Below are 213,997 nucleotides of genomic sequence, written 5' to 3' on the forward strand. Positions count from 1 at the left end.
GAAAAGTTCTTTGCGGAGCTTACTTTCAAGAAAGCGATTCGCCGAAGGCTCTAATCACCTGCGCGGAGCGCCATTGAAAAGTTTTGATCAAACTTTTTGCCGCGTCGCGGCGTATAGAAAAAGAGTTTGCCGCCGGAGGCGCAGTTCGCAGTTCGTCTTTTCCGCAGTTCATCAGTTCAGTAGTTCCTTAGTTTTGAATTATGGCGGCAACGGCCCGTTCCGCGCTGGACAGGGCGCCTTCCAGGTATCCGCCGTAGTAGTCGGCGGTTTCGCTGCCGGCGAAGTGGAAAGAGCCGTCCCAGATGCTTGTTTTTCCTCCTGGCGGATGGAATTCAGGGTGGTTATGGGCGGAGCGCTGGTCGTATTCCGCGGCCGTATACTTTTCCCGGGCCCAATCCTGGTAGTAGATTTTCACCGGAGTTTTTGCGTTTTCTCCGAAAAGACAGGGAAGCTGGGCCAGGACGGCCTGGGTCATGGTTTCGTCGTCCTTGCGCCTTAAGGCGGGGATATTTGAGAAGCCGGTAAGTCCATAGGGCGCGCCTTCCGGGGCGGAGCCGTCGTGAAATTCCCCGATGGGCCCGCACAGGCTGAAGCCCTGGCCGGAAAAGCCCATGCTCAGCCAGTCCGCTTTGTCGTACAGGGCGAAAAATTTGGCGTGCCCGGCCATCCAGGTGCTGGCTTTCAGCATGGCCTGGGTGAGGCCGTAGGATAAATCCGGGGTGAATAAAATGGAGCTGGCCGCCAATCGGGGCGGCATGGCGAGGATAAGGTGGTCCGCCTCCAGCACGCATTGGGGCGCTCGGTCCAGAACTCCCACATGGACCCGGACGCCATGGTCTTGGCGCTGGATTTCGCAGACCGGATGATTCAGGCGGACGTCACTCCGGGGAAGCCGGGAGCACAGCCCCTTGATCATAGATGCCATGCCGCCTTCCAGCCTGCGGCCGGGGGGATCCATGGGATAGCCCGGAAAGTTTTCCACATGGCCGTCTTTTGCCATGAACCGGGCCATGCCTTTTTCAAACTGAGGGAATGATTGAAGCCCCAGAGCCTGGATGAGGGAGACCACCTTGGGGTTCAAGGCCGGCCAGTACCAGGACGGCCCCAGGTCCGCGAAAAAGCCCTCATGCTCCGGGCAGAGTATCCTGCCTCCCACCCGGTCCCGGGCTTCCAGGATGGCGATGGCTTTATTTTGCGCCGCCAGCAGGCAGGCTGCATACAGCCCGCTGAGGCCGCCTCCGATAATTACAACGTCCGTTTTTTCCATGTGCATATTCTTAGAAATTGGAGCCTTTCAATCTATCTTTTCCCCCAGGCCTAATGCTTGTTTCCGGGGGGGATTCGTCGAGGAAGGCAAGGACCGCGCTCCGGATCTCCTTGTCCCTATTGACTGCTGAAAACCCGAAAGCCAGGGGCCAGAAGCGGTCTTCCAAAACCAGAACCAGCCGTGTGGCGCCTCCGCTTTGCTGGGACGTCGGCTTGCATATGACGGCGTCCACAATCCGGTTCAGTCTGGCCCTGTCGGATGCGTTGGTCCAAAGGCCGCTTCTCCGCCAGGTCGCCATGCCGGTGGATTTATCCAGTTCGGTGATCGTCTCCCTGTAAAGGAGCAGCCCGCCGATGATGAAGGCCGGTCCAAGCGCCAGCCCGAACGCGGCGTCCTTTGAGAACGCCTTGCCGCCGAAAGCCAAAGAATACAGGCTTGCAAGCAAGGCGATGAGTCCGAGAGCGAGGATGAAAGCGAAAACAGCGCGGGGCTTGTTTTCAATGACAAGGCGGGTTGAGGTCTGCTCGACGATTTTTGTCATGGCTTTGATTGCGCTCCCCGATTTGGATGAAAAAACCTATCCGGCCCATGCCAAACAAATAGGTTGTTATCATCCGCCTTCAGGGAGGGCAAGTCAATCCCAAGTTTGGGGGCCTTTGCAGCCGGCGTTGAAGGCCCCGCATCAGGGGGGGGCGGCTGGAAGGCTTTGCCTGAAATCCCCGTTTATCCGGAAGAAAAGAAGAAGATGTGCAGCTTAACATAGGTAGGGCGCGAATGGCTGAACCAAAGGCCCTTCGTGCAGCAAGGCTTCAAACTCTTCGGGCGGCAGGGGTTTGCTGAAGTAATACCCCTGGATGTAATCCGTCTCTATCTTGTGCAGGAAATCCAGTTGATCTTTGGTTTCCACGCCCTCGGCGACCACCTGGATATTCAGGCCATGGGCCATTTCCACGATCGCCCGCACCAGCATGTTGGCCTGGCGCTCGTCCGGCACGTCGTCCACAAACGACTTGTCTATCTTAAGGACGTCGATGGGAAAACGGCGCAGATAAGATAAAGAGGAATACCCGGCGCCAAAGTCGTCCAGGGAGGTCGTTACTCCCATGGCGCGCAGGTCTTGCAGCGTTATTCGTGATTGTTCAGGGTTTTGCATAAGAACGCTTTCGGTGATCTCCAGTTCCAGAGCGCCGGGAGGCAGGCCTGTTTTGTCCAGGACCTCCCGGACAAGGAGCGGCATGTCATCTTCGCGAAACTGCCGGGGCGAGACGTTCACGGCCACCTTGACGTCCTTTCCGGAGGCGGTGCGCCAATGCTGGGTTTGCCTGCACGATTCCTCCAGCACAAAGCGGCCGATGGGGACGATCAGGCCCGTGTCCTCCGCCAACGGGATGAAATCCGCCGGGGACGCCAGGCCGCCGTTGCGCCGCCATCGCACAAGCGCCTCCATTCCCATGATGGTTTTATGGGCGGTGATGACCTTGGGCTGATAATGCACGGTTATTTCGTTATTCTGCAAGGCGGTGCGCAGGCTGCCTAACATGGCCAGTCTTTTGTTGGCCTCTTCGTTCATGGATCGCTTGAAGAACCTGTGTTTGCCCTGGCCGGATTGCTTGGCCTCCCGGCAGGCCACGTCCGCGTTTTTTATCAGGGTAATGGGGTCCGCCGGCTCCGAACCCTTTTTGGTGACGGCAATGCCCATGGAGGCGCTCAGATAGATTTCCTCATCGTTAATCCGAAAAGGCTCGTCAAATATTGTGTTGAGCGAATCCGCGGTCAGGGCGGCGTCGGAAGGCGATTTCAGGCCTGTTTGCACCAGAACAAAATCGTCGGCGCCCATTCGGCAGCAGAATTCCCTCCATCCATGGCGCAAAACCAGCCTGTCTGCCGCTTCCTGCAATATTTTGTCGCCTGCGACGTGTCCCAGGGCGTTGTTTACGGAAACAAAATCGTCAAGATCCAGCACGATGACGGCCAGGAGTTCATCCGCCCTTTCCGCCCGGGCTATGGCCTGTCTCAGATGCTCCGTAAAAAGTTCGCGATTAGGCAGGTCGGTCAAGGCGTCGTGGTAGGCTTGATGCCGGAGCATCTCCTCCCCCCGGCGTACGTCGGACAGGTCGTGAAAGACCCCCACATAACGGGAGGCGACGCCGAAGTCGTCCTTCACCGCCGTGATGGTGGTCCATTGGGGGTAGGCTTCCCCGTTTTTGCGGCGGTTCCAGATTTCGCCCCGCCACTCCCCCTTCTCAATGAGAGCATCCCACATTTTTTTGTAAAAATCATCGTCCTGCCGGTCGGATTTCAGGATGCTCGGATTTTCCCCCAAGGCTTCCCCGGCCGAGTATCCGGTGATATTGCTGAAGGCCTTGTTGGTGGAAAGGATCTTTCCGTCCTGATCGGTCACCACCACCCCTTCCAGAGCCTCGTCAAAAACCTTCTGGGCCAGTTCCAGGCGGTTTTCAAATTGCTTTTTTTGATGGATGTCCACGTGCGTGCCGACCATTCTTTGGGCCCGGCCGTTTTCATCAAACTCCATGACGCGGCCCCTGCCCAGAATCCATTTCCAGTCCCCGCCCTTGGTTTTCATCCGGAATTCAACGGAATACGGTTCGCCGCTTTTCAGGTATTTGATCATGAGCCTTTTGGCCCTGGGAAAATCATCCGGATGCATCAGCATCTCCCAGGTTTCCATGCTGGGCTCCATTTCGTCCGGCTCATAGCCGAGCATGGTGTAATAGCGGGGGCTGAAATAGGCCCGCTTCTCAGGGATGCACCAGTCCCAAAAGGCGTCGCTGACCGAGTCTATGGCCAGTTGCATCCGCTCCCTGGAAATACGCAATTCCTCCTGCACCGCTTTTTCCGCGGTTTTGTCTTCAAAAATGGCCGCGATCTCCCCGCTGGGCAGCTTGTAGACGTAATTTTCCACCCACAGGTCCACGCGATGATCGCTATACTGGAACATGGGCTTATGCTCGGGTTCGCCAGTGCGGTAAACCCTGCGAAACACCTCCAGCAGGCCCAGTTTTTCCACGCTCGGGAACACCTCCTGGACGCTTTTCCCGATAATGTGCTCCCGCTTTAGCCGGCTTGACTCTTCGCCGGCCTTGTTGATTTCCTTGAAAATAAAGTCTCGCCCGTTCTCACTGGCCGTGTAGACGGCGATGCCGGTGCCGATTCCCTCAAAGATGGTTCGAAACAGGAACTCGCTATGAAAAAGCCGGCGCTCCAAATTCACCTTTTCCGTGGCGTCCTGATTGCTTCCCCGGCGGCCGATGAATTCTCCCTGATCGTCAAAAATGGGGCTGCAAACGTGGGATATCCAGTGAACCTCTCCTTTTTGGGAAATGATCCGGAAATCCATGGGCGCGTGGACGGGCCCCGCGTGCATGCAGTTGAGATGCTTTAAAACCTTGTCCCGGTCGTCGGGATGAATGATTTTGATGTAAAGATCGGGATCCTCCATGAACTCCCGGGCGGTGTAGCCGCTTATCCGCTCGCACGAAGGCGACACATAAAGGAATGATCCATCCGCGCCGATCATGTATTCCCAATTGTGGGAGCCATCCGCAATGGTGTGGTAAAACTGCTTCGGCGTCGGGCGCCGTGCGGATTGCAAGCCTGAATGCCGCACCCGGCTTTTAAAGGTCTTCTGTTTCGTTTTGGTGACGCCGTCCTCGCCGATTTGCGGTTTTACCATGTGACCAAGCATACTCGCCGTTCATCCCTTCCTCAAAAAAATCCCGCTAAGGTTCAGCCGGCAGGTCCAGCAAGAAGGGCGTCCCATCCGACTTGATTTTCGCAACTGCGTACGCGGCGCCGTCCGAATCCGGCGCACGAATCCCCTCTTTTAGGCTTTATCGGAACGATCGGGCCTAAATTTAACTGAAAAGCCCCTTTTTTTTGACAGGCGCTATATGCTGTATGACTTTTATCGGGGATCTCAATAATTCAGTTATGATCACATAATATCCTGTTTTATATGGATTAAATTCTTTTCAAGCGTTTTGGGCCTCGCATGAATCTTTTGCTAATGATAATCTTTGTCAATTACTTGACGGGCAGACTAGGCCTTTTTCTTCGGCGCGCTTTGCGAGAAGATTCGTCGTAATAACAAAACATTGAAGCGCCGCTTCCGAATCGGCCCTCCCGGGGGTGTTAATAATATGACGCATTAAATACAAATATGTAAAAATTTGTTTGGCCGCCTACCAAAGTGAAAAATAATTGCGCAAATACCCGTACCCTTTGTAAACGCAATAAATGCAGCGTGTTACAGAGTAGCTCCCTTCCGGCTTTCAGGAAGGGAAGGGGATCTCTTCGCCCTCCGCCTCCCTGTGATTTTTTAATAACTCACTGTTAAAACAATGTAAAATTTTGATGGCACGCCGCCTGCAAGGAGGCTTTCAAAACCGGACGCCGGTTTTTGCAATAATTGTGTTCGGACGCCAGGGGGCGTCCTTTTCACCTGGACAAACGGCTTCACAAATATTCCGGCGCAATGCCTCTTGCATCCGGCAATCCTTCCCATTTTTTCAGGGGGCTTGCGTCGGGCGCGGTCTTTTAAGCGGAATGTTGCAGGCGCCGCCAGCCACCACTAAATTTATGAAAGGAATTGGCGAATGTTGAAAAATATGACCGTGGGCAGGAAGATTTTTTTGGGGTTTATTTCCGTTCTTGTTCTTCTTTCCGCGGTGGGTTTTATATCTTATGAAGCGCTCGTGGGAGCTTCCCAAGGATTCACTTCATACCGGGAGATGGCGCGGGACGCTAATTTGGGGGGGCAGTTGCAGGCCAACATGCTGATGGTGCGCATGCAGGTTAAGGACTTCCTCATAACAGGAAGCGCGGAGCACATCCGGCAGTTTGACGCGTATTGGAACAAGATGGAGCAGTTCCAGGCCCAGGCGCAAAAGGAGATCCTGGACCCGGAGCGCGCCGCCATGATTGATTCCATTGAAACGCGGCTTGGGGAGTATAAAACGAGTTTCGGTCAGGTCGTGGAGCGCATGAATCAGCGGAACGCCTACGTCAGCGATGTTCTGGACCAAAAGGGCCCGTTCATGGAAAAGACCCTGTCAAAAATCATGGTTTCCGCCCATAATGATGATGACGCATCCGCCGCGTACTATACGGGAACGGCGTTGAGGGGCCTGCTGCTGGGACGCCTGTATATGGCCAAGTTTCTGAATTCCAATGATCTGAAGGACGTGGAGCGGGTGCAGCAGGAATTCAGCGGTATGCAGGAGGCATTGGGGATCCTTGACCGGGAATTGGATAACCCGGAAAGACGGGAAATGCTGGCCGCCGTCGCTGCCGCCAAAAACCAATACATAACCGCGTTTGACAAGCTGGTGCAAGTCATCAAGGAGCGCAATGGGATTATTGCCGATTCTTTGGATCGAATCGGACCGGAAGTGGCTCAGGACATCGAGGACGTGAAACTTTCCATCAAGGAAGTCCAGGATGAACTGGGGCCGAAGCTCGTGGCTTCCAACAAGAAAAGCCTTTCTCTGATTGTGATTGTGGGGGCGGGCGCCATCCTGGGCGGACTGCTTTTGGCGTTGGTTATCACCCGGGGAATCACTAGGCCTATTCAAAGGGTGGTGGACTTCGCCGGAAAGCTGCGGGCCGGGGATCTTTCGGCCCAGTTGGAGGAAGGCAAGGATGAAATCGGCGTGATGAGTTCGGAGCTCAACTCGGTCGTGGAAGCCCTGCGCCGCAAGGAACGCATCGCCGCCGCCATTGCAAAGGGGGATTTAAACCAGGACGTAAGCCTGGCCTCGGACAAGGACTCCTTTGGAAAGGCCCTCAGAACCATGGTTTCCAGTCTCAACGGCATTGTCGGCCGGCTATATGTTGCGGCGGACCAGGTGGACACGAGTTCCAAGCAGGTCTCCGAATCCAGCATGTCCCTTTCCCAGGGCGCCACGGAGCAGGCCTCCTCCCTGGAGGAAATCACGTCTTCCATGACGGAAATCAGCGCCCAGACCAAGACCAATGCGGACAATGCGGGCGAGGCTTCCAATCTGGCCGTGGAAGCCACGGGCGCCGCGGAAAAAGGCGTGAGCAGGATGGCGGAGATGACCAACTCCATGTCCACCATCAGCGAGTCCAGCCAGGAGATCGCCAAGATCATCAAGGTCATTGATGACATCGCCTTCCAAACCAACCTGCTGGCTTTGAACGCCGCCGTGGAATCGGCCCGCGCCGGCGTGCACGGCAAGGGATTCGCCGTGGTGGCCCAGGAAGTGCGCACCCTGGCCTCCCGCAGCGCAAAAGCCGCCCAGGGCGTGTCCGACCTGATCGAAAACGCCGTCAACAACATCCATGAAGGGGCTAAAATCGCCGAAAACACCTCCCAGGCCCTGGACGAAATTCAAAGCAGCGTCTCCAAAGCCGCGAATCTTGTGGCGGACATCGCCGTCAGCAGCAATGAACAGGCCAAAGGCATCTATCAGGTGAATGAAGGGCTCTCCCAGATCGACAGCGTCACCCAGCAAAACGCCGCCAACGCCGAAGAAACCTCGGCCGCCTCCATGGAGCTGTCCTCCCAGGCCACGGCCTTGCGAGGGGTCCTGGCCTTCTTCCAGACCGGCGCCGCCGCGTCGGGCGAAGCGCCCCGGGCGGCCGCGCCCGAGGTCAGGCCCTTGGGCATCGCCTCCCAATCCCAAAAAGCCTTGCCCAGAGAGCCTGAAGCCTGGGGCGGAGACTCCCTGGCAAGAAGCCAGGTGCGGCCGGACCAGTTGATAAGCCTTGATGACAGCGAGTTCGACCGGTACTAGCCCCATTCGCCTTTTTGCGGCGGATGGAATCCCGCCTCCGCCTGCTCTGCGGCTTATTTTCGAAAGCCGGAACCCATGCAAAAGGGTTCCGGCTTTTTGCTTTGGGGCAGCCTCCAGGATTGCACGCTTCGGGCCGGGTAACGGGCGCTCATGTCGCCCTTTTTCAAAGAAATACGGCCGGGGGCGTCATGGCGCTTCCGGCGGCCGCAGGCTGCAGGCCCCAGCCTCTGAATGGAATTATTATAATTTGACTAATGTGCGGCGGGTAATTTGTTTCTCGGGAGGGGCGAAAAAACAACCGGCGTCGCGGCCTTTGCTGCCGGGCTCTCCTTCTTTGTTCGCTAAATTATATAATAAAAATGATTAATTATATTCTTAATTCGAGAGAGGCCCTTGTTTGGGACGGCGGTTGGGAATAGAACCTGATTTTGATATTTTCTATTTAGTCGGGAGTTTTGATTTGTCAAGAAGGGTAAAAAAAGACTTGACGAAATAAATTCTGTTCATATAGAATTCGAAATGAGCAATATTCATGTCGGCAACAGCCTCTCATGCCTTGAATAACAGTCTTGAATAACCGGATGGGTCCAAAAACATCCATGCGACTGTTTAAATATCTCAACTTGTTAGTGAAATCAGTGCACATATTAGCGTCGCCTTATGCAGGCAGGGCAATTGATGTTGAATTGCATTCATAGGTGAACCCGCCCTGGATGATTTCCAGGCGGTCGGGCCGGAAAAAACAGGCGCGGCAATGCCGCTCCCTCCCTCCGGCGCCATGAAAGACTCTTCACGACCTCAGGTCCTTATCGGTCAAACGTTGCACCAAGGAAAGGCGCCTGTCCCATGTTTCTGCAAATCGTTTCAAGCGGTATAGCCATCGGCTGCATCTATGCATTGATCGCTTTGGGCTTTGTCCTCATCTACAAGGCCTCGGAGGTGGTCAACTTCGCCCAGGGCGATCTCATGATGATCGGCGCGTTCCTGGTATACAGCGCCGTCACCCATTTTCACGTTCCGTTCATCCCGGCCTTTTTAATCGCCGTCATCATCATGGCGGTTTTGGGTAAAGGCATCGACAGGCTTTTGCTCCGCCCCCTTGTGGGAGAGCAGGCCTTCGCCCTGATCATGGCCACCATCGGGCTGGGGATTCTCATCCGCAGCATCGGCGGCATGATCTGGGGGTACGACACCTTTTCGTTCCAGGCGGGCATCACGGACCGGCCCGTCCGCATGGGATCGGTGGCGCTGTCCTCCGTCCATATCTGGATCATCGCCGTAACCCTGCTTTTGATCGTGGGGCTGTACTACTTTTTCAACAGGACCAAGACCGGCGTGTCCATGGAAGCGGCGTCCCAAAACCAGCTGGCCGCCTATCTCATGGGCATTGGCGTTAAAAAGGTGTTTTCCAACATCTGGGCCATCAGCGCCATGGTGGCCACCGTGGCGGGCGTGCTTTTAACCCCCCTTCAATTCCTGAACTACAACATGGGCTTTGTGGGGCTCAAGGCCTTTCCCGCAGCCGTATTGGGGGGCTTCGGCAGCATTCCCGGGGCCATTGTGGGAGGCATAATTATCGGGGTTTCCGAGTCCATCGCCGGCGTGTACCTGCCGGAGGGATTTAAGGAAATCTTTGCGTGGATAATCCTGATTGGGGTTTTGATGATTCGCCCGGAGGGCATTTTCGGGATTCAGGAAAGAAAGAGGGTCTAAGAAATGCGTTTTGAGAAGCGAATGCACTACCTGGAGGACGTCCAGCTTTTTCGCTACCGGAGCGACATGGCCTGGTACATCCTGCTCCTCCTCCTGTTGCTGGCGGCGCCGGCCGCCATGGGAACCTATTGGGTGTCCTTGCTGATCCAGATCGGCATATACATCATTGTGGCCCTGGGCTTGAACCTCCTGAGCGGCTACACCGGGCAGGTCTCCCTGGGGCACGCCGCCTTTTTCGCCGTGGGGGCCTATACCTCGGCCATCCTCACCGGCAAGTACAGTATTCCCTTTTTGCTGGCCCTGCCGGCCTCGGGCGTTGCGGGCGCCGCGGCGGGCCTGGTCGTGGGCCTGCCCGCCCTGCGGCTCAAGGGGCTGTATCTGGCCATCGCCACCATGGGCTTCGGCTTTATCGTGGAGGAAATCATCGTCCAGTGGGAAAGCGTGACCAACAGCGTAAACGGCCTCATGGTAACCCGGCCGGTCATCGGCCCCATCTCCTTTCAGAGCGATAAGTCCTATTATTATCTGGTGCTGGCCGTCGTGCTCATCATGGTTCTGGCCATCAAGAACATCCTGCGCACCCCCACGGGCAGGGCTTTTATCGCCATTCGGGACAGCGAAATCGCAGCCGAATCCATGGGCGTCAGCCTGACCGTCTACAAGACCGCCGCCTTCGCAATCAGCGCCTTTTACGCCGGAGTGGCCGGTTCGCTCTTCGCCCATTTCATGTTTTTCATCGGCCCGGAAAACTTCACCATCATGGAGTCCATCAGCTTCCTGGTGATGATTCTGGTGGGCGGCCTGGGCTCTGTCCACGGGGCCGTGTTCGGCGCGGTGTTCATCACCTTTCTGCCCGAAGCCATCAGCTTGAGCAGGGGCTATTTGCCGGCGGTGATAGGCGAGCAGGCCGGGCTTCAGTCGGCCGTGTACGGGCTGGTGCTGCTGCTGTTCATCCGGTTCGAACCCCTGGGCTTGTACGGCCGGTGGCTGAAAGTAAAATTCTACTTTGAAAATTTTCCCTTTTACAAAAAGGACACCTTTCGCAGGGTCAGAAAATTCCATCGGACCGTCAAACAGTAAAACAGGCCGTCCAAGAAGGTTTTCTAAGGCCTACGGGGATTTGACATGAGTGACAACGGTTTTTTTCGAGCCGCCGGCATATCCATACAATTCGGCGGCATCAAAGCGCTGGAAAACGTCAGCCTGGACGTCAAACAGGGAGAGGTGCACGCCATTATCGGCCCCAACGGAGCGGGCAAGACCACATTGCTCAACTGCATCAGCCGGCAGTATAAAGCCGACAGCGGCCAGGTTTTTTTTCAGGGAAAGAACATACTCAAGCTAAAGCCTCACCAGGTGGTTTCCAGGGGCATTGCCCGCACCTTTCAGAACATCGAACTTTTCAAGAACATGACCGTCATGGACAACATGCTCCTGGGCCGCCATTCCCAAAGGGCCACGGGCATTTTCTCCGATATTCTGTTCTACGGAAAGGCCCGTCAACAGGAATCGGACTTCCGCCTGAAGGTGGAGGAGGTCATCGACTTTCTGGACCTCCAGGCCTACCGCAACAGAATCATCAACGACGTCCCTTACGGCGTGCAGAAAAACGTGGAGCTGGGCAGGGCTCTCGTTATGGAGCCCCGGCTTCTTTTACTGGACGAGCCTTCTTCCGGACTGAACATGGAAGAAACCCAGGACCTGGCCTTCTGGATCGAGGACATCAGGGACGACCTGGGTATAACCATAATCCTCGTGGAGCATGACATGCGTCTGGTCATGGACTCCTGCGACAGGGTGACCGCCCTGGATTACGGCGGAGTGCTTGCGGTGGGCGAGCCTAAAGAGGTTGTCAAGAATCCGGACGTGGTCAAAGCTTATCTGGGGGAATGAGTGCGGCATGGCAATACTCCAAGTAAAAAACATCGAGGTTTCCTACGGGCCGGTGAACGTGGCCAAAGGCATTTCCTTTGAAATCGAGGAAGGCTCCATCGTAACCATTCTGGGGGCCAACGGCGCCGGTAAAACCACCATCTTGCGGACCATATCCGGCCTGATCGAGCCGGAAAAAGGAAGCGTGGAGTTTGAGGGCAAGCCCATTCACGGCCTCGAACCCGAAGAAATCGTCAAAATGGGCATATCCCACGTCCCTGAAGGGCGGGAGGTCTTCCCGGACCTGACGGTCTATAAAAACCTCATGATGGGCGCCTTTATCCGCGACGACAATCAGGCCATAGAACGGGATCTGGAGCGGATATACAATTATTTCCCCATCCTGTCGGACCGGAAGGAACAGCTGGCCTTCACCTTGAGCGGCGGCCAGCAGCAGATGCTGGTGATCGGGCGGGCTCTTATGTCCCGCCCCAAACTCCTGCTTTTGGACGAACCCTCCCTGGGCTTGGCCCCCCTGCTCATCAAAGAGATTTTTGAAATCATCACACGCATCAATCAGGAACAGAGAACCACCATCCTGCTGGTGGAGCAGAATGCGCGGATGGCGCTCTCCGTGGCGCAGCACGGATATATTCTGGAAATGGGCCGCATGGTCATGGACGACGCCACGGAAAAACTGCAGGCCAATGAAGACGTTCAGGAATTTTACCTGGGCATGCGGGAAGAGGGCATCCGCGGCGCCCGCCGATGGAAAAAGAAGAAGCAATGGCGATGAATTCTTCACTCAATAAAGGAGAAAAATCCATGTCCATCACTCGAAGAACTGTTTTTCTGATAGCAGCGGCAATCTTTGTACTGGCCTTTTGCCCCGGCCTCTCCCTGGCCGAAGTGGGCGTAACCAAGGATGAAATCAAGATAGGAGGCATCCTGGACCAGTCCGGGCCCATTGCCTTTATGGGCAAGGCCGTCAGCGACGGCTCGAAAATGTACTTCCAGTACATCAACGACAAGGGCGGCGTCCACGGCCGCAAGATCAACTACATTGTGGAGGACGACGGTTACCAGCCCCCCAGGGCCGTGCAGGCGGTCAAGAAATTGACCTCCAGAGACCAGGTCTTTTGCATTTTTTCCGTTTTGGGCTCGGCCCAGTGCAACGCCATGTATCCCATCCTGGAATCCCAAGGCATCCCCCTGGTTCTGCCCGCCACCCAAAACCAGGATATGGGCGTCCCCCCCAGGAAATACCTCTTTTTGGGAGACCCCACCTACACGCTTCAAGGCAAGATCGCCCTGGAATACATCGTGGAGGACAAGGGAATCAAAAGCCCCAAAGTCGCCTGCATCTTTCAGGACGACACCCCCGGCCACGACTGGCGCAACGGCGTCCGCATCGGCGCCAGGCATTACGGCCTGGATGTGCTGGAACTGCCCTTTAAAAGAGGGTCCGTGGATTTCGGATCCCAGATGGCCAAATGCAAGGACGAAGGCGTCACCCACGTTCTGGCTTGGGCCCTTGTCCGCGAGCCGGGCATCATGATGAAGGAAGCCCAACGCCTGAACTACAAGCCCACCTGGATCTGGGCCGCTCCGTCCCTGAGCAAAAAGGTCCTGGAACTGGCGGGCGACGCCTTGGACTTCAACAGCGACATTTACGGAACCAGCATCTGGTCCGACGCCGCCAGGGACAAAACCCCCTCCCTGCAACTGGTGCAGGATTGCATTGATAAATACGGCTGGGGCAACTACGACGAACCTCTTTTTCTCTATGGATTCCAGTCGGCCATGACCCTGGTGGAGGGTCTCAACCGGGCCGGCAAGGACCTGACCCGGGAAGGACTCATCAAAGCCTTTGAAACCTTTGACAACTACGACAACGGCATCTTGGCGCCCATCACCTGGGGACCCAATAAAAGGGCTGGCGGCGATTCCGTCAAGATGTTCGAGGTTAAGGACGGAGAATGGCATGCCATGCAGCAGGGCTGGCGCTTCACCACCATCAAAGACTAACCGTATTATTAGAAGGAAAAGATAAGATCATGCCGACACCCGTCAGATTGGATCCATCGTTAAACACGGTTCCGAAACTGTTTCACGCCAAGGTCAAGCAATTCGGCGACCGTGTGGCCATGAGGGAAAAGGTCCTTGGCGTGTGGCAGGAGATATCTTGGAATGAGTACCTGGATAACGTAAGAATTGCAGGCGCGGCGCTGCTCGCCCTTGGCGTCTCCAAGGGCGAGTGCGTCTCCATCATCAGCGAAAACAACCCGGAGTGGCTCTATTGCGACATCGCGGTCCAATGCCTGGGCGGAATCTCAGTGGGCATATACCCCACCTGCTCCTCCGAAGAGGTGGCCTATATCATCAACCACTCCGAATCCCGCATCTTTTTCGTGGAGGACGAAGAGCAGCTGGACAAGTACCTGGAATCCCGCGCCGAATTGACCTGCGTGGAAAAGGTCATCGTCTACGACATGGAAGGCCTGCGAAAGTTCAAGGACGACATGGTCATGAGCTTTGATGAATTCATGGCCATGGGCAGGGAGGAGCGCCAAAAAGATCCCTACCGGTTCGAGGAAATCTGGCCCAGCGTCCGGCCCGAAGATACGGCTATCGTGGTCTATACCTCAGGAACCACCGGGCCTCCCAAAGGCGCCATGCTGTCCCATAATAACATCACCTGCGCCAACCGCATGCTGGTGGAGGCCAACCCGGTCGACGAGGGGAACGAAATCCTTTCCTTCCTCCCCCTTTGCCACGTGGCCGAGCGGAATTGCACCACTTTCCAGGGACTCACCAGCGGAGTCATTATCAATTTCGCCGAAAACCTGGAAACCGTGCCCGAGGATCTGCGGGAAATCTCCCCCCATTCCTTTTTCGCCGTGCCCCGCATCTGGGAAAAGTTTTACTCCAGCATCATCATCCGGATGAAGGACAGCACCTGGCTGGAAAACAAAGTGTTCGACTGGGCCGTAAAAACCGGACGCATGATTTACGCGTTGAAAGCGGAGGAAAAGCCCATTCCTTCTATGTTGAAGTTCAAATATTTCTGGGCGCATCTGCTGGTCTTCCGAAACATGAAAAGAATGCTGGGCCTCGACCGCGCCGCCTACATGATTTCCGGCGGAGCGCCCATCGCCCCCGAAATCCTGGAGTTCTTTCACGCGGCCGGCCTGCCCATCCGTGAGGTGTACGGACAAACGGAATCCACCGGACCCACCACCATCCACCAGGGCAAAGACATCAAACTCGGGACCGTGGGCAAGCCGTGCCCCGGCGTGGAGGTGAGGATAGCGGAAGACGGCGAAATTCTGGTTCGGGGCGAAAACGTCTTCCAGGGGTATCTGAAAGCGCCTGACGCCACCGCCGAAACCATCGTGGACGGGTGGCTGCACTCCGGCGACGTGGGCAGAATGGACGACGAGGGCAACCTGGTCATCATGGACCGGAAAAAGGACATCATCATCACCGCCGGCGGAAAAAACGTCACGCCCCAATACATTGAAAACAAGCTCAAGTTCAGCCCGTATATTAATGACGCGGTGGTCATCGGCGATCGGAGAAAATACCTCACCGCTTTGGTCATGATCGACAAGGAAAACGTCACCCAGTACGCCCAGGAGGAGCGGATTCCTTTCACCACCTACAAAAGCCTGTGCCATAACCAGGAAATCAACGACCTGATTCAGGCGGAGATCGCCAAGGTCAACAAAACCCTGGCCCAGGTGGAGACCATCAAGAAGTTCCGGCTCATCGACATCGAACTTACCTCCGATGATGCGGAGCTCACCGCCACCATGAAATTGAAACGCAAGTACGTGAACCAGCGCTTCGAAACCCTCATTGCGGATATGTACTAACGAGCGGGGCGCCCCCTGCGGGCGCCTTTAGTAATTGCCCCCCGTGGGCGCCCTTGGCAACTGTGGCCGCGTTCCCCTGTGGCGCCTTCAGCAGTATGTAGCTGCGCCCCCCTGTGGGCGCCTTTAGCAATGTAGTCACAGGGCTTGCCCTGCGTTGCTTTTGGGATGATGAGACAGTCAAGTGCGTTTCCAAGGTCAGCTCCCGTACTCAACATCAATACATTGTAGTTGCGCCCCCCTGTGGGCGCCCTTGGCAACTGTAGCTGCGCCCCCCTGTGGGCGCCTTTAGCAATGTAGTCACAGGGCTTGCCCTGCGTTGCTTTTGGGATGATGAGACAGTCAAGTGCGTTTCCAAGGTCAGCTCCCGTACTCAACATCAATACATTGTAGTTGCGCCCCCCTGTGGGCGCCCTTGGCAACTGTAGCTGCGCCCCCCTGTGGGCGCCTTTAGCAATGTAGTCACAGGGCTTGCCCTGCGTTGCTTTTGGGATGATGAGACAGTCAAGTGCGTTTCCAAGGTCAGCTCCCGTACTCAACATCAATACATTGTAGTTGCGCCCCCCCCGTGGGCGCCCCGGGAATGCGCTCGCCGCGTTCCCGGCAGGGTTATCCTGCTGTAAATCCAATTCATCCTCCGCAGCTTACAAAGGCAATGTAGTCACAGGGCTTGCCCTGCGTTGTTTTGGGAAGCATGAGACAGTCAAGCGCGTTGCAAAGGTAAGCTCACGTACTAAAAAACAATAAATTGTAGTCGCGCCCCCCTGTGGGCGCTTTTTTTAGGGGCGGCCCAGGCAAGGTCGTTTTTTGCCTGGGCGCGAAGCGCAGTAGGCGCGGCCCGGACCGCGACATGGAATCCTTCTTCGTAAGATGAAGGTCCGTCAGATGGGCGATTTGAAAGTACGTTTTCTTCGGCATATACTGCTCTCTCATTCATGATTTTGCGTTATTATTTTAATAATTTATATCAGGTAGGAAATGCCGTGGCAACTAAATGCGACGCTTTGCGCTCAGCCACTCTGGGGCGGCGGCAAGATTATTTTTCAAAAAAAGGGGCCATCCTTTTCAAAAAAAGGATGGCCCCTCAAATAATTGGTACGCCCGGCAGGATTCGAACCTGCGGCCTACGGATTAGAAGTCCGTTGCTCTATCCAGCTGAGCTACGGGCGCATGGAGTGACTTTTTGACGCTATTTTGACGTTCGGCGCCGTCTTACATTAATAGCCGTTTATGCATCGTCCTGCGGCGCCGAGCCTTCGGTTCTCCCCAAATCCATCTTGAGCAGCCCGAATTCGGACCTGTTCCTATCAGGGTTGCCTTGCCCAAGGCAAGTTTTTTCAGGCCTGCAGGCCGAATCGGCAAAAAAAAATTTCCTACCACCCCGGACAATATTTGGCAAGAGCAAACAATTCCCAATAGAATTTGAAGTTTGTTATCGCCGGGTTTAACCTTGATTTTTGGTCCAAGGATTCTTAGTATTATTGAGGAGATTTTTACGAAACGGAAAGGGCAGACGTAAAATGAGTCCCGATCGACACGAAGATCTCGGCGATGTCCTGACAGAGCCGACCCAAAAAACCGAGCGGCCTCGCATGTTCAAGGTCTTGCTCCATAACGACGATTACACCACCATGGAGTTTGTGGTAGGGGTTTTGCAAAGAGTCTTTAACAAGTCCGTGCCCGAGGCCACTCGGATTATGCTGAACGTCCACAACCGGGGCGTGGGTGTGGCCGGGGTGTATACGGCGGAGGTTGCAGAAACTAAGATTGAGACAGTGCATTCCATGGCTCAAGCTGACGGTTTTCCACTCAAGTGCAGCATGGAGCCTGAGTAAGGGGCTCCCGGTTTTCCGGAAACAGAGCAGGGAGACGGAATATGATCAGTAAGGATTTGGAAATCGCCATAGGCGCCGCGGTCAACGAGGCCAAGCAGCGCCGCCACGAGTATCTGTGCACGGAGCACGTGCTGTACGCCCTGTGTCACAATATCGAAGGCATCGATATCATAGAACATTGCGGCGGAAATGTCGGCCGCATCCTCCAGGAGTTGGAGCGCTTTTTCACAACCAGCCTGGAAGCCGTCCCCGGAGAGGGCGAGTACGTCCTCCAGCAGACCCTGGGCTTCAGCCGCCTGTTGCAACGGGCCATGGGCCACGTGGAGTCCGCCGGCAAGACCTTCGTGGAAGTGGGCGACGTCCTGGCCGCCATGTTTGCGGAAAAGGACTCCCACGCCCAGTATTTTCTGGCCAACGAGGGAATCACCCGGCTGGATGTTCTGAATTACATCTCCCACGGCATATCCGTGCTTGAGGACGATTCCCCGGACGATTCTCCGGCCCCGGAAATGGGCCCGTCCTCGCGTCCTCGCAAGGAAAAGGAAAAAAGCCCCCTGGAGGCCTACACCGTGGATCTGGTCGCCAAAGCCCGGGAAGGCCGCATCGACCCCCTTATCGGCCGGGCCGACGAGCTGCTGCGCACCGAGCAGATACTCCGCCGCCGCCGCAAGAACAACCCCATATTCGTGGGCGATCCCGGCGTGGGCAAGACCGCCATGGCCGAAGGCCTGGCTCTGGCCGTCGCCGAGGGCAAGGTTCCCGACTTTCTGGAAACCGCCGAGATTTACGCCCTGGATCTGGCCGGGCTCTTGGCCGGAACCAAATACCGCGGCCAGTTCGAGGAACGCCTCAAAGGGGTGATCAATGCGGTTCAGCGCAAGGACAACGCCATCCTGTTCATCGACGAAATCCACACCCTGGTGGGGGCCGGCTCCACCACGGGCAGTTCCATGGACGCTTCCAATATCCTCAAACCGGCCCTGGCGTCGGGCGAACTCCGATGCATCGGGTCCGCCACCTATGACGAGTACAAAGGGCATTTTGAAAAGGACCGGGCCTTGTCCCGCCGTTTTGAAAAGGTGGAGATCGAGGAGCCCACGGTGAATGAGACCGTGAAAATTCTCAAGGGCCTCAAATCCCGGTACGAAGAGCACCACGGCATTCAGTACACCGAAGGCGCGCTGCAGGCCTGCGCCGAACTGTCCGCCCGGCACATCAACGACCGCTTTTTGCCGGACAAGGCCATCGACGTCATGGACGAGGCCGCGGCTTCCCTGAATATGCGCACCAAGCGCAAGCGGAAGTACGTCCGTCCCAAGGATATTGAAAAGATCGTGGCAAAAGTCGCCAAAATTCCGCCCCGCAGCGTGTCCGCGTCCGACCTGGACCGCCTGGGCGCTCTGGAGTCCGACCTGAAAGAAATGGTTTTCGGCCAGGATGAGGCGGTGCAGACCGTGGCTACGGCCATCAAGCGCTCCCGGGCCGGGCTGGCCTCCCACGAACGCCCTGTGGGCTCCTTTTTGTTCACCGGCCCCACTGGCGTGGGCAAGACCGAGGTGGCCAAGCAACTGGCCCAGACCCTGGGCATCGCCTTTTTGCGCTTTGACATGAGCGAGTACATGGAAAAGCACGCCGTGTCCCGTTTGATCGGCGCGCCTCCCGGCTACGTGGGGTTCGATCAGGGCGGCCTGCTTACCGACGCCGTGCGCCGCACGCCCCATTGCGTGCTGTTGCTGGACGAAATCGAAAAGGCTCACGAAGACATTTTCAACGTGCTTCTGCAGGTCATGGATCACGCCACCCTGACGGATAATAACGGCAAAAAAGCGGACTTCCGCAACGCCATTCTGATCATGACCTCCAACGCGGGCGCCCGGGAAATGAGCTCCGCCGCCATCGGGTTCGGCAAGCCGAATGTGGACTCCGGCTCCAGGGGCAAGCAGGCTTTGGAAAAAGCCTTTTCCCCGGAGTTCAGAAACCGCTTGGATTCCATCGTGACCTTCCATAACCTGGATGTCGCCATCATGGAGCTCATTGTGGACAAGTTCATGAACGAGCTTAAAGCCCAGCTCATGCCCAAGGGCGTGGAATTGAACCTGACTCCCAAGGCCCGCACCTGGCTGGCTCAAAAAGGCTATGACCCCAAATTCGGCGCCCGGCCCCTTGGCCGTTTGATCCAAAAGAAGATCAAGGATCTCTTGGCCGACGAAATCCTTTTCGGCGCCTTAACCGCCGGAGGAAGGGTGCGTATAGGCCTGAAAAAAGATGAATTGACCTTTACCTGGTAGCCATGCCTGTTTACGCACTTTCCGAAGCCATATGCTTTCCGGACCCCTCCCTGGCCAGAGCCGACGGACTCCTGGCCGTGGGAGGGGACCTTTCCCCCGAAAGGCTTCTCAACGCCTATTGCATGGGAATTTTCCCATGGTACTCCGAGGGCGAGCCCATCTTGTGGTGGTCCCCCAACCCCCGGCTGATTCTCATTCCTTCCAGGTTCCACATGTCATCCAGCCTGAAAAAAACCTTGCGGCAAAAGCGCTTTACCGTTACGCTTGATACAGCATTTAAAGACGTCATGGCCGCCTGCGCCGCTGTCCGCCAGGATCAGGGGGAAGGCACCTGGATCCTGCCCGATATGGAAAAGGCCTATTACCGCCTGCATCAGGCCGGCTTCGCCCATAGCGTGGAAGCCTGGCAGGACGGCGAACTGGCCGGCGGCTTGTACGGCGTGAGCCTGGGGCGGGGATTCTTTGGGGAATCCATGTTTTTCAAAAAATCCAACGCGTCCAAAGCGGCTTTTGCTACTCTGGTGGAATTTCTTACGGCTCACGAGTTTGAGTTTATTGACTGCCAGATGAAAACGCCGCACCTCATGAGCCTGGGCGCCGAGGAAAGGCCCCGCTCGGTGTTTTTGGACATGCTGCACCAGACCCTGGAATTCCCCACGCTCAGGGGGCGTTGGAGCCTGGAGTCCGAAAACGGCCTGAAAATCGGTTGATAAGACGCTGGGCCCCCGCTTGCGGGCGACCCTGAAAAGCGCTCGTCCTTGCGGGGATGACGGTCTTACAAGGCGCAAGGAAGTTCAGAGGTCGTGGGAGTTTTCCCGATTATTGGCGAAGGCGCATCCGCGACCCATAAAATGCAACGGCTTTCAGTGCGGGGATAATGATCCTGCAAGGCGGTCGAATAAGATACCGGGGCGTTTTGCCCCTGTATAATGGAGAGAAGGCGAACCCAAAACCCCTGGGGCGCGGCAGCCGTCTCTCTCCGTCATCCCCGTGGAGCCATGGAGGCGGGATGATTGCGGCTGTTTTGCAATCATCATGACGCAATGGCGTAAACGGGGACCCAGCGTCATTGTTGCATGCAAGGCTAACTTAAAATACACGCAATGGAACCGCTTACTCAAAGCTGATATGAAATCTGAGGAGACCACGGATGGAACAGGACTGCATATTCTGCAAAATCGTTGCAAAAGAATCTCCGGCCGATATTGTTTACGAAAACGATAAGCTGGTCGTCTTTAAGGATATCAACCCCGAAGCCCCGGTGCATTTGCTGGTGGTCCCCAAAAAGCACATCCGCAGCGTCAATGACATCGAGCCGGAAGATCAGGCTTTGGTGGGGGAAATGGTCGCTGCGGCCAAGCTGGTCGCCGCCCAGGAGGGAATCAATGAGTCCGGCTACAACCTTCTTTTCAACGTGGAACGGGGAGGCGGCCAGATTATATTTCACCTGCACCTGCATTTGTTAGGAGGATGGAAACGGTGACAAACCCGGTTTTGGAAAGGATTTACAGCCAGTTTTTGGAACGCGCGGAAACCCTGGATTTTATCGGCCTGGCCAATCGTCTTGGCGTGGAGATGGACGAAGACGCCCTGATTATCCCCTATTTCGACAGCCAGTACAGGGTCAGCAAACAAAGCATCCTGGGGCCGGACTTCCGGGAGCCCGCCCCCATCGTCAAAGCCGTTTTGTGCCAGTATCTCACCCAGTTTCCCCAGTCTCCAAGCCCTTCCCGCGACTGGACCGCCTTTCGCGACCTGCCCGAAGGGGACAGATTCGCCGGAGATTTTCGGTCCAGCGTGGAAATGCCTCTGGCCCGGATTTTTACCGGCAAGCGTTTGGATCTCATGACCTCCTGCGCCGCCATAGGGGGGCTGACGCCCACCGAGGGATTTGATTACGACGCCTCCATGGTTTTTCAGGCCCTGCCCCACATGAACCTGCTTCTTTTATTCAATGATGCAGACGAAACGTTTCCCGCAAAATGCCTCCTCCTTTTCGAAGATAACGCCCATGAAATTTTGGACATGGAAACCTTGTCCGTGGTCGCCTGGCGCCTAGCCTATCTGCTGTTCACAATGTCCGGAATTGAACTTTCCGAAGAGTAAAATACAGGTTTTTTCTTGCATTGTGGGCTATTATACAGGTTTGGGGTGCGATGTTTCAATGGGTTGGAGTGATTCCCGTCATAGCCCTATTGCCTTAGATCCCGTAAGTTGGCAGATAGGTCGTTTGCCCTCCTGGGGGGCCTTTTCCCGGGGCGGCGGACGGTGGAGTCAAACCAGCTTAGGGGAGAGCCCGCCATGCAAAACATATCAGCGACTTTCGGCGTCCGGCCTATTCTCTACGGCCCCTGCGGCCGCATGGTTTTGTTTTTCACTGTCAAGGATTTCATGCCGGCGTCACGCCCCGACTCAGCCAATGGCTCGGAACGCCCGTCCGGTAACTTCCCCAAACGGCCATCTTTAATCAGACAGTTTCAGAGCGCCAGGGCCGGAGAAGACCCTGACCGCCCCTGACCAGGCCTTGAATAAAAAGAATTGAAACAGGCTAAATTTTTTAACGTTTTATGCCGATTAAACGTATATAAAGGACTGCCCAATGGATCTCCGGACTGGAATTCAAGCTGAATTGTACAAGATGTCAAGTAGTTATATTGATATTGTTTGTGAAAAAATACTGAATCGCGTCCGGATTTTTCGCCTTTTCGTAACCGCCGCCCTGGTTGGCTCGACTCCAAATAGATCAGGCGGCGGGAATGCGGCCCTACCAACCGCAGAAGCGAAAGGCCTGGCGCCTATGTCATACTCTGACTGTCTTGAACATGGCCTGGGGTGCGGCTGGCCAGGATGAAAGTATGGGAGCCGGAAATAATGCAGCGCATGATTTCCAGGCTCATCCCACCCGAAAGGATGTTGCTATGAGTTTATCAACCCAGCTTGCTGAAAGCGGTTTCGTCCCTGGAGCAGCCCTGACTCAGGGAATGCGGATCACGGAAAGAAAACGCCTTACCCATGAAGCCAAAGGAGACGTCCATTCCCTGCAGAGAAACAAGATGTCGCTCATCCGCGCCATGGACCGGTCTCCCATCGTCATGCCTTTGCCCAAAGGCAACGGACATCCTTTTCAGGTCCCCATTGATTTTTACCAAAAGGTGCTCGGCTCTTCCATGCTGTTTTCCTGCTGCCATTTTCCCGAAGAGGTGAACTCCCTGGACGCAGCGGAAAGATCTATGATCGAATTGATAACCAAACGGGCTGACGTTCAAAACGGCCAGCGCATCCTGGATCTGGGGTGCGGCTGGGGCGGCCTTAGCTTGTGGATCGCTCGTATGTACCCTGAATGCGACATCATTGCCGTGACCACTTCCTGTCCGCAAAAGGAATACATCAAAGCCCGCGCCCAAGCCTTGAAGCTGACCAACCTGCATCCGGTCACCGTGGATATGCAGAATTTCGCGCCAAGAGGAACTTTCGACCGCATCATATCCGTGGAACTGTTCAACCACCTGCGCAACTGGCGGGCTATGCTAAGCCGCGTATCCCAATGGCTCGGCCCTGACGGACGTTTGTTCCTGCAGATGTTCTGCCATAGAAATTACGCCTATGCCTTTGAAAGCCCAGGTCCGAAAAACTGGATCGCCCGGCATTTTTTCCAACGCAGCATCATGCCCTCGGACGACCTCCTTCTTTATTTTCAGGACGATTTGGTCTTGAACGAGCATTGGACCTTATCCGGGCGCCATTATCAAAAGACGGCCCAAGCCTGGGGCGCCAACATGCGCGCTAAAAAGTCCGAAATTATGGGCATTATGGACAATGTCTACGGAAAGGATCGGGGCAAGCTCTGGCATCAGAGGTGGAGGAACTTTTTCGTAGCCTGCGAAAGCCTGTGGGGCTACGGCCAAGGCAAGGAGTACATGATCGCCCAATATCGCCTGCAACGGAGATGACCCCTCCGTTTTTATACCATCAATATCCTTTTAACCATCAATATCCCAAACCCTGCCCCAAGTACGGCCGCCAGCCGCTGTCGCGCGGCTGGCCGCGTCGTCAATCAGCAGCATTCTGAGTACTCTGTATAAATAAATAAAATCAGATGGTTTTATTAGTTGCTAATGAGGACAAAATTCACATTTGAAGTTTAATCGCATTCTTTGGCCAGCCCTGGCAGGATACTGCCCTGCCTGGGCTGGCCCTCAAGAATGGGGCGCTTTTCTTTATAATACCGTTGCAGGGCTCTTGTCCTGCCTTTTTGGGAGGAGATTTAACCTGGGGGCTTAGGCTATGACAAACCCTTGGTAAACAAGACGACTATAATGAACACGTCCATGGCAATAAACACGCCGCCGATGGTCTTTACATAACCCGGCCTTGCGGTCAACTGTCTGTCTCCGGCGTAATGGATAAGCGGATATTTGGAATAAAAATTCTTAATTTTTTCTGCGGTTTTTTGGGGACGGGCTACGGCGTATATCCCGGCGGCTCCTATAATCAGGCCCCATGCCAACAATAAAAATATTTCCACGATTTTCTCCGTCGCTTCTCAGACCTAAATAATCGGTAATATTTCAATTTATATCATATATATTGCATGGCTGTACAGTTTCGTCCGGCAAGGGGTTGTCAAATGACAATTAACTATTTGTATTTATGATATATTTTTTAGTAAAGCATCGTGATCGATTTGAATTTTCATGGCCTGTTGTTTGGGGCATTTATTTTGAATTTAATGCGTTACGCAGGCTCTGCGCCTGATGGCCTTCTTCAGAAACCGCACGCATCACCCATTATCGAAGTTCGTGATTCAAAGAAAAACCGCACGTGCAGGTTCATCCAACACAGCTTCGCCGTCGGATATTCCGAAAAGTTGAATACAGTATTATGGAAACTGGAAAGCAAAAGAAGTGGCGGAGGGAGTAGGATTCGAACCCACGGGGCTTTCACCCAACGGTTTTCAAGACCGCCGCCTTAAACCACTCGGCCATCCCTCCTTAAAAAGGGGCCTGCAAAATCAACGCACCAATTATCACTCCTGCCGGTTCCGGTCAACTCCAATTCCCGGCGAGGCTAAATTTTCAAGGCTTGAATGCACAAAGGTCCGGGCGCCTCCTCAGGTTTTTTTGATAAAATTTACCGGACGTAAAAATAAATGCCGCATTGCGTCAAAAATCCTTGATTTTCCCGCCACGCCGCGTTAATCTGCAATCATCGTCAATACAGCGCCGCAGCCTTGGACGGCGCACCTTCCAAACAAAATTAAAAAGAACATGGAGCACTGGCTATGAGACGCGTCTGCACATTTTCAGCCCTGATGGTTATCATTTGCGCATTTCTCTCCCCTGTTTTCGCAGGAGACGGGGCCTGGCAGTTGGTCCGGGATGAGGACGGGGTGCAAACCTACTCCCGCCAGGTGGAGGGTACGGATTTTCTCGAATTTGAAGCGGTTACTGAGATTTCCGCCAGCGTGGACCTGTTGGACGCAGTCCTGCTGGATGTAGCTAATTATTCCCAGTGGATGGCCAAATGCAATGGATCAGAGCTTGTGGAGACATTGGACGACGGGAGCCTCATGATCTATTATGTCCAGGCTTTGCCCTGGCCCTGTTCGGACCGGGACATGGTTTTCAACGCGATCACCACCAAAGACCGGGACAAAGGGATCATGGAGATTCAGCTTCAAATGGATCCGGATGCCGCAGATGTGGGGCGTGACAAGCGGACTCCCATGAGGACCTTCCAGGGCCGGATCTATATGGCCGCCATTGACAAGGACAAGACCGAGGTGCGCTATCGCGTGATTGCGGACCCGGCCGGGACGATTCCCGTATCCGCGGTGAACGCCTTTTCCAAAACCATTCCCGGGGGCACGCTTCTGGGCATGAAAAAAATGGCCGTCAAGGAAAAATACATCAAGGCCGCCATGCAAAGCCAAATGCGGGAATCCGGCAAGAACGGATAAACAGGCGCCCCGAAAATCATAAGGGGGCAACTCTTTGGTTGATTGTTAAGGCCGTCGGACGCCCTGCCGGCGGTCAACCAAAGACGCGGCCCCTTGTCTGATCCCCCCCGGAAGCCGACGGCCATATTAATAGGCCTTTGCAACAAGTATTGCTTTTTTCCCTCTTCTCCTGGTAACATTATTAGGATACCTTATGGGGATTCAAAGGCGCATTGCGCCCTTTGACGCCCCCTTTGCATACCGCCAAACCGGGAGGCCGCATTAGCGCATGGAACAGGCCAGGCATTTCAGAACCCTCATACTCATGACCGTCTTCGTCATCCTGGGCGGCTCCGTGGGCTTTATGATTATAGAGGGCTGGTCCTTTTTGGACGCTCTGTACATGACCATCATCACCATTTCCACCGTAGGGTATAAGGAAGTCGGCGACCTGGACGAAAACGGCCGGTTTTTCGTCATCATTTTTATATTTTTCGGGGTGGGGCTTTTTATGTACGCCGTGGCGTTTATCGCTCAGTTCATGGTGGAAGGACGGCTGCGGGAGATTTTGGGGAGAAGGAAATTGGAAAATCAGATCAAAAAGCTCAAAAACCACTACGTGGTTTGCGGATACGGCCGCATAGGCAGCGTCCTGTGCAAAGACCTGATCCATGGAAAAAAACAGATTGTGGTCGTGGAGCAGGAGGAAAAATACCTTGAGAGCCTGAACAAGGAAGGGATTCTTTATCTGCTGGCTGACGCCACCGACGAGGAAACCCTGATCCAGGCTGGAATCAAGCAGGCCAGGGGCCTGGTGGCGGCTTTGGGCAGCGACGCCCAGAACGTGTTTGTGGTGCTCACCGCCCGACAGTTGAATCCGGATCTGTTTATCATGGCCCGGGCCAATGTCCAGTCCTCCATGCCCAAGCTGATGGCCGCGGGCTCCAACAAGGTCGTCTCTCCCCACGACATTGGCGCCAAGCGCATGGCCGATGGCATTTTGCATCCCAACGTTACGGACTTTCTGGAACTGGCCTCCTGCAACACCCAGGACGACATCAACATGGAGGAAATCCCCGTCGCGGAAGACTCCAAACTGGCCGGCGTTGCCTTGTTTGAATCCAATATCCGCAAGGATTTGAACCTCATCATCATCGCCATAAAAAAGTCCGACGGCGCCATGTCCTTCAACCCGGAGTTTTCCGCCATCATCACCCCGGGAGACACGGTCATCGCCGTGGGCAAGCGTGGAAACCTTTCCCAACTGGAAAAAATCCTCAATCCCTGATCCCGCCCGGCCGGGCCGGGGCGCAAAGACGGCCCATGCAGACAGTATACATCCTCATCGGACCTAAAGGCAGCGGCAAATCCCATATAGGACGCCTCATGGAATCCCGCCTGGGAATCCCCTTTCTATTAACCGAAGACATCTTCCTGCAATTCCAAAAACAGGGGCTGGAAACCCAAGACGTCTACAAAGCGGGGTTTCCGGAAACCGCAAACACCATTGAACGTTTATTGAAAACCAAGGATGCACTGGCCTTTGAAAGCACAGGGGCTTCGCCGCTCTTCTTTGAGTTGCTGGAATCCTTGCGACTGCAATTTGACGTAAAATTGATTGCCGTCAGTGCGTCCGCACGGGTATGCTTAACAAGGATCCGATCCAGGGACGCAGGCGTTCACATGCCTGCAGACGACGCCCTGATAGAAAAAGTGCACCGGATCAGCTCAGGTCTGGCCTTGGATTACGACCTGGTTATCCGGAACGAAAACCTGCGGGAAAGCGAGATTGTAGCGCTTTTGCAAAGCGTGACGGCCGCGGAGCAGGAGAGGGGGGCTATATCTTCTTATGGCGGCGAGCAGCACAGTTAAAAGTTTTGACGGAACGCGGATTCATTACCGCACCCAAGGCGAAGGCCCGGTCATGTGCGCATGCAACGGCATCGGGGTTTCCACGTTTTTCTGGAATTACCTGGTCAAGTATTTTTCCAAATCCCATCGGGTGATTGTCTGGGATTACCGTTTTCACGGAAAGTCGGGGCCCGGACCGGATTATGACGGCCTGACCATGGAAACCAACGCCCGGGACCTGCTGGCGGTCCTGGACGGCGCAAAAGCGGACAAGGCGGTCCTCCTTGGGCACAGCATGGGCGTGCAGACCATCCTGGAGTTCTACAGGCAACATCCGGACCGCTGCTCCGCCCTGATTCCCGTGCTGGGGGCTTACGGCCGCCCTTTGGACACCTTTTTGGGAACGGATATATTCAAGTATCTGTTTGCGTTCGGGTTTTATCCCATGTTTCTTTTTCCCGGCGCCGTGCAAAAAGCCGTCCGCACCGGGCTGAAGGTGTTGTTTTCCGATTACGTGGCCTGGCCCGGCGCCAGGCTGACCGGGCTGGTCAATTTTCAGCACATCAGGAAAAAAGACCTGCATTTGTATCTGGATCACCTGAAAACCCTGGACCTCAGGGCCTTTATGGCCATGGCCAAACACATGCAGGAGCATTCGGCCAGGGCGATCCTGCCGGAAATAACGGTTCCGGTCCTGGTCATCGCCGGGGAGGACGACCTGTTCACCCCCCTGGAAATATCAAAGGACATGCACGGCATGATCCCCCATTCCGAGTTGCTGGTCATTCCCCGCGGCAGCCACGCAGCCCTGGTGGAGCAGCCCGAACTCATGAATTTGCGGATTGAGAAGTTTTTGCGGGAAAGAGTGGAGAACCCTTGTCCGCCGGGAAAAAAAAGAAAATCGCTCCGCGCAAAAGGAAAAATGAAAAAAACGGGATAGCGCCGCATTGAAAGCTATTGAGACGTATGATTGAAAGGCTGAAAAAATTTCTCAAACCGCCTCCTTCGAGCGAAAGCCGGGATAAAGACTTCTGGCGGGACAGAATCCTCCAGGTGATCCTGGTGGCCGGGCTGATCATCGCCTTTTTCGCCCTGATTCCAGCCGCGTTCATGGCGATTCGCGAAGGGCTCTGGCTGATCTTCTTCCTGGACGCGGCGACCTACGCGGCCGGGATTTTCATCCTCGTTTCCCGCCGTCTGAATTTCAAGTTCCGGGCCATAACCGTCGTCCTGCTGATTTTCATCATAGGCCTCTATATAATCGGCAATTTCGGGCTGCTGAGCGGAGGCGCTTTTTGCCTGTTCGCCTTTGCCGTGCTCTCCGGCCTATTGCTGGGCCTGAAAGCCGGCGCCATTGCCCTTTTGATCAACGCCTGCATTCTGCTCCTTTTCGGCGTGCTTCAGGGCGGCGGCCATTGGAGGCCGGACCTTCCTTTTTTCCCCTCCAATATCAGGGGATGGGTGGCCTGGGCCACCTTTATGCTCATGAATTCCATTTCCACCCTCGCCGCCGCCTCCATGATCAAAGCCATGGAGTTTTTGGCCGACAAAGCCCAGGCGTCCAATAAGGAGTTGATGGAAGAGCAGCAAAAACTCATTCGGGAAATTGAGGAAAGGGAAAAAGCCGAGGCCGCCCTCAGGGAGAGCGAAAATAGATACCGGCTTCTTGCGGATAATGTATCGGACGTCATCTGGACCTATGACATGAAGACAGACAAGCTCACCTACGTGAGTCCGTCCGTTTACGCCGCCCGGGGATACACCCCGGAGGAGGTCATGGAGCAAAGCCTGAATGACATGCTCACGCCGGTCTCTCGGGAAATCGCTGAAAAGGCTTTAATGGCAGGGCTGGAAAGGGCGTTCCGGCCGGGAGTTGACCCAAAACGCTCGCGAACCCTGGAATTGCAGCAGGTCAGCAAGGACGGAACCGTTTCCTGGACCGAAGTAACCACCTCCTTTATTCGAAACGACGAAGGCAAGCCAACCGGCATGGTGGGGGTAAACCGGGACATCGAGGCCAGGAAAAAAGCCGAAGGGGAACGGCTTCGCCTGGAGCAAAGGCTCCAGGAAGTGCAGAAAAGGGAAGCCATCGGCACCCTGACAGGCGGCGTGGCCCATGATTTCAACAACATCCTGGGCGTTGTGCTCGGCCATGCGGATCTCTTGTTATATGACGTCGAAGAGTCGGACCCGCAATATTTCAGCCTTGTGGAAATAAGAAAAGCCGGGCTCCGGGCCAGGGATATCATTGCTCAGCTTTTACGGTACACCCGGACCGAGGAGAAAATACTCGCCCCCCTGGACATGGTTCCCGTCATCCGGGAGTCCCTGAACCTGCTCCGGCCCACCTTGCCGGGCAAAGTCCATGTCCGCATGGATTTTAAAGAGGCCAAGGCCATCATTAACGGCGACGGCGCCATGCTGAATCAGGCGATCACAAACCTTTGCCTCAACGCCTCCCAGGCCATGGAGCAAACCGGAGGAATGCTGGAAATCAGCCTGGAGCGGGTGAGCTTGCCGTCCGGGCATCCCTCCCTTCCCCAGGATGTGCGTGGAGGAGACTTCGCCAGGCTGGTCGTGGCGGACTCGGGGCCGGGCATTGCCCTGGAGCATGTGGACAGGATATTCGATCCTTACTTCACCACCAAGGAAGTGGGGGAGGGCTCCGGCCTGGGCCTGGCCGTGGTCCACGGCATTGTCAAAAATCACGGCGGATTCATTGCCGTGGACAGCTCTCCGGGCAAGGGCGCCGCGTTCTGCCTGCACTTTCCCATATCTCGGGAATCCGCATTGGAAGAAGATGCAAAAGAGGAGGCCCCGGACCTGCCTTCCGGCAGGGAGTCCATCCTGTTTGTGGACGACGAGGCCTCCATGGTGGAAATGGCCGAGCAAATGCTGGGAAGGCTGGGATACGACGTCGTCACCCTTTCCAGTCCGGTCGAGGCTTTGGACATGTTCCGCCATAATCCCTCCAGGTTTGACCTGGTCATGACCGACATGAGCATGCCGGAAATGAGCGGGGTGGAGCTTTTTGAAAAAATCCGCCGCCTGGATGAAACCGTTCCTGTGGTGATCTGCACCGGCTACAGCACCCGAATCAATGAGAAAAAGGCCCTTGAAATGGGCATGGCCGCTTATGTCTCCAAACCCATGTCCATGCACGGCATCGCTTCCACGCTCCGCCAGATCCTCGATAAAAAATCCTAGCCCGCCCCCTCTCTCCACGGGGATGACGGAAAGCAGCGGCTGGCTGGAAATTTCAGGGACATGAACTGATTTCTGCAAAACCGACGGAAGCCCCCAGTGAAGACCCTTGAAATCAGTGTCGTGTCCCCAGAAATCTCAAGCGCCCTCGGAATTTTCGTTAACCTCGAAAAATCGTCATCCCGGCAAGGGCGATCCTGCTTTTAAGGATCGTCCGCAAGCCGGGATCCAGCGTCTTTTTGACTTGTTCCTGGAATGTTATTACCTTTTTGAACGCAACTTGGTATGAATTTCCATATTCCGAAATTCATCCACTCGTTGCAGAAATAAAGAATCTTTTGTATACTGAATTCCTAAAACCTATCCCCCGATTTGTCCAGAGGCCAAGGCGCTAGGCCGGCGCGGCCTTTTTTTAAATTGAATAATTTTATCTTGACTTCACTTTTTGAATATTTTAAAAAAATATTCAAGTTCAACGCCGGGGCGAAGGGGCTTGACCTTTCCTCGATTCCTCGCATCCATCAACCCAAGAGGCGCCATGCAACTGCTTGAAGCCATGCACCTGAGTCTTTGCAAGACGAGCCGCCGGAACCGCGGCTTGGCGCATCAAGCCTCTTCCGAACAACCAAACATGGATAAAGGAATGCGGAGCCGTGTAAGCCGCAGTTCTGCGCACGCATTGATAAAACCTGCCGGCTTCCCATTGTGATCTGATTTTTTTCGGCGGGAGGCCGGTCGCTCCGGAGGCGTTCTTGAATTTGTTCGAGCGCGAATGAAAATTGCGGCGGGCAAGAGGCAAACTTTCAAAAACAGGGGTTAAACAATGGATTCAGGAGACTTGCTGTACCGTGTGGAAAACAACGTGGCCTGGTTGACCATCAACCGGGAGAAAAACCGCAACTCCATCAACGGAGCGGTGATTGAAGGCTTTTTCAAGTATCTGGATGAGGCGGAAAATGATCCGGAAGTGCGCGTGGTTTGCGTGACCGCCGCGGGAAACCGGGCGTTTTGCGCAGGCGCGGACCTTGCCAACGCCATGGGCGGCGGCGTGGGCAAGGCCCAAAGCGGCAATCAGGCCTATGCGGATTTGCTGAAAAGAATCGCCGGATATCCTAAACCCACGGTGGCTCGGGTGGCGGGCTCCTGCGTGGCCGGAGGCACGGGATTCATGCTGGCCTGCGACATTGTCATCGCCGCGAACACGGCCAAGTTCGGGACTCCTGAGGTGAATGTGGGCTTGTTCCCCTTGATGATCGGCGCCCTGATTTTCAGGAACGTGCCCCGCAAGGCGGCCATGGAAATGATTCTTTTAGGCGACAAGATCACTGCGGAAAAGGCCCTGGAAATGGGCATGCTCACCAGGGTGGTCGCTCCCGAGGCCCTGGACGCGGAGGTTGACAAGGTGTTGTCCACCCTGGCCAAAAAAAGCCCCATTGGCATGAAAATCGGGAAAGAAGCCTATTACGCCGTGGATTCCATGGATTTGGAGAGCGCCTTGGATCTCCTTTCCGGCAAGTTATCGGACGTGGCGGCGACGGAAGACGCAAAGGAAGGCATTACCGCCTTTCTGGAAAAGCGGGAACCCAAGTTCACCGGTAAATAGATCATCATCTTATCCAAAGAATATTTTAAGGAGGGCAACGTGGCGAAAGATCTGTATTTTAACAAGGAAGCTCAAATGGTCCGCAGTGCGGTCCGTGATTTTGTAAAAAAGGAAATCAATCCCTACGTGGATGAATGGGAAGAGGCAGGGACCACTCCCCTGCACGATTTGTTCAAAAAAATGGGGGACTTGGGGTTTTTGGGAATCCGCTACGACCCGAAATACGGCGGACAAGGCATGGACTACTGGGCGGAATGCGCTTTCCTGGAAGAGCTTGGCCGCATAGATTGCGGCGGCGTGGGCATGGGCATTACCGTGCAGACCGGCATGGCCACTCCCGCCATTTACGAATTCGGCAGCGAGTATCTCAAGGAAAAATACCTCATGCCGGCCATCGCCGGCGACATGGTGTCCTCCATTGCCGTGACCGAGCCGGACGCCGGATCGGACGTGGCCGCCCTGAAAACTTACGCCAAGAAGGAAGGCGACTATTATATTATCAACGGCTCCAAAACCTACATCACCAACGGCACCCAGGCCGACTTCCTGACCTTGCTGGCCCGCACCAGCGATGACCCGGGATATCATTGCTATTCCCTGTTTGTGGTGCCCACCGACCTGCCCGGCTTTCAAATCAGCAAAAAGCTGGACAAACTGGGCATGCGTTCCTCGGATACGGCGGAGCTCTACTTCGACAACGTAAAGGTTCCGGCCGAAAACCTCATCGGCAAGGAAGGCGAAGGCTTCATCCAGCAGATGCAGCAGTTCCAGCATGAGCGTTTCACCGCTTTGCCCACGGCCTACGTGGGCGTGGAAAGGGCCATCAAGCGCACCGCCGAGTATCTCAAGGGCCGCATCGTCTTCGGCAAACCCCTGCTGTCCAAGCAGGTGCTCAGGCACAGGCTGGCCCAGTGGATGACGGAAGCCGAATCCCTCCGCGCCCTGACTTACCACATTGTCCGGTTGAAGGAAGCAGGCCAGGACGTCACCCGGGAGATTTCCATGGGCAAGCTCCTCGCCGGCCAGTTGATGAACAAGGTGGCGGACGGATGCCTGCAAATGCATGGCGGCATAGGCTTCATGAATGAAATGTGGATTTCCCGTTACATGCGGGACGCCAAGCTCATCTCCATCGGCGGCGGCGCCAACGAAGTCATGAGCGAAATCATTTTCAAGACTTCCGGCCTGTAATCAAGGGATTATAAAAAGGACCAAAGGATCCTGCAGGATCCTTTGGCCTTGTCTTGGCTGGGAGCCCGAACCGGCGGCAAAGGATTCAAAATACAAGGACGCTGGGTCCCCGCTTGCGGGCGATCCAAAAATGCGGATCGCCCTTGCGGGGATGACGACCATATCCGCTAACCGGATGCTTTAAGGGGCATGCGGTTCCGCTGCTAAAGCAAAATAGCTTCAACCGGAACATCTCTCCGTCATCCCCGTGCAGGGAGGCGGCGGGATGATTGCGGTTGTTTTTGCAATCATCATGACGCACTCCCGAAAACGGGGACCCAGCGTCTTTGGGACTCACGGCAAGGCCGAAGCCGGTTTCCGGGCAGGCTCTCAAAGCGCTTGATTGGCGGCTCTATAAATTCGGTTTATTCATCACACGCGGGGGGCTGTGGATGAAAGTATTCAAACGCATTAAAGAATTTGACCTATTCACGTTTATATCCGGGCTGGCAATGCAGCGGCTTTACGGCAGAGACAAAAAACTGCCGAAATTCGTCCGGCGGGCCTTGCTGTTCGGACCGGAGCATTTCTCCATCCTGGGGCATATCCGCTTCTTTCGCAAGAATCTGGCGGTGTTCGACCCGGCCAAGACCAATTTCTCCGTGCTGCCCATCAATCAGGACATCGAAGGCGCCGAAGACCTGGCCTTGCCCATTGAGATTATCGACGACCTTATCGACCGGTCGTCCCACAGGGCGATTTTAAGCAAATGCGTTTGCCGCATGAATTACGACTGCCAAAATTACCCTGTCGATCACGCCTGCCTGTTTCTGGGCGAGTCCGCCAAGGACACGCCCAAAAAATGGCGGCGCATGGTGACCAAGGAGGAAGCCAAGGCCCACGCCCGCAAAGGCGTAAGCCACGGCCTGGTGCCCATGGTGGGCAAAATCCGCTTTGACAGCGATACCTTGGGCATTCAGGACAAGGGCAAATTGATGACCATTTGCTTTTGCTGCGAATGCTGCTGCCTCAGCCGTTTTTTGGGCCCCCTGCCGCCGGATTTGGTGGATACGCTCCAGCATCCGGTGGAGGGAATCAGTCTGGAAATCACGGACGACTGCATTGCCTGCGGGGAGTGCGTCGACGTTTGTTACTTAAATGCCCTGGAAATAGTTGACGGAAAGGTTATAAGAAAGGATATTTGCAGAATGTGCGGCCGTTGCGCCGCAGCCTGCAAACAGCATGCGGTGAAAATCAAGCTGGACAATCCCAATGTCGTCAATGACGTGGTTGACCGCCTGCTGTCCATTGTCGAAATTTAATCCGTTCCCGGGAGTGAAAGCGTTGAAAAAGGTTTCATGGATTGCGCTTTTTTGGGTTGCTTGCAACCGGGGCCGGTTGGGGGCGCCTGCCTGCTTTTCGCCGCGTCCTTTATGATTCTCACCGGCCTTGAGGAAATGGCCGCCGAGCCCTTGGACGAAAGAAAAATTTTCGCCGCGGGCATCGTCTTCATCCTGGGCGTGGGCACGGGCCTGGTTCCCGAGATTTTTTCTCGTATGCCCCATTTTTTTAGGCCGTTTTTCAGCGATCCGTTGTCGTCGGCCGCCATCCTGGCGGTCATTTTATATCAAATCTTTCACATGGACCAACTGTGGGCCAAGTTTAAGGAAAAGGAGTCATAAACCAAAACACATCGTTTGACCATTTTATGACGCCCGGGGGGGCGCTGCAATCATGTTTGCAATGTATTTGAGGAGGTGCACATGGGTTCGGATGCTTTTATCGTAGAAAAAATCGACGGTGTGGCTCGCTGCACCATGAACGTTCCCGAAAAAATGAACGCCATGGGAAAAGAGCTGGTGTTCCCTATGCTGGAAACCTTGCCTCAGGTACTTGCCGATGACTCAGTGAAGGTTATAGTATTAAGGGGTGCAGGGGGAAATTTTACGACCGGGGGCGACGCCGACATTCTCGGCGATAATTTGGACCCATTGGCGCTTTGCGACGCCATGAACAAAATCAACGAAATTTTGGTCATGCTGTACCAGGGGCCTAAACCGGTGATCACGGAAGTGGATGGATTCGCCGTAGGCGGAGGCCTGGGCGTTGCCCTGGCTTCGGACATTACCTACGCCACGGAACGGGCCGTATTCTCGGTCTTTTTCCTTCGAATCGCAGCCGTGCCCGACCTGGGCTGCGCCTATTTCCTGACCCAAAGGGTCGGAATGGCCAAAGCCCGGGAGCTTGTGTTCACCGCCAAAATGTTTGACGCCCAAAAAGCCCTGGACATGGGTTTGATAAATAAGGTATCGCCCCATGAGACCATAGGCGAGGAAGTCATGGAATTAGCGGCGAAAATCGCTTCCCGGTCCGCCAAGGCCCTGGCCTGGACCAAGCGGGCCATGAACACCGTCACGCAGGTGGATCTACGAACCGCCCTGGATATGGAAGCCCATATTCAACCCCTTATGATCATGAGCGACGATCATAAAGAAGCCATAAGGGCGTTTTTAAAGAAAACGCCGCAAATGTAGGGAGACAAAAACATGAAGATTGCAGTACCCACCAGAGAAGGAAAGATTGACGATCATTACGGCCATTGCGACCATTTTACCGTTTTCACCGTGGACGCCGACAAAAAAATCACGGATGAAAACATCGTCGAATCCCCCCAGGGATGCGGCTGCAAATCCAACATCGCACAACAGCTTTCTGCAGAAGGCGTTACCGTGATGCTTTCCGGCAACATGGGACAGAGCGCGGTGGACAAACTCAAAGAAGCCGGAATCCAGGTGGTCCGGGGCTGCGACGGAGAAATCAAGGACGTCCTACAGCTCTGGCTGGACGGAGAAATCAAGGACTCCGGCATTGGATGCAGCGAACACGGCCACGAATGCGGCCATCAACACGGCGAAACCCACGGGGATTACACTTTTGTGAGCTAAGCTACCTATGAAAGGAGGGGGCATGTCCAAAGACATTTATCAGCAACTGCGTGAACAACTGGACCAATATTCCTTGGGATTTCCGGCCACGGAATCCGGAGTGGAAATCAAAATCCTCAAAAAGATGTTTACGGAAGAACAAGCCGCGATGTACCTGGACATGACCCTCTTCCTGGAAACCCCGGAAGGCATTGCAGAACGCGCCGGCATGGACCCGGAGAAAGTCTCGGCCGTATTGCAGCAGATGGCCAGGGACGGGCTTATTTTCCGCCATCGCAAAGGCGATCTGGTGCGCTATGCCGCCGTCCCTTTTGTGGTGGGCTCTTATGAATTCCAGCTGAAAAACATGGACGAGGAATACGCCCGCCTGTGCGATCAGTATATGGACGAGGCCCTGCTCAATTTCGATCAGGACGCGGATTCGCCCATGCGGACCATCCCGGTCAATCAAGCTGTGGACGGCTCCTTTCCCGTGGCGGCCCACGACAACGCCATGGAGATTTTAAAGCGCCAGAAAAAAATCGCCATCGCCGAGTGCATCTGCCGGGTCCAGCAGCACAAAACCGGAAACATGTGCACCAAACCCCTGGAAGTCTGCTTTGTGTTCGGCAGCCATGCGGACTACTACGTGGAAAACGGCCTGGCCCGGATGATTCCTCTTGAGGAAGCCCTGCAAATCCAGGAAAAATGCGAGGAATACGGCCTGGTCAACCAGCCTTTTAACGTGGTCAATCCCGGCGGCATGTGCAACTGCTGCGGCTGCTGCTGCGGCGTGCTCCGCGCCTTGAAAAAGCATCCCAAGCCCACGGAGATCGTCCTGACAAATTTCCAGGCAGTGGTGGACGCCGAACTGTGCGCGGCTTGCGGAGATTGCGAGGAAAGATGCCAGGTCCTGGCAATCACCTACGATGACGACGGCATCGCCGTGGTTGACGAGGACCGCTGCATCGGATGCGGCCTGTGCATCACCACCTGTCCCACGGAGGCCCTCAGCCTCAAGCCGGCCTCTGAAGACCAATGGAAAACGCCTCCGTCCAGCGAGCAGGAGCTTTTTGCAAGCATATCCGCCAAACGGGGAACCAACCTGGTGCCCTTGAAAATGGCCGCAAAGTAGGGCGGGCCATGAGCGATTCTCCCGTCTTATTCGAAGCGGCCGGCGGCATAGCCCTCATTACATTAAATCGCCCGGATAACCGGAACTCCATGAATGCGGAGGTGCTTCCCGCCTTTCAAGAGGCCATGGATCAGGTGCAGGCCCAAAAGGGCCTCCGCTGCCTCATCATAACCGGTTCCGGCAAGAGCTTTTGCGCAGGCATGGATTTTCACGCCGCCTTTCCGGAAGACGGCGCCTTGCCCAATCAGGTTTTTGAACAGATTTACAAGCCTTTTCTGGCCGTGGCGGACCTTCCCTTTCCGGTGATCGGCGCCCTGAACGGCCACGCCATCGGCGGCGGGTTCGGCCTGGCCATGATGTGCGACATTCGCATGGCGGCCCTGGAAGGCAAATACGGCGCTAATTTCGCCCGTCTGGGCATCCACTCCGGCATGGCCGTGAGCTACGTGCTGCCCCGCCTTGTGGGCCTGTCCAAAGCCAACGAGTTATTATTCACGGGCAGGCTTTTCGGCGGCGCCGAAGCCCTTGAAATAGGCTGGGCCAGCTACGCCCTGCCCCGGGAGGAAGTGCTGCCCAAGGCTCGTGAGCTGGCCCGGGAAATCGCCATGAGCGCGCCCGTGGCCGTGCAGATGATGAAGCGCTCCATATACAAAGGCCTTGATTGGAAAGCCAGGGAGGCTGCGGAATGGGAGGCCCATTGCCAATCCCGGACCTTTGAAATGGAGGACGCCAAGGAGGGCGTCGCCGCCTTGTTGGAAAAGCGGCCGCCCAACTTCAAAGGCAGATAAAAACAAATGGGGTCAAGTCTACGTTTGACGTTTGAGGAGGAAAAAATTGTCTCAAACGTCAAACGTAGACTTGACCCCATACCTTAACCCAAACGAATTATGAGCTATGCAATCAAAATCCAAAGACAAAACTCCCGGCCCCAGCCGCCGGGAAAGGCAACGTAAGGAGCGCCGGCAGGCCATCTTGCAGGCTGCGGAGAACCTGTTTGCGGAACAGGGGTACCGCAAAACCCGCATTGAAGACATCGCCGGAAAAGCCGACGTCTCCGTGGGCACGGTTTACGGATACTTCAAGAACAAGGAAGACTTGCTCATGAGCGTGCTGGAGGACATCGGCATGTTTGTGCGCCGCCTTGTGGGCTCGGAGTTCCGCAAGGCCGCCACCACTTTGGAAGGCATTCGTTTGGCCGGAATGGCTTTTTTTGAGGTTCTTTGCGTGCACCATAACGAAAAGCTGGCTCTTTTTTACGATGAACGCATTGGGAACAGCGAACAGTTTCAGCGGGCCCGCAAAGTGTGGTCCATCCAGATGATCGAGGACGTCAAAGGCGCTATTTTAGTGGTTCAGGAGGCTTCCGGCATGGAGTTCCGGTCCTCCATGTCCGCTGAGATCATGGGCGTTTGCACGGTGGGCATATTCGATCGGCTGGGGTATTTTTACCAGCTCAGCCAGATTGACCCAGAGACCCTGAAGACCGTCGGAGAGGAAACTGTCGCCTTTGTTGTAGGAGGAATTCAAAGCCTGATTACCAGAGAGGGAGGGAAGCTGGGATGAAAGATATCTGCAAGGATTTGAAAGCGGAGTACGACGCCCTGGACGCCCTTGTCGCCGGACTGGACGACAAGGGCCTGGACCGGGAAACCCCGTTTTTCGGGTGGACCATCCGGGACGAAATTTCGCACATTGCGTTTTTCGATGAGGCGGGCAGACTCTCCGCCACGGACAAGGAAGGATTTCAAAAGCAGATGCAGTGGCTTTTGGAGGGCATCAAGGATTTTGACGACGTGCACAAAAAGGTGCACGCTTTAGGACGTGAGAAAACCGCCGAGGAGCTTATGGCGTGGTGGCGGGAAGAGCGCGCCGCGGAGCTTAAAGCCCTGGAGGCCTTGGACCCCAAGGATCGCCTGCCCTGGTACGGCCCGGACATGAGCGCCTTGTCGTTCGCCACGGCCCGGCTCATGGAAACCTGGGCCCACGGCCAGGACGTGGTGGACGCCCTGGGCGCGCAGCGGGAGGCCACGGACCGCCTTTCCCACGTGGCCCACATCGGCTTCATCACCTTTAAATGGGCTTATGTGAACCGTCAGTTGCCCGTGCCCGAAAAAACCGTGCGCGTGGAATTGAAAAGCCCGTCCGGAGCAGACTGGAATTTCGGGGATGAAAACACGGACCAATTGGTCAAGGGGGACGCCCTGGACTTTTGCCTGGTGGTCACCCAACGCAGGAACGTGGGCGACACGGGATTGGAAGTGGCCGGAGACGTCGCCAAGGAGTGGATGGATATCGCCCAGGCCTTCGCCGGCCCGCCCGAAACCCGGCCGGCCTTGGGGCAACGGAAATAGCCTTAGTAAAGGCTGCATGAAGCCGGTTGAGATTAGTTGAGGCCATTTGTTGGGCTTCGCACATAAGTTTTTGACCACGGCCGTCATCCCGGCGTCAAATAGAATGTTCTCGTACGAGCGGTTCTGCACGCTCTACCCAACCTACAGTCTTTATTGCCAAAATATAGGTTGGGTTAAGAATTCCGGTTTCCAAGGCTTACGCAGCCTTCGTTGATTTTGGACTTCGAACCCAACAAAAAAGCGCCGGGCTTGCTGCATCACAGCATGGGGCGATTGCGGCGGATTTCATTATCCGCCATAAAGAAGCAATAAAAGGGGGCGCCTGGCTTCAGGCGCCCCCTTGCTGCTTCAAAATGTCCAATACCAAGTTGTTGTCATTCGAGTAATTTACTCATTTGCTTTCCGGGCTTTGGATCCACACCCCGCCGCCCTCCCTCCACGGGGATGACGGAGAGCGGCGGCCATATACCCTTTTGAACGCAACTTGGTATACGGCCTAGTATCTTGAGGGCGCGAAAAACTCCCTGACCTTCCGCCATACGGAGGAGGACTCGGACCCGGCCGTCTGCACAAAGCAGAGGTCGTCGTCGCTTTTGAAAATGGCCGCGGCTTCGTCCACGGTCCTCACATTCCTGAGGTATGTGAGCTTGCCGGTCGAATCGCCCGCCACGGCGTCCATGTCATTGTCGTTGTCCAGGTCGGCCATGACCACGGCGCCGGGGAAGGTTTTCTTCGAGGCGATGGCGAAGGGATTGGCGCTTCCCGCCTGTTCTTCAAAAGCCGGGGAGGTTCTGGTTCCCACGTTCTTGAAGTAACGGGCGTCCTGCCAGATCACATCGTGGGCGTCGGGCAGTTCTTCGCCTTTTCTCGGCCCCTCGTCGCCGGCAAAGTACATCAGTTTTCTGTACCAGGGCAGGCGGTCCCCCATGACGGCGTCCTGGTCCCCGTCGCCGTCAAAATCGGCGAACGACAAGGTGGGGACAAAGGAGCCCACAACCCCGCTAATCACCTCAGTTTGCGTGATAAGTTCAGAACCGGATATGGGCGAAATGGTGTACTGAATCATGGATGCCATGGGGTCGAAGAACACCGTGTCGGTGATCAGGTGCAAGGTCGGCGTGACGGTTGTGCCGTCGTTGCGATAAAAATATACGCCGCCCTGGTTTTCGCCGACCATGCCGGAGACGAAAACGTCCAGGTCGCCGTCGCCATCGATATCCACAAAGGCCGGGCTGGGATAGATGGGCAGGATGCCCAGTTCACCCAAGGGGTTTTGGTCCAGCGCCTTGAATTTCCGGGTTTCCGGCTCATATTCAAAGGCATCGATATTTCCGCCGCCAATTAACATGGACTTTCTTTTATAGACCCCCGTCGGCTCTATAACGACGCTGTATTGGGAGTATCCTGCATAAACCTCATTGATTCCATCTCCGTTCATGTCCGCAATGCCCGGAGACGGCAGAAAGTAATTGCCGGGCCAGGAGATGGGCTCGTCATCCAGGCTGTGCAGGGCGAAAAGGGGATCGGCTTCGCCGCCGATGTTTTCATAATAGTTCAGTAGAGATCTGCCGCTGCTCGCCTTGGATTGGGCTTTCTGTCCCCCATCGTAAAAGTTGTAACTCAGGCCGCCTACCACGGCGTCCATGTCGCCGTCTCCGTCCACGTCCCCTAAGGCGGGGATGGACGTGGCCGCTACGGGGCCCAAGTTGAAGGGGTTGTCGCCCCGGGAGCGGTAGTCCGGCTCAGTTTTCGTTCCCGTGTTCTGGTAATACCGGATGGAGTTGTTGGAGAGCATTGCCTCCAGGGAGTCCGTACTCCCGAAATACGGAACCATGGGGTTGGCCATAATGTATTCGCTGTAAAAGGAATTATATCCGTTTGTCCCTGTAAACAGGTCGTCCAGTCCGTCGCCGTTGATGTCCGCGAAAACCGGCGCCGAAGCTACTCCCGGGTCGACTCTGAATGGATTTTCGTCCTGGGTGCGCTCCTCGAACGAATATCCGTACTTGTCGCCGGTATTCTCAAAGAAGACCAACGGCCCGTAGGCGCTTCCCAGGAGCAGGTCCATGTCGCCGTCGCCGTCCACGTCGGAGAAAGCAGGCGCCGCGTTATAACCGGCGTAAATCGTGTTGGATTCGGAGTCCTGCAAATAGCCCTGGCAGGCAAATTCGATGGTTGCGGTTACCGGGCCTTTTTGGCGCTCCACTTCGCCGGTTATGTTTTCAAAAAAGGCTACATATCCATAATATCCGCCGACCATGCAGTCCATGTCGCCGTCGCCGTCAATATCCACAAAGGTTGGGACGGCGTCCCACAGGTCGCCCACAACAAGGGGGTTGTAATTCATGGCTTTGGTGGTTCCGGAAACCACTATGTTGCTTATGTCGAAAACAGGGGCTTGGGGCGTGCCCTTGTTCTCGAAAAAGCTGATGGAGGACATGTAGTCCGAACTCTTATTTTGCCAGGTCTGGTGGTAGCCTCCCTCCCACGTCCCCACAAAGCAATCCATGTCGCAGTCGCCGTCAATATCCACGAAGGAGGGCGCGGTATACCGGAAAAATTCCTCCGTGCCGTACAATGGGTTGCTTTTCGGTTTGACGAATACGAAGTTCGGCTGGGTTTTGCCGCCCTGATTTTCCCAGAAGTTGATGCTGCCCTGCCGGTTGCCCACAAAGCAGTCCAGGTCGCCGTCTTTATCTATGTCCACAAAGGCCGGTTTTGAATACTCTTCCATGGCGCCGGCCAGGGGGTTGGTTCCGCCGTAGTAATTCAAGCCAAGCCCGTCCGCCAGGGCGTCGCCCACGCCCCCGCCCAAAACCAGAGCGCCGGAAAAAGCCGCCGCTATGGCGCCCCGGGCGATCAGCCTTTTGGCGGAAGAGCCTGAGCCTGAGGGGGTAAACACGCCCGCCGCCGCCAGTTCCTTGCATGCGGAACGGCTGAGGCCGCCTTTTCGGGTGATGGGTTGAGCGGTTGTGAACTGGTGGACCTTGCTTTCCAAACCGGAACCGGTATTGGTAAAGGCCAGTGCGCAGCCAAATTTCCTGCTGGCGAATAGCGCCGTGGAGCCGACCTCCTCCAGCGCTTTTGCTACATTTTTCGAATCAATTGCCTGGATTCTTCTTCCTTGTTTCATCAAAAACACTCCTTTTTGGATTTCCTGCTCCCCCCGAAAAAAAAGCATAGTCTCTCGGCGTCAAACTTTTTGTACAGATAGGGCTTTATAGAATAGATTTTTAAAAAAGTTACAGGAAAAATACGTAAAAATTAAAATTATTTTTGAAAAACATCGTATAACGATGGTTATATGTGGTTTAAAAGCGGTTTTTTGATATGGATATCCCAGTGAGAATCAGGCGGATGAGCGGCAAAAAAATAATCTAAAAGCCAAAGGAGAAGATCGGCGGAGACGGCCCCTTGGAAGAAGGATGAACTTCCCCCTCAAAAAAACTCAGGGGCGCCCGAAAACAGGCGCCCCTGAGCATTACAAAAAAATCAGGATCGTTTAGTATTTGGAAGGCGCGAAAAACTCCTTGACCTTCCGCCACACCGAGGAGGACTCGGAACCGGCCGTCTGCACAAAGCAGAGGTCGTCGTCGTCTTTTAATATGGCCAGAGCCTCGTCCACGGTTTCCACATTCCGGTAATAGTAGAACTTGCCGTAAATCTCTCCGAATACTGCGTCCGGGTCGCCGTCACTGTCCAGGTCTGCAATGGTCGTGGCGCCGGGGAAGGTCTTGTCCAAAAAGCCCGAGAAGGGGTTGGCGTTTCCGGTTTGCTCCTCAAACATGGCTTCCGTAGCGGTTCCCGTGTTCTTGAAATAGCGGGTTCCCAAATCAAATTCCAGGGTCCCGGTGACCACGTCTTGTTTTGCTCCCCTGAGGTAAAACATCCAGGACCAGATGGAGAACCTGTCGCTCAACACGGCATCGCTGTCCCCGTCGCCGTCCCAATCGGAGAAGGACAAATACGGTATAAAAACGCCCGGGATGCCGCTTAACGGATTGGTTTCCGTGACCAGGGAGAAGGTGGGCGTGACGGCCGTTCCCACATTGCGGTAAAACATGATGTCCGCGTTGTAATAATCCCAGCCGTCTTCCGGCGAAATGCCGGAGATAAAAGCGTCCAGGTCGCCGTCGCCGTCAATGTCCGTAAAAGCGGCCTGGGGATAAATAGGAATGCCTTCCAATTCACCCAGGGGGTTCTCGCACAGCCAGTCGAAGGCCATTGTGTCGGTCACGTAGCTGAAGGCCTCAATCTCCGCCGTGGGCGTGATTGTTCTCTTTAAAATATTGTCATAATAAGTGTCATAGCTGACGCCAACGTAGACTTCATCTATGCCGTCTCCGTTCAGGTCTGCCGTGGTGGGAGTAGGCATGTACCAATCTTCGTTCCACACCATGCTCCAGGGATTGTTGTACATGGAGTGCTGGGCGAACAGGGGGTTGGTCGCGCTGCCCCTGTTTTCAAAATACTTCATGTCTTTGGGAGCGAAATAATCCGGATCGTATTTGACTTCGGCCCTTTTGTTGTAAAGGTTGAAGCTGGCGCCCACAATGGCGTCCAGGTCGCCGTCGCCGTCCATGTCCCCAAAAGTCACGCTGGGCATGAGGGCAGCCGGTCCCAGGTTAAAGGGGTTGTCGCCGCGGGACCGCAGATCCGGCGCGGTTGTGGAGCCCACGTTCTGGTAATAACGCAGAAAAATGTTGGAGTAGAAATCCGACAAGGCGGGAAGGTCATCCTCCTCTTCATCCTTGCGGTCGTCCACATAATATTCAAACGGAGAGGCGCCCACAAACAAGTCATAGGTCCCATTGCCGTTAATGTCCGCAAAGGCCGGCGCCGAATACATGCCGGGCGCCATTCTCGTCACGCTCTGGCACATCTCACGCCATTCCAGAACCATGTTCTGGGCGTCGCCCGTGTTTTCAAAGTACTGGATCGATCCGTACATATTGCCCACAAAAAGATCCAGGTCGCCGTCGCCGTCAATATCCGCAAAGAAGGGGGCTGCGACGCCGCCGTAGGCCCAGATGTAAAAACTTTCCGGATCCTTGCTTATGGAAAAGGCTTCCAGGGGGCCGCGGGATATGAACTCAATGGCGTCGCTGAGCCAGGTTTTGGTCTGGCTGTTGTCAACGGTCATGTTTTCATAATACCAGACGTATCCTTCTTCCCCGCCGATGAAAGCGTCCATGTCGCCGTCGCCGTCAATATCGGCGAAGGTGGGGGAGGCTTCTTCATCCTGGGTGAAGACGAGCGGGTTGAAGCCCACGGTCTTGCGGGTTTCGGTGATATTGCCCGTTTCAAAGACCGGGTTGGTCTTGCTTCCCGTGTTTTCAAAAAAGCTGACGTAAGAGGTGCTGCCGCCGTTCTTTACGCCAAAAGACTGCGATAAAGCGTATTTGTGGCCCACAAAACAGTCCATGTCGCCGTCGCCGTCAATGTCCACAAAGGCGGGAGAAGCCAGATAGGTCAGACCCTCCGTGCCGGTCAGGGGGTTGGCGTCCCCCTCGATCAGGCTGAAATTGGGGTTTTGGGAGGTTCCGTTATTCTTCCAGAATTCAATGTAGCCGTAGCCTCCGCCCACAAAGCAGTCCAGGTCGCCGTCGCCGTCAATGTCCACAAAGGCCGGCTTGGCGTCGTAAACCATCGTTTCGGCCAGGGGGTTGGTCCCGCCGTAGTACTTTAAGCCCAGATCATTCGCCGCCATGGCGTTGTTCAGGCCGCCGCTCATGAGCATGGCGCCGGAAAAGGCTGCGGCAAGCGCCCCCCTGGCGATCAGCCTTTTGGCGGAAGACTCGGATCCCACAGGATTCAAAAGCCCTGCGGCGGTCAGTTCCTTGCACGCACAACGGCTAAGAGCGTTCTTGCCAGTGATTGGGTGAGAGGTTGTAAACCTATGGGTTTTTCTTTCCACGCCCTGGCCGGTGTTGGTGAAAGCCAGCGCGCACCCCAGGTTTTTGTTGGCGAATAGCACTGTAGCGCCTTTTTGGGCCAGCGCCTCCGCCACCTTTTGCGGGTTTGTTTTGTTAACCTTTTGTCCCGTCTGCATAAAATCAACTCCTAAATTTTCAAAGGTTCGCCCAAGGTGGTAACCGGCAAGGGATGTTCCCCCACGCTCCCGAGCCAATCGATAAGTACGGTTTTCTGCGGTAAACTCATGTCCGCCCGTAGAGCAGACAATGGTCAACTTATTGTATTCAGCTATATTTGTTGTAGCTTTAAGGCTGGAGCTCAAAGTCGGATATACAGCTCCGACAGCATATATTACATCGTATTCTGAAAACAATATCATGCCTTTAACTTTCGGTCAAGCAAGCCCTGTCTGAATCAAAAAAATAGTGAGTATTCGGCCTAAACACAGCCTATGATTCGCCGCCGGTCTCAGGAAGCCCTTCTCCCCAACCCCTCAAAAAAAAATGGCATGGAAGGCTTTCCTCGCCTCCATGCCATTGTTCAACAAATCAAATTTTACCCCTTAATGTAAAGGGTCCGGCCCTGCCATGCGCTGAAACGCCGCCGCCGGCCTTAAGCAAGCATCTTGTGCACCATCCGGGCTTCCGTGACGTCTTCAATATAGGGCCGGAGGTGCTTTTCGAAAAGTTTCAGCACGGCTTCGTTGCGTACGTCCATCATAAACAGGGCGTTGGGAATATTCGCCGCCATCCTGCGCCTGGCCGCTTCAATCATCAACGGCATGGCCACGTTTTTGCCTCTCAATTCCTGGCTCAGGTACAGGGCGCTGTACTGCAGCGTATCAGGGGCCACCCGGTGGGCGATGCTCCAGCCTGCGATTTTTCCCTGATAGCGAAGGCCGATGCTGATTTTCGGCTCGATGATCTGCTCCTCCAGAAAAGGAGATAACTCCCTCGGAAATTCGGGATCCTTCATGATGCGATCCTGGATGTCGCGCCGGTCGTCATCCGTCAAGTCGCCCCAGTCAAACAACTCGCATATATGAGTGGGAAACGGCATGTTCAACCATTCCGCCCCTGCAATGGACTTGGTGGTGCTTTTTCCTATCACCCTGAGCGGCTTGGAGGGCGCCCATCCTTGCTTTTTAGCCAGCAGTTCCAGGGCCGTGGCGCCGTCCCAGTTTGTCCGGTAAGTTAAATCCATGGCTTTCAGGCCAAGATTCCTAAGCACGGCCTCCATCTCCGAAACCAACTTGCCTGCTATGCCCTGATTTCTGTATGGCGCCGCCACGGCCAGGGATATGATTTCCGCGGAAAAATTGTCCGGCCGCATTTCCGCAATGCAGGCGCCCACAAGCCCCTGGTCATTGGAAGCCGTGACAATGTTCACCTTGCCCGCCGGCGGCAGGCTTCTCCATCTGGCGGACAGCCTGGGAAAGGAAAAAGGCTCGAACTTCTGCGCCTCGGCCGGGTTAAGGCCTGTTTGGGATTCAAACTTGTAATTGGAGGTCTTGTCCTCCACTGGCACGCGCCAGGTGTGGGGAACGTTCTTTTCTTTGCCCAAATCCCCCGAGTCGATGGTGATGATGTGCCAGATCTCCTTGTTTTTCAGGCCCAGGGCCATGGGTCTGCGCACCTTGGGCAGAATCTGGACGTCGTAAAGCTCGGTGACAACGCCTTCTATCCGCGCCCAATGGGCCACCTCTCCGGTGTTGATGTTGATGACCATGAAGCCGCACCACGGCTCCGCGTCCCGGCTTTCCAGCTCATGATCCAGGTCCAGGCCGGTGAACGCCTTGTTCCGGGGCTTGGAAAGGCCTACAACCGCATAGTTTCCGCAAAAAGCCAGGCCGCGCATATATCCCGGGCAAAATGCCATGGGTTCGAACTCGCCGTTTTCCAGGTTGATGGCGCCGAAATAGCCCTTGCCCGAATTGCAAAGCCATAGTTTGTCCCGGTAATACCGGGGCGAGTGCGGCATGGACAAGCCCTGGGCCACGATCTCGTCGGTCTGGATGTCCACCACCACGCCGCCGTCGTTCCGGCGGTCCCGCCAGCCGGAAACCACGTCGGACCGGCTCACCGCGGTTACGTATTTGGCTTCTCCCTTAACCAAAGCCAGGCCGTTCAAGTGGCACCGGTCCTCGTGGGCCAGTTGCGAAATGAACGGAGGCCGCCAATAGGGCTTGAAGCTGTATCGGTCGCTGACCGTGGACAGGCAGCTGTACAGGGTGTTTACAAAAATGACGTCCCCGTTTTTGTCCACCACGACGTCGTGGATGTCCAGGTCGCCCGTGGTATAGGCCTTGCGCGGCACGTAAAGCCGGTCGTATTCATTGTACAACTCGCCGGGCGCCAGGGCGTTTTCAAAACGCCATAACTGATACCGGCTGCTCATGATCAAACTGTCCGGCGTAGCCCACAGACCCATGGCATGGTCGAACAAACGCTCAAAAGCCGACAGGGCGCCGTTTTCCTTCAGCCCCAGAAAGAACAGGCGGCTGCTCTGGTAGGTCGTAAAAGCCAGGCTGATTTGTTCCTGATTCAGCCAGGACAGAAAACCCTGGGAGCAAGTGATTTCAACGGGAGGTTTGTTCTGGCTCTGCTGGGGCGCGACGGGATCCATATATGTACCTCGATAACCTAAAGAATTATTGACTGACGGTCTTTAATGCGTTGAAAATTTCTGCTTTGGGCGCGGCGCCCTGACGCAAAATAAGCGGAGGATCCTCCGTGACGTCCACCACCGTGGAGCCTGCGCCCCCGGCGAGCTTTCCGGCGTCCAATGCCAGGGGCGTCCTGTCAAGCACCGCCTGGGTCAGTTGCCCGAAATCCCCGGCCCCGGGCTCGCCCGACAGATTGGCGCTGGTGCCGGTAATGGGCTCGCCCAGGCCTTTGACCAAAGCCCTGGCCACGGGATGGGCGGCCATGCGGATGCCGATTTTTTTCTTGCCTCCCAAGAGCGAGGGCGGCAAAAGGCCCGAGGCGTAAAACACCAGGGTCATTCCCCCGGGCCATAATTTCTCCATGAGAAGCCTGCCGCTTTCAGGAATCTCCCGCACAAGAGGCTTAACCTGGTCTATGGAATTCACCAAAATCAACAAGGGCTTGTCGTCCGGCCTGCCCTTGATCCGAAACACCTCGGCCACGGCCTGGGGATCGGACGCCTTCGCCGCCAGTCCGTAAAGGCCGGTGGTGGGAAAAACCACCACCCCGCCTTCCTTCAAAACCTGCACGGCTTCATCGATCGCCTCTCCCCTTGGATCGGACGCATCAACACGCATTATCCGGGCCATGGCAATTACCTTAAAAACATGGGGTCAAATCTACGTTTGACGTTTGAGCCCCTTAAAACCGCTAAAGGGCTTCCACCTTTTTGGCCTTGGCGATGACTTCCTCCGCCATTTTCTCCTTGAACGCCGCCAGCCGTTTGGCCACGGTTTCGTCCGCAACGCCGATAATCTGAGCGGCCAGAACGCCGGCGTTCTTGGCGCCCATTTTACCCACAGCCACCGTGGCTACGGGAATTCCCGGAGGCATCTGCACCGTGGCGAGCAAAGCGTCGAAGCCGGCCAGAGGCGTGGCGTCAATGGGTACGCCGATGATGGGCAGGGTGGTCTGGGCGGCCAATGCCCCGGCCAGGTGCGCGGCGGCGCCGGCGCCGGCGATGATCACCTTGATGCCCCTGTCCCGGGCCGTGCGGGCGATTTCCGCGGCCCGTTCCGGCGTGCGGTGGGCGGAAGCCACGGTCATTTCGTACGGAATGCGCAGCTTGGTCAACATTTCCGTAGCGCCTTGCATCACCTTCAGGTCGGAGTCGCTGCCCATGAGGATGGAGACCAAAGGCGCGGGCTTGACGTGCCTGCTGGCTTTTTGTCCGATGTCCTTACGCTTGTACACGCCGGTCCACTTGATTTTATCCGCGGCCTTGTAGGCTTTGGCAATGGCTTTGTCGATGGTCTCCCCCAAGGCGGTCACGCCAAGCACCCGGCCGCCGGAAGCGACGATCTTCTCGTCCTGCAAGGCCGTGCCCGCATGGAACACAAACACGTCCTTCATGCGTTTGACCGCGTCCAGGCCGGAAATGGGCATGCCCTTGTCGTAAGATCCGGGGTATCCCTTGCTGGCCAGGACAATGCACACCGCAGCCTGGGGATCGATTTCCAGGTTGACCTTGTCCAGTTCTTCCCTGCTCACCGCTTCCATGATTTCCACAAGGTCGGTTTTCAGGCGCATCAAAAGGGGTTGGCATTCGGGATCGCCGAAGCGGGCGTTGAACTCCAGCACCTTGATGTCGTCGCCGTCGATCATAAGTCCGGCGTACAACACGCCCTTATAAGGAGCGCCCTCGGCGGCCATGGCCTTGACCGTGGGCTTCATGACTTCGTTCATGATCTTGTCGTGCATGTAGGCGTCCACAACCGGAGCGGGGGAGTAAGCCCCCATGCCGCCGGTGTTGGGGCCTTTGTCTCCGTCGAAGATGGCCTTGTGATCCTGGGAAGAGGGCAGCGGCAGCACGGTCTTGCCGTCGGTGAAAGCCAGGAACGAAGCTTCCTCGCCCGCCAAAAGCTCTTCGATGAGCATTTTCTTGCCCGCGTCGCCGAAGGCCTTTTCCTCCATGACCAGGTTGACGGCCTCCAAGGCCTGCTTTTTGTTGGTGCAGACCATGACTCCCTTGCCTGCAGCCAGGCCGTCGGCCTTCACCACCACCTTGCCGCCTACTTCTTCAATGTAGGCTTTGGCTTTTTCGATGTCGGTGAAGGTTTTTCCCACAGCCGTGGGAATACCGTATTTGGTCATGAGGGATTTGGCGAAGGACTTGCTGCCTTCCAGACGGGCGGCCGCCTTGCTGGCGCCGAACACCATGAGCCCGGCTTTTTCGAACTTATCCACAATGCCTTCGGTGAGGGGCGCCTCGGGACCCACCACGGTCAGGCCGATGGCGTTTTCCTTGGCAAAGGCCAGGAGATTGGGAATGTCTTCTGCGCTGATGGGCACGCATTCGGCCGATTCCGCGATGCCGGCGTTGCCCGGCGCGCAATAAATCTTTTCGACCTTGGGGCTTTGGGAGAGTTTCCAAACCAAAGCATGCTCCCTGCCTCCCGAACCTATAACCAATACTTTCATTTGCGCCTCCTGTTCAGCCCGTGGGGGGACGGGTTAGGGTAGTAAATCTGATTGCAATTTGAAGTCTTATAGCGAAAACACAGGCCTTTAGCAAGAGCGCCGGGAACGATTTATGACAGGGTCTAAAGGTATTTTCCAGCCGCATCCCGCGCCGCCCCCGGCGCAAGAGATGGGGTCAAATCTACGTTTGACGTTTGAGGCGCATTTTTATGCCGACCCCGGCATGCAATGCCTTAGGCCGAAGGCCAATAAAGGAGCCCTGTAGGTTTGTGGAAATTGAGTTTGATCTGCGGTTGAAAAGAAGCATTCGAAATCGTCTTTTTGCAGCGGCGCTGCTTGCCGCGCCCGGTGGTTGCGGGGCCTCCCCGCCGTAGTTGTTCTTGGTTGCGCGGTCCTCGCGCTGCAGCAGCAAGGCTTGCGCCGCTTTACTTTTAAAAATAACCCAATTATAACTTGATAAAGTCAGTCATATGATGCAACATGCCGCCCTTTGGCCCGGGGAGGCCGGAATCCCACGCCATGCATCACATTTGGTAATCCAAAGAAAGACAGGCGTCATGCAGAGTTTACGAAGTCGAGCCATTATATTTTTGATGAAACATCGCCACTGGTTTTCGCTCAAACTAAAGGCGGAGGTTATTGATTTTAATTCGCCCGTGGCTGAAATGCGGGCCAAAGTGGAAAAATCCGCCGCAAGAATGGCCAAGATGCCGGAAGGCATGGAAGCCGTCCCGGCTGACATGCAAAATCCCACTGGAGAGATCATCCGTTACAAGGACTCCCAGGACGACCGCATGATCCTCTATTTTCACGGGGGCGGATACGTCATGGGCTCCGTCAAATCCCATCGCGGCATTGTGGCCAAATTCGTCAAAGGAACCGGGATCAACGCCCTGTGCTTTGAATACCGCCTGGCGCCCGAGCATCCCTTCCCCGCCGCCTTGAATGACGCCGTGGCGGCCTATCAATGGCTGCTGGACCAGGGAACAAAACCCGGCTGCATCGTATTCATGGGCGATTCAGCCGGCGCGGGCCTGGCTTTGGCGGCCCTATTGGCCCTGAAAGAGAAAAGCCTTCCTCAGCCAGCGGCCGCGGCGGTCATGTCTCCTTGGGCGGACGTCGCCTGCACCGGAGAGTCCTACAAAAAGACCGACCCCGTGGCGCCCAAGGGATCTTTTTCAGTGTACGGAACATATTACGCAGGGGACAACGACAAAACCAACCCGCTTGTTTCGCCTGTTTATGGGAACCCGGAGGGCCTGCCGCCCTTGTTTTTATCCGTGGGGGAAGACGAACGGATTCTGGACGATTCGGTGCGGTTTGCGGAAAAAGCCGAAAAGGCGGGCGTGGATGCAACCCTGAAGGTGGGCGAGGGCATGGTCCATTGCTATCCGGTGCTGTCGCCAATGTTCCCCGAAGCCAAGGAGGCCATGGACGAAATTTGCGCCTTTGTGAAAACGCGTTTGGGCGGGTATGCCTGATGCTGGAATTTTAAGGGGTGGAATCCGCTTGCTTTTTTGATTCGCCGATGGATAAGGCGCAGGTTCAGCGGGATTACAGGATTCTGCTTCAAAAACGGTTTGAACTGCGTGTGCTGCGCCCCCCGGCATGAAACGTCCCGGCAACCATGTGGCGCCCGAGGGGCGCGGCTGTATTGCCCCCCATCCTTTGCCCATGCGACTATTCCACAACGAGACTGGGTCCCCGTTTCCTGGATTGCGTCATGATGATTGCTAAAAGACGCACAATCATTCCGCCCCTCCCTCCACGGGGATGACGGAGAACGGCGGATTTAGCAGGCAAAGGGGGGGCGTTCCCGCATCCTCATATAACGGCTGCAAGCGCCCTCTGCACATTCCCAACCTCAAAAAATCGTCATCCCGGCAAGGGCGATCCGCTTTTCAGGATCGTCCGCAAGCCGGGACCCAGCGTCATTTTGGACTGGCCTTGGAATATAATTACTTGTTTGAACGCAACCTGGTCTCAAACGTCAAACGTAGATTTGACCCCATTCTTTGTCCTACAACACCAAATCCTTGATGAACTCCATCAACTGATTCAGGTTCTGGACCTGCCGGAATTCGTGGCAATACCGTTCGTAGGTGCGCATTTCGCTGTCCCCGGAATACCAGAACACCTCGTGCTCGGGGTTGAGCCAGATCACCCTCCGGCACTTGTCCCGCATTTGGTCCAGAATGTCCGCCTCGGGATTGGAATAATTGGACCGTCCGTCCCCGATGATAATCAGGGTGGTTTTTTTGTTCAGGATGTCCATGTATTCCCGCTTGAAATGGCGGAAGGTGGCGCCGTAATCGGTCCTGGCTTCAAAGGGAATCCGGTCGCTTCGAAGGACCTCTTCGATGGCTTGGTTGATCTCGTGCTTTTCAAAGATGTCGCTCACTTCGGTCAGGCTGTTGACGAACACAAAAGAGCGGACGCCGGTAAAGCGTTCGGAGACCGAGTACAACAGGTTCAGCATGAAACGGGCCGCGGCCCACACCGAGCCGGACACGTCGCACAGGGTGACCACCTTGCCTTTGCGGGGGGGCTTGGACTTGAAAATCAGCTCCACGGGCACGCCTTGATACTTGGAGGCCGCCCGAATGGTCTTTTTGATGTCCAGCACGCCGGAGGTCTTCCGGGCGTATCTGCGGCCGATGGTGTCCTTGAGCTTGGCCACCAGATGGTCGATGATCTCCCGCATCTCCTCCACTTCCTTACGGGAAAGCGATACAAAGGGCTTGTCGCCCAGTTGGGCCAGGTGCTTTTCCGGGGAGGTGGATTTTTTCATGGACGCGTTGTCCGGCCGGGGCTCCTTGGTGAGCATTTCCTGCGCCGTGGCCAGGCGCTCGTCAAAATACTCCCGCAACTGCTGGCGAATCTGGTAGTCGATGGTCTCCGTCACTCCGGGCGAGGGCGTGCGGCTTTCCAGAAATTGGGCGATAAGCTCCCGGACGTCGTTAAAGCCCAGCATGATCTGGAGCCTTTTGGCCAGCTGGCCCAGGTTGGAGCCTTTGATGCGCGGACCGGAGTCCTCGTCCGTCTGCATTTGCTGCAGCAATTCCAGGTATCCCATGGGATTGCCGGCCATGAGGTCCATGATCGCCTGGCTTTCCTGATCCTGGCCCATGTTCTCCTGCAGAAAGTCCAGGATCTCCTCCAGGTGCTGGGCCATGGACTCGGATTTAACGTCCAGGTCCGTCTGCATTTCGTGGAAGAACAAATGGTACAAGTGGTCGAACTTGGCTTGCTCCCGGCGGCTTTTGACGAAATTCGACCGCAAAAGGATTTTGAATTCCTCCTCGTCCGTAGGATTGGCGTACTGCATCTGATCCAGGCAGTCCAAAACCTCGGACGTGGACACCCTAAGCCCCGCGGCCCGGGTGCATGCGGCGAATTTTAGGACAAGCTGCATCATTGTATGCCGGCCTTTTTAGACATGTCTTCCATGTACTTCATGACTTTTTCCGTGTCCGAGCGGTATTTGGTGATGACGCTCAGGGTGTCGCGGATGATGTCCTGGCTCAAATCGCCCACCTGGAGCACCATCAGGGATTGCGCCCAGTCCAGGGTTTCGGAGATGCACGGCTTTTTCTTCAGATCCAGGTCCCGGATTTCCCGGATGGCGTCCACAAGCTGGAAAACCAGCGTATCGTTGATGCCCGGCTGTTTGAGCCTGACGATCCGGGCTTCCAGGTCCCGGTCCGGATAATCGATGTATAAATGAATGCACCGGCGCTTGAGGGCGTCGGACATGTCCCGATAGTTATTGGATGTCAGAAAAACAAAGGGGATGGCCACGGCCTTCTTGGTGCCCAATTCCGGGATGGTCACCTGAAAGTCGGACAGGATTTCCAGCAGAAAAGCCTCGAATTCAGGGTCCGATTTGTCCACTTCGTCCACCAGAAGCACCACGGGCTCCTTGGATGTGATGGCCGACAGCAGCGGCCTGGGCTGGATAAAGCGTTCGGAAAAGAAAGCGTCTTCCTGGGCCGCGATCTTGTCCACGGCATCGGACAGGGAACTGGACGCTTCGATGACGTCGTGAATCTTGTCCTTGACCATTTGGGTGTACAAAAGCTGCTTGGCGTATTCCCATTCATACAGGGCTTTGGCCTCGTCCAGGCCTTCGTAGCATTGCAGCCGGATCAACTCGCGGTTTAGGCAGCGGGAAACCGCCTTGGCCAACTCGGTCTTGCCTACGCCCGCAGGGCCTTCCACCAAAATAGGCTTGTTGGTGGCGCTGGCCAGAAAGACCACCGTGGCCGCCAACTTGGAGCATATGTAATCGGCGTCTTCCAGCTTGATTTTTACGTCCTCGACACTTTCAAATAGCATAAATACCTCGAATTCATGAAAAGCCCCGCCCGGGTCAGTTGGTTCCGGCGGTCAGGGCTTCTAATATGTCCTGGTGTTCCTCTTCATAGGCCCGGACCCTGCGATCATGATCCCTGGCCTTTTCCGATAGGGCCATAATTTTGTCGTTCACTTCCTGAACCTTGGTGTTATGAACCCGCATGACGCTTCTTTTTCGTATTCTTTTGCCCGCTTCCGCAAGCGCGTTCGCCTCCTCCTGCAGGGCGTCCCTCTCTTCCCGCAATTCCCGGGCCTCTTCATTCAGCCTTTTACGGCCCTCGATAAAGGCCTGGATCTCCGCGTTGCTCGGCCTTTTCTTTTTAGGGGCGACGGACTGGCCGGGAGGCGCGCCATCGCCCTTCCACCCATGGCCGGGGTTGGCCGAGGAAGAGCGGGGAGACGGCGACGGAGCAACTTCCTTGGTGACCTGCACCTGGGAAGGGGGGACCTCGGCGGCCGCAGGCGGGGCGTCCGTAAACACCAGGTTTCCGTTCTCGTCCCGGTAGGAATAGATCTCCGCAAATCCGTCCTGAGTCCAGGCAAAAAGCAAAAAGGCCGCAAAGGCGCATAGCGCAATCTGTTTCATAATATTCTCCGGCGTATAAGGTTCGCGTGGGAAATCCCCCATTCCATAACGCTCAACATTCTGATCCGGCTTGCATCCTCCCGGAAAGCCGAAAGCTTCCGGCCGCGGGATTGGAGAATAGTATCATCCGCCCGTCAGCCCGTCAATTGAGTTCCTCAGCTCTCCTTTCGCCCTTGTTATGTATGCTCGCCGCCGCTCCGTTTCGAGAACGCCGGCGCCCTCCGAAAAATCCTTGACAAATTATTTGTCATAGTCAAATATTATCCCTAACAAATAAATCGGCCCGTGTACAGCTTTTGATGTAAACCCCCCTATTGAATAAGGAAAAAATGATCCAAATGCCCCAACTGCGAGAGACGGACTTGAAAAATTACCGCATTTTCCTGCTCATGGCCAAGGTGCAATCCAGAACCTCCCGCTTTTTCAAAAAGGAAATGAAGGCGGCGGGCCTGGAGATCTCCTTCTCCCAACTGGGCGTCCTGTTCATGCTGGAGAAAAATGACGGCATGTCCATGGGAGACTTTTGCGCCCAGTTGGAGATGGAAAACTCGGCGGTCACCCGTCTCATGGACCGGCTGGAAAAAAGCGGGTGCGTGCTTCGGAGAGTGAACCCGGAGGACCGCCGCCAGTTTTTGGTGGATATCACGGACAAAGGCAGGGAGCAGGCCGCCCTTGCCAAGCCCATTGTAAGAGCCGCCAACCAAAAGATTCTGGATGGCCTTTCCGGGGAGGAGATTCTTTTGTTCGTGGGCGTCATGAAGTCGTTTTTGGATATTTTTCCCGCGGGATAATTTTTTTGTCTCAATATTTGACTACGTCAAATACTGTGTTGGCAGATGGCATTCACCCTTTAGCTGCGAAGGAGAAGTCATGAATTTCGAATACATGGACATTCAAGTGCAGGACGATCTGGGGATCGTAACCATGAACCGGGCGCCGGAAAACAGGGTCAACGGCCCATTTATTCAGGAGTTGACCCGGGCTTTCCAGGCCGTCAAGGAAAACGCGGACATCAAGGCGGTCATTTTGGCCAGCGCCTTGGAGAAGTTTTTCTCCAACGGCTATGACCTGGAATGGATGGCCGCCAACTTCTCGGAGATCGAACGGGTCCAGGCTCTTTTGGAAGGCGCTTCGGCGTTTCTGGCGGACCTTTGCGTGTTCCCCAAGCCGGTCATCGCCGCCATGAACGGCCATACCTACGGCGAGGGCGCCTTTATCGCCGGATGCTGCGACTATCGCATCATGCGGCAGGATCGCGGATGGGTGTGCTTTCCCGAGGTGCACATCAACAAGCCGTTCATCCCCGGCCAGATCGCCATCATGCGGGAAATCCTCTCCCCGCGGGCTTTTCGGGACATGGCCCTTTTCGGCCGCAGATACGGCGGGCCCGAGGCCCTGGAAATCGGGTTTGTGGACCAGATTTCGCCCCTGGAGGAGTTGATGGACCGGGCCAAGGCCATGGCCGGAGAAATGCTGGCGTTCCACCCGGACGCCTTCGCCGAGATCAAAAAGCGCATCCGCTCCCCTTTGTCCAAAATCATCCGGGAGCAGGATCCGCCGGTCATTCAAAGGAATCTCGGCCTCGCTTAAAATCGGCCTGCAACCGGCCGAAATGATCTTGCGCGCCCGTTTTTCATGGTTATTTTTTGCCTGTGTAGGCCCGCACTTTGTGCAAGGACCACTTTGAAGGAGGAAATGATTAATGGGCAACCAGATCAAGAGTGTAATGCTTTTAACGGCCATGACGGCCTTTTTGTTGATTGTCGGACAATTGATCGGCGGCAGGGCGGGAATGACATTCGCCCTGATCATGGCCGTGGGCATGAATTTTTTCAGTTATTGGTATTCGGATAAAATCGTCCTGAAGATGTATCGCGCCAAGGAAGTCGGCCCCGGACAGGCGTCGGAGCTTTACGGGATCGTGCAACGGCTGTCCTCCAACGCCGGGCTTCCCATGCCCAAGGTGTATATCATCCCCCAGCAGGCGCCCAACGCCTTCGCCACGGGCCGCAACCCGGAGCACGCCGTGGTGGCGGTCACCGAAGGCTTGCTCAACCTCATGAACCGGGAGGAGCTGGCAGGCGTGCTGGCCCATGAACTGGCCCACGTCAAAAACCGGGACATCCTCATTGGAACCATCGCCGCCACCATGGCCGGAGCCGTCATGTTCCTGGCCAGCATGGCCAAATGGGGGGCTATCTTCGGAGGATTCGGCGGACGGGATGACGACAGCCCTCTGGGCTTTGCAGGCATGCTCATCATGGCCATCCTGGCGCCCATCGGAGCGGCCTTGATCCAGATGACCATATCCCGCACCCGGGAATACCAGGCCGACGCCACGGGCGCCCAAATCGCCGGGAATCCCAAAGGCCTGGCTAACGCCCTGGCCAAACTGGGAGCCTATTCCGGTCGCATCCCCATGGACGCCGAGCCTGCCACGGCCCATATGTTCATCGTAAATCCCTTGTCCGGCAAGAGCCTGGCCAGCCTGTTTTCCACCCATCCTCCGCTGGAGGAAAGAATCGCCCGGCTCACCGGCGCCATGCCCCAAGGCGGCGCGCCCAGCCCCCCCAACAGAACGGCCAGAAACGCCGAAGACAGCGCCAGGGACTTCTGGGACTCCCTGAAATAGCGCTCCACGCCATAAAAAATGACCCAGCCCGGCCATGCCCATCAACCCAGCAGGCCGGGTTTTTTATGGGGTCAAATCTACGTTTGACGTTTGAGGCATGGCTTCCAGCGACTAAGGCGGACGCAGGAGCCTGTAATCATAGCAGCATTGGAGAAATGCAGCATCGTGGCTTCGCCCCACTGCGGCGCCGATTGGACGTGCGGAGTACTTCCCGGACAGGCGCCGGGGCCTGCAGCTACAGGTCGAATTCAACAGGCGCGTTTTAAAAAACAATGTAGCCGCAGGGCTTGCCCTGCTATTTTTTGGGGGCTGAATTTTTTATGGGGTCAAATCTACGTTTGACGTTTGAGGCATGGCTTCCAGCGACTAAGGCGGACGCAGGAGCCTGTAATCATAGCAGCATTGGAGAAATGCAGCATCGTGGCTTCGCCCCACTGCGGCGCCGATTGGACGTGCGGAGTACTTCCCGGACAGGCGCCGGGGCCTGCAGCTACAGGTCGAATTCAACAGGCGCGTTTTAAAAAACAATGTAGCCGCAGGGCTTGCCCTGCTATTTTTTGGGGGCTGAAGGCCCACAAATGCGGCCGGTAAAGATTATGGAACTCAAAGCGGGAGGCCCCATTTGAAGCCGCTTTTCTATAGCTGAGCGGTCCCCGCGCCGTCGGGGCGCTGCTTGCCGCGCCCTGTAGTTGCGAGGTCTCCTCGCTGTAGTTTTGCGCGCTCCACCCGCGAACGGCATAGGCTTATTGAGGCCAGTCTTTTCGATAAGATTCTTTTGATCACAGATTCTCCATTTAAAATTCGTCAAGATTAATTGGCCCTACTATAAAAGAACAGATGATCAAAATTAAAAAAAGAATAATTGTAATCGTTAAGCATGCATAGAAAATTTTGAACTATATTCCGGTCTTGCCCTTATCTTCTCGGGTGTATCTTCTGTATTCGGAAGCTACCATTGGCCAAAACAGCAAGCAGTAATAGTCGATTGATTTTCCAACCAGTGAATTAGTGATTAGGTAGTATGTCATATAAAAAAGGCTGCCCAAAACCATAAGAAAGAAAGGGGCAATAACAATCGGCCCCCAAACCACCATGTGTTGCATCAAAGTCATGTTATCATCTTCATTGGTGTCCTGGATTTTTATTTTAAAAATAATTACTTATAGCTGTTGAGATTTAACAGCCTTTTTGTTTAAGGCGAAAAATCTTCTCAAACGTCAAACGTAGATTTGACCCCATCGGTCGTTGGAAGGCGCCGGAATCCCGGTCCCGGGCCATTATGTCAAACAAATCCAAATAGGCCTGGGCGACGTTCTCCAGTGAAAACCGGCTTCCCCGGATGGATTCCCTGGCCTGGTCTGCCAGTTTGGTGCGCAATTCCGGGTCGTGGGCCAGAAACTCCAGCCTTTTGGCGAAGGTTTCCATGTCTCCCACGGGAACGCAAAATCCGTTCACGCCGTCCTCCACCAGTTCCGGTATGCCGCTGGGGATGTCCGTGACTACCGGGACGCATCCGGCGGCCATGGCTTCCAAAAGGGAGACGGGCGTTCCTTCGAAGCCCGAGGTCAGCACCAGGGCGTCGTGCTCCACAAGGTGGCGAAGCACCTGATCGTTGGGCAGGGTTCCTGTCATGGTTACAACGCCTTTTTTGATTTGCGTCGCCAGGGCCTTTTTCAGTTCTTCGGCTTGGGGGCCTCCTCCGATGATGGTCAGGGAATAGGGGACATGCCTTTGCTCCAGCTTTTCCGCTAAGGCGGCCAAATCCATAATCCGCTTTTGATGGTGAATCAGCCTGCCCGTGTAGATGATCCGCAGGATGGCGCCGGGCCGGGCCGGTCCCCGCCTCAAGGATGTGACGGCCACGCCGGACGGAATGACATGCACCCGGGATGCCAGGTCCGGCAAATCCGTTTTGACCCTTGCGGCGATGGCGCGGCTGACGCACACCGCGGCGTTCCATGAGGCGCCCAGGCGCTGCACGTGGTCGTAATGCGCCGGGTCGTCGCTGTGGACCACCCCGCAAACCATGACGTTTTTCGAAAGGGCGGGGCAGATGCGGGAGTGGTCGAAATCGTAGCCGGGAACGTAAATGCAGGGCGCCAGGCTTTCCAGATAGTTCAGCAAGGCCTTTTGCCGGGCCTTGAGGGTCGCCTTGGGCCTGGCCGGCAGGAAATAAGCCGGCGCGTCATGGGGCGCCGGCATGGGCATGGGGTCGGGCGCCGTGGGATTGGTCAAAAGCAGGCGGGCGTCATGCCCTCTGCGGTTCAATTCCCGAATCAGGTTGGAAACCGCCGTGTTGACGCCGCTCAGGCCGTATGTCGGCGAGCTGAATATGACCCGAAATCCCATGACTCCTCGCTTTTTTTAAGGCGAATTCCTTATTTTTAGCCGGTCCACTTGAACATCCAGGAGCCCAGGGCCATGAACACAGTGGTGATCAGGGCTAGTATGAGAATCTGGGGCATAATCTCCGCGAATCCTCCGCCGTAGCTCATGACCTCCCGCATGCCGGAAGTTACGTGGGTCAGGGGCAGCGCTTGCGAAAGCCCTTTCACCCAGCCTGGGGCGCCTTCGATGGAAAACCACACCTCGGACAAAAACATCATGGGCCAGGAAAGCAGGTTCAAAAGGCCGGAGGCGAATTCCTCGTTGGACCCCCGGGAGGCGATGACCATGGCCAAGGACACATGGGATGCGCCGCCCAGCATGAACACCGTGATCAAGGCCAGGTACGATCCCTTGCATTGAAACCCGAACATGAGCACGCAGGCGATGTAAACCAGGAGGGTGGAAAACATGATGACCAATAACCGCGAGACCACGTGGGCGCTTAAAAACTGGAACGCGCTTAAAGGCGTGGCCGCCAGGCGCTTCAGCACGTTGTTCTTTCTATACCGGACCACCACGAATCCCACGCCGAACAGGGCGGAAAACATCATGTTCATGCCCAGGATTCCCGGAAAGAGCCAGTCGATGTAATCCACCTGAAAGCCCTCGATGGTCTGCCGGGCGGTATAGTTTTTCAAAACTTCCGGCTCGGCCGCTGCGGCTTCCAGAATATCCCCGGCAATGGCCCCTTTGGGGGAGGTGTCCGACACCCAATAGCTTAAGGGCTCGGTCCCGGCCTGGACCGCAATGTCCAGCCTGTGCGCCGCCAGCTTTTCCAGGGCCTCTTCTTTATTCGGCATTTCCACCTTGGAGAAAAAAGGCGAGTCCTCCACCCGGGCCGGAAGTTGGTACGAAAGAACCTCTCCCTGGCTGGGAACGACCCCCATTTTATAGGTGGGCTCGGCGCCCCGTCCGAATATGGCGGCGAAGCCCGCAATAATCAGGAACGGAAATGCGATGTTCCAGAACAAGCCCGCCCGGTCCCGGTAAAATTCCTTGTTGCGGGCTGTGAATAAGGCCCAAAATGCTTTCATTCGCGTAACCTGCGGCCCGTGAGGTCCAGAAAAAGGTCCTCCAAATTCGGGCTCCTCACCGTGATGGAATGAAGATCCACCCCGGCTTGAAGCAGCTTTTCAAGGCATCCTTTGATGTCTTTGGTCTGCAGTTGGATGTTGTCCCCTTTTTGGCGAACCCGGATGTTTTCGTCCGCCAGGGTCATGGGATCGATGGGGAAGCTGAACGCCGGCAGGCTGGCCAGAACGCCCTTGCCGTGCTCCTGCAATAGATCGGCCGGGCTGCCCTGGGCGATGATGGCGCCCTGGTCCATGATGGCGATTTCGTCGCAGAGCTTCTCCGCCTCCTCCATATAATGGGTGGTCAGAACCACGGTCTTTCCCTGGGTCTTGATGGTCCGCACAATGTCCCATACGTGCCTGCGCGCCTGGGGGTCCAGGCCGGTGGTCGGCTCGTCCAGAAAAACCAGTTCCGGGTCGTTGACCAAGGCCAGGGCCAAAAGCAGGCGCTGCTTCTGCCCGCCGGAAATTTTATCGTTAAAACGCTCCAGGATGTCTTCCATCTGGCAGAGCGCGATCAACTTGTCCAGATCCATGGGGTTTTTATAGAGCCGGGCGAAAGTGGCCAGGGTTTCCCTGACCGTCAAAAACGACAAAAGCGCCGTGGATTGAAACTGGATTCCCGCCTCCTGGGCGAAATCCCTGGTCCGGGGCTTTCCTTTATAAAGCACCTCCCCCGAGGTTTGGGGGATAATGCCTTCCACAATTTCCAGAGTGGTGGTTTTGCCCGCTCCGTTGGGGCCAAGCAAGCCAAAGCAGACGCCTTGCCTTACCCCAAACGAGACGCCGTCAACGGCCCTGACTTTGGGATACTGCTTGACCAAATTGTTAATTTTCATAATATCCATGGCGATCCTCATCTTTTTGCCGCTTGCGAACGGAGTTTTAGCACAGAGCGTTTTCTTTCGCCACCCCTGCTTTGCCTGGGGCCGGGGTTGTGTTATAATTATCAGGTCTAAAATCGCCGATTTTCAGATCGCCCCCAAAATATCAAAAATCAATGCGTCATGCGGCAGGGCGCCTCCGCCCCAAATTATTCTTGCGGGAATCCGGCCAAGCCCCCTCATTCGTGACATGGGACCCTATATGATCCGTTTTGCGGGAAAAAAGATTCAAGCCTTTTTTCAAAGCATACTGCCAACCTCTTTGGAATGGGAGACCAATTACTCCCAGGCCAGAATCAAGCTGTTTTTGGCGGTGTTTCTTTTAGTCGCAGGCGGGGTTGTGCTGGGTTTTGGAATTCAGGATCTTTTAAAAGGCGCCTACAATGCCGCTTTACCCGCTTTCGCCGCTGTGACCGGATGCTTTCTTGGCCTGTTTTTTATCAACCGGCCGGCAAACAAGGCCCTTATATACAGAACTGTTTTCATCCTCTTGCTGGTTTTGTTCGGAGAGGCGGCGTGGAATGGGGGGGATCTGGGCTCCATGGCCTTATGGACTTTGATTCTGCCTCCCACGTTTTTCTTTTTGTCCGGAAGAGGCGAGGGCTTGCTCTGGACGCTAGGATCCTTGGCTCTGATCGCCTGGATTATGCTGGATCCCTGGAAGTTGCTGAACTCCCACCAATACACCGAAGGCTTTTTACTGCGTTTTTTTCTCTGCTTTGTCATCATCAGCGCCATTTCCTGCGCCTCGGAGCTCTCGCGCTTTTGGTATCAGACGGAAATGGAGGAGCAGCAACGCAAGCTTTTGGAGGAAAAGGTTTTTTTGAAGAACAGCATCGCCCTGCGCATCCAGGTGGAGGCGGCTTTACGAAAAAGCCAGTCTTTGTATGAGCTGCTGACCAGAAACATGAAGGACGTCATCTGGACCACGGACCTGGACTTTCGTCTGACGTACGTAAGTCCGGGAATCCGTCTGTTGCAGGGATTTACGCCTGATGAACTGGCGGACAGGTCCATTGAAAGCATGATGGTTCCCGACAGCCTGAACAAAGCCGTGAGCGTGTTGACCCGTCTGGCCGAAAGAAAATCCACCCAGTCCGTGGCCCTGGAAACGGAAATGCTGCACAAGAACGGCGGCTCCGTCTGGGTGGAAACCGTCGCCAGCCTGTACCTGGACGACAATGGCGTTCCCGCCGGGTTCATCGGCTCCTCCCGCGACATCTCGGACAGAAAAGGCGCGGAAGCCGCCCTCCGGAAAAGCGAGGAGCGGTTTCGTGAATTTGTGGAAAACGCCCCGGTGGGCATGTTCACCGTGGACCTGCACGGCAAGTTCACCTACATGAACAAAAAGGTCCTGCAAATGACCGGCTACCGGAGCGCGGACATGCTGGGACAGCAGTTTTACCAAATCGTCCACCCCGAGGATTTGCCTAAAATCATCCGCGCTATGGAGGACGCCGCATCAGGCGTTCGCACCACTCCTTATCTGCAGGTGCGCATTCGGGATTCCGTGGGGAAGATGATGTGGATCGTGGTCACCTCGGAAATGCTCATGGGGTATTCCAAAGACGGCAAAAGGGCGCCCATCGGATTCCAGTGCTTTGTGGAAGACGTGACCGAACGGAAATTTGCAGAAATGGAAAAGCTCCGCCTGGAAAGACAGTTGCGTCAGGCTCATAAAATGGAGGCCATCGGCACCCTGGCCGGCGGAATCGCCCATGACTTCAATAATATTCTCTCCCCAATCATCGGATACACGGAAATGCTCCGCGACACCCTGAAGGGCGACAAAGCCGCGGTCCGGGATTTGAGCGAAGTGCTGAAGGCGGCCCGCAGAGCCAAGGATCTGGTCAGCCAGATTCTTACTTTCAGCCGCAGGTCCGAGGAAAAGCCTCAACTGGTGGCCCTGGCGCCCATCGTCTCGGACGTCCTGAACCTGATCCGGGCCACCCTGCCAGCCACCATTCAAATCCAAAAAAACATCGACCTGAGTTGCGGCTCGGTCATGGCCGATCCCACCCAGATGCACCAGGTAGTCATGAACCTGTGCACCAACGCCTATCAGGTCATGCGCCAGACCGGCGGAGTGCTGGAGGTGACTCTCAAAGAGACCCAACTGAAAGAGACGGACTTGTCCCCCGCGTCATCCATCCAGCCGGGCCGTTACGCCTGGCTGTCCGTCAGCGACACCGGCGAGGGCATGCCGCCGGAAATCCAGGAACGCATTTTTGAGCCCTACTTCACCACCAAGCCCATAGGGGAGGGCACAGGCATGGGCCTGGCCGTGGCTCACGCCATCGTAACCAAGCATAGGGGGGAGATCCGGGTGCAAAGCTCGCCAGGCCGGGGCACGGTGTTCGACGTGTTTATTCCGGTTGTGGAAAGCCAGACGCGGGACATCCCATTCATTCCCAGCACATTGATGCAAAAAGGCGACGAACGGATTATGCTGGTGGAGGATGAAGAGGCTATCCTGGACATGACCCATCGCATGCTGAAAAAACTGGGCTACAAGGTGACTCCGTTCCAATCCTCCCTGGAAGCGCTGGAGGCCTTCAAAGACGCGCCTCACGCCCATGACCTTTTGCTGACCGACATGACCATGCCCCACATGACCGGTTTTGAACTTGCCTTAAAAATGCGGGAGATCAGGCCCGGCATGCCCATCCTCCTGTGCACCGGATTCAGCGACCAGATTTCCGACGAAAGAATCCGGGACTTGGGCCTCACCGAATTCCTCATCAAACCCATTTCCATGAACGTCATGGCAAACGCCCTCCGCAAGGTCCTGGACGCCTGAACCCAAGATGGGGTCAAATCTACGTTTGACGTTTGAGGCCAGGGCGCCCTTCAAACGTTTGAACTCAGTATGGTCTCCTGGAGCCAATTTGTTGGGTTTCGCGACTGCTGGGCAGACTTTATTGTTCGTTTAGGCAAGAGATATTTTATTCAATTAAATTAGCTTGTTCAACGCTCAAATCAACTAATGGATTTCCCCAAAACCTTATCACACCCTCGAATTTCATGGGGAAGCGATACTTAGCTCTGTACTCTTGCCAGGTGAGTTGCATGGTTTTTGGAAAAATCAGTTCATGTCCCTTAAATCTGCTGGCCGCCGCCCTCCGTCATCCCCGTGGAGGGAGGCGGCGGGATGATTGCGGTTGTTTTGCCATCATGGTGACGCAATCCCGGAAACGGGGACCCAGGGTCATTGTTGACTTGCCTGGAATAATAATTACCTGCCTGGAAGCAATTTGGCGCGGGAAATATTGGCGGGAATTCGCGGACAAAAAAACGGGCTTCCGCGTTTTGCGGAAGCCCGTTTTGACTGATTCTATTCATCGGAAGCGGGCGGAGCGCCGGGTTGATCCTCCGGCTCCTGTGCGACCTCCGGAGGAGGCTGAGGCCCTCCATCCGGCGTTTGGGGCCTGTCTCCGGGAGGCTGAAAGCGTCCCCTGGGAGGCTTGGGCCTGTCGCCCGGAGTCTGCATCCCGTCCCCGGGAGGGGGAGGGCCGCCGTCGCCTGAAAACGCAGGACGGTCTCCCGGCCGAGGTTTGGGGCCGCCCTGGCCCGGAGGGCCTGGAGGCGGTCTGCGCATCATGCGCTTTTCGATTTCTTCAAACTTTCTCCTTTGCTCTTCAGTAAGCACTTTGCTGATTTGAACGCGATGATCCTTGAACAGGGCGTCAATTTCGGGAAAATGCTTCTTTTGCAGGCTTATCATGTTTTTCCGGAAATCATCCAGAATGCTTTTTATCCGGACCTGCTGCTCCTGAGTCAGGTCCAGATCCTCGGTCAAGCGATCCAGGACGAAATCCAGGTGCTTGCCCCGGCGTTCTTCAAAAAACGAAGCCCGCTGGTGTTTCTGGTACATGCCCATGCCAAGCCCTCCTGCTAAGGCTCCCAGGAAGAAAACCAGGAAAAGCCCGGCATACAGTTTTATCGGTTTCATAATCCTTATCCTGTTATTGCATTTGTATGGTCTGGACCAGCAAGTTGCCCATGGAGTCGTCCATCATGGCTTCCACCAACCCGTACTGGGGGGTAAAATCCTGGCTTAACAGAACCAACGTCATGGCCGCAATCAGAACGCAGGCCGCCGGAGCAAACCGCCAGACCATGCGTTCCAGCATCACGGAGGGCCGGTCTTCCATCGCCTCCTTGCGGGGCAATGTTCTCACGGCGTCCATAACCCGGCTTTGCCACTGCGGGCCAAGGACGGCCTCCTCCCTGTTCCGGTGAACAGCGGATAGGATGGATCTTGTCTTTTCCCAATCCTTGTTTTTTGGTTCCATACCGCCTCCTGCTTATCCGTTTTTCATTTCCTGTAAAACGCCTTCCAATTTTTTTCTGGCCCTGTAACATCTGACCTTCACATTGGCCGTCGTCCATTTAAGGATTTTGGCCGCTTCCCGCCCGGTCATCCCCTCCAGGTAGACAAGCTCCACTACCATGCGGTCTTTGGGGGATAAACGGGCCAGCGCGGCGTCCAGCACCTCCCTGGCTTCCTTTTGGGCGCACAGGCTTTCAAAGCCGGCTGTGGATTCCTCCGCATAGACCTTATCCAGCCAGTCGTGATGCTCCCGGGCCAGGGCGGTCATGGCGACCTCCTTGGATTTATAGCGCTTTCGCCAAAAGTCGCAACAGGTCTTGACCGCAATGGACGAAACCCATGGCCTGAAACCGTCCCTGTTTTTCAGGTTGGCCAAGGATTTATACGCTTTGATGAACACTTCCTGGGCTACGTCCTCCACCTGGTCCTCGGGCACACGGCGGCGCACGATGCTCGCCACCACGTGGGAGTGGGCCTCAAGCAGATGCTCAAAGGAATTCGCGTCCCCGTTCAGTATTTTTTCAATGATGCGGGCTTCGTCGGTAATGATTCGGCCTCCTGACGCCCCTGGCGCGGGCCTGGACTTCGGCTCGCCTCCTAAAGCTGTTTGCGTCTCACACTCTGTGGATGCCGATTTTAACACAATAACCGCCTGCCGCCCACACAGCCCTTTCCGCACCGGAGAAAAACCCCGCATGCAGCAATGCTTCCGGTTCTATACCACACATGATTTTCCTTGGTTATCGCCCGGGCTCCCACACATCCTGGGTGGGGACAGGGAACTGAAAATTGCACGCGTCAATGGTTGCGCGCATCCCTTGGCAAAGGAAGCCCGGGCGCCTGAACCAGCTAAAGTAAAGCCATTATTTTTGCTTGGCCGCAATGGCTGTATGCCTGCCCAGCAATTTTCCCGCCGGAGCAGCCAAATCATCCGGCTGAAAGGAACCAGCCCCTGAAAACCTGAATCCGGATAGGCCTTCTGTTCAATGAGTCGTCAGCCTGTTTTTACGGGTTACGTTTTTCTGCAAAAAATTTGCATTCAAGGGATGCCAAGGGGGGTGATTTTTCAAACGGCATGGATTTGACGGCGGCGGGGGCACGACCTGATCTCTGCAACAATTTTCCAAGCGGAAAGGCCCTCAATGAGATCAGGGTCGCCCGCAAGCCGGGACCGGGAGTCTTTGCGGGAAATTTTTAGCCGGGGTTTTCATTTTCAAGGGGAATGACGTCCACTCCCACGATCAGGTTGTGAGCGCCTCCTCCCCAAACCACCCCCTTGGCCGGCGTGACGTCCCCGTAATCCCTGCCCCAGGCGACCGTGATATGCCGCCGCCCCGGGATCATGTTGTTGGTGGGGTCCAGATCCACCCAGCCCAGTTCGGGAATATGGACGGCCAGCCACGCGTGGGAAGCGTCGGCGCCCGTCAGTTTTTGCTTGCCAGGGGGCGGGATGGTTTCAAGGTATCCGCTTACATAGCGGGCCGCCAGGCCCAAAGACCGCAGGCAGCCTATCTGTAAATGGGCGAAATCCTGGCACACCCCTTTCTTGATTTTCAGCACTTCCTGAAGCGGCGTTCCGATATTGGTGGCGTCCTTATCGTATTTGAACTCCGTGAAGATCCGGGCGGTCAAATCCAGGGCGGCTTCCAGCGCAGGGCGCCCCGGCGTGAATGACTCCTTGGCGTATGCGGCCAGGGCCTTGGACGGGCTGACAAAATCCGAAGGATAGACAAACTGGCAGGCGGCCAGGTCTTCGGGGTTTTCATGACTGGCAAGGCGTTCCCGGATTGATTCCCAGGGGGCCGTGGACGCGGGGTCGGGGCCTTCCCAGTCAGCCGTTTGGATGACGCTTTCCGTAATGACCGCCAGCGTTTGGTGAGGCTGCTGCACCATAAAGTTATGAACATGGTTTCCGAAAAAGTCCAGCCGGGATTCCAGAACCGTGGGTTTGGGGCGTATGGTTAGCCTTTTGGACTCGCAAACCTGCCTCTGGGCGTCCCGGGGGAACAGGCATAGCTCGTTTTGCGAAAGAGCCGCCGGTTCGCTGTACTCGTAGCTGGTCTTATGAATCACCTTGTATTTCATTGCTTCCCTTCCGGATAAAGGGAGGTGAAATGCTGTGTGGTTGGAATCCTGCTTAAATAATGTTGGGTTACATGCATGGCGAAATCGTTCAAGCCGGCCTCCACGCTGGATAGAACTTCCTCCAGCCTGTTTCTCCGGCCCGAGGAATCCGGCTCGCACAATCCGTTCAGGTCCCAAAGGCGGACGGCGGTCAGGCTTCGCAAAGCCGCCTTTTCCTCCGGCGAGGAGAACTTTCTTTCATTGCCCCGGGGCAGGCTGTCCACATGTTCGGTCAAAGCGGCCAGTTGAAAGGCCAAGGACCGCGGGTTGACCTCGTCGGCGATTAAAAGGTCCAGGGCCGGGGGAACTTGCAGGGAGGTCCGGTAGCGGGACCGGTAAGTCATGGCGCTGTCCAGAATTTCCAGCAGGGCTTCCAGAGAGGCCTTCTGGTCCGCAACCGGCTCCACCAAAGCGCTTTTGATGACGCCGATGATGTGATCCGCCCTGTCTATGCGCCTGCCCATGTCCATGAACCGCCACCCAAGCCCCCGGGTGATGCTTTCCATGGCAAGCCCGCTGAAAGCCGACAGGCTGATGAGCAGCTCGGTCATGAGGTCAAAGGTTTCGCTCACCTGCAGCCATTGCTCGGCGTCCGATTTTTTCAGGGTGTGCTCCAAACGCATGACCACGCGCCAGGAGTCCAGGGAAAGCCTGTCCCGGACGCTTTTGGCCGTGCGGTGGACGTGCCCCAGGGCGGCGATCAGGCTGGCGGGCCTTTGGGGGTCGAAAACCGCCTCCAGGATTTCGTCCTGCATTTCAAACAGGTTCAGGTTCTCCCGTCCAAGGACTTTGTCCGCAGAAAGAAAGCCCCGGTCCGCGGCCATTTTCAGCAAGACCGGGATTTCGGGCATTTCCATATAAGGCGTTTCGCTGGAGAGCTTCTTGAACATGCTTCTGTACAGGCGCACCTGGTTTTCCGCACGCTCGATGTATCTTCCCAGCCAAAGCAGATTGTCCGCAATCCGGCTGGGCAGGTCGCCGCCGCGTTTGATCTCCAGGGTCTTTTCCATCCTGTCCAGCAGGCTGACCTGCTCCACGGGCTTGTCGGAAATCACCCAGATGTCCTTGCTGAGCGCGTCCTCGCCGCCGGTCAATAACAGGGACAGGCTGTCGCTTCCCACCCGGCCCAAACCGCCCGGCATGACTTTGATGGAATCCCGGTCCGCCGAGACGAAAAAGCGGGAAAGCGCCCGCCAGGGGGCCACGTTTCCGTTGTCCAGCGTGGGCGCCGTGGAAACCCCGGTTTTTTCATAGGCGATGTATTGATAAGGGGACGTATGGATTTTTTCAACCAGCGCGTCCCAGTCGCTTTTTTTGACGTCCATTTTATCAATGGCAGATGGGCCGGAGCCGCCAAAGCAATGGGCAAAAATATAGTTTTCCGGAGCAGCCAGGGCTTGCTCCAAAGACATGGGATCGCCGCACCACAGGGATGACGCGTCCCGGAGCAGCAAGTCCTCGCCCAATAAATGCCTGCACAGGCCAGGCAGATACCCGGCGAAAGCAGGACTCTCGGTCACGCCCGCTCCAATGGGATTGACCACCACAAGGGCGCCCGTCCGCACCGCATGAATCAGGCCCGAGACTCCCAGGGCGGGATCGCCGCGCAAAGCCAGGGGATCGCTGTCCCGGTCGTCCGTCCAACGGAACAACACGTCCACCTGCTCCAGGCCGCCCAGGGTTTTCATATAAACCTTGTTGTCCCGGATGGTCAGGTCTCCGCTTTCCACCATGGGGTAGCCCAGATACCGCGAAAGGTAGGCGTGCTCAAAATAGGTCTTGCTGGAAGGCCCCGGCGTCAAGGTTACGATGGACGGGTCGTCCTTGTTGAACAAGGCGGCTTCTTTAAGGGATTCGTCCAGCTTGATGAAAAAAGGCGCCAGGCGCTTGATCCGGTTTTGATGAAAAATCCGGGAAAGAACCTGGGACATGATCACCCTGTTTTCCAAGGCGTATCCCGGCCCGATGGGCGTCTGGGCCCGCCGCCCCGCCACTCTCCATTCTCCCTGCGCGGTCCTGAACAAATCCATGGAAAAAACAATGGGCGCCCCGCTCCAGGAGGACTCCATGCCTGTGCAGACTCTTAAAAAGCCGGGATTGGCGTAAACCAGCTCAGGCGGAATCAGGCCTTCATTCACAAGGCTTTGGTTGGAGTACAGGTCTTTATAGATGGCGCAGTGGAGCCGGGCCCGCTGCTCAAGCCCCGCTTTAATAAAAAGCCATTCCCTGGCTGAAATGATCAGGGGGATGAGGTCCAGCTCCCAGGGGCGGTCAAGCTCCTGGGGATCGTCGAATAAATTATAGGTGGCCCCGTGCTCCACAAGCATCCTTTCGACCTGCCCCAGCCTTTTGAAAAACTTTTCCGGCCCCATGGCGTCAATCATGTTCACCAGCTTGATCCAATGCTGACGAGGTTGGCCCGTGGGTTCAAAGGCTTCGCAATAGCAGCTCGTTAAAGGGGTATAGCCTGCAAAAATCCGTTCAAAGGATTCCATAAACACTTTCTATTATAATGGCGCGGAGCGCGATTGGTAAAAAAATTAGGGTCAGGTGAACCCTTTCCTCCCTTACCACAATACTCCGAAATCAAAAATCGGATTTAAGGCATACGCAAATCCAGGGTGTATGGAAACTCCTTATTTGTTTTTAATTCCGGCAAAACCCCCAGTTTTCCAGGGGAATGGGCAAAGGGAATGAATCGGGAAATGCGCCTGCCTTCGGCCTCGTTTTCGTTCACCGGGAACCTTTCGTAGTTCCTTCCCCCCGGATGGCCCACGTGGTAGGAGCAACCCGCCACGGGCCGCATGTTCCATACATCGATGACGTCGAATGTCAGGGGCGCATGCACGCCAATGGTCGGGTGGAGGCAGTTGGGCGGCTGCCAGGCCCGGTAGCGCACTCCGGCGACATAGGTTCCCTGTTCGCCCGTTGCCGTCAGGGGGACGCGCCTTTGGTTGCAGGTGACCATGTACCGGGAGTCTTCCCCGCCGCTGAGCTTCACCTGGACCCGTTCCAGGGAGGAATCCACAAATCGCACCGTCCCGCCGCCCCCGGGCTCTTCCCCCAGGACGTGCCACGGCTCAATGGCCTGTCTGATTTCCAGGGTGAGGTTTTTGAATTGCACGGACCCGAAGGCCGGAAAACGGTATTCGAAATGGGGATGGAAGAATTCTTTTTTGAAGGCGTAGCCGTTGTCGTTTAACTCCTCCAGCACGTCGTTCAGGTCCTGCTCCACAAAATGGGGCAGGGAGAACTGGTCCATGAGCCGGGTTCCCCAACGCGCCAGAGACGCCCGGTAAGGCTTTTTCCAAAACCAGGAGATAAGGGTGCGCAACAGCAACTGCTGGGCCAGGCTCATTCGCGCATGGGGGGGCATTTCAAAGGCCCGGATTTCCAGCAGCCCCAGCCTGCCCGACGAGGAGTCCGGCGAGTACAATTTGTCGATGCAAAATTCCGTCCGATGCGTGTTCCCGGTCACGTCCACCAAAATATTCCGGAACAGCCGGTCCGTGAGCCAGGGCGGGCATTGCCCGTAAATCTCCATTTGCCGGTCCAGTTCCCGGAAGGCGATTTCCAGCTCGAACAAACTGTCGTGGCGGGCTTCGTCGATCCGGGGCCGTTGGCTGGTGGGGCCTAAAAACAGCCCGGAAAACAAATAGGATAAGGACGGATGATTGTTGAAATAGGATACGATGCTCCTGACAAGGTCCGGCCGGCGCAGGAACGGGCTGTCCTGGGGCGTCGCCCCGCCGAGCACTACATGGTTGCCGCCGCCCGTGCCGGTGTTGCGTCCGTCCAAAAGGAATTTTTGCGAGCCCAGCCGGCAAAGCCGGGCTTCTTCGTATAGCTCGGTAGTGACGCTGACCATCTCCTCCCACGAGGAGGCCGGATGGATGTTGGCCTCGATGACTCCCGGATCCGGGGTGATCTTCAGCACGTTCACCCGGGGATCGTAAGGCGGCGGATACCCCTCGATGATCACGGGCATGCCGGTCTTTTTGCAGACCGCCTCAATGGCGGCCGTCAGTTCGAAATAATGCTCCGCCTCCTCCAGGGGAGGCATGAACACGTACAGCCTCCCCTCGCGATGCTGCACGCAAAGGGCGGTCCTGACGTCCTCGGCCAAAGCATCCCCGGAAGGCGGGCTTTCCTTCCCCGGCTTGCGGGGCTGGGGGCTTTCCTCCTGCCGGGCGCCGTCCTCCTGCGCTCCCGGCACGGCCATCTGGCCGTCGTGAAAGCCGGGCATGGGGCCGCGGGGCGCCATGGGATCGGCGGGTGTGACATGGGGATACCGCCCGGGCGGCAGCCAGGGCAGGGACTCCAAGGGCAAGCGCAAGCCCGCGGGCGAGTCGCCGGGGATGAGGAACATGCGCTCCCCCCGGAAAGGCCAGGGGCCGGTTTTCCACGATCCGTGCTTGATGGGCAGGACGTAGCCCGTAACCTCTCCCAGGCCCTGTTCAAACACCCGGGTCATGCGGGTGCGCTCTTCCGGGTCTTTCAGCTTGGATTTTTCCGGGGTGACGTTAACCGGAAGGCGCTGCTCCTTCCATAAAAAATAAAACACGTCTTCATAGGCGGGCTGGATGTATTGCGGATCCAGGCCAAGTTCTTCGGCCAGGGACATAATAAACGTTTGCGCCTGCTCCGCGCCGAATCCGTAATCCTTTTCCTCGTCGGCGACCAGAGCGTCGTCCAGCCAGATGGGCTTGCCGTCCTTTCGCCAGAAGCAGCTAAAGGCCCATCGGGGCAGGGATTCCCCCGGATACCACTTGCCCTGGCCGTAATGCAAAAGCCCGCCGGGCGCCCATTTTTTCTTGAGCCTCTTGATCAGGTTGGCCGCCAAAGCCCGTTTGGCCGGCCCCACGGCGTCCGTGTTCCATTCCGCCCCTTCCATGTCGTCGATGGAGACGAAGGTGGGCTCGCCGCCCATGGTCAGACGCACGTCATTGGCGTTCAATTCCTCGTCCACTTTAAAGCCCAGATCATGGATCTGCTTCCAGACTTCCTCGGGATAGGGCCGGGTGGACCTGGGAGCTTCGAAAATCCTGGCGACCTTCATGGCGTGACTGAAATCCACCTCGCATTCATCCAAAGCGCCGGTGATGGGCGAGGCGCTCTGGGGCTCGGGCGAGCAGGCCAGGGGGATGTGGCCCTCCCCGGCCAAAAGCCCTGACGTGGGATCCAGGCCGATCCAGCCGGCGCCGGGGATGTACACCTCGGTCCAGGCGTGGAGGTCGGTGAAATCGCTTTCCGGGCCCGAAGGGCCGTCCAGGGCTTTGACGTCCGGCGCCAACTGAATGAGGTAGCCCGAGACGAATCGCGCAGCCAGTCCCAAATGCCGCAAAATATGCACCAGCAGCCAGGCCGAATCCCGGCAGGAGCCGCTTTTCAGCTTTAAGGTTCGCTCCGGGCTTTGGACGTTGGGCTCCATGCGGATGAGGTACCCGACCTCCTTTTGCAGGGCCTGGTTGATGGCCACCAGAAAATCCACAATCCGGCATTTGCCGCGGTCAATGCCTTTCAGGTATTCCTTGACCAGGGGATGGGGCTCGGAAACCCTCAAATAGGGCCTTAAATCCTCTTTGAGGGATTCCTCGTACTTGAACGGAAAATGCTCCGCATAAGGGTCCAGGAAAAAATCAAAGGGATTGATGACGGTCATGTCCGCCGTCAAATCGATTTCCACATGGAATTCCCGCGTCTTTTCCGGAAACACCAGCCTGGCCAGATAGTTGCTGAACGGGTCCTGCTGCCAGTTGATAAAATGCTCTTCCGGCGTAATGGTTTGGGAATAGCTTAAAATCGTGGTCCGGCAGTGGGGCGCCGGGCGAAGGCGCACAATGTGCGGCGACAGCATGACGGCCCTGTCGTAGAGGTACGAGGTTTTATGGTGAAGCGCTACATGAATCCCCATGTATGGTTGCTCCCGGGCGAAATGGAAAACAGTTTACGGTTAAAGGCCTGCGCGGGCTACTGGGACTGCGTCTGTTCCTTTTGAGGCGGCCTGAGCTTGAAAAAGGTGCAGTTGACGGCTTCATCCACCTTGTTCAAACGGGTCTGCAGATTGTCCAGAAATTCGTGCACTCCCTGGGCGACCACCTCGTCGGATTCCGTGTAGTCGAAGTCGGCTTTCAGGCGTCCCAGCGCCTTTTCCGCCGGCGTGGAAAACCTTCCCATGGGCGTGCCGGTGATCCAGTGCATGGACTCCTCCGCCTTGGTGAGGCAATGGCGAATGGAGCGGGGAAACTGCTCGTCAAAAAGCAAAAATTCGATCACCTGCTTGGGTGCGATGCGGTGAAAGCGCTTCCGGTACATTTCCAGGGCGCTGGCCGACTTGAGGACCGCCGCCCACTGGATGTTGTCAAAGGGCGCTCCCACCTCTTCGGGGCGCGGCAGAAGCATAAAATATTTCACGTCCAGAATGCGCGAGGTTTTGTCGGCCCGCTCCAGCAACAGGCCCATGCGGTTGAAATGCCAAGCCTCGCCGTGGGACATGGTGGAGTACATGAGGCCCGAAAACATATGCCCGCGCATTTTGATGATGGAGAGGAACTTGTTGGGGTCCCGGAAGGCCAGCGAGGTTTGCTCGCTGTGCTTCAAATCCAGGTAGAAGGTGTTCAACTGCTCCCACATTTCCGAGGATATGATCTCCCTTATGGAGCGGGCGTTCTCCCTGGCTGCGTACAGGCACGAGATGATGGAGTTGGGATAGTCCCGGTCAAAGGTCAAAAACTGGATCACGTTTTCCTGAGTGTACTCCCCGTATCGCTTTTGAAACTCTTCGTGATCGCCCGTCACCTGGATCATGGGCTCCCATTGCCGGCCCGCCTCCGACGGCATGTCCAGGAGCAAGTTGAGGTTCACCCCCAGAAATCGCGCCACGTTTTCCGCTCTTTCCACATATCGGCACATCCAGTATCCGGAATTTGCAACCCTGCTTAACATTTTTCCCGCTTCCTTTCCTTAGGCGCAACTCCTGGAGTCGATCACCCATGTATCCTTGCTGCCGCCTCCCTGGGACGAGTTAACCACCAAGGAGCCTTTTTTCAGGGCAACCCTGGTCAGGCCTCCGGGGAGAACGTATATGCTGTCGCTATACAGTATGTACGGCCTCAAATCCACGTGCCGCCCCTCAAACCCGCCGCCAACAATGGTGGGCGCCCGGGACAGCATGACCGTGGGCTGGGCCATGTAGTTGCGGGGGCTTTTTTTGATAAGCTCCGCAAACTCTTCCCGCTCCTTTTGGCTGGCGTGGGGGCCGATGAGCATGCCGTACCCGCCGGACTCGTTGGCCGCCTTGACCACCAGCTTGTCCAGATTGTCCAGCACATAGCTCCGGTCCTTGTCGTTCCAGCAGATATAAGTGGGTACGTTGGGCAGGATGGGATCCTCGCCCGAGTAATACTTGATGATTTTAGGGACGTAGGCGTAAATCACCTTGTCGTCCGCGATTCCCGTGCCCGGCGCATTGGCCATGGCGATGCGGCCCGCCTTATACACCTCCATGATCCCGGGAATGCCCAGCACCGAGTCCGGCCTGAACGCCTTGGGATCGATGAAATCGTCGTCAATACGGCGGTACAACACGTCCACCTTCTTGAATCCCTTGGTCGTGCGCATATGCACGAACCCGTCGAACACCACCAGGTCCTGGCCTTCCACCAGCTCCACGCCCATTTGCTGAGCCAAAAACGAGTGCTCGAAATAGGCCGAGTTGTAAATGCCGGGAGTCAATACGCAGACGACCGGGGCCTCCGTAGACCTGGGCGCCAGGTACTCCAGCATTTCAAACAGCCGGTTGGGATACTCGTCCACCGCCCGGACATTGGATGCGGCGAAAACCTGGGGAAAGGTGCGCTTGAGCACCTGCCGGTTTTCCAGAACGTAAGATACCCCGGACGGGCACCGGAGGTTGTCCTCCAACACGTAAAACTGGCCGTCCTTGTCCCGGACCAGGTCCGTGCCGGTCACGTGGCACCAGATCCCCTTGGGCGGATTCAACCCTTCGCACTCCTTCCGGTATGTCTTGCTGGAAAGGATGATTTCCTCGGGGATCACCTTGTCCTTCAGGATTTTTTTGCCGTGATAAATATCGTCTATGAATGCGTTCAGAGACCGGATGCGCTGCTTCAAGCCCGCTTCCGTCTTTTCCCAGTCGTCTCCGGCCACCACGCGCGGGATTACATCAAAGGGAAAGATTTTCTCCGCCCCCTCGTCGCTCCCGTACACATTAAAGGTAATCCCCATTTGGAGCAGCATGGCTTCGGCGGCTTTTTGCTTCTGCATCAGGTCCCCATCCGGCAGCGACTCTATTTTTTCGATCAAAAGCCGGGAGCACGACCTGGGGGCGCCGTTGGCCTGAAACAGTTCGTCGTAATAGTCTTCCGTTCGGTAATCCGAAAAATCCATGGGTAAAGCACTCCTTGCAATCCTGCCGGTTAATAGTCCGGTTTATTTCCGGACCGGCCTTATTTGGGCCTGAAACGAGTTGAGCATATTTCGTGCCAGGGAAATTCCCTGTAAATTCAGCGAGACGATTGATGTAAAAATACAATTTTGAATCTATAAATTTATTATGCGACAATTTTGTTATAAGCCGCCTCCCTTGAATCCCCTATAAGAAAGCGCAGCTCCCTACTCAAAAAAGAACAAAAAGCAAAGAAAAATAATCGTTCGAGGCGTTTTTTCCGGCCGGCTTCAACAGGCGTTGGAAAGGAAGCGGGATCAGCGGGCCGGAGTGCATTGGGAAAGGCCGCCGGAGCCTATGGGAATCAGTACCGAAAGAGTACCAAATCCAAAGGCTTCCTGCCAACCGAAAGAAATTGAAAAGCCGTTATTCAAGGATATCGTGTATTTTTTGGGAGATGATCTGGATATTGTATGGCTTCTGGACGAAGCCGTTGCAGCCTCTTTCCATGAGTTCGGCCACGCTTCCGTCCATGCTGTAGCCCGATGAAATCAGGATTTTCACTTGGGGATTGATTTCCCGCAGTTTGCCGAACACCTCCACGCCGGACATCTCCGGCATGATGATGTCCAGCACCACCATTTGGATTTCGTCCTGTTTTTCCTGGTAGATTCTTATGCCTTTCAAGGGATTCTGGGAGCCTATGACCGTGTAGCCCAGGCTTTCCAGAAGCTCCCGGCAAGCGTGGAGCGCCGGGTATTCGTCGTCGATGATCAGAATCAGGCCGGAGCCATTGACAATCGCCGGCTCCTGCTCTTCCTCCTGGGGGATCTCATTGCCGCTGCGGGGCAGAAAGATTTCAAACCGGGAGCCTTTTCCCTTTTGGCTGGTCGCTTGGATGGCCCCGCCGTGGTTGTCCACGATGCCGTAAGCCGAGGCCAGGCCCAGGCCGCTGCCCCGGCCCATTTCCTTGGTGGTGAAAAAGGGGTCGAAAATCCGCTTGAGCGTTTCCTGATCCATGCCTATGCCCGTATCCGCCACGCTGACGGTGACGTAATCCCCGGGCGGCAGATTTCCCGGCGTGGATTCCGGGGCGATGAGGGATCTGTTTTCCGTCTGGATAAAGATGTTTCCGCCTTGGGGCATGGCCTGCCAGGCGTTTAAAAGCAAATTGAGCAAAACCTGTTCGAATTGGGTGCGGTTGACGTCGACGACCCACAGGTTGTCCAGAAGATTGGTATGTATGCTGACTTCCTTTTTGGTTCTTCCGAACATGTGGGCGGTCTTGAGGATAAGCTGATTCAGGTTGCTGGGCTGGGCCTGCCGTTTGCCGCCCCTGGCCAGATTCAGCAATTGGCGCGTCAGGTCCGAGGCGCTTTTGACAAGTTTTTCTATGCCTCTGGCGTGCTCGTAATGCTTATGCCCGGGATCGCTGGTAATCAGGATCAAAGACGCTCTGCTTTGGATGCCCATGAGCAGGTTGTTGAAGTCATGGGCCACGCCGCCGGCCAGGGTGCCGATGGCTTTCATATACTGGGCGTGGCGCAGCTCCAGTTCCAGGCGGGCGCGTTTTTTCTCCGAAAGCCGGTGCTCCTCCATTTCCAGGGTCAGGTTCAGGTTGCTTTTCTCCAATTCCGCGGTGCGCTCTTCAATGCGTTTTTCCAGCCCGGCGTTTATGGAAAGAACCTTTCTTTGCTCCTCCTTCAAGAGGTAGGAGAGGAAAAAACTGGCTCTTTCTTTGTACTCCAGAGAGTAGCAGGCGAAAAAACCTATGCCCATGAGGCTGGCGGTGATGACATTGATGGCGACTATCCGCTCCACAGGCGGGTGGAGGATGAAAAAGGCCGCTAAGTTGTATACGACGGTTATGACAAAGGCGGAAAAGGTGGCCCAGGTGAATCGCGCGCCTATGGCCGTAAAATTAATGAAAAGCACCACGACCAGCCCGGCCGAAAACATTTTTGGGGCCACGACCGCCATCATGGCTATGATGCTGACTCCCGCCAGGATGATCAGGGCCGAAATCAGCCCCTGGAGGTATTTGGGGTTGAACTTTTTGGAATACACGACAGCCAGGCAGATTACAAAAATGGGAGAGACGCATCCATACCGGATCATCCAAAGGATTTCTTTGTGCTCAGGCGCCCAATAAACGTCCATGATTCCAAACAGGGCGTAAAAAACCATGGAAAGCAAACCCGCCACCCGGGCCTGACGCAATGTGGACTTGTTGTAGTAGTTTTGAAAAGGCTCTTCCAGGTGGGCGTGGTCGCCTGTAAATTTTAGGCTTAGGGGCGCCAGCTGCATCTCTGATATGCCTTTAAGACGGCTTAAGCGCATTTGCTTCTGTCTCCCCGATTCCCTAATGCCATGTTGTCACAGTATAAAATATCCCGGGCAAGACTAAACAAGGTTGGGCCTTGATGTCAATTCCCTGATCAGCCGGCCGTGAAAATAATGAAAGTAAATCAGAAGGCTTGCCCGTGTTATAAATCATAGCCCCAAAACCTGAGAAAGTCCGCAAACCGCAGCATGTTGGACTTTTGCCGGTTCCATGGCTTTAAGCTCGTGTAAAAAGGATTGTCCTCAACCAGGGAGTCCGAATACGCCTTGTCAGAACCCACAAACAAGTCCAAAGCCATCCAGCTCATGAGCAGGCTTTCCCATGGCTTGACGGAGTTTTTTACAAAGCCCTTCCTCATCCCGGCTTCATGGAAAAAACTCACGCTTCCTCCCCCCGCAATCTCCAGCTCCCGCAAGCCGCCGGCTGCAAGCAGGGGGGCTTGCTCCAGCTGTTTTCTGCACGCATCCAATTCCCGCTCGTTAACCGCGCGGACGTTCATAACCCGATGAATTTCGGGCCGCAACTCAATCAACAGCCGCTGGCCCTGGTCGGGCGAGTAATCCAGCATGGCCGGATGGGTTTCTCCATACACCTTTTGCGGCGCGTCTTCCCAGCCCTCAGGCAGGCATTCCTTCGGCAGATGGGTTGTCGGGATGATGGAAAGGTAGCAGCCGCAGGTATGCACTGTAGTGACGAGAACCGGGCGCTCCTCTTTATCCAGGGTGACCACGGCCAGCAGCCCTGGGTTTTTCCCGGCCGTGAGAGTGAACGGAATCAGGGAATAGGGAATTTTAGAAAAATGAATCCGGTAAACCAGGTTGGTGTAGTCGCCCTTGGATGTGGAAAATTGGGTTTGCCGGACGAAAAAAGCCGGCTCCCCCGAATCCGTATAGACCTGCGGCTTTTTGTTTGCGTCCAAAAAGGCCTTGGGCCGGCCGATCCTGTTATGGGCTTTGTCCGCGCCCCAGGCCTGGAACACGGGGGCGAAGCGTTCCTGAACGTCGCCATTTTGCGCCGCCGCCTGGTAGCAGGTGAAAGGCGTTTCGGGCTTTATGGGAACATGGTGGGAGCACGCCTGGCATAAAAGGACGGCGGTCAGGCAAAAAAAGGCGGACAGAATGCGTAAGGGAAAGGTCCGCATTGCCGCAGCTTTGATCTTACACGTTGGGCGCGTCAAGGCTGTTTTCCTTTCCGGGCCTTTTTGATCGCCCTTTTCATAATCCAGTCCACAAGCCCCGGCGCCAGGCGCTTGGCCAGCCAGGACATTTTTCCGTCCGAACCCGGTATGATCAGGAACTTTTTCTTTTTGACGCCGTTAATCAAGGCCTGGGCCACCTTGTCGGCCGGCAGCACGCAGGCGCTTTCCGAGATGGCCAGGGTCTCCAGCGGCTTGGTGAGGTTTTCCTCCGCAAGCCCCGGGGTGTCCGTATCCGGGGGGCACAAAACCGAAACGCCTATGCCCTGGCCGTCCAGTTCGCTGCGAAGCGCCTCGGAAAAACCGATAATCCCGAATTTGGACGCACAATAGTCCGTGTAGCCGAATACGCCTATGAGCCCGGCCACGGAGGACACGTTGACGATGTGCCCGCCGCGTCCCCGCATGTAGGGCAGGACGGCGGCTATTACATTTCGGGCGCCGTAGAGGTTGATTTTCATGGTTTCGTCAAACTGCTCGTAGGACACTTCCTCGAAAACCCTGGGCTTTGCCCGGCCCGCGCAGTTGATCAATATGTCCGGGACTCCAAACTCCACCGCCGCCTTGTCCATGACTTCCCGCACCTGGGCGTTGTCCGAAACGTCCACGGAGTAAAAGGCCGCTATGCCGCCGTCCCGGCAAAGCGATCCCACGCGCCCGGCCGCGTCCTTCAGCTTATCCGCATTGCGGGCGAACAGGCAGACGCTGGCGCCCTCCCTGGCCAGTGATTCCGCCGTGCACAATCCGATTCCGCTGGAACCTCCGGTGATGAAAACCCGTTTATTGGCCAGCCCCTCCATGCCTGGCGCTCCTTTCCGGCCTGATCAGCCAAGTTCAAAGGATGTCACTCCAAAAACTCCTGAAAGTTTGATGTCCGGCGCATTTTGGGTGTACATGCGCACGGTTTCGAAGGACGGCGCCATCCGGTGCCGTTTGGCGAGATTCATGGCTTCCTGATTGACGTCCGGGACGTCCAGGAAAATCGGCCCGTTGGGCGTGTGCGCAACCAGGGCGCGAAAGATTTCCTCGGCGGTGTTGGCGTCGTTGGCAAAAAGCGGCCCGATCTTAAAGCCGGAGGAGCATGACCTGACCACCCCGTATCCCGCCAGGGCATGGTTGCTTCTGAGCCCATAGGCGAAGATGTTGGGCATGGCGAGCCATGCCTTTAAAAAGCCCTCCCTGCGCACGGGAAAAAATTGGGAGTCGTATTCCAGAATTTCGTCAAACGAAAAGACGCCCAACGGCTCCACGGAGCCCGGCCTGAAACTGCCTCCCACGCCCTCGAACCGGATGTTGTGATAGGCTGTTTTAAAACCCGACTTTTCGTAGGTCTTTTCTTCCGCAAGCACTCCGTCCAGGCCGATGTTCCGGCCTCCCAGGCGCTCCATGGCCGCGTTCCAGACCCTGATGCCGCAGCCTTGTCCGCGATACTCGGGCTTGACGATGTAAAAGCCGATGAATCCGAAATCCTCCCCGTAGGAAACGGCGGAAATGCTGGCGACCATTTCTCCGTCCACCAGGCCCGCAAAATACCCCGCAGGATCCGTCTTGAAAAAGCATTCCGCGTCGTGCACGCCTGGGTTCCAGCCTTCCTTTTTCGCCCAGCGGACAGCCGCGTCAAGTTCTTCCCTGGTCATGGGCCGCACTTCGTACGATTCGGGGGGATTGGTCATGGCTCATCCTTTCGGCTTGTGATCATTTTTGTTTGAGGGATTCGAGATCCAGGGTCTTCAACCAGGCCATGGTCTTCTCGAATCCCTCATTATAACTGATCTTGGGCGTCCAGCCCAAATCCTGTTTGGCTTTTTCTATGGAAAAACGCAAACGGGAGCCTAAATTCTTCACCGTGTAGGTTGTCAAAAGGGGACGATCCGTTTTTTTAAGAAGTTTCCAGACCCTTTCCATGACAACCGCCGCCCCGTAAGCGGCGGGGTAGGGGATGCGCAGGGCCGGCGGCTTCACGTTCAGGGCCAGGGCGATTTTCTTGCTGAAATTCTGCAGGGTGTCGGACTCTCCGTCATGGACCAGATACCCGTTTCCAACAGCCCTTTCATCCTCGGCAATGAGCATCAAAAGGTCCGTCAGGTTTTCAATGTACGTGGGCCAGACCAGGGCGTCCTTTCTCCAAAACAGCATTTCCCTGTTTATAATGGCGTCCGCCAGGAGGGGGACGAAGGTCTTGTCCCCCTCCCCGTATACCCAGCACGGATAAACCATGGTTGCAGGCAGTCCATGTTCTTTATGATGCTTCCAGACCAATTCCTCGGCCTTGATTTTATAATCCGGATAAGGCTCTCCCCAGGGGGTTAAAGCAAAGGCTTCATCCATGACGGCTTCTTCGCTCGTTCCGAATACGTCGTTGGTGGAGATGTCCACAAGGCGGCTGACCCCTGCTTCCAAGGCCGCCTTGCACACGTTTTCCGCCCCCCCGACCATCACTTTTTGGAACAGGCTTTCCGGCGCCCAGTCCGAGACGATGGCCGCGCAGTGAAAAATCACGTCCACGCCTTTGGCCGCCTGCACCACCGAATCCAGGTCCGTAATGTCTCCGGCGAACTTCTCCACGCCCGGCTGATCCAAAATCCCGATCTCCGGGTCGCCGGGCAAGTGGAAAGCCCGGACTTCGTTTCCCCGGGCAAGGTTTTCCTTAAGCAGAGCGCCGCCGATAAAGCCCGTCGCCCCGGTTATGAGCGCTTTTTTCATGCAACCCCCTAAGCCCCCCATGCCTGGATCAGGCGGATTCCGCATCCGGCCTGGCCGCTTCGGGCGCCTCCGGCATCACTACGTTGGCGCCCTCCAGTTCCATGCGCCGCACTTCGCGCCGCATGAGCTTGCCGATGGCGCTTTTGGGCAGTTCGTCCACAAACTTGACGGACTTGGGAACCTTGTAGGCGGCCAGCTTCTCCTTGCAATAGCTCATGACCTGCTCCTCGGACAATTCCACGCCGGGATTGCAAACCACCCAGGCCTTGACCGTCTCGCCCCGGTACTCGTCGGGAATGCCTATGGTGCAGGCCTCGGCGATTTCGGGGTGCAAAAGCAGGATTTCATCGATTTCCGCCGGATAAATATTGTAGCCGCTGGCGATGATCATGTCCTTTTTGCGATCCACAATGGAAAGATATCCTTCCTCGTCCATGACGCCCACGTCGCCCATGTGAAACCATCCGTCCTTGAGAGCCTTGGCCGTTTCCTCGGGCCGGTTGTAGTAGCCCTTCATGACCTGGGGGCCCTTGATGCAGATCTCTCCGGGCTCGCCGGGGGGCATTTCATTCTCGCCCGTCACCATGTCCACGATTTTGATGTCCGTGTTGGGCAGGGGCACGCCCACGGTTCCCAGCTTCACCTTGCCCTTCCAAGGGGTGCATGTGCCGAACGCCGTGTTCTCCGTGGCGCCGAACACATCGTTGATGACAGCGCCGTGGAGTTTCTTCAATTCGTTGAGAGTGGCCTCGGACAAGGGCGCAGCGCCGCCGAAATATCCCTTGACGCCCGAAAGATCCAACTTCCGGAATTCCTCGTTGGCCAACAAGCCCATAAAAATGGTGGGCACTCCCGGCAAAAAGGTCGGGTTGAACTTCTTGATCATGTCGATGATCACGCCGGGCTCCGGCCTGGGCACCATGATGCCGGTCCATGCATTATAGATGATGAAGTTCTGGCTCACGGAGTATCCCGCGGAATGAAAAATCGGATAAATGCCCATAAGCCGCTCGGCGTCCCCATAAGAGATTTCGGGAAACCACGCCTTGAATATCTGAGCCACCGCCGAAAGGTTGGAATGGGTGATGACCGCGCCTTTGCTCACTCCGGTGGTGCCGCCGGTGTAAAGCAGGGCCGCTTCGCCGTCCCATTCCGATTGATTGGGGACAGGGTCGTCCTTGTACTTCTTCAAAAGATCCATGAACTGGTAAAGGTTCGGGCCCGGAGTAATCTTCCGGTACATGTCCTTTTTTACATAGGGGAAAAGCTGCTTGACCGGAAAAGGCAGAAAATCGTTGATGTGGCAGGTGATGATGTTCTTCACCTTGGTCTTGCCCTTGATCTTCTCCAGCCGGGGCAAGAGCAGGTCCAGCGTCACCACCGCCTTGGCGTCCGAATCGTTCAACTGATGGGCCAGCTCCCTTTCCGTGTACAGGGGATTGTTCATGGCCGTCACCCCGCCTATACGCTGGGTCGCCAGGTTGGCGATGACCACCTGAGGGATGTTCGGCAGGATCATCCCCACCTTATCGCCTTTTTTAATGCCCAGGTCCATGAGCGCTTTGGCGAACCTGTTGACCATGGAATTCAACTGGGCGAAGGTGATCTTTTTGCCCATATAAATAAACCCGACCTTGTCGGGATAATCCCGGGCCGTCCTGTCCAGGACCTCCGGCATGGTGATTTTTTCAAACTCCACCTCGTTGGGAGTTCCCTTGGGATACGATTTGTGCCAAACCCTTTCAAAGCCCATTCTTTGCCTCCATTCTCTGATCAAACGTGAAAAAACGCCGAGCCGGCGTTAAAACGCAAGGCCCTACTGGTTAAATCGTCCCGCCGGACCTATCCGGGCAGGATTGGATTCCAGGGGTTTGGGGGGATAGTCCTGGTTAAAATTTCAACGATTGGACAAAACCGGGAGCGACGCCTTCCACTCGAAAAACGCCGAAAAATCCGACAGGCGGGGCCTTCTCAGTTTTTCGGCGAATTCCGGCTTAAAGTCCTCTCCTATAACCTATGTGCTGCTGATGCCAAGATGACGCTCATCACCCGGCCGCGATCAACTGGGGGGAGGCGCGGCCGGCTGAAACCCTATTGGATCCTAAGGATTGGCTAAAACTTCAATATCAAACCCTGGCTTTAACTCCGAGGCGAGTTGGTTCAAGGCCTCCACCATCTTCTTTTTTTGCAGGGCGCTTATAAGCCTTTCCTTGACAGTTTCAAATGGCGTGATGCTTTCGGGCCTTTCATCCAAGGCCTTCACAATGTGATACCCGATGTCCGTCTCCACCAGGTTTCCTATCTCTCCGGGCTGGAGTTTTAAAATTATTTTCTCCAGGGGTTCGAGCTCCGTGTTTTTCAGGGCGCCCTCTGAGACATACCCCATGTCTCCGCCCTGATCCTTCTCCGGCCCTTCCGAGGCCTCTCTGGCTATGGCGGCGAAAGCTTCGCCCCCTTTTTTCGCCCTGGCGAGAACTTGCTGCGCCCGGGCCTTGGCGGTTTTTCCGTCAACGCCCTTTGCAGCGTCCTTTTTAATGAGGATATGCCGGACGCGGAGAGCCCGGGGCAAAACAAAATCGCTTGGATTTTCGTCGTAATACTTTTGGGCCTCGGCTTCGGTGGGCGTAAGCAACGCGCCGTACCGCTCCTCGATGCAGGCCCCCATAATCACGATTCTGCCAGCCAGGGCCGCGATTTCCCGCTCCGTGGCGTTCATGCCTCTCAGGGCGCTCTGATATTCCGCCAAGGACGGAAAACTGGCCTTGTAATTCCACACAAACCCGTCAACCAGACGTTTGTCCGGCTCGATGCCCCGCTTTTGGGCGTCCTGAAAAAGAACTTCCATATCAATGACGTTTTTCAGGATTTCTTGTTTCAGGGTTTGAGATTCCGTATGCACATGGGGGTTCCGGCTTCCGAACAAAAGGCTTTCCGCCAGGGTTATTTGCCACCCGTAAATGTTTACGCCGTTGACTCTGGCTAAAACTTTGCCGGGTTCGGCCATGCCATGGACAGGGGAAAGAAAAAAGAACAGCAACGCAGATAAAAATAAAATGCAGACGAACCTAATGACCCCCCCAGGCATTCCAGCATATTCCTCCGTATGCAAACAGGTTCCAAACATTGGTTTGACTCGTATACTATTTTCTTTTGTAAATCGCAAGAACCGAATATGACCCGTGTTCATTTCAATTCGGATTTTTCCCGCCAATCCCTGGGCCTGTTGATTATATGTCCTGTTACAGTGGTTGGATAGACGCAATCCCGGAGCTTTTGCATGAAAAAACATTGTCCTAAGGGCTTGCATTCGGCGAAATATCGCCTAAGGCTTTGCGGGAGGGAAAAAGAGTAAAAATTTGCTTAAAAATTGAATAGTTGTTCAAAAAAAGCCCCGTCCAAAAGTTGGGAGGCCCATCCCTCAAGCGGCGCAGCAAACAGCGCCCAATGCAGGCAGGAGAAAGTGCAGACCTAAGGCGGCGCCCAGGCCGATTAGATCCGTCATCCTCGCGAACGCGGGGACCCAGTGTCATTATTGCTTTAAAGACCGCTGGATTCCCGACAGGAACGCTCGGGAAAGACGGCGAAAGAATAGTCGCCATTAAAATCGACGGGCTGGGGGCCAGCGCTTTCGCGGGCGCAGCAAACGGCGCCCCTGAAAAAGGGATCGGGGATCTCTGCAAGACAAGGCGTCAGTTAAGCCATTTGACGATAAAAAAACCCGCCGCCGAAACCGCCCCTGTTATGACCATCCCCCAGGCCATGTCTATTACCACCACATCGGCATGCCAACCTTTAAACAGCGCCATGCTAACCAGGTCGAACGTCCCGTAGGTCACCAGGCCGAACAGCATCCCTTTCCAAAGCGCCTCTTTGAAATTATCCCCGGAGATTGCCGGGTAAACCACGAAAACCAGCACGCCGCAGACAAAGATCAGGTAGAACAGGGAGGCGGCAATCCAATTGACATGGTCGCTGAACAGAGCCCCCATCCTCCTGTGGTAATAGCCCTTGGCGAAAAAACCAACCCAGAGGATGTCCCCCGCCATGTATACCAGAAGGGTGAGCGCATAAGCCGCAAGCGTATTCTTGATCCCCATAGTTTCCCGCCTTGATCTAAAAGATTTTTCAAATTTTTCGAGCCCATGATGGGAAGAAAAAGGAGGCCCGTGTTCCTTCGCCTAGGACTTTTGAATCGGAATGTTGCCGGCAAATCGGCCTGTCACGCCATTATCCACGCATTCATCCAATTGTTCTTCGGTTGCTTCCTCCACGTTGGTGAGAGCGTCAATGGGGCAGATAAACTCATTTCCCGCCTTATCCTTTACCCGGACATAGGTTTCCCTGGGCGTTTTTTCCTGATTCATGACCGCTCCTGGTAAATCGTTTGAGGGTTTGCACGGACCATGCTTCGGCCTTTTACGTGAAAGCAGTGTTGATCTAATATTGGTATATTATTCAGAATACGGAGGAAATTGCCTTATGTCAATCAAAACCGCCTTCATTAATGCCTTCTTCATCCGGCTTGGCGCGGCCTGCTTTCGGGAGAACAATCCCAAGCAAAAGAAAGGTCTTGCCGCCGCGCCCAATGCGCGCCCAATGCTTGACCTTGTGTTTGGGATACAGTACCATTTCTCCACCGTTTTATTCACAATGATCAAAAGCTCCTGCAGCCGGCAAGATATCGTTGATCCGGGCCTTTTTTTGTCATCAAAGGTTGCGCCGTGAAAGGTTTTTTCCATGGAAGATTTTCAATTTCCCGTAGGGTATCATGATCTCCACAAGGTGAAAATTATCGATTTCCAGCTAAACCGTTGGCATTCCTGGGGATACACTTCTTTGCAGGACATGAGGGCCGCGGCCGCAAAAATCAGAAAGCTGGACGACTGGAAAGACGCCCTCCTGGCCCGGATGAACATCGCCCTGGAGCAGGGAAGGCTGCTGAACGCCGTGTTTAATTGCCGGGCCGCCGATTTTTTCGTCCATCCCTCGGACCCGGACAAAAAGCGCATTTACGACATGTTCATAGACATGTTTTACAATGACCGATTCAAAGACGAATCCCTAAAGCGCGTTTGGATTCCCTACGAAGGCGCGGCCATTCCCGCGCTGCACATTCCGGCGTCCGGAGATAAATCCAAGGGGGCCATGGTCATCCACGGCGGGTTTGACTCCTACATGGAGGAATTGCTTTCGTGCGCCGTGTATTTCAGCAACCGGGGTTATGACGTGATTTTGTTTGAAGGCCCGGGCCAGGGGGCGGCGCTCAAGGAAAAAGGCCTGTTTCTGGATCATCGCTGGGAAAAGCCGGTCAAGGCCGTTTTGGATCATTTCGGCCTGGAAGAATGCGCGCTCCTGGGTTTCTCCATGGGAGGATGGTTTTGCTTTCGCGCCGCAGCCTTTGAGCCCCGGATCAAGCAGGTGATCGCTTCCAGCATCGCCTACGACTATATGCAGATCCCTCCCAAAGCCTTGCAGGCGCTGGCCAATTGGTTCATGAAACATCCCCGTCTTACCGAGGTCTCGAGCCGGTGGAAGATGAAGTTCATGCCCCAGGAAAAATGGGGCGTGGAAAACTTCATGTACATCACGGGCAAGAATTCCATTGTGGATCTCTTTCACGAAATGCAAAAGATGAACGCCGACAACCTCAAGTCGGAGCTGGTGACGCAGGACGTGCTGATTTTAACCGGCGACGAAGACCATTTCATCCCCCTTAAAATGCATCATATGCAGGTCGCCGCGCTCAAGAACGCCCGATCCGTGGAAGGGCGGGTATTCACCCGCAAGGACCAGGCCCAGAACCATTGCATGATCGGCAACACCGGGCTGATGCTTGCCGTCATCAAAGAGTGGCTGGAAAAAACAAAAGGCTGAATTATTGCGGAAATCATCCGTATTGATAAGAATTATCAATACGGCCCTTGCCACACGCCAGGCCGCTCTTATGTTTTCAGGTAGGTTTTGGACAAAAGCGAAAATCTTTATCCCCTGACTGCTTTTCTCACGTGAAAGGAGAAAGACCATGGCTCAGTTTACATTGCAAGGCAACCCATTTGAAACCGTCGGCGAACTCCCGGGCATTGGAACGGCGGCCCCTGGCTTCACCCTGACGAAGGTGGACCTCTCGGATCTTTCCCTGGATGAATTCAAGGGAAAGAATGTGCTTTTGAATATATTCCCCAGCATCGACACGGGCGTGTGCGCCATGAGCGTCAGAAAGTTCAACGCCGAGGCCAGCTCCCTGGATAACACGGTGGTCCTGTGCGTTTCCATGGACCTGCCCTTCGCCCTGGGGCGTTTTTGCGGCGCCGAAGGCCTGGACGACGTGGTTCCGGTTTCGGCTTTCAGGGCCGGAGGGTTCGGCGACGCCTACGGCGTCAAGATTGCCAACGGCCCCCTGGCCGGGCTATTTGCACGGTCCGTGGTGATTATCGATACGGAGGGCAAGGTCAAGTACACCCAACTGGCGCCGGAAACGGGGCAGGAGCCGGATTATGAGGCAGCCCTTGCGGCCTTGAAATAGGAATCCTTCGTTTTCACCGAATAAATAGAAATATTTTTTCGTGCGGGCGATCAGGCCCGGCGGAATGAACGGGGGGCTGCAAGGCCCCCCGTTTTGATTGGGCTTTTTACTTTCCGGCCATCATGGCGGCGATATCTTCTTCGACCTCCCCGATGGGTTTTAAATCGAATTTTTCCACAATCACCTTGGCCACATTGGGGGAGAGAAACCCGGGCAATGTGGGGCCAAGGCGCATGCCTTTCACCCCCAGGTGAAGCAGAGCCAGCAATACGGCCACGGCCTTTTGTTCATACCAGGCGATGTCGTAGGAAATGGGCAGGTCGTTGATGTCGTCCAGCCCGAACACCTCTTTGAGTTTGAGGGCTATGACCGCCAGGGAGTAGGAGTCGTTGCACTGCCCGGCGTCCAGCACGCGGGGAATTCCGCCAATGTCGCCCAGGTCCAGTTTGTTGTACCGGTACTTGGCGCATCCCGCCGTGAGGATCACCGTATCCTTGGGCAGGTTTTCCGCCACCTCGGTGAAATAACAGCGCGTTTTGTGGCGTCCGTCGCAACCGGCCATGACCACGAAGCGCTTGATCGCCCCGGATTTTACGGCGTCAACGACCTTGTCCGCCAGGGCGAGCACCTGATGATGGGCGAATCCTCCCACGATCTTGCCGGTCTCAATCTCCACCGGCGGCTGGCAGGTTTTCGCCAAGGCGATCGCCGGAGAGAAGTCTTTGGCGCCTCCAGCCGGCCTGTCCTCAATATGTTTTGCGCCCGGATAGCTGACCACGTTCGTCGTAAACAGCCTGTCCAGGTAAGTATTGTCCTTTTTGATGGGGATCAGGCAGTTTGTGGTCAGGATGATGGCGCCGTTGAAGGACTCGAAGTCCTTGTTCTGATGCCACCATGAACCGCCGTAATTCCCCACAAAGTGATCGTACTTCTTAAAGGCCGGGTAATAGTTGGCGGGCAGCATTTCCCCATGGGTGTATACGTCCACCCCGGTCCCCTCGGTTTGCTTGAGCAACTCCTCCATGTCCTTGAGATCGTGGCCCGAGATCAAAATGCCGGGATTGCCCCGCACCCCGATGTTTACTTCCGTTATTTCAGGATTCCCGTACACCGTGGTGTTGGCCTCGTCGAGCAGGGCCATGGTATTGACCGCCGTCTCGCCCGCCTTCATGACCATGGCGATCATGTCGTCCACGGAAAGCTCTTTCGTGGTGGAAGCCAGGGCTTCCATGAGGAATCCGTAGATGTCGTCCTTTTCAAAGCCGAGAATGGCGGCGTGGTCGGCGTAGGCGGAGATCCCCTTGCACCCGAAAATCAGAAACCCCCGCAGGGATTTGGCGTCTTCGTCCGGGGCCGTGGTGAGGCGGACTTCCTCAGATTTGGCCTTGGCCATGATTTCATCTTTATCCTCCGACGCCCATGTTGCGCAGTCGGGAAGATCGCCCGAGGCCCCGGCCTTCTCAGCAACCGCTTCCCGGACCTTGAGGGCCTTTTTGATCCAATCAATGATGATCTCATCGTCCCAGGCCGCATTCGTGATGGTGACGAATAGAGCCTGGCAGATGAAGCGGCCCGCCTCTCTATCCACGACGCCCTTTTCCTGCAGCTTTTCGCCATAGACTGAGATGCCCTTGCAAACATAAATCAGCAGGTCCTGGAGGTCGGCCGTTTCTTCGGGCTTGCCGCAGACTCCCCTGATGGTGCATCCTTGGTTTTTTGCGGTTTCCTGACATTGAAAACAAAACATGGTCATCCTCCTTGGTAAATGAAAAAGTAGGCGTTGAAGACGATTGCGGAGCGTCCTTGCTCTTACTGCTAAACGCGCCGCCTGTCCGTGAATTGTGCGAAATGCCGCAATTTTCCCCTTATGTACACGATGATTCCAGGCTAAAGAATAAGCCCCCTCTTGTCTACATAAACCGGGGAATATTCCGCGGCGTTATCGATGAACGAATGCAGCCGCGCTCATATGGGCGGAGCTATGGTCACCAAAACCCGCATGTCGGCGTCCGCCCGAATGCCGTGAGGAGCGGCGATGTCGCAAACAAGCATGTCCCCCTTTTGGGCGGGCAGGGTCTTTTCGTTTGCGCCCAGGAAAGCGCCTTGCCCTTCCAAAACCAGAATTGATAGCTGCCCCTCAATATCGTGAGAATGGACGGGAAGAACCTGACCCGCCTGAAAATTGAAATTGATGATTTTAAAGTAGGGGGAGTCATGCACCAGAAAATTTGAAACTCCCTTTTCCGAAAAACCGTTGGAATCAAAGATGTTCATGCTTTTCATTGGCTTCTCCTTTGCATAGGTCAAAAAGGGCGGAAGGCCTTTTCCCGCTGGGTTGAGGGCATCATACGGCAAACGGCCCTGCGCTTCCTTGACTCAAGTCAAAAAAGTCAAATTTTTTTGGAAAAACAGGGCGCTGCCAGGAAAGGCTGATTTTTTTATTAAAATTTCAAGTCCTTCCTTGACCTCTATGGAAAAGATGCATAAAGTTTATGGAACGACATCCTAAAAGGATACCAAAAGGAGAATGACATGCAAAACGTGGAAAATGGCAAGTTCGTCCTGGTGCACTACACAGGAACCCTCGGCAGCGGAGAGGTTTTCGACTCCAGCAAAGGCCGTCTGCCCCTGGAAGTGCAGATGGGCGCCGGCCAGTTGATTAGCGGGTTTGAGAAAGCTCTGGACGGCATGGAGCTGAACGAATCCAAAACCTTCACCCTGCAGCCGGAAGAAGCCTACGGCGAAAAGAGCGATGAGCTCCATCGGGCTTTTGAACGCTCCCAGATCCCGCCCAACCTGGACCCCAAAGTCGGGGACACCGTGGCCATGCAGGGCCCTGGCGGACAGCCCGTTCCCGCCAAGGTTATTGAAGCAGACGAGCAAAAAGTGGTCATCGACCTGAATCATCCCCTGGCCGGCGAAGCCCTGACCTTTGAAATTCAGGTCGTGGGCATCAACGACGCTCCCACCCAGGCCCAGGAAGGCTGCGGCGGATGCAGCAGCGGCGGCTGCGGCGACGGCGGCTGCGGCGAACCCGGATCCTGCTGCTCCTAATCAGCGCAAATTTGAATGAATCAAGAGGCCGGACGTCCTTGGGGGCGCCCGGCCTCTTTTTTTTTAATCAATCGTCTTTTGGAATTTCATGATGGCCAGGCTCAGAAAGCCCGCAGCCAGCAGCACCTGGGCGATGATGGGCTTTATCAGGGATTTTGCGCCCACGCCTTTTAACGCGATGCTATGGAGGATTTGCAGGTACCACCGCATGGGGTTGAAGATGGTCGCCGCCTGCACGCCTTCCGGCATGTTGTGAATGGGAAAGATAAACCCGCTCAGCAGAATCGCGGGCACAATAATCAAAAAGGCGGTCAGCAAGGCCTGCTGCTGGGTCCTGGCCGTCACGCTCACCAACAAAGCCAGTCCCAGATTTCCCGTGATGTACACGCCCGAGCATGCGTAAAGCAGCAACAAAGACCCCTGAATTCGTATGCCGAAGACCAGAAAGGCGATGATGAACATCAGGGTCATGGTCACGTACCCCGTGATCAAAAAAGGCAGGGTCTTGCCGATGATGAACTCGCTCTTGCGGATGGGCGTGACCATCACCTGCTCGATGGTGCCGATCTCCTTCTCCCGCACGATAGCCATGCTGGTGAGCACCAGCCCCACCAGGATGAGCATCACCGCGATCAATCCGGGCACGTAATAGAACTTGCTTTCCAGGTTGGGATTATACCAGGCCCGGCCTTCCAGGTTGACGGCGTCGGCGATTTTCCCCGCGCTCTTTTCCAGATGCCGGTTGTTGAACAAGGCCGTCACCTGCCCGGCGTAGTTCATGATGATGGCCGTGTCGTTGCTGTAAATCCCGTCGCAAAGAACCTGCACCGGAGATTGCTTGCCGGATTTCAAGTCTTCGGCGAATCCGTAAGGGATGGAAATGGCGGCCAGGACTTCGCCCTTGTCCAGCATTTGGGGCAGCCTGGAGTCGTCCCGCAAAGTCACGGCCACATCAAAATACCCCGAATCGGAAAACCCGGAAATCAGGGTGCGGCTTTCCACGGTATTGTCCCTGTCCACAATGGCGACCTTGATGTTCTTCACGTCCGTGGTCAAAGCCAGGGACAAAATCGTCAATTGAACCAGGGGCATGACCATGATGACCATCCGCATGCGCTTGTCGCGGAACATCTGGAGGAATTCCTTGATCAGCATTTGTTTGATGCGTTCTTTCATTGCGCGACCCTCAATTATGTCAGTCCAGCATAAGCCGGAGTTTTTTATGCGCTAAAATCATCATGGCCGCGGCGTAGATCGTCAGCAGCAGGCCGTTTAACCACAGGATTTCCAGCCCCACCCCTTTCAGGTAGATCCCGCGAAGCATGGCGATGAAATACCTTGCCGGAACAATATAAGTGATTCCCTGGATGGGCAGCGGCATATTGTGGATGCCGAACACAAAACCGGATAGCAGCAAGGTGGGCATGTATCCCGATAAAATGGCGATCTGATTGGCCAGCACCTGGCTTTTTAAGGCGATGCTCAAAAGCAGGCCGAAAAACAAGGCGCCCAGCAAAAAGATGGAGGACGCCAGGACCAGCAGCCCGGGATTGCCCCGCATAGGCACATGGAAAATCCACCGCCCCATGGCCACGGCTATGGCCACGTCGGTCAGGCCCACCACAAAATAGGGCGTAATCTTGCCCAGAACCAGTTCGGGAACCCGCAGGGGCGTGCTGATCAATTGCTCCATGGCGCCGGTTTCCCATTCCCGGGCCACGGTCACGCTGGTGAGCATGGCGGCGATAACCACCATAACCAGGGCGATGATGCCGGGAATGATCACGTTCCGGCTTCTCAGGTCCGCGTTGTACCACGCTCGAGGTTCGATGACGGCCTGGCCCGGCGTTGCGCCCAGATGCCTCCCCGCCATTCTCACCGCCCGGACCTTGCTGTTGTATATGCGGCTCAGGTTGGTCAAATAGCCCATGGCCAGGCTGGCGTTGTTGGTGTTGGCGCCGTCCACAATCACCTGGACGTCCGCGGTTTTGCCTGCCAGGATGCGATCCCCGAAATCCCAGGGGATGACCAGCGCCACAATCACCTGGCCCGTATCCAGGTATTTTTGGATGTCCCGGTAGTTGTCCACGCCGTACTTGACGGAAAAATAGGGCGAGCCCTGGAATTGGCTCAAATAGTCCCGGCTCTGGGGCGTGTTGGACTGGTCCCAGACCACCGTGGGCACGTCCGACAGATCCATGGTCAAAGCCCAACCGAATATGGCGATCAAAAATACGGGAATGGCGATGGCCAAAGCCAGGCTGCGCCAGTCCCTTATCAGGTGGATGAACTCCTTGCGGGCCACGGCCCTCATTCTTTGGAACTTAAAGCCTTTCATGCCGCCCTGCCTTGTTCTTCCTTGCGATCTTCCAATTCGATCAGGGAGACGAACACGTCCTCCATGCTGGGGAGGATTTTTTCCACGGTGAACGTTCCCAGGTTTCTTTTTTCCAGCAGATCCGTGATGGCTTTTTTCGCCTTGTCAGGATCGCCCGTCTTTACGTGCAGGCCCGCCCCGAACAAGGCCGCGTCCTGCACTGCCTCCATGGCCGCAATGGCGTCGATGACCTCCTGGGGCCGCCGGCATCGCACGTCCAGCACGGATACATCCAACATTTGGGTTTTCAGCCGATGCGGGGCGTCCATGGCCACAATGCGGCCCTTGTAGATGAGCGCCAGGCGGTGGCAATATTCGGCCTCCTCCATATAATGGGTGGTCACAAAAACCGTCACGCCCTGGCCGGCCATTTCGTATATCAGGTCCCAGAACTTGCGTCTGCTTAAAGGATCCACCCCGCTGGTGGGCTCGTCCAGGAACACGATGGGCGGCTTGTGCAGCACCGCGCAGGCCAGCGCCAGGCGCTGCTTCCAGCCTCCGGCCAACAGCCCGGTCAGATGCTTTTCCCTGCCTTCCAGCCCGGACATCGCCACGGCCCATTCCTTGCGCTCCTCCAGGATTTTTCCCTTAAGCCCGTATATGCCCCCATAAAAATGGATGTTCTCCTCCACGGTCAGGTCTTCGTATAGCGAGAACTTCTGGCTCATATATCCGATGTTCATCTTGATCTGCTCGGTCTGGGTATTGACGTCCCGGCCCGCAACAGTTCCCGTCCCAGAACTTGGGGCCAGCAGCCCGCACAGCATGCGGATAGTCGTGCTTTTGCCCGCTCCGTTGGGCCCCAGGAATCCGAAAATCTGCCCCTTGGGCACGGAAAAGCTGATGTTATCCACGGCGACGAAATTGCCGAACCGGCGGGTCAGCCCGTTAACTTCCACGGAGAGCTCCTTGCCGTTTTCCGGATTTTCCTCCCTAACGGCAGGGGCGGGGGAGGAGGATTTTTCCTCCGCTTCCTTAACCAGGGTTCGGATGAAAACATCCTCCAGGCTGGGCGTGATTTTGCGCATGCTCTTGATGGCCACGCCCGCCGTCTCCAGGACGTCCCTGGCCTGGGCCGCGGCGCCGTCCAAATCCTGCGAAACCACATGCACGGTATCCCCGAACAGGTTTACATCCCGGGCGTCCGCCGTCTTCTCCCGAAGAATGTGATTGGCCATCCAGGGGTTGGAGGTGCGAACGGACAGGATTTTGCCTTCCAGGGGCTTGCAGATTTCGTCGGGCCTGCCTTCGGCGATCAATTTGCCTTGATTCAGCAATCCCACCCGGGAGCAGCGCTCCGCTTCGTCCAGATAGGCGGTGCTGACCAGAATGGCTACTTTCTGGGCCAGAAGCCTGTAGAGGATCTTCCAGAAATCCCGCCGGCTCACCGGGTCCACGCCGTTGGTTGGCTCGTCCAGCAGCAGCACCCTGGGGGTGTGGATTAGGGCGCAAACCAACTGGAGTTTTTGCTTCATGCCGCCGGAAAGAGCGCCGGCCAGACGCTTTTTAAAGGGCCGCATGTTGCTGAAGTCCAGCAACTCATCCATTTGACTTTGGCGTCCCCTTTTGGGAACCCCGTACAGGTCCGCGTAAAAATCAATGTTTTCCTTGACCGAAAGATCCGGGTACAGGCCGAATTTCTGGCTCATGTAAGCCAAATGGTCCCGCACGGGAAACTCCTGCCCCGGAAGATGAAACCCGGCCACGCTGGCGCCGCCTTCCGTAATGGGCAGAATGCCGGCCAGCATGCGCAGGGTGGTGGACTTGCCGGCGCCGTCCGGCCCCACCAGGCCGTAAATCTCCCCGGCCTTCACCTCCAGGCTCAGCCCGTCCACGGCCGTCAGGCCGTCGAACCGGCGCACCAGGGATCGGGCTTGTATGAACGGCGTGGACTGGCTCATTGCGTGATCCTGATGACGGCGTCCGCGGGCATGCCCGGTTTGAGGGCCATGTCCGGGTTGGATAATTCGATTTTCACCCGATACATGAGGTTCAGGCGTTCTTCAAAGGTCTGGACGGACTTGGGCGTAAATTCCGACTCGCTGCTGATAAAACTCAATGCGCCCGGATATTTCTTGCCGGGATAGGCGTCCGTGGAAACCTCCACCTCCATGCCCAAACGAATGCGGCCAAGATCCCGCTCGCTCACAAAGGCGCGCAGCCAGACAGGATCCATTTGGGCCAGGGTGACCACCGGGGTTCCAGGGTTCATATAGGCCCCCGGCTCGGCCGACTTAGCCAAAATCACCCCGTCAAAGGGCGCTTTCAGCAAGGAATCCCGCACCCGTTTTTCGGCGATTTTCACGGCCTCCCCGGCGGACTCCACCCGGGCTTTGGCCTGGGCGATATTCTCCTTGCGGGGGCCGGCCTTGACCAACTCGTAATCCGCCTCAGCCTGCTCCAAAGCCGCCCGAGCCTGACGGATCAACTCCTGGCGCGGCCCTTCCTTGACCAGGTGCAGGCGCTCATTGGCCGCCTGAACCCGGGCCTTGGCCTCCTCAAAACCCCGCTGGGCGATGTCCATCTGGGTTTCGTAAGTCTGCACGGCCTGAATGCTGATGCCGCCCGACTCAAAAATTTTGTGATACCGCTCGTAATCGGCCTTGGCCAAAGCCACCTTGCTTTCCGCCGCCAGAGCCCCCGCCTTGGCCTGATCCAAAGCCGCCGCAGCCTCCTTTATTTCCTGAGCCCGGCTTCCGCTCAGCAACTCCTTGAGCGCATACTCCCGTTGGGAAACCATGGCCTTGGCCTGGGCGATTTCCTCCGGCCTGCTGCCCGCCTCCAACTCCTCCAGGACCGCCTGGGCGTATCCCAACTCCGCCTTGGCCTGCTGCACCTGCAATATATAGTTGCTGTCGTCCAGCCGCGCCAGCAAATCGCCCTTGGATACGGTTTCGCCTTCGTCCGCCAGCCGCTCCGCTAAAATGCCCGAAAGCTCAAAACCCAGGTCCACCTGCACCACTTCAATGTTGCCGGACATCTTGATCAGGTTGGGATCGTCCTTTTCCCGAAAGAAGAAAGCCCACGTCAAACCGCCGCCGACAATCAAAACAAGAATGATCAACCGCACTGTTTTCTTCATGTCACGCCATCCCTTCCCGGCCCCCGCCTGCGCCCGAAACTGTATCGCCTTCCGCTTCCCGCCGCACGGCGGCCATGCCGCCCAGTGAAAAACGGGTGATGTGCTCAGCCAATTCCTGAACAATGCCCGGTTGGTTCAAGTCCAACAACTCCAGCCGGGAGAAAATGGGCCGGGCCAAACTATAATAAACGCACTGGCCCACCATGCTCAGCAGGCATTTGGCCGCTTCCTTCTCAGGGACATTCGGGCCGAGAATCCGCCGGATCAGGTCCAGGGCCTGACCGGCCGTTGGGCGGACGAAGGTCTCCACCAAGCTGTCCATCACCTTGGTCGGAGCCGCCAACTCCCTGGCTAAAAGCTGTGATTTTTTCGGGAGTCCGCCCTCCTGGACATGCTCCAGCAAACGATTCAACATGCCTTCCACGAAAAAAGCCAAACGCTCCTCCGGACCAGTTCCTTCCGGAAAGTCCTTTGTAACCGGAAATTGGTCAAAGACCTCCGCGAACAAATGATGGCACAAATCCTTGTACAGCCCTTCCTTGCCCCCGTAATAGTAATTCACCGAAGCCACATTGGCGCCCGCCAGATCGCAAATCTCCCTCACTGTGGCGCCTGCATACCCTTTTTGGGCGAATACCTCCCCGGCGGCTTCCAGAATTTTTTCCTTGGTGTTTTTTTTATCCGTTGTCATGGCAATCCTCTGTACCTTAAAAGGTTGTTTTAAACAAAAATTTAAAACAAACGTTTAAAGCTGTCAAGGCCTGGACAGCATCATTTTTTCTTTCTCCAAACATTTACATTGCCGGCGGCATCTGCTATGAAAAAACCGAACGATCGTTCGGAACAATCCGCGGGCTTAAGCCCCATATAAATCAACATAGAATCCGGGAGGTAATCGCCGTGGCCTTTGAAAAAGAAATGGAAAAACTGGCTCAAAAACGTGAACAAGCCCTTGCCATGGGAGGGCCGGACAAGGTCGCCAAACAGCACGCCAAAGGCAGGTTGAGCGCCCGGGAGCGCATTGCCAAACTCCTGGATGAGGATTCCTTTTTTGAAGTGGGCATGTTCAATCATTCGGACATGCCGGGCATGGAAGACAAGACCCCCGCGGACAGCAAGATCGCGGGCTACGGCAAGGTCGACGGCCGCCGGGTGATCGTCCTGGCCAACGATTTTACGGTCCTGGCGGCCACCACCAGCCGGGTGGCGGGCAAAAAGGAAACCGAGTTGAAGATTATGTCCGCCAGACGCGGCCATCCCCTTATTTATCTGGGGGAATCCGGCGGCGCCCGCATGCCCGACATCATGGGCTCCAAAGGCCTGGCCTCCGTGGGCGGCGGCGGGATGGAAACCTTTTTGTGGGCCATGAGCCGCGTCCGCCAGTCTCCCATGATCGCGGGCGTCATGGGCGAGTGTTACGGCATGCCCACCTGGATGGCCTGCCTTGCCGACTTTGTGGTGCAGGTGAAAGGCTCGGGCATGGGCGTTTCCGGCCCCCGGGTTTTGGAAATCGCTTTGGGCGAAAAGGTCACGGACGAGGAATTGGGCGGCTGGCAGGTGCATTCCAAAATTACGGGCATGGCCGACGCCGTGGCCGATAACGACGAGCACTGCTTTGAAATCATCTCCAGGTTTCTTTCGTACATGCCTTCCCACAATGAGGAATTGCCGCCCATGGCGGAGGTTCCCGAAGGCTCAGGCGAGGAAATGGACACGATCCTGGATCTCTTGCCTGAACAACGCAATCGCGCCTACGACATGCACAAGATCCTCAAACGCATAGTGGACAAGGACAGCCTGTTCCCCATCAAGGGGGATTTCGGCAAGACCGTCATCACCACCCTGGGCCGCGTGGACGGCCGGGTTGTTGGTTTTGTGGCCAACCAGCCTTCTTTCCAGGCCGGGGCCATGGACACGGACGGCATTGACAAGGTCATCAGCTTTTTGTGCCTGTGCGATTCCTTTAACATTCCCCTGGTTTTCATGCACGACATCCCCGGTTTTCTGGTCGGGACCAAGGCGGAGCGCAACCGGGTGGCCGCACGGGTCATGAATTATATGAACGCCCTGGCTTTGGTCACGGTTCCCAAGATTTCCATCATCGTCCGCAAGACCTACGGCATGGCTTTCTGGAACATGTGCGGCTCCGGATGCGGCGCCGATTTTCTGGTGGCCTGGCCCACGGCGGAAATGAGCTTTGTGGATCCGCAAATCGCCGCCAACGTGGTCTTCGGCGGCAAAGAGCCCGAAACCAAACAGGATAAGGAAAAATGGCAGGGCATGGTGGATTCCATGGTGGACGACGCCTCTCCTTTCGGCGCCGCGGGCATGCACACCATCCACGACGTCATCGACCCCGCTCAAACGCGCAATTACATCACCAAGGCCCTGGACGTCTGCCTGGACTCCAAAAAGGGGGGCATCAGCGAACACAAGCTGGCCAACTGGCCCACCAAGTTCTAATGCCGACGCCTTTGTATTAACGGATCTTCCTGCAAAGCCCGCCCCCTGTCCGGAGCGGGCTTTGCTTTTTGGGGGCGGAGCAAATGGCTTTTGAGAATTATTTCCGGCAGCCAATCCAGCGCCTGAATGTTGGGTTTCGAGTTATGCTTTTTTGCATCTCGACTCTATTCTTTGGCAAGAACAGCCTTCCCGCAAATGGAAAATTTTCTGCGCTCTCTACCCAACCTACTATTTTTACAGGAAAAGACGTAGGTTGGGTTGAGCTTGCGAAACCCAACAAATGCAACCTGCAATCCCCCGACAAACTCACCATCGCCCAAACAGCCTGTCGGTGGGCAGCCCTAGCCGTATCCCGCCTGGGCGCGAAGCGCAAAAGGTGCGACCTGTTAGTTGAAAGAAACCATAGTATTCCTGCGGGCGAGTGTTCCATCCAAAACCAAAAAAAAGGATTCAATTAACGCCAAACGCCCGCCGGCCGTCCCTGATTTCCACACTCTTCCTGGCCGCGCCTCTTGGCCTCCGGCCCCAGGCATTGCATGCCTGGGCCGCCCTGTCTAACGATCGGTCTCAATAAAAAAAACTTCCCAGCGCTTGTTCAAAATGCGCCTTGACGGACCTATGATGTTGGGTTCGAAGTCCAAAGACCCTATTGCCGGCGTAGCGGTCTTAAGGCGGACTTCTCTACTCAACCTTCTATTTTTACAGATACTATATATCTCATATATGGGGTTTAACAGTTTGAAATAGTGTGAGAAATGCGCGTAATATTGTCCGAAGCCAAAAGGCCTTGTCAAAATGGCAGAGGTGACAGAGGCGAAGTATGACCCCGACTCAACTTGGTTATAGTTCAGAAGGAGCCCATAATACTGTATTGACAATATATCCATAGGAGGTATATTTTGAAGAAAACAGGCTGGGAGGTTTTCTTTTCCAAAAAGGCGAGAAAAGGCGCCGAAAAACTGCCCGGGCGGGCAAGGCAATCCCTGATCGCTCTTGTCCAGGATATTGAAGCCAATGGCCCTGCAGCCGCCGGTTGGCCCAACTACGGCAAGCTGTCCCAAACCAGGCATCATTGCCATTTAAAAAAGGGTCAGCCCACCTATGTGGCGGTGTGGGAAGTCACGGACAAGAAAATCCGCATTGTGGAGGTAATCTACGTTGGAACCCACGAAAAAGCGCCGTACTAAAGAGGCCTATGTTTCGATCCGGGCTGTCGGTCCCGCCAAGAACCTGGAGAAGGCCATGGAAGCCCTGGAGTCTCTGGGCTTCAGGGACGTGGAGGAATCCACGCCGTGGCGCGAGGTTTTTTCCGAGTATTCAGACGATGAATTGCCGGGCGCCGTCCTATCCGGCTTGCGTTACCGGGAAGGCCTCACCCAGAAGCAATTATCTGACCTCACAGGAATCCCCCAAAGCAACATCTCCCAAATGGAGCGCGGCAAGCGCACCATCGGCCGGGAGCGGGCCAAACGCCTGGCCCAGGCCCTCAACGCCGATTATCGAACTCTTTTATAAAAATATCAGCCTGTTTCATTGAAGCTGCCTGATGTTGGGTTTCGAGTTATGCTTTTTTGCATCTCGACTCTATTCTTTGGCAAGAACAGCCTTCCCGCAAATGGAAAATTTTCTGCGCTCTCTACCCAACCTACTATTTTTACATGAAAAGACGTAGGTTGGGTTGAGCTTGCGAAACCCAACAAACCCGCAATTGGAAAATTTTCTGCACTCTCTATCCAACCTGCTATTTTTACAAGAAAAGACGTAGGTTGGGTTGAGCTTGCGAAACCCAACAAATGCAACCTGCAATCCCCCGACAAACTCACCATCGCCCAAACAGCCTGTCGGTGGGCAGCCCTATCCGTATCCCGCCTTGGCGCGAAGCGCAAAAGGTGCGACCTGTTAGTTGAAAGAAACCATAGTATTCCTGCGGGCGAGTGTTCCATCCAAAACCAAAAAAAGGGATTCAATTAACGCCAAACGCCCGCCGGCCGTCCCTGATTTCCACACTCTTCCAGGCCGCGCCTTTTGGCCTCCGGCCCCAGGCATTGCATGCCTGGGCCATCCTGTATGATGATCCGCCTTGGTTAGTGCCATCCTGATTTTTCCCTTGCCCGAAATCGCATATCTTCATAATATAATGGTTGAAAACCCGAAGCGTCATATTCGCCGTAGTGGATGGCGCCATAATCGCCTATGGCGCCGCTCCAGATTATTTGAACGGAAAACCGGAGGAACATGCTGAAAATTCGTGCGTCCAAAAAGGCGGGGCTGCCGCCCGGAACCATGGTCTATGTGGGAAAGGAGCAGGCCGGCGAGGCGGCAGTCTCCATGATTCAATACTCGGAGCAGGAAGCGGAGGAAGTTTCCGTGGACGTCCGCAACCTGCAGATAACGGTTCCTGAGAATAAAGATCGCGTAACGTGGATACAGGTGACCGGGGTGCATGACCTTGCCCTGGTGGAAAACCTGGGCAGGATTTTTCAGCTTCATCCTCTGGTGACGGAAGACATCGTGCACACCCTGCAGCGGCCCAAGGTGGAGGATTACGGGGATTACATCTTTGTGACCCTGCGCGCCATGCATCCTCAAGACGAACAGATTTGCCTGATCCTGGGGCCCGGCTATGTGATTTCCTTTCAGGAAAACCCAAGCCCTTTGTTTGATTCCGCCAGGGAGCGCATCCTGCGGGGCAAGGGGCGCATCAGGAGGCTTGGGGCGGGATATTTGTGCTATGCGCTTATGGACATGGTGGTGGACAGCCATTATCATGTGATGGAAAGAATCAACGAGCAGTTGGAGGCGCTTCAAGAGAGCGCTTTGGAAGATTACGACGAAGAAACCATCCATGGCGTTCATGCGCTGAAAGGCGAGGTCTTCAGGCTGCGCAAGTCGGTCTGGCCGCTGCGGGAAATGATCGGCCGCATTCAAAGGAGCGATTCCGGGCTGGTTTCCAGGGAGGTTTCCGTGTTTTTCCGGGACGTCCTGGATCATGCCGCTCAATTGACGGACACCGTGGAGAATTTCCGGGAAATGCTGGCAAGCATTCAGGATACGCAGCTTTCCAGCCTGAGCAATAAAATGAACGACGTGATGCGGGTGCTCACGGTCATTGCGACCATATTCATTCCCATGACCTTTTTGGCGGGCGTCTACGGCATGAATTTCAAATACATGCCCGAACTGGAATGGAGAGCGGCCTATCCCGTATTCTGGATTATCGTGATTATCATGGGCCTTGGCATGGTCTGGTGGTTTAAAAAGAAAAAGTGGCTGTAAGCAAAGGTGATATGGTGAAAAGCATGATTGCCGGAAAAAATACTTACCCCCGTTGTTTTTTCCTTCTTGGGGCGTTTCTCGCGCTTATCCTGACGGGTTTTCTCGCCTGGCCGGGGACGGCCTTATCCGGCCCCAATGACGAAGACTCGGTCTTAACGGCTCCTCCGGAAGGCCTGATTGCGACAAAGCCTTCCATCTATGCAGATATGCAGGAAAACATCGGCAAAAGCCAACAGGAGGTTAAGGCGGAGCGGGAGATGTATAAGGCGCGCCTTTCAGCCCTCAAAGACCTGGAGGACGCCTGCCAGTCCGAGCTGAATTCCTATCGCCTTCAATTAGCCGCGTACGAGCAGGTGCTGCTGCTGGACGACGCCCATGTCAACGACTTGCAAAAACTCTATTCCGGCCAGCGCATCGCCTCTTTTAACATTTCCTCCCGCCTGAAAGACCTCAGAGCGGAAATGGCCAAATACTCCTCCGCAAAAAGGCAGGCCCAGGAGCATTTGAGAAGATGGCGTGAGCAGCGCCAGACCCTCGCCAACCAGGCGGGACAGGGAAATCAGGCCGCCGCTCCTCCTTTGGACGAACTGGACGCGTTGCTGGAAAGCCTGGGCGCCCTGGAGTCCTTACTCCAGGAGATAGAAGGGATTTACAACGGCCGCATCGCCTCTTTTGAAGAGGTGAACAACGCCTTTTCCGACTTTTTGCAGCAATTACGAGACAGGTCGGCCCGAACCAAAAACCTGGACGTCTTTCAGAAATCCTCCCCGTTCAGGAGCGTCATAGGCTTTCAGACCGTCTGGGGGGAGTTGGACGAACTGGCCTTTAAACTCAAACATCCCTTGCAAGCGGAGTATTGGAGCCAAGTGGTCCCCGGAGGCGCACAATACGTCGTATGGTCAGCGGTGCTGTTTTTCTTTTTCACGCTTGGTGTTGCATACCTGATAGGCCGAAGAGCGCGTAAACTGCTGGACACCCGGAAAAGCGTCATCAACAGGGAGCGGCAAAAGTGGAGCTGGACCGGCATGATCCTGGTTAATCAGAGCGTGGTTCTCGTCTGCCTTATTCTTTTCCTGTTCGGATACGAAAAGCTTCATGCCTCCTGGCCTTCCATAACCACGCTTAAGGCGGTCAAAGCCTCCCTGATCGTCTGGCTGGTCACGGGATGGGCCATCTGCCTGGCCCGCATGACTCCGGAACTGCTTTCCTTTTCCATCCCCTTTGGCAAATTTGAAAAAATGGCCAGGATGCTGCGATTCCTTTTGATCGTCTATGCCGTCCTTTGGTGGAATTCAGGCGTGGAAGGCGGCCTGGCCGTGCTCAGCAGGGTAGTCATCGCAGTCTGCGTTATGATCTGGGCGGGCTTGGCCTGGCGATGGACCGTGCGAACCAAAGGCGTGCACGCAGTGGCCAAAGGCCTGGCCCTGACAGGGTTTGGAATAGCCCTGGTCGCCCTGATTGCGGAATTTCGGGCCTACGCCTATTTTGCCCATTACTGGCTGGCCTCCTGGGGCTTGACCGTGTGGACGGCCCTCGGCGCCTTCGCCTCATTCGGCGTGCTCCATGAATGGCGCCTCCAGATCAGGGAGCATGAAAAAAGCGTGCAGGAAGAGCAAAGTACAGACTCCCGGCCCGTGCGATGGCTTACCATGCGCATGGGCTTTCTGGGCTGGTTTCTGGCCGGGTGCTCCCTGCTGTTTGCGGCCTGGGACGTGGATCGCAAAGCCTTTGCCGTGATTTTTGACGTTATCAGCCGTGAAATTGTCATTGGCAGCATTAGCATCAGCATCCTGGGGATTTTATACGCCGTCCTGGCCCTCTGGTGCACCCACGCCCTGGCCCGGGTGTTCGCCGACCTCTTCAGGAACAAGTTCCTGGCGGACAGCGGCCTGGAGACCGGTTTTCAGGAGTCCCTGACAACCCTGGCTTCCTACGCCATCTGGACCATAGGCATCTTGCTTTCCCTCTCCCTGTTGGGAGTCAGCAGCACGTCCATGGCCGTTGTCTTCGGCGCTTTGGGCATCGGGCTCGGGTTCGGGCTGCAGGCCATATTCAACAATTTTATGTCCGGCCTGATTCTTTTGTTCGAAAGGCCCATCCAGGTGGGGGATATCCTGGAGGTCAACGGAACCTGGGGCGAGGTCAAAAAAATCAACGTCCGCTCCACCGTGGTGCAGACCTACGACAACGCGTCCCTCATCATCCCCAACTCCGACATGATCAGCAACCAGGTGACCAACTGGAGCTTCAAAGATCCCAAGGTGCGCCGCAATCTGTACGTGGGCGTGGCGTACGGCTCGGACATCGTCCTGGTCCGGGACACCCTCCAGGAAGTGGTGGACAAAAATCCCAGGATTTACAAACGCCCCAAACCGGACGTCCTGTTTACGGATTTCGGCGACAGCTCCCTCATGTTCCGGGTGCGGTTCTGGTCCCATGTGGATTATTTTTTGTCCGTGGAAACCGAACTGCGCTTTGAAATCGACCGCCTGTTCCGGGAACGCAAGATCGAAATCCCCTTTCCCCAGCGCGACCTGCACATTAAAACCGCGGCGGCGTTTAAAAATACGGATGGGTTTTTCAAACAGAAACAAGAGGGGGAAAAAGATGTGGGCGGCCTTCAAGCGCCTGAACCCGAATCCAAAAAGGATTAGCAGCCGGGGCAAAAGCATAGCTGTAATGCAGCGCATGCCCCTGCGCCCGCCTTCGCAATGTAGTTGCAGTCCTCCGCGCCTGCTCTTGGCAGTGTAGTTGCAGGCCCCCGTGCCTGCTGTAACAAACGGCAAAAGGGCTGGGCCTTGATCATTGTGCTTATCATAGCGGGGTTGTGTACGATTTGTTTTGCCCAAACGCGCTATGCGCATTAGTGGGCGCCCACAGGGGGGCGCCGCTACATTGTGTATTAAGGCGCCATGGTTGAATTCAAGTGCAGCGGCAAGCCCAACGCTTGAATCACCAGGCAATGCCGCTCAATCTTCCGCGCCTGCCCATGACGGTGTAGCTGCAGGCCCCCGCGCCTGCCCTTGCAGTGCAGCGCAGGCCCCCGCGCCCGCCCTTGCAATGCAGCGCAGGCCCCCGTGCCTGCTGTAACAAAAGGCAAAAGGGCTGGGCCTTGATCATTGTGCTTATCATAGCGGGGTTGTGTACGATTTGTTTTGCCCAAACGCGCTATGCGCATTAGTGGGCGCCCACAGGGGGGCGCCGCTACATTGTGTATTGAGGCGCCATGGTTGAATTCAAGTGCAGCGGCAAGCCCAACGCTTGAATCACCAGGCAATGCCGCTCAATCTTCCGCGCCTGCCCATGACGGTGTAGCTGCAGGCCCCCGCGCCTGCCCTTGCAGTGCAGCGCAGGCCCCCGCGCCCGCCCTTGCAATGCAGCGCAGGCCCCCGTGCCTGCTGTAACAAAAGGCAAAAGGGCTGGGCCTTGATCATTGTGCTTATCATAGCGGGGTTGTGTACGATTTGTTTTGCCCAAACGCGCTATGCGCATTAGTGGGCGCCCACAGGGGGGCGCCGCTACATTGTGTATTAAGGCGCCATGGTTGAATTCAAGTGCAGCGGCAAGCCCAACGCTTGAATCACCAGGCAATGCCGCTCAATCTTCCGCGCCTGCCCATGACGGTGTAGCTGCAGGCCCCCGCGCCTGCCCTTGCAGTGTATTTGCAGGCCCCCGTGCCTGCCTTTAACAATGTAGTGCAGGCCCCCGTGCCTGCCTTTAACAATGTAGTGCAGGCCCCCGTGCCTGCCCTTGCAGTGTATTTGCAGGCCCCGCGCCTGCCCTTGGCAGTGTAGCCGCAGGCCCCCGTGCCTGCTGAAGTAAATGGTAAAAGTGCTGGATGCAACCAAAAAGTATGCTTAACGCCTGAAAAGGAGAAAAGCATGGCTGACAGGGAGAACAAATCTTACCGACATAAATCAATCCGTTTAAAGAACTATGACTACTCGCGTCCCGGCGCTTATTATATAACCATCTGCACTCAGGACAAAGCCTGCCTGCTGGGCCAAGTTGTTAACCGGAAGACAGTTCCCAGTGATGCAGGAAAGATGGTGCGCCAAATTTGGGAGGAGATCCCCAGCCGATACCCAGGAGTGAGACTGGACGCTTTTGTGCTGATGCCCAATCACATTCATGGCATCATAATCTTGGAAAGAAAATCCTCACTGCAAGACTGTAATCAAAGAGGGGCGGAATCAGGGCGCCCACAGGGATACCTCGCGGCAATGTCGCTTTCGGACATTGTGCGAAGGTTCAAGACGTTGACGACAAGAAAATATATTGATGGTGTGAATCAACTGGGGTGGCCGCGGTTTAACGGAAAACTGTGGCAACAGAATTTTTACGACCACATTATTCGCAAAGAGGAGTCTTTACATTCAATTCGGGAATACATTGCCAATAATCCCGCCCAGTGGGAACTGGACAAGTACAACCCATTCTCAATGAACCGAAAAGACAACCTTCCGGCCTAGATTAATATCAAAAGCATTACGCGCCTATACAATCTGCACCCGGTCCAGATAGATGCGCATTTTTTCCATGCATTCCTTGATGACGTCCAGGTTGCCGGTGGAAGCCGCGTCCTTGATCAGGGCGCCGATTTTCTGGGCCTCCTCCAGGCCCAGGGCCTTGCTTTGATCCCGGATTTCCCGGCCCACCTGGCCCGCCTGTTTATAATCCCCGGCCACGGCAAAGTCCAGTAGATCCTGCATGGTGACGGGCAGGGTTTTGAGGTAATGGGCGGCCATATCCGCCAGTTCCGGATCCACCCAGGCCAGGATGGGCTCGTCTCCGGCGGGGAAGAAAACCTCGCCAAACATGTTCAGGTCTTCGGGGATGGCGGCTCGGCCTCCTATGATCTGATTCAGGATGGAGGCGATGAGGGCCTTTTTCTTGACCGGCTTGGCCAGGTAGGCGTTGGCGCCGGCCTCCAGGCATTTGGTCTCGTCGTCCTTGCTTGCAAAGATGGTGGTGGCGATGATGGACGCCCGCACATTGCGATGCTCCTGCTCCCATTCGCGGATTTTGCGGATGGTCGTGTACCCGTCCATGACCGGCATCTGGATGTCCATGAGCACCAGATCGTATTTTTTGGATTTAAACTTGGCCAGGGCGCGCTCCCCGTTTTCCGCCATGTCCATGTGCCAGGGCGTATCCTTAAGATAAGCGCGGATGACGAACCGGTTGGTTTCCGAATCCTCCACCAGCAGGATGTCCAGGGGCGGCAGGGTCTGGCTGGATTCCTCGGCCATTTCCGCCTGTTTGGTGGCTTTGTTTATGATTTCCAGCAGGGAGGCCCGATCAATGGGCTTTTGCACAAAGTGGGTGATTCCCGCTTTCACGGCCCGCGCCATGACGTCCGGGTGGGGGCTTTCCTTAAGCATGAGTATGCAGGCCGGGCACAGGTGCTCCATTTTCACCTGGGCGGCGGTTTCCACTCCGTCCATGCCGGGAATGTCCTGGTCCACGATGATCAAATCCGCCTGCTCCGGCTGCATCCAGGTTTCCTTGAGCAGGTCGATGGCCGAGGGGCCGTCTCCGGCGCCGGTCACACGCGCGCCCCACATGTTGAGGACTTCCCGCAGGGTTTCCAGGTTTTCGGGGTCCTGATCCGCCACAATGACGGACAGCCCTTTGAGGGGGGAGACCCTTGTGAACAGGCCGGAGCCCTTGTCCTGCACGCCGAAGCGCGCGGTAAAGCAGAATGTGCTGCCCTGATCCAGCTTGCTGGAAACCGTAAAATCGCCCTTCATCATTTCCACCAGCTTGCGGGAGATGGAAAGGCCTACGCCCGTGCCTCCGTAGTGATGAAAATCCGCATCGTTGTCTTTGGCCATGTGGTCGAACAAAGAGGACAATCGTTTGGAAGGAATGCCGATTCCCGTGTCTGAAACGCAGAACTCGATGACCGCCTGGCCGTCCTTTCCGTCGCCTTCGGCGGCGTCTCTTACCGTGACCACCACCTCGCCTTTTTCCGTGAATTTGACGGCGTTCTGCATGAGGTTGTTCAACACCTGCTTGAGGCGGTAGGGGTCTCCAATCAGGTGGATCGGGGTCTTGGGCGAAACGCTGCACGCCAGTTCCAGGTTCTTTTCGTGGGCTTTTTCCGCCATGGTTTCACAGGCTTTTTCCACCAACTCCAACAAGTTGAAGGGTATGGTCTCCAGCTTGAGGCGCCCGGCGTCCACGCGCGAGATGTCCATGACGTCGCTCACCAGGCTAAGCAGCTGTTCGTTGGCCGATTTCATGAGCTTGATGTATTGGGCTTGCTGCTGGGTCAGGCCGGTTTCGTTCAGCAACTCGGTCATGCCGATGATGGCGGTCATAGGGGTGCGCATTTCATGGCTTAAGGCGGCCAGAAAGCGGTTTTTTTCCTGATTGGCGGCCACAGCCTGGTTTTTCGCCAATATGGCGGCCTCGTGCTGCTTGCGCTCTTCAATGTCTTCCAGGCTGCCCTCCAGCATAAGGGCGCCGGTCTCTTTATTTTTCACCAGCGTTGCGGAGATGGATCCCCAGGCCAAAGACCCGTCTTTTTTGTTAAACTGCAGCTCCATGCCCGCAACCTTGCCCCTGGCCTCCAGTTCCGACCTGAAAGCGCCGTATTCTTCGGAACTGGAAAAAATTTCCCGGACGCCCGGCCCCAGTTTTTGCAATAGCTCCACGGGGGAGTCATAGCCGAGAATGCGGGCCAGGGCCGGATTGACGGAAATGAAGGAGCCTTCGGAAGCGCACTGAAACAGGCCTTCCTGGGCGTTTTCGAAAATTCCGCGGAATTTTTTCTCCGCGCTTTTTATCTGCTCGATGGCGGTTTTTTCCGTGGTGAAGTCAATGGCCATGCCTTCCACGGACTCGCCGTTATCGGTCAGGCGTGCGGACAGGCGAATCCAGAAAGCGCTGTCATCCACCTTTTTGAACAAAGTCTCGAAGTGCTCCACATCCTCCAACGAGGCCAGCCTCTTCCTTAGCCTTTGATAATCCGCGGGATCGGCGTAGCGGTCCGGCCCTAAAACAAGGCCTAAAACCTCCTGGCTGGACTTATAGCCCAGCATGCGTGCAAAGCGGGTGTTGCAGGCCGTAATCCCGTCGTTTTCGAACCGGGTTTTAAAAAGGCCCACATGGGCGTTTTCGTACAGCCTCTGGTAATTGTCCTCGCTTTGATCCAGGGCGTCCTGTGCCTCTTTGCGCTCCTGGACTTCAATCTGGATTTTGTTCTCGGCCCGGGACAGCTTTTCCGTCATGGCGTTGAAAGCGCGGGCAAGTTCACCGGTCTCGTCCTTCGCCGTTTCCTCGGCGCGGTGGGAAAGGTCCCCCTGGCTGATGGCCCTGACAGCCTTGGTCAAATCCTCAATGGGCGCCGCCAGCTTTCTGCCCATGATCATGCCTAAAAACCCGGCAAGCGCCACGGAAAGCCCGAAAACCCCCAGCGCGGTTTTTAAAAAGCTGCGCTGCCGCGCAATGATGCTGCTGGCGGCCACGTCCATGGCAAGGATGCCGGCCACATCCCCTTCTGAAGTGAAAAAAGGCGCATATCCCTTAAGCCACGTCCCGGATTCATCCGTGTACAGTTTTCCGGAAACCACGGGCATCTGCAACGGCTCCCCATTATTGACAAGCTGGGGATGGGGGGAGTTGTAAGGCGTGTTGGGAAGGATGCTTCTTTCTCCGTCCCGGCCTCCGCCGTCCACGGCATAGACCAGATTTCCCTGAGGCGTGATGTTCAACGTATAGATGTGGCGTACGTCTGCGCCCCGGGCGCGGATGGATTGCAAAAGCCCTTTGATTCTCTTATAAGATGTTTTCTTAACGCTTTCAGGAGACCGGATGGAGGCGTGGTGGTCTCCATCAAGCTGAAGCGCCGCGATGGACACGGTGTCCAATAAACGCTGCTCTATGTTCTCGCGAAGCTGTTTGCTTACGTTGAAATACAGAGCCAGGGTTAAAATGCCGGAAACAACGATAGCCACGGCCGCAAAGCCTAAGGCCAGCCTGGGGCCTAAGCCGTTGGAGCCTTTTTTTTCAACAAAACCGTTCATTAAAACAATCCGTTATCGAGTCTGGCAAAAAAACAAATAGAGCAGGCAAGGGCAGAGTGGTTCCATTGTATGCCAGGCGCGGCCAATCGTAAAGCTTTTTCATGGGTTAGCAACAGGCTCCAAGCCGGGCCGGGCTTAGGAGCGGCCTTCCCTGAACTCCTCAAGCAGCTCCACAATTTGATCCAGCACGTCTTCCGGAAAGTCCTCGCCCGAGGCTTCGTCCCAGGAGGTCATGGCTCTCTTTTTGAGCTCCTCTCTGACGGCGGGGCTCATTTGAGACTCTTTCACGCCGTATTTCAAGATGGCCTGCAGACTTTTGGCGTTGGCGTCCCGGGTGTTGCTTATAAAATCCCGCAAAGACGTGCTCCGGGTGGCTTCAATGCGTTTTTGATGCCCGGGCGGCAATTGGTCCCATGTCTTGGAGGCGATAACCAACAGGCCCGGGGCGTAACGCACCTTAAGCGTGTTTACATGGGTGAACAAGGTGTAAGTCTGGCTGCCCACGACCCACACGGAAGGGGCGATGACCGCGTCCACAATGCCCTGGCGGAGCGCGGAAGGCACTTCCGGCCCGTTCACAGGAACCGGGCTGGCGCCCAAGGAGTCCAGGAATTTCTTCTCCAAAGGGCCGTACCAGGCCACGAAACGGGCTTTCTGGAAATCCTTGATGGTTTCCAAAGAGTATTTCATGGAATAGCACTGGTCAAAATCCTGCTCAAACCAGTAAACCAGCTTGAATCCATGGTCCTGGGCGTAGGAGTCGAACACGGGATACATTTTGTCCCGGACGAAATCCACTTCGTCGTAATTGTTGAACAGAAAAGGAAGCTCCACCACCGTCAACTCCGGGCAGGCCATGACAGCGCCCTGGCCCGTAATGGCCCCGGCGTCCAACTGCCCGATGCGCATTTTCTTGATGTAGTCCTCTTCATCGCCCATGATGCCGCCGTAATAGGTCTTAAAGGCGATTTCATCGTGGGCGGCCTTTATGATGCCCGGCTTCAAGGTGTTCTCCCATTCCATGGCCCAGCCGATCCCCTTGGGCGCCAGGGTCGCCAGCTTTAAATTGTATTTGGCTTCTTGGGCATAGGCCCCCCCAACCGTAAACGCCGTCGCTAAAAATACTATGGCCAATACGTGTATGCAGAAAAAACTCTTTGAAATCATTCTGGCTTTGGTTCTCATACATCCCCCGTTGTTGTTTAAGGGACAGGCAAAAGCCCCTCTGTTGATTGCTGCTTGATCGCCTGACGAAAAAAACAGAAACAGAGCCGACAATTGTTGCATGATGCTGAAAAAAAATTTAGCCAGGAATAACAAATCGAGCGTAGAAAAGCAAACCGGAGCGCCGCAAAAAGGCGAATAAATAAAAGGCGCCTCGGCTCGGCGCTTTGGCGTCAAATAAAGCTTGCCCTCAAACGGCCATCGTGATTACTATAAAAAATATCATTAAAAATATGGCATAATAATCTGAACAAGGTTTTATTTACGGAGACTCATCAATCTAAAGACACCTGGTTAAGAAATTCGTGTGTTTGAATACTTGCGCTTGCCTTCGCCGGATTGGTTCGCGTGGATATTCAATCCTCATTTCTTTTTTGTGCAAGTCGGATGGAAAAAATAAACCCATGATTCTTATCAATGCCTGGAGGAAAGAAAAATGAAAACTAAACGGCTTGTTTTATTGTTTATCTCCGCCATCCTTCTATTGGTTTTGGGATGCGACCTGGAAAAAAAAGAGTTGGAAGCGGTGGCCAAGGATTGGTGCATGACCATCCGGGCCAGCCAGGTAATGCCCATCTATCCCCTGAGCGAGGACGTTCAGCCGGGAGACGTATTCCTGGTGAAAACGCCCATATCGGAGCAGGTGAAGCAGTGGGGGGAGAAAGGCTATATTCCCCTGGATTTGTCCATTGCCAGGCTGCAAGGGCTGAATTATGAAGAATATTATAAGGATGCTTATTGGAAAGGCGACTACGCAGAGGTTCCCCACGACAGACCCCGGCCGAAGGAGGATGAAGCTCAAAAAGAGGGGAATGATAAGGGCGTCAAGGCGAAAAAAGGCGCTGGCGCCCAAGCCGCGCCCAAACAGGTGGAAGCTCCCCGGGCTGCTTTTCCGGGATACAGCTTTCGGGTGAAGCAAGGCCAGTCCATGGCCCTGGCTCTTCCCATCGAGGGGATTCCGTTTTCCTTAAGCCTTATGAACGCCTCGGACGTACAGGGCTCCGTCTGGCTGTTGGACGCCCGGACCTACGGCATGGACGCCAATGAGTTGCTGACAAAACTAAATATATGGTGGAGCGTAAATGCGGACAAGTCCCTTAAGGGGATAGCTGATCAAATGGATCAGCCTGTTTATTTGAGGGTTGTCACCCGGGTTTTTTATGCGCACCAGCTTAAAGTGGAGCTGTCTCGGACCAAAGGCTTCGGCGCCGGCGTGGAAGGGGGGAAGGAAACCCCGGACAACACGATTTTTGAATTGGCGATGGCCGACCCCAACAGTCTGACCAAAACAAGTTTTGACGCCACTAAAACAAATTACGACAAGCTGCTCAAAACCTTGAGCGACCAACTGGGGGGCGGCCTTATTCCCGGAGGCAGCGCCAAATTTGTGCAGGCGAGCCAGAGGTCGGTGGGCATGGTCCAGTCCTTTCAGGAGCCTCTGGTAATAGGATATCTGGGTTTTGACGTTAAGATTTTTGAGAACGGCAAATTGAGCGCTCCCATCCCTACCTATACCTTGCTGAGTGAAGGCGCCCTAAACGATGCTTCTTTTGCAAAGCCCCTGGACTGGATTGAGGATGAATACAGCGCCCCCTACTTTCAGTGGCTTAAAATCGAGGGCAATTACCTCAAAATGTCTAACTGGCTGAAAAAGAAGGGGTACGATGTCACTCCGGGAGGGCTGTACAATACCGGCAATGAAAGGATCCTCAAAAAGGCTGATGAAGAATTTCATTTCATGGAGTTGAGCAAATCCCTTAAATAATGGGAAGGCTCGCCTGCAAATCCCTTAAACTGGGGAAGGCCTCGCCTATGAAAAAGGGCGATTGCCGATTTCTCACAAAGGAGGATAGAATGATGCCTTCGCCAAGGATAAACGTTCCACGTGACGAAGTTTCCAATGTTGTATGGCTCATGTTGCAGGAACCGGAGGTTGGCGACGTCACATGCCAGGAGCAGTCTGACGGCAAGTACACTGTCACCCCCCACCCCAAAAAGGATGGTTAAGGGGCCTGAGGTTCAGGCGCGGGTTTGTTCTAGGAAGCGGATCGGTTGATTCCTTAGCCGGGCAGCCTTTCTTGGGATAGCTGCGCCTTGTGGAAGCAATTGCGGAGACCATCGGGGGGCTATTTCGTTTCGGTCCAGGCAAGGCGGCATTTTTAGCGCCGCCAGAGCAAGGAGATCTTGACGCGAAGCCCGGCGCCTCCCGGTCAGCAGGTGCTATGGAAAGATTCCATTAAATAGACATTCAGGAACCTGATTAATCCTGCACCACGGGCGCCCATTCTTCGGCCAGGGCCTTCGCCTCGGCCAGCTCCTCCTCCGTCATTTTGGGAGTCAGCTGATCCAAAAGGGCCTGGGCGTTGGGGTAGCCCAGATCCTTGGCAATCAGGAACAACTTGCAGCCTTCCACAAAATTCTTGGGAATGCCCCGGCCGTTGGCATGCAGCAGGCCCAGGCGCACCACCCCGCCAAGATCCCCCGCCGCGGCCGCTTTTTCGTACCAGCGGGACGCTTCCAGATAATTCTTGGGCACGCCTTGCCCGTTTTCGTACATCATGCCCAGCAGGCGTTGGGCTTCAGGGCGGCCCTGCGCCGCCAGGTTTTTATAGCTTCTGAAAGCCTGGGCATACATATAATGAGGGTTTTTCATAAAGGGCTCCTTGGATCCTTATTTTCCCAAAACGTATTTACTGCCGGCCGGGTTGTCAAGCAGCAGGGCCGGGGAGGATGCCAAAGGAGGATTTTCCGGTTTTAAAAAGACGCGGACTTCCGGCGCGGCGCCAGGGCGTGGGATCGGACGAACTTGTTCCATTTTTCACATATATTACCAGCGCTGTATGGCAATAACGCCTCAATCGGCCGTTTACAAAGGCCCCGGTTTTTTCTCCCGGACAATATGTCGTGCAATAACACTATGTTTATGCTATGCTGTAAAAATAGGCCCCATAGGCAGTCCGTGCGCTTTAAGTCTTTTACTGTATAAAGCAAGGGGGGCGGCCGGTTAACCCGCTGCCGTAAAGGGGGCCGGGAAAATACACCAATGTGCTTGGCAATACCTTCTAAAATTGTAGACATCCAGGGCGTAGTGGGAACCATTGATCTGGAAGGGGTCACCCGAACCATCAATATGGCCCTGCTGGAAAACGCCCGGGTGGGAGATTATGTACTGGTCCATGCCGGATTTGCAATCAGCGTGATCGATGAAGCGGAAGCGGCGCAGTCCCTGGATTTAATTCGCGAACTGGCGGAAGCCTCCTTAGCGGAAGGCTGAACAACCGACGGGTTTTGCATGGCCAAAACCATAATAGCCAAAGAAATAGCCGTGGGCGGCATTGTCCAGGGTATTGGCTTTCGTCCCTTTATTTATCAACTGGCCGAACGTTTCGGCCTGACGGGGGAGGTGTCCAATACCTCGGCAGGAGTGCATATTCTCCTGGAAGGCTCACCCCAGGGCATGGACGGCTTCCTCCGCGACCTCCAGGCCAGGCCGCCTGCTTTGGCCGTTCTCACCAAAGTGGAAGCCCGGGAAACCGCCCCCAGGGGATTCACCCGATTTTCCATTGTAAAAAGCGAGGCGGGCCCGGCCAGGGCCACGTTGATTTCCCCGGACGTGTCCGTTTGCGAGGATTGCCTCAAGGAACTCTTCGATCCCGCGGACAGGCGATACCTCTACCCGTTCATCAACTGCACCAATTGCGGCCCCAGATACACCATCATAAACGACATCCCTTACGACCGCCCCAAAACCAGCATGGCCGGGTTCACGATGTGCCCGGACTGCCAGGCCGAATACGACGATCCTGCTGACAGGCGCTTTCACGCCCAGCCCAACGCATGCCCGGTCTGCGGACCCAAGGTGGAGTTGCTGGACAACCAGGGGCGGCCGGTCCTTTGCGAAAACCCCTTGGCCAAGGCCGGAGAATTGCTAAAGCAGGGGCGCGTCCTGGCAATCAAGGGCCTGGGCGGATTTCATCTGGCCGCGGACGCACGAAATTCCCGGGCCGTCAGCCTGCTGCGGGGCCGCAAGCTCAGGGAGGAAAAGCCCCTGGCCGTCATGGTTCCGGACCTGGATGCGGCGCGGGAGCTGGCGGAAGCCGGCCCGGAGGAAGAGGCCCTGCTCTCGGGATTTCGCAGGCCCATCGTATTGCTGAAAAAGCGGGCTCCTGAGGCTCTGGCGCCGGAAGTCGCGCCGTCCAATCGGAACCTGGGGGTCATGCTGCCTTACACGCCCATGCACTATGCGCTCATGCGGCACAGCCCCAATGCCCTGGTTATGACCTCGGGCAATTTGAGCGAAGAGCCTATCTGCATAGACAACCGGGACGCCCTGGACCGCCTGGGAAATATCGCGGATTTTTTTCTGGTGCATAACCGGGACATCTACCTGCGCTCCGACGATTCCATCGTCCGGCGCGGCGCCGGAAAAACCCGGTTCATCCGCCGCAGCAGGGGATACGTCCCCACGCCCGTGTTTTTGAAAAACAAAACCCCGCAGATTCTCGCCTGCGGGGCTTTGCTCAAGAACACGGTTTGCCTCACAAGGGGGGATCAGGCCTTTGTGAGCCAACATGTGGGGGACCTGGAAAACCTGGAAACCCTGGAGTTCTTCCGCCTGACCATCGACCATTTAAAGCGCATCCTGGACATAGAGCCCCAGGCCGTCGCCCACGACATGCACCCGGACTACTTGAGCACGGTTTTCGCCAAGGAGTTGGACCTTCCCCGGGTGGAGGTCCAGCATCATCACGCCCATATTGCCTCGTGCATGGCGGAAAACCAGGTTGAAGGCCAGGTTATCGGCGTGGCCCTGGACGGAACCGGCCTGGGAACGGACCGCGCCGTCTGGGGCGGAGAGGTATTGCTTTGCGGGATGCAGGATTTTCACAGGGCGGCCCACTTGTCCTACACGCCCATGCCCGGCGGAAACAAAGCGGTCAAGGAGCCCTGGCGCATGGCCGTCAGCCATCTAAAAGGGGCGTTTGGCAAGGCTTTTCTGGACATTAGGCTCCCTTTGTTGGATACTGTGAGTTGCACCGGGATCCAAACCATCGATCAAATGATCGACCGGAACATCAACGCGCCTCTTACATCCAGCACAGGACGTCTTTTTGATGCGGTCGCCGCCATTACGGGGTTGCGGTTTAAAGCCTCGTACGACGGACAGGCCGCCATGGAGCTGGAAATGGCGGCCGACCCTCGGGCGGACAAGCCTTATGAATGGGCTGTATCCGCCCAGGATCCCATGGAAATATTAACCGCTCCCATCATCCGGGGGGCGGCTTTGGACGTGGAAAAAGGCAGGCCGGCAGCCGAAATCGCCGGCCGGTTTCATGCCAGTCTGATTCAAGCCTTCGCCCACGTCTGCCAAGTCCTGCGGACGCAAACCGGCGTTCATCAGGTAGCCCTGTCAGGAGGTTCGTTCCAGAATTCCCTGCTGCTGAGCGGCCTGATCCGGGAGCTGGAAAGCCGGGGCTTTATAGTTTTTACTCACAAGATTTGTCCGGCCAATGACGGAGGCCTTAGTCTGGGCCAGGCCATGGTTGCCGCCGCATCCATAACCTGATACCATGGGGTTTAAATCTCGTCGGCTGGATGATTCAAATAAGGGGGAGCCATGTCTTATCAAAACCTGGATTCTTTTAGGGATCCTGAAGTTGCAAAAACCTTGTCCGGCCTCATTGCGGAATCCTGCCAGAGCCCCATGCGAATTATGGAGGTCTGCGGAACCCATACGGTATCCATATTCCGCAACGGCATTCGCGACATGCTGCCCCAAGACATCACCCTGGTTTCCGGCCCCGGCTGCCCGGTCTGCGTCACCGATCAAAAGGAAATCGACGACTTCATCCAGCTTGCCAGGAAGAAAAACGTCATCCTGGCCACCTTCGGCGATTTAATGCGGGTGCCCGGCACCCAGTCCTCCCTGCAAAAGCAGCGCGCCCAGGGCCGTAAGGTCAAAGTGGTGTATTCCGCCTTCGACGCCCTGACCCTGGCCGCCCAAAATCCTAAAAAGAAAATCGTTTTTTGCGGCGTGGGATTTGAAACCACGGCCCCGACCGTGGGCGCCTGCATCCTGGAAGCCCACAGGCAAGGCCTTAAGAATTTTTTCGTATACTCAGCGCACAAAACCGTGCCCCCGGCCCTGGACGCCTTGATGTCCATGGATACGGTCATTGACGGCTTTATGATGCCCGGGCACGTTTCCGTGATTATCGGCGCCGACGCCTACCTGCCCCTGGTGGAGAAGTTCGCCATTCCCTGCGCCATCGCCGGGTTCGAGCCCAACGATATTCTGGCCTCCATCCTCACTTTGGTGCAGCAAAAGGAAGCCGGAGAGTCCAAACTGGAAAACACCTATTCCAGGGCCGTCTCCCCGGAAGGCAATAAAAAGGCCCGGGAGGTTATGGAGCAGGTTTTCGATAAGGTGGACGCCTCCTGGAGGGGATTGGGCGTCATACCCGGAAGCGGTTTATCCATCAGGGAGGAGTTTGAGCGCTTTGACGCGTCCAAGGCCTTTGAACTGCCTCCAGCCCGGTCGGCCGCTCCCAAAGGCTGCATCTGCGGCGCAATTCTGACCGGCAAAAAAATCCCCCCCCAATGCCCGAAATACAAAATCGAATGCACCCCCACAGACCCTTTGGGCCCGTGCATGGTTTCCTCCGAAGGCACATGCGCGGCCTATTACCGGTATCACGGGGCGATCACCAAGGTCTATTGATCCTCCCGCGAAAAAATTGTTCCGGCCAAAACCAGCGGCGGTTTTAAACTTGCCGACTATAGAAAGAATACCATGAAAGATCAAAGCATCCTTTTGGACCATGGAAGCGGCGGCAAACTTTCCAACGAACTGATCAACAGCATTTTAATGCCCGCCTTTGACAACGCCATCCTGGAAGCCCAGGAGGACGGCGCCATCATACCCGTCAACCAGGGCAGGCTGGCCTTTTCCACCGACACCTTTGTGGTGGACCCCATTTTCTTCCCCGGAGGCAACATCGGCGACTTGGCCGTCCACGGCACGGTGAACGACGTGGCCATGTGCGGCGGCGTTCCCCAATACCTGAGCGTGGGCCTGATCATCGAAGAAGGCTTTGAAATCTCCCAGCTCAAAATCATCGTGGAGTCCATGGCGAAAGCCGCCGCCGCCGCCGGAGTCAGGATCGTCACCGGGGACACCAAGGTGGTTCCCAAAGGCGCCTGCGACAAGATTTTCATCAACACCTCCGGCTTCGGCCTTATTCCGGAGGGCGTCAACCTCAGCGCCTCCCTGGCCCGGCCCGGAGACCGGATCATCCTGAGCGGAAACATGGCGGACCACGGCGTGACCATCCTCACCCAAAGGGAATCCCTGGAGTTTGACGCTCCCATTCAAAGCGATTCGGCGGCCCTCAACAAGATGACCGCCGCCATGCTCAAGGCCGCGCCCGGCATCCACGTGCTGCGGGATCCCACCCGCGGCGGGGTGGGGACCACCCTGTGCGAGATCGCCAAAAAATCCAACATTGGCATGAAAATCCGGGAAAAAGACCTGCCCGTGGATCAGTCCGTCATGGGCGTGTGCGACCTCTTGGGCCTGGACCCCCTGTACGTGGCCAACGAGGGCAAGCTCCTGGCAATCGTCCCGCCCGAGCAGGCTGACGCCGCCCTGGAAGCGTGCAGGCAAGACGTCCACGGCAAGAAAGCCCGCATCATAGGCGAGGTGGTCGCCGATCATCCCGGGCAGGTGGTCATGCAGACGGCCATCGGCGGCGCCCGCATGGTGGATATGCTCACCGGCGAGCAGCTTCCGCGAATTTGTTGATTTATTGTCAACAACTTGCGATTAAATAAGTTGGATGCCGAAAAACGCTGCGTCAATTAATAGGCAAAATGACGCTGGGTCCCCGCTTGCGGGCGATCCTGAAAAAGCGGATCTCCCTTGCGGGGATGACGATTTTTTGCGGTGAAGGAAAGCTGCCGGGACGTCACTTTTCTAGTTCCCACGGTCCCCGTGGGAATTCATACGGAGGCTTCAATCCGTGCAAAGGCTGATTGATAACAATATGGATTCAGTAAGTTGAGATATGCATTCCCACGCAAAGCATGGGAACGAGCCAAACCCAAAGCCCTTACGATGCAAAAGCCTCCTCTCTCCGTCATCCCCGTGGAGCCGTGGAGGCATGATGATTGCGGCTGTTTTGCAATCATCATGATGCAGCGGCGGAAACGGGGACCCAGCGTCTTGAAATCACGGAATGGCTTCTAACGCGCCCGACTAATGGCGACTTAACTTTGAATGCTTGATAATATGTTGAACTCCTACGCCTGGATCATACTGATTTTCGTTTTGCTGGACTACGCCCTGGGCGCCGTCGCCGGCGTGTTGAACCTGAAAAACATCCGGGACGAACTGCCCGGGGAATTCGCCGACGTCTGGGATAAGGACCGCTACGCCAAATCCCAGCAATATCTGGCGGCGACCACCCGGCTGGGCCTGGTTTCCTCCACCGTCTTATTGGTTGTTTTGCTTGTTTTCTGGTTTGCAGGCGGATTCAATTATACGGACGCCCTGGCGCGATCCCTGGGCTTTGGGCCGACCCTCACGGGGCTTGCCTATTTCGCCATTCTGGCTGTCTTAAGCAATATTATATCCACCGGGTTTTCCTTGTATTCCACCTTTGTGATCGAAGAGCGCTTCGGATTCAACAAAACCACCTTCAAGACCTACATCCTGGATCGGATCAAAATCGCCGCCCTGGCCTGCATCCTGGGCGGGCCCATTATAGGCGGCGTCCTTTATTTTTTAGGAAATGCAGGGCCCAACGCCTGGCTGTATTGCTGGGCCGGGGTGACGGTGTTCATCCTGTTCATTCAAATGGCGGCGCCCACGTGGATCATGCCTTTGTTCAACAAGTTCCTGCCTTTGGAAAACCAGGAGCTCAAGCAGGCCGTGCTGGACTATACCGACAGCGTGGATTTTCCCCTGGAAAATCTGTTCATGATGGACGGCTCCAAGCGTTCGTCCAAGTCCAACGCCTTTTTTGCGGGATTCGGAAAAAGACGGCGCATCGCCCTGTTCGACACCCTCATAGAAAAGCACACCATCCCGGAACTGGTGGCCGTGGTGGCCCACGAGGTGGGGCATTACAAGAAAAAGCACATCCTGGCCAACATGATCATCAGCATTTTGCACCTGGGGATCATGTTTTACCTTCTGTCCCTGTTCATCTCACGCCAGGGCTTGTTTGACGCCTTTTTCATGGAGCAATCGTCCGTATACGCGGGGCTCCTGTTTTTCGGGCTGTTATACACGCCGGTGGAAACCATCCTGGGCCTGGGCCTCGGCATGCTTTCCCGCAAGAACGAGTACGAAGCCGACCGTTTTTCCGTAATGACAACAGACGATCCCCAATCCCTGATCGACGCCTTGAAAAAGCTCTCCCGGGACAACCTGAGCAACTTGCGGCCTCACCCCTTTTACGTATTTCTGGCTTATTCCCACCCTCCGGTCTTGGAGCGCATCCGGGCTATTAAGCTGATTAAAACTCATTAACCGTCCGATGAAATGACGCGTTGCGTTAACGCCTCCGCTGTGCTATAAATCCCAATCGCAGGCCATTGATTCCCGCCTGCACGACTCGGAGGAAAAATGCAAGATCATCCCATCCACGGCAAGCCCGGCCCCCTGGGCAGATTCTATTTCAGCACGCATCCCGTCAATATTTCGTTTCACAGGATAGGCGTGGAAACCGGCAGCGCGTTGTTCACCCTGCCAAGGGGAACCCGTGTCAGGCCTTTCGCCCCCGCGGGCGTTCCGGCCAGTTACATTTCCGGGCACGGAGACGCCAAAGGCCGCAAAATTTTATACCTTCACGGCGGAGGCTATATGGTGGGATCCCGCCGCACCCATAAATCCCTGGCCGCCTATCTATCCAAAATCGCCAAGGCCGAATGCGTCCTGCCCGACTACCGCCGGGCGCCCGAGCATCCTTTTCCCGCGGCGTTGGAGGACGTCTACGCCGTATACCTGTCCATGCTGGATCAGGGGATAGACCCCCAATGCATCGCCCTGGCCGGAGATTCGGCCGGCGGAGGCCTGACCGCAGCCCTGCTTCTGGCCCTCAAAGCCATGGGCAAGCCCCTGCCGTCCTGCGCTTATTTGATGAGCCCCTGGGTGAACCTGGCGGACAACGATTTGCATTTTAAGGCGCCTTTCACCAAACGCACCGACATTGCCGACTGGTTTTGCCACTTCATGTCCCACATGTACGTGGGGAAGGGCGATCCCGCCCATCCGTTTATCTCGCCAATCTTTGGGGACTTTCAAGGCCTGCCGCCCTTATTCGTGACCGTGGGAAAATACGAGCCTTTGTGCAGACAAGCAAAGGAGTTGGCGGAAAGAGCGCAGATAGCCGGGGTGGACGTGACCTTCAAACCCTATCGCAGCCCCATCCACGTGCTTCAGGCTCTGGCCCCGTTTTCCAAAAAAATCCACGGCCTCTTGGCCAAAGGCGGCGACTTCATTCACGAGCATTGCCCGGCCTAAACAGTGCAGTCTCTGCCTACCAGGCTTCTCGTTCCCATGCTTTGCGTGGGAATGAATATTTAACATTTTGAAATCAAAGCTGTTTCGGGCATCGGCGATGCAACAATAAACCGCCGAAGATATTGGGCGGCCGCGGCAGGGCAGTATCCTGCCGGGGCGCGATAGCGCGTTTGGTTCGACCCCTCGGTTGATAGAATCCACCGATGCCATGCGAATGGAAAAGGTGTCCAAAACCAAACAAAAGTCGTAATTCAATCAACTTAATGCGTCCGCCGAACAGTCCCGATTTCCATAATCTATTCGGGCCGCGCCTACTGTTGCTTCGCAACACTGGCAGCAAACTACGCTGCCAGTGCCACCCTATGATCCTATTCTATCAGCATTGCATGCCGCGGCTGGTGCGGCATTTGTCACTGAGGTTGAATTTGATTTGTAGCGGCAGGCCCCCGTGCCTGCCTTGGCCGCGCAATGCGCGGACAAATGGAGCCCGCAGGAGGGACGCGGCGGCATTGCTTCATTACTCCAATTTGCTTGAACTTGGTCTGGCGCCGCTGAGCTTTTCCTGTCAATGTTACTCTTTGGCGGCCGCCGGGCTGGGCTGCAGTTCTTTTAATGCTTCCCGCATCCATTTTGCGGTCACGGCGTGGCCGTATGGGCTGTAGTGGGCGCCCATGCTTTTATAGCGTAGCAGTTCCTTGGGCGCAGTCTTTGAGTCGATGAACATCCTGCGGGCTTCGTCCGGAGGCAATTGGCGGAAGTATTCTGTAAAATCAAAGTAGTGATAGCCTGCGGCCTCAAGCTCCCTGTTCATGATGCTGAAAAAGGGAATGTCGGCCTTCATCCCGCCCGCCGTAGGCAGCCGCACAATGGCCATAGGCGCTCCTTTGGATTGAGCCATCGCCTGCATCTCTTGGAAAATGGCCATGACCGTTGCCAGCAGGTCCCTCTGGGTCTTGTAGACCCCCTCCGGCTTGTCTCGCCGGATTAACATTTCACGCGCCTTTCCCGCGGCCCGAACAAGCCCCAGATCGGACCACCACGCCGTCTTGCTCCAAAAACCCGGATACGGGTCGGGCGCAGGGGCGTTCATGGTATGCAGGCGGCCGTCTTTCACCTGCATCCACGGCTTGGGATAAATATCAAACCGGTCCGCGTTCATGCGGCTGATGTCCGCATCAATAAAGCAGACCAACAGCATGTCATAGTCGAAATGGGACCATTCCTTGCGATGCCAGAGATGCATCTGGTCCAGGCCGTAACCCCCCTGGCCCATGTTCATCACTTCCAGATCAGGCGAGGACGCCTCCAGCCTGGCGCAGAACGATTCATCGTCCCCGACCCCGTAGCCCAGGGTGAAGGAGTCCCCCACGCAGACGATGCGGGTTTTCCCTTCCGGCGCCTTGCGGGCGAAGTCGTGGTTTGCGCGAAATCCCTGATTGTTGATGGTGAGGCTTCTGCCCGGCCCGTACATGTCGGGGATGACGATCCCGGGAATGTTGGACCATCCCAGAATGGGATCATGCCTGCAATGGACGTTCTCGGCGAACAAGGCCGGCCCCAGGGAAGCGGCGGCCATAAGGAGGATTCGGGCGCAAAGCTCCAGCGCCCCTAAAACAAGCAGTCCCATTAACAGGTAATTGCGGATTGTGCGGGATTGTTTTGCCATGACGCCCGCATTGTATCACGGCGTTTTCAGGCGTCAATAAAAAGTCCGGCTATTGGTCGTCTTCATGGGTGTGCACATGCCCTTCGTGGGCGTGGTCATGGCCGTCATGGGGATGCTCCTGGGCCGCGATCCCGTTGTGCCTGTGAGGCGTCTCTCCCAAGGGGTGGATGTGGGTGTGGGTGTGCAGGGCCGATGAATCGCCGTAATACATGATCTTGCCCTTTTGCATGCCGAAAAAATCCCGGGTGGTGCGGGCCAGAAAATCGTACTCATGGGAGACGATTAAAAAGGATTTATCCAGCTTATTCAAAATCTGGATGATGTGCTCCCGGGTGTCCATGTCCAGGCCGGTGGTGGGCTCGTCCAAGAGCAGCACCTCCGGGTCCATGGCCAGGACCGTAGCGATGGAGACCAGCTTTTTTTCGCCGCCGGAGAGTTTGTAGGATATGCGTTTTTCAAACCCGTTCAGGTCCAGGCTTTCCAGGGTTTGCAAGGCGATTTCTTTGGCCTCCTTGGGGGACTTGCCCAGGTTTAAAGGGCCGAAAGCCACGTCTTCCAGAACCGTGGGGGAAAACAATTGGTCGTCGGCGTTTTGAAACACGAAACCCAGTTTGGGCCGCATTTTCTTGAAATCCTTTTCCGACTCCATTTTCTCCCCAAGAATGCGGATGCTGCCGGCGGTGGGCGTCAAAAGCCCCATGAGCAAATGGAGCAGAGTGGTTTTCCCGCTTCCGTTATGGCCGATAAGTCCCGCTTTTTGGCCGTAATGAAGATGAAACGAAAAATTCTCCAACACGGTCTTGCCGTCCGGATAGCTGAAAGAAATATCCTGGATTTCAAATATATGGGGATGTGATTCCATTACCGTGGCCCGTCTGGGTTAACCGGTTTGACCCGGCGCGTTTCAACAGGCCATTGTCCTACAATGCCCATTGCCAGATTGCCAGAAAAAAAATAACCAAAGCCAGAAAACCGCCCCAGGCTGCGTCCCGAAAGGTGAACTCCATTTCGTCCAGGCAATAAAACTTGCCGGAAAAGCCCCGGCAGACCATGGCCTGATGCACGCGCTCGCCCCGGTCCGCCGCCCTGACCATGAGCATGCCCACAAGATAGGCGTATGTCCGGTAGGTGTGGAGGTTGGTCCCCGGAGAAAAGCTCCTGATCCTGGCGGCCCGCACCAACTGGTTCAATTCCGCTTCCAGCACAAAGATGTACCGGTAGGTCAGAAGCAGCAGGGCCGTGAGCTTGACGGGCATTTTTAGGCGGTTCATGGCGTGGCCCAATGTCGCTACGGGCATGGTGGAGAAAAACACGATGGACCACAGAACAATGGCGTTGGATTTCAGCGTGATGATCGCGCAGAGCCGGATTCCCTCCTTGGCCGCAACCAACGGCCCCAGGTAAAACCAGGGCGTTCCGTTATACGTAAACGGCAGGACCACCCACAAAAACAGCACCAGCCCGTTCACCAAAGCCAAACGCTTTAATACGGCCAGGGGGTGAAGCCGGGCCGCAAAGGTCATCAGGACCGCCAGGCCCAAGGCGGCGCCCAATACGTCGAACCGGTCCGCCAGGGCCGCAACCACCGCGAACAAGGTCCCTACAATCACTCGTACCCGCGGGTCCAGCCGATGCACTGGGGATTCGCCGAATGCAAAGGTTTCCGCTATCAAGCCTTTTCCAGCTCCTTGATCTTCCGGCGATAATGGAAATACGCCGCTACGCCCGCCAGCCCAAGAATATACCCGATTCCCCCAAAGACGTCCGAGGCCTGGGGTTCGGTTTCCCTCTCCTGCGCTTCCACCAGCAACCGGGTGATGGGCTTGAGTTTCTTGTCCAAAGCCTTTTCAACAATGGCCTGGATTTCTTCCGCGTTGGCGCCCGGCGCCGTTTGAGCGGGAGAGACGGAAGTGGTTTGCATAGCCGGCTGGGCGGCGTCCTCTTGGGCAGGCTCCTCCGTTGCCGCAGCGACAGGTTCGTCTCCCATGGCGTCCAGAATTTCGTCCAGGGAAATAGTCCAGGCGTTGGCGTGCCCCATGGTGGCGTCCAGTTCGATCACCAAGGCGGTTTTTTTGGGGATTTTAAACGAAAACTCGCCCGCGTCGTTGGTCACGCCTTCCAGAAGCAGGTTTTTATCCTCGTCATAGACAAAGACTTTGCCGTTTTTCACCATTTTTCCGCCCGAGAATTTGCTTTCGGTAAAGACCGTATCGCCTTCCAGCCAGGCGAAAATGTTTACCTTATGAGCATAGGCCATGCCCGACAGTATGAGGAAAATTCCCAGGGCTGCAAACAGTTTTTTCATGATATCGCCTTCCGTTATTGGGCGCCGGGAAGCATGCCCGGCTGAACCTTTCTTAAAAACTCAATGCATATAACCGAAAACACGCCCTCCGCAATCATAATGACGACGTGGGCGCCCAAAACCGCCGCAGCGGCTTCGAAGAAGTTTTCCTCCGTCAAAAACAGCGCCAAAGCCACCAGCACTCCGGATAAAAGCACGGAGAAAAAACCGCAGGCAAACGCTCCGGCCATACCCATGGGACCGCCTTTAGCAACGATCTTCCCGAAAACCAGGTAGCAAAATACGGCGGGCGCCGCCATGACGACCGTGTTGACGCCCAGGGTGGTGATTCCCCCAAACTGGAACAGCACGGCCTGCAGCATGAGCGCCACCGCGATGGCGGGAAAAGCCGTCCACCCGAGGAGCAGGCCCAGTATACCGTTTAAAATCAGATGCGCGCTGGACACGCCGATGGGAACGTGCACCAGGGAAGCCACAAAAAATCCCGCTGACAAAACCGCCGCCCGGGGAATTTTCTCAAAATCCAGCTTTTTCAGCCCGTACGCGGTCCCGGCGACGGCGACGGCCGCTCCCGCCGCCAACACCGGGCCGGACAAAACTCCTTCGGAAATATGCATGATTCCTCATTATACAAATAGTTAGACCCAGGAAGGTTGTTTACCTTCCCGGGCCTTTCAAATCAATGCAAAAGACTTGTTTGATTAAAAATCTTCAAACTTCACCCAGATGACGGCGCCCAGCTCCACGTCCTTATCCTGGCCTTCGAACTTCAGTTGATAGTCCGCGGTGTTGAGCGCTGCAAATCCCCACCAGCCGGCAAAAGGAGCGGCGTAGGTGAACACGCCGTTGCCGTCAGCCTTGATGGTCTGGGTGACCATATAATCCGTGGGAGCTTCCTTTTTGCCGTCCTTGTTGTAGTATTCCACTTCCACTTCCGCGTAAGGCACAACCTTGCCGTCCAGCTTCACGACGCCTTGGAACACGTTGCCCTTGTATTGGGCGAAAGGCTTGGCCAAAGGCACGATTTCCGTCTTGAGGCCCAGCTCTTCGTCCCAGCCTTCGTCATCGCCGAAAGCTGTCACAACGGTCTTGGTGTAATGGATGATAAAGCAGTCTTCGGCGGGCTCCCAATAGGGAACAGGCTCCATAACGAAAGCGTAAACGCCGGGCCGCTTGATCTGATATTCGGCCTTCCATGCGGGATGGTCCATCACCTTGGAGGCTTTCAGGCTTTTGGCCAGGTCCGTGGTTTTGCCTTCATGAGCCACGGTGAAAGACTTGGGGGCGACCAGCTCCATGCCAATCAGTTCCATGGGATGGGAAAAGGACAGGTCCAGGGTGATGGTGCGGTCGTCGTCCTGCATGACCATGTTGTCGGACGGAATCACCATGCCGTAATGGGCGAAGGCGGAACCGCAAAACAAACAGACCAGGGCCAATGCGCTCAGCAAGCAAATTTTCTTCATGTTCTCGCTCCTTAAAAATAAGTGGTTTGGTTAAGTATACTGCTATGAAAATAAAGCAAACGCCGTATAAACAAAAAAAGGCCAACCCCTTTTTTGCAAAAAAGGATTGGCCTTCATGACCGTTATTCAAGTATTTGTCGCTGCCGCCCCCGATGTCTCGGGAGTTGGAAAGACTTCTGTCTTGCCGATTATGCTGAGAATACAACAAAACTTCCCGGAAATGTCAACCTAAAATATTCACCGCCGAACCGCCGCATTGGAAATCGGCAGCCTCCGGCGGCGAACTGAAAAACCACAGCCTCCGGCGGCCCGCTTTTGAAAAAGCGGGGCAAATCTTTTTAAATGGCGTTTTACGCAAAACAGGAGGGTGGGGCGGCCATTCCCGGGCCTTCTTTTCGGGAGTCCGCTCCCCAATTCCGGGTAGGGCAAGCCCTGCGGCAAAGAATCAAATGCAACCTTTGCGGCAAAACTATCCGGCCAGCCCCGGCATTGCATGCCGCGGCTGGCCTCTGTGACTTCGGCGCTGCAAGTATAGTGGAGCACTGCCAAGTACGGCTGGCCGGAAGGTATTCCGGTGGACGCCCGCAATTTCTATAGCGGTCACCCTTCGTCTTGAATCTCGCCGTTCAGCAGGGCCTGGATCACGGCTTTGACGTGTTCGATGGGCGCGTCGGTTTTGCAGCCGGGGCAGCAGGAGGCCATGCGCTCCCAGTTTTTTTCGTCTCTGAGGACGGCTTCCAGGAATGGCCATTTGCGGCACATTTTGGGTTTGACCGGATGGATGGAGCATTTGTCCGTAAAGAAGACGCATTTGCCGTCTTCTCCCTGGGCCAGGACCGGCTTTCCTCCAGAAAGCTGGCAGTATTCCTCCCTGACCGTCTCGGGCGATTTGCCGATAAACTCGGCGATGGCCTGGATGTCCGTTTCCGTTACGTAGGTGCCGCCGTAGCCCTGGCAGCATTTGCCGCACATGGTGCATTCAAAAATGTCTGTCGATTTGAGTTCTTTCAATTCCGATCCAAAATATGATTCCACCCGGCCTATAGGCAGTGCCGGGAGTCCAAGGCCCTTTTAAGCGTTAATGCGTCTGTGTATTTCAGGTCGCCCCCGATGGGAACGCCCGAGGCTATGCGAGTGACTTTTACGCCCGAACCCTCGAGGACCTGGCGCAAATAATTGGCGGTGGATTCCCCCTCCACGCTGGTGCCCGTGGCCACAACCACTTCCTTGATTTTTCCCTTTTTCAACCTCTCCACAAGCTCGCGAATGCGCAGGTTGTCCGGCCCCACGCCGTTCATGGGCGACAAGCACCCCTGCAACACGTGATACCTCCCCTTGAACGCCCCGGATTTTTCCAGGGCCACCATGTCCGTGCCTTGCTCCACCACGCAGACCACGTCCTGATCCCGGGTTGCGTCCCGGCAGATGTGGCACGGATCCGAGTCGGCCAGGCCGTAGCAGACCGAGCACAGCCGGACCGTTTCCTTGGCTTCGGATATGGACTCAGCCAACGCCTGGGCGTCCTTGACCGATCCTCTAAGAATATGGAGGGCCAGGCGTTCGGCGGTTTTCTCCCCGATTCCGGGCAGCTTGGATAGCTGTTTGATCAGATTGACCAGGCTGGGAGGGTAAAAGGACATGAAAGGAAAAACCTTTTTAACAAAAAAATTAGAACAGGCCGGGAATGTTCATGCCGCCCGTGAGCTTGCCCATTTCGCCTTGCACCATGTCCTGGCTTTTGTTCAGGCCTTCGTTCACGGCCGCCAAAACCATGTCCTGGAGCATTTCCACGTCTTCAGGGTCAACCACTTCCTTCTCGATTTCAATGGACAGAACCTGCTGCTTGCCGTTCACAACCACCTTGACCATGCCGCCCCCCGCGGAGGCTTCCACGGTCTTGTCCCCCAGTTCCTCCTGAAGCTTGGCCATCTGGTTCTGGAGCTTTTGAGCCTGCTTCATGATGTTGCCCATTCCCTTTTTCATGCATTCCTCCTTGTGCAAATAATGCTGGCGCCAGGCAACGCCCGGCCGCCAGTGTATTGCGTATTATTTTGGCTCCCGGTTTTTTGGAACCAGGTTCCTATATTATTCCATTTGACGAATTTCCACAACCTTGCCGCCGAAAATACGCACCGCTTCCTCCACCAGAGGGTGGTTCAACGCCTCCTGCTCCAGTTCCCGGCGCTTTTCCGCCTGATTCATGGCCGGGGCGGGACGGTCCTCCTCGCTGGGCTCTTCAATGACCAATTGCACCTTGCGGCCAAAGAGGCTTTTGCATACGCCCATGAGAATCGTCTGATATTCCGGCAGGTTTAACTGATCCCGAGAAAATGGCGAGCCGTCGGTTTCCAGAACAAAGCGGCCTTCTCCATATTCCTTTAGGCGGCATTTTTCAAGGGTGAGGCCCAGCATAATGTTTTTTTCCTTCACATCCTTGGAAAAAGCCTCCCACGGATCCCCTTCAAAAGGCGGCGGCTCCGGCTCGTCATCTTCCGGCTCCGGGGCCGGGGCGTCCGGTTCTTCAGGCGTTGCAGCCTCCTCCATGACTTCCGGTTGAACCTCCCGGGTTTCATATTGGGGCGGATCGTAGTCCGGCTCCATGTCCGGGATGATGGGCTCGGAGTCGGCCGCAGCGTACGTGGGGTCCGGTTCAGGATAATAGGGCGATTCGTCGTCCGCCTGATAGGCGTCCGAGTCGGCGGCCTGCCCGGGATTGGACTCCTCTTCCGGCTCCTGCGATGCGCTTTCCACGGGAGCTTGCACTTCCGCCTCCGCCTCGGCCTCGGGCGCCGCCTGGGGCGCCTCCGCCGGCGGTTGGGGCTCGGGGTCAGGTTCCGGTGCAACTTCCTTTTCAGGCTTCGCCGGCGGCTCCAGTTCAGGTGCAACTTCCTTTTCAGGCTCCGCCGGCGGCTCCGGTTCAGGTGCAAGTTCTTGCTGCGGCTCCGGTTCGGGTTCGGGCTTCGGATCAGGTGCAAGTTCTTGCTGCGGCTCCGGTTCGGGTTCGGGCTTCGGTTCAGGTGCAAGTTCTTGCTGCGGCTCCGGTTCGGGTTCGGGCTTCGGCTCAGGTGCAAGTTCTTGCTGCGGCTTCGGTTCGGGCTGAGGATCAGGCGCTATAGCAGGAGCGGCCTCCTCGTGTTGAGGCGCCGCTTCCGCCGCGGAAGCCGTTGCATCTTCCGGCGCGGGAGGCGCGCTTTCTCCGCTGGACTCCGGCAGGGCGGGCGCCGGGCCGGATGCCGGGCCGATATGAATGATCTGGTCTTTGGATGCCGTCTGGGAGGCCAGAACCTCCAAGGCGGCGACTAAAGAGTCTATGGCGACGGCCGGGGTGACTTCGCAAATGCGGATCAGGGCTACTTCCAGGGCCAGCCTGGGCTGAGGCGACAGCCTGACGGCGGCCTCCTCTTTAAATAGCAGGCTCAGAACCTGATTCACAAAAGACGGGGAGACCTTGGCGACCTGTTCCTGCATGGCCTGGATCTCGCCGGGCGGAATGTCCAGGAGCGGGCCCGGATCCCGGACCGTTTTCACTACGGTGAGATCCCGCAAGTGATCCAAAAGGTCAGCCATGACCTGCTTGAGGTCGTATCCCCTGGCGTAGAGCTGGTCCACGGCCGAGAGGCAGGCCGGGACGTCCCGGTTTAAAAGAGCCTGGGCCAGGGCGAACAAGGACTTGCGTCCGGCCACGCCCAAAATGTCCAGAACCTTCTCAAAGGAGGCCTCGCCCGTGGAATAGGCCATGACCTGATCCAAAAGGCTCAACGCGTCGCGCATGCAGCCGCCGGAGCGCCGGGCCACGGCCCACAGGCTCTGCTCCTCGATGGTGAAATTCTCCAGGCCCGCCAGCTTGGCCAGATGCCCCACAATGTCGTCCAGGCTGATGCGTTTGAAATCGTAGCGCTGGCACCTTGAAAGGATGGTCACCGGAATCTTATGGCTTTCCGTGGTGGCCAGGATGAACATCACATGGGGCGGCGGCTCCTCCAGGGTTTTTAAAAGCGCGTTGAACGCGGCCTGGGAGAGCATGTGCACTTCGTCGATGATGTACACCTTGTAATTGCCCAAAGCCGGGGCGTATTGCACGTTTTCCCGAAGCTCCCGGACCTGCTCCACGCTGTTGTTGGACGCCCCGTCAATTTCAAACACGTCCACCGCGTTGCTGGCCGCGATCTCCTTGCACGAGGCGCACACGCCGCAAGGCTCGGGCGTAGGGCCGTTCACGCAATTCATGGCCTTGGCCAGAATGCGGGCCACCGTTGTCTTTCCCGTGCCGCGAGGGCCGGAAAGGCACAGGGCGTGGGCCACCCGCTCCTGATTGATGGCGTTTTTCAGGGTTTCGGTAATATGAGGCTGGGCCACCACCTCGTCAAAGGTCTGGGGCCTGTATTTTCTGGCCAGAACTAGATAGGACATGGATTACCTGTAGGACCGCTATCCTGGATGAGTTCGAGAAAAAATGGCTGACTCTGGTTTCATAAACAATTTAAGGCTGGCTATCAAGTATTACCGGAAAAATTCCGCCCGATTTGCCAGGAATCTTAATTGGTTTTATTCAAAAACAAAATAAAACCAACTATTTATAAAAATTCGGACTCGATCCCTGCGCCTGTACCCGCAGGGCTTGCCCTGCTTTATATCCTGCCATTCCTGGGAACGCAGGAATCCCGTGTCCTTGTTTTTCCTGAATCCCGGTTGCATCCGTTCTTTCGGCATTTTAAAAAAAGGACGCTGGGTTCCCGTTTCCGGAATTTTTTCATGGTGATTGCAAACCGCCGCAATCATCCCGTCAAAATTCCTCCACGGGAATGACGGACGGAGGCGGTTGATGGCGCGGGATTTGGTTGCAAACGGGTTCAAGGTCATGGAATCCTAAAAAGCATTTGAATTCAACCAACACCGTACGCCCGCCGTCCATACCCATTTTTTACATTGTTCTCAGTTCGCAACACTGGCTGCAATCAACGCTGCCAGTGCCACCCGATCGAAAGACTCCCACAGGGGGGCGCATTACAATGTTACGACAACCGGCAGGGGTTGGATTTGTTATGTAGTTGCAGACCCCCGTGTCTGCCAGGGACGCGTCCGGCGCGTCCTAAAGCACAGCAAGGTGTGCGGCTACGTTTTTTCCAATAACCCCAAACCATGAATCCGCCGTGTAGGTCGCAGGGCTTGCCCTGCCCGTTGTTGCGCCGTCTCCGCGCTTTTTGTTCCGGGCTGGATTGTTTACTCCCTGGCCCAATTCCTCCAAAATTTTCCCAAGCCGGAGGTGAAGACGGGCTGGCTGGAGGGCTCAATCTCTCCCTGAATGGCTGCGGCTTTATCAAGGTAGCTTTGCGCCTGCTCGTCCTCACCCATGGCCTCATAGCAAATGGCCATGTTTTTATAGATTATTCCGGATTCGGGGTGGTCGAGGCCGAAGGAGCCTTCCATCACGGCCTGGGCTTTTTTAAAACTGATTGCGGCGTCTTCATAGTCGGCCGTGCTTGCTTGGATAATGCCCAGGCTGTTATATGCGTCCCCCAAATTATAATGTCCGGGGGATAGGGCGACTTTATAAATGGCGACCGCCTTTTTCTGGCGATCCCTGGCTTCCTGAAGGCGTCCGGTCGCAAAATAAATATCCGCCAGCAGCGCTTGGGCGTCGCCAGTTATTTCCCGATATTCGCCGAAATTATACTCCAAAATTTGCAGCGCCTGTAAGACCTTTTCCTCCGCCAGTTCGTATTCCCCCAATTCCATATGCCCAATGGCGACAATCATGAGGGTGTTTCCAAAGTTGGGGGCCTTTCCTCTTAGTTTGTCCTTTTCTAAATCCACCACCTTTTCCAGCATGGCCATGGCCTTGTCCGTATCACCGTCCGCCATGATCAGGTGAGCCAGGCGGGTTGTGACGAAGCACGTTAAGGGGCTTTTCTCTCCAAGCTCTTGAGTGCAAATCTCCACGGCGTTTTCAAGGATCGGTCTGGCCTTCCGGTGCTTGCCTTCACTCATGTATTGCTAGGCAATGCTGATTTGGGTGAGGGTTGTCAGCAATGTGTTCGGTCCGCATAAAGACTCCAAAAGCTCCAGCGATTTTTTGTAGGAATTGATGGCTTCAGAATGCTTCGCCTGCCGGAATTCCAAATTGGCTTTTCTGAGAAGTATTTTACTTTGCAGATAAAGACCAACTTCGGGGTTTTGATCTTGAATGGCCGACGCCCTCTCCAGTAGCTCTTCCGCCTGGTCCGGCTTGTTGACGGCTATATGCAGTTTGGCCAGTTCCAACATGGCGATGCATGCGTGGATGTTATTTCCCTCCAAGTGCTTTTCGTAGATGCGAACGCTTTCCGTCAGGTTTTTTTCCGCCTCCTTGAATTCACCCAGCCGGACCTGTAAGACGCCCAGTTTGTATAGATTCGAAGCATAAAACCTGTTGTCTTTGTTAGGGAGCAGATCTAACGCGGCAATATACCCTTTTTGGTATATTTCAGCCCGCGCCAATACCTTGGGCGAGATGTTATATAAGGCGCAATTCACATATGCGGCTTTCCATGCAGGGGATTCTTTCTCCATTTTACTCAGGGACGAAGAAGAATGGTATCTTGCCGATTCGTGTTCTCCCGTGTTCAAGTATACAACCGCCAACCCCGCCTGGGCCTTTGCTATAATCGGGTCCAAAGCTATGTATTTTGGAAATTCTATCTCATAGGCCGTCTTAAAACATTTTTCCGCACTGCCGTAATCCGCCATATGGAGGAATGACTCTCCCAAGGTGCATAGGGTTCGCGCAACATCGCGATCCCTGGGGCCAAGTATTTTTATTTGCGCTTTCAGGACCTTTTGATAATACTCTTCCGCCTCTTCAAACCTGCCGAACAGGGTAAGAGCATCCCCCAATGTTAAAACGTCTTCCACATAGGCGGGCTCGATAGTTTCATTCCGGCTTTCGGACAGAGCGCAGACCTTTTTGTGACACTCCATCATGTTTTCAAAGTCGGCGGCCTCCCCAAAGTTTTTTCCTGCTATATGCCAGTAATGCGCCATGTCAGGGGCGTCCGGTCCCACGAGTTTTTCGAATATGGCCAGAAACCGGTTCTGCCGGGCCTCCATTTCCTCCCAGTTGCGCATTTCAGCGCACACGGCGCTGCCGGCTATGAGCATGTACCCCATTTCGGGAGATTCCGGCCCCTGATTTGCGGCTATCTCCGCCAGCCGTGTTTTGCAGGTGTTTTCATACTCTTCCAGGCTCCGCCCCGGGTCCTCTTTCCAGGTTGCGATAAAAGGGTATTCTGCCTTAAAGCCTTCCTGCGTCAAAAAGGGGCCGTAGTCATACTGGAGGGGAGGCGCCTGTTCGCCCGACCGGCCAAAATTCGTCCCGTTGGCGCAGGCGAAAAAAAAAGAGGCCGTCAAGGCAATGGTGAGCGGAAATAGAACTTGTTTGAACATTCTGGAGCGAGACATGGACATAAGGCTTTCCCCATTTTTCCCGAACAATAAATCAGATCCGGTTTTGATTTTTAAAATCTTATATAATGCCAAATCAATACTGCGATTAGTCTGATTTTTCAAGGAAGAGTTGCATAAACAACAGGGGGACATGACTCAATCTTAATATCCCGGGACGAACAACATTATTTGTTTACCGCGCCTTGGGCGGCCGATTGTATCCCTTGTCTCCGTATGGCTGGAGCTTTTCCAGCCACAGGTCCAGCAGAACCTCCACCTCTTTGGCGTAGTCGAAATCGGCGTCCTTGCTCTGCTCTATGGACTCCAGGATCTCAAAGGTGAAGGCCTCAGCCCCGAGTTCCTTGTAATCCTTCAGCAATTCTTCGTTCCGGTGGGAGCCCAGCTTCAACTCCGACTGATGCCTCCGCACCAGGGCCTCCACGTTCAGGCTGCCGGCCAGAAAAACCTTGCCGTTGACCGTGTTGGTCACCTTGCATATTCCGGGCGCCCTGAACGCCTCCATGTACTCCCTTTTCAGCGCTTTGCGTTTGTCCATTTTCCTTTTCCTCTTGCTAATTCCAGGGGAGGCCGCGTCCCGGCTTTCGGGCAGCCAATACACCCCGTCCTTTCTTTTTAAAATTCCGTTGTCCGCCATTTCCCGGCGGACCGTGCAATGATCCTCAAAGGCGTTTTGGATCAGGGCGTTGATTTCCGGCTCGCTGTACTTGACTCCCGGATCGAACCGTTTCGCCAGTTCCTCCAGCACCACCAGCCTTTTTTTATATTGGGCGGGCAGCCTTTTCAGGCGGCCTCCTTCAAAAAAGGCCCTGATGATTTTTTTCCGGTAGTCCCGCAGGCGGCGATCCTGCGCTCCCGCCTCCGGGTTGCGAAAGTCCGCCAGGCATCGGAGGCTCAGGTCAAAGACCTCCTCCCGCACGAAATAGACCACGTAATACTGCTCCTTTTTCTTGCCGGCCAATCCGGCGGCCTCCAGCTTCTTCAAATGATGGGAGGTGGTGGACACGGCCAGATCCAGCCGCTGGGCCAATTCCTCCACGTACTGGGGCCTTTCAAGCAGGGCGTTGACGATTTTCAGCCGGGAGGGATCCGCCAGCGCTTTCAGAATTATAATGCTTTGCTGCATGTCCATTTGCTTCGCCTTTTATTTTTGATTCGATACAGATCGAAATAAAGAATAGGGACAAACGGGAGGGATGTCAATCTGTTTTTATGGCTATCGAATTAAATTTTCGACGTCAACAGGACGGGCCGCCTCCGGAGCCGACCAGCCTTTTGATGGTCAGGCCCTGGACGAGGATGGAAAAGACCGCCGCGGCCACGCCGTGGATAAACAGGGATTCCCCGGCGATTTTGGCTTCCAGGGCTTTGGATGCGTCCGCCCTATTAAGAATGGCCGCCGCGATGGGACCCGGCAAGACAATGTTGTGATCATGCCTTGGCTTCGTCCAGCGCCCGGCGCACCATTCTAGCCACTTCCCTTTTGATGGCCGGTTTCATGATCAGGCCTTTCACGCCCAGCGCATCCAGCCGATCCGGGGAGATTTTTTCACTATAGCCGGTGCAGATGATGATGGGGATGTCCGGCCGAATTTCCAGAATGGCCAGAGCCAGTTGATCTCCGGTCATGTGGGGCATATTCATGTCCGTCATGACCAGGTCAAAGGCCTGGGGATTCTCTTGAAAGGTTTGCAGGGCCTCCCTGCTGCCTATCCGTGTGGTGACCCGATATCCCAGTCGGGTCAGGGCGGCTTCCTGGATTTTAGCCACCGGGGCCTCGTCATCCACCAGCATGATCCTTTCGGTTCCAAGGGGGCAGGGCTCCTGCTCCGGCTGTTCGATGACTTTTTCTGCGTCTGTGTGCAGGGGCAGGCTGACAGTGACGGCGGCGCCTTTGCCCGGTTGGCTGTCTATCCTGACGCCTCCCTTGTGCTCTTTTACGATCCCATGGATGACCGCCAGGCCCAGGCCGGTCCCCTTGCCTTTCCCCTTGGTGGTGAAGTAGGGGTCGAAGATTTTGTCCCGGATCGCCGGATCGATTCCGCATCCATTGTCTGCAACGGTAAACTCGGCATAGAATCCAGGCAACAGGTCCTGCTCTTTCAGGTCATGGCCGAACAGCGGCTTTTCTTTCAAGCTGACCTTGATGATTCCCCCCGATTCTTCCACGGCATGGTAGGCGTTGGTGATCAGGTTCATGGCAATCTGGTGAATCTGCGTGGGGTCCGCCTTGACCAGTCCGCAATCCGGCTGGATGTCCTGCAGGATTTCAATATTGGCCGGGATGGAGGACCGGCTTAATTTGAGGGCCTCCTGGATCACTTTTTGCAAACGTATGGGAATCATCTCGTGTTCGGACTGCCTGCTGAAAGCGAGGATTTGCCGGACAAGGTCTCTCCCCCGTTTTCCCGCCTTGTGGATCTCCAGGATGCTGTCCCGGTCCTGGCTGTCAGGCGTCATATCTTCCAGCATCATGTCTGATATGCCGACGATGGGAGTTAGAATGTTGTTGAAATCGTGGGCGATTCCTCCCGCCAGGGTGCCGATGGACTCCATTTTCTGGGCCTGCATCAGGCGGGTTTCCAGCCTGTTGCGTTCAGCCTGGGCCTGTTTGCGGTCCGTGATGTCCAGAATGGTGCCGACCAGGCCCGCGGTTTCTCCCGCCCGGTCTTTGAACACGGCCCGATAAAAAACAATATCGCGCAGTTCGTCCAGGGCCGCGGCGATTTGCATTTCGATGATTTGTATGCCTCCGTCCCGAAAAAGCTCGATGTCCTTTTGGTGTAAAAGCTCCGCCGCATCAGGCGGGTAGAGATCAAAAACGGTTTTGCCGACAAGTTGCTCCATATCTTGCCCGAAAAAATCCAGATAGGCTTTGTTAAACCCCAGAAACAGGCCTTCCCTGTTTTTGTAGCAGACAGGAACCGGGATGGCGTCGAGCAGTATATTCAGAAAAGACTCGCTTTCGCGCAGAGCATCTTCCGATTTTTTCAGTTCGGTCAGGTCAAAGCCCGAGGCGATGACGCACGACTGGTCCTGAATCCTTACCACATCTCCAAACCATAGAATGGGAACCCTTTTTCCGCTGCGGGTTATGATTTCCACGGGAAGGTTATGGGCGTAACCCTTTTGCTTTAACTCCCTGATAACGAAATCCCTGTCCATGTTTTGCCAAAGCCCCAGGTCTTCAGCCTTTTGGCCGATCAGGTCCTCCCGTTCGATTTCCAACATGTCCAGAAACAACTGGTTTGCATCCAAAAACCTCCCTTCCTCCAGGGTGGAGATGGACTTGATGACCGGGCTGGAGTGGAACGCCTTGTAGAATTTTTCTTCGCTTTCCCGGATGGAGTCCTGGGTTCGCTTGAGTTCGGTGATGTCCCTGCCGTTAACGGCGACGCCTGTGATCTTCCCTTGCTCCCTATGGGGCGTGTAGGTGATGTCCATGAACCTGCGGCCCCCGCCGGCAAACTCAAACCATTCCTGGTACCGTGCGTTTTCGCCCCGCAGGCATCGATCGATTTGAGGTTTTACAATGCTTTGAAAAACCTCCTCGCCCACGTTCTCGGCCACTGTGCGGCCCACAAGGTCTTCCCTGGCTTTTTGAGTCAGCGTTAAGTACGAATCGTTTACAATCACATATCTGTAGTCGCGATCCACCAGCGAGATGAAATCCGTTGTGGCGGACACGATGTTTTTGTGCGCCAACAGGTTTTCCTGGAGCTGTTTTTTTTCGCTGATATCGGAGTAGGCCACAACCACGCCGTAGTTCTCAAGCGGTAAAGGCGTCGCCGTCACATTGAGCCACATCACGCTCCCGTCTTCCCGCAGGATTCCCATTTCCTGGTTTTTTACCAGCCGTTCTTCCCGCAATGCAACGACTGATGCAAATTCCTCGGGAGGCATGTCGGTTTTGTCAGGCCGGATGATGCGCCAGTTTTCCCCGTCCAGGAACCGTTGTTCGAGCTCGTGTTTGGGCGCCCCCAGGAGTTGTTCCGCCTTTTGGTTGGTTTCCATGATTCGCCCTTGAGAATCGGAAACCGAAATGCCCAAAGGAAAGGAGTTGAAAAGCGTCCGGTATTTTTCCAGGCTTTCCTGAAGCCTTTTTTCGCTATCCCTGATGGCGGCCTCCCTCCGGGCCAGTTTGCCGGAAAGATGCTTGACGGAATTGGCGATTCTCTGCATTTCCAGGCCCTTGCCGGCGGAAAAATCCCTGGAATAGGCGCCTTCCGAAATGTCCTCGATGCCCTGGAGCAGATCTCCCATGGGATCGGACAGAAGGGTTCGCACCACCAGAAAGACCTGCAAGATGGAAAACAACAAAACCGGCAGCAGGATGGTGAGCGCGGTCATCAGGGTGCGCTTCCATATGGGCCCGGAATCAAAAGGCGCAAAGGCGACTTCCACCGCGCCGATCACCTCGTTCTTCATGACCACATTGCGCCTGAGCACTTGGGATCCCTGCGCCTGCTCCTTTCCTGAGGATAGATGGAATTGCCCTGATGCATCCCATATTTTCAATGCCTTTATATAAGACATTTGAAAAGCGGCCGCGGCCATGTAATCAAGGGCGGGCTCGTTGTAGGTCCATAGATCAATGGCAATTTTCCCGGCGATGAAGTCCGCCTGCCGGGCCATATTCTCCTCATACGCCTGCTTGTCGGTCTGAACCAGATAGTAGGAGAACAGCCCTCCCGTAAGTATTCCCAAAATGAGAATGATGACGCACAGCCTGACCGCAATGATCCTACTGATGGATTTCAAATGTCATTCTCCTTGGAAGGGCGGGGGGGCCATGGATTCAAACTCCTGGAGCAGCCGGTTCAAGGTCCCGTCTGCCTCCATGGCATGGAGCGCTGCTTCCAGAACAGGCGCCAGGTCTTTATGGCGCTTGTGCAGGTAAGGGTATAGCGGGGACTCGGAAACCACAAACTGCGGCTGTATTGCCTGTAAATGCGGATTCTTTTGGCGGAGGCCTTTCAATAGCGCTTTGTTGGAGATCCCGGGGCCTCCCAGATAGGCCTGAATCCGGCCGCCGCCCAGCATGAAAAAGGCCTGTTCCGGCATCGACAAGGCGATTTTGTTTGCGGCGGGAAGGGGCTGCAACAACTCCGCCGCCTTTTTGCTGCCCTCCAGATATCCGACCATCCAGCCTTTTTGCGCCGCGGCCTCCAGAAGCGATTCCAGGCTGTCGATTCCGGCCAATTCCGATGTTTCGGCGAAGATGATATGCTGCACCCTGTAGTGGCAGGCCTTAATTTGAATGAGGTTGGGATACCCGGCCCTTTCCAGGCCTGCTATTCGGGCCGCAAGTCCGTCATACACGCCGGCATTGGCATCCAGGAGGCATCGTTTTTTGGGCAGCTCCACAATCCTGTATGACGCCCCGGTCCTGTTTTCCAGTTCCTGAAAAACCATTTTAAGATAGTTGGTGAAGACAGCTTCTCCCTCGGGCGTGGCGAGTGTCAGGGTTTTTACGCCGGCGCCCTCCAACTCCGCGGCTGACCCCGGAATGATCCAGCTTGTCAGAAGAATAAAAACAAGCAACAAGCGGCGTGGATTCATCTTGGCTCGTTTCATCCCCGATAAGGCCCGGCAGTACAAGGGCCCGGATCCGTAGAAATCGAAAGGCATTGCATCACCCTGTGAGGTTTTCCGAAAGAGGGGTCTGAACGCTCTGTGAAAAGTCCCGGAGAACTCAAGCTGCACGTGTGTATCCCCATCATGAATGCAAAGCGAAAGTCTAACATAGGGGCGGGGATCAGAGCCAGTTTTTTATCCGGCCGGTTGAAGGGAAAGGGGATAGGCTTCACGCGGAAAAGCCGTACAAGATTTTTTGACGGCAATGCGCCTGTCAGCGAAGAAACGCCGTCACGCCCGAGGATTTGTGGGGGCAGGGTCAACCTTTCGGCGGGGCGCCGTTTCCCGACTGAACCAGCCTTTTGATGGTCAGGCCCTGGACGAGGATGGAGAAGACCACCACGGCGTAGGTCATGGTGAGGATCAATTCCCGGTTGCATTCCCTGGGCAGGGACAAGGCCAGGGCCACGGAAATGCCGCCCCGGAGGCCTCCCCAGGTCATGATGGATATGGCTTTGGGCGCGAAAGGGCGCCATTTTTTCATGATGAGGACCGGGCCTCCCACGCTGATGAACCGGGCCGCGAGGACCAGGGGGACGGCCAGGATTCCGGCAATGAGAAATTGGCCCTTGAAGGACAGGATAAAGACTTCCAGGCCGATGAGCACGAACAACAGGGCGTTCAAAATTTCGTCGATCAGCTCCCAGAAGGTGTCCAGGTTGTCCACGGTTTCCTCGGACATGGCCAGGCGGCGGCCGTGGTTGCCGATGAGCAGGCCGGAGACCACCATGGCGATGGGCCCGGAGATGTGCAGCTTGTTGGCCAGGGCGTATCCCCCCAGGACCAGGGCCAGGGTGATGAGCACCTCCACCTGGTAATTGTTGATGGAGGACAGGAGCCGAAACGCCGCGTACCCGGCGACCAGCCCCAGGGCGATGCCTCCCAGAACCTCCTCTCCGAACAGGGCCAGCACATGCCCGGGGGAGACATGTCCGCCGCCCGCGGCGATCTCCAGGAGCACCAGAAAGACCACCACGCCGATGCCGTCATTGAACAAGGATTCCCCGGCGATTTTGGTTTCCAGGGTTTTGGGCGCGCCCGCTTTTTTCAGGATGGCCAGGACCGCGATGGGGTCCGTGGGCGAAATCAGGGCGCCGAAGAGCAGGCAGTCCACAAAACGCAAGCCCATGTGGAAAAACGAGGCCGCATAATAAAAGGCGCCCCCCACCAGGAATGTGGAGGCCATAACTCCCAGAGTGGCGAAAACCGTAACCTCCAGCTTCTGGGCGGCCAGATCGTCCAGGTTCACGTGCAAAGCGCCGGCGAAAAGCAGCAGGCCCAGCATGCCGTTCAACAGCACCGTGGAAAAGTCGATCCCGCTCACCAGTTGATCCGCGTAATGGGCGACGGGCAGGCCCACGCCTTCCAGCAGAATCAGGGCCAGGGACGCCATGAGGGACAGAAACATGAGCCCGATGGTCATGGGAATGCGCAAAAAGCGGTGGTTTATATAAGCAAGGGCCGCAGCCATGCTGATGAGTATGGCGATGGTGTTCAAGGCTTCCATGGCGCTGTATCCTATTTATAAAAATGAGCGGGAAAGTGATCCGTAAAACGAAAAAGTGCGAGGCAGGATAGCATCAAGCGCCGGGCGGCGCAAGATTTTAAGGGCCTGAAAAAGCCCGGGAAAGGCGGCGGCAAGCGGCCTTTCCCGGGCAAACCATGAAACGCTCCGAGACGCGGCGAAAAGAATCAATCATTGGCGGCCCCGCCTCAAAGAATAAGGAACTGCATCGGCGCTCCGCAGGGAGCAATGACCCAAATGATAAATACCCTTAAACCCTTGACCCAATGTAGTTCCGTGACTGCACATACCACGGGGCCAGGGGCCTTGGCAATAGAAAAATATCAAAATTTAATGCGCTGAATTGTCATAAATGCCAAATCATGCCGTCTCCTGGGCTTTTACCATCTGCCGTGTGATTTTGTGAAAGTGATGGCCCACGATGGAAAACTTGACGGCCTCGGAAAAGGTCCTCCGGTTCTTCACAAAGCGGGTGGTTATGAACTTGAGGTATTGATATCCATAGGGCGTGAAGGGCTGTCTGGCCAGGGACCGGAGGAGCATCATGATTTCCCGGAACCTCACTTCCCGCATGGTAAGGGAAGGGTCTCCCACGTTATCCAGCAACTTGCTGCACCGATCAAAGTAGTTTTTCAAATTTTTATCGTAAATTATTGACAATAATTTCGTATAGGATTGCTGCAGGACCGCCGCGTCCATCTTGGTCCGGAAGTTGGCCGTCGTGTTGTGGGTGTTGTTGCCGTCGCTCACCCGGAGCAGGCGCCCCTCCCGCTCCAGCCGGCTGTGCAGCTCCGTGCCCGGCAAAGCCGTGAGGATGCCCACCATGGCCTGGGGAATGCCCGTCTGCTGGATAAAGGCGGCTTGGCGCTCCACAATGTCCTCGGTGTCCGAGTCGAATCCCAGGATGAATCCGGCCATGACCTCGATGCCGTATTCCTGAATTTTCGTGACCGCCCGGGCCATGTCGCATTTCAGGTTCTGGGTCTTGCCGGTTTCGGCCAGGGCTTCGGCCGAAGGGGTTTCAATGCCGATGAACACCTCGTTGAACCCGGCGGCGGCCATGCCCTGGAGCAGGGCGTCGTCGTCGGCCAAATTGATGCTGGCCTCGGTGAAAAAGCGGAAGGGGTATTTGTGGTCCTTTTGCCACCGGAACATGGCCGGCAGCAGCTCGGCTTTGACCCGCCTCTTGTTGCCGATGAAATTGTCATCCACCACAAAAACCGGGCCGCGCCAACCCTGGTCGTGCAGGGTCTGCAATTCCCGGATCATGCTTTCCGCGGGCTTCAGGCGGGGCTTGTTGCCGTAGACCTTCCAGATGTCGCAGAATTCGCAGTTGAAAGGGCAGCCCCGGGAATACTGAACGCTCATGGAGGCGTAGGATTCCATTTTCAGCAGGTCGAACCGGGGCGGCGGGGTCTGGTCCAGGGAGGGCTTTTCCGGCGGCGGATATAATCCTTTGGCCTTGCCCGCCTGAAAATCCTCCAAAAATCCCTGAAAGGAGTTCTCCACCTCGCCCAGGACGAAATGATCCACGCCGCGGATTTCCTTGTGGCTGGAGCCCGCGTAGGGCCCTCCCGCGATCACGGGCTTGCCCGCCGCCCTGGCCAGGGCGACGACCTCTTCAAACGAATCCTTCTGGATAATCATGGCTGAGACAAACACCGCATCCGCCCATTCCAGATCCTTTTTCCGGAGTTTTTCAATATTCAGGTCCACCAGCTTCAGCGTTACGTCCCGGGGAAACATGGCGGCCAGGGTGATCAGCCCCAGGGGGGGCATGGAGCTTTTTTTCCGGACGAACCGGAGGGCGTGCTTGAAGCTCCAATAGGTGTTGTCGGGAACCTTGGGATATACCAGCAGGGCCTTGGTCAGTTTCTTCATGGCATGAACTCCTGTCTTGCTCGATTGGGGGAATAGATATGTACGCCGTGTTTGCAAGCAAGATAAGCGAGTTCCTTCGCCCTGTACAGCCTTGGTCAGTCCTTTTACATTTGTTTTACAAGCCGTGCGGGGTTCCGGTAGGCGACGGCAAAATGATTTTCAGGATCAATGTAAAACAAATGTAAAAGATGGAGTTGCGGGGGGCTGGAAATTCCCATCAGATGGGATGAAAAAGGGCGGGATCTTAACCTGTCAAAGTATATATCAATACTATTTGATACATACGTAACTTAATAATTATACTGCTATTTTCGATGTATTGCATAATTTTTCTTGACAAGCCGTGGCCGGCGGCCTTAAGGTGATTCCATAAGCTCGCTCTAGGCATTTCACCAATCTGCACACACTGTTTCCGCCGTTACTTTTTTTTAAGGAACCATGCATGAAAATCAGCGAATTGGCCAAGGCGGCCGGAGCGCCCAAGGAAACCATTCATTTCTACATCCGGGAAGGCCTGCTTCCCAAGCCCCGGAAAAAGGCCCGCAATGTTGCGGAGTACGACGATTCCTACATCGAACGCATCAAATACATCAAAGAATTGCAGGATAAACATTTCCTTCCGTTGTCCGAGATCAAAAAAATCGTCAAACGCTGGAACAAAGGGTCTCCGGTCCAGGGGGCGGTTCTCCAACTGCAAAGCGAGTATTTCAGCGCGGTGGAGCGCCTGTTGCCCGGAGAAATCAAAGGGGAGGAGAATTTTCGCAAAGCCACGGGCCTGAGCGAAAATTGGCTGGTTAGGATGGAAGAGTGGGGCGTCATCACGCCGGAAACCATTGACGGAGAAAAGGTGTATTCCCAGGATGACGTGTCCCTGGGCAAGGTCATTTGCGACATGGACCGGGTGGGCCTGGGGCCCAAGGACGGGTTCGAACCCGGGGCCCTGCGCGAATACAAGGAGGATTTCAAAGTCCTGACATCCAGGGGCAACAAATACTTTTTCGACGCTCTCTGGGAAAAGGTGGACGATGAATCCTTTCACGCCCGGGCTCAGCAGGGCATGGAGATCATGAGCATCTTCTATTACCACCTGTACCGGAAGCTGGCCAAACAAACCTTTGCGGAAGAAATGGAAAAACGGCGGAGCGAAAGCTCCCAATAGGCTCCCCCCAAAACCCGGACGTCCTCACGGCGCCCGTGAACCAACCTGAAGCCATTCCCCGGATGAAACGGGAATGCGTATATAAATGCAAAAAAAGGCGCTTCGGCTTAGGCCGACCAGGCCGGGCGCCTGTACAAAGTGCAGTATGTCAAACCGGATTAAACCCTAACATTGTGAAAAAAGGAGGAGCTTCAGGATCGGAAATTAGATTATTCGACGCTTTTTTCTTACATTCAGAGACTTTAACGAACACGCAAGGAGGTTACAATGCAAAAGACATTAAAGGCCGTTTCCTTTGCCGCCTGTTTGTTCCTGGCCGCCTCTCTGTTTTTGGCAGGCTCGGCGTTGGCCGAAAACGCTTTTAAGATTGAAGATATGTCGGACATGTCAGATTTCGACCCCAACAACTTTCAAAACCCAACCGGAGATACGTTCAAAATCGGCCTGCTTCAGATTTTCAGCGGGCCGGGCGCCGGAAACGGCGAATTGTTCTGGCTCACCACCACCTGGGTCGCCCACGACATCAACAAACGGGGCGGCATCATGATAGACGGCAAGAAAAAGCTCGTCGAAGTCATCAAGGGCGACGTCATGGGCAAGCCGGCAGCCACGAAAAAGGCCGCCGAAAAACTGGTCCTGGAGGACAAGGTGGACGTCCTGTGGGGCACTTCAGGCAGCCATCTGGCCCTGGTCATCCAGAACGTGGCCGAACGTTACAAGGTCATCTTTCATCAGTCCCTTTCCATGTCCGATTCCCTCATGGACGAGAAAAACTTCAACAAGTACACCTTTCAAACCATGTGGACCACCAACCAGGTCGGGGAGACCACGGCCTATTTTTACGCCCAGCGCCAAAAGGAAAAGAAATTCTACATCATCTGCCAGGACTACCTCTTCGGCCACTCCCTGGCTGACGCCTTCAAAAAGGGCCTGGCAAAATACTATCCCGAAGCCGAAATTGTGGGCGAAGACTACCACCCCCTGTTCGCCAAGGACTTCGCCCCCTACCTGACCAAGGCCAAAGCCTCGGGCGCGGAAGTCATCTTCACCGGCGACTGGATGCCCGACGGCGGCAACCTGGTCAAACAGGCCCGCCAACTGGGAGTGGACCTGCCTTTCGCCAACATTTTCATTGACGAGCCCAATTCCCTGGCCGCCATCGGCCCGGAAGGCACCAAGGGCCTGGTCAACCTCAATCAGCACATCGGCGATAAAAACAACAAAAACGGCATGGCCTTCGCCAAAAAATGGAACGACCTGTGGAAAGACAAATGGTCTGCGCCCTACAACACGCTCCTGTATAAGTGGCCCGGCGGCACCCTGGGGTACGCCCTGGAAAACACCTATTGGATGCTGGACGTGTTTGAGAGGGCGGGCTCCTCGGACCCCGAAAAGGTCATCAAAGTCTGGGAAGGCGACGTGTACTACACCGCCGACGGCAAGCGGCTTGAAATGCGCGCCTGCGACCACGTGACCATCCGCGACACCTACGCTACGGAATACGTGTATCCCAACCCCTGGTTTGAAGAAATCTCCTCCGGCGATGAGGTCTTTGTCATTCCAGCTGAAAAATCCATGCCCGTCAAGGGCGGGACCTGCAAATAGCCGGTTAAGAATCTATGCGGTAATCCGGATAGGACGGTTTTTTTGCAGCCCCGCGGCTGTTCTTGTTGGGTTTCGCGAGCTCAATCCAACCTACGTCGCGAATGCCAAAATGTAGGTTGGGTTAAGAAGTCCGGCTCCCAAGCATCACGCAGCCTTTGCTGATTTTGGACTTCGAACCCAACATGTCCAAATAGCTAGGAAACCTTTTCTCATTCCCAAGCCGCTCCCCCCTCCGGCCATGCCGGGGCGGGGGACTCGGCGCTGGTCATACAGTTTTCAGCTTTAATTTTTTGGAGGACATATTCCATGAGCCCGGTAACGGCAATGTATGTGGCCCAGGCCATTCACGGACTGACCTACGGTATGCTTTTGTTCCTGGTGGCGTCCGGCCTGACCCTCATCTTCGGCATGATGGGCATACTCAACTTGGCCCACGCCTCGTTTTTCATGCTTTCCGCGTATTTCTGCTACCAGGTGGTCGCCTGGACGGACAGCTTCTGGATGGCCCTGATCCTGGCCCCCCTGGGGACCGGACTCATCGGCGTCTTTGTGGAAAGATTCTTACTGCGCAAGGTGCAGCAATACAACCTGGGGCACATCGGCGACCTGTTGCTCACTCTGGGCATTGCCCTGGTCATCGCCGAAGGCGTGAAAACCATCTGGGGCACGGAAAGCCATCAGGTGGTCATCCCGCCCTCTCTGGAAGGCCTGGTTTCCGTGGCCGGGCTGGAATACCCCATTTACCGGCTGTTCATCATTGGGCTGGCTGCGGCGATTTTATCCGCCCTGGCCTTCATCCTGTATAAAACCCGTCTCGGCATGATCATCCGGGCCGCCGTCTCCGACGCCGACATGGTCAGCGCCTTGGGCATCAACATGCCCCGGGTGTTCATGTTCGTGTTCGGCGTGGGGACGATCATGGCCGGCGTGGCCGGGGTGGCCGCCGCGCCCATGCTCACCGTGTTTCCCGGCCTGGCCGACCAGATCGGCCTGGACGCCTTTGTGGTGGTGGTCGTGGGAGGCTTCGGCAGCCTGTTCGGCGCCGTGGTGGTTTCCCTGTTTTTGGGCGAATTGAACGCTTTCGGCATCCAGTTCATACCCAGGTTGGCGCCGGTCTTGGTCTTTTTGTTCATGGCCCTGGTGCTTTCCTTCAAACCCATGGGATTTTTTGGAGAACGAGATGATTAAATCCAAACGCAATCTTGCCTTGTGGGTTGTCTTCCTGGCTGCGGCGGGAATTGCTCCCCATGTGTTGGGCATTGTGAAAACCAATGTGCTGGTGGAACTGGCCGGGTTCGTCCTGTACGCCGTCAGCCTGAACCTGCTGCTGTCCTACACCGGGGTGCTCAGCTTCGGCCACGCCCTGTTTTACGGGGTGGGGGCCTATACCACCGCCCTCTTGCTCTACCACGTGGAAGGCTTTCCGGTGATCGGCGCGTTGCTTTTAAGCGGCCTGGCCGCCGGCGTCATAGGCCTGATCCTCAGCCCTCTCCTGGTGCGGGTGACCGGAACCGCCTTCGCCATGCTTACCCTGGCTTTCGGGCAGCTTATGTTCATCCTGTGCCTCAAGTTCCGGGAAGTCACGGGCGGCGAGGACGGCATTGCAGGCTACGACGTCCCCAACCTGAACATTCCGGGGATCGCCTCCTTCGACATGCTGGACCCCACGGTCTTCTACTATTTCGCCCTGGCGGTCTGCGTGATCGGCGTCCTCATCATGTGGTACATCACCAAAACCCCCCTGGGCCAGGTGGTGGTGGGCATCCGGGACAACACCCTGCGGGTGGACTACCTGGGCTACAAGGTGCCCCAGACCAAGGCCATCGTCTTCGCCGTGTCCGGGTTTTTCGCCGGCATTGCAGGCTCCCTGTTCGCCTTGTTTCAAGGAATCGTCTCCACGGACGGCGTGCTGCACATCATGGTGTCGTTCTATCCCATCATGGCCATCCTCATCGGCGGCATAGGCACCTTTTTCGGCCCCATCCTGGGCTCGGGCATCCTCATTGTTCTGGAGGATCTGATCATGCGGTACACCGAAAGGGCGGAGCTGATTACCGGCCTCCTGTTCATCGGCGTGGTGCTTTACGCCCCCGGAGGCCTCCTCTGGCTGTGGAGGGGCCTCATGGCCAAGCTGTTCGGAAGTAAATCCCAGCCCGCGTCCGAGGAGGTGGAAGCATGAGCGAAAACATCCTGGAAACCATCAACCTGTTTTACGACTACTCCGGCCTGCAAGTGCTCACAGGCGTGGATTTGCAGGTGGAAAAAGGCGAACGCCACGCCATCATAGGCCCCAACGGGGCGGGCAAGACCACCCTGTTCAACGTCATCACCGGCATGTACTCCCCCAGCCGCGGCAAGGTCATGTTCAAAGGCAAAAACGTGAGCGGCTTCAAGCCCCACAAGCTCTCCCGCCTGGGCATGGGACGGTCCTTCCAGATAACCAGCACCTTCCACAACCTTTCCACCTTCCAGAACATCCGCATGGGCGTGCTCTCCCGCATGGGCATCCGGTTCAACATGTTCAACCGGGTGGACAAAATGGAGGATGTCACCAAAGAAACCAACGCCATCCTGGAGCGGATCAACCTGAAAGAGGAAACCCACGCCCCGGCCGACGCCCTGTCCTACGGCAAGCACCGTTCCCTGGAGGTCTCCCTGGCCATGTCCACGGACCCGGATCTGGTCATGCTGGACGAACCCACGGCGGGCATGAGCCGGGACGAAACCCATAGCGCCGTGGACCTCATCCGCAGGCTTACCGAAGGCAGGACCATGGTCATTGTGGAGCACGACATGGACGTGGTCTTTTCCCTGGCCGACCGCATTACCGTGCTGCATCACGGCAAGGTGCTGGCCGTGGGCAGGCCGGACGAAATCCGGAACATGAAAGAGGTCAAGGACGCCTATCTGGGTCACAGGAGGGAGGTGTAGCGTGTTTTTGGAAATCAAGGATTTGAATACTTATTACGGACCCAGCCACGTGCTCCAGGGGATCTCCCTCAACGTGGAGCAGGAGGAAATCGTCGCCTTGTTAGGCCGCAACGGCATGGGAAAGTCCACCACCCTGAAATCCGTCATGGGCATGGTCAAACCCAAGTCCGGCAAGGTGATCTTTCAGGGCGCCAATATCTTCGGCAAGCCCCCCCATAAGGTGTCCATGGCCGGCATCGGCTATGTGCCCGAAGAACGGAGGATTTTCCCCAACCTCACCGTGGAGGACAACCTGAAGATCGGCGTCAAAGGCGGGGTGGTGGACGAAAGCAACCCCAAGGCCTGGACCCTGGAAAAAATCTACGAGGTCTTTCCGTCTCTGAAAAAAAGGCGAGACAACAAAGGCGCCAACCTCTCCGGCGGAGAGCAGCAAATGCTGGCCATAGGCCGGGCGCTCATGGGCGCTCCGTCCCTGCTTTTGGTGGACGAACCCACCGAAGGCCTGGCGCCCATCATCGTGGACGCGGTCCGGGACGTGTTGGAGGAAATCAATAAAAGAGGCGTTTCCATCCTCTTGGTGGAGCATAACCTGGAGGTGGCCATGAGCCTGGCCCACAGGGTGTACCTGATGGGCAAGGCCCACATCGGATTCGTGGGAACCGTCCAGGAACTGGACGACAACCCCCAAGCCCGGGCCCAATACCTGGAGGTTTAGTTTCATACAGGCTGAAATTACCCGGTTGACTGATGCCAAGTTGCGTTCAAACAAGAAATTATATTCCAAGGCAGGTATAGAATGACGCTGGGTCCCGGCTTGCGGGACGGTCCTGAAAAGCGGACCGCCCTTGCCGGGATGACGATTTTTTGCGGTTAGAAAAGGCACTGAGGGCGCAAATCCATTTGTTGGGTTTCGCACGTATGTTTTCGGCGTTGATCATTATTCCGGCGAGAACTGGACAGCTTTTTTTGAAAAGTCCTGTAAGCTCTACCCAACCTACTATCTTTATGGATAAAACGTAGGTTGGGTAGAGCGCTGAAACAGAATGTTGAACTGAGAAAAAGACGTCTTGTTTAAACGTATTATAAAGTTATGATCGCTGGCGCGAAACCCAACAATGCAGGATGGCTGCTACAGCCGCCTCTGTTTGTCATTCCCGGAAACGGGGACCCAGTGTCGTTGTGGAATAGCGGAGAGATGGGAATATGACCATGTTAAGTGAATGGCTCAGTTACTCGAATGAATGCAACTTGACATGAAACTTTGTATAAGGTGGCAAAAGAGGAGGTGAAGCATGCTGGAACGCGCAGGACTGAATATCGCCGGTTCGGTAGGAACCCATGCCAAATATCGCGGAAGCCGCATCGCCTTTAAATGCGGAGACCGGCAGGTCACCTGGGGCGAGTTCGACGCCAGGGTGAATCAGGTTGCAAACGCCCTCATCAAGGCGGGCCTGAAAAAAGGCGACAAGGCCGCTCTGTTGTCCTTGAACTGCATTGAAGCCCTGGAAATCATGTGCGGCGTCTTGCGGGCCGGCGGGGTGATCGTCCCTCTCTCCCCGCTCCTGACCTCCGGGCAACTGGCCTTTTTGACCCAGGATGCGGGCGCGTCCTTTTTCTTCTGCACCTTTCCCCTCCAAGGCCTGGTGCAGCCGGTTCTGGATCAACTGAACGGCATCCCCCGGGAGCGGCGCCTGGCCGTGTTCTTTGACGAGGAAGGGTGGACGCCTTACGAAGACTTCTTGTCCGGCGCCTCCGTAACCCCTGTCTTTGTGGACACCCAGGATCATGACGAGGCTGTCATCATCTATTCCTCGGGAACCACCGGCCTGCCCAAAGGCATTGTGCACACCCACTTCAGCCGCACCATGCTTGGCATGGCCGGGGGGCTGGAATTCCGTATCCACAGCGGCTCCATCATGCTCATCAATACGCCTTTGTTTACCAACGCCACCTGGGTCATGCTGCTGGGATCCATGGGCGTGGGCGCGTTGGTCGTGCTCTTGCCGACCTTCTCGCCCGAGGCCTTTTTCCATGCCGTGGAGCAGGAAAAAATCACCCACACCTTTTTGGTGCCCACCCAGTACCATGTGATTTTGGATCACCCGGAGTTTGACAAACACGACCTTTCCAGCCTGCAGATCATGGTATCCATGGGATCGGCCTTGCCCTTGCCGGTCAAAAAGCAAATCCTCCAGCGCATGGGCAAGGGCCTGATAGAACTCTACGGCCTGACCGAAGGCGTGGGAACCACCCTCAAGCCCGAGGAAATCGAGGCGAAGACCGGCTCCGTGGGCACGCCTATCTCCGGCACGGAAATCCGCATCATCGACCATGAGGACAAGGAGCTTCCCTTCGGCGAAATCGGCGAAATTGTGGGCATCAGCTCCGGGCTCATGAAAGGCTATCACAACCGGCCGGACGCCAATGCGGAAATCATCTGGAAGGACGAGTTCGGCAGGAGCTTTATCAAGACCGGCGATATCGGCCGTTTTGATGAGGACGGCTTCCTGTATATCCTGGACCGGAAAAAGGACATGATTGTGTCCGGCGGCATTAACGTGTTCGCCTCGGACATCGAGGAGGTATTGATCCAGCACCCGGACGTCAACGAAGCCGCGGTAGTGGCCATTCCCCACGAAAAGTGGGGCGAGACGCCCCTGGCCCTGGTCATTCCCTATCCGGACGCCAAAGCCCGTGAAGACGAGATCATGGGTTGGGTGAATCAGCGCCTCGCCAAGTATCAGCGCCTGGCCAGGGTGGAGTTCCGCCGGGAGGACTTCCCCCGCAACGCTCTGGGCAAAGTCCTCAAGCGCCAGCTTCGCGAACCCTATTGGAAGGATCAAGCCTGATTGACATTTTCATGAAATTCCTATAGCCCGTTTATGGCGCCATGCAGCAGGTCCGTAAACGGGTTTGTATTGTGGAATCTATCGAATCCCGTTTTTTTAACTTTTTTTGAGGAAGTCATGACCGAACCTGAAAAAACAATGGATATCAAAACCCTGGCCGTGGGGGCCTATCAGGCCAATTGCTACATCGTCACCTGCCTGAAAACCATGGAGGCCGTGGTCATCGATCCGGGCGGGGAAGAGGCCCGCATCGCCGCCGCCGTCAAGATGATGGGATGCAAGGTCAAATTGATCCTGGCCACCCACGGGCATGGCGACCACGTCATGGGCGCCAAGGGCTTGGCCGACATGCTGAATGCGCCCATCGCCATGCACGAGGACGACGTCAGCTTTTTCCAGGGGATTTATATGAATCGGCCGCCCAGCCAAAGTTCACGATATCCCAAGACCGACATTCTGTTCAAGGACGGCCGGGTTTTTGACATCGGAGAGCTTCAGTTCAAAGTGCTGCACACGCCCGGGCATTCCCCCGGCTCCTGCTGCTTTTTATGCGGAGATTATCTGTTCACCGGCGACACCCTGTTTGTGGAAGGGGTGGGGCGCACCGACATGGGCGGCATGACCCTGCAGGATCTCCTGAACTCCGTGGACAATAAAATCCTGCCCCTGCCGGGAGAAACCATCATCCTGCCCGGGCACGATTACGGCCCGGCGCCCACTTCCACCATCGCCAGGGAAAAAGCGAACAATCCCTATATCCGGGATTTCATTTTGGATAAGTAGGCAGCTCTCACGCCGGCGCTTTTCGTTTGTTTGCCTTGACCCCACGATCGGATTTGGGCCATGATATGCAGGAACAATAACCTGCAGGAGTCATCATGTCCCTGGAAATTCAATTAAAACTCTTCGCCACCCTGGCGAAGTTCACGCCCCCGGACCCGGATCACTTTCCCATAGAGGAAGGGGAAACCGCCGCCCAGGTGCTGGAAAGGCTGAACGTCCCCTTAAAGGAGGTCAAGCTGGTCTTCATTGACGGAGTCCGCAAGGATCTGGACTGGGTTTTGAAGGGGGGCGAGCGGGTGGGGATTTTTCCGCCTGTGGGAGGTGGATGATGGCGGACCTCAGCCAAGCGCTTTTTAACGCCTCTTATCAGGGAAGCCATCCCCGCACCGACCCGCGCCGCTTGATCAAAGACCGCGAAATAGAGCGCATCGCCGAGGAATTCGGGATCAGCCGCAACGAGGCGGAAATCGCCGCCCTGGAGGCGGAAATCGTCCCGGCCCGGTACGTCCGTAACATGGCCGCCCTGGACTGCAAGGACCAGATTAGCCTGCTGAAATCCCGCGTCGTGATTATCGGCCTGGGCGGACTGGGAGGATACGTCGCCCAGACTCTGGCCCGCTCCGGCGTGGGAAGCCTGGTTCTGGTGGACGGCGACGTGTTTGAGCAAACCAACCTGAACCGGCAGGCGTTCAGCACCATTCGCACTCTGGGGGAGAACAAGGCGGAAGCCGCCTTGGAGAAGATTCGCAAGATGAATCCTTCGGTGAATCTGGAATGGGAAGGGGTGTTTCTGGATAAAGACAACGCCGGGCCCATCCTCAAGGGCGCGGATGTGATCATGGATTGCCTGGGTGGGCTGGATAACCGGGCTCTTTTGCAACAGGCGGCCCATGATTTGGAAATCCCTCTTGTTTCAGCCGCTTTGGCCGGATTCACCGGCCATGTGACGGTTGTTTTTCCCGGAGATCAGGGCCTGTTTTCCGGGATGGGGCCGGACGGGAATTCTTCGGGCGAAGGCGTGGAAACCGACCTTGGCTGCCCGTGCCCGCCGGTGATGCTGGCGGCCAGCATCCAATGCTCCGAGGCGATCAAGGTTTTGACCAACAAAGGAAAGCCCCTGCAGAACAAGCTCCTGGCCTTTGACCTGCAGGACAACACCTTTCAGGTTTTTGACCTCTCCTGAGGCGAGAGGGCCGTTTTCCTGCTCTTTCCGTATAGCCCCGGATTCCCGGCAAATGCTCTCCCGAATAAAAAAAGCCCGGCCTTCCGGGCCGGGCTTTATAAAAATCGAATCATGGACGGAGCTTTGTCATCCCGCGGCTGCGGCCGGTACCTCGTCCGTGTCGGCGGCTTCCAGGCCCTTGCCTTCCTGAGCCAGCAGATCGTCCAAAAGGGCGTCCTTTTCCACCCACAGGTCGTTGACCCATTTTTGAAACCGGGTCCGGAACAATTCGTCCTTAAAGTAGTCGCCCTGGATTTCTTCCGAAATGGGCAGGGCTTCCACCCGCACCGTGATTTTGGCGATGCGTCCGCACAGATAATCCCAAAAACTCTTGTCGCCGTATGGATAGGCGATGGTCACGTTCACCAGGGAGTGCAGCTGGCCGCCCATGGCCGCCATGACAAAGGCGATGCCCCCGGCCTTGGGCTTCAATAAATGCTTGAACGGGGAGTTCTGGCGTTCGTGCTTTTCCTTGGTGAAGCGGGTTCCCTCCACGTAGTTGACGATGGAGACGGGCATCTTCTTGAATTTTTCGCAGGCCTTTTGGGTGGTTTCCAGGTCCTTGCCTTCCAAATGGGGGTTCTTTTTCAGGAAAGCCTTGGAGTAGCGCTTCATAAAGGGGAAGTCCAACGCCCACCAGGCGATGCCCATGACAGGCACCCAGATCAGCTCCTTTTTCAAAAAGAATTTTAAAAACGGAATTCTGCGGGAGAAAATGGTCTGCAGCACCAGAATGTCGGTCCAGGACTGGTGATTGGAAATCACCAGGTACCAGTCCTTGCTTTTCAGGGAATCCAGGCCCTGGACGTCCCAATTGGTGTTGTTAATCAGCCGGTTGTTGAATGCGTTCACCGCCACCCAGCCCGAGGCCAGATGCTTCAGAAGCATGGCGCAAAAGGTCCTCCAGGCGTCTATGGGAATAATCAGCTTGAGGATGGAGATGGGAACCAATAAGGAGAATACCACCAGGGTGTTGAGTCCAAGCAGAATGCAATGGATGCAACCGCGCATCGTGGCAGGTAGAAAACTGAGCATAATCCCTCGCTTTAGGTAAACGCCCTTTTTGCTGCAAAGGCCGCGCAAGGCCAAAGAGGGATTAGCCGGAAGGCCCCAGGGGCCTCCCGGCGCCGCTCTTTGACTTTAGAAATTGATGTACGCGCCGTCTATGATCACCATGTCGCCGGAGTGGTAGGCGCTGGCGTCCGAGGCGAAATAAACGGCTATCCCCCCGAAATCCTCCGGTTGTCCCCACCTTCTGGCGGGAATCCGGGGCAAAACCTTTTTCTGGAATCCTTCGGTCTCGAACCAGCCGTCCGTGATGCTGGTTTCGATCCAGCCCGGAATAATGGCGTTGGCGCGGATTCCGTATTTTCCGTATTCCACGGCAAGGCCCCTGCACATGGAAAGAAGCGCGCCCTTGGTGGAGGCGTAATGCTCGCCCCTGGCCATGCCGGAAATTGCGGAAAGGCTGGAAGTGGCCACCAGAGAGCCTCCTTCGCCCCTCTCCACCATATGCCTGGCGGCGGCCCGGAAGGTGTAAAACACGCCGTCCAGGTTGATGCTCATGATCTGGTTCCACTCTTCCGTGGTGGTTTTGTGGAACGGGGTTCCCCGGGCGCCGACGCCGGCGTTGGCGAAGCAGGCGTCCACCTTGCCCAGCTTATCCACGGCTTCGGCGAAGCAGGCGTTCACCTGCTCTTCGTTGGAGACGTCGCACTGCAGGGCCAGGACTTTGGTCCCAAAGGCCTTGAGCTCTTCCTCGGCCTTGGCGTTGGCTTCGGGCTTCCGGCCCCAGACGCAAATATCCGCGCCCGCCTGAGCCATGGCCTTGGCCATTCCCAGGCCAATGCCGCCGTTTCCGCCGGTCACCAGTGCAACTTTTCCTGTCAGATCGAACATAGACACCGCCATAACGCCCTCCTTGGTAGCAGCATTTACCTTGTTCAGGAAACGCTTAAAAATGGTTTTACATTTCTTTTACTTTTGTCATCTGCAACACTGTACTCTTGTCAAAACCCGCGCTGCGACGCAAGAAGGAAATGGAAAAACAACTCACGAACTCTTGACGCAACGCCTCCCGTGCTTAACTTATCTGCGAAGAGGAAGGCCTTCAACCTCTTAATATGACTGCAATAAGGAGGTTTTACATAATGAATGGACTACTGCCGTTAATTTCAGGAAGCTATAACCTGAGACAGCCGAATTTCAACACACTGGACAAACTTCTCCTGCGCAAGAGCCTGCTGGATAACCTGGGCGGCGCCCGCGCGAAAGAGACCTGGACCCCGGCCATGGACGCAGTGGAGCGGGAAAACGACTACGTCATCCAAATGGAAGTTCCCGGCATGGAGAAGAAGGACATCGACATTACCATCGACCAGGGCGTGCTCACCGTAAAAGGCGAGAAAGGCCGCGAAAACGACGGGGACGATGTCAGGCTGCACATTGGGGAAAGGCGTTACGGCGCTTTCACCAAGGCCGTGAGGCTGCCCGAATCCGTGGACGCAGCCGCCGTAACCGCCACCACCAAAAACGGGATTTTGACCATCACGCTGCCTAAAGCGGAAGAAGAGAAACCCAGGCAGATTAAGGTAGGAGCATAACTTTTAGCCGGATTTTTTTAAGGTTTTTGCATCACGCTCATTTGCATCATCGCTGAACAAAAGGCGCCGGGACGATTAACCCAGCGCCTTTGTTGTTTTTAGGCAATGGGGTCAAATCTACGTTTGACGTTTGAGAGCCCAGCCGCGGCATGCGATGCAGGGGACCGTGGGAACGACATCTTCGTGTTGGAAGGCGTATCCGGTGGTTTGAGTTCCCCAATTTCATACGGCCTGTGGGTTTGAACTAAATGTCGCGTTGCGACCCCGGCAGGATACTGCTCTGCCGGGGCTACCCATGCCCAGATATAAGGATTCAAGGAATTCCGCGGCGGGGCATTCTCCCCGGCCAGTCCGGCATGCAATGCCGGGGGGCTGCTGCTACAGCCGCATCCATCTTTCACGCCGCATAAAACAATGTAGTTGCGCCCCCCGTGGGCGCCTTGTTTCAGCACGCAGCCTCCATCGAGGCGTAGGTTGGATAGAGCTTGCGAAACCCAACAATAGCAGCCTGTTATGACTAAAATCCTGCCGCAGATTCCCCGTTAACGATTGAACAAATCCTTCAGAGCGATATCCAAATCAATATCCACGGGCAAGGGCTTTTTCACGGTAATGCCGCAATCCAGCACCCCTTTCACCGGAGCGTTGATCACGGCATCCAGGGGAAGATTCCCGTTGATGACAAAATCCAAGGGCGCGTCCACGGTTTGATTGATGGACACGGGCAAAGGCTCCTGCAGCATGACCATCAACTCGTTGGGGATTTGGATTTCCTGGTCCAGGGGCACGTCAATGTCCAGGGGCACGCTGCCTTTGACGGGCACGGTCATGGTTACGCCCAGGACCTTGGTTTCGAACTCCGTGTCTATGGGGATTACCGCGCGCACCTTCACCGTGTCCTTCAGCCGCAAGGGCTGATCCAGCACCACGGGGAAAGTCTTGTTTAAAGGTATCAGAAAGGTTTCCTTGATGGGAATCCTGACCACCGAGGTCACGGGAAACTGGATGGGAATGTCTGCGTCAATATTGATGGGGAACTCGTGGTCAATGGCGGCGTCCACCCGAAAGTCCTCGGTGAACGTGATGGGCAGGGATTTTTGCAGATGCACCTGCCATTCCTTGAGGTGTGACAACTCCCGCCACATTAGCCCCAGGGCGGCGATCAGCACAATCGTCAGGATGGGGAAAAACAACCTGGCGGCGCCTTTCTTGGCTTTTATAGCGCTGGATTTATGGGACATTTCTTCTGAATCGCTTCTGTGATGCCGCATGGCGCAACTCCCCTGTCCGGTCTTTGACCGGCCTTCCCCACCGGCCAAAGACGGCGTGCAAGGCCTGAACGCCGCCTGGGTGTATGAGAAACTATGTTAAACCTTCAAGATTGAGCAAAAAGGCTTAGAATCCATATGTTCAGTCTGGTTGTTGGGTTTCGCAAGCTCTACCCAACCTACGTTTTATCCAAAAAGACCTTAGGTTGGGTTAAGAAGTCCGGCTTCAATGCCTCAAGAAGCCCTTGCCGCTTTTGGACTTCGAACCCAACATCCATTCTGAAATCGTCCTGCCTGCATCCCGCCTTTTTGCGCGTCAGCGCATTTAGTCAGGCCGTTACTTTATTTGAAGCCCAAAACGCAGGGCAAGCCCTGAATCTGCATTGCCTTTTGAAACCTCAGCGGAGGATTCGCCTATTTTCTCGTATCCTCTCCGCCCCTGCGCGAAGCGCCATTTAAGGTTTTTTGCGGAGCTTTTTTTTAAAAAAAAAGCGACTCGCCGAAGGCAAAAAAACTTTGCTTTTCGCTTTTTTTGCCCCCGCCCGTCATCCCAGCAAATCTTTGGCGGCCTTGGATTGATAAAAGGACTGCAGGCGCTGGCGGATGCGCTTCTCCAGATATCCGCTGGCCTTGGCCTTGGCCAGGATGGGCGCCAGAAACTCCACGATTTCCAAAATAACCATGTCGCTGGTTACGCCCACGTCCTCCAGAAGCACGTCCATTTCCTTATCGCCGTATTTTTCAAAAAAGTAGTGCACCAGTTCGGTGTACGTCTTTTTAAAATATTCGGTCTTGCGGAATTCCATCCAGAACTCGTAGCCGATGACAATGAAATCCTCCATGTCGTCCGCGTCGATGTTGCTGTAGTGCTCTTCCAGGGTCAGGCCGGCTATGTGATTCCAGGTCCCGTCGCTGATGCCGGCAATGCGGTCTCCGTCCAGGAATCCCATGAGGAACTCTTCGCTGTCGTGGATGGCCGTCTCCACCTGTGCCTCAATCCGCTCCTTGATCTGGGCGTCGATGGCCGGCTCCAGGCTGGGCGCGGCCATGCGCACGGCGCCCTGGCCCATTTTAATGAGCGAGGAGAGGCCGGGCATCTTTTGCACGAACAGGTTTTGCTGCAAGACGAATTCCTTGGCCACGGTGTATATGGCGTCGGCGATGAGTCTGGAATAGGCCGGATTCCGCACGGTCCTTTTGATGGCCGCCATGCGGACCCGGTCCAGGCTGGAGGCTTTGTCCACAATGGCGTCAAAGGATTTGCGGGGAATGATTTCGTCCAGGGTGGTTTCCGCGCTGTGCTTCGAGGCAATGACCATGCGGCTCATCTCGCCGATCAACTCGGTAAGGCCGCCGGCCACGGGCAGTTCCACCACGTTTCTTTTGATAACCCCCAGGACCCGATCCGCTGAGGCGAGCTCCTTCAGGCGGATTCCCTCCAGCCACTGGAACGCGGCCTCCACCTCTTCCCGGACGGTCTTTTCAATGCCTTTGGGAGTAAAGCGCCGCATCTCGAACTGAACGTGGGCGTCCAGCAGTTGGGCGGCGAGGTCCGGGCTTTGCTTGGCGCCGGATGCAGCTTTGGGACTGTTTTTTTTCTTGGTTGTCATGAAGCCGTTTCCACCGGATAGGGTTGAAAAATATACGGGAGCAGCCAGCCGGCCTTAGGAGATCAAGGCGCCCAGAAGCAAAAACACGCATTCCCGGGCCGTCCGCGCTTTGGCCTCGGGCCATTCATCGGACTCCCGGCAAAGCGTTTCCTGAGCTGCGGCGGCCGCCAGGTTCAACATGGCCATGGCCAGAGCCTGACCGGTTTCCCGTCCTTCGCCGAGATCCACGCCCAAAGAGTCCATCCGCTCCCACAAGGCCTGGGCGGATTTTTCAAACTCCTGGGCGGCCGATTCCCGCAAGGCTCGGGAACTGCCGGTTCTTTCCTGGAAAAACAGGCGAAACAGATTTTGGTTTTCGGCGACTACTTCAAAAAAACACTCAACAAAAGGAGAAACAACGCCCTGCAAGGTTTCGGCGATTTGAGCCGGCTTGGCGTTTTTGCCCGGCGCGGCGTAGTCCATGCCGTCCAGGGCCTTTTCCAAAGCCGGGTGCAAAAGTTCTGCAGCCTGATCCACCAAAGCCAGCCCCAACTCGTCCATGTCGCGAAAATGGCGATAAAACGAAGTGGGCGCAATGCCCGCCTTACGGGCCACGGACCGGAGGCTCAAGCTGGCGTAACCCTCTTCCGCACTGAGCTGGAGAGCCCCTTCCATCAAACTTTGGCTGACGATCCGGCGCTGGCGTTTTTGCTCTTCCTTAAAACCCATAGGTCCTTGTTTGCTTGGTTTTTCAACCGGTATGACTAATGCGAGGTTTGACATCCGTTATTTTCCATTTGTAACAGATTCTCAAGGGAACTTCCAGAGTATTTATCGCGTTTTAAGCCCCGGCGCCGCGTTCGATGAGCCGCTGCATGCGCCTGCCCGCCAAAAGCGTTTTCACCTTGTCGGTCATGAGGTTCATTTCCGCCCGGATGCGTTCGGCCTCCACGTTCAGCATGAGGCTGCACTCTCTTGGGCTGAGGGTTTTAAAGTCTTTTTCCGTCATACTGGGCGTGTAAAGCTGAGCCAGGGCTACGTAGTTGTCCAGCTTTTTATACGGCGGCAATGTCAGGTTGACGCCCCGCAGCCCAAAGGTATTGGGCAGGGACAATCCCAAGGGCAGCCTCAGCCGCCGGTTCCAGGTCTCCGCGCCCTGATGGGCGACCAGGACCAGGTTGGCGTTGGACCGGATGGCCGCGGCGATCATGCCCCGGGACCTGAACGGCCCCACGTATTCCTTAAAGGAAAGAAAGCTGTTGGCGCCTTCCGGCGCCGTGCCCGTCACCTGAATCCTGCCGGTCTTCAAAAGCCTGGTCAGGTGATCCACGGTTTTCACCTCCGTGGGCGTCCCCAGAACCCGTTTGTAATACTCCTTGAATCCCGGCACGAGAAACACCGCCTTGTGAGGAACCATGCCGCCGATCAAATCGCCGCACCCGGAATCCACATAATGCTTGCTCACCAAGGCCAAAATGGGAACCCAGGCCAGCCCGGGTCCGTGGGAAACGATAATCACTACAGGCCTGCCGTTTTCGGGGATCAAGGCTTCCCCGTTATGCAATTCCGCCCGCTCCACAAGCCGGTTTAAAACAAAATCGTAAAAGGGCTGCATCTCCTTTAAGCGGACGCCCATGCCCTTGCCGCTTTCAAAAATCCCGGCGTTCTTCTCGCCGACCCCCGGCGTATCCGGTCCTTGTTTCATTGTCCCCCTCCCAACTATCTGATTCCAAGTAGTCCTTTTTTGTCCCCTTAACCCGGGTTGCCCGCAAGCAGGGACCCGCCGTCCAGTTTGGCTGCTTCCAATGTGCTCGGGCGCGCCGGCTCCGAGGTCCCGGCAACGTGCTCCACATGGCAGTACGGCGTGTCTCCCACCTGAACAATGGGAACGTCCTTCATAAAATCCAAAATCGCTTTGGCCGTATCTTCCGGCTTTTCCTCCTGGGGCATGTGCCCGCATTCGGGCAAAACCACAAAGGTTCCGCGGCCCATTTGTTGGTCCAAAAGCTGCTGCCCATAATGCAGGGGAATCCACCGGTCGTCCTCGCCCCAGATCACCAGCACCGGCGCCTTGACCGAATACCCGCCGTCCATGAAACGCAGGAACGGCTTGGGATCCATGGCCCGGGCCGCCAGGGTCTGGGCGTACAGGCAGCCGGGGGAGCGCAAGGGGTCGTAATAGGCTTGCACCTTTTCCGGCGTGACGAACCTGGGGTTGAAAAACACCTGCTTGAGGTAATACCGCACCACTTCCCGCGTCACCACCAGGCCGGCCAGTCGCGGCGCCAGGGGAAAATGGGAAAGCCGGATGATCAGAGGGTGGGGGATGTCGTAAGGCGCCAGGGCGTTCAGCAGCACCAGCTTGCTCACCTTTTCCGGATACACCAGGGCCATGAGCGACGCGATGCCTCCGCCCAACGAATTGCCCGTAACCACCGCTTTTTCCAGGCCTACGGCGTCCATCCAGTCCACCACGTCCTCCATGAGGCTGAACGGGTCGTATTTGCCGTTTTTGGGCTTTTCGGAGTAGCCGAAACCCTTCAGGTCCAGGGCCCACACGTTATAGCCCTGCTTATGAAGGAGGGGCGCCATCTCCTGCCAGGTGTAGGACGAGGACGCGAATCCGTGAATCAAAAGCACGTCCTCTCCAGGGCCGGGCAGTTCCGTATAATGAATCCGCACTCCATTCACTCGCACGAATCGATCCCATAAAAGGTTCATCTTTCGCCTCCCCGGCCGCATGCGCTCCGATTTTTTGCGGCCAAACGCAAATGTCCGAAATGGCTGTAGCATGACGCCAGCAGCGGATAGTCCGGCTCCAGAGAGTCGTGACTATGGCGGATTTCCTGCTCCAGCCGGATGCCCAGGCGGGAAGCGGCCCGGCCGTCCTCTCCCAGGCGGCAGCGTTTGGCGCCCGCCGCTCTTTCCGGGCGGGGAGGCGTCAGGGCTTGGCGAAGCCTTTTCCAGGAGCGTTTGGCGTCCTTGGCGCTTCCAAGCGCGTGGAGGTTGTTTTCCGGTTTAAGGGCGTTTTTCAGCAGTTCGCTGGCCCGGCTTTCGATATGATTTAATAATTGCTTGCTCATATGTTCCTCCATCTGTATGGACAAGTTTTAACTCATCTGTGCGTACAAGTGTACGCACGACTTTGCATCCTGTCAAGACGTTTTTTTCGCCGTGCGTAAAATTTTTTCCGATGGGAGGATTAAAAAGGCAGGGCGCGTTAAAAACTCGTTCCCATGCTTTACAAGAAAATATCTGTATAACTATTTGAAACCATGTCTGTTTTAAGGCCTAAGACGGCTGTAAAAACCAAGGGCGGCCCAGGCACAGCAGTACCGTGCCTGGGCGCGCAAGCGCAGTAGGAACGGCCTTTTTCGGCAGTAGAATCCCGATAACTCAAGCGAACGAATGTTCCATCTATAACTGCCAAAAACTGGAATCCGAGCATCGCCGCACGCCCGCCCAGCATCCTTAATTTCAATCCTCCTTCCCGGCCGCACCTTTTGTTGCTAACGCAACCCAGGCAATACACGACATTGCCTGGGCCGCCCCAAAAACAGGCGGGGCAAGCCCCGCACCCTGCACCAATATTGGCCATCATCCTGGTATTACATGCCATGGATGCCGGCGATGTCTGCTCGTCAGTGTAGTTGCAGGCCACCGGGCCTGCCATGGACGCGTTTTACGCGCCCATAAAACTCAACAAGCAATACGCCGACATTGTTTTAAAAATCCAGAAGGTAAAATTTCGCCCTATGAGCATGGGCAGCCCGGGCAGAGCAGTATCCTGCCCGGATGCGCCAGCACATGCCGTTCGACCCGTCAGGCCGCAGAAATCCGACGCGCTGGGTCAAACCAAAACCTGTCTTGGAACGAACATCCCGTTCCCATGCTGTGCGTGGGAGTTTATATATAAACACTTGAAATTAATTATATTTAATACAAGGAAAGAAAATAATTGAGAGAGGACTTGCGAATCAGCTTTTCGGAAAAACCGTCTCGTCCCGGCCGGGCGATCGTCCGCCCCAAGGAAAGGCCCCAGGACGCCAGACCCTCCAATGGCCTTGCTCTGCCGTGGCTTTTTTCTGCAGCGTACCGGCACTTGCCGTGCATGGCGGCTTTATTCAAAAAATACTCCCGGGTCATGCGGTCCGGGGTCATAAAATGAGTAACGCAGAGGCCGGGGTCGTAGACTGTCGCCAATCCCGCCTTTTCCAGGCGCAGCATGATTTCCAGGTCTTCGCTGTCGCCAAGGCCCTTGCCCGAGCGGCCCAGACCCGTGTGAAAGCCTCCGATTTTTACCAGAACCTTTTTGGGAAAGGCCATATTGGTTCCGTACAGGATCTGAGGATATTTGAGAAAACGCCTTTGCGGGCCATGGTCCAGCTTGTTGCACCAGATTTCCAGGTCTGACGAAAACCAGGACGGCGGGGTTTCAATGCACTCCACCCGGATGGGACCGCCGGCCGCGCCCGGATTGGGGATGTCATGGAGCAGGCTGTCCAGATTATTCAGGTATTGGGGATCCAAAACCGCGTCGTCGTCCACATAGACGATGAAATCGCCCTTGGACTCTTTGACGGCCCGGTTCCGGGCGTGGGAAAGGCCCTGGCGGGATTCCTGTACGATTCGCAGACGGGCATGCCGGGCGGAAAGGTCCGCCAGCACGGCCGCCGTGTCGTCCGTGGAGTTGTTGTCCACCGCCAGCACTTCATAGTCCGGGGCGCCTTCCTGGGCCAAGGCCGCCAGGATGGACCGCTCCAGGATGTCGCTCCGATTGTACGTGCAAACGGCGATGGTGTATGTCATGACCGCCCCCTCCGGCGGCTAGGCAAATGTTTATTTTTCGATGAAGGCCAGACGGCAGGCGAGTCCCACGAGCATGGCGCCCAGGCAGCGTTCCAGCCACAGGCCGACCTTTTTGCTTTCCCGCAATTTGACGGTCAGGCGATCGCCCAAAAAGATGATGGGCGGCTCCACAAAGGCGGCTACGACGATGATCAGAGCGCCGTGCACGAACAATTGCAGCCACATGGGGCCTGCTCCCTGCACCACGAACTGGGGCAGAAAAGCCAGGAAAAAAGTCGCGACCTTGGGGTTGAACAGGTCCACCAGAACCCCCTGCCGAAACACCGGCCACAGGTTGCCGCTTTTCACTTCCTTGTTTGCGGTCAAAGCCTCTCCGCCGGAGCGAAAGGCCTGGAGGCCCAGCCAAAGCAAGTAGGCCACGCCCGCCCACTTGACCACCGAAAAGGCCGTGGCCGAAGCAGCCACAATGGCCGACAACCCCAGCGCCGCCAAAGCTACATGCCCCATGGCGCCCGTCCAGATGCCGAACATGGCGGCAAGGCCGTTCTTTTTGCCGCCGTTGACCGTGTGGCCCATAATAAAGGCGATGTCCGGTCCAGGGGCCAGATTCAAAATCAAAGCAGCGGCGAAAAACGACGTCCAATGGGCCGGGCTGTATTCCAACATGATGCAAACTCCGAAAAAAAAGATGGTTCAGGCTAATGCCTTGTCGGCCGACATCATAAGGCCTGCCGCCTGCAAAGGCAAGGGGCGATCTTTTTTCTTGCCGTCTGTTCCGCATAAAAAAACGCGGGCCCCGGCCCCCACCGGCGTCCGCGTTTTCTATCATAGCTGTATGGAGCAATTTACAGCTTGTCGATCATAAACCTGAGGGCTTTCTCGAAACCCGCGCTGTATGGCGCCCGTATCAACCGGGTGCTGCACGGGCTGCCCTGGAAGAACACGCCCCGTTTGTTGGAAAAGGTGTCGAATCCTTCCGGGCCGTGATACGAGCCCATGCCGCTGAATCCCACGCCGCCGAAGGGCAGATCGTCCTGGGCCACGTGCAAAAGCGTGTTGTTGATGCACGTACCCCCGGCCTGGGTCATTTTCAGGACCTTTTGCACCCATCTATCCTTGTTGGAAAAATAATACAAGGCCAAAGGCCTGGGCCGGGCGTTAACATAAGCGATGGCCTCGTCCAGGGTGGAGTAGGGCAAAACCGGCAAAATCGGCCCGAAAATTTCGTCCTGCAGCAGGATCATGTCCTCCGTGCCGTTCAAAACAATAGTGGGCGCGATTTTTTTCGTGGCCGGATCGATCTCCTCATTGGCCGGATTCACCCGGATCACCTTGGCGCCTTTTTCCTCCGCATCCTTTATGGCGTGATGCAGGCGGTCGAAATGGCGCGTGGTGATGATGGACGTAAAGTCCGGATTGTTCTCCAAAGTAGGATAGCAAGTGCGGATGGCTTTTTCAAAGGCCTCCACAAACTGATTCACCTTGTTTTCCGGTACCAGGGCATAATCCGGGGCGATGCAGGTCTGCCCGGCGTTGAAGAATTTGCCGTGTGCGATCCTGTCAGCGGCCGCCTGAACATCAAAATCCTGGCCCACGATGGCCGGAGACTTGCCGCCCAATTCCAGGGTCACGGGCGTCAAATTTTCCGCCGCCGCCGCCATGACCTGCTTGCCCACGCTGGTGGAGCCGGTAAAGCATATGTGGTCGAAGGGCAGCCGGGAAAATGCCGAACCCACGCCTGGCCCGCTGAAAATCACGCTCACCTTGTCGGGCGGAAAAATAGCGCCCAACAGGTCTTTCATGCACTGGGAGGTCCGGGGCGTAAACACCGACGGCTTGAGCATGACCCGGTTTCCCGCCGCCAAAGCGCTCAGCGTAGGAACCATGGCCAGGTAAAAGGGGTAGTTCCACGGTGATATAACGCCCACCACTCCCAAAGGCTCCATATACACCCTGGCTTTGCCCGGCATATACAGCCAGCCCACGCTCCGTTTGCGCGGCTTCATCCATTTTTTCAAATGCTTCTTGGTGTAATGCACCATGGACAAGGTGGTGTTGATTTCCGCAATCAGTATTTCGTGACGGGAGCGGGAGCCGAAATCCTGCACCATGGCCTCCACGATTTCGTCCACGCGTTGGCCGATGGCCGTTTCGATCCGTTCCAGTTCCTTAATGCGTTCCTGGTATGAGGTGGGGCCCTGGGCGATGAAAGCGGCTTTTTGCGCTTCCAGAATTTCCACCATGGCCGCGACGTTGGAATTGGGTTTGCGGGCTGTGGTCATGACGACTCCTCATGTGCGTCTGGGTTGGAATTTAAATGGGGCGGGCCTGTGGGTCCTGCTTCGCCCCTCATAATGACCCACGGTCATTTAGTATTCTATAATTTAATTGACCTTGGGTCATAAATCAATGAAAAAAATACGCTGCCTCAAAAAAATCATCAAAAAATGACCCTCGAATATAAAACAATAACCATGAAATCTCGAAGAATCAAGCCAGTACGATGCGTTATTTCCTGTTTTTAAAAGGGCGCCGCGGCTGACGGAATTGGGCGGCATTTAAAATGCCTTCACCGGCGATTCTTTTCAGTCTTGCAGAAATCGGTTCTTGTCCCCGTAAATATCTTCCAGCCTTGCCGCCGCCGCTCACCTCCACAGCCCGTCATCCCGGCAAGGGGCGGTCTGCTTTTCAAGACCGCCCCGTAAGCCGGGACCCAGCGTTATGAATTTGACCGGGAACAGAAAACATAGTTGAGTGCAACTTGACCTCAAACGTCAAACGTGGATTTGACCCCATGCCGCGAAATCAAGCGGCTTCTTTTTCCTCGGGCTGAACCCCTTCGGCTCCCGCCAAATGGGCGCCCAGGCGTTTGGCAAGGCCTATGAGCGCCAGTGTGGGCGGCAGGCCCCAGGCTTCGGGGATCACCGAGCAGTCGCACACGTAGAGGTTGTCATACTGGGTCCGGAGGTTGGAGTCCACCACCTCGCCCAGTTTGGCCGTGCCGCCGGGATGGGCGGCGATGTACCATGTTTTGTACACGGCGGTTGCGCCCGCGTTTTTCAGGATGCCCTTGGCCCGTTCAAAGCCTTTGTTCAGGCTGGCCTTGTCCGATCTGGCCAGGCGTTTGTTGACAAGCCCCCGTTTGGTGATTTCGCCGCCCAAGGAGTCCCGGGCCTTGATCATGATCCCCAGGGTGTTGCGGTGATTGATGGCGCCGCCCAGCTTGAGCACCTGGGCGCTGAAGGCCATGTGCATCATCTGGTGCAGGGTCATGTCGGTCATCATGTAGCCTTCGTCCTTGATGTGCACTCCGGCGGCCATGGGCATTTCGCCTCTGCCCTCCATGCCCGGAACCACGCCGATAGCCACGAACAGGGGGTCGAAAAAGAAATTGTAGCCCGCTTCCTTGATGCCCGCGGTCCGCAAAAGCAGGGGCGTGCCGATGCCGCCGGCGCTGACGATGATTTTCGGCGCGTAGGCCTTGTACACCTTGCCGTTCTTTTTAAAGGCCACGCCTACGGCTTTGTTTCCGTCCATGAGAATCCGTTCGGCTTTGGCCCGGTTTAACAGCCTGGCGCCGTTGCGCACCGCTTCCTCCACGTACCAGCGGGAGGACCACTTGGCCCGGTTGGGGCATCCGTAATAGCACTTGTAGCAGTTTTTCTCGCAGTTTTCCTGAACCAGATACTTGTCCAGGTTGTTCCAGGAGTACCCAAGATCCCGGGCGCTTTCCCGGATCAGCAGGGATTGGGGCGCCATATACGCGTCGTCGATCTTCCGGATAGGCAGTTCCTGGCGGACATCGGCCGTTATCTGGGACAAATCCACCCCATAGCGCCGGAACATGTCGTGATCCGGTTCAAAAGCCGTGCCGCAATACACGACCGACCCGCCGCCCGTGGTAATCCCCCGGGCCATGGCCAGCCCTTCGGTGGTGAAAAGCATGCCCTTGCCGGGAGTCCCCAAAATATCCACGGCTTGGGGCAGGGTTCCCTTCAAAGGCTCATTGCCCCCCCATTCCAGAATCAATGGCTTTTGTCCGGCTAATGAAAGCTCCCTGGCCAGGGTTCCCCCCCCGGGGCCGGACCCGATGATGATTGCGTCGAATTCCTGCTTGTTGGCGTTTTTCATGGAAATCTCCATTTGGTGAGTATAAAAGGACAGGGATGTCGCAGGCGGAATAGCGTATTTGGGACTATATCCTTTGCGACGCACTGCGTCAATAGCTTTTTAATCGATCGGTCAAGTTTTTAGCCCCGCCCCTGGGAAAATCCCTTTGATTGACCCCCGGCCGGGGTTCTGATAATTCTGTGCATTATAAGGAATGATATCCGATTGAAAGAGAGACAATATGGGATTTCGGGGACATGAACTTATTTCTGTATACTTGACTAAATATAACGTGAAATCGATGAGATAAGTATCGAGTCCCCCGAAATCCAATGATATGCAACGGGAGAAAATATGGCGGAAAAACTGAAAATAGGCGCCCTGATTTCGGGCGGAGGGACCAATCTCCAGGCGATCATCGACGCGTGCGAGGCGGGGGAAATCAACGCGGAGATGGCGTTTGTGGGATCGGACCACCCCGGCGTCAAGGGCCTGGACCGGGCGGCGAAGCACGGCATTCCAAGCTTTGTCATGGAATACGGCCCGATATTGAAAAATCCGGAAGATTACCCGGCGGCCCCGGGCCTGGACCTGGACGACGTGATTTCCAAGCAGCATCTTTTTTACGGGGAAGGCGCTTTGGAGCGGGCCGAGCTTTATTGCGCGGTTCGCGCCGTGGCCGAGGCCCAATTGCTGAAGGAAATGGACAAGTTTGAATACGACGTCCTGGTTCTGGCCGGCTTCATGCGCATTTTTACGCCTTATATAATAGACAAAATCAACAAGGGGCATGACCTTCCCAGGATTATGAACATTCATCCGGCCCTGCTTCCGGCCTTTCCCGGCGTGGACGGCTACGGAGACACCTTTGCCTACGGCTGCAAAGTGGGCGGCTGCACCGTGCATTTTGTGGATTACGGCGAGGATTCCGGCCCCATCATCGGCCAGAAAGCCTACACCATCGATCCCGGAGACACGGAGGCGGACATCCGAAAAAAAGGCCTGGAGCTGGAATGGCGGCTTTACCCCGAGTGCATCGGGCTTTATGCGGACGGCCGCCTGTCCCTGGCCAAGCGCGGCCGGCGCACCGTGGTGGAAGTCAGTAGATAATTGTCCCGCAACATTTTGGAACAGCCTCATTCCTTGATTGACGCAAAACAGGCGGGCGGATTATCCTTTTTCTAACAAAAGGCTTGTATAGAAGAAATGCAAAAGGGCAATCTCGGCCGTTCCAACCTTTTGGTTAGGCCCTCTGCCGGAGCTGGCTATCAGGGGGCGGCCCAGGCAAGGCCGTTCTTTGCCTGGGCGCGAAGCGCAGTAGGTGCGACCGGGAAAGATTGCAGAAATCAGGCAAGGCCGGCGGGCGGCAGCCTTCGGTTACGATCTCGTTCCCATGCTTCGCGTGGGAATGCATATGGAACTGCTTGAAATCCAAACCTTTCCATTAGATGTCGCGTTGCGAACCCGGCAGGATGCTGCTCTGCCGGGGCTGCCCGCTTAAAGAGGCGCCTCCTTAAAACCTGGCGCCATGCAGCCGCGGGGGGCTCCCCGCCCTGTAGCCGCGAGGTTTCCTCGCAATGCACTTACGCGGTCTCACCGCCCCGCGGCCGTAAAGACCGCCCCGTTCCGTGTGCGTCCGCTTTATAATAATTAATTTGGAGGGTTTGACATGGCTTTGCATGCATTGGCCGGAAAAATGGCCCCAAGAGACATATTGGAAAACATCCCCAGGCTGGTGACCGAATATTACGCGGCCAGGCCGGATCCAAACAACCCTTTGGAACAGGTTTCCTTCGGAACCTCCGGGCACCGGGGCTCCTCCAAGTCCAGGAGCTTTAACGAGGACCATATCCTGGCCGTATCCCAGGCCATTTGCGAGTATAGAGCTTCCCAAAAAATTACGGGGCCTTTGTTCATGGGCATGGACACCCACGCCCTGTCCGAGCCCGCGTTCGTCACGGCCCTGGAGGTGTTCGCCGCCAACGGGCAAAAGGTCGTCGTCCAGCAAGGCCGGACCTACACGCCTACGCCGGTCATTTCCCACGCCATCCTGGTCCATAACCTGGCGGGCCGGGGAGGAACCGCGGACGGCGTGGTCATCACCCCGTCCCACAATCCCCCGGGCGACGGCGGATTCAAGTACAATCCCCCGGAAGCCGGGCCTGCAGGCGCGGAAATCACCCAGGTCATCCAGGATCGCGCCAACCAAATCATGCAAGGGGGGCTGAAGGAGATCCAAAGGATTTCCTTCAAAAAGGCCATGGCCTCGGATTTTGTCATGGAAAAGGATTACCTGGCGCCCTACGTGGACGATTTGAAAAACGTCCTGGACATGGACGCGATTACCAATGCGGGCCTGAAAATAGGCTGCGATCCCCTGGGGGGCTCCGGCCTGTATTTTTGGGAGGTTATCGCCTCCAAATACAAGATGGACATCCAGGTGGTCAATCCGGTCCTGGACCCGGCCTTTGGCTTTATGACCGTGGATAAAGACGGCAAAATCCGTATGGACTGTTCGTCGCCTTACGCCATGGCGGGGCTCATCGGCCTGAAAGACGATTTTGACATCGCCTTTGGCAATGATCCGGACTACGACCGCCACGGCATCGTAACAAAAGGCTCCGGCCTTATGAATCCCAACCACTACCTGGCCGCGGCCTGCTGGTATCTTTTCGCCAACCGCCCCGGCTGGAAAGCCTCGGCCGGCATCGGCAAGACCCTGGTTTCCAGCTCCATGCTGGATAGAGTCGCCCAGGCTCTGGACAGGCCCATCTGCGAAGTCCCCGTGGGCTTTAAGTGGTTTACGGACGGGCTTATCAGCGGAGATTTCGGGTTCGCCGGAGAGGAAAGCGCCGGCGCCTCCTTCTCCCGCCTGGACGGAAGCGTCTGGACCACGGATAAGGACGGCTTTATCATGGACCTGCTGGCGGCGGAGATCACGGCCAAAACCGGAAGCGATCCCGGCCAAATATACAAGGACCTGGAAGACAAATTCGGAAGCCCCATTTACAGCAGGGTGGACGCGCCTGCTTCGGCCGAGCAGAAAAACGTGCTCAAAGGCCTTACCCCGGACATGGTGGAGGGAAGCGAACTGGCCGGGGAGGCCATTGAGGCCAAACTCACCAACGCCCCCGGCAACGGCGCGGCCATCGGCGGGCTGAAGGTCGTCGCAAAAAACGGCTGGTTTGCGGCCAGGCCTTCGGGAACCGAGGATATATACAAAATATACATGGAGAGTTTTAAGGGCGAAAACCATCTGAAAAGGATCCGGGAGGAAGCCCAGGCCATGGTCGCCAAGGCGTTCAAGGCGGCGGGCGTTTAGGGCGCCGCCAGGTTTTGAGGAAGGCGTTCCTTAAGTGCTTCTTGGCTTTTTTATACAAAAGAAGCAGGGGCCGCTTCACGTCTTTTAAGTCGAAAAATGTGATTTGAATCACACAACAGCCGGAAAATCTACAAAATTCCGCCAATAACATTGACTTTGCCGGCCTGTTTTCGTATACTTTCAAACCGTAAAGCGCTTTTTCGATCTGTTGCAATCAATCACATTCCATAAAGGTTCGGGGGATAACATGAAGAAATCATCAGCCATCCGATATATTGTTATGGCAATTGCCTTTCTCGTGGTTGGCATGACGCCCTTGACAACCTGGGCTGCGGACCAGAGCCGGGTTGACCTTCTTCTGGAAAAAGGACTCTTGGCCTACGACTCCAAACAATACGCCCAAGCTATTGATTATTGGACGGAATCCCTATCCATGGATTCCTCCCAGTATAAAGTCTACTACAACAGAGGCATGGCGTGGTTCAGGCTGGGACAGACCCAACAGGCTCTGGAGGACTTCTCCCAGGCTATCGATAAAAAACCGGACTATTCCCGCGCATACACCTCCCGCGGCTACCTGTGGAACAAAATCGGCCGGTTTGAAAACGCCAAGGCCGATTATATCAACGCCCTGACTTACGCACCGGACCTGCCGGACCCCTATTACCAATTGGCGCGCATCTACGCCCTGTGCCCCGTGGAAAAATTCCGGGACGGAGAACAGGCCGTCATGTGGGCCTTGAAAGCCCAGGAACTGAGAAACGATCCTGACACCCTGATGCTGCTTGCTGCGGCTTACGCCGAAAACGGCGACTTCAACAAGGCCGTGACCGCCCAGGAAGAGGCCATCAACTGGCTTCGCCGCGACAATATGGTCTATGAACTGGAAAGCGCCCAGGCTCAGTTGGCGAGGTATAAGGAAAACCGCCCCCTGATCGATTCAACCCTGGCGGAAGAGGAAATCGAAGCAACCTACGCAGAAGCGCCCAAACCCGCTCCTGCTCCTGCGCCCAAACCGGCCCCTGCGCCCAAACCTGCGCCTGCCCCCGCTCCCAAACCGGCTCCGGCGCCCAAACCGACTCCGGCGCCCAAACCGGCTGTTACACCCGCTCCCGTGGGCCAGGGAAGCTACTATGCGGCTCAGAATTATCCCTATGTGATTCAGGTGAGCGCATACCGGGACAGGGACAAAGCCAATACAGTAGCCTTAGATCTCAGGCAAAAAGGCGACGTCGCCTACACCTGCCGCGCCGACATTCCTGAAAAAGGAACCTGGTACAGGGTTTTCGTAGGCTTCTATCCTTCCAAAAACGTCAGCATGGACGCTGCTGCAAGCCTTAAAGCCAGAAACTTCACTTACTCCCTGGTCAGAAAAAAAGCCTGGACCATTTCCGTGGGGGATTACTCCAATGAGCAGGCCCTGAAAAACATGGAAAAGGCGCTTCAGGAACAGGGGTATCTGGCTTATCGTTTGAACGGAAGCTCTGGCAGCGCAACGCGTCTGGCCATCGGCGCCTACGCCACCGCCAATGAGGCCGACCAAATGAGCAAGGAAATCGAAAACAACGGCTTTCCCGTTCAGGTGGTGAAACGCTAGTTCGTTCACATCATCCGTAAAAATCATCAAGGGGGTTGGAAAGCGCTTTCCAACCCCTTTTTTTATGTGATTTAACAACACAAGGCGCGGCCGGGAAAGGCCCCATCGCTAAATGGCTGCCGCGAATTGAGGCTTATCTTTGGAAAGGGCGGCCCAGGCATGCAATGCCTGGGGCCGGAGGCCAAAAGGCGCGGCCGGGAAAGGTTTTCGAAATTGAGGAAAGGCCGGCGGGCGGCAGCCTCCGGTTGGAGCCTCGTTCCCATGCTTCGCGTGGGAACGCATATGGAAGCATCTGAAATCTATATATTTCCATCAATGACCAAACTTCAGGAAGTCCTTTACCGCTATCAACACAATGTAGCCGCGCCCCCCTGTGGGCGCCTTTTGGAACGCGCGTTGCGCGTCCTTGCAGGCACAGGGGCCTGCGCTACACCGCCAGACCAAAGCCATCGCCTGCTTATATCTCCTTCGATATTACCGGCCAGTTGCGGCAGGCAACGCCGGGGGCCGAAAGGCCGATAAGTGCGGCCGTGAAAGGCCCCATCGCTAAATGGCTGCCGCGAACCGAGGCTTATCTTAGGAAAGGGCGGCCCAGGCATGCAATGCCTGGGGCCGGAGGCCAAAAGGCGCGGCCGGGAAAGGTTTTCGAAATTGAGGAAAGGCCGGCGGGCGGCAGCCTCCGGTTGGAGCCTCGTTCCCATGCTTCGCGTGGGAACGCATATGGAAGTATCTGAAATCTATATATTTCCATCAATGACCAAACTTCAGGAAGTCCTTTGCCGCTATCAACACAATGTAGCCGCGCCCCCCTGTGGGCGCCTTTTGGAACGCGCGTTGCGCGTCCTTGCAGGCACAGGGGCCTGCGCTACACCGCCAGACCAAAGCCATCGCCTGCTTATATCTCCTTTATATTATCGACAATATGGAAAGAATCTGTCAAAATTTGGACTTTATCCTAAAAAACGAAAAAATCCTTGAAAAATACAAAATTGTACGATAAATTCCAACCAGTCGGCAATTTTGTGGAAAAGCCGGAGCCGAAAGGCCCCGGCGCTTTTTTTCTGAACCGCCGGAAATATTCCGGAGAAACCCAACCATAACGTATTTTTAAAGGTAATCATGAATCAGGAACTGTCCTGCCTGCACGATATAGCAATAGCCCTGTCCGAATCCGATCTTCGGCCCTCCTTGTACAAAGCCCTGGAACTTCTCTCCACGTCCATGAAAATGGATCGCGGAGCAATCACCATAATGAACCCGGTGCAGCATGAAATCCGCATCGAGGCGGCCCACGGCATGTCCGCCGGCGCCATCCAAAAGGGAAGATACAAACCCGGCGAAGGCATCACGGGCCGGGTGATTCAAAGCGGCAAGCCCACCATTGTCCCGAAAACCAGTCAGGAGCCCTTGTTTTTGGACAAGACCGGGCATCGAAAAACGGACGACGTGGAATACTCCTTTATTTGCGTGCCCATCACCAAGGGCAAGCAGGTGGTGGGGTGTTTGTGGGTGGACAGGCCCTATGACCCGGAGTACAACCTGGACAACGCGCTCCAGGTGCTGACCATTATTGCGGCCATGGTGGCCCAGAGGGTGGCCAGCCTGGAGACCCTCCAATGGGAAAAGGAAGCCCATAAGGAGGAAAGCCGCCGCCTGCGCCAGGAATTGGGGCAGCGGTACAGCATCACCAACCTGGTGGGCAACAGCAACAAAATGCGGGAGGTCTTTCAGATGATCTCCCAGGTTTGCAAGAGCAACGCAACCGTGCTGATTCGCGGCGAGTCCGGCACAGGCAAGGAGCTGGCTGCCACCGCCATCCACTATAACAGCCCACGGGCGGACAAGCCCTTCGTCAAGGTGAATTGTGCGGCCCTGCCTTCCAACCTGATCGAGAGCGAGCTTTTCGGTCACGAAAAAGGCGCGTTTACGGGCGCTATCCGGCAAAAGCCCGGCAAGTTCGAGCTGGCCAGCAAGGGCACCATATTCCTGGATGAAATCGGTTCCATCAACCTGGACGTCCAGGCCAACCTTTTGCGGGTTTTGCAGGAAAAGGAATTCGAACGGGTGGGCGGCATCAAGACCCTCAAGGCGGACGTTCGCGTCATAGCCGCCACCAACCGGAACCTGGAGCGCGCAGTGGAGGACGGCAGTTTTCGGGAGGATTTGTACTACCGCCTGAACGTTTTTCCCATTTACATGCCGCCCTTGCGCCAGCGCAAGACCGACATCCTGCTTTTGGCCGAGTATTTTGTGGAAAAGTACTCCAAGGAAAACAGCAAGGAAATCCGCCGGCTTTCCAGCCCGGCCATAGACATGCTCATGCAATACCACTGGCCCGGCAACGTGCGCGAGTTGGAAAACTGCATCGAACGGGCCGTGGTTCTGTGCGACTCCGGCGTCATTCACGCCTTCCATTTGCCGCCCTCCCTGCAGACGGCGGAAGAGTCGGACACCTGGCCGGGCCGCGGCCTGGACGAAGCCGTGGAGGCCTTGGAGCGGGAAATGATTGTCGATGCGCTGAAAAGCACCCGGGGCAATACGGGCAAGGCCGCTGAGATTCTCAAGTCCACCCCCCGGAAAATCGGGTACAAGGCCCACAAATATCAGATCAATTACAAGGACTTCCGCTAGCCGGCAATCCTTTTTCAAGCCGCGGGAATTCATCCCCGCAGCAGGATTTTTTCATGAGTTCCAAAAACGGGAACAGCAACCATTCAGATCAGCATTCCCGGCTCCAAGGGCGCTCCGCCGCCAGCCTGACGGTCAAGCCCGTCAGGCTGGTGCAAAACTTCACCTCCCTGAGCCTGGCCGTGATTTTTCTGGCCACCCTTATCCTGTCCATGGTCCTGACCCAGAACGCCCGGACCGTGCTCATGCAGAAAAACCAGGAATACGCCGCACTCATCGCCAACAACCTCAACCATCAGGTGTTTTGGCAGTACGTCTATCCCACGGTCAAACAATTCGGCAGGATCAACCTGTACAACGAGCCTGAGTTCGACCTCCTGGACAGCGTGGTGCGCCACACCCTCCACGGCTTTAACGTGGACGTGGTCAATATTTATAACGAGGAAAATCAGGTTCTGTACAGCTTCGACCCGGACCTGATCGGAAAAAAGGTCACCCTGGGCCGGGAATACAACATGGCCCTGAAGGACGTTTCCAGCTCCAAGCTCCTCCAAACCGGTTCCGGCTGGGGCATTTGGCTGGGAAGGCCCGAAAGCACCATTTTAAAAACCTATTCTCCGTTTTGCATCAGGCATCCTGAAACGGAGGAAATGATCAAAATTTACGGCGTGTTTGAGATCGGAATCGACCTCTCCAACGACTACAGAACCATCTTCAACTTCCAGCTCATGGTGGTGGGCGTGTCGGCCACCGTCATGCTCCTGCTGTTTTTGGTGCTCCGTTTTTACGTGGGACGCGGCGAGGATTTCCTGCTGCAAAGAGCCGAGGAGCGCCTTAAGCTCGAAGAGCAATTGAGCCGCGCCGAACGCCTGGCCTCCCTGGGCGAAATGGCTGCGGGCGTGTCCCATGAAATCCGGAACCCCCTGGGAATCATTCGAAGCTCGGCCGAACTCCTGGGCAAACGCTATGACGGCCCCAACAGGCAATTGCTGGAAGTCATTATTGAAGAATCCACGCGATTAAACGACATCATCACGGATTTTCTCAACTTCGCCCGCCCCACCGAGCCCCGGTTTCAGGAATGCAGCGTGGCGGGCGTGCTTGGAAAAAACCTGGCTTTCCTGGCCCCAAGGCTCAATCAGGACGGATACCGCGTGGAGCAAGAGGCGCCTTCCGGCCTGCCCATGGTCTGGGCCGATCCCAATCTGTTGTATCAGTCCTTTTTGAATATCCTGATCAACGCCATGCAGGCCATGCCGGCAGGCGGAACCGTGCACGTCAAAACCCGGATCCAAGGGGAAAAGCTCTCCGTCAGCTTTACGGATGAGGGCAAAGGGGTGACGGACGAGGCCATGAAAAAAATCTGGAATCCCTTTTTCACCACCAAGGAAAGAGGTACCGGATTGGGCTTGTGTGTGGTACGGAATATTATTGAGGCTCATGGTGGAAGCGTGGCCATAGAAAACTCCGAAGACAAGGGCGCCTGCGTCCGGGTGGAACTCCCCATAGGAACACATGATGGAAACGATTCTGATAGTTGACGACGAAAAAAACTACCCCCCGCTTCTGGCCGCCGTTTTAGGCGACGAAGGATACGAAACCCTGACGGCCAACAGCGGCTTGGAGGCTATCCACATCCTGGAAGGCTCGGACGTGGACCTGGTCCTCACCGACATGAAAATGCCGGGCATGGACGGCATGGAGCTCATGGAGCGCATCAAGACCCGGGACCCGGACCTGCCGGTCCTCATGATGACCGCCTACGGCACCGTGGATATGGGCATGGCCGCCATGGAGAAAGGCGCCTATTCCTACATCTGGAAGCCTTTTCAGAACGAGCAGCTTATCCTCTTCGTCAAACAGGCTCTGGCCATGTACCGGGTGGTCCAGGAAAACCGCCTGCTTAAGAATCAACTGGGCGACAGATACTCCTTTGGAAACATCATCGGAAAAAGCCCGGCCATGATCAATATCTTCGACACCATCGTCAAAGTGGCGCCCACCAACGCCACCGTCCTCATCCAGGGAGAGTCCGGCACAGGCAAGGAAATGGTGGCCAAGTCCATCCATTTCAACTCCCATCGCAAAGACGCGCCCTGGGTGGCGGTCAACTGCGCCGCCCTGGCGGAATCCATCCTGGAAAGCGAACTCTTCGGCCATGAAAAAGGCGCCTTCACCGGCGCGGCGGCCATGAAAAAAGGCCGTTTTGAACTGGCGGACGGCGGCACCCTGTTTCTGGACGAAATCGGCGAAATCTCCTCCGCGCTTCAGGTTAAGCTCCTGCGCGTTCTCCAGGAAAAAACCTTTGAAAGGGTGGGCGGGGTCAAACCCATCGAGGTGGACATCCGCCTTATCGCCGCAACCAACCGGGACCTGAAAAAGGAAGTGGAAAAAAGCGCCTTCCGCGAAGACCTGTTCTATCGCCTCAACGTCCTGCCCATCCAGCTTCCGCCCTTGAGGGAACGCCAAAAAGACATCCCCCTCCTGGTGGACCACTTCTTGCAAAAATACGCCGCAGGCCCCGGCGGCGAATCCAGGGTAAGAAGGGTGCTCCCGGACGTACACAGGCTGTTCCAGGAATACGCTTGGCCCGGCAACGTGCGCGAACTGGAAAACGTCATCGAGCGGGCCATCATCCTGTGCAATTCCGACGCCATTTCCGTGAACGACCTGCCCAGGGAGCTGACCCGCAGCGTGTCCAACACCCTGCACATGGAAGGCATCCCCGCGGACGCCACCCTGTACGAAACCCTGTCCATGGTGGAACAGGCCATGATCAAACGGGCCATGCTCATGTCGGACAACGTGCAGTCCCACGCCGCCCAGATTCTGGGAATCGGGAAAAGCGGCCTGAATCAGAAGATCAAAAAGTTCGGCCTGGACTTTGGTTTAAAAAGTTGAATTCCAAAATACCTTATAAATCTAGTGTTTTATTCAAGCTGGAAGAGCCCTTGAATTTTTGGTTCAAAATTTTGAACCCGGCTGTTTTTGAGGATTATCTTATAAAATCAAAACGTTACTGTTTTCGGCCGATTTCGGGTTCATAAATGCGAACGCAGGGGCCTGAAAAAGGGCTTTTGCAAGGGCGATTCAACAGAGGCTTTACTAGGGGATTGAAAAATTTTAAATAATTTTTTGGTTTAATTTAAGATAGTTGCGTTTGTGTAGGGAGGAAAGAGTAAGAAAAAATTCTATTTGGCAAGGTGCTTGCAATTACTCAGGTCAAACGGAAAAAAACATCCGTTTTCCTCCTTTTTCCTCTTTATAAAGGCCGACCGCATAAAATGCGGTCGGCCTTTATAATTGTGGGGCCGAAAATATCAGCTTGCGGAGGCGGCCAGCTTTTCCTTGACCATCTGGGCGTAAGCGGAGCCCGGATAGTCGGCTGCAAATTTCTCGTAGGCCTGAACGCTCTTGCCGGCGTCGCCCTTGACTTCGTAAATGCGGGCCACGGCCAGGGCGGCTTCTTCCTTGCCCAATCCCATTTTGACGGCCAAAACCTTGTTGTACATTTCCAGGGCCTTGTCGTAGTCCGCCTTTTGTTCATAAGCGTAGCCGAGCCCCAAAAGCGCCCTGCTGCTTTCAATGGGATCTCCGGAAAGGGCTTTCAGGCTCTTGTTCCACCATTCAATGGCTTCGTCGTAGTCGCCTGCGTCATAGGCGGTCTGGCCCACCATGAGCGTGGCCAGCTTGCCGGCGTCCGTCCCGGAGTATTCCTGGGCCACGTTCTTGAAATCCTCGTTGACGGCTACAGCCGCTTGCTTGGCGTCCGAACTGGTGGTCATGATGCCGGCGTATTTAGCCTGGGCGGCGGAAAACATGGTGGACGCCTTGCTTTCGGTCCGGGCGGAAAACACGGTCCAGCCCGAAATGATGACGACAAGCAGCGCCACAATAACGCCCGCTGTGTACAGTTCCTTTTCATGGTCCCGGCACCAATTGACCACCTTCCCGGTCATGGTGATGAATTCATCGGGCTCGTTCAACAGTTCCTTGCGTGAGATGCGTTTTGCGTTTGCCATTCTTTCCGTCCGCGTTGTGAGAAATAGGTTAATGGGATCTTAAACGGTTTATTGGCCCGATGGTCTGCTGGTCAGGCCAGTAGCCCAGTTGGCCCCTGTATAATCGCTAATCAAAGAGCGCCTTGATCCGGCGCCATCCCTCTTCCGGTATGCCCGCTCCCAGCACCTGGCACACCTCATGGCCGCAAGCCGATCCAATCCGGCCGGCCTTTTCCATGGAGTATCCGTTCACCAGGCCGTACAGGAAGCCCGAGGCCCACAAATCGCCGGCGCCGGTGGTGTCGCACACCCGGCCGCCGCATTGGGGCTCCACCCTGGTCATTTCCCCCTGGTTCAGGATATAGCTGCCCCGCTCGCCCACTTTCAGGACGCCGATTTCGGATTTCTCGCCCAGCTTTTTCAGGGCGGCTTCCTCGTCTTCCAGGCCTGTGTAGGCTTTGGCTTCATCCTCGTTTGCAATGAGAATGTCAACGTATTTGTCCACCAGGTCTTCCAGAAAGTCCCGGGCGTGCTCCACCACGGTGAAGGCGGCCAGATCCAGGCAGACCCTGGCGCCGGCCTTTTTCGCATTGGACAGGGCCGCCGTGATGAGGTCGCGGTTGAATAACAGGTAGCCTTCCACCAGAACCACGGAGGCGTCCTCGAACACGTCCTCACCGACCTCGTGGGGCTCCAGGCTGCTGGATGCGCCCAAATAGGTGAGCATGGAGCGCTGGGCGTCCGGGGTGACGATGGACAAAACCCGCCCCGTAGGCTGATCCGAAAGGATGATGGAGGGGTGGACGTTCTTGTTTTTCAGTTCATTAATGAGCTGGCTGCCCAAAGGGCCGCTGCCCGTCTTGCCTACGAAGCGTCCTGCGCCTCCCAGGCTGGCCACGCCCACCACGGTGTTGCAGGCCGAGCCTCCGGGAACCAGTTGGGGCGGCGTTGCAAAAGAAGGCAGCAGGCCGTCTATGTGCGAGCCGTCCACGTAAACCATGCCGCCCAGAACGCCGCCGGCCTTCTCAACAAAGGAATGATCCTCGTGCCCCAAAATATCCATGAGGGCCGAGCCCACGCCGACAACGACGCCGGCGCCTTGTTTCTTATTGAATTCCATATGGTTAAATCCTCTCTACCAAACCAAAGACGCGTGGATCCAGCCCACAACACCCGACACATGCTCCACTTTGATCCATCGGCCTTTGGTCGTAAGGACTTTAAATGGAACTCCCGCCTCCACTATGGCGACTTTCTTGTTATTGGTGCCCGGGCCGGAGCGCACGTTGCATTTATCCTTGGTGGTGATCACCGACTTGACGTCGTCCAGCAGGCTTCTATGGAGCCAGCCCGCCTGACCGTCCACGTCCGTAAAACGGCACCAGTCGTTGACGCAATCCTCCACCAGGACCGGAAAATACCGCTCCACCCTAAAGATGATATCGTAATTGGTCCCCGGGCCGGACCGTATATTGGCCTTGTCCACGGCCACGGACATTCTTTTGGCGAAAGCCAGGCCGGGCATTAACAAAAACAGGACTGCCAGGGCGCAAACTATTTTCTTCATTTTTCCAACACCACCACTTCGCAGACCCCATCCAATGCGGCCTTGAACTTGTCCGCGTCCTCCGAGGTTCCGACGATTCCTCCATAATGCATGGGAATGGCAATCTGAGGCATGATCTTCTTGGCCGCCTCCACGGCTTCGTCCCAAGTCATAACATAGGTTCCGGAGACGGGCAACAGGGCGATGTCCACGTCCAGGGCCTCCATTTCCGGGATGAAGTCCGTGTCGCCCGCGTGATAAATTCTGACGCCGTTATAGGTAATGACAAAACCCAGCCAGCCGTTGCCTTTGGGGTGAAAATCCTTGTTGGTGTTGTATGCGGGAACCGCCGTGACGGTCACGTCCCCGATTTCCACGACATCGCCGGGGGCGACCACCCGGACGTCGCCGGAGAGCTTGGCGGCCGAGTCTTTTTCCGTCACGATGACCGTGCCGGGCTTGACGACCTTGGCCGCGTCGTCCACGGAGCAGTGGTCAAAGTGGTCATGGCTGATCAACAGGATGTCGGCCTCAACCGCGCTTTCCAGTTCGTAAGGATCGATGACGATGTTCTTGTCCCCGGCCTTGATGAGAAAGCCGTCGTGGCCGAGCCAACGGATCTTGGAAACCATTTCCCTGATCATAGTGCACCTCCTGGATTTTTTTTCGGAATTGCGCCGCGCTTGCATGAATAAAAGCGGGCCGCAAAACTCCGTTTCGTGTCGGCTGTAGGGCGTCCCGCTGAACTTAATGCACATGGCCTTGGGAGTCAAATACTTTGTCCTGAAATCCCGGGGACTCTACGGAGGATTTCTTGCTATTCTTCGAGGTTGGACGGCTGCTTCATGGACTTTCCGCTGAGAAATAGAAAAAGGATGGGGTCAAATCTACGTTTGACGTTTGAGAAATATGCTCCCTCATTATCTCATTGCATGTCATTTTCTTCATTTTTGTTAAGCGGTGTTTACTTCATTATGGGTAAGGCATCTGTGAATACCAATAACTATAGGGGTGAATAGAGTAAACTAAGTGTTTGACATATGATTTTTTTTATGAAATATTTTCATGTATGAGCAGGCCTTTAAGGATAGAATTCCCGGGCGCCTGGTATCATGTCCTGAACCGGGGGCGCAGAAAGGAGTCTGTTTTTCTCCAGGATGGCGATTACGCCGGTTTTCTGGATTTGTTGGCGAAATCGTCTGAAATGTGGGACGTGGACGTCTGCGCCTACTGCCTCATGCCAAATCATTATCACCTGTTGATCCGCACGCCGCAAGGAAACCTTTCCCGCTTCATGCGCCATGTCGGGGCGGTGTACACCCAAGGCTTCAATGCAGTTCATGGGACTGACGGCTCATTGTTCCGGGGCCGGTACAAGGCCATATTGGTTTCCGGCGACTCCTATTTGAAAGAATTGGTCCGCTATATCCATCGCAACCCCCTGGAGGCGGGGCTGGCCAGAATTCCTGGGGACTACCCGTACAGCAGCTACAATGCTTATCTTTCCAGAGCCAAAAAGTGGGAATGGCTGAGCACAAAATTGATTCTGGCTCTATTTTCCAAGGATCCGGTCCGGGCCAAGGCAGCTTTTAAACGCTTTGTCAGCAGCGAGTCTCCGAAAAAAATCAGCCAAATTTTTTCCGCTCCCAGCCTGCCGTTTGCTTTGGGGCCGGAGAGTTTTATGGAATGGATTAAAAAATCCTTTGGCATGGAAAAACAGCACCCCGAGGTTCGGCAGTCCAGGGCCTTAAGGCCGGATCCCGAATCCGTCATGGACGCTGTATGCAGAATTTATAATGTAGATGAAGCAGCTTTGCAAAAAGTGCAAAGGGGGCGATTTAACGAACCTCGCATGGCGGCGATTTACCTCATGCGCACCCTGACCATGAGGCCGCTGGACGATGTGGGCAGTCATTTTCAACTGACCAGAAGCAGCTCGGTAAGCTCCGCCGCGGCCAGTGCAGAGGCTCGCATGCAGCAGGATCCCGCCATGAGAAAAAGGGTGGAAGCCGCACGCGCCCAAGTTCTCAAACGTCAAACGTAGATTTGACCCCATGCAGGAGGAGGCTTCAATGTACACGTGCAAGCATTTTGCGATTTACGAACTTGTCCCTCCCAAGGTCTACAAGGAACGCGGGGGGAAAGCCTGGCAACTGCTGGACGACCGTCTGCTCATGACCCTGGACAAGCTGCGGGAGCGGTTCGGCGTCATGACGGTCAATAATTATTATTGGGGCAAAGACAGGGAATGGAGCGGGCTAAGGACTTCGGACAGTCCCTATTACAGCCCGTACAGTCAGCACAGCTTCGGCCGTGCGGCGGATTGTTTGTTCGGCGCCGCCTCCGTGGAAGCGGTGCGGCAGGAGATTCTCGCCAACCCGGACGACCCGGATTTTGAGTTAATCGGCAGTCTGGAGTTGGGCGTGTCCTGGCTGCATTTTGACGTCAGGAACTGCGACAGGATCATGACCTACAGGCCATGAGCAGACATGGCGAGTGCAGCTCGTTGTCCAGTGGGCGCCTTGGGCGCGCGCAAAGCGCGTCCATGGCAGGCGCGGGGGCCTGCAACTACAAACCAGGTCCAACCTCCGCCGTTTCAGGAAGCGATGCGGCTTTAGGGCCTGCCCTGCATTTTTGGTTTTAAAAACCCGTTGTGGATGGATTAATTTGCTTTGTTTTCAATTTCTTATGTATGCACTCCCACGCACAGCATGGGGACGAGAGATTTGGATAGCTCTTCCGGGACGCACACCCTCATGGAATTCAACTAACTTCCAAGGCCGCCCTTATTGCGCTGCGCGCCCTGGCAGCCAAAAAAGCCGCCATGGCTGGCCATTACGGATGTTGCGGCATAGGCAATGCAGCGCGCCCCCCTGTGGGCGCCTTTCGGGACGTGCAGAACATGTTCCGGGTAGAGCAGGCCCGGGCGCCAAAAGACTGAGATGCCTTGAACTCCCTATATAAATGTTCAGCAATAACGAATCCCGCTGTTCTCACCTTCCATTTTCAAGCGCAAAAATCGCCCCAAAAAATTCGAAAAAATTAGTCAGTTGCATACACCCTTGACACCAGACGATTAATAATGATTAAAATAGGCGATTTAGACTTCGGGAAAACCGCTAGTCATTCGCGAAAATTTTTGTTTGATTCCCCAAAAACCATTAAGACAGCCCCGGTTCGACGCAGGCCGAATCCGGAGAAAAAACCACATATTGCAAAACAAGATGCCTAATAAACCTGCTCTCCATAAACCCGAAGACCCTGATTTTGTTCTCATTGATAATGACAATGCTTTGGCCGATTTGACCCAAAGCCTGCAATCGCAACAATGCATCGCCGTGGACCTGGAAGCGGACTCCATGTTTCATTACCAGGAAAAGGCCTGCCTGTTGCAAATTACTTCCAACGGTTTAAACTACATCGTGGATCCCCTGTGCGACTGCAATGTCAGGGCTCTGGCGCCCATCCTGGAGAACGGCGAAATCCAGAAGGTTTTTCACGGAGCGGATTACGACGTGCGCTGCCTGTATCGGGACTTCGGCATCGAACTCCACAACCTGTTCGACACTCAGGTGGCCGCCCGTTTTCTGGGAGAGCCCCAGACCGGCCTGGCGCCGCTTTTGGAAAGCCGTTTCGGCGTGCAGCTGGAAAAGAAATACCAAAAGAAAAATTGGTCCCTCCGGCCCCTGCCGCCCGAAATGATGGCCTACGCGGCCAACGACACCGTACATCTTTTGGAACTGGCCGAGATCCTGAAAAAAGAACTGGTGGAAAAAGACCGCCTGTTCTGGGTGGAGGAGGAATGCGAAATCCTGACCCACGCCCGGCCCATGCCGCCTAATGACGGCCCCATGTTCCTCCGGTTTCGCGGCGCCGGCAAGCTGGACCCCCGAAGCCTCCAGGTGCTGGAAAACATCCTTCATGTCCGGGACAACCTGGCCCGCAAATGGAACCGGCCTTTGTTCAAGGTCCTGGGCAACACGCCCATCCTGGAAATGGCTCAAAAACGCCCGCTCAACACCAAAGGGCTGGTGTCCCTCCACGGATTCTCGCCCAAGCAGGCCAAGATGTTCGGACACGAACTCATCCGGGCCATCAAGGCGGGGAAATCCGTGCCCGAAGAAAAACTGCCCTCCTACCCGCGGAAAAAAAGGCCGCCCCTGAACCCCAAGGCTCCCAAACGCGCCAAGGTCCTCAAGGACTGGCGGGAAAAGATGGGCGAGGAACTGGGCGTGGAATCCTCCGTGGTCCTCACCAACGCGCAAATCCAGGCCATGGCCTCCAACAAGCCAAGATCCATCAGGGAGCTTGACGAATGCCAGGAAGTCCGGCAATGGCAGAAAAAAGTCTTCGGCCAAACCCTGGTGGACCTGCTGAAAGCCGTGCCCTGAGAGAATCAAAAAACAAAAAGAAAAACTGCAAAGGATTTGCCTCCGGCGGCAAACTCTTTTTCCTCATGCCGCAAAGCGGCAAAAAAGTTTGATCAAAACTTTTTAAACGGCGCTTCGCGCAGGAAGCGGAGGATGCTTTTTAAGCTCATTCCCATGCTGTGCGTGGGAATGTATATATAAGGTTCTGAAAATAAATCAAATTCATCTATGGCATGCAGATCTTAAAACTAAAAAGGTACGGATTCAAACCAAATTTCCGCCCGCCGGCCCTTCTTAATTCCTGCAATCTTTTGCGGTCGCGCCTCATGGCCTGCGGCCCCAGGCGGCAAACTGCGCTGCCTGGGCTACCCGAGGGAAGGGGGGCGGCCGACAATAATGCTTCAATCCAAGCTATCCGCTGTGCTTCCTATCCGTCATTCCCGAGTGTCGTAATCGGGAATCCAGCGTCCTCTTCTTTTAACGAGGAACAAAGGCCAGGATGGTTTTGGGCCATTTATCCGTGACCAAAAGATACCCTGCGTCGTCCAATTGCACGATTCCCTCCCAATTTCTCGGTTTGCCCGCGTCGTTGATAATGCTCCTGGGCGGCTCGGGCCGTTTGGCTATCGTCTTTCCGTCAAAGAGGAAAAAGACCAACTGCTCCACCGGCCCTTTGGGGTCCGGAACCGGGTCCAATGTCCTTTTATCTCCGGGAAAATAATAATTGACGGCTGTCAATGATTCGCCCTCGCTCCAGGCCGTAATGTCCGTAATTCGGTATTCAGTTGGGGGAAAGGGCAGGGCGCCCAGGTAACTGAGCCCGGACTCCCCGGAGATATCAAAAACCTGGACTTGGGGCGAAGGGTTGTCATGCAGCCCGTTGGCCTCGTAGATGGCGTAGACCTTTCCGGCCGCGATGAACATCGCTTCGTATGCCTTGTTGGATATGTGCACGGGCATGGGGATGGGAGTCAGGCTTTTTTTGTCCAGGACTATGTGCGCCCCCTTGTTTTGAAAACGCCCTCGAACCAGAAAGCCCAGCATGCCGTGCGGACCATACGCCTCAATGGAAAATACAGCCTTATCGCCTGAAAACGCCATGGCTTCAAAACCCTGCCAGCCGCGCCTGCCCGAAACTTTTTCCACTGTATTTTTGACGGATTCCATGTCAAAGGAGATGTGTTCCGGCCGAATGGGTTGGGAAGCGGTTCCGTTCAGATAGGACAAAATGCGGGTTTTAGGGATTGCAAAGAGGTTGGGCGAGCCTTCATGCGTGAATTTTTCAGGATATTGGGGCAACAGGATCAGCCGTTCCATATGCCAGTCCATGCCGGAGAACTCGGCCTTTGGGGAGGACGCCGGGCCTTTCAGGAGAATTTCCTTAACACTCGCCGCGCGGGCGTTGGAAAGTTCTTCCGCCGGAGTTCCAGCGGGCGAGAGCAGAAAAAGGATCGCCGAAAAGATCAGCAGGGGGAATGCTTTTTGCATAATTCACCTTTACCCGATTAAGGGCCTTTGAAAGCCTGCACAGCCGTAAAGACGGGAAAGAATATGCTGCGGAAAAAAAATCATTTGATTGCCATTGTCACCGTTCTCTTGATCTCCGGTTTTGTGGTCACCACCCTGGCGAACTATTACGTCGTGCGGGAGACCGTCCGAAAGCAAATCGCTGAAAATGAACTACCCCTGACCAGCGATAACGTATATTCGGAAATCCAAAGGGACCTGCTTAGCAGCGTGTTCATTTCCTCCCTCATGGCCACGGACACCTTTGTGCGTGACTGGCTTATCCAGGGGGAGCGGGACTCTGATCAGATTACCAATTATCTTAATGAAATCCAGCAAAAATACAACACGTTCACCAGTTTTTTGGTTTCGGAGCAAACCGGCGTCTATTATCATTCTTCGGGGCCTTTAAAAACCGTCAGCCCGGAAGAGCCGCGGGACAAGTGGTACTACCGGGTGCGAAGGATGAAGGCTGATTACGAGATCAACATAGACCCGGACCTTGGCAATAAAGACGCCATGACGATTTTCGTCAATTACCGCATTTATGACTACGAAGGCAAATTTATCGGCGCCACCGGGGTGGGCCTGACCATCAGCGCAGTCAAAAAGCTCATAGAGCGATATAAGCTGCAATACGGCCGGGAGATTTTTTTCCTGAATACGGAAGGCCGGGTGATGCTTCACGGCAAGGAGTTTCCCGATCATGAAAACTGTCTGTTGGATATGAACAATATGGCGCCTCTGGTCAAGAAGACTCTAAAGGCCCTGAACGGGGCCTTTATCATGGACGGGGGCCGGGGGCCGGTTCTGTATAATGTCCGTTATATTCCCGAATTTGATTGGGTTTTGGTCGTAGGACAGTCCGAGTCCGGCGCTTTACACCAAATTCACAACGCCGTGGCCGTTAATTTTTTTATATACGCCTTTGTAACCATCATTGTGCTGATTTTGGTCAACCTGGCCATATCCTATTATCAGAAAAGGCTGGAAGAGATGGCGTCCACGGACAAGCTCACCGGAATCTATAACCGTCAGGCCTTTGATATATTGCTAAGCCAGGCCATAAAGGAGGCCGGCCGCCGCGGCGATCCGCTTTCCCTGATCATGCTGGATCTCGATCATTTCAAGAAGATTAACGACTCGCTCGGGCATCTTGCCGGAGATGCGGTTTTAAAGAATCTGGTTAAAACCATGGAAAGAAGCGTGCGGAAGTCTGACGCCTTAGGCCGTTGGGGAGGAGAGGAGTTTTTGGCGCTTCTCCACGGCTGCCCGTTGGACGACGCCTTTTTGATTGCCGAAAAAATCCGTACGACGGTCTGTTCCAGCGTGACCACCTATAACCAGGCAGCCATAAAAGCCGCAGTCAGCATCGGCGTCGCCCAATATCAGGACTGCGAAAGCCCGGAAAGCCTGCTGAATCGGGCGGACATGGCCTTGTACAAAGCAAAGGAAGGCGGCAGAAACCGGACGGAAAAGCACACTGGCGAGCCTTCGGACTGCCTTTTGGAAAAGCGCTTCCAATAAAGGCGTCTAAGCCCTTCACGGATTGGCTCCGGCTATTCCTTCGCCGCTTCAATTCCCTCCTGCACGTCCACCTTTAACAGCAGGATCGCCCCAACCGCAAAAAAGACAATCAGGGAGAATATGGAGAGCCGGCTTTCCCCCGCGGCCTGGCTGACAAAGCCGAACACCAGCGGCCCGGCGATTCCCGCCATTTTTGCGCTGGAGGAGAAAAAGCCGAAAAACTCCGAGGCCTTCGCCTTGGGAGTCATGGCTGCGTACAAGGACCGCGACAAGGCCTGGCTGCCTCCCTGCACCGTGCCCACAAGACCGGCCAGGATGTAAAAGTGCAACGGCGTGCTCATAAAATATCCTGCAATGCATATGATCACGTACACTCCCAGAGCGATGAGAATGCAGGCTTTGGCGCCGATTCGACTGGCCAGGGCGCCGAATGCGATGGCGCAGGGCATGCCGATAAACTGGGTCAGAACCAGGGCGCCTATAAGGTGGGTCATGCCAATGCCGATTTCGCTGCCGTAGGCCGTGGCCATTTTGATAATGGTGCCTATGCCGTCGTTGTACACCCAGAAGGCCGCCAGAAAAATGAGCAGTTGCTTATACTTTTTGATGTCCCGGAATGTTGCGGCGAGTCGGGCGATTCCTTCTCCAATGGGGATTTTGGAGGTGTTTTTCAAATCCCTGGACGGCTCAGGCACGTTTCTCAGCAAGGGGATGGAAAAAACGCCCCACCAAACGCCTACGGAAAAAAAGGACGCCCGGACCGCAAAGCCCACGCCTTCCATGCCGAACCAATGCGGTTTGACGACCATGAGGGCGTTGACCACCAGCAGTAATCCGCCGCCCAGATATCCCAAGGCGTATCCCCTGGCGGAGATCGTGTCCACATCCCCTTCTTTGGCGATCAAGGGCAACAGGGATTCGTAAAACACATTGGCGCCGGCGAAGCCTACGTTTCCGCCCACGAACAATAGGCCGGCCAGAAGCCATGTGTCGTCTCCCAAAAAGACGGCGGCGCAGGTGCAAAGGACTCCCAGGCCCGCGAACAGGCCCACAAACAGCTTTCTGCGTCCCATATAGTCGGCCATGGCGCCCAGCAGGGGCGCGCTGACAGCCACAATAAACAAAGCGGCGGCCGCAAAATAGCCCCAGGCGGCCGTCGCGCCGGATGGGGTGAAACCCGCCTTAACCGCGGCGGCGTGGAAAAAAGGCGGGTACATGGCCGCCATCATGGTGGTTGCAAAGGCGGAGTTGGCCCAGTCGTACATGCACCAGGACCAAACGATCTTCTTGTATTCCTTGGAGTCAGACACGGTGTAGTCCCTTTCCAAATAGAGGCCAGCCAGAACAAGGAAGGATTTGGATAACGCAAAAAGATATACAGGAGCCCGGCGGGAAGGTAAAGAGGTTTCCTCTTGCGGCGGGCGTGCAAGGCGGCGTAAGCCGGTGTTGATTGAAAGGGGGAGGGGAAGCCGCCGCCGGAAAAAAAAAGGATCGGCCATCCCTAAAATTTGCGGCAGTTGTCCTTCGCAATCGGAACGGAGAAAAATTCCGTGCGCCGGCGGAGCTGTTTGTCAGTCCCCGGCCTTCCTATGCCGATAGGTTGACGGAATTGCGTCCTTTTCCGTACGAGCCGTAAATGGCGGATTTTTGATTCACCTGCATCCAGGCTCTCAGGTTAAGGCCTGCGGCCGCTTCCTTGGCGTCCACAAACCCGTCCCCATTCGCGTCCAGGGGTTCCAATTCTTCGGGTGACGCTTCCTCCTGCACTTGCGCGGCCTCATTCGCCCCCGCCTGCTGACCGCCGCTCATGGCCCCCGCCATGTGGGGAGGCGGGCCGTCCGGCCTTCCCGCCTCAAGCTCCTCCAGGGAGAGAACGCCGTCGCCGTCCGCATCCAGCTCCGCGATGATATCGGGAGCAATCTCGCCGGCCCCGTCCATTTCTTCCATGGCTTTCACAAAGGCCGAGACTTCGGATTCGTCCAGCTCGCCGTTCTTGTCCGCGTCGATTTCTCCGAACAGCCCCATGAGGGCGCCTGGAGGAAGGCCGCCGGATCTGCCGGCGTCAAATTCCTCCCGGGTCAGGAGGGCGTCGCCGTCCGTGTCCAGCTCCGCGATCAGGTCGTACGCACTGAGGGAAGGCCCCGCTCCTTCCGGCATTTGGGCGGCGAAGCTTTTCAGTTCGCTCATCTCCAAGACGCCGTCCTCATTGAAGTCGATCAGTTCAAAGGGGCTTTCCTGCTTTTCCCGTTCCATTTCCTGGCCGATCAAATAGCCCGCACCGCTATTGATTCCGCGTATCATTTTTTCACCTCCTTTCTGTTTTGAATTTGGTTTAGGTATGTATCAAATTTGGCGCCAAGGATTTATCTGTTTGAAATAAAATGGTATTTGGCTTTAATCATGCAAAAGATGCATGGCGAAATTTTGCCGGGAGGGAAAAAACGTCCAGAAAAGATTGCCGCTTTGAAAGGAAAAAAAGCCCCGGCCGCTTGGTTGCGGCCGGGGCTGGGGATTCAATAATGGCTGAGTTGATCAGTCTTCCCAGATGGACAAGCTGCTGGCGTGGGAGAAATTCCTCTGCTCTTCCTCTTCGGTGGGCTGCCGGTCCTCGTCCTCTTCCTGGATCTCATCCTGATCCGGGGTTGGGTCCTGATCCTGATAGGAGTCCTCCTCCTCATCAAGATCAAGGCCCTGGGCCTTGGCCTCCTCCAACTGGCGCTGCCTTTCTTCTTCCAACTCGTCCTCAATGTCGAAAATCTTGGGCTTGCGGTCGGAATTGCCGACGGCGGCCACGCGGGTCACGTCCAGGGCGCACTCGCCCCGGTCGTTCACTCCCGGGATGTATTCCACTTCGTCGTATTCGCACAGATCGTCGAATTCCACGTCCAGCAGGTTGGTGCGATGGAAAAACATGTTCTTGCCCGGCGTGTCCGTGCGGATGAATCCGTAGCCGTCCTTGAGGCTCTGGATGGTGCCCCGGCGCTTTTCAGCCTGGGGCGGCTTTTCCCACGGGTCCGCTGCGGGAATGTCGGCCGTAAATTCGCTTCTGCTGTAGCTGGAACCGCCGTTGCCCCCCGACTCGGGCCTGACGAACAGGTTATGCACCACCGGGTCGTTGCGCCGGGTTTTATCGTCAATCAGGGTGTGCATGAGAATGGGATAGGTCACCTGATCCAGCAGGTTGACCGAGGTGACGGTGCGGCGTTTGTTGTTTTGATTGTCCGTGTATTCAAAGTCCCAGCCCAGGACCATGATGCGGGTTCCCAGGGTGTTTATCTTGCGGATCAGGGGGACGTAATCTCCGTCTCCGGCGATGAGAACCACCACGTTGAAATGCTTGAGCACGGTCAGTTCAAAGGCTTCCAGGGCCAGCCAGACGTCAATGCCCTTCTCCCCCCTGGCGCCCAAAGGCAGGTAATGGGTTACGATGCCTTCGCGCATGAGAATCTCGTCAAATACGCGTTCGGACATGAGCACCTGACGCTGCTCCGCTTCCTGGGCGCCCAGGCGTCCGCGAAAATAATGGGCGTCCACAACCTGGCAGTACCTGGGGTCCACGCCTTCGGATTCCGCCACCTGGCTCTTGATGAATTCATGAATTCCCGCAACGCTGAGGCGGGCTCTCCGTGGATGCACGTATTTGTAATAGTTGCTTACATGATAGAAAAAGTTTCCGTCGTAGAAGACTCCAATACGGGTGAGCTTGGTCTCAGGGGCCTGCAACATGGTAGATTCTCCAAATCTTACTGATGGGCTGAATGTTGATTGATGGGGTTAACTAATCCATATATTTCATGGTCACGGCCGCCATGTCGGGGATGGCCGCGGCTACGTGCTTTTTTGCGATTTTGCGAACGCCCTTATACACTTTCACAACTACTTTTTTGTCTGCGTGCTGAATGACTTCGTCCGTGATTTCCAAAAGCTGGTCCGCCACGGCGGGGGAGCGGCCTTCTATCCATACATGATAAGGCGCCTTGGCGCCGTTTTCGTTATACTCTTCATAATGTTTATCCAGGACCGTCATGAAGGATGGCAAAAGGATTTCCACCATTTCTTCAATATATCCGGGCTTGACGCCTTTCAGAGCTTTGTATCCGGTCTTGATGACCATTCCGGAAGGACCGGAAGTGCTTTGAACCTGATTGCTGATGAGCGCCGCATAATCGGAGACGACTTGGGTGTGAATTTCATTGTTCAACATAACATCGTACAAAACGCCCATGAAAACACCTCCGAATCAGGCGAGCAAAACAGTTCGTAAAAGCAATTTGTTATTTAAAAAGCATGGCTGCAAATCAATGGGAATAAGACAAATCAACCGGGATTTCACTGACCAATAAGAAAAACAGCATTCCCTTAGGCCGATAATGTTCAAACTTTACGGGATCATCTTAGCAGGGAGATAACGGCAAGGCAAGCGATTATTGCAACAAGGTTGTATAGCCATATTTATTTATTTCCATTAACAATTCCCGCCGCTCTTAAATGCGTAAAATTGCAAGCCCCCGGCGCCGCGTTTTCAAAAAAATACTTTTGGAGGGAAATGCAAGCCGGGAGGCCGGGCGGGAAATGTAGGTGCGAATCAGGTTATGGCTATTACTGAAGTAATGTAAGCGCACTGCTTGCTGTGCTTTTTGGACGCGGAACGCGCGCCCATTGCATGCCGCGACTGTCCGCTGAATCGCACCCCGTTAGGTTACATTTGATCCGTAGTTTCAGGGCTTGCCCTGCCCACATACCGTCTTGCCGCCACACCTGATGTGTCGTTGCAGGCCCCGGCGCCTTTGGGGACGCGCGTTGCGCGTCCCCAAAGGCGCCCACAGGGGGGCGCAACTACAATGAAGACTGCGGCGCCTCGCCTCAAAGGTTTTAGGCGGTTGGCGCGGCAAGAGCTGGATGGCCTCAGGCCAATAAGACGACCTATGAACTCGCCGACCCCGACGGACTGCCTCAAGTCTAAACCGATCATCAGAAAGGGTGGCCCAGACAACGGCAGTTTGCTGCCTGGGGCCACAGGCCGGAAGGCGCGGCCGGGGAAGATTATTGGAACCGGGGATGGACGGCGGTGGAATAGAGTTGTTTGAAATCCTACAATTATTTTGTTTTGAGGGACGGCCCCTTGTAGAAGAGAGTCGGATTTCAAGGCCTGAGAGGTTTTACTTCATGTCGCTCCGCGACCCAGGCAGGGTATGGCCCTGCCTGGGCTGGCCACTATCTCATGCACCAAATTGTCATGCCTGGGACGCCAAAAAAAATGCAGGGCAAGCCCTGACGCTGCATTGCTTCCTGAATCCGATAAGGATGAAGACAACGCGAGCCGCAGGCCCCCGCGCCTGCTTGGGATGCGCATTGCGCGACCCCAAAGGCGCCCACAGGGGGGCGCAGCTACAATGAAGCCGGAAGCGCCATGACTTTAGAGAGTAGGGCGCTTATGGCGCCTATTAGGCGGCCGCGAACAGGCAGCCTGCAATGGCGAAAAACACGATCCAGGCGGCGTGTTTGCCCTTGGTCCAGGCCAGAATCATGGCGCCGGTCACGGCGAAGGTTATGATGTAGGCGTACATGGACAGCAGGTTTTTTCCGTCCGCGCCCTTCATATCCAGGATGGCGGCGGCCATGCCCCACCACGCCACGGTGGTGATGTGCCAGGCGAAGCGCAGGATGTTTTTGGTCAAAGGCGCCCGTTTGAAAATCAGCACGTTGGGATCTTTCAGCAGCGGGCCTATCAAAAACTTCTCCCCCAGATAGGAATGGGCCAGGGCGATGAGGACCAGCAAAACGGCGGCGGTTGTCAGCAATGGACTCATGGTGTTTCTCCTTCTTTATTCCGGCGATTTTAAAGCCTGCCATGCCGCGGACACGATTTCCTCCGCAGCGTTTTTCGGCGAGGTTTGGGCTTGCCCGAAAACCCATAACCGGGTGTATTCCTGGCAAGGCCCCAACAAAAGGGTTGCGTACAAATCGGGCGGCAGATCCCGCAAGGCGCCCGCTTGGACGTGTCTTCGAATGAAAGCCCACAGGGCGGGGTAGGCCTGTTTGTTTTGCTCCTTCAGGGCGGCTTCCGCGTCCTGCATAAAGTCCGCATGACGCATGACCACCAAATACCTGGCCCACTTGGGATTGGCCTCCATCCAGGCGAACTGATACTCCACCACTTTGCCCAGGCCTTCCAAGGCGCCGGGATCTCCCTCCAGGGCTTGGAGCAATCCTTCTTGAAAGTCGGCCACGCCCTCCACGTAGACGGCCGCGGCCAACTGCTCCTTGTTCTTGAAATGGTGGTACACGCTGCCGTAGGAGGAATTGGCCCGGGTCCGGATTTCCTCCATGGTGGAGTCGGTGAAGCCCTTTTCGTTAAAGCATTGGAGCGCAGCCTGGATGATGAGCTGCTTTCTGTTTTGGGTCTTTTTGTAGGGCGCGCGTTTTTTCGCCATGGTTGTCGCCTCTTTTAATTTAGATAATGAATCTAAATTTAAAATCTGTCAAGGGAATTCCATATTGGGCGGCGGGGTAAATCGTTTGTCAGTGTGCAAAGGGAGAGCATGGCAGGCCTGCATTCTTAGGGGCTTTTGACGTTTTGAATGACGAAGGAATGTTTATCAACATTGATCAGATAAAAGGTGAAACCGACTTCCTGCAGAAATTGTATTGGGATAACTGGCTGGAAAAGGTCCGGAAAAACGGAGCCAGGGAAGAGCAGATTCAGGCGAGCATCCAGAGAAGAAAAGAGTACGACAAGGACGCCTTGGTTTTTGAGCAAGTTCAGTGGTTGAAAGAGGCCGGCTTTTTAAATGTGGATTGCATATACAGAAGTTTTTTCATGGGGCTGTTTTTCGGCGTGAAGCAGCCTGGATAATGCTAAGGGACTTTTTTCAAAAAGTTGGCCGCCGGGGGCGCGCAGTTATGCTGTTGGCCGCCGGAGGCGATCTTTTCAAAAAAAAAAGGCCGGGCGCCTGTTGTTGCAGGGCGTCCGGCCTTTTGGATTTTTCAGGAAGAGATGCGGCGAAGATGGGAAGTTAGTAATCTCCTTTGCCTTTGTCCTTTTTAATGCGGTCCATTTCGCGCTGACCTTCGCGCTTTTTAATGTCCTGGCGCTTGTCGTAGGCTTTTTTGCCCCGGGCCAGGGCCAGGGTGACCTTGGCTTTGCCCCGGGAGAAGTACACTTCCAGGGGGATGAGGGAGAAGCCCCGCTCATTGATTTTTCCGGTCAGGCGTTTGATTTCCTGTTTGTGCATGAGCAGCTTGCGAATCCGCAGAGGCTCGTGGTTGTTGTAATAGGCGAAAGGATATTCGCTGATGTGGAACTGGTGCAGCCACAACTCGCCGTTTTTGACCCGGGCGTACGAGTCCTTGAGGTTCGCCCGGCCTTCCCGGAGGGATTTGACTTCGGTTCCGGTGAGCACCATGCCCGCCTCAAAGCGGTCGTCTATATGGTAATCGTGCCTTGCCTTGCGGTTTTGGCACACTAATTTTGTATGTTCAGGCCTTTTGGACATGGGTTAAGTCCCCTCGATTATATGTTTACTCCGGCTGATCCTGGGGCGCGTCCTGTGCGTAAAGAGGATGCTGGAACACCAGGTCGCCGTAGGTTCCGGTTATCAGGTCTGCGATTTCGTCGGCCGTCGGGAGTTTGAGGGCTTCTTCCAGCAGAGCCTGGCATTGGCCGTGATCCAGGGAGCGGACGACGCTTTTGACCACGGGCACGGCCTGGGGGTTCATGGAGAACTCGTCGAAATTCATGCCCATGAGCAAGGGGATGTGCAAGGGGTCGGCGGCCATTTCCCCGCACATGGCCATGCGTATGCCTGCGTCCCTGGCGGTTTCGGAAACCCGTTTGACCATGCGCAGCACGGCCGGATGCAGGGGCTGGAACAGGTGGGCCACGTTTTTATTGCCCCGGTCCACGGCCAGGGAATACTGGATCAGGTCGTTGGTGCCGATGGAGAAGAAATCCACATGGGGCGAGAAGAGGTCCGCGCACACGGCGGCGGAGGGCACTTCAATCATCATGCCGGTTTCCACGTCATGGCCGAATTCCACGTTATGGCTTTCCAAATCCTGCTGGACTTCCCGCACGATCTGGTTGACGGCCAGGATTTCCTCTACGCTGGAGATCATGGGAAAGAGCAGACGGATTTTCCCATGGGAGGCGGCCCGGAGGATGGCCCGAAGCTGAGTGCGGAGAATGCCGGGATGGCGCATGCAAAACCGGATGGCCCGCTGGCCCAGAGCCGGGTTGTCTTCGTGAGGCGCCATAAGCCCCTTGGCGACCTTTTCGCCCGCCACGTCCAGGGTGCGAATGGTGACCGGCTTGCCCTCCATGAGGTCCACGGCTTCCTTGTAATTTTCAAACAGCTCTTCCTCCGTGGGCAGGGCCCGGCGGTTCATATACAGGAATTCCGTGCGGTACAGGCCTATGCCGTCCGCGCCTTTGTCCTTGACCGCCACCACTTCTTCCAAAAGCTCGATATTGGCGCAGACTTCCGTGGTTATGCCGTCCAGGGATTTCGCTGGTTCGTGGCTGAATTTTGAAATTTCAAACAGGTGGTCATCGTACCGGGCCTGAGCTTCGGAGTAATCCACCAGGGTGTTTTCATCCGGGTTGACAATGACCAGGCCGGCGATGCCGTCCACAATGATGACGTCTTCCGTCCGGATCTGGGTTGTGGCGTTCCCCAGGCCCAGCACCGCAGGCAGTTGCAGGGTGCGGGCTACGATTCCCGTATGGGAGGTGCGGCCGCCCCGGTCCGTGACGAATCCCTGGACCCATTCCACGCGGATCTGGCTGGCTTCCGCCGGGGAAAGGTCGGGCGCCACCAGGATCACACGCTTGTGGATGGTGTCGATGCCTTTGTCGTCGTTCCCCACCAGATTGCGCATGACGCGTTCGTACACGTGAAATATATCGCTGGACCGGTCCCGGAGGTATTCGTCCTCGATTTTGTTGAAATTATGGGTCAGGCGGTCCACGGTGATTTTCAGGGCCCACTCGGCGTTCACCTGCTGCTGTTCAATGGTCTCAATGGTGCTGCCGAAAAACATTTTGTCCTTCAGGACCGCAAGGTGGGACTCCAGGATAAAAGACTGCTGGGAGTTGTCCTGCTGCATTTTTTTGATCAGCAGGGAGATTTCCGTTTCGGATTTTTTGACGGCCTGGCGCATGCGGGCGGATTCTTCCGCGACATCCTCTTTCCGGACGGGGTACTTGCGCACGACTTCCGCTGAGTTCGTGCCCACAAGATAAGCCTGGCCGATGCATATGCCAGGGGCGGCCGGAATGCCATGGAGCGTTATTTGTTTTTTTTCTGATTCAGGCATTGTAAATGTTTTTTGGCGATTCGTTGTTTCCGGCCCGGGTGGGTCTTGCTGGGACAGAGTCGGGCCATGGGCTCTGCGGACCTAATACTCTCCAAATCCGTCTTCGACCAGTGCGGCCAGTTCCTTCAGGATTTCTGCGTCCGAAGCTTCCTGGACGGCAATGGAAATTTCCATGCCTTGGGCGGCGTGGGGCGCCAGCATGAGCATGTCCAGAACGTCCGTGGCGTCGGCAGTGTTTCCGCTGGCGCTTAAAAACACGGCGCCCTTGGCCTTGGAGGCTGTTTTGGCCACCATGGCTGCACATCGGGCGTGGAGGCCCAGTTCGTTTTTGATGATCAGCGTAACTTCCTGCATATCCTCGTTGCGTTCCTGGTTCATTAGCATTCAAAACATAATAAATTAGCACCGATCCATGCCCATGTCAAACCATGCGGCGCCTAAAAAAAACGGCGGAAAATCGGGGGCAAGCCTGGAGGCAATCGGCTGGATGTCATTTAATTATAGGGGCTCTTTCCCTGGTGTCAATCCAAACCGGCGGTTTTCCCTCGCCGGATTATATCCATAAAACCGGACAGGGCCTGCAGCGCCGCCCGAGGCTGCGTTAGTAATCCAGGGGCGCGGCCGAACCGGTCATATGTTCTTGCATGAAAAAAGTCCATGGACCGGATGCTGCGAAACCACGCTTGATATCAATTCATTCAATCGGAAACAAGAGCGAAGTTCTTGATTTGTTTTTTTTCAGGCGAAAAAAAACGCCGAAAAACGATGAAAACGCCTCGCACAAGGCGGACGGCGCCGGGTTTGAGTAAAGCTATTCTTGTGCTGCGGGCTTGTCTCTCCCAAACAAGGGGAGCGCCGAGGCGAGCAGCCACACGACGTTTGCGGAAACCCCCCAGGCCGCAGGCAGAGACAAGGGCATGCCGATGCTTTGAAAAACAGGGCGGGTGTAATACCATACGCCGTATTGCACGCACACGAACTCCCCGAAAAAGCCTCCTGCAGCCACTGCGACATACAACCAGATGTTTATCGGCTTGCGGGAAAAAGCCAGCACCAGCAGGAAAAAGCCCAACAGAATCCAGGCGACTATGTTGTTAAGATAATAGGACGTAAACGCCACATGCCCGATTATGAGGATTCCCCATAACACAAGAAAACCGATGCGCAAGGCTTTGGACTTTTTGTCCAGAACATCCAGGATGTATACGCTGATTTCCCACAGGTTGGTAACCAGAATGGGCCATATAAAGGGGATCCACAAGGGCAGATAAAAAGCCGTAGGGTGCTTATACACCCACATATTCGCCCTGCAGCAAAGGAATTCCCCGAAGGTTCCCAGAATTATGGCGTAGATGGCCAGGGATGTCTTGAACCGGCTGAACCGGTAAGCGATGGTGAGGGCGAACAAGGCGCCGGAAACAAGGGCCAGCAAGACGTTATGGGGAAAAAGCCGGCAAATGAAAAACAAGGTGAAGGCCGGAATGGAAAACGGGATCAGGCACCGGGCGGCAAACTCTTTCAATTCCCCCTCCAGGGTTGAAGAATAAGATCCGGGAAGGCGAAGCGCCCCCCATATCACTATACGACTAACTCCACAACAGCCCGGCGTCCAGGACCGGACCGTCCATGCAGGCGTGCAGATGCTTGACCTGGCCTTCCTTTTTAGGAAGGGCGCAACCCAGGCAGGCGCCCATCCCGCAGGCCATGGCGGCTTCCACGGAAACCTGGCAGGGGGTATTATGCTCCCTGGCCATGGCGGCGACCGCCTTGAGCATGGGCATGGGGCCGCAGGTGAAAATTTGCCTGGCCGAATCTCCCTCCAAGGCCTTGTCCAGCAGGGCCGTGACCAAGCCCTTGGCGCCAAGGCCGCCGTCTTCGGTGGCTGCCTGCACTTCCAGGCCGATCTGCTCGAACACGTCCCGGCATAACACGTCGTTGGCCGTCCTGGCGCCCAACAGCACCTTGCATGAAACCGGGCTGAACTCCTGGGCCAGATACCTGGCCAAAAACACCATGGGGGCCGCACCAATGCCTCCGGCGACAAGCAGGCACTCCTCCGTGTCCGTATTCAACGAGAATCCCTTGCCCAAAGGCCCCAGCACCTGCACCGTCTCTCCGGGCGCTTTCCGGGATAGAATCCGGGTGCCTTCCCCGATCACGACAAACAGGATGCTCAGAATCCATTTGCCGTCGGCTCCTTCTTTCACGTCATGAACGCAAAAGGGCCTGCGCAGCAAAGGCTGGATGGAGTCGCCGGGGCTGACCATCACAAACTGGCCGGGCGCCGAGGCGCAGGCGATGTCATTGGCGGCCAGTTCCATGCGAAAATATCCAGGCTGGATTTCCTTGTTTTCCAGGACCAGGGCGGTTGTGTCGAATAATTTCAAGGCGTGCTCTCCCGTAAAGTAAAATTAACCCCTTAAGATTAGCAGAACCCGGTTTGTAAGTCGATACTCTTTTACGCGGGCTTGAGGCCTATGACTCCGGCGAAGCGGCCCGCGGCGCGACTCGCCCTGTACGAGAAAAAATGCTCCGGCGTGCACTTGGTGCAGATGTTTGCGCAGTCGATGTTTTGACTTTCCAGGCCCGCCGCCGTCAACTGGTCGCGGGTGAGGGCCCAGAAGTCAAAATGGTCCTTTTCGTCCTTGTACTTCCAGAAATTTTCGGGAATTTCCGTCCGATAATGGATGAACTCTGCGCAGCAGGCGCCTAAAGACGGGCCGATGGCGGCGACCATGCCGGCCGGGTTGCATCCAAAAGCCCGGACCATGGCGTCCACGGCGTGAGCCGCAATATTCTGCAGGCTGCCCCGCCACCCGCTATGGACCGCGCCCACCGCCTTTTTTTCGGGATCGTAAAGCAATATGGGCTGGCAGTCGGCCACGGCGACGGCGCAAAACACGCCGGGCAGGTTGGTGACTATGGCGTCGGCCTCCAGGTTCGTCTGCCAAAGCGGGTCCGGGCTTTTATCCGGCGCCGAGTCCAGGACGACCACCTCCTTGCCGTGCACCTGCTTGACGAAAGCCAGGCGATCGGCGCCCATGGCCTTGGCGATGGCCAGCCTGTTTTCCCTCACCAGGTCCGGGTCGTCGTTGACCGCCGTTCCGATGTTCAGGGAGGCCAATTCCCCCTGGCTGACCCCTCCGTGCCTGGAAAAAAACCCGTGGCCTATCTCGTTAAAGCGGCTCAACCCCGGCGTGCGCACCAGTAGGGTTCCGTTATTTCCCGGTTCCAGCATGGCCCTACCCCTGGTCCAATATTTTTTGGATGATGTTGGTGGTGGAGGCGCCTTCCGCCAGATCCACCCTCACGACTTTGCCTCCTGCCTCTTTGACCTCCTTGGCGCCGATGATCTGGTCTTCGGGCCAGTCCGCGCCCTTGACCAAAACCTGGGGCATGACGGCCAGGATGAGGTTCAGCGGGTCCGGCTCGTCAAACAGGGATATAAAATCAATGGATTCCAGGGCGGCCAAAACCTCGGCGCGCTCCGCCTCGGGAACAATGGGCCGCTTGGGGCCTTTGATCTCCCGCACGGAGCGGTCGGAATTCAGGCCCAGAACCAGAACGTCGCCCTGGCTTTTGGCCTCGGCCAGATACCGCACATGGCCCACGTGGAGGATGTCAAAGCATCCGTTGGTGAAAACCACGGTTTGGTTTCCCGCCTTGGCTTTTTCAACGGCTTGCATCAGTTCATTTTTCGGTAATATTTTTGAGATCATAAGCCTCCGGAATTCGATGCTCCAGGCAGGGAATGCTGGTGCGAAAGTCCTTCACTTCTTCCAGATTAAGGGAGGCCGTCAGCAAGGTCTCCCCGCCTCCGGCGCTGGATATAACCTCGCCCCACGGGGAGATGACGGCGGATCGGCCTCCGTAAACAAGCCCCGGGTCCTTGCCGCACCGGTTGCAGGCGATGACAAAGACCTGGTTTTCCACGGCCCGGGCTTGCAGCAGCACTTCCCAATGCCTGATTCTTACGGCCGGCCATTGGGCGGAGACGATCAGCACGATGGCCCCGGCCAGAACCAGAGCCCGGCTTTGCTCGGGAAAACGCAGGTCAAAGCAGGTGAGCAGGCCGGTTTTTCCCCAGGGAGCGGCCGCCAGCACGGACCGGGCGCCCGGCTCAAACTCGCCTTCGCCCGCCGGGGTGAACCGGTGCACCTTGCGGTATTCAGCCTGCACGGCTCCTTTTTCGTTGATGTAATAATGGGTGTTGTACACCCCTTCGGGAGTCAGCTCCGGCATGGTCCCGGAGACGGCCATGTTTAGTTTCTCCGCCAGGCTGCACAGCTCGTCCAGGACGGCGGGCGTTTGCGCGGCGTGCTCCTTTAACGCGGAATAGTCAAACCCGCAGGACCACATTTCAGGCAGTACGGCCAGGTTGACGCCCTGATCCGCCAGGTCCTGGATCGCCCGCCTGGCATGGTCGATGTTTGCCCGGGGATTTCCCAGCTTGACGTCGAATTGAACAAGGCCGGCTTTAGGTTTCTGCACCATTTTTCCTTTTTAAATAGAATTAACGCACAACCACCGCCAGGGTGAGGACGTCCACTTTTTTTGCGCCGGCTTTTAAAAGCGCTTTGGCGCACTCGTTGGCCGTGGCGCCGGTGGTGAAAACATCGTCCACCAAAAGCACGTTTTTGCCGCGGACCAAATCCGGCCTGACCACGGCGAATGCGCCCCGAATGTTCTTGGCGCGCTCCTTGGCTTTGAGCCCGGCCTGGGTTTGGGTCCAGCGCACCCGGGCGAGAGCCCTGGCTTCCACGGGCGGAAACTGACCATTATTCCTTCCCCAATGTTTTACCAGAACAAGGGCCTGGTTGAAACCCCTTTGCCGCAACCTTTTCTTATGCAGAGGAACCGGGACGGCCAGATCCGCGCATCCGGGGCCGTAATGATCCATATAGGCTTGCTCCAGCATGCCGCCCATGGGCGGGGCCAGGGCCGTCTTTTGATTGTACTTCAGGCGATGGATGGCGGTGCGCAAGGGGCCGTCATAGACGCCGGCGGCCCGGGCCATGTTAAATCGGTTTTTCTTTTCCAGGCAGCCGCCGCACAAATGGTCCGGCCCTTCGGGGGAGACAAAGGGCATGCCGCATTTCAGGCATAAGGGGGAGACCGCGGGGGCGTAATCCATCAGACAATCCGGGCACAGGAATTTGGGGAAGGGGGAGGGCGGAGCCTCGGGGATGAACTCCCCGCACGCCGCGCATTTGGGCGGATACAGGGCGTCCAGAAAGGCGTTTTTCAAAATGTTGACGGATGCAGTCAGCATGGCTTCGCCGCCGGAAGGGTTTACCCCGGCTACCAGACCAAGGGCGCCAGGCGCTTTTTATTGCTGCAAAACTCCTTGTAGCCGGTCAAATCGGCTAAGGCCGCTTCCTCCACGCGAATCCGGGAGACGAGGGCGGCGATCAACAAGCACAGAAAAACCAGGGCGGGAAGGGTTCCGAAAAAAAGAACCACGCCAATATGGGCCAGGATCATGCCCGAATAGGCCGGATGGCGCACCCACCTGTAAGGGCCGGTTCGGATGATTTGATGTTCGCTTCGAATGCGCACCCGGTGGGAGTAAAAGGCCCCCAACTCCCGGACCGCCCATTGGCGGAACAAGACCCCGGAGGCGAAAACCAGCAGGCCAAGAAACATCCACGGGGAAATCCCTTGCCGGGGCGCGGAAAAGCCCAGCGCCGTCAGAATGACTCCGCCCTGGGAGAAAGCGTACCATTCCAGGGTTCCTTTGTCTTTTTCCGTTTTGCCGGCCTTTTTATCGCGCACGGACGTCCCTGCCTCCACGATCAGCCACAGGATGTATGCCGCGGACATAAGAACGCCGAGACTGAGGGCCGGGCCGCTCCAATGGCGGTATTTTAAAAAGGAGAAAAAGCAAATGCCCAGGATTAACGCGGCGGACATTATCAAGGGGGAAAGGCCTTGCAGGTCATGTTTCATGACAGCCTCTTAGGGAGCGCTATGGGGCGGTTAGGGGCGGTCCAGGGCTTCGCGCAAGGCCAGGGCGAGATCGCGAATCACAATGGGTTTGTTCATCGTGACTTTTATGCCCACGCTGTCGAGGATATGGCCGGTGGTTCTTTCGCTGAACCCCGTGCACAGCACCACAGGCAGATCGGGCCGGATTTCCTTGCATTTTTGCGCAAGCTGGACGCCCGTCAATCCCGGCATGGTCAGGTCGGTGAACAAGGCGTCGTAAGCATTGGGATCGGCTTTGAACAAGGCCAGGGCGTCGGTGGATCTGGTGGCGCATTCAGCCGTGTATCCGAGCCGCTCCAGCATGCTTTCCACCATGGTTACCATCATTTCCTCGTCGTCAACCACCAGGATGCTTTCATTTCCGTGGGGGATGGCGTCCAGGGGCTCCAAATCCACCTCAGGCTCGGCGGATTGCATGACGGGCAGCAGGACATGGAATGAAGAGCCCTTGCCGGGCTCCGAATAGACTTTAACGGCGCCGTTGATGCTGGTGACGATGCCGTGCACCACGGAAAGGCCGAGCCCGGTTCCTTCCTCTTTGGCTTTGGTGGTGAAATAAGGCTCGAAAATCCGCTCCATGGTTTCCCGCTCCATGCCTCTGCCCGTATCGCTGATAGCCAGGCGCAGGTGCGTACCCTCCATAAGATTGGGGAACAGGGACAGATCCGGCGAGTGCACTTCCATCTCCCGCAGGCTGATATCCAGGGAGCCGCCCCGATCCTGCATGGCATGGAGCGAGTTGGTGCAGAGATTCATGATGATCTGGTGAATCTGCGTGGGGTCGGCCAGGACCGGGCCGCATTTTTCGTCAATCATCTGGCTGATGTTGATGGTGGACGGAAAGGAGGAGCGGATGAGTTTGATGGACTCCTTGATAATGCTTTGGATGCGCACCGGGCCCATTTCGTGCTCGGCGCCGCGGCTGAAGGTCAGGATTTGCTTGACCAGGTCCCTGGCGCGGTAGCTTGCCTTGAGAATGGCCTCCAGGCCGTCATGGGGCCTTTGTTCGCTGATGGCCTCGTCCAGCTCCATTTCCGTGTAGCCGATGATGGGCGCCAGGATGTTGTTAAAGTCGTGGGCGATGCCGCCGGCCAGGGCGCCCATGGCTTCCATTTTTTGGGATTGCCTGAGCCTCAATTCCAGGGCTTTGGTCTCTTCCCGGCCCCGTTTGTCCCGGATATGGTTCCACAAGGCCTGGGCGAAAAGGGTCAACTGGCGAACGTCGGATTCGTCGTAGGGCTCTTCCTTGTTGGCCACCCCCACGATGGCTATCATGGCTGCCCGGTCGAAAATGGGAACGCTCATGTGCCTGCGGATGGGAATGTGGCCCTCCGGATAGCCCTTTTTTAAAGGATGGCCAGGGTAGTCGTTGTGGATCTGGGGAGCGCCGGTCCTGATGCAGTCGGCCCATATGCCCGCCTCATGCAGGGCATATTTACTGTCCCGGGGGGCTTTGCACTGATCTCTGACCGCCTTGGACCACGTAAAAAGCTCGATATTGACCTGATCCTGGTTCACAAAGTGGAAGTAGCCCCCTTCGCTTTCCGTGAGGAGCACGGCGTCTTCCAGGATCTTCTGGATGATTTCCTGTTCCGAGGAGTTCTCGAGGGTTTTCAGGTCTGACAGGGAAAGCAGGGCTTCCAGGCGGGCTTCATCCAACTCCAGTTTTTTTTCGGAAGCGCGCCTGCGAGAGATGTCCGTGAGAAAGCCGGGAAAGCATTCAACGCCTTCCCGGGTTTTGTCTTTAACTGCGGAAAAGGAAACTTCCAGAAGCGAGCCGCGCTTGCTTTGGAACTCCAGTTCAACGTCGGAGACAAACCCTTCGGTTTGCAGCGCCGGAAGTACTTCCTTCACCGCATGTATACGGGATTCGGGGCTGAGAAAATCAAGCAAAGGGCGCCCCAGGACTTCGGCCCTGGAAAGATTCAGATTAACAAGCCAATAGTCATTGACGCTGATGATGTTCCCCTGAACGTCCAGGGCCTGCATCATTACCGGAGTTTTGTTGTAAAGCGTTTCAAACACGGCGCCATCATCCTGTGCACGGCCTTTCCCCCCGGATCCATCCAGGCGATTGGGGGATATTTCAACCCTGGCCCGCTTCATGGCTTCTCCACCCTTTAACAAGTATTCCGCACTTTGACAGGCTGTTGTTCAAGGCGACGGTAAAATGACCGAATACGGAAATAAATCAAAAAACAAGAAAAATGACTTGGGAAAACAGCATGCCCTTTTGGGTGCAATGCTATGGCCGCCTTTCCGCCTGGGCTTAACCGGCGGCCAAGGGCGGAATTCCGTTTTCCCATGGGTTTTACCTGAATCGGTGTTAAAAGGCTTTTAATACCGATAACGATAATCTTGTAATAGGAATTTCTTTTTTTTTCAAGAAAGTTATTGGCTTGAGGGTGTGAGTCTCGTCACACATCAAAGTACTGGTGCGGGGTATGGCGATTGCGTGTACGATTGCAGAAACGCCGGTCAACAGGGGGCGTTTCCTAAAATATCGATCTTTTTACATGAGTAAATATGACAAAAAGCGTTATATTTGAAGGGAGGGGAAGGGGCGCCGTAAAAAAACATGGGCCTGGCATAATGCCAGGCCCATATCTGCAAAATTATGATAAATTTTCCGCCAGCGCCTTGGCGAATTCGGAGCATTTCACCTCGGTCGCCCCGGGCATCTGCCGGGCCAGGTCGTAGGTGACCCGCTTTTGGCCGATGGTTTTCGCCAGGGCTTTGTGCAAGGCCTGGGCGGCCTCCTCCCATCCCAGGTAGGTCAGCATCATGGCGCCGGAGAGAATCAGGGAGCCGGGGTTGACCTTATCCAGGTTGGCGTATTTGGGCGCGGTTCCGTGTGTGGCCTCGAACACGGCGCAGCCGTCGCCGATGTTGGCGCCGGGGGCCATGCCCAATCCCCCGACCTGGGCGGCCAGGGCGTCGGAGATGTAGTCGCCGTTCAGGTTGGGCGTGGCGATGACGTCGAATTCGTCGGGCCGGAGGAGGACTTGCTGGAAGAGCATGTCGGCGATGCGGTCCTTGATGACCACCTTGCCCTGGGGGCGTTTTCCGTCAAAGTCGTCCCAAAGCTCCTGTTCGGTGATGGTTTGGTCGGCGAAGCGTTCCTTGGCGGCCTCGTAGCCCCATTTGGCGAAGGCGCCTTCGGTGAACTTCATGATGTTGCCTTTGTGCATGAGGGTGACGGAGGCGCGATCATTGGCGATGGCGTATTCAATGGCCATGGCCACCAGCCTTTTGGTGTTTTGGGCGCTGATGGGCTTGATGCCTATGCCGGCTTTTTCCGGGACTTTGGAGCCGAACTCCTTGGTCAGAAAGGCCGCCAGCTTGTCGGCTTCCTCGGTTCCGGACTCAAACTCAATGCCTGCGTAAAGGTCTTCGGTGTTTTCCCTGAAAATCACCATGTCCACCTTCTCGGGCTCCCGCACCGGGCTTGGCATGGGCGGGATGTACCTTGTGGGGCGCACGCAGGCGTAGAGATCCAGCAACTGGCGGATGGCCACGTTGACGCTGCGGATGCCGCCGCCCACGGGGGTGGTGAGGGGGCCTTTGATGGCCGCCGTGTGCTCCCGGATGGAGTCCAGGGTTTCCTGGGGCAGCCACTCGCCGGTCAGGTTAAAGGCCTTTTCTCCAGCCAGGATTTCCTTCCAGATAATCTGCTTTTCGCCCTTGTAAGCGTATTTGACTGCAGCGTCCAGGGCCAGTTGGGTCGCCGCCCAGATGTCCGGACCGGTCCCGTCCCCTTCTATAAAAGGAATGATCGGGTCGTTAGGCACGTTCAACGTTCCGTCGTCCGAAACCGTGATTTTCGTTCCTTGCATTGTCATTTTTATTTACCCTTTCGACTTGACTGACATTCTGCGTTGGCGCATGACCTCGTACATGGAAAGCGCGCCTGCAACTGAAGCGTTCAACGACCCCAAGGGGCCTGCTTGGGGAATGGAGACCAGTTGGTCGCATTCCTTTCTTACCAGGGGCCGGAGCCCCTTGCCCTCGTTCCCGACGACAACGGCGGCGGGACCGGTCAGGTCCGCCTCCCAGACCGTGCCGGAGGCCCGGGCGTCCAGGCCGAAAAACCATACTCCCTGGTCCTTGAGGTATTGCATGGATCGGACCAGATTGACGACCCTGGCCACGGGCATGTGCTCCAGGGCTCCGGCGGAGGCTTTGGAGACCGCCGGGCTTAAGGGAGACGAGCGCTTGTCCGGCATGATCACGCCGTGGACTCCCGCGCACAAGGCGGTGCGCATTAACGCTCCGCAGTTTTGCGGGTCGTTTATTTCATCCAGCAGCAAAAAGAACAGGGGCTGTTCGCCGCCCGCCTTTTTAACAAGCGACTCCAGGGCTATGGGTTTAAAAAGGCTGACCCTGGCCGCCACTCCCTGGCCGCCTCTGTCCTGGCCTTTAAAAAAGGATTGATCCGGGGTTTTCACCTCAATGCCGCGCTCCCGGGCCAGGGAGAGGATTTCCTCCTTGCCTTCGCCGGTGCGGGATTCCGACACGTAAACCGCCAGGAACTGCCTTTTTCCCGCCAAAAGGGCCTCGCGCACCGGGTGCATGCCGTATAAAAGCTCCGTTTTCATGAGCGCCGCTCCGCCTCCGGGCAAGGGGGAGGCGCGCCGTATTGCAGCACCACGCCTTCCAGTTCGTTGATGGCCGTTTCCAGGTCGTCGTTCACCAGTATATGCTTATAAAGGCTCCGTTTTTTCATTTCGCCCTTGGCGTTTTCCAGGCGTTTGGCGATCACTTCCGGGGCATCGGTTCCCCGGCTTGAAAGCCGCTGCTCCAAAACCTCCATGGATGGCGCCATGATAAACAGGGTGACGGCCTGGGGAAAGCGTTTGAGGATTTTTTCCGTGCCCTGGACGTCGATGTCCAGGAGCACGAAGCATCCCCGGTCCAGGCAGCGGGCGATAAAACGGGCGCTGGTGCCGTAATAATTGCCATGGACTTCGGCCCACTCGGCCCAGCGCTCCTCTTCAATGCCCTGGAGGAAATCCTCCTTGGACGTGAAATTGTAATCCACGCCGTCCTTTTCCCCCTGCCGGGGCGGGCGGGTGGTATGGGACACCGAATAGGCCAGGTTGGGCTGTCTTGCGCACAGGGCCTCCCTGAGGGTGGTCTTGCCCGCTCCGGAGGGGGCGGACATAATAAATAGTCTGCCCCGGCTATTCGGGCTCATTTTGCGTTCCTTCCTCTTTCTTGTCCCTGACCGCAGCGTAGCGCTGGGCCAGGGTGTCGGCCTGAATGGCGGACAGAATCACGTGGTTGGAGTCCATGACCAGGATGGCCCGGGTTTTTCTGCCGCATGTGGCGTCCACCAGCCTGCCCGCTTTTTTCGCCTCGTCCTTCAGCCTCTTCATGGGCGAGGTGTTGGGCGTGACGATGGCCACCACCCGGTGCGCCGCCACCCGGTTGCCGAAGCCGATGTTCAGCATGGGGTCGGGCCTCAGCCCGGTCAGGTACTGGCGTTTGTTTTCAAAATCCCGTTCGGCCTTTTCCCGCCCGGCCTTTTCCCGCTCCGCCTTCTTTTCCATAAATCCCCCCGGGCCTTATTCCACGTTCTGGACCTGCTCCCGAATTTTTTCCACCTCCGCCTTGGCGGCCACAACCACGTGGGACAGCCCCGCATCCGAGGATTTGGAGCCCATGGTGGAGAACTCCCTGTGCAGTTCCTGCGCCAGGAAGTTAAGAGACCGTCCGGGAGGCTCCTCCTGGTCCAGGATGTCCCTGAACTGGGCGATATGGCTTCGGGCGCGGACGATTTCCTCGGTAATGTCCGATTTATCCGCCAGGAAAGCGGCTTCCTGGGCCAGACGGGCCGGATCCAGATCGGCGGCGCCTTCCAAAAGGGCGGCCAGGCGCTCCTTGAGCTTCTCCAAATGAACCTCGGGCTGGCTCGCCGCCATGCTGGAAACGGACTCAAGGGATTCCTCCAGCTTTTTCAGACGGCCCAAGAAATCTTCATGCAAGGCTTCGCCTTCGGTCTCCCGCATGGAGGACAGGGCGTCCAGGGCCTGGCTCAACGCCTGTTCCAGCAGGCTCCAGTCCGATTCCAGGTCCGGCTTGACCGAGGAGGCGTTGATGACCCCGTTCAGACGAATGATGCTGTCAATGGGGATGGGGTCGGACAGGCCCAGGGCTTCGTGGACCTCCTTGACGGCCTCGTAGTAATTTCGGGCCAGGGCCGCGTCGGCCTCGTAAACCTGGGACGATCCTCCCTGGCTGCGGACTTCCACGGTCACGTCCACCCGGCCGCGGCTAAGGGCCTGGCGGATGCGGTTTTTGATTTTTTCCTCCAGGGCGATCCAGGGCCTGGGCATGCGCACGGCGATCTCACAAAACCGGTGGTTCACGGACCGGATTTCCACGGAAATGGTTTTGTCGTCGCCTTGCGCTTCCCCTCTCGCAAACGCGGTCATGCTGTGTATCACGTCAAGACTCCTGTCTGTGGTGTTTTTATATCAAGCGCCGGGTCTATACGGCATCCCGGCTAAAATTATTTATTATACCGTGTTGTCCGGCCGGCGTAAAGGAGCAACACAAGGCCCAAAATCCGCGATTGGATTTGCCGGAGGGGTGGTTTGAACATTTCAGGGCGTTTCAGCCCTTGTTTTAGGAGTCCGGCGGACTCATCGCCCCCTCCAGGATGGCCAGGGAAGAATCCTCAACCTGCTTTCTAAGGAAAAGGCCGCACCCCTCCCTCAGACCTTTGCCAAGTCTTTTTTCCGCAAACCATTGAACGCAGCTTTTGTCATCCATGACAAAACTCATAACTTCGATGTCGTATCTCACGCATCACTCCATAGCCGCCGCGCCGCACCTTCAGAATAACCTCCCGTGCGTGCCTGACGACCTTGCCCGCCAATCCATACAAACGCCACCGCACCGTTTGCACC

General features: G+C 55.9%; 175 protein-coding genes and 2 tRNA genes. 75 read left to right on the top strand and 102 right to left on the bottom strand.

Annotated features, from left to right (window positions below; genetic code table 11):
- Positions 1-187: 187 nt before the first annotated feature.
- From BUE18_RS06840 to BUE18_RS06850, 3 genes are all read right to left on the bottom strand, one after another.
- On the bottom strand, positions 188-1,267 hold the full coding sequence (locus tag BUE18_RS06840) for a flavin monoamine oxidase family protein (RefSeq protein ID WP_342039438.1): 1,080 nt from the start codon (positions 1,265-1,267) through the stop codon (positions 188-190).
- 10 nt (positions 1,268-1,277) lie between these two features.
- Positions 1,278-1,808 carry a hypothetical protein gene (locus tag BUE18_RS06845; protein WP_073474282.1) on the bottom strand — a complete coding sequence of 177 codons (531 nt, stop codon included), beginning with the start codon at positions 1,806-1,808 and terminating at the stop codon, positions 1,278-1,280.
- Between the two features lie 213 nt (positions 1,809-2,021).
- Entirely contained in the window at positions 2,022-4,961 is a 2,940-nt protein-coding gene (locus BUE18_RS06850) for an EAL domain-containing protein (RefSeq protein ID WP_073474284.1), read from the bottom strand.
- Between the two features lie 922 nt (positions 4,962-5,883).
- On the opposite strand from BUE18_RS06850, the gene BUE18_RS06855 reads away from it, so the two are divergent.
- The 7 genes from BUE18_RS06855 to BUE18_RS06890 all read left to right on the top strand — a co-directional run bounded on the left by BUE18_RS06855 (position 5,884) and on the right by BUE18_RS06890 (position 15,509).
- Positions 5,884-8,046, top strand: a complete 2,163-nt coding sequence (locus tag BUE18_RS06855) for a HAMP domain-containing methyl-accepting chemotaxis protein (RefSeq protein ID WP_073474286.1) — start codon at positions 5,884-5,886, stop codon at positions 8,044-8,046.
- An 846-nt stretch (positions 8,047-8,892) separates the two neighbouring features.
- On the top strand, positions 8,893-9,759 hold the full coding sequence (locus tag BUE18_RS06865) for a branched-chain amino acid ABC transporter permease (protein ID WP_073474290.1): 867 nt from the start codon (positions 8,893-8,895) through the stop codon (positions 9,757-9,759).
- Positions 9,760-9,762: 3 nt separating this feature from the next.
- Positions 9,763-10,839, top strand: coding sequence for a branched-chain amino acid ABC transporter permease (locus BUE18_RS06870; RefSeq protein WP_073474292.1), 1,077 nt, complete (start codon positions 9,763-9,765; stop codon positions 10,837-10,839).
- A 45-nt stretch (positions 10,840-10,884) separates the two neighbouring features.
- Positions 10,885-11,652: an ABC transporter ATP-binding protein gene (locus BUE18_RS06875; RefSeq protein ID WP_073474293.1), complete on the top strand. Its 768-nt coding sequence runs from the start codon at positions 10,885-10,887 to the stop codon at positions 11,650-11,652.
- A 7-nt stretch (positions 11,653-11,659) separates the two neighbouring features.
- The gene (locus tag BUE18_RS06880; protein ID WP_073474295.1) at positions 11,660-12,427 is read left to right on the top strand and encodes an ABC transporter ATP-binding protein; all 768 of its coding nucleotides are present in this window, start codon (positions 11,660-11,662) and stop codon (positions 12,425-12,427) included.
- A gap of 29 nt (positions 12,428-12,456) precedes the next feature.
- On the top strand, positions 12,457-13,659 hold the full coding sequence (locus BUE18_RS06885; RefSeq protein ID WP_073474297.1) for an ABC transporter substrate-binding protein: 1,203 nt from the start codon (positions 12,457-12,459) through the stop codon (positions 13,657-13,659).
- 29 nt (positions 13,660-13,688) lie between these two features.
- On the top strand, positions 13,689-15,509 hold the full coding sequence (locus BUE18_RS06890) for an AMP-dependent synthetase/ligase (RefSeq protein ID WP_073474299.1): 1,821 nt from the start codon (positions 13,689-13,691) through the stop codon (positions 15,507-15,509).
- A 1,090-nt stretch (positions 15,510-16,599) separates the two neighbouring features.
- Here BUE18_RS06890 and BUE18_RS06900 read toward each other — a convergent pair.
- Positions 16,600-16,676: transfer RNA gene (locus BUE18_RS06900), tRNA-Arg, on the bottom strand.
- 350 nt (positions 16,677-17,026) lie between these two features.
- Here BUE18_RS06900 and clpS point away from each other — a divergent pair.
- The 6 genes from clpS (at position 17,027) to BUE18_RS06930 (ending at position 23,579) form a co-directional block, all read left to right on the top strand.
- On the top strand, positions 17,027-17,341 hold the full coding sequence (clpS, locus tag BUE18_RS06905; protein ID WP_073474303.1) for an ATP-dependent Clp protease adapter ClpS: 315 nt from the start codon (positions 17,027-17,029) through the stop codon (positions 17,339-17,341).
- A 41-nt stretch (positions 17,342-17,382) separates the two neighbouring features.
- Positions 17,383-19,629 carry an ATP-dependent Clp protease ATP-binding subunit ClpA gene (gene clpA / locus BUE18_RS06910; protein WP_073474305.1) on the top strand — a complete coding sequence of 749 codons (2,247 nt, stop codon included), beginning with the start codon at positions 17,383-17,385 and terminating at the stop codon, positions 19,627-19,629.
- A gap of 2 nt (positions 19,630-19,631) precedes the next feature.
- Positions 19,632-20,339 carry a leucyl/phenylalanyl-tRNA--protein transferase gene (aat, locus tag BUE18_RS06915; protein ID WP_073474308.1) on the top strand — a complete coding sequence of 236 codons (708 nt, stop codon included), beginning with the start codon at positions 19,632-19,634 and terminating at the stop codon, positions 20,337-20,339.
- A gap of 440 nt (positions 20,340-20,779) precedes the next feature.
- The gene (locus BUE18_RS06920) at positions 20,780-21,112 is read left to right on the top strand and encodes a histidine triad nucleotide-binding protein (protein ID WP_073474310.1); all 333 of its coding nucleotides are present in this window, start codon (positions 20,780-20,782) and stop codon (positions 21,110-21,112) included.
- Positions 21,100-21,735 (top strand): DUF3786 domain-containing protein, encoded by a 636-nt coding sequence (locus BUE18_RS06925; protein ID WP_073474312.1) that lies wholly within the window; start codon positions 21,100-21,102, stop codon positions 21,733-21,735. Before BUE18_RS06920 ends, BUE18_RS06925 begins: the two co-directional genes overlap by 13 nt.
- Before the next feature lie 812 nt (positions 21,736-22,547).
- The gene (locus BUE18_RS06930; protein ID WP_073474576.1) at positions 22,548-23,579 is read left to right on the top strand and encodes an SAM-dependent methyltransferase; all 1,032 of its coding nucleotides are present in this window, start codon (positions 22,548-22,550) and stop codon (positions 23,577-23,579) included.
- Between the two features lie 332 nt (positions 23,580-23,911).
- Here the strand turns inward: BUE18_RS06930 and BUE18_RS06935 are convergent, their stop codons facing one another.
- Positions 23,912-24,154: a hypothetical protein gene (locus BUE18_RS06935; protein WP_073474314.1), complete on the bottom strand. Its 243-nt coding sequence runs from the start codon at positions 24,152-24,154 to the stop codon at positions 23,912-23,914.
- A gap of 380 nt (positions 24,155-24,534) precedes the next feature.
- A tRNA-Ser gene (locus BUE18_RS06940) sits at positions 24,535-24,620 on the bottom strand.
- Positions 24,621-24,910: 290 nt separating this feature from the next.
- On the opposite strand from BUE18_RS06940, the gene BUE18_RS06945 reads away from it, so the two are divergent.
- From BUE18_RS06945 to BUE18_RS07015, 15 genes are all read left to right on the top strand, one after another.
- The gene (locus BUE18_RS06945; protein WP_073474316.1) at positions 24,911-25,588 is read left to right on the top strand and encodes an START domain-containing protein; all 678 of its coding nucleotides are present in this window, start codon (positions 24,911-24,913) and stop codon (positions 25,586-25,588) included.
- Positions 25,589-25,856: 268 nt separating this feature from the next.
- Positions 25,857-26,855 carry a potassium channel family protein gene (locus tag BUE18_RS06950; RefSeq protein ID WP_073474318.1) on the top strand — a complete coding sequence of 333 codons (999 nt, stop codon included), beginning with the start codon at positions 25,857-25,859 and terminating at the stop codon, positions 26,853-26,855.
- Positions 26,856-26,890: 35 nt separating this feature from the next.
- Positions 26,891-27,439 carry a P-loop nucleotide/nucleoside kinase family protein gene (locus tag BUE18_RS06955; RefSeq protein ID WP_139264638.1) on the top strand — a complete coding sequence of 183 codons (549 nt, stop codon included), beginning with the start codon at positions 26,891-26,893 and terminating at the stop codon, positions 27,437-27,439.
- Complete coding sequence (locus BUE18_RS06960; RefSeq protein ID WP_073474322.1) at positions 27,417-28,358, top strand: alpha/beta fold hydrolase; 942 nt, start codon at positions 27,417-27,419, stop codon at positions 28,356-28,358. Before BUE18_RS06955 ends, BUE18_RS06960 begins: the two co-directional genes overlap by 23 nt.
- 26 nt (positions 28,359-28,384) lie before the next feature.
- Positions 28,385-30,625 carry a response regulator gene (locus BUE18_RS06965; protein WP_073474323.1) on the top strand — a complete coding sequence of 747 codons (2,241 nt, stop codon included), beginning with the start codon at positions 28,385-28,387 and terminating at the stop codon, positions 30,623-30,625.
- 820 nt (positions 30,626-31,445) lie between these two features.
- The gene (locus BUE18_RS06970; RefSeq protein ID WP_073474325.1) at positions 31,446-32,225 is read left to right on the top strand and encodes an enoyl-CoA hydratase/isomerase family protein; all 780 of its coding nucleotides are present in this window, start codon (positions 31,446-31,448) and stop codon (positions 32,223-32,225) included.
- A gap of 39 nt (positions 32,226-32,264) precedes the next feature.
- Complete coding sequence (locus tag BUE18_RS06975) at positions 32,265-33,416, top strand: acyl-CoA dehydrogenase family protein (RefSeq protein WP_083610827.1); 1,152 nt, start codon at positions 32,265-32,267, stop codon at positions 33,414-33,416.
- Between the two features lie 431 nt (positions 33,417-33,847).
- Complete coding sequence (locus BUE18_RS06980; RefSeq protein ID WP_073474327.1) at positions 33,848-34,717, top strand: 4Fe-4S binding protein; 870 nt, start codon at positions 33,848-33,850, stop codon at positions 34,715-34,717.
- Positions 34,718-34,768: 51 nt separating this feature from the next.
- Entirely contained in the window at positions 34,769-35,077 is a 309-nt protein-coding gene (locus BUE18_RS06985; protein ID WP_211482785.1) for a hypothetical protein, read from the top strand.
- Between the two features lie 81 nt (positions 35,078-35,158).
- A complete protein-coding gene (locus BUE18_RS06990; RefSeq protein ID WP_073474329.1) occupies positions 35,159-35,929 on the top strand; it encodes an enoyl-CoA hydratase/isomerase family protein in 771 nt (256 codons plus the stop codon).
- Positions 35,930-35,941: 12 nt separating this feature from the next.
- Entirely contained in the window at positions 35,942-36,340 is a 399-nt protein-coding gene (locus tag BUE18_RS06995; RefSeq protein WP_073474331.1) for a NifB/NifX family molybdenum-iron cluster-binding protein, read from the top strand.
- Between the two features lie 22 nt (positions 36,341-36,362).
- Positions 36,363-37,454, top strand: a complete 1,092-nt coding sequence (locus tag BUE18_RS07000; protein ID WP_073474333.1) for a 4Fe-4S binding protein — start codon at positions 36,363-36,365, stop codon at positions 37,452-37,454.
- A gap of 8 nt (positions 37,455-37,462) precedes the next feature.
- On the top strand, positions 37,463-38,242 hold the full coding sequence (locus BUE18_RS07005) for an enoyl-CoA hydratase/isomerase family protein (protein WP_073474335.1): 780 nt from the start codon (positions 37,463-37,465) through the stop codon (positions 38,240-38,242).
- Positions 38,243-38,348: 106 nt separating this feature from the next.
- Entirely contained in the window at positions 38,349-39,017 is a 669-nt protein-coding gene (locus tag BUE18_RS07010; protein WP_073474336.1) for a TetR/AcrR family transcriptional regulator, read from the top strand.
- Entirely contained in the window at positions 39,014-39,805 is a 792-nt protein-coding gene (locus BUE18_RS07015) for a TIGR03084 family metal-binding protein (RefSeq protein ID WP_073474338.1), read from the top strand. Before BUE18_RS07010 ends, BUE18_RS07015 begins: the two co-directional genes overlap by 4 nt.
- 496 nt (positions 39,806-40,301) lie before the next feature.
- Here the strand turns inward: BUE18_RS07015 and BUE18_RS07020 are convergent, their stop codons facing one another.
- The 5 genes from BUE18_RS07020 to purD form a co-directional block, all read right to left on the bottom strand.
- Positions 40,302-42,938, bottom strand: a complete 2,637-nt coding sequence (locus BUE18_RS07020; RefSeq protein ID WP_170868289.1) for an FG-GAP repeat domain-containing protein — start codon at positions 42,936-42,938, stop codon at positions 40,302-40,304.
- Positions 42,939-43,307: 369 nt separating this feature from the next.
- Positions 43,308-45,857 (bottom strand): FG-GAP repeat domain-containing protein, encoded by a 2,550-nt coding sequence (locus BUE18_RS07025; protein WP_073474341.1) that lies wholly within the window; start codon positions 45,855-45,857, stop codon positions 43,308-43,310.
- A 476-nt stretch (positions 45,858-46,333) separates the two neighbouring features.
- Positions 46,334-48,346 carry a TIGR03032 family protein gene (locus BUE18_RS07030; RefSeq protein WP_073474342.1) on the bottom strand — a complete coding sequence of 671 codons (2,013 nt, stop codon included), beginning with the start codon at positions 48,344-48,346 and terminating at the stop codon, positions 46,334-46,336.
- A gap of 25 nt (positions 48,347-48,371) precedes the next feature.
- The gene (locus tag BUE18_RS07035; RefSeq protein ID WP_073474343.1) at positions 48,372-49,016 is read right to left on the bottom strand and encodes an L-threonylcarbamoyladenylate synthase; all 645 of its coding nucleotides are present in this window, start codon (positions 49,014-49,016) and stop codon (positions 48,372-48,374) included.
- Positions 49,017-49,077: 61 nt separating this feature from the next.
- Positions 49,078-50,847 (bottom strand): phosphoribosylamine--glycine ligase, encoded by a 1,770-nt coding sequence (purD, locus tag BUE18_RS07040; RefSeq protein ID WP_073474344.1) that lies wholly within the window; start codon positions 50,845-50,847, stop codon positions 49,078-49,080.
- Between the two features lie 593 nt (positions 50,848-51,440).
- Between purD and BUE18_RS07045 the strand changes: the two genes are divergently transcribed.
- Positions 51,441-52,328 carry an alpha/beta hydrolase gene (locus tag BUE18_RS07045; RefSeq protein ID WP_244549291.1) on the top strand — a complete coding sequence of 296 codons (888 nt, stop codon included), beginning with the start codon at positions 51,441-51,443 and terminating at the stop codon, positions 52,326-52,328.
- A 539-nt stretch (positions 52,329-52,867) separates the two neighbouring features.
- On the opposite strand, the gene BUE18_RS07050 is transcribed toward BUE18_RS07045, so the two are convergent.
- From BUE18_RS07050 to BUE18_RS07060, 3 genes are read right to left on the bottom strand one after another with little or no spacing between them, the layout of a single operon-like run.
- Positions 52,868-54,265: a vWA domain-containing protein gene (locus BUE18_RS07050; protein ID WP_073474346.1), complete on the bottom strand. Its 1,398-nt coding sequence runs from the start codon at positions 54,263-54,265 to the stop codon at positions 52,868-52,870.
- Positions 54,262-55,185, bottom strand: coding sequence for an AAA family ATPase (locus BUE18_RS07055; protein ID WP_073474348.1), 924 nt, complete (start codon positions 55,183-55,185; stop codon positions 54,262-54,264). The genes BUE18_RS07050 and BUE18_RS07055 overlap by 4 nt, the downstream gene beginning before the upstream one ends.
- A gap of 34 nt (positions 55,186-55,219) precedes the next feature.
- Positions 55,220-55,789 (bottom strand): DUF4124 domain-containing protein, encoded by a 570-nt coding sequence (locus BUE18_RS07060; RefSeq protein ID WP_073474349.1) that lies wholly within the window; start codon positions 55,787-55,789, stop codon positions 55,220-55,222.
- Positions 55,790-56,127: 338 nt separating this feature from the next.
- Here BUE18_RS07060 and BUE18_RS07065 point away from each other — a divergent pair, with 338 nt between their 5' ends.
- From BUE18_RS07065 to htpX, 3 genes are all read left to right on the top strand, one after another.
- Positions 56,128-56,580, top strand: a complete 453-nt coding sequence (locus BUE18_RS07065) for a MarR family winged helix-turn-helix transcriptional regulator (RefSeq protein WP_170868290.1) — start codon at positions 56,128-56,130, stop codon at positions 56,578-56,580.
- A 79-nt stretch (positions 56,581-56,659) separates the two neighbouring features.
- Positions 56,660-57,379: an enoyl-CoA hydratase/isomerase family protein gene (locus BUE18_RS07070; RefSeq protein WP_073474353.1), complete on the top strand. Its 720-nt coding sequence runs from the start codon at positions 56,660-56,662 to the stop codon at positions 57,377-57,379.
- Between the two features lie 112 nt (positions 57,380-57,491).
- Positions 57,492-58,421 (top strand): zinc metalloprotease HtpX, encoded by a 930-nt coding sequence (gene htpX, locus BUE18_RS07075; protein ID WP_073474355.1) that lies wholly within the window; start codon positions 57,492-57,494, stop codon positions 58,419-58,421.
- 1,176 nt (positions 58,422-59,597) lie between these two features.
- Here the strand turns inward: htpX and BUE18_RS07085 are convergent.
- The 3 genes from BUE18_RS07085 to BUE18_RS07095 are packed head-to-tail and all read right to left on the bottom strand — an operon-like array spanning position 59,598 to position 62,730.
- Positions 59,598-60,770: a glycosyltransferase family 4 protein gene (locus tag BUE18_RS07085; protein ID WP_073474359.1), complete on the bottom strand. Its 1,173-nt coding sequence runs from the start codon at positions 60,768-60,770 to the stop codon at positions 59,598-59,600.
- A gap of 35 nt (positions 60,771-60,805) precedes the next feature.
- Complete coding sequence (locus BUE18_RS07090; RefSeq protein WP_073474361.1) at positions 60,806-61,843, bottom strand: ABC transporter permease; 1,038 nt, start codon at positions 61,841-61,843, stop codon at positions 60,806-60,808.
- Positions 61,840-62,730: an ABC transporter ATP-binding protein gene (locus BUE18_RS07095; RefSeq protein ID WP_073474581.1), complete on the bottom strand. Its 891-nt coding sequence runs from the start codon at positions 62,728-62,730 to the stop codon at positions 61,840-61,842. Before BUE18_RS07095 ends, BUE18_RS07090 begins: the two co-directional genes overlap by 4 nt.
- Before the next feature lie 238 nt (positions 62,731-62,968).
- On the opposite strand from BUE18_RS07095, the gene BUE18_RS07100 reads away from it, so the two are divergent.
- Positions 62,969-65,566, top strand: coding sequence for a PAS domain S-box protein (locus BUE18_RS07100; RefSeq protein WP_073474363.1), 2,598 nt, complete (start codon positions 62,969-62,971; stop codon positions 65,564-65,566).
- A gap of 534 nt (positions 65,567-66,100) precedes the next feature.
- Here BUE18_RS07100 and BUE18_RS07110 read toward each other — a convergent pair.
- From BUE18_RS07110 to BUE18_RS07190, 17 genes are all read right to left on the bottom strand, one after another.
- Complete coding sequence (locus BUE18_RS07110; protein ID WP_073474367.1) at positions 66,101-66,718, bottom strand: Spy/CpxP family protein refolding chaperone; 618 nt, start codon at positions 66,716-66,718, stop codon at positions 66,101-66,103.
- A gap of 13 nt (positions 66,719-66,731) precedes the next feature.
- Positions 66,732-67,061, bottom strand: coding sequence for a hypothetical protein (locus tag BUE18_RS07115; protein ID WP_073474369.1), 330 nt, complete (start codon positions 67,059-67,061; stop codon positions 66,732-66,734).
- A gap of 12 nt (positions 67,062-67,073) precedes the next feature.
- The gene (locus BUE18_RS07120) at positions 67,074-67,742 is read right to left on the bottom strand and encodes an RNA polymerase sigma factor (protein WP_083610850.1); all 669 of its coding nucleotides are present in this window, start codon (positions 67,740-67,742) and stop codon (positions 67,074-67,076) included.
- Between the two features lie 551 nt (positions 67,743-68,293).
- Complete coding sequence (locus tag BUE18_RS07125; protein WP_073474371.1) at positions 68,294-69,184, bottom strand: transglutaminase family protein; 891 nt, start codon at positions 69,182-69,184, stop codon at positions 68,294-68,296.
- Positions 69,181-71,718, bottom strand: coding sequence for a circularly permuted type 2 ATP-grasp protein (locus BUE18_RS07130; protein WP_073474373.1), 2,538 nt, complete (start codon positions 71,716-71,718; stop codon positions 69,181-69,183). The genes BUE18_RS07125 and BUE18_RS07130 overlap by 4 nt, the downstream gene beginning before the upstream one ends.
- 104 nt (positions 71,719-71,822) lie before the next feature.
- A complete protein-coding gene (locus tag BUE18_RS07135; protein ID WP_073474375.1) occupies positions 71,823-75,137 on the bottom strand; it encodes a transglutaminase family protein in 3,315 nt (1,104 codons plus the stop codon).
- A gap of 56 nt (positions 75,138-75,193) precedes the next feature.
- Complete coding sequence (locus tag BUE18_RS07140; protein ID WP_073474377.1) at positions 75,194-76,168, bottom strand: alpha-E domain-containing protein; 975 nt, start codon at positions 76,166-76,168, stop codon at positions 75,194-75,196.
- 18 nt (positions 76,169-76,186) lie between these two features.
- Complete coding sequence (locus BUE18_RS07145; RefSeq protein WP_073474379.1) at positions 76,187-77,632, bottom strand: circularly permuted type 2 ATP-grasp protein; 1,446 nt, start codon at positions 77,630-77,632, stop codon at positions 76,187-76,189.
- A 424-nt stretch (positions 77,633-78,056) separates the two neighbouring features.
- Entirely contained in the window at positions 78,057-79,970 is a 1,914-nt protein-coding gene (locus BUE18_RS07150) for a hybrid sensor histidine kinase/response regulator (RefSeq protein WP_083610831.1), read from the bottom strand.
- A gap of 146 nt (positions 79,971-80,116) precedes the next feature.
- Entirely contained in the window at positions 80,117-81,115 is a 999-nt protein-coding gene (locus BUE18_RS07155) for a hypothetical protein (RefSeq protein ID WP_073474383.1), read from the bottom strand.
- A 32-nt stretch (positions 81,116-81,147) separates the two neighbouring features.
- A complete protein-coding gene (locus BUE18_RS07160; protein ID WP_073474384.1) occupies positions 81,148-81,969 on the bottom strand; it encodes an SDR family oxidoreductase in 822 nt (273 codons plus the stop codon).
- A 24-nt stretch (positions 81,970-81,993) separates the two neighbouring features.
- The gene (locus BUE18_RS07165; protein WP_073474386.1) at positions 81,994-82,842 is read right to left on the bottom strand and encodes a GNAT family N-acetyltransferase; all 849 of its coding nucleotides are present in this window, start codon (positions 82,840-82,842) and stop codon (positions 81,994-81,996) included.
- A gap of 22 nt (positions 82,843-82,864) precedes the next feature.
- Positions 82,865-83,872: an NAD-dependent epimerase/dehydratase family protein gene (locus BUE18_RS07170; protein ID WP_073474388.1), complete on the bottom strand. Its 1,008-nt coding sequence runs from the start codon at positions 83,870-83,872 to the stop codon at positions 82,865-82,867.
- Positions 83,873-83,900: 28 nt separating this feature from the next.
- On the bottom strand, positions 83,901-85,625 hold the full coding sequence (locus BUE18_RS07175) for a long-chain-fatty-acid--CoA ligase (RefSeq protein ID WP_073474390.1): 1,725 nt from the start codon (positions 85,623-85,625) through the stop codon (positions 83,901-83,903).
- Between the two features lie 348 nt (positions 85,626-85,973).
- Positions 85,974-86,957, bottom strand: coding sequence for a peptidylprolyl isomerase (locus tag BUE18_RS07180; protein ID WP_073474391.1), 984 nt, complete (start codon positions 86,955-86,957; stop codon positions 85,974-85,976).
- Positions 86,958-87,561: 604 nt separating this feature from the next.
- Positions 87,562-87,969, bottom strand: coding sequence for a DUF2177 family protein (locus BUE18_RS07185; RefSeq protein ID WP_073474393.1), 408 nt, complete (start codon positions 87,967-87,969; stop codon positions 87,562-87,564).
- An 81-nt stretch (positions 87,970-88,050) separates the two neighbouring features.
- Positions 88,051-88,236, bottom strand: a complete 186-nt coding sequence (locus BUE18_RS07190) for a hypothetical protein (RefSeq protein WP_073474395.1) — start codon at positions 88,234-88,236, stop codon at positions 88,051-88,053.
- Between the two features lie 115 nt (positions 88,237-88,351).
- On the opposite strand from BUE18_RS07190, the gene BUE18_RS07195 reads away from it, so the two are divergent.
- From BUE18_RS07195 to tpx, 3 genes are all read left to right on the top strand, one after another.
- Positions 88,352-88,597, top strand: coding sequence for a hypothetical protein (locus BUE18_RS07195; RefSeq protein WP_073474397.1), 246 nt, complete (start codon positions 88,352-88,354; stop codon positions 88,595-88,597).
- A gap of 12 nt (positions 88,598-88,609) precedes the next feature.
- Positions 88,610-89,746: an alpha/beta hydrolase family protein gene (locus BUE18_RS07200; protein WP_073474399.1), complete on the top strand. Its 1,137-nt coding sequence runs from the start codon at positions 88,610-88,612 to the stop codon at positions 89,744-89,746.
- A gap of 148 nt (positions 89,747-89,894) precedes the next feature.
- Complete coding sequence (gene tpx, locus BUE18_RS07205) at positions 89,895-90,395, top strand: thiol peroxidase (protein ID WP_073474401.1); 501 nt, start codon at positions 89,895-89,897, stop codon at positions 90,393-90,395.
- Positions 90,396-90,501: 106 nt separating this feature from the next.
- On the opposite strand, the gene hcp is transcribed toward tpx, so the two are convergent.
- Together hcp and BUE18_RS07215 are read right to left on the bottom strand one after the other, a co-directional pair.
- Positions 90,502-92,142: a hydroxylamine reductase gene (hcp, locus tag BUE18_RS07210; protein ID WP_073474403.1), complete on the bottom strand. Its 1,641-nt coding sequence runs from the start codon at positions 92,140-92,142 to the stop codon at positions 90,502-90,504.
- A 218-nt stretch (positions 92,143-92,360) separates the two neighbouring features.
- On the bottom strand, positions 92,361-92,678 hold the full coding sequence (locus tag BUE18_RS07215) for a cupin domain-containing protein (RefSeq protein WP_073474405.1): 318 nt from the start codon (positions 92,676-92,678) through the stop codon (positions 92,361-92,363).
- Positions 92,679-92,927: 249 nt separating this feature from the next.
- On the opposite strand from BUE18_RS07215, the gene BUE18_RS07220 reads away from it, so the two are divergent.
- The gene (locus tag BUE18_RS07220) at positions 92,928-93,449 is read left to right on the top strand and encodes an FKBP-type peptidyl-prolyl cis-trans isomerase (RefSeq protein ID WP_073474407.1); all 522 of its coding nucleotides are present in this window, start codon (positions 92,928-92,930) and stop codon (positions 93,447-93,449) included.
- A gap of 63 nt (positions 93,450-93,512) precedes the next feature.
- On the opposite strand, the gene BUE18_RS07225 is transcribed toward BUE18_RS07220, so the two are convergent.
- The 5 genes from BUE18_RS07225 to BUE18_RS07245 are packed head-to-tail and all read right to left on the bottom strand — an operon-like array spanning position 93,513 to position 99,599.
- The gene (locus BUE18_RS07225; protein WP_073474409.1) at positions 93,513-94,625 is read right to left on the bottom strand and encodes an ABC transporter permease; all 1,113 of its coding nucleotides are present in this window, start codon (positions 94,623-94,625) and stop codon (positions 93,513-93,515) included.
- Between the two features lie 19 nt (positions 94,626-94,644).
- The gene (locus BUE18_RS07230) at positions 94,645-95,787 is read right to left on the bottom strand and encodes an ABC transporter permease (protein ID WP_073474411.1); all 1,143 of its coding nucleotides are present in this window, start codon (positions 95,785-95,787) and stop codon (positions 94,645-94,647) included.
- Positions 95,784-97,727 (bottom strand): ATP-binding cassette domain-containing protein, encoded by a 1,944-nt coding sequence (locus BUE18_RS07235; RefSeq protein WP_073474413.1) that lies wholly within the window; start codon positions 97,725-97,727, stop codon positions 95,784-95,786. Before BUE18_RS07235 ends, BUE18_RS07230 begins: the two co-directional genes overlap by 4 nt.
- Entirely contained in the window at positions 97,724-98,908 is a 1,185-nt protein-coding gene (locus tag BUE18_RS07240) for a beta-barrel domain-containing protein (protein WP_073474415.1), read from the bottom strand. The genes BUE18_RS07235 and BUE18_RS07240 overlap by 4 nt, the downstream gene beginning before the upstream one ends.
- Position 98,909: 1 nt before the next feature.
- The gene (locus BUE18_RS07245; RefSeq protein ID WP_073474416.1) at positions 98,910-99,599 is read right to left on the bottom strand and encodes a TetR/AcrR family transcriptional regulator; all 690 of its coding nucleotides are present in this window, start codon (positions 99,597-99,599) and stop codon (positions 98,910-98,912) included.
- A gap of 209 nt (positions 99,600-99,808) precedes the next feature.
- Here BUE18_RS07245 and BUE18_RS07250 point away from each other — a divergent pair, with 209 nt between their 5' ends.
- The 7 genes from BUE18_RS07250 (at position 99,809) to BUE18_RS07285 (ending at position 109,119) form a co-directional block, all read left to right on the top strand.
- Positions 99,809-101,371, top strand: coding sequence for an acyl-CoA carboxylase subunit beta (locus BUE18_RS07250; protein WP_073474419.1), 1,563 nt, complete (start codon positions 99,809-99,811; stop codon positions 101,369-101,371).
- Between the two features lie 83 nt (positions 101,372-101,454).
- Entirely contained in the window at positions 101,455-101,829 is a 375-nt protein-coding gene (locus BUE18_RS07255) for a hypothetical protein (protein WP_073474421.1), read from the top strand.
- 441 nt (positions 101,830-102,270) lie between these two features.
- Positions 102,271-102,558 (top strand): type II toxin-antitoxin system RelE family toxin, encoded by a 288-nt coding sequence (locus tag BUE18_RS07260; RefSeq protein ID WP_073474423.1) that lies wholly within the window; start codon positions 102,271-102,273, stop codon positions 102,556-102,558.
- Positions 102,530-102,886 carry a helix-turn-helix domain-containing protein gene (locus BUE18_RS07265; RefSeq protein ID WP_073474425.1) on the top strand — a complete coding sequence of 119 codons (357 nt, stop codon included), beginning with the start codon at positions 102,530-102,532 and terminating at the stop codon, positions 102,884-102,886. Before BUE18_RS07260 ends, BUE18_RS07265 begins: the two co-directional genes overlap by 29 nt.
- Positions 102,887-103,606: 720 nt before the next feature.
- Positions 103,607-104,647, top strand: a complete 1,041-nt coding sequence (gene corA, locus BUE18_RS07275) for a magnesium/cobalt transporter CorA (protein WP_083610835.1) — start codon at positions 103,607-103,609, stop codon at positions 104,645-104,647.
- A 23-nt stretch (positions 104,648-104,670) separates the two neighbouring features.
- Positions 104,671-107,301 carry a mechanosensitive ion channel domain-containing protein gene (locus BUE18_RS28430; protein WP_244549292.1) on the top strand — a complete coding sequence of 877 codons (2,631 nt, stop codon included), beginning with the start codon at positions 104,671-104,673 and terminating at the stop codon, positions 107,299-107,301.
- A 1,227-nt stretch (positions 107,302-108,528) separates the two neighbouring features.
- Positions 108,529-109,119: a transposase gene (locus BUE18_RS07285; protein ID WP_073474431.1), complete on the top strand. Its 591-nt coding sequence runs from the start codon at positions 108,529-108,531 to the stop codon at positions 109,117-109,119.
- A gap of 24 nt (positions 109,120-109,143) precedes the next feature.
- Here the strand turns inward: BUE18_RS07285 and BUE18_RS07290 are convergent, their stop codons facing one another.
- Both BUE18_RS07290 and BUE18_RS07295 read right to left on the bottom strand, forming a co-directional pair.
- Positions 109,144-112,680, bottom strand: a complete 3,537-nt coding sequence (locus BUE18_RS07290) for a response regulator (protein WP_073474433.1) — start codon at positions 112,678-112,680, stop codon at positions 109,144-109,146.
- A gap of 135 nt (positions 112,681-112,815) precedes the next feature.
- Positions 112,816-113,865: a TRAP transporter substrate-binding protein gene (locus BUE18_RS07295; RefSeq protein WP_170868291.1), complete on the bottom strand. Its 1,050-nt coding sequence runs from the start codon at positions 113,863-113,865 to the stop codon at positions 112,816-112,818.
- Between the two features lie 475 nt (positions 113,866-114,340).
- Here BUE18_RS07295 and BUE18_RS07300 point away from each other — a divergent pair, with 475 nt between their 5' ends.
- Complete coding sequence (locus BUE18_RS07300; protein WP_073474435.1) at positions 114,341-115,669, top strand: hypothetical protein; 1,329 nt, start codon at positions 114,341-114,343, stop codon at positions 115,667-115,669.
- 495 nt (positions 115,670-116,164) lie between these two features.
- Here the strand turns inward: BUE18_RS07300 and BUE18_RS07310 are convergent, their stop codons facing one another.
- Positions 116,165-116,557: a tetratricopeptide repeat protein gene (locus BUE18_RS07310; protein WP_073474439.1), complete on the bottom strand. Its 393-nt coding sequence runs from the start codon at positions 116,555-116,557 to the stop codon at positions 116,165-116,167.
- A gap of 390 nt (positions 116,558-116,947) precedes the next feature.
- On the opposite strand from BUE18_RS07310, the gene BUE18_RS07315 reads away from it, so the two are divergent.
- The 6 genes from BUE18_RS07315 (at position 116,948) to BUE18_RS07340 (ending at position 124,432) form a co-directional block, all read left to right on the top strand.
- Complete coding sequence (locus BUE18_RS07315) at positions 116,948-117,178, top strand: HypC/HybG/HupF family hydrogenase formation chaperone (RefSeq protein ID WP_012611138.1); 231 nt, start codon at positions 116,948-116,950, stop codon at positions 117,176-117,178.
- An 18-nt stretch (positions 117,179-117,196) separates the two neighbouring features.
- A complete protein-coding gene (gene hypF / locus BUE18_RS07320) occupies positions 117,197-119,470 on the top strand; it encodes a carbamoyltransferase HypF (protein ID WP_073474441.1) in 2,274 nt (757 codons plus the stop codon).
- A 51-nt stretch (positions 119,471-119,521) separates the two neighbouring features.
- A complete protein-coding gene (hypD, locus tag BUE18_RS07325) occupies positions 119,522-120,625 on the top strand; it encodes a hydrogenase formation protein HypD (RefSeq protein ID WP_073474443.1) in 1,104 nt (367 codons plus the stop codon).
- Between the two features lie 72 nt (positions 120,626-120,697).
- On the top strand, positions 120,698-121,708 hold the full coding sequence (gene hypE / locus BUE18_RS07330) for a hydrogenase expression/formation protein HypE (RefSeq protein WP_073474445.1): 1,011 nt from the start codon (positions 120,698-120,700) through the stop codon (positions 121,706-121,708).
- 474 nt (positions 121,709-122,182) lie between these two features.
- Positions 122,183-123,439: a M48 family metallopeptidase gene (locus BUE18_RS07335; RefSeq protein ID WP_244549293.1), complete on the top strand. Its 1,257-nt coding sequence runs from the start codon at positions 122,183-122,185 to the stop codon at positions 123,437-123,439.
- Between the two features lie 96 nt (positions 123,440-123,535).
- Positions 123,536-124,432, top strand: a complete 897-nt coding sequence (locus BUE18_RS07340) for an alpha/beta hydrolase fold domain-containing protein (protein ID WP_073474446.1) — start codon at positions 123,536-123,538, stop codon at positions 124,430-124,432.
- Between the two features lie 571 nt (positions 124,433-125,003).
- Here BUE18_RS07340 and BUE18_RS07345 read toward each other — a convergent pair.
- The 10 genes from BUE18_RS07345 to dnaX form a co-directional block, all read right to left on the bottom strand.
- Positions 125,004-126,098: an SGNH/GDSL hydrolase family protein gene (locus BUE18_RS07345; protein ID WP_073474448.1), complete on the bottom strand. Its 1,095-nt coding sequence runs from the start codon at positions 126,096-126,098 to the stop codon at positions 125,004-125,006.
- A 49-nt stretch (positions 126,099-126,147) separates the two neighbouring features.
- Positions 126,148-126,960: an energy-coupling factor ABC transporter ATP-binding protein gene (locus tag BUE18_RS07350; protein ID WP_073474450.1), complete on the bottom strand. Its 813-nt coding sequence runs from the start codon at positions 126,958-126,960 to the stop codon at positions 126,148-126,150.
- A 58-nt stretch (positions 126,961-127,018) separates the two neighbouring features.
- Entirely contained in the window at positions 127,019-127,771 is a 753-nt protein-coding gene (gene cbiQ, locus BUE18_RS07355) for a cobalt ECF transporter T component CbiQ (RefSeq protein ID WP_073474452.1), read from the bottom strand.
- Positions 127,768-128,403, bottom strand: a complete 636-nt coding sequence (locus tag BUE18_RS07360) for a hypothetical protein (protein WP_073474454.1) — start codon at positions 128,401-128,403, stop codon at positions 127,768-127,770. The genes cbiQ and BUE18_RS07360 overlap by 4 nt, the downstream gene beginning before the upstream one ends.
- Positions 128,404-128,417: 14 nt before the next feature.
- Positions 128,418-129,020 carry a cobalt transporter CbiM gene (gene cbiM / locus BUE18_RS07365; RefSeq protein WP_073474456.1) on the bottom strand — a complete coding sequence of 201 codons (603 nt, stop codon included), beginning with the start codon at positions 129,018-129,020 and terminating at the stop codon, positions 128,418-128,420.
- Positions 129,021-129,104: 84 nt separating this feature from the next.
- Entirely contained in the window at positions 129,105-129,869 is a 765-nt protein-coding gene (locus BUE18_RS07370; protein ID WP_073474458.1) for a DUF4198 domain-containing protein, read from the bottom strand.
- Between the two features lie 600 nt (positions 129,870-130,469).
- Positions 130,470-130,880, bottom strand: a complete 411-nt coding sequence (locus BUE18_RS07375) for a YkgJ family cysteine cluster protein (protein WP_073474460.1) — start codon at positions 130,878-130,880, stop codon at positions 130,470-130,472.
- Between the two features lie 29 nt (positions 130,881-130,909).
- Positions 130,910-131,509: a recombination mediator RecR gene (gene recR, locus BUE18_RS07380; protein ID WP_073474461.1), complete on the bottom strand. Its 600-nt coding sequence runs from the start codon at positions 131,507-131,509 to the stop codon at positions 130,910-130,912.
- A 28-nt stretch (positions 131,510-131,537) separates the two neighbouring features.
- Entirely contained in the window at positions 131,538-131,852 is a 315-nt protein-coding gene (locus BUE18_RS07385) for a YbaB/EbfC family nucleoid-associated protein (protein WP_012611124.1), read from the bottom strand.
- A gap of 102 nt (positions 131,853-131,954) precedes the next feature.
- Positions 131,955-134,279: a DNA polymerase III subunit gamma/tau gene (gene dnaX, locus BUE18_RS07390; RefSeq protein ID WP_073474463.1), complete on the bottom strand. Its 2,325-nt coding sequence runs from the start codon at positions 134,277-134,279 to the stop codon at positions 131,955-131,957.
- 129 nt (positions 134,280-134,408) lie between these two features.
- Between dnaX and BUE18_RS27450 the strand changes: the two genes are divergently transcribed.
- Positions 134,409-134,675: a hypothetical protein gene (locus BUE18_RS27450; RefSeq protein ID WP_139264641.1), complete on the top strand. Its 267-nt coding sequence runs from the start codon at positions 134,409-134,411 to the stop codon at positions 134,673-134,675.
- A 414-nt stretch (positions 134,676-135,089) separates the two neighbouring features.
- Here the strand turns inward: BUE18_RS27450 and BUE18_RS07400 are convergent, their stop codons facing one another.
- From BUE18_RS07400 to BUE18_RS07445, 8 genes are all read right to left on the bottom strand, one after another.
- On the bottom strand, positions 135,090-135,857 hold the full coding sequence (locus tag BUE18_RS07400; protein ID WP_073474467.1) for a tetratricopeptide repeat protein: 768 nt from the start codon (positions 135,855-135,857) through the stop codon (positions 135,090-135,092).
- Between the two features lie 6 nt (positions 135,858-135,863).
- A complete protein-coding gene (locus BUE18_RS07405) occupies positions 135,864-137,306 on the bottom strand; it encodes a tetratricopeptide repeat protein (RefSeq protein ID WP_170868292.1) in 1,443 nt (480 codons plus the stop codon).
- A gap of 178 nt (positions 137,307-137,484) precedes the next feature.
- The gene (locus BUE18_RS07410) at positions 137,485-138,441 is read right to left on the bottom strand and encodes a metalloregulator ArsR/SmtB family transcription factor (RefSeq protein WP_073474470.1); all 957 of its coding nucleotides are present in this window, start codon (positions 138,439-138,441) and stop codon (positions 137,485-137,487) included.
- 106 nt (positions 138,442-138,547) lie between these two features.
- The gene (locus tag BUE18_RS07415; RefSeq protein WP_073474471.1) at positions 138,548-138,727 is read right to left on the bottom strand and encodes a hypothetical protein; all 180 of its coding nucleotides are present in this window, start codon (positions 138,725-138,727) and stop codon (positions 138,548-138,550) included.
- A gap of 13 nt (positions 138,728-138,740) precedes the next feature.
- Positions 138,741-142,070: a hybrid sensor histidine kinase/response regulator gene (locus tag BUE18_RS27265; protein ID WP_083610838.1), complete on the bottom strand. Its 3,330-nt coding sequence runs from the start codon at positions 142,068-142,070 to the stop codon at positions 138,741-138,743.
- 3 nt (positions 142,071-142,073) lie between these two features.
- Complete coding sequence (locus BUE18_RS07435) at positions 142,074-142,871, bottom strand: substrate-binding periplasmic protein (RefSeq protein WP_170868293.1); 798 nt, start codon at positions 142,869-142,871, stop codon at positions 142,074-142,076.
- Between the two features lie 334 nt (positions 142,872-143,205).
- Positions 143,206-144,453 (bottom strand): cation:proton antiporter, encoded by a 1,248-nt coding sequence (locus BUE18_RS07440; protein ID WP_073474474.1) that lies wholly within the window; start codon positions 144,451-144,453, stop codon positions 143,206-143,208.
- Positions 144,454-144,831: 378 nt separating this feature from the next.
- Positions 144,832-146,352 (bottom strand): B12-binding domain-containing radical SAM protein, encoded by a 1,521-nt coding sequence (locus tag BUE18_RS07445; protein ID WP_073474476.1) that lies wholly within the window; start codon positions 146,350-146,352, stop codon positions 144,832-144,834.
- 442 nt (positions 146,353-146,794) lie between these two features.
- Here BUE18_RS07445 and BUE18_RS07450 point away from each other — a divergent pair, with 442 nt between their 5' ends.
- From BUE18_RS07450 to BUE18_RS07495, 10 genes are all read left to right on the top strand, one after another.
- Positions 146,795-147,511, top strand: coding sequence for a MerR family transcriptional regulator (locus BUE18_RS07450; protein WP_073474477.1), 717 nt, complete (start codon positions 146,795-146,797; stop codon positions 147,509-147,511).
- A 267-nt stretch (positions 147,512-147,778) separates the two neighbouring features.
- The gene (locus BUE18_RS07455) at positions 147,779-149,116 is read left to right on the top strand and encodes an ABC transporter substrate-binding protein (protein ID WP_073474479.1); all 1,338 of its coding nucleotides are present in this window, start codon (positions 147,779-147,781) and stop codon (positions 149,114-149,116) included.
- A gap of 306 nt (positions 149,117-149,422) precedes the next feature.
- Positions 149,423-150,304 carry a branched-chain amino acid ABC transporter permease gene (locus tag BUE18_RS07460; RefSeq protein ID WP_083610839.1) on the top strand — a complete coding sequence of 294 codons (882 nt, stop codon included), beginning with the start codon at positions 149,423-149,425 and terminating at the stop codon, positions 150,302-150,304.
- Positions 150,297-151,295: a branched-chain amino acid ABC transporter permease gene (locus tag BUE18_RS07465; RefSeq protein WP_073474483.1), complete on the top strand. Its 999-nt coding sequence runs from the start codon at positions 150,297-150,299 to the stop codon at positions 151,293-151,295. Before BUE18_RS07460 ends, BUE18_RS07465 begins: the two co-directional genes overlap by 8 nt.
- Positions 151,292-152,047 (top strand): ABC transporter ATP-binding protein, encoded by a 756-nt coding sequence (locus BUE18_RS07470; protein ID WP_073474485.1) that lies wholly within the window; start codon positions 151,292-151,294, stop codon positions 152,045-152,047. Before BUE18_RS07465 ends, BUE18_RS07470 begins: the two co-directional genes overlap by 4 nt.
- A gap of 1 nt (position 152,048) precedes the next feature.
- The gene (locus BUE18_RS07475; protein WP_073474487.1) at positions 152,049-152,762 is read left to right on the top strand and encodes an ABC transporter ATP-binding protein; all 714 of its coding nucleotides are present in this window, start codon (positions 152,049-152,051) and stop codon (positions 152,760-152,762) included.
- Between the two features lie 577 nt (positions 152,763-153,339).
- Positions 153,340-154,896: a class I adenylate-forming enzyme family protein gene (locus BUE18_RS07480; protein ID WP_073474489.1), complete on the top strand. Its 1,557-nt coding sequence runs from the start codon at positions 153,340-153,342 to the stop codon at positions 154,894-154,896.
- A gap of 117 nt (positions 154,897-155,013) precedes the next feature.
- Entirely contained in the window at positions 155,014-155,679 is a 666-nt protein-coding gene (locus BUE18_RS07485; protein ID WP_211482786.1) for an MBL fold metallo-hydrolase, read from the top strand.
- A 95-nt stretch (positions 155,680-155,774) separates the two neighbouring features.
- Positions 155,775-156,008 carry a MoaD/ThiS family protein gene (locus BUE18_RS07490; protein WP_170868294.1) on the top strand — a complete coding sequence of 78 codons (234 nt, stop codon included), beginning with the start codon at positions 155,775-155,777 and terminating at the stop codon, positions 156,006-156,008.
- Positions 156,008-156,862 carry a HesA/MoeB/ThiF family protein gene (locus BUE18_RS07495; protein WP_211482787.1) on the top strand — a complete coding sequence of 285 codons (855 nt, stop codon included), beginning with the start codon at positions 156,008-156,010 and terminating at the stop codon, positions 156,860-156,862. The genes BUE18_RS07490 and BUE18_RS07495 overlap by 1 nt, the downstream gene beginning before the upstream one ends.
- A 126-nt stretch (positions 156,863-156,988) precedes the next feature.
- Here BUE18_RS07495 and BUE18_RS07500 read toward each other — a convergent pair whose 3' ends face one another.
- Both BUE18_RS07500 and BUE18_RS07505 read right to left on the bottom strand, forming a co-directional pair.
- A complete protein-coding gene (locus tag BUE18_RS07500) occupies positions 156,989-157,936 on the bottom strand; it encodes an acyltransferase (protein ID WP_073474594.1) in 948 nt (315 codons plus the stop codon).
- A gap of 105 nt (positions 157,937-158,041) precedes the next feature.
- Complete coding sequence (locus BUE18_RS07505) at positions 158,042-158,812, bottom strand: SDR family NAD(P)-dependent oxidoreductase (protein WP_073474492.1); 771 nt, start codon at positions 158,810-158,812, stop codon at positions 158,042-158,044.
- Positions 158,813-159,051: 239 nt separating this feature from the next.
- On the opposite strand from BUE18_RS07505, the gene BUE18_RS07510 reads away from it, so the two are divergent.
- Positions 159,052-159,504: an Hsp20/alpha crystallin family protein gene (locus BUE18_RS07510; RefSeq protein ID WP_073474494.1), complete on the top strand. Its 453-nt coding sequence runs from the start codon at positions 159,052-159,054 to the stop codon at positions 159,502-159,504.
- Positions 159,505-160,046: 542 nt separating this feature from the next.
- Here BUE18_RS07510 and BUE18_RS07515 read toward each other — a convergent pair.
- The 10 genes from BUE18_RS07515 to BUE18_RS07565 all read right to left on the bottom strand — a co-directional run bounded on the left by BUE18_RS07515 (position 160,047) and on the right by BUE18_RS07565 (position 171,301).
- Positions 160,047-160,775: a hypothetical protein gene (locus tag BUE18_RS07515; protein ID WP_073474495.1), complete on the bottom strand. Its 729-nt coding sequence runs from the start codon at positions 160,773-160,775 to the stop codon at positions 160,047-160,049.
- 542 nt (positions 160,776-161,317) lie between these two features.
- Positions 161,318-162,382 carry a hypothetical protein gene (locus BUE18_RS07520; RefSeq protein WP_073474497.1) on the bottom strand — a complete coding sequence of 355 codons (1,065 nt, stop codon included), beginning with the start codon at positions 162,380-162,382 and terminating at the stop codon, positions 161,318-161,320.
- 54 nt (positions 162,383-162,436) lie between these two features.
- Complete coding sequence (locus tag BUE18_RS07525) at positions 162,437-163,090, bottom strand: TetR family transcriptional regulator (RefSeq protein WP_073474498.1); 654 nt, start codon at positions 163,088-163,090, stop codon at positions 162,437-162,439.
- 112 nt (positions 163,091-163,202) lie between these two features.
- Positions 163,203-164,066, bottom strand: a complete 864-nt coding sequence (locus tag BUE18_RS07530; RefSeq protein ID WP_073474500.1) for a hypothetical protein — start codon at positions 164,064-164,066, stop codon at positions 163,203-163,205.
- A 47-nt stretch (positions 164,067-164,113) separates the two neighbouring features.
- On the bottom strand, positions 164,114-165,082 hold the full coding sequence (locus tag BUE18_RS07535; protein WP_073474502.1) for an alpha/beta fold hydrolase: 969 nt from the start codon (positions 165,080-165,082) through the stop codon (positions 164,114-164,116).
- The gene (locus tag BUE18_RS07540) at positions 165,079-165,444 is read right to left on the bottom strand and encodes a hypothetical protein (protein WP_073474503.1); all 366 of its coding nucleotides are present in this window, start codon (positions 165,442-165,444) and stop codon (positions 165,079-165,081) included. Before BUE18_RS07540 ends, BUE18_RS07535 begins: the two co-directional genes overlap by 4 nt.
- An 853-nt stretch (positions 165,445-166,297) precedes the next feature.
- Positions 166,298-167,170 (bottom strand): glycosyltransferase family 2 protein, encoded by an 873-nt coding sequence (locus BUE18_RS07550; protein WP_073474507.1) that lies wholly within the window; start codon positions 167,168-167,170, stop codon positions 166,298-166,300.
- A 30-nt stretch (positions 167,171-167,200) separates the two neighbouring features.
- The gene (locus BUE18_RS07555; RefSeq protein ID WP_073474508.1) at positions 167,201-167,836 is read right to left on the bottom strand and encodes a LysE family translocator; all 636 of its coding nucleotides are present in this window, start codon (positions 167,834-167,836) and stop codon (positions 167,201-167,203) included.
- A gap of 179 nt (positions 167,837-168,015) precedes the next feature.
- Positions 168,016-169,452 carry a coniferyl aldehyde dehydrogenase gene (locus tag BUE18_RS07560; protein ID WP_073474510.1) on the bottom strand — a complete coding sequence of 479 codons (1,437 nt, stop codon included), beginning with the start codon at positions 169,450-169,452 and terminating at the stop codon, positions 168,016-168,018.
- 523 nt (positions 169,453-169,975) lie between these two features.
- On the bottom strand, positions 169,976-171,301 hold the full coding sequence (locus tag BUE18_RS07565; RefSeq protein WP_073474512.1) for a GMC family oxidoreductase N-terminal domain-containing protein: 1,326 nt from the start codon (positions 171,299-171,301) through the stop codon (positions 169,976-169,978).
- 333 nt (positions 171,302-171,634) lie between these two features.
- Here BUE18_RS07565 and purN point away from each other — a divergent pair, with 333 nt between their 5' ends.
- The 6 genes from purN to BUE18_RS07605 all read left to right on the top strand — a co-directional run bounded on the left by purN (position 171,635) and on the right by BUE18_RS07605 (position 181,728).
- Complete coding sequence (gene purN, locus BUE18_RS07570) at positions 171,635-172,390, top strand: phosphoribosylglycinamide formyltransferase (protein ID WP_073474514.1); 756 nt, start codon at positions 171,635-171,637, stop codon at positions 172,388-172,390.
- Between the two features lie 559 nt (positions 172,391-172,949).
- Positions 172,950-174,602 carry a phosphoglucomutase (alpha-D-glucose-1,6-bisphosphate-dependent) gene (gene pgm, locus BUE18_RS07575; protein ID WP_073474516.1) on the top strand — a complete coding sequence of 551 codons (1,653 nt, stop codon included), beginning with the start codon at positions 172,950-172,952 and terminating at the stop codon, positions 174,600-174,602.
- Between the two features lie 247 nt (positions 174,603-174,849).
- The gene (locus BUE18_RS07585; RefSeq protein WP_073474519.1) at positions 174,850-176,199 is read left to right on the top strand and encodes an SPOR domain-containing protein; all 1,350 of its coding nucleotides are present in this window, start codon (positions 174,850-174,852) and stop codon (positions 176,197-176,199) included.
- Positions 176,200-177,318: 1,119 nt separating this feature from the next.
- Positions 177,319-178,830, top strand: a complete 1,512-nt coding sequence (locus BUE18_RS07595) for a sigma 54-interacting transcriptional regulator (RefSeq protein WP_073474523.1) — start codon at positions 177,319-177,321, stop codon at positions 178,828-178,830.
- 53 nt (positions 178,831-178,883) lie between these two features.
- Positions 178,884-180,368 carry a sensor histidine kinase gene (locus tag BUE18_RS07600; RefSeq protein WP_083610843.1) on the top strand — a complete coding sequence of 495 codons (1,485 nt, stop codon included), beginning with the start codon at positions 178,884-178,886 and terminating at the stop codon, positions 180,366-180,368.
- The gene (locus BUE18_RS07605) at positions 180,343-181,728 is read left to right on the top strand and encodes a sigma-54-dependent transcriptional regulator (RefSeq protein WP_342039439.1); all 1,386 of its coding nucleotides are present in this window, start codon (positions 180,343-180,345) and stop codon (positions 181,726-181,728) included. Before BUE18_RS07600 ends, BUE18_RS07605 begins: the two co-directional genes overlap by 26 nt.
- 419 nt (positions 181,729-182,147) lie before the next feature.
- Here BUE18_RS07605 and BUE18_RS07610 read toward each other — a convergent pair whose 3' ends face one another.
- The 4 genes from BUE18_RS07610 to BUE18_RS07625 form a co-directional block, all read right to left on the bottom strand.
- Complete coding sequence (locus BUE18_RS07610; RefSeq protein ID WP_073474527.1) at positions 182,148-182,849, bottom strand: tetratricopeptide repeat protein; 702 nt, start codon at positions 182,847-182,849, stop codon at positions 182,148-182,150.
- A 106-nt stretch (positions 182,850-182,955) separates the two neighbouring features.
- Positions 182,956-183,948, bottom strand: coding sequence for an adenosine kinase (locus BUE18_RS07615; protein ID WP_073474528.1), 993 nt, complete (start codon positions 183,946-183,948; stop codon positions 182,956-182,958).
- Between the two features lie 15 nt (positions 183,949-183,963).
- The gene (locus tag BUE18_RS07620) at positions 183,964-184,395 is read right to left on the bottom strand and encodes an SH3 domain-containing protein (protein ID WP_073474530.1); all 432 of its coding nucleotides are present in this window, start codon (positions 184,393-184,395) and stop codon (positions 183,964-183,966) included.
- Positions 184,392-185,018, bottom strand: a complete 627-nt coding sequence (locus BUE18_RS07625) for an MBL fold metallo-hydrolase (protein ID WP_073474598.1) — start codon at positions 185,016-185,018, stop codon at positions 184,392-184,394. Before BUE18_RS07625 ends, BUE18_RS07620 begins: the two co-directional genes overlap by 4 nt.
- Before the next feature lie 425 nt (positions 185,019-185,443).
- Between BUE18_RS07625 and BUE18_RS07630 the strand changes: the two genes are divergently transcribed.
- From BUE18_RS07630 to BUE18_RS07640, 3 genes are all read left to right on the top strand, one after another.
- Positions 185,444-186,418, top strand: coding sequence for a transposase (locus tag BUE18_RS07630; RefSeq protein WP_073474532.1), 975 nt, complete (start codon positions 185,444-185,446; stop codon positions 186,416-186,418).
- Between the two features lie 28 nt (positions 186,419-186,446).
- A complete protein-coding gene (locus tag BUE18_RS07635) occupies positions 186,447-186,857 on the top strand; it encodes a hypothetical protein (RefSeq protein ID WP_073474534.1) in 411 nt (136 codons plus the stop codon).
- Positions 186,858-187,598: 741 nt separating this feature from the next.
- A complete protein-coding gene (locus BUE18_RS07640) occupies positions 187,599-188,765 on the top strand; it encodes a ribonuclease D (RefSeq protein WP_073474600.1) in 1,167 nt (388 codons plus the stop codon).
- Positions 188,766-189,221: 456 nt separating this feature from the next.
- On the opposite strand, the gene BUE18_RS07645 is transcribed toward BUE18_RS07640, so the two are convergent.
- Positions 189,222-190,232, bottom strand: a complete 1,011-nt coding sequence (locus BUE18_RS07645; protein ID WP_073474536.1) for a hypothetical protein — start codon at positions 190,230-190,232, stop codon at positions 189,222-189,224.
- Between the two features lie 63 nt (positions 190,233-190,295).
- Between BUE18_RS07645 and BUE18_RS07650 the strand changes: the two genes are divergently transcribed.
- Positions 190,296-191,777 carry a sensor domain-containing diguanylate cyclase gene (locus tag BUE18_RS07650; protein WP_073474538.1) on the top strand — a complete coding sequence of 494 codons (1,482 nt, stop codon included), beginning with the start codon at positions 190,296-190,298 and terminating at the stop codon, positions 191,775-191,777.
- Positions 191,778-191,809: 32 nt separating this feature from the next.
- Here the strand turns inward: BUE18_RS07650 and BUE18_RS07655 are convergent, their stop codons facing one another.
- The 6 genes from BUE18_RS07655 to BUE18_RS07680 all read right to left on the bottom strand — a co-directional run bounded on the left by BUE18_RS07655 (position 191,810) and on the right by BUE18_RS07680 (position 198,211).
- The gene (locus tag BUE18_RS07655; RefSeq protein WP_244549294.1) at positions 191,810-193,105 is read right to left on the bottom strand and encodes an MFS transporter; all 1,296 of its coding nucleotides are present in this window, start codon (positions 193,103-193,105) and stop codon (positions 191,810-191,812) included.
- Positions 193,106-193,364: 259 nt separating this feature from the next.
- Positions 193,365-194,078, bottom strand: a complete 714-nt coding sequence (locus BUE18_RS07660) for an EF-hand domain-containing protein (protein ID WP_073474540.1) — start codon at positions 194,076-194,078, stop codon at positions 193,365-193,367.
- Between the two features lie 231 nt (positions 194,079-194,309).
- On the bottom strand, positions 194,310-195,503 hold the full coding sequence (locus BUE18_RS07665) for an NYN domain-containing protein (RefSeq protein ID WP_073474542.1): 1,194 nt from the start codon (positions 195,501-195,503) through the stop codon (positions 194,310-194,312).
- 52 nt (positions 195,504-195,555) lie between these two features.
- On the bottom strand, positions 195,556-196,002 hold the full coding sequence (locus BUE18_RS07670) for a DUF6918 family protein (protein WP_083610845.1): 447 nt from the start codon (positions 196,000-196,002) through the stop codon (positions 195,556-195,558).
- 1,219 nt (positions 196,003-197,221) lie between these two features.
- The gene (locus tag BUE18_RS07675) at positions 197,222-197,587 is read right to left on the bottom strand and encodes a hypothetical protein (protein ID WP_073474544.1); all 366 of its coding nucleotides are present in this window, start codon (positions 197,585-197,587) and stop codon (positions 197,222-197,224) included.
- 15 nt (positions 197,588-197,602) lie between these two features.
- Positions 197,603-198,211 (bottom strand): TetR/AcrR family transcriptional regulator, encoded by a 609-nt coding sequence (locus BUE18_RS07680; protein ID WP_073474546.1) that lies wholly within the window; start codon positions 198,209-198,211, stop codon positions 197,603-197,605.
- A 158-nt stretch (positions 198,212-198,369) separates the two neighbouring features.
- On the opposite strand from BUE18_RS07680, the gene BUE18_RS07685 reads away from it, so the two are divergent.
- Positions 198,370-198,633: a hypothetical protein gene (locus tag BUE18_RS07685; RefSeq protein ID WP_139264642.1), complete on the top strand. Its 264-nt coding sequence runs from the start codon at positions 198,370-198,372 to the stop codon at positions 198,631-198,633.
- A 160-nt stretch (positions 198,634-198,793) separates the two neighbouring features.
- On the opposite strand, the gene smpB is transcribed toward BUE18_RS07685, so the two are convergent.
- The 11 genes from smpB to BUE18_RS07740 form a co-directional block, all read right to left on the bottom strand.
- Positions 198,794-199,273 carry an SsrA-binding protein SmpB gene (gene smpB / locus BUE18_RS07690; RefSeq protein ID WP_073474550.1) on the bottom strand — a complete coding sequence of 160 codons (480 nt, stop codon included), beginning with the start codon at positions 199,271-199,273 and terminating at the stop codon, positions 198,794-198,796.
- A gap of 25 nt (positions 199,274-199,298) precedes the next feature.
- The gene (ptsP, locus tag BUE18_RS07695) at positions 199,299-201,095 is read right to left on the bottom strand and encodes a phosphoenolpyruvate--protein phosphotransferase (protein WP_073474552.1); all 1,797 of its coding nucleotides are present in this window, start codon (positions 201,093-201,095) and stop codon (positions 199,299-199,301) included.
- A gap of 81 nt (positions 201,096-201,176) precedes the next feature.
- A complete protein-coding gene (locus tag BUE18_RS07700) occupies positions 201,177-201,473 on the bottom strand; it encodes an HPr family phosphocarrier protein (protein WP_244549295.1) in 297 nt (98 codons plus the stop codon).
- Between the two features lie 433 nt (positions 201,474-201,906).
- Positions 201,907-202,617, bottom strand: coding sequence for a hypothetical protein (locus tag BUE18_RS07705; protein ID WP_073474554.1), 711 nt, complete (start codon positions 202,615-202,617; stop codon positions 201,907-201,909).
- A 64-nt stretch (positions 202,618-202,681) separates the two neighbouring features.
- Complete coding sequence (locus BUE18_RS07710; protein ID WP_083610847.1) at positions 202,682-203,482, bottom strand: dihydroorotate dehydrogenase electron transfer subunit; 801 nt, start codon at positions 203,480-203,482, stop codon at positions 202,682-202,684.
- A 71-nt stretch (positions 203,483-203,553) separates the two neighbouring features.
- Positions 203,554-204,333 carry a peptidoglycan editing factor PgeF gene (gene pgeF / locus BUE18_RS07715; protein ID WP_073474556.1) on the bottom strand — a complete coding sequence of 260 codons (780 nt, stop codon included), beginning with the start codon at positions 204,331-204,333 and terminating at the stop codon, positions 203,554-203,556.
- Between the two features lie 4 nt (positions 204,334-204,337).
- Positions 204,338-204,814, bottom strand: coding sequence for a D-glycero-beta-D-manno-heptose 1-phosphate adenylyltransferase (rfaE2, locus tag BUE18_RS07720; RefSeq protein ID WP_073474558.1), 477 nt, complete (start codon positions 204,812-204,814; stop codon positions 204,338-204,340).
- On the bottom strand, positions 204,786-205,589 hold the full coding sequence (locus BUE18_RS07725; protein ID WP_073474560.1) for a carbon-nitrogen family hydrolase: 804 nt from the start codon (positions 205,587-205,589) through the stop codon (positions 204,786-204,788). Before BUE18_RS07725 ends, rfaE2 begins: the two co-directional genes overlap by 29 nt.
- A 19-nt stretch (positions 205,590-205,608) precedes the next feature.
- The gene (locus tag BUE18_RS07730; protein WP_073474562.1) at positions 205,609-206,367 is read right to left on the bottom strand and encodes a ComF family protein; all 759 of its coding nucleotides are present in this window, start codon (positions 206,365-206,367) and stop codon (positions 205,609-205,611) included.
- Between the two features lie 29 nt (positions 206,368-206,396).
- Positions 206,397-207,044 (bottom strand): methyltransferase family protein, encoded by a 648-nt coding sequence (locus BUE18_RS07735; RefSeq protein ID WP_083610848.1) that lies wholly within the window; start codon positions 207,042-207,044, stop codon positions 206,397-206,399.
- A 30-nt stretch (positions 207,045-207,074) separates the two neighbouring features.
- Positions 207,075-209,108, bottom strand: a complete 2,034-nt coding sequence (locus BUE18_RS07740; protein WP_170868295.1) for a PAS domain-containing sensor histidine kinase — start codon at positions 209,106-209,108, stop codon at positions 207,075-207,077.
- Positions 209,109-209,253: 145 nt separating this feature from the next.
- On the opposite strand from BUE18_RS07740, the gene BUE18_RS27870 reads away from it, so the two are divergent.
- Positions 209,254-209,424, top strand: a complete 171-nt coding sequence (locus BUE18_RS27870; RefSeq protein ID WP_170868296.1) for a hypothetical protein — start codon at positions 209,254-209,256, stop codon at positions 209,422-209,424.
- Positions 209,425-209,698: 274 nt separating this feature from the next.
- Here BUE18_RS27870 and icd read toward each other — a convergent pair whose 3' ends face one another.
- The 6 genes from icd to BUE18_RS07770 all read right to left on the bottom strand — a co-directional run bounded on the left by icd (position 209,699) and on the right by BUE18_RS07770 (position 213,893).
- Positions 209,699-210,925 carry an isocitrate dehydrogenase (NADP(+)) gene (gene icd / locus BUE18_RS07745; RefSeq protein WP_073474566.1) on the bottom strand — a complete coding sequence of 409 codons (1,227 nt, stop codon included), beginning with the start codon at positions 210,923-210,925 and terminating at the stop codon, positions 209,699-209,701.
- A gap of 6 nt (positions 210,926-210,931) precedes the next feature.
- Positions 210,932-211,681, bottom strand: a complete 750-nt coding sequence (gene rlmB / locus BUE18_RS07750; protein ID WP_073474568.1) for a 23S rRNA (guanosine(2251)-2'-O)-methyltransferase RlmB — start codon at positions 211,679-211,681, stop codon at positions 210,932-210,934.
- Positions 211,678-212,280, bottom strand: a complete 603-nt coding sequence (gene gmk, locus BUE18_RS07755; RefSeq protein ID WP_073474570.1) for a guanylate kinase — start codon at positions 212,278-212,280, stop codon at positions 211,678-211,680. The genes rlmB and gmk overlap by 4 nt, the downstream gene beginning before the upstream one ends.
- Positions 212,267-212,635 (bottom strand): DUF370 domain-containing protein, encoded by a 369-nt coding sequence (locus BUE18_RS07760; protein WP_425290463.1) that lies wholly within the window; start codon positions 212,633-212,635, stop codon positions 212,267-212,269. The genes gmk and BUE18_RS07760 overlap by 14 nt, the downstream gene beginning before the upstream one ends.
- Positions 212,636-212,650: 15 nt before the next feature.
- Positions 212,651-213,532, bottom strand: a complete 882-nt coding sequence (locus tag BUE18_RS07765) for a YicC/YloC family endoribonuclease (RefSeq protein WP_073474572.1) — start codon at positions 213,530-213,532, stop codon at positions 212,651-212,653.
- 181 nt (positions 213,533-213,713) lie between these two features.
- Entirely contained in the window at positions 213,714-213,893 is a 180-nt protein-coding gene (locus BUE18_RS07770; RefSeq protein WP_073474574.1) for a hypothetical protein, read from the bottom strand.
- Positions 213,894-213,997: the final 104 nt, after the last annotated feature.

This window comes from Desulfatibacillum alkenivorans DSM 16219, from assembly GCF_900142135.1.
GTDB classification, from domain to species: Bacteria; Desulfobacterota; Desulfobacteria; order Desulfobacterales; family Desulfatibacillaceae; genus Desulfatibacillum; species Desulfatibacillum alkenivorans.

Coding starts and splice junctions, on each gene's coding strand:
- BUE18_RS07635 (WP_073474534.1), top strand. CDS start 186,447: ATGTACACGTGCAAGCATTTTGCGATTTACGAACTTGTCCCTCCCAAG.
- purD (WP_073474344.1), bottom strand. CDS start 50,847: ATGAAAGTATTGGTTATAGGTTCGGGAGGCAGGGAGCATGCTTTGGTT.
- BUE18_RS07435 (WP_170868293.1), bottom strand. CDS start 142,871: ATGAATCCACGCCGCTTGTTGCTTGTTTTTATTCTTCTGACAAGCTGG.
- hypD (WP_073474443.1), top strand. CDS start 119,522: ATGTCTTATCAAAACCTGGATTCTTTTAGGGATCCTGAAGTTGCAAAA.
- cbiM (WP_073474456.1), bottom strand. CDS start 129,020: ATGCATATTTCCGAAGGAGTTTTGTCCGGCCCGGTGTTGGCGGCGGGA.
- BUE18_RS07515 (WP_073474495.1), bottom strand. CDS start 160,775: ATGCGGCATCACAGAAGCGATTCAGAAGAAATGTCCCATAAATCCAGC.
- BUE18_RS07550 (WP_073474507.1), bottom strand. CDS start 167,170: ATGACATACACCATCGCCGTTTGCACGTACAATCGGAGCGACATCCTG.
- BUE18_RS07045 (WP_244549291.1), top strand. CDS start 51,441: ATGAAACATCGCCACTGGTTTTCGCTCAAACTAAAGGCGGAGGTTATT.
- BUE18_RS07215 (WP_073474405.1), bottom strand. CDS start 92,678: ATGAAAAGCATGAACATCTTTGATTCCAACGGTTTTTCGGAAAAGGGA.
- BUE18_RS06875 (WP_073474293.1), top strand. CDS start 10,885: ATGAGTGACAACGGTTTTTTTCGAGCCGCCGGCATATCCATACAATTC.
- BUE18_RS07010 (WP_073474336.1), top strand. CDS start 38,349: ATGCAATCAAAATCCAAAGACAAAACTCCCGGCCCCAGCCGCCGGGAA.
- BUE18_RS07200 (WP_073474399.1), top strand. CDS start 88,610: ATGGAAGATTTTCAATTTCCCGTAGGGTATCATGATCTCCACAAGGTG.
- BUE18_RS07565 (WP_073474512.1), bottom strand. CDS start 171,301: ATGAAAAACGCCAACAAGCAGGAATTCGACGCAATCATCATCGGGTCC.
- BUE18_RS07065 (WP_170868290.1), top strand. CDS start 56,128: ATGCCCCAACTGCGAGAGACGGACTTGAAAAATTACCGCATTTTCCTG.
- BUE18_RS07300 (WP_073474435.1), top strand. CDS start 114,341: ATGAAAACTAAACGGCTTGTTTTATTGTTTATCTCCGCCATCCTTCTA.
- BUE18_RS07090 (WP_073474361.1), bottom strand. CDS start 61,843: ATGAAAGCATTTTGGGCCTTATTCACAGCCCGCAACAAGGAATTTTAC.
- BUE18_RS07645 (WP_073474536.1), bottom strand. CDS start 190,232: ATGCAAAAAGCATTCCCCCTGCTGATCTTTTCGGCGATCCTTTTTCTG.
- pgm (WP_073474516.1), top strand. CDS start 172,950: ATGGCTTTGCATGCATTGGCCGGAAAAATGGCCCCAAGAGACATATTG.
- BUE18_RS07350 (WP_073474450.1), bottom strand. CDS start 126,960: ATGGAATCACATCCCCATATATTTGAAATCCAGGATATTTCTTTCAGC.
- BUE18_RS07290 (WP_073474433.1), bottom strand. CDS start 112,680: ATGAACGGTTTTGTTGAAAAAAAAGGCTCCAACGGCTTAGGCCCCAGG.
- BUE18_RS27870 (WP_170868296.1), top strand. CDS start 209,254: ATGACCGAATACGGAAATAAATCAAAAAACAAGAAAAATGACTTGGGA.
- BUE18_RS28430 (WP_244549292.1), top strand. CDS start 104,671: ATGATTGCCGGAAAAAATACTTACCCCCGTTGTTTTTTCCTTCTTGGG.
- aat (WP_073474308.1), top strand. CDS start 19,632: ATGCCTGTTTACGCACTTTCCGAAGCCATATGCTTTCCGGACCCCTCC.
- BUE18_RS06855 (WP_073474286.1), top strand. CDS start 5,884: ATGTTGAAAAATATGACCGTGGGCAGGAAGATTTTTTTGGGGTTTATT.
- BUE18_RS06965 (WP_073474323.1), top strand. CDS start 28,385: ATGATTGAAAGGCTGAAAAAATTTCTCAAACCGCCTCCTTCGAGCGAA.
- BUE18_RS07400 (WP_073474467.1), bottom strand. CDS start 135,857: ATGAGTGAAGGCAAGCACCGGAAGGCCAGACCGATCCTTGAAAACGCC.
- BUE18_RS07175 (WP_073474390.1), bottom strand. CDS start 85,625: ATGGGCTTTGAAAGGGTTTGGCACAAATCGTATCCCAAGGGAACTCCC.
- BUE18_RS06880 (WP_073474295.1), top strand. CDS start 11,660: ATGGCAATACTCCAAGTAAAAAACATCGAGGTTTCCTACGGGCCGGTG.
- BUE18_RS07095 (WP_073474581.1), bottom strand. CDS start 62,730: ATGGATATTATGAAAATTAACAATTTGGTCAAGCAGTATCCCAAAGTC.
- BUE18_RS06865 (WP_073474290.1), top strand. CDS start 8,893: ATGTTTCTGCAAATCGTTTCAAGCGGTATAGCCATCGGCTGCATCTAT.
- rlmB (WP_073474568.1), bottom strand. CDS start 211,681: ATGAAAACGGAGCTTTTATACGGCATGCACCCGGTGCGCGAGGCCCTT.
- BUE18_RS07360 (WP_073474454.1), bottom strand. CDS start 128,403: ATGAAAAAACTGTTTGCAGCCCTGGGAATTTTCCTCATACTGTCGGGC.
- BUE18_RS07100 (WP_073474363.1), top strand. CDS start 62,969: ATGATCCGTTTTGCGGGAAAAAAGATTCAAGCCTTTTTTCAAAGCATA.
- BUE18_RS07600 (WP_083610843.1), top strand. CDS start 178,884: ATGAGTTCCAAAAACGGGAACAGCAACCATTCAGATCAGCATTCCCGG.
- BUE18_RS07685 (WP_139264642.1), top strand. CDS start 198,370: ATGTTTATCAACATTGATCAGATAAAAGGTGAAACCGACTTCCTGCAG.
- BUE18_RS07525 (WP_073474498.1), bottom strand. CDS start 163,090: ATGGGTTTTAAGGAAGAGCAAAAACGCCAGCGCCGGATCGTCAGCCAA.
- BUE18_RS07605 (WP_342039439.1), top strand. CDS start 180,343: ATGATGGAAACGATTCTGATAGTTGACGACGAAAAAAACTACCCCCCG.
- BUE18_RS07410 (WP_073474470.1), bottom strand. CDS start 138,441: ATGGACATGCAGCAAAGCATTATAATTCTGAAAGCGCTGGCGGATCCC.
- BUE18_RS07085 (WP_073474359.1), bottom strand. CDS start 60,770: ATGGGATTTCGGGTCATATTCAGCTCGCCGACATACGGCCTGAGCGGC.
- BUE18_RS07445 (WP_073474476.1), bottom strand. CDS start 146,352: ATGAAGAAACTGACCAAGGCCCTGCTGGTATATCCCAAGGTTCCCGAC.
- BUE18_RS07495 (WP_211482787.1), top strand. CDS start 156,008: ATGGCGGACCTCAGCCAAGCGCTTTTTAACGCCTCTTATCAGGGAAGC.
- BUE18_RS06870 (WP_073474292.1), top strand. CDS start 9,763: ATGCGTTTTGAGAAGCGAATGCACTACCTGGAGGACGTCCAGCTTTTT.
- smpB (WP_073474550.1), bottom strand. CDS start 199,273: ATGTCCAAAAGGCCTGAACATACAAAATTAGTGTGCCAAAACCGCAAG.
- BUE18_RS06920 (WP_073474310.1), top strand. CDS start 20,780: ATGGAACAGGACTGCATATTCTGCAAAATCGTTGCAAAAGAATCTCCG.
- BUE18_RS07160 (WP_073474384.1), bottom strand. CDS start 81,969: ATGGAGGGGCTGGCCAATAAACGGGTTTTCATCACCGGAGGTTCCAGC.
- BUE18_RS07535 (WP_073474502.1), bottom strand. CDS start 165,082: ATGAACCTTTTATGGGATCGATTCGTGCGAGTGAATGGAGTGCGGATT.
- BUE18_RS07610 (WP_073474527.1), bottom strand. CDS start 182,849: ATGGCAAACGCAAAACGCATCTCACGCAAGGAACTGTTGAACGAGCCC.
- BUE18_RS07640 (WP_073474600.1), top strand. CDS start 187,599: ATGCCTAATAAACCTGCTCTCCATAAACCCGAAGACCCTGATTTTGTT.
- BUE18_RS06980 (WP_073474327.1), top strand. CDS start 33,848: ATGAAAGTATTCAAACGCATTAAAGAATTTGACCTATTCACGTTTATA.
- BUE18_RS07455 (WP_073474479.1), top strand. CDS start 147,779: ATGCAAAAGACATTAAAGGCCGTTTCCTTTGCCGCCTGTTTGTTCCTG.
- BUE18_RS07310 (WP_073474439.1), bottom strand. CDS start 116,557: ATGAAAAACCCTCATTATATGTATGCCCAGGCTTTCAGAAGCTATAAA.
- BUE18_RS06960 (WP_073474322.1), top strand. CDS start 27,417: ATGGCGGCGAGCAGCACAGTTAAAAGTTTTGACGGAACGCGGATTCAT.
- BUE18_RS07730 (WP_073474562.1), bottom strand. CDS start 206,367: ATGCTGACTGCATCCGTCAACATTTTGAAAAACGCCTTTCTGGACGCC.
- BUE18_RS07585 (WP_073474519.1), top strand. CDS start 174,850: ATGAAGAAATCATCAGCCATCCGATATATTGTTATGGCAATTGCCTTT.
- BUE18_RS07370 (WP_073474458.1), bottom strand. CDS start 129,869: ATGAAGAAAATTTGCTTGCTGAGCGCATTGGCCCTGGTCTGTTTGTTT.
- BUE18_RS06995 (WP_073474331.1), top strand. CDS start 35,942: ATGAAGATTGCAGTACCCACCAGAGAAGGAAAGATTGACGATCATTAC.
- BUE18_RS07500 (WP_073474594.1), bottom strand. CDS start 157,936: ATGCTCAGTTTTCTACCTGCCACGATGCGCGGTTGCATCCATTGCATT.
- BUE18_RS07670 (WP_083610845.1), bottom strand. CDS start 196,002: ATGGGCGTTTTGTACGATGTTATGTTGAACAATGAAATTCACACCCAA.
- BUE18_RS07050 (WP_073474346.1), bottom strand. CDS start 54,265: ATGATGCAGCTTGTCCTAAAATTCGCCGCATGCACCCGGGCCGCGGGG.
- BUE18_RS06885 (WP_073474297.1), top strand. CDS start 12,457: ATGTCCATCACTCGAAGAACTGTTTTTCTGATAGCAGCGGCAATCTTT.
- BUE18_RS07485 (WP_211482786.1), top strand. CDS start 155,014: ATGACCGAACCTGAAAAAACAATGGATATCAAAACCCTGGCCGTGGGG.
- BUE18_RS07245 (WP_073474416.1), bottom strand. CDS start 99,599: ATGACAACGGATAAAAAAAACACCAAGGAAAAAATTCTGGAAGCCGCC.
- BUE18_RS07285 (WP_073474431.1), top strand. CDS start 108,529: ATGGCTGACAGGGAGAACAAATCTTACCGACATAAATCAATCCGTTTA.
- BUE18_RS07385 (WP_012611124.1), bottom strand. CDS start 131,852: ATGAAAAAGGGAATGGGCAACATCATGAAGCAGGCTCAAAAGCTCCAG.
- BUE18_RS06890 (WP_073474299.1), top strand. CDS start 13,689: ATGCCGACACCCGTCAGATTGGATCCATCGTTAAACACGGTTCCGAAA.
- BUE18_RS07115 (WP_073474369.1), bottom strand. CDS start 67,061: ATGGAACCAAAAAACAAGGATTGGGAAAAGACAAGATCCATCCTATCC.
- BUE18_RS07140 (WP_073474377.1), bottom strand. CDS start 76,168: ATGTTAAGCAGGGTTGCAAATTCCGGATACTGGATGTGCCGATATGTG.
- BUE18_RS07135 (WP_073474375.1), bottom strand. CDS start 75,137: ATGGGGATTCATGTAGCGCTTCACCATAAAACCTCGTACCTCTACGAC.
- BUE18_RS07155 (WP_073474383.1), bottom strand. CDS start 81,115: ATGCGGACCTTTCCCTTACGCATTCTGTCCGCCTTTTTTTGCCTGACC.
- rfaE2 (WP_073474558.1), bottom strand. CDS start 204,814: ATGATCTCAAAAATATTACCGAAAAATGAACTGATGCAAGCCGTTGAA.
- BUE18_RS07165 (WP_073474386.1), bottom strand. CDS start 82,842: ATGACCAATCCCCCCGAATCGTACGAAGTGCGGCCCATGACCAGGGAA.
- BUE18_RS07450 (WP_073474477.1), top strand. CDS start 146,795: ATGAAAATCAGCGAATTGGCCAAGGCGGCCGGAGCGCCCAAGGAAACC.
- BUE18_RS07440 (WP_073474474.1), bottom strand. CDS start 144,453: ATGGAAGCCTTGAACACCATCGCCATACTCATCAGCATGGCTGCGGCC.
- BUE18_RS07505 (WP_073474492.1), bottom strand. CDS start 158,812: ATGGCGGTGTCTATGTTCGATCTGACAGGAAAAGTTGCACTGGTGACC.
- BUE18_RS07195 (WP_073474397.1), top strand. CDS start 88,352: ATGTCAATCAAAACCGCCTTCATTAATGCCTTCTTCATCCGGCTTGGC.
- BUE18_RS07675 (WP_073474544.1), bottom strand. CDS start 197,587: ATGAGTCCATTGCTGACAACCGCCGCCGTTTTGCTGGTCCTCATCGCC.
- BUE18_RS07630 (WP_073474532.1), top strand. CDS start 185,444: ATGAGCAGGCCTTTAAGGATAGAATTCCCGGGCGCCTGGTATCATGTC.
- BUE18_RS07465 (WP_073474483.1), top strand. CDS start 150,297: ATGATTAAATCCAAACGCAATCTTGCCTTGTGGGTTGTCTTCCTGGCT.
- BUE18_RS07060 (WP_073474349.1), bottom strand. CDS start 55,789: ATGAAACAGATTGCGCTATGCGCCTTTGCGGCCTTTTTGCTTTTTGCC.
- BUE18_RS07190 (WP_073474395.1), bottom strand. CDS start 88,236: ATGAATCAGGAAAAAACGCCCAGGGAAACCTATGTCCGGGTAAAGGAT.
- BUE18_RS07015 (WP_073474338.1), top strand. CDS start 39,014: ATGAAAGATATCTGCAAGGATTTGAAAGCGGAGTACGACGCCCTGGAC.
- BUE18_RS07760 (WP_425290463.1), bottom strand. CDS start 212,635: ATGGAAAAGAAGGCGGAGCGGGAAAAGGCCGGGCGGGAAAAGGCCGAA.
- BUE18_RS07340 (WP_073474446.1), top strand. CDS start 123,536: ATGCAAGATCATCCCATCCACGGCAAGCCCGGCCCCCTGGGCAGATTC.
- BUE18_RS07295 (WP_170868291.1), bottom strand. CDS start 113,865: ATGAGAACCAAAGCCAGAATGATTTCAAAGAGTTTTTTCTGCATACAC.
- ptsP (WP_073474552.1), bottom strand. CDS start 201,095: ATGCCTGAATCAGAAAAAAAACAAATAACGCTCCATGGCATTCCGGCC.
- clpS (WP_073474303.1), top strand. CDS start 17,027: ATGAGTCCCGATCGACACGAAGATCTCGGCGATGTCCTGACAGAGCCG.
- BUE18_RS07490 (WP_170868294.1), top strand. CDS start 155,775: ATGTCCCTGGAAATTCAATTAAAACTCTTCGCCACCCTGGCGAAGTTC.
- BUE18_RS07220 (WP_073474407.1), top strand. CDS start 92,928: ATGCAAAACGTGGAAAATGGCAAGTTCGTCCTGGTGCACTACACAGGA.
- htpX (WP_073474355.1), top strand. CDS start 57,492: ATGGGCAACCAGATCAAGAGTGTAATGCTTTTAACGGCCATGACGGCC.
- dnaX (WP_073474463.1), bottom strand. CDS start 134,279: ATGTCCTATCTAGTTCTGGCCAGAAAATACAGGCCCCAGACCTTTGAC.
- recR (WP_073474461.1), bottom strand. CDS start 131,509: ATGTCCTTTTACCCTCCCAGCCTGGTCAATCTGATCAAACAGCTATCC.
- BUE18_RS07230 (WP_073474411.1), bottom strand. CDS start 95,787: ATGAAAGGCTTTAAGTTCCAAAGAATGAGGGCCGTGGCCCGCAAGGAG.
- BUE18_RS06850 (WP_073474284.1), bottom strand. CDS start 4,961: ATGGTAAAACCGCAAATCGGCGAGGACGGCGTCACCAAAACGAAACAG.
- BUE18_RS07315 (WP_012611138.1), top strand. CDS start 116,948: ATGTGCTTGGCAATACCTTCTAAAATTGTAGACATCCAGGGCGTAGTG.
- BUE18_RS07030 (WP_073474342.1), bottom strand. CDS start 48,346: ATGGATCCCGTCGCGCCCCAGCAGAGCCAGAACAAACCTCCCGTTGAA.
- gmk (WP_073474570.1), bottom strand. CDS start 212,280: ATGAGCCCGAATAGCCGGGGCAGACTATTTATTATGTCCGCCCCCTCC.
- BUE18_RS06945 (WP_073474316.1), top strand. CDS start 24,911: ATGAGACGCGTCTGCACATTTTCAGCCCTGATGGTTATCATTTGCGCA.
- BUE18_RS07680 (WP_073474546.1), bottom strand. CDS start 198,211: ATGGCGAAAAAACGCGCGCCCTACAAAAAGACCCAAAACAGAAAGCAG.
- hcp (WP_073474403.1), bottom strand. CDS start 92,142: ATGTTTTGTTTTCAATGTCAGGAAACCGCAAAAAACCAAGGATGCACC.
- BUE18_RS06950 (WP_073474318.1), top strand. CDS start 25,857: ATGGAACAGGCCAGGCATTTCAGAACCCTCATACTCATGACCGTCTTC.
- BUE18_RS06970 (WP_073474325.1), top strand. CDS start 31,446: ATGGATTCAGGAGACTTGCTGTACCGTGTGGAAAACAACGTGGCCTGG.
- BUE18_RS07595 (WP_073474523.1), top strand. CDS start 177,319: ATGAATCAGGAACTGTCCTGCCTGCACGATATAGCAATAGCCCTGTCC.
- BUE18_RS07150 (WP_083610831.1), bottom strand. CDS start 79,970: ATGCGCTTAAGCCGTCTTAAAGGCATATCAGAGATGCAGCTGGCGCCC.
- BUE18_RS06925 (WP_073474312.1), top strand. CDS start 21,100: ATGGAAACGGTGACAAACCCGGTTTTGGAAAGGATTTACAGCCAGTTT.
- BUE18_RS07520 (WP_073474497.1), bottom strand. CDS start 162,382: ATGACAACCAAGAAAAAAAACAGTCCCAAAGCTGCATCCGGCGCCAAG.
- BUE18_RS07480 (WP_073474489.1), top strand. CDS start 153,340: ATGCTGGAACGCGCAGGACTGAATATCGCCGGTTCGGTAGGAACCCAT.
- BUE18_RS07530 (WP_073474500.1), bottom strand. CDS start 164,066: ATGAAACAAGGACCGGATACGCCGGGGGTCGGCGAGAAGAACGCCGGG.
- BUE18_RS07055 (WP_073474348.1), bottom strand. CDS start 55,185: ATGCTATTTGAAAGTGTCGAGGACGTAAAAATCAAGCTGGAAGACGCC.
- BUE18_RS07540 (WP_073474503.1), bottom strand. CDS start 165,444: ATGAGCAAGCAATTATTAAATCATATCGAAAGCCGGGCCAGCGAACTG.
- BUE18_RS07405 (WP_170868292.1), bottom strand. CDS start 137,306: ATGTCTCGCTCCAGAATGTTCAAACAAGTTCTATTTCCGCTCACCATT.
- BUE18_RS07255 (WP_073474421.1), top strand. CDS start 101,455: ATGGCTTTTGAGAATTATTTCCGGCAGCCAATCCAGCGCCTGAATGTT.
- BUE18_RS07240 (WP_073474415.1), bottom strand. CDS start 98,908: ATGAAGAAAACAGTGCGGTTGATCATTCTTGTTTTGATTGTCGGCGGC.
- BUE18_RS07000 (WP_073474333.1), top strand. CDS start 36,363: ATGTCCAAAGACATTTATCAGCAACTGCGTGAACAACTGGACCAATAT.
- hypF (WP_073474441.1), top strand. CDS start 117,197: ATGGCCAAAACCATAATAGCCAAAGAAATAGCCGTGGGCGGCATTGTC.
- BUE18_RS07345 (WP_073474448.1), bottom strand. CDS start 126,098: ATGGCAAAACAATCCCGCACAATCCGCAATTACCTGTTAATGGGACTG.
- BUE18_RS07700 (WP_244549295.1), bottom strand. CDS start 201,473: ATGAACCAGGAACGCAACGAGGATATGCAGGAAGTTACGCTGATCATC.
- BUE18_RS07625 (WP_073474598.1), bottom strand. CDS start 185,018: ATGATCAGGGAAATGGTTTCCAAGATCCGTTGGCTCGGCCACGACGGC.
- BUE18_RS07005 (WP_073474335.1), top strand. CDS start 37,463: ATGAGCGATTCTCCCGTCTTATTCGAAGCGGCCGGCGGCATAGCCCTC.
- BUE18_RS07660 (WP_073474540.1), bottom strand. CDS start 194,078: ATGATACGCGGAATCAATAGCGGTGCGGGCTATTTGATCGGCCAGGAA.
- BUE18_RS07020 (WP_170868289.1), bottom strand. CDS start 42,938: ATGAAACAAGGAAGAAGAATCCAGGCAATTGATTCGAAAAATGTAGCA.
- BUE18_RS07035 (WP_073474343.1), bottom strand. CDS start 49,016: ATGGCCCGGATAATGCGTGTTGATGCGTCCGATCCAAGGGGAGAGGCG.
- BUE18_RS07180 (WP_073474391.1), bottom strand. CDS start 86,957: ATGCCTGGGGGGGTCATTAGGTTCGTCTGCATTTTATTTTTATCTGCG.
- BUE18_RS07725 (WP_073474560.1), bottom strand. CDS start 205,589: ATGGTGCAGAAACCTAAAGCCGGCCTTGTTCAATTCGACGTCAAGCTG.
- BUE18_RS06955 (WP_139264638.1), top strand. CDS start 26,891: ATGCAGACAGTATACATCCTCATCGGACCTAAAGGCAGCGGCAAATCC.
- BUE18_RS07130 (WP_073474373.1), bottom strand. CDS start 71,718: ATGGAATCCTTTGAACGGATTTTTGCAGGCTATACCCCTTTAACGAGC.
- BUE18_RS07125 (WP_073474371.1), bottom strand. CDS start 69,184: ATGAAATACAAGGTGATTCATAAGACCAGCTACGAGTACAGCGAACCG.
- corA (WP_083610835.1), top strand. CDS start 103,607: ATGCTGAAAATTCGTGCGTCCAAAAAGGCGGGGCTGCCGCCCGGAACC.
- BUE18_RS07170 (WP_073474388.1), bottom strand. CDS start 83,872: ATGAAAAAAGCGCTCATAACCGGGGCGACGGGCTTTATCGGCGGCGCT.
- BUE18_RS06845 (WP_073474282.1), bottom strand. CDS start 1,808: ATGACAAAAATCGTCGAGCAGACCTCAACCCGCCTTGTCATTGAAAAC.
- BUE18_RS07070 (WP_073474353.1), top strand. CDS start 56,660: ATGAATTTCGAATACATGGACATTCAAGTGCAGGACGATCTGGGGATC.
- BUE18_RS07185 (WP_073474393.1), bottom strand. CDS start 87,969: ATGGGGATCAAGAATACGCTTGCGGCTTATGCGCTCACCCTTCTGGTA.
- pgeF (WP_073474556.1), bottom strand. CDS start 204,333: ATGCTGGAACCGGGAAATAACGGAACCCTACTGGTGCGCACGCCGGGG.
- BUE18_RS07145 (WP_073474379.1), bottom strand. CDS start 77,632: ATGGATTTTTCGGATTACCGAACGGAAGACTATTACGACGAACTGTTT.
- BUE18_RS07620 (WP_073474530.1), bottom strand. CDS start 184,395: ATGAAGAAAATAGTTTGCGCCCTGGCAGTCCTGTTTTTGTTAATGCCC.
- BUE18_RS07560 (WP_073474510.1), bottom strand. CDS start 169,452: ATGACCACAGCCCGCAAACCCAATTCCAACGTCGCGGCCATGGTGGAA.
- BUE18_RS06990 (WP_073474329.1), top strand. CDS start 35,159: ATGGGTTCGGATGCTTTTATCGTAGAAAAAATCGACGGTGTGGCTCGC.
- BUE18_RS07335 (WP_244549293.1), top strand. CDS start 122,183: ATGCTTGATAATATGTTGAACTCCTACGCCTGGATCATACTGATTTTC.
- icd (WP_073474566.1), bottom strand. CDS start 210,925: ATGACAATGCAAGGAACGAAAATCACGGTTTCGGACGACGGAACGTTG.
- BUE18_RS07025 (WP_073474341.1), bottom strand. CDS start 45,857: ATGCAGACGGGACAAAAGGTTAACAAAACAAACCCGCAAAAGGTGGCG.
- BUE18_RS07735 (WP_083610848.1), bottom strand. CDS start 207,044: ATGAAACATGACCTGCAAGGCCTTTCCCCCTTGATAATGTCCGCCGCG.
- BUE18_RS07555 (WP_073474508.1), bottom strand. CDS start 167,836: ATGTTGGAATACAGCCCGGCCCATTGGACGTCGTTTTTCGCCGCTGCT.
- BUE18_RS07235 (WP_073474413.1), bottom strand. CDS start 97,727: ATGAGCCAGTCCACGCCGTTCATACAAGCCCGATCCCTGGTGCGCCGG.
- BUE18_RS07110 (WP_073474367.1), bottom strand. CDS start 66,718: ATGAAACCGATAAAACTGTATGCCGGGCTTTTCCTGGTTTTCTTCCTG.
- BUE18_RS07225 (WP_073474409.1), bottom strand. CDS start 94,625: ATGAAAGAACGCATCAAACAAATGCTGATCAAGGAATTCCTCCAGATG.
- BUE18_RS07650 (WP_073474538.1), top strand. CDS start 190,296: ATGCTGCGGAAAAAAAATCATTTGATTGCCATTGTCACCGTTCTCTTG.
- BUE18_RS07665 (WP_073474542.1), bottom strand. CDS start 195,503: ATGTTGCAGGCCCCTGAGACCAAGCTCACCCGTATTGGAGTCTTCTAC.
- BUE18_RS07615 (WP_073474528.1), bottom strand. CDS start 183,948: ATGGAATTCAATAAGAAACAAGGCGCCGGCGTCGTTGTCGGCGTGGGC.
- tpx (WP_073474401.1), top strand. CDS start 89,895: ATGGCTCAGTTTACATTGCAAGGCAACCCATTTGAAACCGTCGGCGAA.
- BUE18_RS07460 (WP_083610839.1), top strand. CDS start 149,423: ATGAGCCCGGTAACGGCAATGTATGTGGCCCAGGCCATTCACGGACTG.
- BUE18_RS06930 (WP_073474576.1), top strand. CDS start 22,548: ATGAGTTTATCAACCCAGCTTGCTGAAAGCGGTTTCGTCCCTGGAGCA.
- hypE (WP_073474445.1), top strand. CDS start 120,698: ATGAAAGATCAAAGCATCCTTTTGGACCATGGAAGCGGCGGCAAACTT.
- BUE18_RS07510 (WP_073474494.1), top strand. CDS start 159,052: ATGAATGGACTACTGCCGTTAATTTCAGGAAGCTATAACCTGAGACAG.
- clpA (WP_073474305.1), top strand. CDS start 17,383: ATGATCAGTAAGGATTTGGAAATCGCCATAGGCGCCGCGGTCAACGAG.
- BUE18_RS07470 (WP_073474485.1), top strand. CDS start 151,292: ATGAGCGAAAACATCCTGGAAACCATCAACCTGTTTTACGACTACTCC.
- BUE18_RS06840 (WP_342039438.1), bottom strand. CDS start 1,267: ATGGAAAAAACGGACGTTGTAATTATCGGAGGCGGCCTCAGCGGGCTG.
- purN (WP_073474514.1), top strand. CDS start 171,635: ATGGCGGAAAAACTGAAAATAGGCGCCCTGATTTCGGGCGGAGGGACC.